General features: G+C 74.2%; 186 protein-coding genes and 4 pseudogenes (2 of these 190 running past the window's edge). 105 read left to right on the top strand and 85 right to left on the bottom strand.

Features of this window, described 5'->3' with window-relative positions; genetic code table 11:
• From IPL61_24870 to IPL61_24850, 5 genes and pseudogenes are all read right to left on the bottom strand, one after another.
• Window positions 1-2,506, bottom strand: partial view of a glycosidase gene (locus tag IPL61_24870; GenBank protein MBK9034460.1) — the 5' portion only. Its footprint begins 710 nt before the window's first position; 2,506 of the gene's 3,216 nt are visible here — the first part of the coding sequence; it begins with the start codon at window positions 2,504-2,506; its stop codon lies beyond the left edge, outside the window.
• A gap of 7 nt (window positions 2,507-2,513) precedes the next feature.
• Window positions 2,514-3,884 carry a beta-glucosidase gene (locus IPL61_24865; protein ID MBK9034459.1) on the bottom strand — a complete coding sequence of 457 codons (1,371 nt, stop codon included), beginning with the start codon at window positions 3,882-3,884 and terminating at the stop codon, window positions 2,514-2,516.
• Window positions 3,881-4,960: an ABC transporter ATP-binding protein gene (locus tag IPL61_24860; GenBank protein ID MBK9034458.1), complete on the bottom strand. Its 1,080-nt coding sequence runs from the start codon at window positions 4,958-4,960 to the stop codon at window positions 3,881-3,883. Before IPL61_24860 ends, IPL61_24865 begins: the two co-directional genes overlap by 4 nt.
• A 1,576-nt stretch (window positions 4,961-6,536) precedes the next feature.
• A pseudogene (locus IPL61_24855) lies at window positions 6,537-7,172 on the bottom strand (DUF4157 domain-containing protein).
• A 141-nt stretch (window positions 7,173-7,313) separates the two neighbouring features.
• A complete protein-coding gene (locus IPL61_24850) occupies window positions 7,314-8,666 on the bottom strand; it encodes a DUF4105 domain-containing protein (GenBank protein MBK9034457.1) in 1,353 nt (450 codons plus the stop codon).
• A gap of 214 nt (window positions 8,667-8,880) precedes the next feature.
• Here IPL61_24850 and IPL61_24845 point away from each other — a divergent pair, with 214 nt between their 5' ends.
• Entirely contained in the window at window positions 8,881-11,625 is a 2,745-nt protein-coding gene (locus IPL61_24845) for a hypothetical protein (GenBank protein ID MBK9034456.1), read from the top strand.
• A 463-nt stretch (window positions 11,626-12,088) separates the two neighbouring features.
• Window positions 12,089-12,442, top strand: a complete 354-nt coding sequence (locus IPL61_24840) for a hypothetical protein (protein ID MBK9034455.1) — start codon at window positions 12,089-12,091, stop codon at window positions 12,440-12,442.
• A 67-nt stretch (window positions 12,443-12,509) separates the two neighbouring features.
• Here IPL61_24840 and IPL61_24835 read toward each other — a convergent pair whose 3' ends face one another.
• Window positions 12,510-14,210 carry a CotH kinase family protein gene (locus tag IPL61_24835; GenBank protein MBK9034454.1) on the bottom strand — a complete coding sequence of 567 codons (1,701 nt, stop codon included), beginning with the start codon at window positions 14,208-14,210 and terminating at the stop codon, window positions 12,510-12,512.
• Between the two features lie 592 nt (window positions 14,211-14,802).
• On the opposite strand from IPL61_24835, the gene IPL61_24830 reads away from it, so the two are divergent.
• The 5 genes from IPL61_24830 to IPL61_24810 all read left to right on the top strand — a co-directional run bounded on the left by IPL61_24830 (window position 14,803) and on the right by IPL61_24810 (window position 21,266).
• Window positions 14,803-15,639: a hypothetical protein gene (locus tag IPL61_24830; GenBank protein ID MBK9034453.1), complete on the top strand. Its 837-nt coding sequence runs from the start codon at window positions 14,803-14,805 to the stop codon at window positions 15,637-15,639.
• 57 nt (window positions 15,640-15,696) lie between these two features.
• Window positions 15,697-16,887 carry a radical SAM protein gene (locus tag IPL61_24825; GenBank protein ID MBK9034452.1) on the top strand — a complete coding sequence of 397 codons (1,191 nt, stop codon included), beginning with the start codon at window positions 15,697-15,699 and terminating at the stop codon, window positions 16,885-16,887.
• Window positions 16,888-16,937: 50 nt separating this feature from the next.
• The gene (locus IPL61_24820; GenBank protein ID MBK9034451.1) at window positions 16,938-20,639 is read left to right on the top strand and encodes a hypothetical protein; all 3,702 of its coding nucleotides are present in this window, start codon (window positions 16,938-16,940) and stop codon (window positions 20,637-20,639) included.
• 64 nt (window positions 20,640-20,703) lie between these two features.
• Entirely contained in the window at window positions 20,704-20,859 is a 156-nt protein-coding gene (locus IPL61_24815; protein ID MBK9034450.1) for a hypothetical protein, read from the top strand.
• Complete coding sequence (locus IPL61_24810) at window positions 20,856-21,266, top strand: S24/S26 family peptidase (GenBank protein MBK9034449.1); 411 nt, start codon at window positions 20,856-20,858, stop codon at window positions 21,264-21,266. Before IPL61_24815 ends, IPL61_24810 begins: the two co-directional genes overlap by 4 nt.
• On the opposite strand, the gene IPL61_24805 is transcribed toward IPL61_24810, so the two are convergent.
• Entirely contained in the window at window positions 21,257-22,309 is a 1,053-nt protein-coding gene (locus IPL61_24805; GenBank protein MBK9034448.1) for a DegT/DnrJ/EryC1/StrS family aminotransferase, read from the bottom strand. The genes IPL61_24810 and IPL61_24805 overlap by 10 nt on opposite strands.
• A complete protein-coding gene (locus tag IPL61_24800) occupies window positions 22,306-23,679 on the bottom strand; it encodes an MBL fold metallo-hydrolase (protein ID MBK9034447.1) in 1,374 nt (457 codons plus the stop codon). Before IPL61_24800 ends, IPL61_24805 begins: the two co-directional genes overlap by 4 nt.
• A 434-nt stretch (window positions 23,680-24,113) precedes the next feature.
• On the opposite strand from IPL61_24800, the gene IPL61_24795 reads away from it, so the two are divergent.
• The 6 genes from IPL61_24795 to IPL61_24770 all read left to right on the top strand — a co-directional run bounded on the left by IPL61_24795 (window position 24,114) and on the right by IPL61_24770 (window position 32,766).
• On the top strand, window positions 24,114-25,694 hold the full coding sequence (locus IPL61_24795; protein ID MBK9034446.1) for an N-acetylmuramoyl-L-alanine amidase: 1,581 nt from the start codon (window positions 24,114-24,116) through the stop codon (window positions 25,692-25,694).
• A 61-nt stretch (window positions 25,695-25,755) separates the two neighbouring features.
• Complete coding sequence (locus IPL61_24790) at window positions 25,756-28,056, top strand: protein kinase (GenBank protein ID MBK9034445.1); 2,301 nt, start codon at window positions 25,756-25,758, stop codon at window positions 28,054-28,056.
• Window positions 28,053-28,904 carry a hypothetical protein gene (locus IPL61_24785; protein ID MBK9034444.1) on the top strand — a complete coding sequence of 284 codons (852 nt, stop codon included), beginning with the start codon at window positions 28,053-28,055 and terminating at the stop codon, window positions 28,902-28,904. The genes IPL61_24790 and IPL61_24785 overlap by 4 nt, the downstream gene beginning before the upstream one ends.
• A complete protein-coding gene (locus IPL61_24780) occupies window positions 28,898-29,542 on the top strand; it encodes a hypothetical protein (protein MBK9034443.1) in 645 nt (214 codons plus the stop codon). Before IPL61_24785 ends, IPL61_24780 begins: the two co-directional genes overlap by 7 nt.
• The gene (locus tag IPL61_24775; GenBank protein MBK9034442.1) at window positions 29,506-31,131 is read left to right on the top strand and encodes a VCBS repeat-containing protein; all 1,626 of its coding nucleotides are present in this window, start codon (window positions 29,506-29,508) and stop codon (window positions 31,129-31,131) included. The genes IPL61_24780 and IPL61_24775 overlap by 37 nt, the downstream gene beginning before the upstream one ends.
• A gap of 1,254 nt (window positions 31,132-32,385) precedes the next feature.
• The gene (locus IPL61_24770) at window positions 32,386-32,766 is read left to right on the top strand and encodes a hypothetical protein (protein ID MBK9034441.1); all 381 of its coding nucleotides are present in this window, start codon (window positions 32,386-32,388) and stop codon (window positions 32,764-32,766) included.
• 334 nt (window positions 32,767-33,100) lie between these two features.
• Here the strand turns inward: IPL61_24770 and IPL61_24765 are convergent, their stop codons facing one another.
• From IPL61_24765 to IPL61_24750, 4 genes are all read right to left on the bottom strand, one after another.
• Window positions 33,101-33,496 carry a CHAT domain-containing protein gene (locus IPL61_24765; protein MBK9034440.1) on the bottom strand — a complete coding sequence of 132 codons (396 nt, stop codon included), beginning with the start codon at window positions 33,494-33,496 and terminating at the stop codon, window positions 33,101-33,103.
• A complete protein-coding gene (locus tag IPL61_24760; protein ID MBK9034439.1) occupies window positions 33,409-35,562 on the bottom strand; it encodes a CHAT domain-containing protein in 2,154 nt (717 codons plus the stop codon). The genes IPL61_24765 and IPL61_24760 overlap by 88 nt, the downstream gene beginning before the upstream one ends.
• On the bottom strand, window positions 35,559-36,017 hold the full coding sequence (locus IPL61_24755; GenBank protein ID MBK9034438.1) for a hypothetical protein: 459 nt from the start codon (window positions 36,015-36,017) through the stop codon (window positions 35,559-35,561). Before IPL61_24755 ends, IPL61_24760 begins: the two co-directional genes overlap by 4 nt.
• A gap of 226 nt (window positions 36,018-36,243) precedes the next feature.
• A complete protein-coding gene (locus tag IPL61_24750; GenBank protein MBK9034437.1) occupies window positions 36,244-36,498 on the bottom strand; it encodes a hypothetical protein in 255 nt (84 codons plus the stop codon).
• A gap of 344 nt (window positions 36,499-36,842) precedes the next feature.
• Between IPL61_24750 and IPL61_24745 the strand changes: the two genes are divergently transcribed.
• Window positions 36,843-37,277 carry a PilZ domain-containing protein gene (locus tag IPL61_24745; protein ID MBK9034436.1) on the top strand — a complete coding sequence of 145 codons (435 nt, stop codon included), beginning with the start codon at window positions 36,843-36,845 and terminating at the stop codon, window positions 37,275-37,277.
• A gap of 556 nt (window positions 37,278-37,833) precedes the next feature.
• Here the strand turns inward: IPL61_24745 and IPL61_24740 are convergent.
• Complete coding sequence (locus IPL61_24740; GenBank protein ID MBK9034435.1) at window positions 37,834-38,595, bottom strand: SDR family oxidoreductase; 762 nt, start codon at window positions 38,593-38,595, stop codon at window positions 37,834-37,836.
• A gap of 34 nt (window positions 38,596-38,629) precedes the next feature.
• Complete coding sequence (locus tag IPL61_24735) at window positions 38,630-38,803, bottom strand: hypothetical protein (GenBank protein ID MBK9034434.1); 174 nt, start codon at window positions 38,801-38,803, stop codon at window positions 38,630-38,632.
• A gap of 155 nt (window positions 38,804-38,958) precedes the next feature.
• Here IPL61_24735 and IPL61_24730 point away from each other — a divergent pair.
• Both IPL61_24730 and IPL61_24725 read left to right on the top strand, forming a co-directional pair.
• Window positions 38,959-40,700 (top strand): annotated as a pseudogene (locus IPL61_24730) (MFS transporter).
• 241 nt (window positions 40,701-40,941) lie between these two features.
• On the top strand, window positions 40,942-42,150 hold the full coding sequence (locus IPL61_24725; protein ID MBK9034433.1) for a DUF445 family protein: 1,209 nt from the start codon (window positions 40,942-40,944) through the stop codon (window positions 42,148-42,150).
• A 547-nt stretch (window positions 42,151-42,697) separates the two neighbouring features.
• Here IPL61_24725 and IPL61_24720 read toward each other — a convergent pair.
• Window positions 42,698-43,441: a transposase gene (locus IPL61_24720; GenBank protein MBK9034432.1), complete on the bottom strand. Its 744-nt coding sequence runs from the start codon at window positions 43,439-43,441 to the stop codon at window positions 42,698-42,700.
• Between the two features lie 1,624 nt (window positions 43,442-45,065).
• Here IPL61_24720 and IPL61_24715 point away from each other — a divergent pair.
• The 5 genes from IPL61_24715 to IPL61_24695 all read left to right on the top strand — a co-directional run bounded on the left by IPL61_24715 (window position 45,066) and on the right by IPL61_24695 (window position 52,939).
• Complete coding sequence (locus IPL61_24715; GenBank protein ID MBK9034431.1) at window positions 45,066-45,920, top strand: sulfide/dihydroorotate dehydrogenase-like FAD/NAD-binding protein; 855 nt, start codon at window positions 45,066-45,068, stop codon at window positions 45,918-45,920.
• Window positions 45,921-46,139: 219 nt separating this feature from the next.
• Window positions 46,140-47,642 carry an NADPH-dependent glutamate synthase gene (gene gltA / locus IPL61_24710; GenBank protein ID MBK9034430.1) on the top strand — a complete coding sequence of 501 codons (1,503 nt, stop codon included), beginning with the start codon at window positions 46,140-46,142 and terminating at the stop codon, window positions 47,640-47,642.
• Window positions 47,643-47,823: 181 nt separating this feature from the next.
• Window positions 47,824-49,734 (top strand): 2-oxoacid:acceptor oxidoreductase subunit alpha, encoded by a 1,911-nt coding sequence (locus tag IPL61_24705; protein ID MBK9034429.1) that lies wholly within the window; start codon window positions 47,824-47,826, stop codon window positions 49,732-49,734.
• The gene (locus IPL61_24700) at window positions 49,731-50,714 is read left to right on the top strand and encodes a 2-oxoglutarate oxidoreductase (GenBank protein MBK9034428.1); all 984 of its coding nucleotides are present in this window, start codon (window positions 49,731-49,733) and stop codon (window positions 50,712-50,714) included. The genes IPL61_24705 and IPL61_24700 overlap by 4 nt, the downstream gene beginning before the upstream one ends.
• A 14-nt stretch (window positions 50,715-50,728) precedes the next feature.
• Window positions 50,729-52,939, top strand: coding sequence for a hypothetical protein (locus IPL61_24695; GenBank protein MBK9034427.1), 2,211 nt, complete (start codon window positions 50,729-50,731; stop codon window positions 52,937-52,939).
• Here the strand turns inward: IPL61_24695 and IPL61_24690 are convergent, their stop codons facing one another.
• The 3 genes from IPL61_24690 to gstA form a co-directional block, all read right to left on the bottom strand.
• Window positions 52,940-54,172 carry an aminotransferase class I/II-fold pyridoxal phosphate-dependent enzyme gene (locus IPL61_24690; GenBank protein MBK9034426.1) on the bottom strand — a complete coding sequence of 411 codons (1,233 nt, stop codon included), beginning with the start codon at window positions 54,170-54,172 and terminating at the stop codon, window positions 52,940-52,942.
• Between the two features lie 75 nt (window positions 54,173-54,247).
• Window positions 54,248-54,859 (bottom strand): hypothetical protein, encoded by a 612-nt coding sequence (locus tag IPL61_24685; protein MBK9034425.1) that lies wholly within the window; start codon window positions 54,857-54,859, stop codon window positions 54,248-54,250.
• A 49-nt stretch (window positions 54,860-54,908) separates the two neighbouring features.
• On the bottom strand, window positions 54,909-55,523 hold the full coding sequence (gstA, locus tag IPL61_24680; protein MBK9034424.1) for a glutathione transferase GstA: 615 nt from the start codon (window positions 55,521-55,523) through the stop codon (window positions 54,909-54,911).
• Between the two features lie 218 nt (window positions 55,524-55,741).
• Here gstA and IPL61_24675 point away from each other — a divergent pair, with 218 nt between their 5' ends.
• A complete protein-coding gene (locus IPL61_24675) occupies window positions 55,742-59,035 on the top strand; it encodes a protein kinase (GenBank protein MBK9034423.1) in 3,294 nt (1,097 codons plus the stop codon).
• 63 nt (window positions 59,036-59,098) lie between these two features.
• Here the strand turns inward: IPL61_24675 and IPL61_24670 are convergent, their stop codons facing one another.
• The 7 genes from IPL61_24670 to IPL61_24640 all read right to left on the bottom strand — a co-directional run bounded on the left by IPL61_24670 (window position 59,099) and on the right by IPL61_24640 (window position 64,322).
• Window positions 59,099-59,434 (bottom strand): hypothetical protein, encoded by a 336-nt coding sequence (locus IPL61_24670; GenBank protein MBK9034422.1) that lies wholly within the window; start codon window positions 59,432-59,434, stop codon window positions 59,099-59,101.
• A gap of 143 nt (window positions 59,435-59,577) precedes the next feature.
• A complete protein-coding gene (locus tag IPL61_24665) occupies window positions 59,578-60,732 on the bottom strand; it encodes a hypothetical protein (GenBank protein ID MBK9034421.1) in 1,155 nt (384 codons plus the stop codon).
• 209 nt (window positions 60,733-60,941) lie between these two features.
• Window positions 60,942-61,763 (bottom strand): SDR family oxidoreductase, encoded by an 822-nt coding sequence (locus IPL61_24660; protein MBK9034420.1) that lies wholly within the window; start codon window positions 61,761-61,763, stop codon window positions 60,942-60,944.
• 47 nt (window positions 61,764-61,810) lie between these two features.
• The gene (gene nrdR / locus IPL61_24655; protein ID MBK9034419.1) at window positions 61,811-62,290 is read right to left on the bottom strand and encodes a transcriptional repressor NrdR; all 480 of its coding nucleotides are present in this window, start codon (window positions 62,288-62,290) and stop codon (window positions 61,811-61,813) included.
• Between the two features lie 9 nt (window positions 62,291-62,299).
• Window positions 62,300-63,202 carry a hypothetical protein gene (locus IPL61_24650; GenBank protein MBK9034418.1) on the bottom strand — a complete coding sequence of 301 codons (903 nt, stop codon included), beginning with the start codon at window positions 63,200-63,202 and terminating at the stop codon, window positions 62,300-62,302.
• Entirely contained in the window at window positions 63,199-63,633 is a 435-nt protein-coding gene (locus tag IPL61_24645) for a hypothetical protein (protein MBK9034417.1), read from the bottom strand. Before IPL61_24645 ends, IPL61_24650 begins: the two co-directional genes overlap by 4 nt.
• Window positions 63,634-63,692: 59 nt before the next feature.
• Window positions 63,693-64,322 carry a hypothetical protein gene (locus IPL61_24640; protein ID MBK9034416.1) on the bottom strand — a complete coding sequence of 210 codons (630 nt, stop codon included), beginning with the start codon at window positions 64,320-64,322 and terminating at the stop codon, window positions 63,693-63,695.
• A 54-nt stretch (window positions 64,323-64,376) separates the two neighbouring features.
• Here IPL61_24640 and IPL61_24635 point away from each other — a divergent pair, with 54 nt between their 5' ends.
• The 3 genes from IPL61_24635 to IPL61_24625 all read left to right on the top strand — a co-directional run bounded on the left by IPL61_24635 (window position 64,377) and on the right by IPL61_24625 (window position 66,662).
• On the top strand, window positions 64,377-65,132 hold the full coding sequence (locus IPL61_24635) for a glutathione S-transferase (protein ID MBK9034415.1): 756 nt from the start codon (window positions 64,377-64,379) through the stop codon (window positions 65,130-65,132).
• A 172-nt stretch (window positions 65,133-65,304) separates the two neighbouring features.
• Window positions 65,305-65,730, top strand: coding sequence for a hypothetical protein (locus IPL61_24630; protein MBK9034414.1), 426 nt, complete (start codon window positions 65,305-65,307; stop codon window positions 65,728-65,730).
• 338 nt (window positions 65,731-66,068) lie between these two features.
• The gene (locus IPL61_24625) at window positions 66,069-66,662 is read left to right on the top strand and encodes a hypothetical protein (GenBank protein ID MBK9034413.1); all 594 of its coding nucleotides are present in this window, start codon (window positions 66,069-66,071) and stop codon (window positions 66,660-66,662) included.
• Window positions 66,663-66,684: 22 nt separating this feature from the next.
• Here the strand turns inward: IPL61_24625 and IPL61_24620 are convergent, their stop codons facing one another.
• Window positions 66,685-67,950, bottom strand: a complete 1,266-nt coding sequence (locus IPL61_24620; protein MBK9034412.1) for a serine/threonine protein kinase — start codon at window positions 67,948-67,950, stop codon at window positions 66,685-66,687.
• A 17-nt stretch (window positions 67,951-67,967) separates the two neighbouring features.
• A complete protein-coding gene (locus tag IPL61_24615) occupies window positions 67,968-69,056 on the bottom strand; it encodes a hypothetical protein (protein ID MBK9034411.1) in 1,089 nt (362 codons plus the stop codon).
• A gap of 170 nt (window positions 69,057-69,226) precedes the next feature.
• Here IPL61_24615 and IPL61_24610 point away from each other — a divergent pair, with 170 nt between their 5' ends.
• From IPL61_24610 to IPL61_24570, 9 genes are all read left to right on the top strand, one after another.
• The gene (locus tag IPL61_24610; protein MBK9034410.1) at window positions 69,227-70,111 is read left to right on the top strand and encodes an ATP-binding protein; all 885 of its coding nucleotides are present in this window, start codon (window positions 69,227-69,229) and stop codon (window positions 70,109-70,111) included.
• A 14-nt stretch (window positions 70,112-70,125) separates the two neighbouring features.
• The gene (locus tag IPL61_24605; GenBank protein MBK9034409.1) at window positions 70,126-72,369 is read left to right on the top strand and encodes a hypothetical protein; all 2,244 of its coding nucleotides are present in this window, start codon (window positions 70,126-70,128) and stop codon (window positions 72,367-72,369) included.
• A gap of 633 nt (window positions 72,370-73,002) precedes the next feature.
• Window positions 73,003-74,220 carry a PEGA domain-containing protein gene (locus IPL61_24600; GenBank protein ID MBK9034408.1) on the top strand — a complete coding sequence of 406 codons (1,218 nt, stop codon included), beginning with the start codon at window positions 73,003-73,005 and terminating at the stop codon, window positions 74,218-74,220.
• Window positions 74,217-74,420 (top strand): hypothetical protein, encoded by a 204-nt coding sequence (locus IPL61_24595; GenBank protein MBK9034407.1) that lies wholly within the window; start codon window positions 74,217-74,219, stop codon window positions 74,418-74,420. The genes IPL61_24600 and IPL61_24595 overlap by 4 nt, the downstream gene beginning before the upstream one ends.
• On the top strand, window positions 74,417-75,625 hold the full coding sequence (locus IPL61_24590; protein MBK9034406.1) for an outer membrane protein transport protein: 1,209 nt from the start codon (window positions 74,417-74,419) through the stop codon (window positions 75,623-75,625). Before IPL61_24595 ends, IPL61_24590 begins: the two co-directional genes overlap by 4 nt.
• A gap of 142 nt (window positions 75,626-75,767) precedes the next feature.
• Window positions 75,768-76,790 (top strand): hypothetical protein, encoded by a 1,023-nt coding sequence (locus IPL61_24585; GenBank protein ID MBK9034405.1) that lies wholly within the window; start codon window positions 75,768-75,770, stop codon window positions 76,788-76,790.
• Window positions 76,791-76,830: 40 nt separating this feature from the next.
• On the top strand, window positions 76,831-77,925 hold the full coding sequence (locus tag IPL61_24580; GenBank protein ID MBK9034404.1) for a hypothetical protein: 1,095 nt from the start codon (window positions 76,831-76,833) through the stop codon (window positions 77,923-77,925).
• A complete protein-coding gene (locus IPL61_24575; protein ID MBK9034403.1) occupies window positions 77,922-79,850 on the top strand; it encodes an OmpA family protein in 1,929 nt (642 codons plus the stop codon). The genes IPL61_24580 and IPL61_24575 overlap by 4 nt, the downstream gene beginning before the upstream one ends.
• Window positions 79,847-82,303: a TonB-dependent receptor gene (locus IPL61_24570; GenBank protein ID MBK9034402.1), complete on the top strand. Its 2,457-nt coding sequence runs from the start codon at window positions 79,847-79,849 to the stop codon at window positions 82,301-82,303. The genes IPL61_24575 and IPL61_24570 overlap by 4 nt, the downstream gene beginning before the upstream one ends.
• A 1,191-nt stretch (window positions 82,304-83,494) precedes the next feature.
• On the opposite strand, the gene IPL61_24565 is transcribed toward IPL61_24570, so the two are convergent.
• Window positions 83,495-83,899, bottom strand: a complete 405-nt coding sequence (locus IPL61_24565) for a response regulator (GenBank protein ID MBK9034401.1) — start codon at window positions 83,897-83,899, stop codon at window positions 83,495-83,497.
• 113 nt (window positions 83,900-84,012) lie between these two features.
• Here IPL61_24565 and IPL61_24560 point away from each other — a divergent pair, with 113 nt between their 5' ends.
• From IPL61_24560 to IPL61_24540, 5 genes are all read left to right on the top strand, one after another.
• Window positions 84,013-85,032: a hypothetical protein gene (locus tag IPL61_24560; protein MBK9034400.1), complete on the top strand. Its 1,020-nt coding sequence runs from the start codon at window positions 84,013-84,015 to the stop codon at window positions 85,030-85,032.
• A gap of 8 nt (window positions 85,033-85,040) precedes the next feature.
• On the top strand, window positions 85,041-87,656 hold the full coding sequence (locus IPL61_24555) for a protein kinase (GenBank protein ID MBK9034399.1): 2,616 nt from the start codon (window positions 85,041-85,043) through the stop codon (window positions 87,654-87,656).
• A 225-nt stretch (window positions 87,657-87,881) separates the two neighbouring features.
• Window positions 87,882-91,706 (top strand): serine/threonine protein kinase, encoded by a 3,825-nt coding sequence (locus tag IPL61_24550; protein ID MBK9034398.1) that lies wholly within the window; start codon window positions 87,882-87,884, stop codon window positions 91,704-91,706.
• A 47-nt stretch (window positions 91,707-91,753) separates the two neighbouring features.
• Window positions 91,754-92,197 (top strand): polymer-forming cytoskeletal protein, encoded by a 444-nt coding sequence (locus tag IPL61_24545; GenBank protein MBK9034397.1) that lies wholly within the window; start codon window positions 91,754-91,756, stop codon window positions 92,195-92,197.
• A gap of 153 nt (window positions 92,198-92,350) precedes the next feature.
• The gene (locus IPL61_24540; GenBank protein MBK9034396.1) at window positions 92,351-93,199 is read left to right on the top strand and encodes a hypothetical protein; all 849 of its coding nucleotides are present in this window, start codon (window positions 92,351-92,353) and stop codon (window positions 93,197-93,199) included.
• An 11-nt stretch (window positions 93,200-93,210) separates the two neighbouring features.
• Here the strand turns inward: IPL61_24540 and IPL61_24535 are convergent, their stop codons facing one another.
• The gene (locus IPL61_24535) at window positions 93,211-93,960 is read right to left on the bottom strand and encodes a deoxynucleoside kinase (GenBank protein MBK9034395.1); all 750 of its coding nucleotides are present in this window, start codon (window positions 93,958-93,960) and stop codon (window positions 93,211-93,213) included.
• Window positions 93,961-94,272: 312 nt separating this feature from the next.
• Between IPL61_24535 and IPL61_24530 the strand changes: the two genes are divergently transcribed.
• The gene (locus tag IPL61_24530; GenBank protein ID MBK9034394.1) at window positions 94,273-95,379 is read left to right on the top strand and encodes a fatty acid desaturase; all 1,107 of its coding nucleotides are present in this window, start codon (window positions 94,273-94,275) and stop codon (window positions 95,377-95,379) included.
• Window positions 95,380-95,431: 52 nt separating this feature from the next.
• On the opposite strand, the gene IPL61_24525 is transcribed toward IPL61_24530, so the two are convergent.
• Complete coding sequence (locus IPL61_24525; protein MBK9034393.1) at window positions 95,432-96,217, bottom strand: hypothetical protein; 786 nt, start codon at window positions 96,215-96,217, stop codon at window positions 95,432-95,434.
• A 45-nt stretch (window positions 96,218-96,262) separates the two neighbouring features.
• Here IPL61_24525 and IPL61_24520 point away from each other — a divergent pair, with 45 nt between their 5' ends.
• Together IPL61_24520 and IPL61_24515 are read left to right on the top strand one after the other, a co-directional pair.
• Window positions 96,263-97,894: a CotH kinase family protein gene (locus IPL61_24520; GenBank protein MBK9034392.1), complete on the top strand. Its 1,632-nt coding sequence runs from the start codon at window positions 96,263-96,265 to the stop codon at window positions 97,892-97,894.
• 244 nt (window positions 97,895-98,138) lie between these two features.
• Window positions 98,139-98,876 (top strand): exopolysaccharide biosynthesis protein, encoded by a 738-nt coding sequence (locus IPL61_24515; protein MBK9034391.1) that lies wholly within the window; start codon window positions 98,139-98,141, stop codon window positions 98,874-98,876.
• A gap of 148 nt (window positions 98,877-99,024) precedes the next feature.
• Here the strand turns inward: IPL61_24515 and IPL61_24510 are convergent, their stop codons facing one another.
• Window positions 99,025-100,464, bottom strand: a complete 1,440-nt coding sequence (locus IPL61_24510) for a right-handed parallel beta-helix repeat-containing protein (GenBank protein ID MBK9034390.1) — start codon at window positions 100,462-100,464, stop codon at window positions 99,025-99,027.
• Between the two features lie 173 nt (window positions 100,465-100,637).
• Here IPL61_24510 and IPL61_24505 point away from each other — a divergent pair, with 173 nt between their 5' ends.
• From IPL61_24505 to IPL61_24495, 3 genes are all read left to right on the top strand, one after another.
• Entirely contained in the window at window positions 100,638-101,510 is an 873-nt protein-coding gene (locus tag IPL61_24505) for a hypothetical protein (protein MBK9034389.1), read from the top strand.
• A gap of 249 nt (window positions 101,511-101,759) precedes the next feature.
• Entirely contained in the window at window positions 101,760-103,922 is a 2,163-nt protein-coding gene (locus IPL61_24500; GenBank protein ID MBK9034388.1) for a M13 family metallopeptidase, read from the top strand.
• Window positions 103,923-104,312: 390 nt separating this feature from the next.
• Window positions 104,313-106,100 carry a mechanosensitive ion channel family protein gene (locus IPL61_24495; protein ID MBK9034387.1) on the top strand — a complete coding sequence of 596 codons (1,788 nt, stop codon included), beginning with the start codon at window positions 104,313-104,315 and terminating at the stop codon, window positions 106,098-106,100.
• A gap of 111 nt (window positions 106,101-106,211) precedes the next feature.
• On the opposite strand, the gene IPL61_24490 is transcribed toward IPL61_24495, so the two are convergent.
• Complete coding sequence (locus IPL61_24490; protein ID MBK9034386.1) at window positions 106,212-106,751, bottom strand: hypothetical protein; 540 nt, start codon at window positions 106,749-106,751, stop codon at window positions 106,212-106,214.
• 74 nt (window positions 106,752-106,825) lie between these two features.
• A complete protein-coding gene (locus tag IPL61_24485; GenBank protein ID MBK9034385.1) occupies window positions 106,826-107,746 on the bottom strand; it encodes a LysR family transcriptional regulator in 921 nt (306 codons plus the stop codon).
• Window positions 107,747-107,815: 69 nt separating this feature from the next.
• Between IPL61_24485 and IPL61_24480 the strand changes: the two genes are divergently transcribed.
• Window positions 107,816-108,406, top strand: coding sequence for a hypothetical protein (locus IPL61_24480; GenBank protein MBK9034384.1), 591 nt, complete (start codon window positions 107,816-107,818; stop codon window positions 108,404-108,406).
• A 135-nt stretch (window positions 108,407-108,541) separates the two neighbouring features.
• Here IPL61_24480 and IPL61_24475 read toward each other — a convergent pair whose 3' ends face one another.
• Window positions 108,542-109,168, bottom strand: coding sequence for a hypothetical protein (locus IPL61_24475; GenBank protein MBK9034383.1), 627 nt, complete (start codon window positions 109,166-109,168; stop codon window positions 108,542-108,544).
• A gap of 204 nt (window positions 109,169-109,372) precedes the next feature.
• Here IPL61_24475 and IPL61_24470 point away from each other — a divergent pair, with 204 nt between their 5' ends.
• Window positions 109,373-110,134: a phage Gp37/Gp68 family protein gene (locus IPL61_24470; GenBank protein MBK9034382.1), complete on the top strand. Its 762-nt coding sequence runs from the start codon at window positions 109,373-109,375 to the stop codon at window positions 110,132-110,134.
• Here IPL61_24470 and tcmP read toward each other — a convergent pair.
• From tcmP to IPL61_24455, 3 genes are all read right to left on the bottom strand, one after another.
• Window positions 110,127-111,236 carry a three-Cys-motif partner protein TcmP gene (tcmP, locus tag IPL61_24465; protein MBK9034381.1) on the bottom strand — a complete coding sequence of 370 codons (1,110 nt, stop codon included), beginning with the start codon at window positions 111,234-111,236 and terminating at the stop codon, window positions 110,127-110,129. The genes IPL61_24470 and tcmP overlap by 8 nt on opposite strands.
• 121 nt (window positions 111,237-111,357) lie before the next feature.
• Window positions 111,358-112,815: an adenosylhomocysteinase gene (locus tag IPL61_24460; GenBank protein MBK9034380.1), complete on the bottom strand. Its 1,458-nt coding sequence runs from the start codon at window positions 112,813-112,815 to the stop codon at window positions 111,358-111,360.
• A gap of 39 nt (window positions 112,816-112,854) precedes the next feature.
• Window positions 112,855-113,805 (bottom strand): methyltransferase domain-containing protein, encoded by a 951-nt coding sequence (locus IPL61_24455; protein ID MBK9034379.1) that lies wholly within the window; start codon window positions 113,803-113,805, stop codon window positions 112,855-112,857.
• Between the two features lie 95 nt (window positions 113,806-113,900).
• Between IPL61_24455 and IPL61_24450 the strand changes: the two genes are divergently transcribed.
• Window positions 113,901-114,563, top strand: a complete 663-nt coding sequence (locus tag IPL61_24450; GenBank protein MBK9034378.1) for a TetR/AcrR family transcriptional regulator — start codon at window positions 113,901-113,903, stop codon at window positions 114,561-114,563.
• Complete coding sequence (locus tag IPL61_24445) at window positions 114,560-116,032, top strand: hypothetical protein (GenBank protein MBK9034377.1); 1,473 nt, start codon at window positions 114,560-114,562, stop codon at window positions 116,030-116,032. Before IPL61_24450 ends, IPL61_24445 begins: the two co-directional genes overlap by 4 nt.
• Window positions 116,033-116,235: 203 nt before the next feature.
• On the opposite strand, the gene IPL61_24440 is transcribed toward IPL61_24445, so the two are convergent.
• On the bottom strand, window positions 116,236-117,648 hold the full coding sequence (locus IPL61_24440) for a hypothetical protein (GenBank protein MBK9034376.1): 1,413 nt from the start codon (window positions 117,646-117,648) through the stop codon (window positions 116,236-116,238).
• 326 nt (window positions 117,649-117,974) lie between these two features.
• Between IPL61_24440 and IPL61_24435 the strand changes: the two genes are divergently transcribed.
• On the top strand, window positions 117,975-118,628 hold the full coding sequence (locus tag IPL61_24435) for a ferritin-like domain-containing protein (protein ID MBK9034375.1): 654 nt from the start codon (window positions 117,975-117,977) through the stop codon (window positions 118,626-118,628).
• A 7-nt stretch (window positions 118,629-118,635) separates the two neighbouring features.
• Here IPL61_24435 and IPL61_24430 read toward each other — a convergent pair whose 3' ends face one another.
• From IPL61_24430 to IPL61_24420, 3 genes are all read right to left on the bottom strand, one after another.
• The gene (locus IPL61_24430) at window positions 118,636-118,884 is read right to left on the bottom strand and encodes a hypothetical protein (protein ID MBK9034374.1); all 249 of its coding nucleotides are present in this window, start codon (window positions 118,882-118,884) and stop codon (window positions 118,636-118,638) included.
• Window positions 118,885-118,986: 102 nt separating this feature from the next.
• The gene (locus IPL61_24425) at window positions 118,987-119,817 is read right to left on the bottom strand and encodes an outer membrane lipoprotein carrier protein LolA (protein MBK9034373.1); all 831 of its coding nucleotides are present in this window, start codon (window positions 119,815-119,817) and stop codon (window positions 118,987-118,989) included.
• 120 nt (window positions 119,818-119,937) lie between these two features.
• Window positions 119,938-120,441 (bottom strand): YkgJ family cysteine cluster protein, encoded by a 504-nt coding sequence (locus tag IPL61_24420; protein ID MBK9034372.1) that lies wholly within the window; start codon window positions 120,439-120,441, stop codon window positions 119,938-119,940.
• A 212-nt stretch (window positions 120,442-120,653) separates the two neighbouring features.
• On the opposite strand from IPL61_24420, the gene IPL61_24415 reads away from it, so the two are divergent.
• Window positions 120,654-121,544: a LysR family transcriptional regulator gene (locus IPL61_24415; GenBank protein ID MBK9034371.1), complete on the top strand. Its 891-nt coding sequence runs from the start codon at window positions 120,654-120,656 to the stop codon at window positions 121,542-121,544.
• A gap of 10 nt (window positions 121,545-121,554) precedes the next feature.
• On the opposite strand, the gene IPL61_24410 is transcribed toward IPL61_24415, so the two are convergent.
• Window positions 121,555-121,923 (bottom strand): DUF423 domain-containing protein, encoded by a 369-nt coding sequence (locus IPL61_24410; GenBank protein MBK9034370.1) that lies wholly within the window; start codon window positions 121,921-121,923, stop codon window positions 121,555-121,557.
• A 523-nt stretch (window positions 121,924-122,446) separates the two neighbouring features.
• Here IPL61_24410 and IPL61_24405 point away from each other — a divergent pair.
• Window positions 122,447-123,964, top strand: a complete 1,518-nt coding sequence (locus IPL61_24405; GenBank protein ID MBK9034369.1) for a hypothetical protein — start codon at window positions 122,447-122,449, stop codon at window positions 123,962-123,964.
• A 165-nt stretch (window positions 123,965-124,129) separates the two neighbouring features.
• On the opposite strand, the gene IPL61_24400 is transcribed toward IPL61_24405, so the two are convergent.
• Entirely contained in the window at window positions 124,130-126,112 is a 1,983-nt protein-coding gene (locus IPL61_24400; protein ID MBK9034368.1) for a PilZ domain-containing protein, read from the bottom strand.
• A 33-nt stretch (window positions 126,113-126,145) separates the two neighbouring features.
• Entirely contained in the window at window positions 126,146-127,231 is a 1,086-nt protein-coding gene (locus IPL61_24395; protein ID MBK9034367.1) for an NAD-dependent epimerase/dehydratase family protein, read from the bottom strand.
• 150 nt (window positions 127,232-127,381) lie between these two features.
• On the opposite strand from IPL61_24395, the gene IPL61_24390 reads away from it, so the two are divergent.
• From IPL61_24390 to IPL61_24370, 5 genes are all read left to right on the top strand, one after another.
• The gene (locus IPL61_24390) at window positions 127,382-128,068 is read left to right on the top strand and encodes a TetR family transcriptional regulator (GenBank protein ID MBK9034366.1); all 687 of its coding nucleotides are present in this window, start codon (window positions 127,382-127,384) and stop codon (window positions 128,066-128,068) included.
• Window positions 128,069-128,078: 10 nt separating this feature from the next.
• Window positions 128,079-129,242 (top strand): aminotransferase, encoded by a 1,164-nt coding sequence (locus IPL61_24385; protein MBK9034365.1) that lies wholly within the window; start codon window positions 128,079-128,081, stop codon window positions 129,240-129,242.
• 240 nt (window positions 129,243-129,482) lie between these two features.
• Window positions 129,483-130,610: an FHA domain-containing protein gene (locus tag IPL61_24380; protein MBK9034364.1), complete on the top strand. Its 1,128-nt coding sequence runs from the start codon at window positions 129,483-129,485 to the stop codon at window positions 130,608-130,610.
• Between the two features lie 248 nt (window positions 130,611-130,858).
• Entirely contained in the window at window positions 130,859-131,929 is a 1,071-nt protein-coding gene (locus IPL61_24375; protein ID MBK9034363.1) for an alpha/beta hydrolase, read from the top strand.
• A gap of 185 nt (window positions 131,930-132,114) precedes the next feature.
• Window positions 132,115-132,510, top strand: a complete 396-nt coding sequence (locus IPL61_24370; protein ID MBK9034362.1) for a hypothetical protein — start codon at window positions 132,115-132,117, stop codon at window positions 132,508-132,510.
• Between the two features lie 59 nt (window positions 132,511-132,569).
• Here IPL61_24370 and IPL61_24365 read toward each other — a convergent pair whose 3' ends face one another.
• Together IPL61_24365 and IPL61_24360 are read right to left on the bottom strand one after the other, a co-directional pair.
• Complete coding sequence (locus IPL61_24365; protein ID MBK9034361.1) at window positions 132,570-133,916, bottom strand: DUF1552 domain-containing protein; 1,347 nt, start codon at window positions 133,914-133,916, stop codon at window positions 132,570-132,572.
• Window positions 133,913-136,102 (bottom strand): DUF1592 domain-containing protein, encoded by a 2,190-nt coding sequence (locus tag IPL61_24360; protein ID MBK9034360.1) that lies wholly within the window; start codon window positions 136,100-136,102, stop codon window positions 133,913-133,915. Before IPL61_24360 ends, IPL61_24365 begins: the two co-directional genes overlap by 4 nt.
• Window positions 136,103-136,324: 222 nt before the next feature.
• On the opposite strand from IPL61_24360, the gene IPL61_24355 reads away from it, so the two are divergent.
• The 6 genes and pseudogenes from IPL61_24355 to IPL61_24330 all read left to right on the top strand — a co-directional run bounded on the left by IPL61_24355 (window position 136,325) and on the right by IPL61_24330 (window position 144,711).
• Complete coding sequence (locus tag IPL61_24355) at window positions 136,325-137,041, top strand: glycosyltransferase family 2 protein (protein ID MBK9034359.1); 717 nt, start codon at window positions 136,325-136,327, stop codon at window positions 137,039-137,041.
• Window positions 137,038-138,945, top strand: coding sequence for a hypothetical protein (locus IPL61_24350; GenBank protein MBK9034358.1), 1,908 nt, complete (start codon window positions 137,038-137,040; stop codon window positions 138,943-138,945). Before IPL61_24355 ends, IPL61_24350 begins: the two co-directional genes overlap by 4 nt.
• A 67-nt stretch (window positions 138,946-139,012) precedes the next feature.
• Window positions 139,013-139,723 (top strand): annotated as a pseudogene (locus IPL61_24345) (DUF4157 domain-containing protein).
• Between the two features lie 2,141 nt (window positions 139,724-141,864).
• The gene (locus tag IPL61_24340; GenBank protein ID MBK9034357.1) at window positions 141,865-142,629 is read left to right on the top strand and encodes a hypothetical protein; all 765 of its coding nucleotides are present in this window, start codon (window positions 141,865-141,867) and stop codon (window positions 142,627-142,629) included.
• A 121-nt stretch (window positions 142,630-142,750) separates the two neighbouring features.
• On the top strand, window positions 142,751-144,148 hold the full coding sequence (locus IPL61_24335) for a hypothetical protein (GenBank protein ID MBK9034356.1): 1,398 nt from the start codon (window positions 142,751-142,753) through the stop codon (window positions 144,146-144,148).
• A 71-nt stretch (window positions 144,149-144,219) separates the two neighbouring features.
• Window positions 144,220-144,711, top strand: a complete 492-nt coding sequence (locus IPL61_24330; protein ID MBK9034355.1) for an endonuclease V — start codon at window positions 144,220-144,222, stop codon at window positions 144,709-144,711.
• Window positions 144,712-144,714: 3 nt separating this feature from the next.
• On the opposite strand, the gene IPL61_24325 is transcribed toward IPL61_24330, so the two are convergent.
• Window positions 144,715-145,170 (bottom strand): hypothetical protein, encoded by a 456-nt coding sequence (locus IPL61_24325; GenBank protein MBK9034354.1) that lies wholly within the window; start codon window positions 145,168-145,170, stop codon window positions 144,715-144,717.
• A gap of 157 nt (window positions 145,171-145,327) precedes the next feature.
• Here IPL61_24325 and pgi point away from each other — a divergent pair, with 157 nt between their 5' ends.
• On the top strand, window positions 145,328-146,962 hold the full coding sequence (pgi, locus tag IPL61_24320; protein ID MBK9034353.1) for a glucose-6-phosphate isomerase: 1,635 nt from the start codon (window positions 145,328-145,330) through the stop codon (window positions 146,960-146,962).
• A 13-nt stretch (window positions 146,963-146,975) separates the two neighbouring features.
• Here the strand turns inward: pgi and pgl are convergent, their stop codons facing one another.
• The 3 genes from pgl to IPL61_24305 form a co-directional block, all read right to left on the bottom strand.
• On the bottom strand, window positions 146,976-147,662 hold the full coding sequence (gene pgl, locus IPL61_24315) for a 6-phosphogluconolactonase (protein MBK9034352.1): 687 nt from the start codon (window positions 147,660-147,662) through the stop codon (window positions 146,976-146,978).
• A 238-nt stretch (window positions 147,663-147,900) separates the two neighbouring features.
• On the bottom strand, window positions 147,901-148,350 hold the full coding sequence (locus IPL61_24310; GenBank protein MBK9034351.1) for a hypothetical protein: 450 nt from the start codon (window positions 148,348-148,350) through the stop codon (window positions 147,901-147,903).
• Window positions 148,351-148,516: 166 nt separating this feature from the next.
• Entirely contained in the window at window positions 148,517-148,834 is a 318-nt protein-coding gene (locus IPL61_24305; protein MBK9034350.1) for a hypothetical protein, read from the bottom strand.
• A 12-nt stretch (window positions 148,835-148,846) separates the two neighbouring features.
• On the opposite strand from IPL61_24305, the gene IPL61_24300 reads away from it, so the two are divergent.
• The 6 genes from IPL61_24300 (at window position 148,847) to IPL61_24275 (ending at window position 154,774) form a co-directional block, all read left to right on the top strand.
• Window positions 148,847-150,331 carry a winged helix-turn-helix domain-containing protein gene (locus IPL61_24300; GenBank protein ID MBK9034349.1) on the top strand — a complete coding sequence of 495 codons (1,485 nt, stop codon included), beginning with the start codon at window positions 148,847-148,849 and terminating at the stop codon, window positions 150,329-150,331.
• Between the two features lie 129 nt (window positions 150,332-150,460).
• Window positions 150,461-151,006, top strand: coding sequence for a hypothetical protein (locus IPL61_24295; protein ID MBK9034348.1), 546 nt, complete (start codon window positions 150,461-150,463; stop codon window positions 151,004-151,006).
• 144 nt (window positions 151,007-151,150) lie between these two features.
• Window positions 151,151-151,948, top strand: coding sequence for a hypothetical protein (locus tag IPL61_24290; GenBank protein ID MBK9034347.1), 798 nt, complete (start codon window positions 151,151-151,153; stop codon window positions 151,946-151,948).
• Window positions 151,949-152,154: 206 nt separating this feature from the next.
• On the top strand, window positions 152,155-152,295 hold the full coding sequence (locus IPL61_24285) for a hypothetical protein (protein MBK9034346.1): 141 nt from the start codon (window positions 152,155-152,157) through the stop codon (window positions 152,293-152,295).
• 290 nt (window positions 152,296-152,585) lie between these two features.
• On the top strand, window positions 152,586-154,253 hold the full coding sequence (locus IPL61_24280; GenBank protein MBK9034345.1) for a 2,3-bisphosphoglycerate-independent phosphoglycerate mutase: 1,668 nt from the start codon (window positions 152,586-152,588) through the stop codon (window positions 154,251-154,253).
• Window positions 154,250-154,774, top strand: a complete 525-nt coding sequence (locus IPL61_24275) for a TlpA family protein disulfide reductase (protein MBK9034344.1) — start codon at window positions 154,250-154,252, stop codon at window positions 154,772-154,774. Before IPL61_24280 ends, IPL61_24275 begins: the two co-directional genes overlap by 4 nt.
• Before the next feature lie 47 nt (window positions 154,775-154,821).
• On the opposite strand, the gene IPL61_24270 is transcribed toward IPL61_24275, so the two are convergent.
• Genes IPL61_24270 through IPL61_24260 form a run of 3 tightly spaced genes read right to left on the bottom strand, consistent with a single transcriptional unit; the run spans window position 154,822 to window position 157,207 of the window.
• Complete coding sequence (locus IPL61_24270; GenBank protein ID MBK9034343.1) at window positions 154,822-155,148, bottom strand: hypothetical protein; 327 nt, start codon at window positions 155,146-155,148, stop codon at window positions 154,822-154,824.
• Between the two features lie 29 nt (window positions 155,149-155,177).
• Window positions 155,178-156,500, bottom strand: a complete 1,323-nt coding sequence (locus tag IPL61_24265; protein MBK9034342.1) for a HAMP domain-containing histidine kinase — start codon at window positions 156,498-156,500, stop codon at window positions 155,178-155,180.
• Entirely contained in the window at window positions 156,497-157,207 is a 711-nt protein-coding gene (locus IPL61_24260) for a response regulator transcription factor (protein MBK9034341.1), read from the bottom strand. The genes IPL61_24265 and IPL61_24260 overlap by 4 nt, the downstream gene beginning before the upstream one ends.
• Window positions 157,208-158,300: 1,093 nt before the next feature.
• Here IPL61_24260 and IPL61_24255 point away from each other — a divergent pair.
• The 5 genes from IPL61_24255 to IPL61_24235 are packed head-to-tail and all read left to right on the top strand — an operon-like array spanning window position 158,301 to window position 164,721.
• On the top strand, window positions 158,301-159,272 hold the full coding sequence (locus tag IPL61_24255; GenBank protein MBK9034340.1) for an ABC transporter ATP-binding protein: 972 nt from the start codon (window positions 158,301-158,303) through the stop codon (window positions 159,270-159,272).
• Complete coding sequence (locus IPL61_24250; GenBank protein MBK9034339.1) at window positions 159,272-160,477, top strand: ABC transporter permease; 1,206 nt, start codon at window positions 159,272-159,274, stop codon at window positions 160,475-160,477. Before IPL61_24255 ends, IPL61_24250 begins: the two co-directional genes overlap by 1 nt.
• Entirely contained in the window at window positions 160,470-161,798 is a 1,329-nt protein-coding gene (locus IPL61_24245; GenBank protein MBK9034338.1) for a TolC family protein, read from the top strand. Before IPL61_24250 ends, IPL61_24245 begins: the two co-directional genes overlap by 8 nt.
• Window positions 161,795-164,017: a TonB-dependent receptor plug domain-containing protein gene (locus IPL61_24240; protein MBK9034337.1), complete on the top strand. Its 2,223-nt coding sequence runs from the start codon at window positions 161,795-161,797 to the stop codon at window positions 164,015-164,017. Before IPL61_24245 ends, IPL61_24240 begins: the two co-directional genes overlap by 4 nt.
• Window positions 164,017-164,721 (top strand): hypothetical protein, encoded by a 705-nt coding sequence (locus IPL61_24235; GenBank protein ID MBK9034336.1) that lies wholly within the window; start codon window positions 164,017-164,019, stop codon window positions 164,719-164,721. Before IPL61_24240 ends, IPL61_24235 begins: the two co-directional genes overlap by 1 nt.
• A gap of 129 nt (window positions 164,722-164,850) precedes the next feature.
• Here IPL61_24235 and IPL61_24230 read toward each other — a convergent pair whose 3' ends face one another.
• From IPL61_24230 to IPL61_24220, 3 genes are all read right to left on the bottom strand, one after another.
• Complete coding sequence (locus IPL61_24230; protein ID MBK9034335.1) at window positions 164,851-166,506, bottom strand: protein kinase; 1,656 nt, start codon at window positions 166,504-166,506, stop codon at window positions 164,851-164,853.
• On the bottom strand, window positions 166,503-167,402 hold the full coding sequence (locus IPL61_24225) for a hypothetical protein (protein MBK9034334.1): 900 nt from the start codon (window positions 167,400-167,402) through the stop codon (window positions 166,503-166,505). Before IPL61_24225 ends, IPL61_24230 begins: the two co-directional genes overlap by 4 nt.
• A gap of 98 nt (window positions 167,403-167,500) precedes the next feature.
• The gene (locus IPL61_24220; GenBank protein ID MBK9034333.1) at window positions 167,501-168,133 is read right to left on the bottom strand and encodes a hypothetical protein; all 633 of its coding nucleotides are present in this window, start codon (window positions 168,131-168,133) and stop codon (window positions 167,501-167,503) included.
• Window positions 168,134-169,529: 1,396 nt separating this feature from the next.
• Between IPL61_24220 and IPL61_24215 the strand changes: the two genes are divergently transcribed.
• A complete protein-coding gene (locus IPL61_24215; GenBank protein ID MBK9034332.1) occupies window positions 169,530-170,270 on the top strand; it encodes a transposase in 741 nt (246 codons plus the stop codon).
• A gap of 308 nt (window positions 170,271-170,578) precedes the next feature.
• Here the strand turns inward: IPL61_24215 and IPL61_24210 are convergent, their stop codons facing one another.
• The 3 genes from IPL61_24210 to IPL61_24200 are packed head-to-tail and all read right to left on the bottom strand — an operon-like array spanning window position 170,579 to window position 172,428.
• Complete coding sequence (locus IPL61_24210) at window positions 170,579-171,757, bottom strand: hypothetical protein (protein MBK9034331.1); 1,179 nt, start codon at window positions 171,755-171,757, stop codon at window positions 170,579-170,581.
• Between the two features lie 3 nt (window positions 171,758-171,760).
• A complete protein-coding gene (locus IPL61_24205; GenBank protein MBK9034330.1) occupies window positions 171,761-172,201 on the bottom strand; it encodes a hemerythrin domain-containing protein in 441 nt (146 codons plus the stop codon).
• 44 nt (window positions 172,202-172,245) lie between these two features.
• Window positions 172,246-172,428 carry a hypothetical protein gene (locus tag IPL61_24200; protein MBK9034329.1) on the bottom strand — a complete coding sequence of 61 codons (183 nt, stop codon included), beginning with the start codon at window positions 172,426-172,428 and terminating at the stop codon, window positions 172,246-172,248.
• On the opposite strand from IPL61_24200, the gene IPL61_24195 reads away from it, so the two are divergent.
• Both IPL61_24195 and IPL61_24190 read left to right on the top strand, forming a co-directional pair.
• Complete coding sequence (locus IPL61_24195; protein MBK9034328.1) at window positions 172,414-172,623, top strand: hypothetical protein; 210 nt, start codon at window positions 172,414-172,416, stop codon at window positions 172,621-172,623. The two genes, IPL61_24200 and IPL61_24195, sit on opposite strands and share 15 nt — an antisense overlap.
• A 117-nt stretch (window positions 172,624-172,740) precedes the next feature.
• Complete coding sequence (locus tag IPL61_24190) at window positions 172,741-174,213, top strand: hypothetical protein (GenBank protein MBK9034327.1); 1,473 nt, start codon at window positions 172,741-172,743, stop codon at window positions 174,211-174,213.
• A 61-nt stretch (window positions 174,214-174,274) separates the two neighbouring features.
• Here IPL61_24190 and IPL61_24185 read toward each other — a convergent pair whose 3' ends face one another.
• The 4 genes from IPL61_24185 to IPL61_24170 form a co-directional block, all read right to left on the bottom strand.
• On the bottom strand, window positions 174,275-175,585 hold the full coding sequence (locus IPL61_24185; protein ID MBK9034326.1) for an NAD-dependent epimerase/dehydratase family protein: 1,311 nt from the start codon (window positions 175,583-175,585) through the stop codon (window positions 174,275-174,277).
• A gap of 146 nt (window positions 175,586-175,731) precedes the next feature.
• Complete coding sequence (locus IPL61_24180) at window positions 175,732-176,454, bottom strand: YebC/PmpR family DNA-binding transcriptional regulator (protein MBK9034325.1); 723 nt, start codon at window positions 176,452-176,454, stop codon at window positions 175,732-175,734.
• Window positions 176,455-176,819: 365 nt separating this feature from the next.
• A complete protein-coding gene (locus tag IPL61_24175; GenBank protein MBK9034324.1) occupies window positions 176,820-177,482 on the bottom strand; it encodes a hypothetical protein in 663 nt (220 codons plus the stop codon).
• A gap of 98 nt (window positions 177,483-177,580) precedes the next feature.
• Window positions 177,581-178,597 (bottom strand): D-cysteine desulfhydrase family protein, encoded by a 1,017-nt coding sequence (locus IPL61_24170; GenBank protein MBK9034323.1) that lies wholly within the window; start codon window positions 178,595-178,597, stop codon window positions 177,581-177,583.
• Between the two features lie 307 nt (window positions 178,598-178,904).
• Here IPL61_24170 and IPL61_24165 point away from each other — a divergent pair, with 307 nt between their 5' ends.
• Entirely contained in the window at window positions 178,905-179,741 is an 837-nt protein-coding gene (locus IPL61_24165) for a polysaccharide deacetylase family protein (GenBank protein MBK9034322.1), read from the top strand.
• Between the two features lie 109 nt (window positions 179,742-179,850).
• On the opposite strand, the gene IPL61_24160 is transcribed toward IPL61_24165, so the two are convergent.
• On the bottom strand, window positions 179,851-180,480 hold the full coding sequence (locus IPL61_24160) for a hypothetical protein (protein ID MBK9034321.1): 630 nt from the start codon (window positions 180,478-180,480) through the stop codon (window positions 179,851-179,853).
• Window positions 180,481-180,699: 219 nt separating this feature from the next.
• Between IPL61_24160 and IPL61_24155 the strand changes: the two genes are divergently transcribed.
• The 9 genes from IPL61_24155 (at window position 180,700) to IPL61_24115 (ending at window position 188,096) form a co-directional block, all read left to right on the top strand.
• Entirely contained in the window at window positions 180,700-181,725 is a 1,026-nt protein-coding gene (locus IPL61_24155) for an arginine N-succinyltransferase (GenBank protein ID MBK9034320.1), read from the top strand.
• Window positions 181,722-182,228, top strand: coding sequence for a hypothetical protein (locus tag IPL61_24150; GenBank protein MBK9034319.1), 507 nt, complete (start codon window positions 181,722-181,724; stop codon window positions 182,226-182,228). The genes IPL61_24155 and IPL61_24150 overlap by 4 nt, the downstream gene beginning before the upstream one ends.
• Window positions 182,225-183,325, top strand: a complete 1,101-nt coding sequence (locus tag IPL61_24145) for a hypothetical protein (protein ID MBK9034318.1) — start codon at window positions 182,225-182,227, stop codon at window positions 183,323-183,325. The genes IPL61_24150 and IPL61_24145 overlap by 4 nt, the downstream gene beginning before the upstream one ends.
• An 80-nt stretch (window positions 183,326-183,405) precedes the next feature.
• Entirely contained in the window at window positions 183,406-184,773 is a 1,368-nt protein-coding gene (locus IPL61_24140) for a sigma-54-dependent Fis family transcriptional regulator (protein ID MBK9034317.1), read from the top strand.
• Between the two features lie 89 nt (window positions 184,774-184,862).
• Window positions 184,863-185,081 carry a hypothetical protein gene (locus IPL61_24135; protein ID MBK9034316.1) on the top strand — a complete coding sequence of 73 codons (219 nt, stop codon included), beginning with the start codon at window positions 184,863-184,865 and terminating at the stop codon, window positions 185,079-185,081.
• Window positions 185,078-186,364: an SPASM domain-containing protein gene (locus tag IPL61_24130; protein MBK9034315.1), complete on the top strand. Its 1,287-nt coding sequence runs from the start codon at window positions 185,078-185,080 to the stop codon at window positions 186,362-186,364. The genes IPL61_24135 and IPL61_24130 overlap by 4 nt, the downstream gene beginning before the upstream one ends.
• Before the next feature lie 19 nt (window positions 186,365-186,383).
• Complete coding sequence (locus tag IPL61_24125) at window positions 186,384-187,196, top strand: kinase/pyrophosphorylase (protein ID MBK9034314.1); 813 nt, start codon at window positions 186,384-186,386, stop codon at window positions 187,194-187,196.
• 77 nt (window positions 187,197-187,273) lie between these two features.
• Window positions 187,274-187,573: a hypothetical protein gene (locus IPL61_24120; protein MBK9034313.1), complete on the top strand. Its 300-nt coding sequence runs from the start codon at window positions 187,274-187,276 to the stop codon at window positions 187,571-187,573.
• A 193-nt stretch (window positions 187,574-187,766) separates the two neighbouring features.
• On the top strand, window positions 187,767-188,096 hold the full coding sequence (locus IPL61_24115; GenBank protein MBK9034312.1) for a J domain-containing protein: 330 nt from the start codon (window positions 187,767-187,769) through the stop codon (window positions 188,094-188,096).
• Window positions 188,097-188,152: 56 nt separating this feature from the next.
• Here IPL61_24115 and IPL61_24110 read toward each other — a convergent pair whose 3' ends face one another.
• The 5 genes from IPL61_24110 to IPL61_24090 all read right to left on the bottom strand — a co-directional run bounded on the left by IPL61_24110 (window position 188,153) and on the right by IPL61_24090 (window position 194,483).
• Window positions 188,153-188,833 carry a hypothetical protein gene (locus IPL61_24110; GenBank protein MBK9034311.1) on the bottom strand — a complete coding sequence of 227 codons (681 nt, stop codon included), beginning with the start codon at window positions 188,831-188,833 and terminating at the stop codon, window positions 188,153-188,155.
• 29 nt (window positions 188,834-188,862) lie between these two features.
• The gene (locus IPL61_24105) at window positions 188,863-189,966 is read right to left on the bottom strand and encodes a PilZ domain-containing protein (protein MBK9034310.1); all 1,104 of its coding nucleotides are present in this window, start codon (window positions 189,964-189,966) and stop codon (window positions 188,863-188,865) included.
• Window positions 189,967-190,260: 294 nt separating this feature from the next.
• Window positions 190,261-190,845, bottom strand: coding sequence for a Uma2 family endonuclease (locus IPL61_24100; GenBank protein ID MBK9034309.1), 585 nt, complete (start codon window positions 190,843-190,845; stop codon window positions 190,261-190,263).
• A gap of 131 nt (window positions 190,846-190,976) precedes the next feature.
• Window positions 190,977-192,803, bottom strand: a complete 1,827-nt coding sequence (locus tag IPL61_24095) for a hypothetical protein (GenBank protein MBK9034308.1) — start codon at window positions 192,801-192,803, stop codon at window positions 190,977-190,979.
• A 6-nt stretch (window positions 192,804-192,809) separates the two neighbouring features.
• Window positions 192,810-194,483: an amidohydrolase gene (locus tag IPL61_24090; GenBank protein MBK9034307.1), complete on the bottom strand. Its 1,674-nt coding sequence runs from the start codon at window positions 194,481-194,483 to the stop codon at window positions 192,810-192,812.
• Between the two features lie 97 nt (window positions 194,484-194,580).
• Between IPL61_24090 and IPL61_24085 the strand changes: the two genes are divergently transcribed.
• Together IPL61_24085 and IPL61_24080 are read left to right on the top strand one after the other, a co-directional pair.
• Window positions 194,581-195,069, top strand: coding sequence for a hypothetical protein (locus IPL61_24085; GenBank protein MBK9034306.1), 489 nt, complete (start codon window positions 194,581-194,583; stop codon window positions 195,067-195,069).
• 103 nt (window positions 195,070-195,172) lie between these two features.
• Window positions 195,173-196,345 (top strand): cystathionine gamma-synthase, encoded by a 1,173-nt coding sequence (locus tag IPL61_24080; protein ID MBK9034305.1) that lies wholly within the window; start codon window positions 195,173-195,175, stop codon window positions 196,343-196,345.
• A gap of 36 nt (window positions 196,346-196,381) precedes the next feature.
• Here IPL61_24080 and IPL61_24075 read toward each other — a convergent pair whose 3' ends face one another.
• Both IPL61_24075 and IPL61_24070 read right to left on the bottom strand, forming a co-directional pair.
• Complete coding sequence (locus IPL61_24075) at window positions 196,382-199,168, bottom strand: hypothetical protein (protein MBK9034304.1); 2,787 nt, start codon at window positions 199,166-199,168, stop codon at window positions 196,382-196,384.
• 92 nt (window positions 199,169-199,260) lie between these two features.
• Window positions 199,261-200,076 carry a hypothetical protein gene (locus IPL61_24070; protein ID MBK9034303.1) on the bottom strand — a complete coding sequence of 272 codons (816 nt, stop codon included), beginning with the start codon at window positions 200,074-200,076 and terminating at the stop codon, window positions 199,261-199,263.
• 23 nt (window positions 200,077-200,099) lie between these two features.
• Here IPL61_24070 and IPL61_24065 point away from each other — a divergent pair, with 23 nt between their 5' ends.
• Complete coding sequence (locus IPL61_24065; protein MBK9034302.1) at window positions 200,100-200,468, top strand: hypothetical protein; 369 nt, start codon at window positions 200,100-200,102, stop codon at window positions 200,466-200,468.
• Between the two features lie 54 nt (window positions 200,469-200,522).
• Here the strand turns inward: IPL61_24065 and add are convergent, their stop codons facing one another.
• The gene (gene add, locus IPL61_24060; GenBank protein ID MBK9034301.1) at window positions 200,523-201,632 is read right to left on the bottom strand and encodes an adenosine deaminase; all 1,110 of its coding nucleotides are present in this window, start codon (window positions 201,630-201,632) and stop codon (window positions 200,523-200,525) included.
• 44 nt (window positions 201,633-201,676) lie between these two features.
• Window positions 201,677-202,633: a glutathione synthase gene (gene gshB / locus IPL61_24055; GenBank protein MBK9034300.1), complete on the bottom strand. Its 957-nt coding sequence runs from the start codon at window positions 202,631-202,633 to the stop codon at window positions 201,677-201,679.
• 85 nt (window positions 202,634-202,718) lie between these two features.
• Between gshB and IPL61_24050 the strand changes: the two genes are divergently transcribed.
• Both IPL61_24050 and IPL61_24045 read left to right on the top strand, forming a co-directional pair.
• Window positions 202,719-204,536 (top strand): PEGA domain-containing protein, encoded by a 1,818-nt coding sequence (locus IPL61_24050; protein ID MBK9034299.1) that lies wholly within the window; start codon window positions 202,719-202,721, stop codon window positions 204,534-204,536.
• Window positions 204,537-204,601: 65 nt separating this feature from the next.
• Window positions 204,602-205,231, top strand: a complete 630-nt coding sequence (locus tag IPL61_24045) for a phosphatase PAP2 family protein (protein MBK9034298.1) — start codon at window positions 204,602-204,604, stop codon at window positions 205,229-205,231.
• A 4-nt stretch (window positions 205,232-205,235) separates the two neighbouring features.
• Here the strand turns inward: IPL61_24045 and IPL61_24040 are convergent, their stop codons facing one another.
• From IPL61_24040 to IPL61_24010, 7 genes are all read right to left on the bottom strand, one after another.
• On the bottom strand, window positions 205,236-207,446 hold the full coding sequence (locus tag IPL61_24040) for a zinc-dependent metalloprotease (GenBank protein ID MBK9034297.1): 2,211 nt from the start codon (window positions 207,444-207,446) through the stop codon (window positions 205,236-205,238).
• Window positions 207,447-207,938: 492 nt separating this feature from the next.
• A complete protein-coding gene (locus IPL61_24035; protein MBK9034296.1) occupies window positions 207,939-208,166 on the bottom strand; it encodes a hypothetical protein in 228 nt (75 codons plus the stop codon).
• A 35-nt stretch (window positions 208,167-208,201) separates the two neighbouring features.
• Window positions 208,202-209,023, bottom strand: a complete 822-nt coding sequence (locus IPL61_24030) for an NAD-dependent epimerase/dehydratase family protein (protein ID MBK9034295.1) — start codon at window positions 209,021-209,023, stop codon at window positions 208,202-208,204.
• Window positions 209,024-209,131: 108 nt separating this feature from the next.
• Window positions 209,132-209,404 carry a hypothetical protein gene (locus tag IPL61_24025; GenBank protein ID MBK9034294.1) on the bottom strand — a complete coding sequence of 91 codons (273 nt, stop codon included), beginning with the start codon at window positions 209,402-209,404 and terminating at the stop codon, window positions 209,132-209,134.
• Between the two features lie 112 nt (window positions 209,405-209,516).
• Complete coding sequence (locus tag IPL61_24020) at window positions 209,517-210,383, bottom strand: hypothetical protein (protein MBK9034293.1); 867 nt, start codon at window positions 210,381-210,383, stop codon at window positions 209,517-209,519.
• A 128-nt stretch (window positions 210,384-210,511) separates the two neighbouring features.
• Window positions 210,512-210,961 (bottom strand): peptide-methionine (R)-S-oxide reductase MsrB, encoded by a 450-nt coding sequence (gene msrB / locus IPL61_24015; protein MBK9034292.1) that lies wholly within the window; start codon window positions 210,959-210,961, stop codon window positions 210,512-210,514.
• 66 nt (window positions 210,962-211,027) lie between these two features.
• Window positions 211,028-212,548, bottom strand: a complete 1,521-nt coding sequence (locus IPL61_24010; GenBank protein ID MBK9034291.1) for a sigma-54-dependent Fis family transcriptional regulator — start codon at window positions 212,546-212,548, stop codon at window positions 211,028-211,030.
• A gap of 96 nt (window positions 212,549-212,644) precedes the next feature.
• On the opposite strand from IPL61_24010, the pseudogene IPL61_24005 reads away from it, so the two are divergent.
• The 6 genes and pseudogenes from IPL61_24005 to IPL61_23980 all read left to right on the top strand — a co-directional run bounded on the left by IPL61_24005 (window position 212,645) and on the right by IPL61_23980 (window position 220,478).
• Window positions 212,645-213,547 (top strand): annotated as a pseudogene (locus tag IPL61_24005) (TIGR01777 family protein).
• 622 nt (window positions 213,548-214,169) lie between these two features.
• Window positions 214,170-214,484, top strand: coding sequence for a hypothetical protein (locus tag IPL61_24000; GenBank protein MBK9034290.1), 315 nt, complete (start codon window positions 214,170-214,172; stop codon window positions 214,482-214,484).
• Window positions 214,485-214,571: 87 nt separating this feature from the next.
• Window positions 214,572-215,042 carry a HEAT repeat domain-containing protein gene (locus tag IPL61_23995; GenBank protein ID MBK9034289.1) on the top strand — a complete coding sequence of 157 codons (471 nt, stop codon included), beginning with the start codon at window positions 214,572-214,574 and terminating at the stop codon, window positions 215,040-215,042.
• A gap of 96 nt (window positions 215,043-215,138) precedes the next feature.
• On the top strand, window positions 215,139-217,838 hold the full coding sequence (locus tag IPL61_23990; GenBank protein MBK9034288.1) for a carboxypeptidase regulatory-like domain-containing protein: 2,700 nt from the start codon (window positions 215,139-215,141) through the stop codon (window positions 217,836-217,838).
• 217 nt (window positions 217,839-218,055) lie between these two features.
• Window positions 218,056-219,492, top strand: coding sequence for a bifunctional UDP-N-acetylglucosamine diphosphorylase/glucosamine-1-phosphate N-acetyltransferase GlmU (gene glmU / locus IPL61_23985; protein ID MBK9034287.1), 1,437 nt, complete (start codon window positions 218,056-218,058; stop codon window positions 219,490-219,492).
• Window positions 219,492-220,478, top strand: a complete 987-nt coding sequence (locus IPL61_23980; GenBank protein ID MBK9034286.1) for a hypothetical protein — start codon at window positions 219,492-219,494, stop codon at window positions 220,476-220,478. Before glmU ends, IPL61_23980 begins: the two co-directional genes overlap by 1 nt.
• Before the next feature lie 227 nt (window positions 220,479-220,705).
• On the opposite strand, the gene IPL61_23975 is transcribed toward IPL61_23980, so the two are convergent.
• Window positions 220,706-221,452, bottom strand: a complete 747-nt coding sequence (locus IPL61_23975; GenBank protein MBK9034285.1) for a hypothetical protein — start codon at window positions 221,450-221,452, stop codon at window positions 220,706-220,708.
• Window positions 221,453-221,616: 164 nt separating this feature from the next.
• Between IPL61_23975 and IPL61_23970 the strand changes: the two genes are divergently transcribed.
• Window positions 221,617-222,174, top strand: coding sequence for a hypothetical protein (locus IPL61_23970; protein MBK9034284.1), 558 nt, complete (start codon window positions 221,617-221,619; stop codon window positions 222,172-222,174).
• Window positions 222,175-222,256: 82 nt separating this feature from the next.
• On the opposite strand, the gene IPL61_23965 is transcribed toward IPL61_23970, so the two are convergent.
• From IPL61_23965 to IPL61_23955, 3 genes are all read right to left on the bottom strand, one after another.
• Window positions 222,257-223,216 carry an alpha/beta hydrolase gene (locus IPL61_23965; protein ID MBK9034283.1) on the bottom strand — a complete coding sequence of 320 codons (960 nt, stop codon included), beginning with the start codon at window positions 223,214-223,216 and terminating at the stop codon, window positions 222,257-222,259.
• Between the two features lie 73 nt (window positions 223,217-223,289).
• On the bottom strand, window positions 223,290-224,288 hold the full coding sequence (locus IPL61_23960) for an AraC family transcriptional regulator (GenBank protein MBK9034282.1): 999 nt from the start codon (window positions 224,286-224,288) through the stop codon (window positions 223,290-223,292).
• 7 nt (window positions 224,289-224,295) lie between these two features.
• Entirely contained in the window at window positions 224,296-224,679 is a 384-nt protein-coding gene (locus IPL61_23955) for a hypothetical protein (protein ID MBK9034281.1), read from the bottom strand.
• 273 nt (window positions 224,680-224,952) lie between these two features.
• On the opposite strand from IPL61_23955, the gene IPL61_23950 reads away from it, so the two are divergent.
• From IPL61_23950 to IPL61_23930, 5 genes are all read left to right on the top strand, one after another.
• Window positions 224,953-225,636 carry a glutathione S-transferase N-terminal domain-containing protein gene (locus IPL61_23950; GenBank protein MBK9034280.1) on the top strand — a complete coding sequence of 228 codons (684 nt, stop codon included), beginning with the start codon at window positions 224,953-224,955 and terminating at the stop codon, window positions 225,634-225,636.
• Between the two features lie 20 nt (window positions 225,637-225,656).
• Window positions 225,657-226,748, top strand: a complete 1,092-nt coding sequence (locus tag IPL61_23945) for a zinc-binding dehydrogenase (GenBank protein MBK9034279.1) — start codon at window positions 225,657-225,659, stop codon at window positions 226,746-226,748.
• Between the two features lie 189 nt (window positions 226,749-226,937).
• Window positions 226,938-227,507, top strand: a complete 570-nt coding sequence (locus IPL61_23940; GenBank protein ID MBK9034278.1) for a hypothetical protein — start codon at window positions 226,938-226,940, stop codon at window positions 227,505-227,507.
• Window positions 227,508-227,575: 68 nt separating this feature from the next.
• The gene (locus IPL61_23935) at window positions 227,576-228,841 is read left to right on the top strand and encodes a hypothetical protein (GenBank protein MBK9034277.1); all 1,266 of its coding nucleotides are present in this window, start codon (window positions 227,576-227,578) and stop codon (window positions 228,839-228,841) included.
• Between the two features lie 135 nt (window positions 228,842-228,976).
• On the top strand, window positions 228,977-229,897 hold the full coding sequence (locus tag IPL61_23930; protein MBK9034276.1) for a hypothetical protein: 921 nt from the start codon (window positions 228,977-228,979) through the stop codon (window positions 229,895-229,897).
• 20 nt (window positions 229,898-229,917) lie between these two features.
• On the opposite strand, the gene IPL61_23925 is transcribed toward IPL61_23930, so the two are convergent.
• A protein-coding gene (locus IPL61_23925) for a LysR family transcriptional regulator (protein MBK9034275.1) crosses the window boundary here: on the bottom strand, window positions 229,918-230,686 show its 3' portion. The gene runs 146 nt beyond the window's last position; 769 of the gene's 915 nt are visible here — the last part of the coding sequence; the start codon falls outside the window, past its right edge; it ends in the stop codon at window positions 229,918-229,920.

Genomic DNA, 230,686 nt, shown 5'->3' with positions numbered 1-230,686 from the left:
GCCCGACCAGCGGCCGCTGCCACATCAGGTTGGGCGCGATCTGGAAGTCGCCGTGGCTCAGCGCGAACCCGGTCAGCACGTTGACCTGGTTGCCCGAGCCCGAGTCCTTGAGCGTCCAGCCGGTGAAGGTCAGGCGCGCGTCGGGGCCGGCGTCGGCGACCAGGCCCATGTACGCGGCCTGCGCGTACCAGTGGAGCGGGCCGCGCTCGTAGGTGATCTTGGCCTTGGCGCCGAGGCTGTCGGTGCCGAGCACGGTCTCGACCGAGCCGTCCTCGGCCAGGTACGGATCGTCGACGCGGGTCGAGCCGGCCCAGATGCCGGCCAGCTCCAGGCCGATCGAGCCGAGCTTGCGCTCGAGCGCGAGCGTGGTCTTGCGGGTCGAGCGCTCGGGCACCGCGGCCGAGGTGCCGCTCGCGGTCGCCTGGGCCAGGTCCTCCTGGTGGACCGCGGTCACGTCGAAGCCGCGCAGGTGGCGTCGGTACTTCACCAGCAGCGCCGGGTTGGCGCCCCACCACAGCTGCGGCCCGAGCGCGAGCTTGAGCCCGTCGAGCTCGCGCTTGCCGGTCAGCTCGACGCCGGCCGGCGCGTCGGCGTCGTAGACGTCGACGTTGGTGCCGTAGTTGGCCTCGCGGTACAGGCCGAACAGATCGCCCTCGGCGGCCCAGTGGTAGTGGCCGCTGCGGAAGAAGCCGTCGAGCCGGAACCGGTCGTCGTCCCAGGTCGCGGCCGACTTGTAGATCCGGATGCGGTCGAGGCCCGACAGGGTCTTGGTGCCGGTGGTGACGACGGTGCCGTCGGGCGCGGTCGTGACGTCGGTGACGACGTCGACCGCGCGGCCGCGGCGCTCGTAGAAGATCTCGTCGATCGGGTTGGCGGCGACGTGGCCCAGCAGGTTGAGCTCGACGGTGCCGACGATCTTGTCGGTCGGCTGGACCTGGATCGTGGCGTTGAGCGTCTCGGTGTGGTCGAAGCCCTCGCCGCCGCCGGCGACGTCGGGGCGGGCCCAGCGCTTGTCGCCGCCGGTCTGGTAGGTCTCGAGCACGAGGTACGCGTCGAGCAGCCGGACCCGGGCGAGCTCGGCGGTGCGCGCCGCCGCCTGGTCGGCCTTGTAGTAGTGGGTCAGCTCGGCCAGGTCGATCCCGTCGAAGTGCATCGCGACCGCGGCCGGGGTCGTGGTCGGCGCGTACGGCGCCAGGCGGTAGGCCTGCTTGAGCGCGTAGAACGCGGTCCGCGGCTGCAGCTCGTACAGGCCACGGGCGTCGGGTTGGCCCTTGGCGCACAGCCCCCACCACTCCTCGTTCATGTTGAAGCCGCCCTCGACGAAGTCGTCGGGGTAGCCGCGGTTGGGCCACGACGCGTTGGTGTCGTGGCGGTCGAGGTTGATCTCCTGCTTGTACTTCCACCAGCCGTCGCTCCACTGGAACACCAGCCCGCCGATGGCGTTGCCGGTCAGGCCCTGGCCGGCGAGGTGCTCGTAGATCTCGCGCCACTGCGCCAGCAGGTAGGTCGCCTGGGTCAGATCGTCCTCGCGGCCGCGCCGCGCGTCGAACGCGTCGGCGCCGAACTCGGTGAACATGACCGGCAGGTCGAGCTTGGCCTTGACCACGTCGTAGAGGTCGCCCATCGACTTGCCGCGGTAGACGTTCGCGCCGAACACGTCGAGGCCCTGGCACTCCTGGGCGATCACGTCGATGTACTGCAGGTCGCCGTTGGCGATCGCGACCGGGTGCTCGGGGTCGCGGGCCTTGGTGTCGCGGATGATCTCGCCGAGGAGCGAGTACAGGAACCGGGCGCGGGCGGCGTCGCGCTCGCCGGCGGGCAGCGCCTCGATCTCGAACGAGCTCCACGACAGGCCGTAGTTGTTCTCGTTGCCGTAGAGCCACATCAGCAGCCCCGGCGTGCCCTTGTAGTTGTCGACCAGCGCGGCGATCTCGCGCTTGACCGCGGCCCGGAATTTCGGGCTCGAGTAGTCGACGTTCGCGACCCACGCGCCGTCGAGGGTGTAGCCGTAGCGGCCGACGGTGTGGTTGAGCACGGTGTAGATGCCGTACTGGTCGTGGATGTACTGGATCCAGCGCCGCGGGATGCCGGCGTAGACCCGGATCGCGTTGACGCCCATGCGCTTGAGCAGCGTCATCTCGTTGGCCAGCGCCGCGACGATGACGTCGTCGGGCTGGGTCCACAGGCTGTAGTTGTAGTTCGTGCCGATCGGGAAGTAGTCCCAGTTCACGCCCTGCACCAGGAACGGCCGGCCCTCGACCAGGAGCCGGACGCCGTCCTCGGCGCGCGCGACCTCGACCGCCCGGGTGGCGACGGGCGGCGGCGGCGGTCCGGGCTCGTCGAGCGGGATCGCCGACCCCGGCGTCGGGATCGCCGGCGACAGCGGCGGCGCGGTCGGCTCGGGCGTCGGGGCCTGGGCGCGGGCCGAGGTCGACGCCAGCGCGAGCGCGGCGGTCGCGACGAGCCGGGCCAGCCAGCGGGAGCGTGCAGCAGAGCGAGTGGTCATGAGGGCCTCACGGTGACGGCTCGGGTTCGACCGCGTTCGCGGCCACGATCGAGCGGTAGACGTGCGCGCTCGCCCGGGGCGTGCGGCGCTGGGTGGTGAAGTCGACGTGGACCAGGCCGAAGCGCTTGGTGTAGCCGTAGGACCACTCGAAGTTGTCGAGCAAGGACCAGTGGAAGTAGCCGGCCACCGGCGCGCCGTCGGCGAGCGCGCGCGCGGTCGCGATCAGGTGGCCGCGCAGGTACGCGACGCGCCGGGCGTCGGCGATGTGGCCGCCGGCGTCGATCGGGTCGTCGTAGGCGGCGCCGTTCTCGGTGACGTAGATCCGCGCCGGGCGGTAGTCGCGGTGGATCCGCATCAGCAGCGTGTGCAGCCCGCCCGGCACGACCTCCCAGCCCATGTCGGTGCGGGGCGCGCCGGTCGCGACCTCGATCACCCGGTGGCCGTCGGCGGGATCGGCGCGGACGACCGTCGGGTTGTAGTAGTTCACCCCGAGGAAGTCGGTGCGCGCCGCGATCACCGCGAGGTCGCCGTCGACGACGAACGGCAGGTCGGCGCGCGCGAGGTGACCCCGGGCCACGCGATCGGCGATCGCGTCCGCGGGGTAGCCGCGGCCGTAGAGCGGGTCGAGGAACCAGCGGTTGAAGAAGCCGTCGAACCAGCGCGCGGCGTCGTGGTCCGCGGCGGCCGTGGTGGCGGGCGTGGCCGGCACCAGGTTGACGACGATGCCGACCTCGGCGCCGGGGACGCTGGCCCGGACGATCGGCACGGCGCGACCGTGGGCGAGCAGCGCGTGGTGCGCGGCGCGCAGGCCCAGCGCCGGATCGCGGTGGCCGGGCGCGTGGGCGCCCTGCTCGTGGCCGAGCACCGCGACGCACCAGGGCTCGTTGATCGTCATCCAGCGGCGGACCCGATCGCCCAGGCGCCGGGTCACGACGTCGGCGTAGTCGGCGAACGCGTCGACGGTGGCGCGCGCGCCCCAGCCGCCGGCGTCCTCGAGCGCCTGCGGCAGGTCCCAGTGGTACAGGGTCGCGCACGGCGCGATGCCGGCGGCGAGCAGGCCGTCGACCAGCCGGTCGTAGAAGTCGAGGCCGGCCGGGTTGGTCGGCCCACGCCCGGCCGGCACCACCCGCGGCCACGCGATCGAGAACCGGTAGGCGCCGAGGCCGAGCCGCTGCATCAGCGCGACGTCCTCGGGCCAGTGGTGGTAGTGGTCGCACGCGTCGGCGCCATCGCGGCCGTCCTCGATCCGACCGGGCGTGGCCGCGAACCGATCCCAGATCGACTCGCCGCGGCCGTCGGCGGTGGTCGCGCCCTCGATCTGGAACGCCGAGGTCGCCGCGCCCCAGACGAAGCCGGGGGGGAACGCCAGCGCGGTCACGGCCTCGCCTCGGCCGGCGTCGGCGCGGGCGGCGTCTCCGGGTAGAGGTGGCAGCGGACCCGGCGGTCGTCGGCCAGCGTGCGCGCGGCCGGCTCCTCGGCGCGGCACCGATCGTGGACGTCGGGGCACCGTCCGGCGAACGGACAGCCGCCGGAGCCGACGGTGACCGCGGCCGGCGGCGCGGCGGCCGGGGCCTCGAGGCCCGCGCCGGCGTCGGCGATCGACGCCAGCAGCGCGCGGGTGTACGGGTGGGCCGGGCTCGCGACGACCGCGCGGCTGGGGCCGTCCTCGACGATCCGGCCGCGGTACAGCACCAGGATCCGGTCGGCGAGGTACCGGGCCGAGGCGAGGTCGTGGGTGATGAGGATGATGCCGAGGCCGTGATCGCGCTTGAGGCCGCGCAGCAGGTTCATCACGCCGATGCGGATCGATACGTCGAGCATCGAGGTCGGCTCGTCGGCGACCAGCAGGTCGGGCTGGACCGCCAGCGCCCGGGCGATCGCGACGCGCTGCCGCTGGCCGCCCGACAGCTCGTACGGGTGCCGGACCAGCATCTCCTCGGCTGGCTCGAGCCCGACGGTGCGGAGCAGCTCGACCATGCGCGCGTGCAGGGCGTCGCGGCCGCTCGTCGCGGCGCGCTCGATCGGGCCGGCCAGGTGCTCGGCGACCTTCCGGGTCGGGTTGAGCGCGCCGGTGCGGCCGTGGCGGACCAGCGGCCGCTCGAGGTGGTGGGCGACGCTGTGGACCGGGTTGAGCGAGCCGAACGGATCCTGGAACACCATCTGGACCCGGCCGCGGTACGCCAGCGACGCGCCGCGCGGCTCGCGCGCCAGCACGTCGACCCCGTCGAGGCGGATCTCGCCGCCGTCGGGCTTGGCCAGGCGCACCAGCATCCGGGCGATCGTGCTCTTGCCGCTGCCCGACTCGCCCACCAGCGCCACCGCCTCGCCGCGGCCGACGGTGAACGACACGTCATGGACCGCGACCACGCGCTTGGCGCGCCCGAACATGCGGCCGCTGACGAACTCCTTGCGGAGCTTGCGCACGTCGAGCAGCGGCGCGTCGTTGGCGGTCATCGCCACCCTCGGGCCGTCGCGGTCGCGGTGTCGTGTCGAGGCTGCTGCATGGTCCGCCCCCCCCCCCCCCCCCCCCCCCCCCCCCCCGCCCGTCCGGCGGACACTTTGTTGGCGCCCGTGATGGCGAACGTCAAAGTGTCCGGATCCGGCCTGCCGGTATCGAACCGATGTCATGTTGTGGTCGTGCAGGCCCCCGGCGGGGCTGGCCGGGTCTGGCGCTCAGCGCCGGTTCCCGATCGGCGGGTCTGCGGGCCTTGTGAGCGCCCGCTGCCGCGCACATCGTGCGCCATCGAGGCCGGGCTCGCACCTCCGGCCGCTGGCGCAGGAACATCAGCGCCGCGGTCGCGTAGATCGAGCGGTCGGCCGGGTTGTAGGCCCGGCCGAGCTTGCGCGCGCCGTAGCGATCGAGCCACTCGCTGTGACCGCCGAGCAGGCCCGTCCGGATCGTGGCCGAGTTGGCCTCGTCGAACGCGATCCGGAAGCCGTCGCCGACCACGAGCTTGGGCACCTCGAACTCCTCGACGCGCTTGTCGCTGCCGAGGAAGTAGGCGCGGGTCGCGTCGTTGAGCCCCTCGTCGGACTCGAGCTCGACGTAGTCGACCGTCGGCTCGCCGGCGAGGTCGCCGTCCAGCGGCGTGTCGAGGAAGATCTCGAGCACGCCCCGGGTCGTCGTCTTGGTCATGAAGCCGAGGCCGCTGGCCGACAGCGACTCGGTGTTGGTCCGGCGCTCGACCGGCATGCGGGCCCAACCCGCGCCGAGGGCGCCCTGGAGCGCGGCCTGGTGCTCGGGCGGGAGCTTGGTCAGATCGGTCAGGTCGGGACGCACCTGCAGGTAGGCGCGGATGCTCTGGGCCTGGCCCATCGTGAGGCGGCCGGCGCGGAACATCCCGTCGAGGGTCTGGGGGCCGATCGCGAAGTCGACGCCGTGCTGGTGCTGCGCCGACGCGCTCATCCAGCCCTCGACCGTCGCCCCGTGCTGGATGGCGGTCGCCTCGTCGGCGGTGGCGCTGATCCCGTCGTACAGGGCCTGCAGCGCCGGCCACTTCGTCGCGTCGGCCGCGGTCGCCAGCCCGCTGAGGCTGCCGGCCAGGGCGCGCGACTCGGCGGCGGTGGTCTTGTCGATGTCGTCCTCGAGCGCCTCGCTGTAGACGATGCGGCCGTCGCCGCTGCCGCTGTGCATGGCCTTGGCGACCGCGGCGCTCGCGACCGACTTGGCGACGTTCTTGCCCATGTCGATGCTGGCGGCGACCCCGGCCCGCAGCGTCGAGCTCGCGGCCGCCTTCACGATCCGCGCCGTCAGGACCGCGCCCCAGCCCGCGACGCCGGCGGCGGCCGCGAACCCGACGGCGTTGATCAGGATGTCGCGCCACACCGGCGGCGGGTCGTCCTTGCCCGCCTCCTTGTACCAGCGCTCGACGCCGCGGTACTTCTTCCAGCCGACGCCGGTGCTGACGCCGGTGTAGAGCGTGTTGATGGCGCCGACCGCGCTGGCCCAGTCGGTGACCAGGTGACCGTCGCCGTCGCGCAGGGCCCGGTCGTCGCACTGGTCCGCGCGCGGGGGCGCCTCCTCGGGCGCACGCTGCACCGCGCTCGCGCCGCCGCGCGCGGGGCTCAGCAGATCGGCGGCGGACAGGCCCGCGACCACGCGATCGGCGACGGCGTCGGCGTGCTGCTCGTAGACATCGCCGGCCTGGCCGACACCGCCGCTGAGGTGGACGCCGGCGCGCTGCTGCACCACGTGCGCGGCCTCGTGGGCGGCGAGGTGCAGGCTCGGCGCCGCGCGGAACGCGACGTGCTCGCCGACCGCGAACCCGGCCGCGCCCAGCTCGATCGCCGCCGCCGCCGCCGCGCCGCCGACGTGGGCCTGGATCGCCGACACGTCGTGCTCGGGCCCGAACGCGCGCTGGATCGCCTCGCCGTGGGGCAGGGCCATCGCCGCGCCGCTGACGCCGGCCTGGGCCGCGCCGGCGACGTCGACGCCCGCCGGGACGTCGCCGCGATCGCACTGCACCGCCGTGCCGGAGAAGTCGAACGGATCGGGCAGCCGCGCCAGCTGCACCGGGCTCGCTGCGCTCGGCGGCGGCGTCGTCCCCACCGCGCGCGCCGCCGGCAGCCCCTGCGACAGCGTCCGCTTGCCCGGCGCCAGGCCGGCGCCGCGGGTGGTGCCGCCGTCGTCGAGATCGCGGTGCAGCCGCGCCAGGTCGTTGGTCATGCCGGCTGCGATTGCACCCACCGCGCCAGGCGCGACGCGCCCGCCGCGGGCCGTGCGCGCCGATCGGCTGAGCACCCGTCGCTCACGCCCGCGCCGGTGGGCAGACTTTGCTCACGGCGCGTGTCACGGCGCCCGTGCGCGCTACCCGGCGACGGCCGAGTCGCCGGTGCGGCGACCGCGCCAGAGCCACCAGCGCGGGCCGAGGCCGACGACGAGGGCGGGGACGAGCGGCCAGGCGACGATGAACCAGATCGGCTGGCGGAGCAGGCCGACGGCGAGCCCGAGGGCGACGAGCGCGAGCATCGCGATGCGGCCGCGGGCGTAGCGGGTGCGCAGGTGCATCGGGCCGACGACGAGCAGCAGGTCGAGCGGCACGAGCACGAGGCAGGACTCGTTCCAGCGCACGTACGACAGCGGGCTGATGATCGCGAGCGTCCACAGCACGAGGCCGAGCACGAGCTGCGGCACCAGCGCGAACCACAGCCCGGTGCGCTGGAAGCGGCCGCGCCAGCGCGCGAGCCAGGCCGGCGCGGTCAGCGCCAGCACGATCAGCAAGAACAGCACGCGCCCGCTGGGGCCGTCGCCCTGCGGCGGTGGGCCGTGGCGGCGGTACACGGCGATCGGCTCGACGCCCCACAGGCGGGTCACGGCCTCGCGCAGGTAGTCGGGCAAGAACATGCGGTCGTAGTAGCTGGGCACGCGATCGGCGGCGCGGCCCATGGCGATGTCGGTGATGAGCAGCGCGACCCGCATGCCGTAGAAGCCCTTGCGCGCCAGGTCGCGATAGGTGAGCCCGTCGGACGGCTCCCGCATCGCGCGCAGCTTGCCGCCGGTGGCCTCGTCGATGGCGTCGCGGACCCGGGTCGAGCAATTGTCGGCGAGGTGGTCGTACGAGTAGTGCTTGTGGGCGTCCTCGACGTCGTGCTCGAGCCGCGCCAAGAGCGTGCGCTTCTCGTCGGCGGTCAGCGGCAGCGGCTGCGCCCAGACGTCGCGATCGGCCGCCTGGTAGATCGTGACCAGCACGCTCGGCGACTGGCGCCCGACCCAGAAGCTGTCGTCGGCGCGGAAGAAGCCCCAGCCCATCGACAGCGGGTGCTGGAAGTCGCCGAGGCCGTAGTTGTAGCAAGTGTTCCGGCGCGGATCGCGCTCGCGCACGCACAGCGCGATGTGGCCGTGGCGCTCCCAGATGCGCGCGCCGACGCCCATCGTCACCAGCTCGATCACCGGGAAGTCGACCGGCGGCGGCTTGCCCACGGGCACCGAGGGCACTGGCTGCGGCGGAACCGGTGCCGCGGTCGGATCCGCGATGGCGGTCGGCGCCGGCGGCGCGGTCGGATCAGCGACCTGGGCTTGCGCTGGCGGCGCGGTCGGCGCTGGAACCGGCGCCGGCGGCGCGGTCGGATCCGTGGTCGGCGCGGCGGTCGGAACCGGGGCCGGCTTCTGCTGGGCGTGCGCGACCCGCGCGCTGGCCAGCGCCGCCACGAGCATCACCACCGACAAGCCCACCGCGTGGGCGCAAACACGATCGGGACGACGCATGCCGGCAACATTGCCCCGACTGCGTGGCCGGCACAACGGGACAGTGGTCACCGCGCGGCGTGCGGGCGATCGCGCAACCGCTGGCCGCGGCGGTCGATAGGTGGGCAGGGCCGCCCCAGCAGGGCGGCGCGTTGGCACAGTCGCATCAGAGGGTTCCATGGGCTTCGACATGTACTGGTCACTGCATCGCGCGCACCCGCTCGACGCGGGCGAGCGCGCCCAGGCGGCGGCGCACGTCGCGCGCTGGCGCGCGGTGATCGACGGCTACGATCTGCAGCTGCCCGAGGGCGACGGCCCGGGCGAGGGCGATCTGATCGGGTGGGACTCGCTCCGGCCGTCCCATGGCGATCCTCGGCGCGGTGACCAGGGCGGCTACTTGCTCTCGGTCATGGGCCGGGTGTTCGACGCGCTGGCCGAGCTGCGGAGCTTGGTCCCGACCGCCGAGCTCGCGCTGGCCGACGACTTCGGCACGTACGCCTGGGCCGGCGACGGCTGGGAGCCGCACGCGCGCAACGCCCGCGAGGTGGTCTCGCCGGAGCGTCGCGACGGCTGGGTCGCGGCGGGCACGCTGACCCCAGCCCCCCAGGCGCTGCCGACGGCAGCGGCGCCGCTGGTGACCGTCGAGCCCGCGCCGCAGCAGATCGCGGCGGCGCTCGCCGCGTGCGCCACGGTGTCGGGCCCGCTCGCGGTCGCCGGCTGGGCCGACGCGCTCGCCGCGCGGCTCGCCCTCGACGGGTGGACGTCTCGGCCGTGGACCGCCGAGGTGGTGCGAACGATCGCGACCATCGGGGGACGCTCGGCGTGGCGCGCGGTCGCGCTCGCCGCCGACGCGGGCCTGCCCGACTCCGCGGGCGCGCTGGCGCAGCTGGTCGACTACCGCGCGTGCGCGACGCTGGCGGCTGGCGGACACCCGGCGTGGCGGCGGTTCGGCGAGCTCGGGGGCTTCCTGTCGGGCACCGACCCGATCGCCGACGACGCGCAGGCCGCGATCCGCGCGCTCGGCGACGCCGGCAGCAGCCTGCAAGGCGTGGGGCGCTGGGACGACGACGACGACGACCGATCGTCGGAGATCCCGGCGGCGGCGCGCGCCGCGATCGCGGCGTTCTCGGCGGCGGCGGCGGAGCTGTCCCTGCCGGTCGATGAGGAGACCCAGCCGCTGCTCGAGCCGACGGGGGACGAGACGATCGATGAGCTCGACGACGCGTTCGTCGCGGTGGCGGTGGCGTTCGCGGAGCGGCTGGCGCCGGCGCTGGTCGGTGCGCTGACGTCCGCCGACCGCGAGGCCTGGCGCGCCGCCGCGCTCGCGGTGGCGGCAGCGCCGCGCGAGCCGCTGGCCGAGGAGGCGGCGGCGGCATCGTTGTCGGCAGCGGCGGCGGCATCGTCGTCGGCAGCGTCGTCGGCAGCGTCGGCGGGGTCGTCGTCGTCGTCGTCATCGTCGTCGCCAGCGCCGACCGGCCTGGCCGCGGGGCTGGCCCGTCTCGATGCGGCCGCCCAGGTCGCGACCACGCCGGCGCCGCGGCCGGCCGAGGTCGAGCTCGCCGACGGTCTCCTGTCCATGCTGGCGAAGGTCGCCGACCCGCCGTCCGCCGCGCGGGTCGCGGAGCTGGGGCTGCCGGCGAGCTACGTCGGCGCCAGTCGATCGGATCGCGCCGACCACCTCGAGCAACGCCTTGGCACCCTCGACGCCGCGCTCGTCGTGACGCAGCTGCTCGCCCGACCCGAGCAGGTGGTCGAGGTCTACGAGCTGGGTCGGGTGTTCACGGCCCGGCTGGGGTGCGTCGGGCGCGACCCGGCGTTGATGGACCAGGTCCTCGACCTCTGGCACCGGTCGGTGGTGGAGCGCTGGCGCGGCGCTGCGGGCTGGGCGCGGTTGCTCGCGCCGCTCGCGAGCGCGGCGCCGGTGTTCGCGCAGGCGCTCGACGTGGTCGCCGGGCCTGATCGCGATCGGTCGTGGGAGGCGGTCGGCGGCGGCTTCGACCTGCTGGGCTTCGCGACCGGCCGCAAGGACGACGCCACGGCGGCGCTGGTCGCGCGCCTGCACGCGGACCGGGGCAACCCGCGCGACACCTGGCGACACCTGGGCTACCAGGCGCTGCACGAGCTCGGCTCGGTGGCTGCGGTCCCGACGGCGATCCTCGAGCTGACCGCGCCCGAGCGGGTCCGTGAGGCCGCGCGCTTGCTCCCGCTCATCGGGCGCGACCCCGACCGCGGCGTGGCGGTGCTCGAACGCGCGCTCGACCTCCCTGACCTCGCGGTCGAGGCGACCCGCGCGATCTGCCGGTGCGCCGCCGCGGCCGCGCTGGCGCCGCGCCTCCTGGGCCATCCGTCGTGGACGATCCGACTCGAGGCGGCGCGGAAGATCAGCGACGGCGATCTGCGGCGCGCCCACCTGATCGCGGTGTGGAAGGCCATCGACGCGGCGCGGATCCCGATGTCGAGCGAGGAGCGGTCGCGCGATCAGGAGTCGGGGCCCGTCGGCGCGCCGGTGACGCTGCCGCCGCTGCCCGACCCGGTCGAGGGCCTGACGTCGACGTGCGCGGACCACCGCCACGCCGCGCTGCGGGTGGTCGACGAGCGCCACGACCCTGCGGACGCGGTCGCGCTGGTGTGGGGCGACGAGCTCGATCTCGCGCTGCAGCGGCGCGGGCATCGTCGCAGCGCGCCGCGGTGGCTGGGCTGGAAGCCGGTCGTGCCGGAGCTGGCCCGCGGCCGGACCGCGCGCCTCGCGTGGGTCCGCGCGGCGACGTCGACGCTGCCCGAGCCGCTGCGGCGCGTCCGCGACGAGGGCGCCGCCGCTGTCGCCGCCACCTGGCCGCCGCCGTACCTGGTGCTGAGCGCCGACGAGCAGGCGGCCCTGCGCGCGGCCGAGCAGCCGCTGGTCGAGCGCGGCGCGGCGCTGCTGTGGGGCGACTGAGGAGACCGCGCTCGGTCGGGTGCGTCCGTCAGAACGGTGAGCTGGACACCGTCGCGCACCCGACCACGGGCGCGCCGTCGGTGGCCGGTCGCGGGCGAGATACTATATCTACCATAATCAAATGCGCGCGCCACGACGCCATCACACGCCGATCTAGCCTGATCTGGCCTGATCTGGCCTGATCTGGCCTGATCTGGCCTGATCTGGCCTGATCTCTGGCCTGATCTGGCCTGATCTAGCCTCGGCACCTGGTCGCCCGCGCCTGGTGCCGCGTGCTCTGGGCCTGCTGGCAGAAGCGCGTCGCCTACGATCCCGGCAAGCACGCCGCCGCGCTCAAGTTCACCCCTCGCATCGTCGACCAGGAGGCCGCGTGACGCGAACGAGGTTGACACACGGTGTCCCACGGCGGTCGGGCGTACCTTCGGGGCAGGCGGGGCGGCGCCGAGCGCGCTATCGTCGGGGCGTGATCAAGGTACCCGCGGTCCTGGTTGTGCTCGCGCTGAGCGCGGCGGCGTGCACGTCGGCGTGGACCAAGCAGACCCACGGGCGGTGCGGTCCGGAACCGGTCGTGGCGCCGGCGCCGGCGGGTCGGTGGGACGAGGGGCTTCAATGCGTGATCACCGCCGAGGTCGAGCGCGACTGCGCGGCGCGGCCGCCGGCCGAGGCGGCGACGATCGTCAACGGGCACTTCGGCGGGGGCGCGCTGCCGTCCGAGTGCGACGGCCACCGCAGCCGGTACGCGTCCGAGCACGGCGAGCGACTTGCGTGCGCGTGCATGACGGCGGAGGAGATCAAGCGCGAGTCGACGCGCCCGTGATCGACCGACGCTGAGGCGTGGCCGCGCGCGGCGGTCGCCCGGCCCGCCGCTCGGTCACCCCGCGCCGTCAGAACGGCGAGCTGTACAAGGTCGAGCTCCAGCTCCCGACCACGGGCGCGCCGTCGGTGGCGCCGGCGCCCTGGGTGAAGCTGACCGTGCCGCCGATCAGCACGCCGACGATCGCGCCGGTGCCGGCGACGGGGTTGAAGCGGAACACGAACGCCGAGAAGATCGGGATGGGCACGGTCGCGCCGGCGGTGACCTGGGCCGGCGGCAGGTTGATCACCGCGACGAGCACGTCGCTGCCGGTGATCAGCCCGAACACCTGGATCGCGACCTGGCCGCCGTCGGCGGGCGCGGCGTTGGTGCCGACCCGCGTCGGCGTGATCGGCACGCCCTCGATCGAGCCGGTCAGCGTGCCGGCGCCGGCCGTGAACACGTCGGGCGGATCGACGGCCTTGAACGTGGTCGCGAAGGTCGCCTGGATCGGACCCAGCTCGACGAAGCAGAACGACGCGCGCAGCGGCCGGTCCCAGGTCGGCGGCGCGGCCAGGGTCGGCGCGATCCGCGCGGCCCGGGTCTGCACGAACGCGCGGACGCCGGCGATCTCGGCGGTGACATCGACGCCGACCGCGAACGGATCGCGTGGCAGGTACGGCGCGATCAGCGCGGCGTCGCGGTCGAGGTCGGCGAGGATCGCGGGCACGTCCCAGGCGCCGGCGAGCAGCGCCTGCATGCGCGCGACGTAGCGGGCCCGGGTCTCGGGCAGGAGGTACAGCCGGCGCGCCAGCAGGCCGTTGGCCATCATCACCGACGCCGGCGGATCGACGCCGGGCGCGCCGGCGACGCTGTCGGTGCCCCAGGGCAAGAACTGGAGCTGGCCCGAGGTCGGATCGGCGTAGACGAAGTAGTTGTTGGTGTTGTTGGCATAGCCGTCGCCGTGCTCGAGCAGGGTCTCCATCGCCCAGAACGTGAGGAAGCGCTCGACGTCGACCGCCGGCGCCAGCGCGGCCAGGAGCTGCGGGTCGGGCGCGGTCAGCGCGGTGGCGACGGCCTCGAGATCGCTGCGGTCGGGGTTGGCCTCGTCGGTCTTGGGCTCGAACGTCGCCAGCCAGCCGGGCCGGAAGTCGGCGAGCGTGCCCTCGTAGAGCCGGCCGGCGTCGCTGGCGAAGTGCCTCGCGAGGAACCGCTTGTTGACGCCCTCGACGTTGGTGAACACGCCGAGGTCGAGGCCGTTGACGGTGACGTGGGCGTAGTTGCAGCGTGGCGCTGGGATCCCGGCCGCGGCGAACCGGCGGTAGGCCAGGCACTGGCGCACCACGCTGGGGTCCTGCTTGTTGTTGTTGAGCGTCAGGCCGCGCACGCCCGCGACCTCCTGCCCGACCACGACCTCGTCGAACTTGAGCTTGAGCGACGGCTTGGTGTCGTCGAGCGAGCCCAGGAACCCCTTCTTCCGCACCGCGACCTGCTCGAGGCGGACGCCGTCGACCGTGACCGTGCCGAGGTGCGACGTGAACGGGCTGCCGAACGGCCGGTCCTGGCAGTCGGCGCCGAACAGCACGTCGGCCGGGCGTTGCTGCGAGCGGATGTCGTCCCAGGCGGCGACCGGCAGCTCGATCGCGACCTCGACCACGTGGGCCGGGTCGTAGATCGCCGCGGTCGGGTCGGGCGCGTCGGGGCCGGCGTCGATCAGCCCGCCGTCGGGATCCGCCGCCGCGTCGTCGCCGCCGCAACCCGCCGCGAGCGCCGTCACCGCGAGTCCGAGCACCGCGAGCCAGGGTCCACGACCGGAGAGCGTCATCGGGGCAGATTCAGCAAGCGCTGTGCCGCGACGAACCTCGCGCGATCAGTGGGTTGGCGGATCGCGGGCTGTCGGAATCGACCACAGATGGGGTGGTCCTCTACGCCCGTAGAGCCGTGTTTCGTCACCCGATCTTCGCAATTCTGACGCGCCAGGTCAGAGTTCGGCTTTGATTTCGGATGTTTGAGGCCCAGGATTCGGTCCCCAAGCTGACGCGCCAGGTCAGAGTTCGGCTTTGATTTCGGATGTTTGAGGCCCAGGATTCGGTCCCCAAGCTGACGCGCCAGGTCAGAGTTCGGCTTTGATTTCGGATGTTTGAGGCCCAGGATTCGGTCCCCAAGCTGACGCGCCAGGTCAGAGTTCGGCTTTGATTTCGGATGTTTGAGACCCAGGATCCGGTCCCCAAGGCTGACGCGCTGGGTCGGAATTCGGCATTGATTTCGGATGTTTGAGACCCAGGATCCGGTCCCCATCGCGGAAGCGGGAACCGGAGCCGGGAACGGAGCCCAGAATCGCGACCCCTGAACGGATATCCACCGAAGTGCACTAACCTCTGGTGGTGGCTCGTTTTCTGTTCGCAGGTCTGCCGATCGAGGTGCGCGCCGCGCACCCCGGCGCGATCGACGACCTCGCGCCGATCTACCAGGCGTTCGCGACCACCGAGGCGCCGCGCCTGACCGTGACCGTGAGTCGGGTCGACGGCTTCGATCGCGAGCGCGCCCCGGAGTACCCGGCGTTCCAGCGCCGGGCGCTGCCCGACGGCCGGCTCCACGTCGAGCGCTTCGACGCCGAGGGCGAGGTCGACGTCGGCGAGCTGCCGCTGACCGCGCAGTTCCGCGTCGGCCCGAGCGCCAACAGCCTCGAGGCGTGCCTGCGCATCGCCGCGTCGCTGGCGCTGCCGCGCGACGGCGCGCTGTTCCTGCACTCGTCGGCGGTGGTCCACGCCGGGCGCGCGCTGGTGTTCTCCGGGGTCAGCGGCGCCGGCAAGTCGACGATCTCGGCGCTGCTGGCCGACGCGTACCCGAGCTGCACCAAGATCGCCGACGAGCTGCTGGTGATCCGCGCGACCGCCGCCGGCTGGCAGGTCGTGGTGCCGCCGTACCTGGGACCGGCCGGCATCGCCCACGGCGCGAGCGCGCCCCTGGCCGGCGTCCACTTCCTGGCCCAGGCGCCGTTCGATCGCCGCGACCCGTTGACGCCCGCGGCGGCGCTGCCGGAGCTCCTGCGCCACGTGCTGGTCTACGTCGCCGAGCCCGGCACCGCCGAGCGCGTCCTCGACCTCGCCGCCACCGTCACCGCCACCACGCCGTGCTACCGCCTGCACTTCCGGAAGGATCCCCATGTCGGCACCGTGCTCGAGATCGCAGCCCCGCCCGCCGACCTCACCCCGAGTTGATGTGACTCCGGCGGGGGGCTATCCTGGAGCGCCCCCGCGGTCCGGGGGACCGACACCATGAAACCTCTGCGCGGAGCCGCCGATCTGCTCGCCGCGCGCGCCCAGCGCGAGGGCTGGCCCGTGACCGTGACCTTCCAGGTCACCGACCGCTGCAACTACGAGTGCGTGCACTGCTACCAGGAGCACGACGCCCACGACGACGAGCTGTCGTTCGCCGAGATCGAGCGCGTCCTCGACGAGATCGCCGCGATGGGCGTGCTGTTCCTGACCTTCATGGGCGGCGAGTTCTTCATGCGCAAGGACGCCGACCAGATCCTGGCGGCGGCCCACGCCAAGGGCTTCGCGCTCAAGGTCCTGACCACCGGCCACCACATCAGCGACAAGCGCGCCGACTTCCTCGCGACCTTGCGGCCGATCCAGTTCGACCTGTCGCTCTACGCCGGCCACAAGGGCAAGCACGAGGAGATCACCCGGATGCCGGGCTCGTGGGACCGCACGGTCGCCGCGGCCCGGCGCCTGCTCGCGCGCAAGATGGCCGTGCTGCTCAAGGCCCCGGTCATGGAGACCAACGCCGCCGACGTCGCCGGCATGGCCGAGCTGGCCAAGGAGATGGGCGCCGAGTTCACGTTCGATCCCAAGATCACGGCGATCGAGACCGGCGACAAGGCGCCGCTGGCGCTGCGCATGAAGGCCGAGACGCTCAAGCGCTTCTACGAGACCACGATGGCCGACAACCTGGCGCGCACGTTCATCGGCCCCGAGTCGATGAAGGCCGCCGGCGAGGAGCTGCGGCCGCTGCACCACGCGCCGTGCCGCGCCGGCCAGCAGTCGGTGTCGATCGCGCCCAACGGCGAGGTCTGGCCGTGCAACGCGCTGCCGATGCCGTGCGGCGACCTGCGCCAGCAGAGCTTCGCCGAGATCTGGGCCGGCTCGACCCAGCTCGAGGCCGTGCGCGCGCTGCGCTGGGCGACGCTGGCCGAGTGCAACCGCTGCAGCCTCCGGCCGTACTGCCAGCGCTGCCACGGCATGGCCCTGGTCGAGCACGGCGAGGTCGCGGGGCCGTCGCTCGAGGCCTGCCGCCACGCCGTCCAGATCCGCGACTCGCTGCGCGACCGCGGCCTGGTGCCCGCCACCGAGACGGCGCTGCCGCCGACGTGGGATCGTGTCGACGCCGATGGTCAGCACCAGCGGAAGGCGGCCGAGGCGACCGGACGGCGGCGCGTCGCCGCGCTGCGGGTGCTGAGCTGACTCCGACGACCGTCACCGTCACTGACTGACTTGCGCGAAGGATCCGTCCCATGAATTCGTCCCTGTTCCGCATGCTCGGGCGTAGCCTGGTCGCCACCTGCGCGGTGCTCACCGCCGCGGCCGGGTGCGGCGATGGTCCGATCTGCCAGGTCGAGAGCCTGGTCTACATCACCTCGCCGCAGGGGCCGATCATCGCCGACAGCGATCCGGGCACCGACGGGGTCCAGACCGACGTGACGGTGCGGTCGACGTTCGGGCGCGGCACCGAGGTGACGCTGACGGTCCACGACGAGACCGACGCGGTCGTCGCGACCTTGACCGCGGCCACCAACGCCGACGGCGACGCCACGTTCGCGGACGTCACGATCCCGAGCGCGGGCGCGACGCTGCGGGTCGAGGCCGACGCCGGCCAGTGCGGGTCGGACTCCGACGAGGTGGTCGTCTCGCTCGTCGGCGGCGGCGACTGCGCCGTCGAGTTCGCGACGCCGCCCTTGGCCAACGACTTCTACGCGCCGCTCGGGGTCTGGAACGCCGCGGCCGACAGCGATCCGGCCGCGGCCGGCTACCAGGGCGACGTGGTCATCCGGGCCCGCGCCGGCGAGCAGGTCCGCCTGTTCCTGTCGGCGCCGGGCGTGCCCGAGGCCGAGATCGGCGCCGGCACCGTCGGCGACAACGGCCAGACCAGCCTGACCTTGAGCGCGCCCGAGGGCCAGGTCAACCTGCGCGCCGAGTGCGGCGTGGCCGCCAGCGTCGGGTCGCGCTCGTCGGGCGTGACCTCGGTCTTCGTCGACACGGTCGCGCCGAACTGCGCGATGGTCGACCCGACGCCGGGCACCAGCATCACGCCGGGCCTCGACGCCAACGCCGACCTGTCCGACGGCATCCAGGTCACGCTGCGCGGCAACGCCAGCGGCGGCGACGGCGCCGGCGAGACCGCCTCGTTCGCGATCACCGATCCCGGCGGCAACACCGTCGCGCTCGTCGGCACCGACCTGTCCGCCGCCGGCGACTCGACCGCCGCCGCCACCTTCGATCCGGCGACGTCGCCCGCGGACTACTCGATCCGCTTCGCCGCCGTCGATCACGCCAACAACAGCTGCCAGATCGATCAGGCCTACCGCGTGGTCCTGGCTGGCTGCACGCTGACGGTCACCGCGCCGACCGGCACGGTCACGACCGACGCCGACGGCGACCCCGCCAACGGCGCGCAGATCGACATCGCGGCGTCGAGCCCCGCCTGCGCCGGCCGCGTCGTGACGTCGGACTGCGGCGACAACGATCCCGGCGGCACCTTCGACGGCGCCGGCGCGGCGGTGCTGCGCGCGACCGTGTGCGCGACCGTGCCGTGCGAGACCAGCGAGCTGTGCACGCTGCGGACCACGTCGATCGACGGCATCGAGACCACCGCTGGCCTCGCGCTCAGCTTCGACAACCTCGCGCCCAGCGTGACCGTCGGTGTGGCGCTGCCGCTCGGCGTCGCCTGCGGCGGCACCGTCACCCCGGCCCAGGATCAGGACGCGGGCCTCGCCGGCGTGCAGCTGCGCATGCGCGTGACCGCCCCGCTGACGATCAGCCGCGAGCTCGAGCTGACCAACAGCGCCGGCACCTCGACCACGCCGGTCACCGCGCCGGGCGGCGAGGTGTTCATCACGATCGCCGCGGGCGCGAACACCTTCCGCGGCCGCGCCACCGACGCCGCCGGCAACGTCGGGACCTCGACGGCGTGCGCGGTCAGCCTGGCCGACCTCGCCGTCAACTTCACCGGCTCGCCGGCCGACGGCACCGTCGGCAGCGGCGACGGCACCGTCAGCGCCGGCGCGCTGACGTTCGCGCTGACCGGCACGGTCTCGACCACCGGCGCCAGCGTCGCGGTCACCGTCGACGGCGGGGCGCCGGTCGCGGCGACCGTCGTCGGCTCGACCTGGTCGGTCACGCTGACCCTGGCCGCGCGCGCCGCGCCCTACGCGATCGTCGCGACCGCGACCGCGGGCGTGCGCACGGGCTCGGCCACGCTGCCGCTGATCGTCGACCTGACGCCGCCCGGGCCGCCGACCGGCCTGACGGCGGTCGCCGACACCCGCCAGTCGATCCGCCTGAACTTCACCGCCCCCGGCGGCGCCGCCACCTACCAGGTCCGCTACGCGACCACCGCGCTCACCGACGCCAACTTCGACACCACCGGCACGACCGTCGTCGCGCCGACGCCGGGCGCGGCCGGCGCCGCCGAGGTCGTCCGAGCCCAGCCGCTCAAGGCCGGCACCGCCTACTGGGTCGCGGTCGCCAGCGTCGACAGCGCCGGCAACCGCTCGGCCGCGCAGATCGCCGGGCCGCTGACGCCGCGGTTCGATCAGGCGCCGGTGACCTCGGCCCCCAACACCGTCGGCGCGGCCGGGTTCGGCCTGGCGATGGTGCGCGGCCGGTTCAACGACGACGCCTTCGACGACCTCGCCGTCGGCGCGCCCTACGTCACCTCCGGCGGCGTCGCCGCGGCCGGCGAGGTCTACGTCTACCTGGGCTCGGCGGTCGGCCTCGCGACCACGCCGGCCCTGACGATCCGTGGCGCCACCGCCGACACCAACCTCGGCGCGTCGCTGGCCGCGGTGCGCTGGAGCAGCGCGACCCGCCACGATCTGGTGATCGGCGAGCCCTTCGCCGACGGCGGCAGCGGCGTGATCCACGTCATCAACGGCGGCGCCGCGCTGCCGACCGGCGCGGTCACCGCGGCCGTCGCGCAGCGCCGGATCGCGGTGGCGACCACCGTCAACTGGTTCACCGGCAGCGCGCTCGGCTGGCAGCTCGCGACCAGCGATCACGACGGCGACGGCACCGACGACCTGGTCGCCACGGCGGTGTTCGGCGCCGGCGGCGCCTCGGGCGCGGCGGTGGTGCTGTACGGCGGCACCGTGCCGACCGGCACCGTCCGGATCTCGGACCTGTCGGCCGCCGGCAGCGGCACGACCGTCGCGCGCATGTACGAGGACCCCGACGCGACCGGCTCGCTGTTCGGCTACTACCTGCACAACGTCGGCCCGACCGGCGGCGTCGCCGACACCACCGACGACCTCGTCGTGGGCTACGCCGAGGACGGCCTCCCCGGCGGCCAGGTGGTCGTCTACCGCGGCGTCGGTCGGCCGGCGGCTCCTGGCGTCACGCGCGCGCCATTCACGATCGGCCGCGACGTCAAGGTCCGCCTGGTCACCAACGACGTGCGGCTCGAGTGGGGCTCGACCGTTGGCTCGATCGCCGACCAGAACGGCGACGGCGCCCGCGATCTGGTGTTCGGCGACCTGCGCTACCTGGGCGACAACGGCCTGGTGCTGATCGTCGACGGCGACACGGTGGGCACTGGCGGGGTGGCCGGGCACACCTCGCCCGGCGTGGCGCTCGCGACGTTCGTCGGCGCCAACCTCAACGATTACCTCGGCATGGCCGTGGTCAACAACGCCAACACCACCGCGCCGGACGTCAACGGCGATGGCATCGAGGACCTGATCGTCGCGGCCCGCAGCCCGGGCACGACCCAGGCGGTCCTGGACGTGTGGTTCGGCCCGGTCACGGGAGCCACGCCGGATCATGTGATCACTGGGCCGGCCAGCTTCCAGGGAGCGCTCCCGGGCATCGGCGGCTCGGCGATCACCGCGATCTGGGCCGGCGACGTGAACGCCGACGGCCTGGATGACGTCTGTTGGGCTGACTGGACCAGCAACTCCCAGGACGGAGCCCTGCAGCTGCTCTGGGACGACGGCATGTAGGTCCGCGGATGTTCGATGACTTGGCCGGCCGGGCCGGCTCTGCTAGCCTCTGGAGTAGATCGACATGAGCAATGACAAGAAGACCGAGCGCGCGGCGGTGCCCCGTCGCCCCTATGAGCGGCCGGCGGTCGTGACCGACGAGGTGTTCGAGACCATGGCGCTGTCGTGCGCTAAGTCGAACCGCTTCACCTGTCCCGGCGGCAACCCTCAGAGCTCGTGATCCGATCGCTCGAGCTGCCGCCCAGCGTGCGCGCGCGGATCGAGCTGTTGCGCGAGCGGGCGCGGGGCGGGCTGACGGTGACGTGCGGCGGGGTGTCGATGGAGCCGGTGATCCGGCGCGGCGAGACCGTGACGGTCGCGGCGGCGCGGCCCCGGCGTGGCGACGTCGCCGCGTTCGTGACCCGGCGCGGTGACCTCGAGCTGCACCGCCTGATCGCGCGGGCCCCGGGCCTGCCGTGGTGGGTCCACGCCGGCGACAACCAGGCGGCGCCGCACCTGGGCCTGGTGCACCGCGATCAGATCGTCGGCGTGGTGCCGTCGCGGCGGGCGCGGCCGTCGCCGCTGGTCCGGGCGCGGGCGGCGCTGCGGCTGGCTCGCGCGGCGGCGCGCTGGGCGCGTCAGCGGTAGGCGGCGCGGACCGCGTCGACCACGCGATCGACCGAGGCCAGCGGCAACGTCGGGTGCATCGGCAGCGCCAGCAGCTCGGCGCACGCCGCCTCGGCCACCGGGCACGCGCCGGCGCGGTAGCCGAGGTCGGCCAGCGCCGGCTGCAGGTGCAGGGGCGACGGGTAGTAGATCTCGGTGCCGACGCCGGCGGCGGTCAGGTGGGCGCGCAGCCGGGCGCGCTCGTCGGCGCGGACGACGAAGTGATGGTAGACGTGGCGCGGATCGTCGACCGGGACGCGCACGGCGTCGAGCCCGGCCAGGCCGGCGCGGTAGCGCTCGGCGCGGGCGCGGCGGGCGGCGGTCCACGCGCCCAGGTGCGGCAGCTTGGCGGCGAGGATCGCGGCCTGCAGCGCGTCGAGCCGGAAGTTCCCGCCGATCGCGACGTGGTGGTACTTCGGGCTGGCGCCGTGGTTGCGCACCAGGCGCAGGCGCGCGGCCAGGTCGGCGTCGTCGGTGAGCACCGCGCCGCCGTCACCGCACGCGCCCAGGTTCTTGGTCGGGAAGAACGACAGCGCGGCGGCGAGCCCGCGCACCGGCGCCGCGCCGATGGCCTGGGCGGCGTCCTCGATGATCGGCACCGGCACCGCCGGCCACGCCGCCGGCCGCCCGAACAGGTGCACGAGCAGCGCCGCGCGGGTGCGCGGGCCGACCGCGGCCGCGACCGCCGCGGGGTCGGCGTTGAGCGTGGCGTCGACGTCGGCGAACACCGGGCGCGCGCCGACGCGGACGATCGCGCCGACGGTGGCGAAGAACGACAGCGGCGTGGTGACGATCTCGTCGCCCGGGCCCCAGCCCAGCGCCATCGCCAGCGCCACCAGCGCGTCGGTGCCCGAGCTGGTGCCGACCGCGTCGGCGACGCCGGTGGCCGCGGCCAGCGCGCGCTCGAACTCGGTGACCTCGGCGCCGCCGATGAAGCCGCCGTGGTCGAGCACCCGCGCGATCGCGCGATCGATCTCGGGCCGGACCGCGGCCAGCTCGGCGCGCATGTCGTAGAGCGGGATCATGCCAGCGCGATCGTCTGATCGAGGTCGGGGACCACCGTCGCCGCGCCGAACCGATCGCGCAGGAGCGCGGCGTAGCTGGCGCGCGCGTCGTCCTCGCCGTGGGTGACGATCGCGGTGGCGGCGCCGGCGCGCGGCACCGCGCCGAACCAGGCGGCGAGCCCGTCGCGGTCGGCGTGGGCCGAGTAGCCCGACAGCCGCGTGATCCGCCCCCGCACCGGCACCTGGCCACCGTCGAGCCAGACCTCGCGGGCGCCGTCCTCGAGCGCGCGGCCGAGCGTGCGCGCGCCCTGGTAGCCGACCAGCAGCACGTCGGTGCGCGCATCGGGCAGGTAGCGCGCGAGGTGGCCGCGGATGCGCCCGCCGTTGCACATCCCCGAGCCGGCGATGATGATCGCCGGCCCGTCGTGGTCGATCGCCTTGATCGCGGCCCGCCCGTCCCGGGTCACCAGCAGCGACTCGAGCTCGAGCGGATGATCGCCGCGGGCCAGCGCCGCGGCGGCGTCCTCGTCGTAGAGCCCGCGGTAGCGCGCGTAGAGCTGGGTCGCGGTCGCCGACAGCGGCCCGTCGATGATGACCGGCACCGGGCCGACCTCGCCGGCCTCGATCATCGTGTTGAGCTCGTAGAGGATCTCCTGGGTGCGGCCGATCGCGAACGCCGGGATCAGCACCTTGCCGCCGTCGGTCAGCGCCCGGCGCACGACGTCGCGGAAGGTCGCCTTGGCCTCGACCCGGTCGGGGTGGGCGCGATCGCCGTAGGTCGACTCGGTGACCACGTAGTCGACGGCCAGCGCCGGGTCCCAGGTCGAGGTCGGGTCGCGGATGATCGGGGTGCCGATCACGCCGATGTCCCCCGAGAACAGGATCGCGCGCTCGGCGCCGCCGTCGCGCCAGGCGATCCGCAGGTGGCTCGAGCCCAGGATGTGGCCGGCGTCGAACGCCTCGACGGTGAACGGCCCGATCGTGATCGGCGCGCGGTAGCCGCGCAGCGGTCGCAGGCGCTCGCGGGCGGCGCCCAGCGCGGCCTTGCCGTACAGCGGCGGACCGTCGGCGTGGGCCGCGATCTTGACCGTGTCCTCCATGATCATCGAGGCGATCTCGAGCGTCGCCGGCGTGCCGTGGATGGGACCGCTGAAGCCGTCGTCGACCAGCAGCGGCACCCGCCCGGCGTGGTCGAGGTGGCCGTGGGTCAGGAGCAGCGCGTCGACCTTGGCGGGATCGAACGGCCACGGCCGGCGGTTCAGCGTCTCGGCCTCGCGCCCGCCCTGGAACGTGCCGCAGTCGATGACCAGGGCGACGCCCTCGTGGGCCAGGTGGTAGCAGCTTCCGGTGACCCCGCCGGCGGCTCCGGCGATCGTGAGCTGGGCGGGCATGGGCGGGATGGTAGCAGGCGCGCGGGCCCGGCCCGGCGTGCCGCGGCGCGTCGGACGAGAACCCGGATGCTGCGGCGCGTCGGACGAGCGCCCGGATGCGCGGCGCGTCGGACGAGAGCCCGGATGCCGCGGCGCGTCGGACGAGAGCGCGGATTCGGACGAGAACCCGGCATGCCGCGGCGCGTCGGACGAGAGCGCGGATTCGGACGAGAACCCGGCATGCCGCGGCGCGTCGGACGAGAACCTGACTGTCCACTGGAGGTTGCGATCGCGTACTGGATCCCCAGGCGGCGTGCACACAGCGGTGGGCAAGTACGGCGAGATCGGGGCCCGTCTCGGCCCAGAACTCGCACAACTAACTGTTATTGCTATGGGGTGAACGTCGCAGGTCTGCGCACACCGTAGGTGGCACGGTGGCTGCTCTTGTAGCCAGCATGCTCGCCCGCCTCGCCCCCGCGCTGCTCGCCACGCTCGCCGCCTCCGCCGCCTGCACCACCGACGTGGTGGTCGAGGATGGGGCCAACCCGGTGGTCGTCACCGAGCTCGACCGCACCTACCAGGCGGCGGCCGACGAGACCGGCGTGCCCGCGGACCTGCTCAAGGCGGTCGGCTACGCCCAGACCCGGTGGCAGCAGGTGATCGGCGAGGCCGAGTTCGACGGCGCGGTCACCCGCACCGGCGTGATGGGCCTGACCCCCGACAACATCGCCCGCGGCGCGGCGCTGACCGGCTACGCCGCCGAGGACCTGACGGCGAGCGCCGAGGCCAACATCCTGGCGGCGGCCAAGCTGCTCGCCGAGGAGGCCGCGGCCCAGGGCGTCAGCGGCGCCGACCTGGCCGCGTGGGAGCCGGTGCTGGCCGCCTGGGCCGGCATCGCCGACGACGAGGGCCGCCGCCAGTTCGTGCGCGGCGACATCTTCCGGATCCTGACCGAGGGCGCCGAGGAGCACGCCGAGGGCGGCGAGCTGGTCGCGTCGCTGCGGCCGCACCCCGAGATGGCCGACCTGGTCGCGCGGCCGCTGTTCGCCGCCGGCCCCGACTACGCGCCGGCGGTCTGGCGGGCGTCGCCCAACTTCAGCACCCGCTCGACCGGGATCACCCACGTCGTCATCCACACCTGCGAGGGCGCGTACGCCGGCTGCGTCAGCACGCTGATCAACGGCGCCGTCAGCGCCCACTACGTCGTCAACGAGTCGGGCTCGCAGATCACCCAGCTCGTGCGCGAGACCAGCAAGGCCTGGCACGTCGGCGCCACCTACGAGTGCTCGCGCAACGGCAACACCGACTGCGCCAAGAACGGCGTCGGCGTGAACAACTTCGCCGTCGGCATCGAGCACGCCGGGTTCGGCTCGCAGGCGTCGTGGTCGAGCGGCCTGCTGACCGCGTCCGCCAAGCTCACGTGCGACATCACCCGGGATCGCAACATCCCGCGCGATCGGTTCCACATCGTCGGACATGGGCAGCTCCAGCCCTACAACCGCACCGATCCGGGCCCGAACTGGCCCTGGGCCGCGTACCTCGACTCGGTGCGCTCGTACTGCGGCGACACCACCAGCGGGGGCGGGCCCAACCCGCCGCCGCCGCCGCCGCCGCCCGGCACCGCGATCGTCGTCGACTCGAACAACGCCAACAACGACAGCGCCCAGGCCCGGATCGACGTCAGCGGTTGGACCTCGTCGGCCTCGACCGCGGGCTACTACGGCACCGGCTACTGGTACGCCGACACCGGCACCGGCTCGGCCGCGACGTTCAACTTCTACATGCCGGCGGCGGGGACCAAGACCATCGAGGGCTGGTGGACCGCGGGCACCAACCGCACCGCCAGCGCGACCTTCATCGCCCAGAACGCCAGCGGCGCGGAGCTCGGCCGGGCGGTCGTGAACCAGCAGGCCAACGGTCGCCAGTGGGTGACCCTGGGCACCTACGCCTTCAGCGCCGGCTGGAACAAGGTCGTCCTGACCCGCGCCGGCGCCTCGGGCAAGGTCGTCATCGCCGACGCCATCCGGGTCCGCTGATCTCCGGTAGGGGGAGTCGGGCGTGTAGATCCTCGCCCGGCCCTGCTATCCTCACGCTGGGATGACCAACCCGGGCCAGACCCTCGGGCGGTACGAGCTGATCGCGCGCATCGGCGAGGGGGGCATGGCGGAGGTGCATCTGGCGCGGCAGCGCGGCCCCCGGGCGTTCGAGAAGCTGGTGGTCGTGAAGACGGTGCACCCGCGGCTGGCCGAGAAGCCGGCGCTGGCCGAGGCCCTGCTCGAGGAGGCCCGCATCGCCGCCAAGGTCCGGCACCCCCACGTCGTCGACATCTACGACCTGGGCGAGGAGGCGGGCACGTACTTCATCGCGATGGAGTACCTCGAGGGCGAGTCGATGACGGCGGTCATCCGGGCCCAGCGCGCCAAGGGCGGCGCGCGCCTGTCGCCGCTGCGCACCGCGCAGGTGGTGGCGGACTGCGCCGGCGGGCTGCACGCGGCGCACGAGCTCCGCTCGCTGTCGGGTGAGCCGCTCGAGCTGGTCCACCAGGACGTGACGCCCGGCAACGTGTTCGTGCTCTACACCGGCCAGGCCAAGCTGCTCGACTTCGGCGTCGCCAAGGTGCGGTCGTCCGAGGACGCGAGCCTGGTCAAGGGCAAGGCCGGGTACCTGGCGCCGGAGCTGTTCGACAAGCGCGTGGCCGATCGCCGCTCCGACGTGTTCGCGCTCGGCGTGGTGCTCTGGGAGTCGCTGACCCTGCGGCGGTTGTTCGCCGGCGCCACCGACGCCGACACGTTCGCCAAGATCCGCGCGTGCCAGGTGCCGGCGCCGTCGACGCTGGTGCCGGGCGTCCCGCCGGAGCTCGACCGCGTGTGCGCGCGCGCGCTGACGCGGAGCCCCGACGATCGCTACCCGACCGCGAAGGCGATGCAGGAGGATCTGATCGCGTTCCTGCGCGGCGCCGAGCGCCACGACTACGACTCGATGGCGACGTGGATGCGCGCGACCTTCGCCAGCCAGATCAACGCGCGCATGCAGCTCTTGCGGGAGCTCGATCAGGGCGGGGTGCCGGCGGCGGACACGCTCGAGGCCCTGACCGCGACGTTCGACGATCGCTCGCCGGCGACGCCGGAGCCCGGCGTCGACCTGCCCCCGCTGGCGGGGCCGGCGGTGGGTCCCGCGGGGCCGGTGGTGATCCCGGCGGTGATCCCGGCGGTGGCGCCGGTGCTGCCCGCGATCGGCGCGAAGCCAGCCGGCAAGCGGTTGCTGCCGCTGCCGGCGCCGCGGCTGGGCGCGCTGCCGACGCTGACCGGGCGTGCGTCGACCGCGCCGGTGGTGGCGGCGGCTTCCGACGTGGCGAGCGCGCCGATGGCGGTCGTCGCCGCGGTGGCGAGCGCGCCGGTCGCGGGTGCGGCGGCTTCCGACGTGGCGAGCGCGCCGGGCGCGGTCGTCGCCGCGGTGGCGAGCGCGCCGGTCGCGGCCGCGTCGTCGAGCGCGCCCGGGGGTGCGGCGGCCGCGGCGTCGAGCGCGCCGATCGCGGTCGCGGCGTCGCGCGCGCCCGCGGGTGCGGCGGTGGCGGTCGTCGCCGCGCCGGTGAGCGCCGCCGACGACGAGATCGTCGAGCCGAGCGGTGTGGTCGATCTGCCGAGCGGCGTGGTCGAGCTGCCGTTGAAGCCGCCGCCGGTGCCGCGCCGCCCGCACACCGAGAGCAGCGCCTCGGGCGAGGTCGCGCCGGCCGAGGCGCCGGCCGACGCCAGCGTCCCGACGGACCTGCCCCCCGACGACGCCGACGGGCTCGACGAGCCGATGCCATCGTCGGCGCCGTCGCGGCGGTTCTGGATCGGGGCCGGCGTCGGCGCGGTGGCGCTCGTGGCGCTGGTCGTGGTGCTGATGTCGGGCAGCGGCAAGGCCCGCTCGGCCGCCGGCGGTGCTGAGCTCGAGCGCGCGATCGACGCGGCCGCGCCCACGCCCGTCGACGTCGCGCTGGCGTCGCCGGACGCCGCCGTCGCGGTGGCGCTGGTCGAGCCCGTCGACGCCGGCGTGAGCGACGCCGCCCTGCGCGTCGACGCGCGTCCGCCGAGCGTCGACGCGCGTCCCCCGAGCGGCGGCAGCGCGACCGTCGGCCCACCGCCGGTGGCGCCAGATCCGGCCAAGGCCGCGGCGCTGGCCCAGGCCGGGCTGCAGAAGGTGATGAGCGGTGACACCCGCGGCGCCATCGCGAGCTTCCAGGCCGCGCTGCGCGCCGACCACGGGCACGCGCCGGCCCAGCGCGGGCTCGGCCTGGCGTACGAGAAGCAAGGCGACAAGGCCCGCGCCGCGCGGGCGTTCCGCGAGTACCTGCGGCTGGCACCCAACGCACGCGACGCGGCGCAGATCCGCGCGCGCCTGGAGAAGCTCAAGTGATCCACCTCGGGCGCGTGTGCGGGCTGTCGACGCTGGCGCTGATCGCCGCCGCGGGCGCGGCCCGCGCCGACGACGTCAAGACCATCGTGCTGGCCGCTGAGTCGAGCACCGACCCGACCGCGGCCGCGGTGCTGGCCGCCACCGCGCGCGCCGTCAAGCAGGCGGCGCCGACCGCGACGATCGCCGACGCGTCGCTGGCCGACTCGGCCTTCATCCTCGGCTGCGATCCATCGACCGATCCTTGCCGCGACGATGTCGCCGGCCAGCTCGGCTTCGACCGCATGGTGATCGTCTCGCGCCGCGACCTGTCGACGGAGGTCGTCGTCCGGACCCGCGGCGGCGACACCCGGGCCCAGGCCTTCACCGTGGCCGGGGCCGACGATCGCGCCGGGCTCGCGACGCTCGAGGCCGGGGTCCCGGCGCTGCTGGCGCCGGCGGTGGTCGAGGTCGACCCCGGGCCGGGCGTGGGCGCCGTGGCCGGCGGCGGGGGCCGCGCGCTGGGCGTCGGCCCCGGGGGCGTGCCCAAGGGCGCGCTGATCGTCGGCGTCGGCGGGGGCGTGCTCCTGGTCGGGGGCGTCGTGCTGTGGGGGCTGGCCGCGTCGACCCAGGGCGACATCGACAGCGCGCCGACGTCGACCCGCGCGGAGCTCGAGCGGCTCGACGGGCTCGAGGCCGACGCGCGCCAGTACGCGACGATGGGCAACGGCCTGGTCATCGGGGGCGCGGTCGCGGTGGTCGCGGCCGGCGCCTGGATGCTGTGGCACCACAAGCACGCGCGCGAGTCGGTGCGGGTCGCGCCGGCGGTCGGTCCCGGCGTCGCCACCGTCACGCTGGAGGCCTCATGGTGACCCGCTTCGTCTCGCTCGCGGCCGTGGTGATCAGCGGCGCCGCGGTGGCGCTGGTGATCGCGGCCAGCCCTGGCTGCAGCGTCGACGGGCGCTCCGACGAGTTCCGGTGCGACCCCGGCTGCCCCACGGATCGCGTGTGCGAGGGCGGCTGGTGCGTCGCTCGCGCCGACGCCAGCGTGGTCGGCGACGCGACGCCCGCCGACGCGGCGGTCGACGGCCGGCCCTGCCCGGCCGGGTGTTCGAGCTGCAGCGCGACGACGTGCACGATCTCGTGCGGGGGCGACAACGCCTGCCTGGCGCCGGTGGTGTGCCCGAGCGGGTGGACGTGCCTGGTCCAGTGCACCGGCGACAACTCCTGCGCGGGCGGCGTCCGCTGCTCGACCGCCGATCAGTGCACGATCGAGTGCGGCGGCAACGACAGCTGCGCCGGCGAGGTCCGGTGCGGCACGGGCCGCTGCGACGCGACCTGCGACGGGAGCAGCAGCTGCGCCCAGGGCGTGTACTGCAACGACTCGTGCCGGTGCGACACCCAGTGCGCGCCGAGCGCGTGCGCGGGCGGCAACAACTGCCCGGGGCCGGCGCAGTGCGAGCAGAGCGGCGAGTGCACGTCGCAGCCGGGCGCGTGTCGGTCGTGCTGACCCGCGCGACCGCGGCGCTCGCGGTCGGGGCGCTCGCCTGCGGCGGCGACGACGGCCCCGGGACCCCGGCGCCGCTGCCGGTGCCGGCGTGCACCGCGGCCGCGACCGGCTCGCCCGACGTGGCGGCGCCGACCCTGGCGTACACCCTGTTCGATCGCTGGCACGAGGGCTGGCTGGCGTCGCCGGCGGTGGTCGATCTCGACGGCGACGGCGCGGTCGAGCTGGTGGTCCCGCGCGACGAGCTGCTGGTGGTCTGGCGGATCGTCGCCGGCGCGCCGGTCGAGGCCTGGCGCGCCAGCACCGGCGGTCGCATCTGGGCGTCGCCGGTGGTCGCCGACCTGGTGCCGGGGCGGCCCGGGCTCGAGGTCGCGGTCGCGTCGCGCGACGCGATCTACGGGTTCGACGCGACCGGCGCGACGCTGCCGGGCTTCCCGTTCACCTGGCGCGACGAGCTGCGCAGCCTGGCGGCCGGGGACATCGACGGCGACGGCGCGCTCGAGCTGGTCGCGGTCACGACCTCGCCGCTCGACGCCGGCGGCCAGCGCGACATCGTCATCGCGGTCGAGGCCGACGGCCGCGCGGTCGCTGGGTTCCCGCCCAACACCGGCGGCGCCGCCGGCTGCGACGACGCCTGCTACGTCACCGGCGGCTACGATCAGAACGTCGGGCTCGGCGACGTCGACGGCGACGGCCGGGTCGACATCATCGCGGCCCAGGACAACGCCTACGTCTCGGCCCACGACGGCACCGGCCGCGCGTTCGACGCGGCGGCGATCTTCGCCGGCCGCACCAAGTACAGCGGCATCCGCATGATGGTCGACTATCGCCTGGCGCAGCAGGGCTACGCCGACGACGAGGCCGTGGATCTGCAGGGGCACTTCACCAACACCGCGCCGGCCATCGCCGATCTCGACGGCGACGGCACCGGTGAGATCATCCTGCTCGGCTCGGTCCAGAACGCCGCGCAGGATCGCCGTGAGCAGGGCGTCGCGTTGTGGGTGACCCGCGCCGACGGCACCCGGCCCGACGCGTGGGTGGCGCCGCCGCGCTTCGCCGACTACCGCGCCGGGCTGTGGGATTTCGGCGACAACGTCGTCGGCGCCACCAACCAGGTCGCGGTCGCCGATCTCGATCCGACCCGGGCCGGCCCCGAGCTGGTGTTCGCCGGCTTCGACGGGCGGATCCACGCCGTCGACGCCCGCGGCCAGGTGCTCTGGGCCCGCGACTTCGCGCAGCGCGACACCGAGGTCACCGGCGGTGTGGTCGTCGCCGATCTCTCGGGCGACGGCGTGCCCGAGATCGTGTTCACGACCTACTCGGCCGCCGGCGGGCGGCTGATCGTGCTCGACGCCGCCGGCAACCAGCGGCACGCGCTCGACCTGCCCGGGCGCGGCGCGATGCCGGTGCCGACGATCGGCGACGTCGACGGCGACGGCACGCTCGAGATCGTCGTGTCGCTCAAGGACGGCGAGGACCGCGTGCGTCAGACGCTGATCTACACGGTGCCCGGCTCGGCGCCCAACTGTCTGGCGTGGCCGACCGGCCGCGGCAACTACCGACGCGACGGCTACCTGCCGCCGGCGCGCTGACGCGGCGGCGCGGGAACGACCGGCGGCGCGGCGAGCGTGCCGCCGGCGCGCTGACGGCGGCGGCGCGGGAACGACCGGCGTGACGGCCAGCGCGCTGACGGCGGCGGCGGCCGGCGTCGCGGCGAGCGTGTCGCCAGCGCGCTGACGGCGGCCGCGCGGCAACTACCGGCGTCGCGGCCAGCGCGCTGACGCGGCGGCGCGGGAACGACCGGCGGCGCGGCGAGCGTGTCGCCAGCGCGCTGACGGCGGCGGCCGCGCCGACGCCGCGCGCTGACGCGTGTCGCCGGCGCGCGGCAGCGCGTCGCGATCGCCGCGCTACCACCAGCGGCGCTCGAGGCAGCAGTAGTAGCCGGCCTTGGTGTCGGTGACGGTGCCGACCGAGTCGAAGTCGTCGCTGGGGCCGGTGGTGTTGGTGACGTAGGCGGTGTTGTCGCCCATGCGGTCGCCCAGCCAGTACGCGGCGGTCAGGCCGAAGGAAGGGGTGATCCCGCGGATCTGGACGATCTGCTCGTACCTGCAACAGCTGCGCGCCGCTGTCGGTGAAGCACGCGCGCGTGGCCGCGCTCCAGTTCAGGGCGGCCGCCGCGGCGATGGCGCGCAGGCAGATCACCGTGGTGACGCCGCCGGCGATGCGGCTGTAGGCGGTGTAGTTTGTGGGGCACACGGTGGTGCCGTGGCCGTGGTCGCTTCGGGACAGCGACGGACTGACCCCGTAGGGTCCGCCGATGCCGTAGTAGCTCGCGACGAAGACGGAGCCGCTCAGGATCAGCCCCGAGCCTGCCGTGTAGGTCGTATCGGTGTCGACGTCGAGGGCGCACGTCACCGAGCCAGTGGTCGGGTTGAGCGCGATGACCTTCTGGCCGGCCGGGCAGGTGAGCGCAGGGCCGAGCGGCAGGTAGGTCCCGGCGTGGGTGTGATCCGAGCGCGCGGGGCCGACGCGGCGGCGCCCGTGCCCGCGAACACGACGCTGAACGCGGTGCCGCTCTGGAGCAGCCCCGCGCCGGCGGTGTACGGGTGCTGGTGTCGACGTCGGCGCCGCAGGTGATCGAGCCGGTGGTCGGGCTGATCGCCGTGACCTTCTGCGTCCCGGTGCAGGCCAGGGTCGAGCCGACCGGCAGGTAGGCGCCGGCGTGGTCGTGTCCGACCGCCGCGAACGCGGTCGCGGCCGGGCCGCCCAGAGCTCGGCGTCCTCGGCGACGCTGGCGCGGATCGCGTAGGGCGCGGGTCGTCAGCGCCAGCCGCGGCAAGAGCACCGTGCTGTCGACCTTGGAGCTCGACCCACAGCGGCCCGCCGTCGAGCACGGTGGCGTCGAGCTCGGTCGCCGGCGTGCTGCCGAGGGTCAGGTAGACGAGGCCGTCGGTCGCCGGCGCGGTGATGGTCTCGATCCAGACCTGGCTGCCGCCGCTGGCGCCGGTGTAGAGCCGCACGGCGAAGGTGTGGTTGCCGGTCAGCGGCACGCCGGCGTCGGCGACGCGGGCGGTCAGGCCGAGCTGGCCGGGGACCGCGCGGGCCGCGGTCGCGGTGGTGAGGAGGGCCGCGCCGAGGAGCGCGGCCAGGAGGTGCCCGGTGATCGCGGTGGTCGCTTTCGGAGAGTGGTCGGGCGCGGGTCAGGGCGCGACGGGTCGCGGGCGTGAGCGTGATCGAGCCGCCGCTGGTCGGCGCCCGGGCGGTCGGGTGGCCGGACCTGCAGATCGACCGTCAGCGTGCCGCCGGTCAGGCGGCCGCCGCCGGTCAGGTCGAGCGTGGTCGGCGCCACGGCGGCGTCGGGCGGCGCGTCGGGCGGCGCGTCGGGCGGCGCGTCGACGGCCGCGTCGACGGCGGCGTCGGGCGGCTGGCCGCCGCTTCCCGAACACGCGGACAGGACGACGGCGAGCGCCAGGGCGCGGCCGCGAGCAACGAATCGGTGCATGACTCCTCCGGGGCGAGCTGGGCCCCGGGTGGACAGAGGCGCGGCCGAGGCGCGTTTGCTCACCCCCCGGTGGCGAAACGCCGGCGCAGCCCGACCACGACCGCCAGCGCCCCCAGAACGCCCAGGGCGGCCGCGATCAGCCCCCGCCACGACCGCGGCGCGACCGCCGGGCGCAGGGTCGCCGCGACGTCGGCGCGGCCGATCAGCTCGAAGGCGGACCAGGCGCGCGGCGGCGCCCGTCGCGCCACCAGCTCGCGCCGGGCCAGGGTCAGCGCACGTCCGACCGACGCGCCGGCCGCGAGGTGACGGTACAGGCGCGCCATCACTGGCGGGCCGTCGCGATCGGACAGGTCCCAGCGGGTCGCGATCACCGCGCCGGCCCCGGCGTAGAGGAAGGCGCGCCAGGCTCCAGCGGGCCCTCCGACGACGACGGCGCGCCGGCGCTGGTGCGGCACGCCGACAGCACGACCAGATCGGCGCCCAGGTCCATGCGGTAGATCTCGTCGGCGCGCAGCCAGCCGTCGTCGCCGTCGTCGACGGTGAGCGCCAGCCCGCTGCGCAGCGGCAGCGCGTCGTCGAGCACCGCGTGGGTCGCGAAGTGCAACACGTGGAAGCGCTCGGGCAGGGTCTGGCGCAGCGCCCGCTCGGTGGCTTCGGCGCCCGCCAGCGTCACCGGCGCCGTCGCCAGGGTGCCGGCGACCGCGGCCAGCTCGCGCGCGGCCTCGGGCAACGGCGGCAGCGCGTCCGACAGGGCCGGCGCGCCGACGGCGAGCATCGGCGCGGTCGCGGTGTCCGGGCGGCGCGCGGTCGCGAGCATGGTGGCCGACGGCGTCGAGGTCAGCTCGACCCGCTCGATCAGGAACTGACCACCGACCCGCAGCGCCTCGAACGGCAGGCCGTGGAGCGGGCCGTCAGCGGCGATGATCAGCGTCCCGGTCGGGCTCGCGCCGACCACTGGCGCCAGCAGATCGCGGTACAGCGCCGCCCCGGCCTCGTCGAGCGCGGCCGGATCGTCGACCTCGGCCACGAGGTCGCGGTAGAAGTCGATCCGCGCGGCGAGCGCGGCGCCGTCGTCGATCGCCGGCAGGGGCACGGCCGCGATCCCGCGCTGGTCGACGCGCAGCGCCACCGCGCGGTCGTCGAGCACCACGTACTCGATCAGCACGGCGTCCGGCGCCAGCGCCGCCTGCATGCGCTCGACGTCGACCGCTTCCGCCGCCGGCGCCACGCCACCCGCCGCGCGGACCGCGTCGAGCAGCGTCCGCGCGCGCCCGGCCTCGGCCGCCGCCGGCGCCCGCGCCGGCGCGTCGGGGCCACCGACGGCGAGCTCGAGCATCGTCAGCCCCCGGAACACGTCGCTGTGGCGGTCGATGTACGCGCGGCGCTGCTCGTCGCCCGTGGTGTGGTGGCTGGCGCGCTCGATCTCGTCGACGGCCGCGGTCAGCGACGCCCGGGCCGCCGCGAGCTGGCCGAGCGCCACCTGCGCCCGCGCCCGGTGCGTCAGCGCGAACAGCCGCACGCCGTACATGGACGACGTCGCGGCGGTGTCGAACGCCGCGATCGCGCCGACCAGATCGCCCCGCGACGCGCGCAGCGCCCCGTCCACGATCGCGACCTGGCGCTCGTAGCTGTCGGGCAGGCCCGAGGCTCGGCGGGCGCGCTCGTGATCGGCGATCAGCACGGCGGCTTCGTCGAGCCGGCCGAGTTCGACGTACGCCTCCGCCAGGTCGACCCGCAGCGCGCTGACCTGGAACGGCGCCTGGGCCGCGATGGCGTCCGCCAGCCCGGCCTCCCACAGCGCCGCCGCCGCCGCGGCCCCGGCCACCGCAAACTCGACGTTGCCGCGCTGCCACCGGGCGGCGCTGCGACGCCAGCGGTCGCCGAGCTGATCGGCCAGCTCCTCGCCGCGCCGACAGCGCTCCCGGGCCCGGGCCCACTGGCCGGTGGCGGCGTCGAGCCGACATTGCCAGGTCCGCGCCGCCGACTCGAAGCCGCGGTCGCCGGCCTCGACCGAGAGCGCCGCGAACGTGTCTAGCTCGCGCTCGGCCTCGTCGTACAGGCCTTGCTCGATCGCCACCGCGCCGAGGCACAGGTGGCTGGCGCGCCGGCCGTCGTCGGCCATCGTCTCGCTGCCAGCGCGGTCGGCGTCGAGCGCCAGCGCGGTCGCGGCGAGCGCCCGCGCGCGCGACCAGTCGAGCGTCCACGCCGCCGCGCAGCTCAGGTACGCCGCGAGCTGGGCCGCTCGTCGTGGGAACGGCGCGGCCGCGGTCTGCGCTGTCGTGCACAGCGCGCCGGTGCGCGGATCGGCGGCGTAGATCGCCGCGACGCACGCATAGGTCCGGGCCTCGGCCGCGCGGTCGCGGTCGCCGCCCGCGGTCGCGGCCTCGGCGCTGGCCAGGTGACGGGTGATCCGGGTCGGCAGATCGAGGCCGTTGTCGCTGCTGCTGAGCGTGGTGTCGGCGCCCGCGCCCCGAGCCGAGATCGCCACGATCAGCGCGCCGATCGCGGCGCGCCCGATCATCGCTCGACCACCAGCTCGAGCAGCGGCGAGCGTGCGGTGGCGCGGCCGTCGTCGACCGCCTCGACCCGCCAGCGGTAGCGTCCCGGCGGCAAGCTCGCCGCGGACGGGAGGTCGAGCGGCGGCGCGGCGGCGTCGATCGGGCCCCAGGCGACCCGGCCGTCGCCGCGGTACACGGTGATCCGGTAGCCGTCGACGCCCGCGATCGGCGTCCAGGTGAGTCGCGGGGCGCCGCCCGTCGCCTCGACGCGGGCGGCGATCGCGGCGTGGCCGTCGCGCCGCGGACCGGCCCGTCGGTGGCCTCGCGGGACCGTCGCGCGGGGACCACCACCAGCAGCACCGGCCGCAGCCACCGCGACCGCGCCGCCCGCGATCAGCCACGACGCGTTCCGGCGCCGGCGCGCGGCCAGCTCGTCGGCCACGACCGGGGTCGGCGGCGCCAGCGGCGGCGCGTCCACCAGGTCGTCGTCGCCGCCCGCTCCGCCCCTCGAGCCCGCTGGCGATCACCGGCGCGTCGTCGTCGATCGCGCGGGCGCCGACCGCGACCGCTCGCAGCGCGATCCACAGGCGGCTGCAGGGCGCAGGCGGCGACGTGCCCCAGCGCCTCGGCGCGGGCGTCCGCGTCGAACTCGCCCAGCGCGAGGCGCTCGAGCGTGGCGTCATCGAGGTGCGCGCCCTGGGTGGTCACGGATAGCCTCGCTCGGCCAGCGCGGCGCGCAGGTCGATCATACCGCGGGCGATCGCGTTGCGCGCCTTCTGGTAGGTCCAGTCGTACATGGCCATGACCTCATCCACGCTGTAGCCGATCAGGTGGGCGCGCACCGCCAGCGCGCGGTCCACGCTCATCCGTCCGAGCGCGTCCTCGGTGGCCTGGGCCAGCTCCCGCGCGCGGGCGCCTTGCTCCGGGCCGTCGCCGTCGGCCGTCGCCGCCGACATCATCAGGTCGGGGTCGTCGCTGGCCAGCTCGCGGCGCAGTCCCCGGACGGTCTAGCGGATCGCACATCGATATAGATAGGAGTGATCGATGGTTGCGCGCCCTGGAGGTATCCGCTAGATGATCTCGTCGCCGAGATCCTCATCTTTTCGGCCAGATACGCGCGCGACGGCGGCGCGGATCAGCCTGCCGTACGTCTGGATGAGCACCGCGACCAGGTCGCTAGCCTGGTCGCCCGACCCCATGGCGGCGAGTCTCGTCGCACGGCTACCTCGGTGCAAGGCACGGCGCCGATGCGCCTCAGCGCATTAGTTGCCCCGACATGAGCCGACGTCGGACAATATCCTACATGACGCACACCTCCTGGGCCGACCTTCGACGGATGATGCCGCGCATCGACGTCGAGACGTTCTGCAGCGAGCTGGTCGGGGGCCGCGACCGCCCCGGCCTCGTCGTCGACCTGTCGCCCGAGGGGGCGCGGCTCGAGCGGCCCTACGTCGGCGGGCCGACGCCGCGGGAGATCGTGCTCGAGCTCGAGGTGCCCGAGATCGACGAGGTGATCTGGGCGCGGGGCGAGGTCTGCTTCGACCGTCTCGATCAAGCGCCGCCCGGGCGCGGCGGGGCGCTCGGGCTCATCCGCACCACCGGCATCCGGCTGGTGACCGCCGCGGTCCGCGATCTGCGGATGCTGCGCGAGTGCGTGATCGAGACCCACCGCGCGCGCGCCGCGCGGGCCCGGGTCGACGAACAGCTGATCGACGCCGCGTGCTACGCGCGCGGTTGAGCGCCCGCCGCGTCCCCGTCCCCCCCCCGGCGCCCCGCCCCCCCCGGCCCCCCCCCCCCCCCCCCGCGCCCCCCCCCCCCCCCCCGCCCGGCCCCCCGCGGCCCCCGGGGGGGGGGGGGGGCGGGCGCGGGGGCGGGCGGCCCCCCGGGGCGCCCGGGGGGGGCCCCCGCCCCCCCCCCGGCCCCCCCCCCCCCCGGCCCGGGGGCCCCCCGCCGCCCCGGCCCGCCCCCCGCCGCGGCCCTGCGCCCCCGCGGGGGGCCGCCCCCCGGCCCCCCCCGCCCCCGGCGCCCCCGCCCGCCGCGGCCTGGGGCGGGTGCGGCCGCTGGGGGCCCGCCGGGGCCGCCCCCCGCCCCCCCCCCGCCGCCCCCCCCGCCCCGCCCCCGGCCGCCCCCCCCCGCCCGCCCGCCGGGGCGGGCGCCGGCGCGGGCCCGCCCCCCCCCCCCCCCCCGCCCCCCCCCGCCCCCCCCCCCGCCGCGGCCCCCCCCCCCCCGCGCGCGCCGCCCCCCGGGGCCCCCCCCCGCGGCCCGCGCGACTGGCCGCCGGCGAACGCCGCCCGTCAGAACGCGCGCGACTGGCCGCCGTCGACGACGACGCACGCGCCGGTGACCCAGCGGGCCCGGGCCGACGCCAGGAACGTCACGACGTCGGCGACCTCCTCGGGCGCGCCGAACCGGCCGAACGGCAGCTCGCGCGCGACGAACCCGGCGATGCCCTCGGGATCGGCCGCTTGGCGGCGCGCCCAGCCGCCGCCTGGGAACAGGATCGAGCCGGGCGCGACCGTGTTGACGCGGATGTTGGCGCCGGCCAGGTCCCGGGCCAGGGCCTTGCCCAGCGCGACCACGCCGGCCTTGGCGACGTTGTACCCGGGCGAGCCGCCGGCCTCGCGGCCCCAGATCGACGCGATCAGCACGATCGCGCCGCCGCCGGCCGCGGTCAGGTGCGTGATCGCGCGCCGGGCGACGCGCGCGCCCGACCACAGGTTGGCGTCGAGCGAGCGCGCGAGGTCGTCGTCGTCCATGTCGGCGACCGTGCGCGCGAACGACTTGCCGACGTTGCAGACGACCACGTCGAGGCCGCCCAGGGCCGCGACCGCGCCGTCGACGGCGGCGGTGGCGCCGGCGGCGGTGACCACGTCGGCGACGACGGTCGCGTGGCCGGCGCCGGGCAGCTCGGCCGCCAGCCGAGCTAGATCGTCGGCGCCGCGCGCCACCGCCGCGATGCGCGCGCCCTCGCCCGCCAGGGCCAGCGCGATCGCCCGGCCGATGCCGCGGCTGGCGCCGGCGACCAGTGTCCGCTTTTCGGACAGTTCGAGATCCATGGCGGCAGGGTAGCGCAGGTCGGGCGGCGCGCGCTCATCCGAGCGCGCCGAGCGCGTCGCCCGCGGGGCTGACCGCGCCGACCGCGCCGACGACGCCGCCCGCGCCCACGACGCCGACCGCACCCACGACGCCGCCCGCGCCCACGACGCCGACTGCGCCGACCGCGCCGACGACGCCGACCGCGCCGACGACGCCGCCCGCGCCCACGACGCCGACTGCGCCGACCGCGCCGCCGACCGCAGCGGGTTGGCGATCTCGATCGCGCCGAGGGCGATCCGGGCGACGACAGCGACGATCACGGGGCGCAGATCGTGCCGGCGCCCGCCTTGACGCGCGTCCGAAGGCTGCGAGACTGCGCGCCGATGTCCGCACCGCCTGGCGCCTTGCCCGAGCTCACCCGTCGCCAGCGGGTCGCGACGATGGTCGCGGCGCTGCTCGGCCTGCTGCTGGCGGCGCTCGACTCGACGATCGTCGCCACCGCCGGCCCCAAGATCCAGCGCGACCTGCACATCGCGCCGTCGCTGTACGTGTGGATCACGACCGCGTACCTGGTGGCGTCGACGGTGCTGGTGCCGCTGTGGGGCAAGCTCTCGGACCTGTACGGGCGCAAGCCGATCCTGATCGCCGGCATGTCGATCTTCTTGCTCGGCTCGGTGCTGTGCGGCGCGGCCCAGACGACGCTGCAGCTGATCCTGTTCCGCGCGGTCCAGGGCATCGGCTCGGCGTCGCTGTTCACCAACGCGTTCGCGGTGGTCGCCGACCTGTTCGCGCCGGCCGAGCGCGGCAAGTACCAGGGCCTGTTCGGCGGGGTCTTCGGGCTCGCCAGCGTGGTCGGCCCGCTGGTCGGCGGCTTCCTCACCGATCACGCCAGCTGGCACTGGGTGTTCTTCGTCAACCTGCCGGTCGGCGTGATCGCGATCGGGTTCGCGGTCGCCAACATGCCGATGCTGCGCCGGCCGCGCACCGGCCCGGCCTCGCTCGACGTCGCCGGCTCGGTCGCGCTGGTGGTCGGGATGGTGCCGCTGCTGCTCGCGCTCAGCCTCGGCCACGGCGCCCACGCCCGCAACGCCGCGGGCTGGCCGTGGGCGTCCCAGCAGATCCTCGGCCTGTTCGCGGTCGCCGCGCTCGGCACCGCCGCGTTCGTCGTGATCGAGCGGCGCGTGCGCGAGCCGATCCTCGACTTCGCGCTGTTCCGCAACAAGACCTTCGCGATCGGCAACCTGGCGGCGTTCACCGCCGGCCTGGCGTTCCTGGGCGCGATCGTGTTCCTGCCGGTGTTCATGGTCAACGTCGTCGGCCTGTCGGCGACCGACGCCGGCCTCACGACGATGCCGCTGACCTTCGGCCTGGTCGCCGCCAACATCACCGCCGGCCAGATCGTGGCCCGGATCGGCAAGTACAAGCCGATCATCCTGATCGCGCTGGTGGTGCAGATCGTCGCGTACCTGGTGGTCGGCTTCACGCTGTCGCCGTCGTCGACCCAGGCCGGCGTGTCGCTGAAGATGGTGCTCGTCGGCATGGGCCTGGGCCCGTGCATCCCGCTGTTCACCCTGGCGATCCAGAACGCCGTCGAGCTGCGGCAGATCGGCGTCGCCACCGCGACCGCGACCTTCTCGCGCCAGATGGGCGCGACCATCGGCATCGCGATCATCGGCACGGTCTTCGCGAGCGGGCTGGCGACCCGGATGCACCACTACCTCGACGCCGCGCCGCCGCCGCCGGGCGCGCCGACCGCGGGCGCGCGCCGGCCCCGGCCCCGCCGACGGACGGGGATCGGCCGTCCGCGGCCCCGCCGGCGGACGGGGATCGGCCGACCTCGCGCTTCGACGCCGCCGCGGCCCGGGCCGCGGTCGAGGCCGACTTCGACCAGCGCGTCGCGGCCGCGCCGCCCGACGCCCGGCCTGGGCTTGAGCAGGGCCGTCAGGCCGCGCTCGCCGGCGTCGCCCGCACCAGCCGCGGCATCAAGCAGGCGTTCACCGACGCCAGCCAGCGCATCTTCCGGCTGAGCGCGCTGTTCGCGCTGGCCGCGCTCCTGGTGGCGCTGGCGCTGCCGGCCTTGCCGCTGCGCCGGACCACGATCGGCCCGGCGCCGCCGGTCGAGTAGCTGCCGCTGGAGGCGCGGCGGGCGCCGCCCGCGGGCGACGATCGCGGGCGCCGATCGCGGGCGCCGATCGCGGGCGACGATCGCGGGCGCCGATCGCGGGCGCCGATCGCGGGCGACGATCGCGGGCGACGATCGCGGGCGCCGATCGCGGGCGCCGATCGCGGGCGCCGATCGCGGTGACGATCGCGGGCGCCGTGCGGACCCCGGCCGCCGCGATGGTCTATGCTGGCCCGGCATCGCCATGCCCTACTGGCTCTACCTGGTCCTCGTCGTCCCTTCGATCAGCGCGTTCATCGGCTTCCTGACCAACTGGCAGGCGGTGAAGATGATCTTCTGGCCCGCCAAGCGGGTCGGCATCGGGCCGCTCGGGTGGCAGGGCATCCTGTTCCACCACTCCGACAAGTTCGCGACCAACCTCGGGCGGATCGCCAAGGACGACCTGCTGTCGTCGCAGGAGCTGGTCGAGCGCGCCGACATCGATCAGATCGATCCGCTGGTGGCGCCGGTGCTCGACGCTGAGGTGCCGGCGCTGGTGGCCGAGGTCGCGAACACGGTCATGGCCGGGGCCTGGGACAAGCTGCCGCCGCCGATGCAGGAGATGGTGATCGCGCAGGTCAAGCAGCGGTCCCGGGCCGTGGCCAAGGGCGTGATCGCCGACGTGCAGGGCACCGCCGCCGAGATCCTGGACCTGCAGGATCTGGTCAAGGCCCAGCTCAGCGGCCCCAACGTCGAGCGACTGGCGCGCCTGACCCAGCAGATCGGCAAGAACGAGTTCCGGTTCATCGAGTGGTCGGGCGGGCTGTTCGGCGCGATCATCGGCTTCGGCCAGATCGCGGTCTGGGGCCTGTTCCAGTTCTGGTGGGTGATGCCGATCTTCGGCGTCATCGTCGGGCTGATCACCAACTGGCTCGCGATCCAGATGATCTTCCGGCCGATGGAGCCGCGCCGTTACCTGGGCCTGGTCCGGTACCAGGGCCTGTTCCCCAAGCGCCAGGCCGAGATCGCCGCCGACTACGGCGCCACCACCGCGGCCGAGGTGATCACGCCCAGGACCGTGATCGACTTCCTGACCGCCGGCGAGCGCGGCGAGCGCCTCGCCGCCGCCGTGCGGGCCTCGATCGAGCGTCGCCTCGACGCCGAGTGGGAGCAGGTCCGCGGCCTCGTGCCCATGCCGATCTCCGACGAGGTCCGCGCCACGATCAAGGCGCAGATCGTCGCGCGCTTGTTCGACCTGGCGCCGCGGATCCGGCCCGAGGTCGAGGCCTACCTGCAGGGCGCCCTCGACATCCAGAACACCGTCGAGCGCAAGCTCGGCGAGCTGCCCAAGCCCGAGTTCGAGCGCCTGCTCCGCGGCGTCTTCCAGCAGGACGAGCTCACGCTCATCCTCGTCGGCGGCGTGCTCGGCGGCGGCGTCGGCTGCCTCCAGGCCGCCGCGGTCCTGGCGTTCTGACGCTCTGGACAAGCTCGACTCACCGCAGCGTACGCGGTCGGTCGGCCCGTCACGCCCGGCCTGCGGCCCGCGGCGCCCAGCCGGCGGCCCGTCGCGCCCGGCCTGCGGCCCGCAGTGCCAGCCGGCGGCCCGCTGTGCCCAGCCGGCGGCCCGCGGCGCCCGGCCTGCGGCCCGCGGTGCCAGCCTGCGGCCCGCTGTGCCCAGCCGGCGGCCCGTCGCGCCCGGCCTGCTCGCAGTGCCAGCCTGCGGCCCGCTGTGCCCAGCCGGCGGCCCGTCGCGCCCGGCGGCGTGCGGCCCGTCGCGCCCGGCCTGCGGCCCGCAGTGCCAGCCTGCGGCCCGCTGTGCCCAGCCGGCGGCCCGTCGCGCCCGGCGGCGTGCGGCCCGTCGCGCCCGGCCTGCGGCCCGCAGTGCCAGCCGGCGGCCCGCTGTGCCCAGCCGGCGGCCCGTCGCGCCCGGCCTGCGGCCCGCGGTGCCAGCCGGCGGCCCGCTGTGCCCAGCCGGCGGCCCGTCGCGCCCGGCCTGCGGCCCGCAGTGCCGTTCCCATCGGTCAGCCGTCGATCGCCCCCGGCACCTGCCACAGGCTCGGTGGCGCACCGCCGCGGCGCCAGCCGTCGGCGAGCAGCCACGTCTGCGGCCGCGCTGACGGCAGCGGCTCGAAGCCGCGCGGCCACGCGAACGGCACGCCGTCGCGCTCGGCCCAGCCGACGAACCACACCGCGGTCGAGCACGGGTCGACCTGCGCGCGGCGCTGACCGAGCGCCGCGTGATCGGCGCGGTGCCGCCGCCAGTTGTTGAGCACGTACGCCAGCGCATTGCGCGCCTGGCGCGGAGTCGTGACCGGCGTGGCGTGGTAGCGCGCCGCGAACACCCGGCCGCGGCGCTTGACGCCGCGCTCCTCGGAGATCGCCAGGTTCAGCCGCCGCGCCGCCGAGATGCACAGGCCGCGCACGCCGTTCGCCAGCGCGAGGCGGTCGTCCGCCTCGCACAAGAGGTGGATGTGATTGCCCTGGATCGACACGTGGACCACGCGGAAGTCGTGACGCCCAAGCGCGCGGACCATCGCCCAGCGCATCGCTTGATACGCGCTGCGCCGCCGCAGCCGCCCGACGTCGCCGACGACCTTGAGCACGACGTGCACCGGTTGCCGCGGATCGTGAACAGGTCGAGCGCGGTGCGGCGGCGTCTGTGCGCCTCGCCGCTTGCGGCCCGCGCCCTTGCGCCGACCGCCATGACCGGCCCGCGTCTTGGTCACCACGAACTCCAGTTGCTGTCCTCGCCGCCGCCCAATCATGATTGGGCTAATATACGTTCGATTGCGCCACGGGCAAGTCCAAAATCGCCAAGATTGAGCGACAAAGATGTTCGGGGGCCGACATGCGGCGGGTGACGAGCGACATGCGGCGGGTAACGAGCGGCGGGTGATGACCGGCGGTCGGCGGGTGTCGAGCGGCGGGTGACGACCAGCGGGTGACGACCGGCGGGTGACGACCGGCGGGTGACGAGCGGCGGGTGACGAGCGGCGGGTGACGACCGGCGGGTGATGACCAGGGTGACGAGCGGCGGGTGCGAGCGGCGGGTGACGAGCGGGTGACGAGCGACGGGTGACGAGCGACGGGTGACGAGCGGCGGGTGACGACCGGCGGGTGACGAGCGGCGGGTGACGAGCGGCGGGTGACGACCGGCGGGTGACGACCGGCGGGTGACGACCGGCGGGTGATGAGCGGCGGGTGACGAGCGGCGGGTGACGAGCGGCGGGTGACGAGCGGCGGGTGACGAGCGGCGAGGCGGGTGACGAGCGGCGGGTGACGAGCGGCGGGTGACGACCGGCGGGTGACGACCGGCGGGTGACGACCGGCGGGTGACGAGCGGCGGGTGACGAGCGGCGGGTGACGACCGGCGGGTGACGAGCGGCGAGCGGTGGGTATCGAGCGGCGGGGTGACGAGCGGCGAGGGCACGGCGTGACGAGCGGCGGGTGACGAGCGGCGAGCGGTGGGTATCGAGCGGGGGTGTCGAGCGTCGAGCGGCGGGTAGCGAGCGGCGGGCGGCGGGTGACGAGCGGCGAGGGACGAACGGCGAGGAGGATGCGGATGCGTGCGGACTGGATCCCGGAGCGCTGGTGGAGTTGACACGGTGTGGACAGCCACACCGCCGCCCGCGATGGCGGCGAGCCTGGTGCTGAGCGACAACTACATCTCCCCAGCGACGACAATTACATCGCCCCATCCTCGGAGGCGAGTAGCGCCGGTGCGCCGCGATCGCGTGGGCGCCGGTGACCACAACCCCACAGCGCCCGCCGGCCCGTGATCGTTCTTGATCCTTGAGAGAGAGAACGACGGAGCGGACCCGATCCAGGCGTCCTGGACGGACGCTGGGGCGGCTCACCTGGATCGGTTCTGGGCTAGCGGCCTCAGGGTCTCCGGACGATCAACTCAAACTGACGGAACCAGCGGCGCTGTGGGGTTGTGGGCACCGGCGCCCACGCGATCGCCGCTTGACCGCTCGTACGCGTCGCCGGTGTCCAAGCGGTGTGGGTCAGGCACACCGCATGCCGGCGCGACCGGCACGCCATCCACGCGGGCTGCGGTGTGGCTGTCCACACCGCGGCAACTCCATCAGCGCTCAGGGACCAGCCACCTACCGGCGGACTGTCATTGCCGGCGCCGCGCATGGCACGTGCGCGACACGACTCGGCGCGGCATGGCGGTCTGCAACCCCGCGCGACGGGCATCGGCGCCGACTCCAGGACTTGATCGCGATCAAGTCGGAGCCGACCGCGCGGGTGCAATCCGCTCTCGCTGGGCGGGGGCCGTCGAGATGCGTGCTCCGACTTGTCCGTCGTCAAGTCGGCCTCGGCGCGGGTGCGTAGGGTGGCCTCGACCACGCTTCCTGGGCCCTCTACCACCGAGATCAGGACATGAGCGAGAGCTTCGAGATCGTCAGCCGCGAGGACTTCTCCGACGCGACGTTCCTGATCGAGGTGCGTCATCCGATGATGGCCCGGGCGGCGCGGCCGGGGCAGTTCGTGATCGTGATGTCGCACGCCGACGGCGAGCGCATCCCGCTGACGATCGCCGACTTCGACGTCGGGCGCGGCACCATCTCGCTGGTCATCCAGGCGGTCGGCAAGACCACCCGCGAGATGCAGCAGGCCTGCCAGGTCGGGGCCAGGCTCTACGGCGTCACCGGGCCGATGGGCGTGCCGTCCCACGTCGCCGGCGTGCGCAAGGCCGCGGTCGTCGGCGGCGGGCTCGGGGTCGCGCCGATCTTCCCGCAGGCCCGCGCGCTCAAGGAGCACGGCGCCTACGTGATCGGCGTGCTCGGCTTCCGCAACCGCGAGCTGGTGTTCTGGGAGGACAAGTTCCGGGCGTACTGCGACGAGCTGATCGTGTGCACCGACGACGGCTCGGCCGGCATCAAGGGCCTGGTCACCGAGGGCATCCGCCGCACGATCGAGGCCCACCCCGATCTCGAGCAGCTGATCGCGATCGGCCCGCCGGTCATGATGAAGGCGTGCGCCGAGGCCACCCGGCCGCACCACATCAAGACGATCGTCAGCCTCAACCCGGTGATGGTCGACGGCACCGGGATGTGCGGCGGCTGCCGGGTCAACATCGGCACCAAGGTCAAGTTCGCGTGCGTCGATGGCCCAGACTTCGACGGCCACGAGGTCGACTTCGACGACCTGATGCTGCGGCTGCGCCGCTACGTCACCGACGAGAAGGCCGCGCTCGAGCGCTGGCAACAGAGCTGCCGCGCCCGCCACCCGTGACTCCTGAACCTCAGGTCCGCGCCGTCGGGGCGAGCCCCGCCACCCCAGACCGAGACCGAGACCGACACCCGAGCCCCGCCGCCCGAGACCCCCGAGACCCGAGACCCGAGACCCGAGACCCGAGACCCGAGACCCGAGACCCGACACGCGAGCCCCGAGCCCCGCCGCCCGCACCCGCGCTCGACCGAAACGCCTACCCGCTCTGAGCTGGAGACCACGATGGCGAAGAAGCGCACCATCCGCACCATCCCGCAGCAGCGCACGCCGGTGCGGGAGCAGGACCCGCTCGAGCGGGCCCGGAACTTCGCCGAGGTCAGCCACGGCTACGATCGCGGCGATGCGCTGCGCGAGTCCGAGCGCTGCCTGTTCTGCGAGGATCCCAAGTGCGTCGCCGGCTGCCCGGTCGGGATCGACATCCCCGCGTTCATCAAGAAGATCGGCGAGCACGACCCCCGCGGCGCGTACGACGTGATCAGCGCGACCAGCCTGCTGCCGGCGATCTGCGGTCGCGTCTGCCCGCAGGAGAACCAGTGCGAGGGCCCGTGCGCGGTCGGCGAGTCGCTGCAGCCGGTCGCGATCGGGCGGCTCGAGCGCTGGGTCGGCGACCAGGCGATCGCCGAGCAGTGGTTCCGGGTGCCGCCGATCGAGCCGCGCGGCTACAAGGTCGGCGTGGTCGGCTCGGGCCCGGCCGGCATGGCCTGCGCCGCCGACATGGCCAAGGCCGGCTGCGAGGTCACCGTCTACGAGGCGTTCCACCAGCCCGGCGGCGTCCTGCGCTACGGCATCCCCGACTTCCGCCTGCCCAACGAGGTCATCGACGCCGAGATCGCGAACCTCGCCGCGCTCGGCGTGCGCTTCGAGTGCAACACCCTGGTCGGGCGGCTGTTCACGATCGAGCAGATGGTCACCGAGCTCGGCTACCACGCGGTCTTCATCGGCACCGGCGCCGGCTACCCGCGCATGCTCGGCATCCCCGGCGACTCGCTCAACGGCGTGCTGTCGGCCAACGAGCTCCTGACCCGCTGCAACCTGATGCGCGCGCGCGAGGCCGGCCACGACACGCCGATGCCGATGGGGCGCAAGGTCGCGGTGATCGGCTCGGGCAACACCGCGATGGACGCGATGCGGGTGTGCCTGCGGCTCGGCGCCGACGAGGTCAGCTGCATCTACCGGCGCACCCAGGCCGAGAGCCCGGCCCGGGTCGAGGAGCTCCACCACGCCGAGCAGGAGGGCGTCGTCTTCCACTGGCTGACCCACCCGGTCGAGGTGCTCGGCGACGCCGCCGGCAACGTCCGCGGCCTCCGCTGCATCCGCATGACCCTGGGCGAGCCCGACGCCAGCGGCCGCCGCAGCCCGGTGCCGCTGCCGGGCAGCGAGCACGACGTCGAGGCCGACCTGATCGTGTTCGCGATCGGCACCAACGCCAACCCGATCATCGGCCAGACCTCGAAGCTGGCGCTCGACAAGCGCGGCTACATCGCCTGCGACGACCAGCTCGCGACCTCGATGGCCGGGGTCTACGCCGGCGGCGACATCGTCACCGGCGCCGCCACGGTGATCGAGGCCATGGGCGCGGGCCGCCGCGCCGCGCGCAGCATGAAGGCCTACCTCGGGCTGCGCGACACCGACGTCGTCTACCGCGGCCAGCCGGTCGATCCCGCGGATCGGCTGTTCGGCCTCGACCCCGGCGAGCGCAGCTTCGCCCGCCTCCGCCTCAGCTAGTGCACCGACCGGATGATTCTGAACCCGCCACACCGCCGATCCATCCCCATGGGCTTCGTTCCAACTCCTCGAGTTACAGGCAGCAGCCCTTCGTCGTTGCGCCTCGCCCTCGGGGCGCCTCGACGCCGTGGACGGATCTCGATCACCCGGTCGGAGCACTAGGGCACCGACGAGGACCGCCATGCACCACACTCACACAGCCCCCTCCGAACGCCGCGGCCCGCCGGTCGCGAACGCCAGGCCCGTCGCCGTGCTCGAGGAGCACGTCATCGAGGTGATCAGCGACTCGGGCGAGGGCGCCCAGCGCTGCGGTCAGGCCTTCGCCGCGATCGCCGCCCGCATGGGCAACGGCGTCTGGACCGTCGAGATCATCCCGGCCGAGATCCAGCCGCCGGCCCGCAGCGTCGCCGGCGCCAGCGGCAACCGCATCCGCTTCGGCGGCCGCCGGGTCAACAACGGCGGCGACGACGCCGACCTCGTGGTCGCGTTCAACGAGCAGGTCCTGCTGGGCCGGATCAGCGAGCTCAAGCCCGGCGCGGTCATCCTGCTCGAGAGCCTGTGGCGCGAGCACGCCGACGCCCGGATCGCCGCGTCGTACGTGGCCACCCACGACGACCTCGTCGCCCGCGGCTTCCGGGTCATCGAGATCCCGATGGAGCGCGAGTGCCGGTCGCTGCTCCAGGACGCGCGCAAGGGCAAGAACATGTTCGCGCTCGGCATCCTGTGCAGCATCTACAGCCTCGATCTGCGGCTCGCGCACGAGCAGATCGCGCTGACGTTCCGCAAGAAGGACGCCGCGGTCGTGCACAGCAACCAGGCCCTCGTCGACGCCGGCTTTCGCTGGGGCGAGGCCAACCTCGACTTCAAGTACGCGGTCCCGGCGGTGCCGGGCGCCGAGCCGCTGATCGTGGTCAACGGCAACACCGCGGCCGCGCTCGGGGTGATCGCGTCGGGCATCGAGATCTGCGCGATGTACCCGATCACGCCGGCGACCTCGACCTCGCACTACCTGTCCGAGGTGTTCGAGAAGGTCGGCGGCATCGTCCACCAGGCCGAGGACGAGCTGGCCGCGTGCGCGTTCGCGATCGGCGCCTCGTACGCCGGCAAGTGCGCGATCACGATCACCTCGGGCCCCGGCTACTCGCTCAAGCAGGAGGCGCTGGGCCTGGCGGTCATGGCCGAGGTGCCGCTGGTGGTGCTGAACGTGCAGCGGGGCGGGCCGTCGACCGGCCAGCCGACCAAGACCGAGCAGGGCGACCTGCTGGCGACGATGTTCGGCAGCCACGGCGACGCGCCCAAGGTGGTGCTGGCGGCGGCGACGATCGAGGACTGCTTCTACGCGATCATCACCGCCCGGAAGATCGCCGAGACGTTCAACATGGTCGTGGTCGTGCTGTCGGACGCCAACCTGGCGACCGGGCAGCAGCCGTTCCCGCGCCCCAGCTTCAGCGAGGACTGGCTGGCGCCGCCGGTCGATCAGAGCCCGGTGCCGCCCGGCGCCAAGCCCTACGACTGGGACCCGGTCACCGGCATCGCGCCGCGGTTCGTGCCCGGCCAGCCCGGGGGCATGCACACGCTGACCGGGCTCGCCCACGATCGCGCCAGCCGCGTCGCGTACGATCCGCAGATCAACGAGGAGGGCCTCCGCCACCGCAGCCTCAAGCTGGCCGCGCTGCAGCGGACGCTCAAGCCGCCGACGGTCTACGGCGGTGACGCCGGCGACCTGCTGCTGGTCGGCTGGGGCTCGAGCAAGGGCGCGATCGAGGAGGCGGTCGACCGGCTGCGGGCCGAGGGCCTGCGGGTGTCGTCGGTGCACCTCAAGTTCCTGCAGCCGATGGCGTCGGGCATCGGCGAGATCCTGCGGAAGTTCCCGCGCGTGATCACGATCGAGCAGAACTGGTCCGACACGCTCGAGCCCGGGATCATCGACGCGGACAACCGCCGCTACGCCGCGCTGGCGATGCTGCTGCGCGCCCGCTACCTGGTCGACGTCGACTGCTGGACCGAGGTGCGCGGCGCCCCGCTCAAGCCCCGGACGATCGTCGGCGTCGCGCGCGCGCACCTGTCGCGCCCGGCCAAGGAGCCGTCATGACCACCTGCGCCACCGACTGCGTCCTGAAGATGTTCGACGAGCACCACGAGCTCGACGAGTACCAGAGCGGCGTGCCGCGCTGGTGCAACGGCTGCGGCGACAACGCCATCCTCGCGGCGGTCCAGCGCCTGTGCCGCGACAACGATCTGCGGCCCGAGAAGACCGTGTTCGTGTCGGGCATCGGCTGCTCGAGCCGGTTCCCGCACTACATGAAGACCTACGGCTTCCACGGCATCCACGGCCGGGCCCTGCCGATCGCCGAGGGCGTCAAGCTGGCGCGGCCCGACCTGACGGTGTTCGTCAACACCGGCGACGGCGACTGCTGCAGCATCGGCGCGGCGCACTGGATCCACGCCATCCGCTACAACATGAACATGACCGTGGTCCTGCACGACAACCAGGTCTACGGGCTGACCAAGAAGCAGGCGTCGCCGACGTCGCCGATCGGCCTCAAGAGCAACACCACGCCGCGCGGCGCCTACCTCGAGGCGCTCAACCCGCTGACGGTCACGCTCGGGGTCCAGAACGTGTCGTTCGTGGCCCAGGTCGTCGACTGGATCCCCGACCTGGTCTACGAGGTGCTGGCGGCGGCGTTCCGGCACCAGGGCCTGTCGTTCGTGCGCGTGATCCAGCGCTGCCCCGAGTTCATGCCCGGGATGCACGACCAGGCGATCCGCGATCCGGCCCGGGTGCAGCTGCTCACCCACGAGCGCGGCATCGCGATCCCGCCGGCGCTGCAGCGGGTCTACAAGAACACCCGCGTCCACGACCCCGCGAACATGTCCGAGGCGCGCGACATCGCGTCGGTGATCGATCCGATCCCGGTCGGGCTCCTGTACTGGGACCCCGAGGTGCCGCGCTACGAGGAGCTGCGCGCCGCGACCGTGCCGCGCACCGCCGCCGTCATCCGGGCTGGCCTCGAGGCCGAGCTCGACAAGTACACGATCTGGCCCGGGGACCACCCCGGCGAGCCGAGCTGATCGCGAGGCGCCCCATGCAAGCCGAGTTTCATCCCCACCTCGCCTTCCACTTCGCCGGCGCCCGCACCCGCGGCGCGGCCGACGCCGTCGACGCCGACCGCCGGCTGCGGCCGGCGCTGCTGGCGGCGCACCGCGATCTGGCGGCGCTCCGCTACGACTTCCCGCTGGTGCTCGTCGACGACGACGCGCCGGACGCGTGCGTCCGCTCGCTGTCGGAGGTGATCGACGCGCTCCTGCAGGCGATCGCGCCGCGCGGCACCGCCGGCGAGCGCACCCGGCTGCTGGTCCTGCGGCTCGAGCGCGCGATCCGCGCCGAGGTCGCCGCCGGCGCGGCCGGCTCGCTGACCGCGCTGTGGGCCAGCGCCGCGGCGCGGATCGCTGCCACCGATCCCGGGGCGGCCGCGGTGCTGGCCGAGGCCCGGGCGGCCCTGACGATCGACGGCGCGCTGCTCGACTGCGGCGCCGGTGTCGCGCTCCGGCTGGTCACGCACCTGTGGCGCGTCACCCAGCGCGCCAAGGTCCGGCGCCTCGAGGACCTGACTCGCCGCCTGGCGTTGCGGCTGCGCGAGATCATCCGCGCCCATCACCTGGCCTCGCCCGAGGGGCGCAGCCCGGCGCAGCTCGCGGCGTCGTTCGGCCCGGCCCACGGCGACGTCTTCGACTTCGCGGCGATGTCGCGGGTGCTGACCCGGACCGCGGCGCGCCCGATGCCCGCCGCGCGGGTCCAGCGCGTGCGCGACGCGCTGGCCGTGCTCGAGGCCCACGAGCTGATCCCGAGCGCCGCGGCCACCGCCGCCGACGGCTTCGTCTTCGACACCTGCGCGGCCGCGGTCGCCGCCCACCGCGCGCGGCGGCCGGCGATGCGTCGGCTGGCCAAGGCGATCGCGATCGCCGAGCTCGAGGTCGAGGGCCTCTACGACGAGGCGCGCCACGATCGGCTGCTCGACCGCATGTTCGAACGCGACCTGCGCCCCGGCGATCGCGAGCTGTTCCCTGACTTCCTGGTCTGCCTCGACACGGCCCGGACCCAGCCCGGCGAGGGCGCGCGGCTGCTCGAGCTCCTGTCGAGCGAGCTGCCGGTCAAGGTCGTGGTCGAGGCCGACGATCTGTTCGCGCACCTCAGCGACGACGACGACGGCGACGGCCCGGGTGGCTTCGGCGTGCGCGTCGAGCGCCTCGCGGCGATGGCGATGGGGCTGGGCCAGGTCCACGTGGTCCAGGCCCCGGGCGCCAGCCTGTACGCGGTCCGCGACCGGATCCTCGGCGGCATCGCCGCGCCCGGCTCGGCGCTGGTCAGCGTGTTCTCCGGCGCCAGCCGGGGCGGCACCGACCTGCCCGCGTACCTCGTCGCCGGCGCGGCGCTCCAGGGCCGCGCGTTCCCGGTGTTCAGCTTCGACCCCAAGGCCGGGCCCGACTGGGCGACGCGGTTCTCGATCGTCGGCAACCCTCAGCCCGAGCGCGCCTGGCCGGTCCACGCGCTCAGCTACGCCGACGGCGAGCAGCAGCGGGTCGAGGTCGAGCAGGCGTTCACGTACGCCGACTTCGCGGCCTGCGACCGCCGCTACGCCGGGCACCTCGCGGCGGTCCCGCACGCGCGCGGCGGCGACGCGCTGGCGCCGGTGGCCGAGGTGATCGCCGGCGGCGTCCGCGACGAGCGCGTGCCGTTCCTGCTGATGGTCGACGGCGACGACGTCCTCGCCCGGGTGATCGTCGACGAGCGCGTCGTGGCCGAGACCCGCGCGTGCGCCGAGGCGTGGCGCAGCCTGCAGGAGCTGGGCGGGATCCACAACTCGCACGCCGCGCGGCTGCTCGCGCGTGAGCAGCTGGCCTGGGCCGAGCGCGAGCGGACCTCGGCGGCGGTCGCGGCCCCGGCGACCGCGGCCCCGGCGGGCGCGGCCCCGGCGAGCGCGGGGCCAGCACCGATCACGGTCGTCGCGGCGACGCCGGCCGTCGAGAGCGCGGCGCCGCCGACCTCGAGCGACGATCCGTACATCGAGACCGCGCGCTGCACGACCTGCAACGAGTGCACGCGCCTCAACGACCGGATGTTCGCTTACGACGGCAACAAGCAGGCCTACATCGCCAACCCCGACGCCGGCACGTTCGCCCAGCTGGTCCAGGCCGCCGAGAGCTGTCAGATCTCGATCATCCATCCCGGCAAGCCGCGCGACCTGCAGGAGCCCGGGCTGGCCGAGCTGATCGAGCGCGCCCAGCTGTTCCAGTGATCAGGCGGTCAGGCGCGCGACCGGCGCGACCACCTCGTCGATGACCTCGACGACGGCGTCCACCAGCGTCGCCAGGTCGGCCGAGGTGTGGGCGCGGGTGATCGTGATGCGGATGCCGCCGGCGTTGCGCGGCACCGCGGGGAACGCCACCGGGTTGACCAGCACGCCGCGGGCCAGGAGGGCGGCGGCGGCGTCGATGACGGTGTCGGTGCCGCCCAGCGTCAGGTACTGCACCGGGGTCACGTCGCCAGCGACGGCTGGCAGGCGCGGGCCCAGGAGCGGGTGCGCGCGCAGCACCGCGCGCGCGTCGGCCATGCGCGCGCCGATCTGGGCCTGCATCACCGGCAGCTCGTCAGAGAGGTGGATGCGCGCGCTCGCGCACACCGCGCCCAGCGCCGGCGGCGACAGCTGGATGCCGAACATCAGCGACGGGCCCAGGTTCTCGATGCGGTGCTTGGTCGCGCGATCGGGCACCGCGAGCACACCGCCGCTGGCACCGAAGCCCTTGCTCAGCGAGGTCGCGATCACCGTGCGCTCGATCGGCAGGTCGGCGTCGAACAGCGAGCCGCGGCCGCGCCGGCCGCACCAGCTCATGCCGTGGGCGTCGTCGAGGTAGGCGTGCAGCGCCGGGTGGCGCGCCATCAGCGCCGCCAGCCCGGTCACGTCGAGCCGGTCGCCGAACATGCTGTAGATGCCGTCGGCGCAGTACCAGACCCGGCGCGCGCCGCCGGCCAGCGCCGCGGCGACGGCGTCGTCGAGCGCGTCCAGATCGGCGTGGGGCAGGGCCTGACACCGCGGCCCGCGGGGGCCGAGCGCCGCCAGCGCCGTCTGGACGCTGTGGTGGACCTGCTGGTCGAACAGGACGACGTCCGTGCGCTCGAGCAAGATCGGCAGCGCGGCGCCGTGGGCCAGCGTGGTCGAGCCGGCCAGCACCACCGGGCGGCCGAACACCTCCTCGAGCAGCGCGTCGGCCTCGGCGTAGAGCGGGCTGGTCACGAAGCAGCGCGACGCGCTGAACGCGACGCCGCAGCGCTCGATCGCGGCGATCGCCTCGGCGGCCAGCCGCGGGTCGCGGTCGAGCGCGAGGTAGCTGCAGGTCGCGAACGACAGCACCTCGCGGCCATCGGGCTCGAGGGTGATCGTGCGGCCGTCGGCGCCGATCGTGCGGGCGATCCGCTGGGTGACGCCGGCGGCGCGGCCGCGGGCCATGGTCGCTTCGAGCGAGGTGTGCATGCCCGGACAGAGTCGCGAGCGCCGGCAACGTGCCCGTCGGCGGGCCGGCACAAAGTGGCAACCTCTCGCGGACGGTCAGGGCGCCAGCGTCAGCGATGCGGCGACCGCCGCGCACGCGGTGCGCGCCGGCGCGCCGTCGGGGCCGACGCAGTTGAGCTGGTACATGCGCCCGTGCGCCGGCGACGTCACGTGCCAGCCGAACAGCCGGCGGCCGTCGGGCACCGTGATCTCGAACACGCGCGCCGGCGCGCCCGCGAGGGTCTCGGTCGCGTTCTTGGCCACCGCGCCGCCGGTCGCGGCCGCGAGCTGCGTGGGCGCGTCGGCCAGCTCGGCCAGCATCGACGCCGGCATGTCGCCGTCGCGCATCGACACCACGCCGAACTGCACGTCGACCTCGGTCCCCGGCATGATCGCCTGGGCGTTCCACGCGGTGACCCCGCCCTCGCTCACGCGCTCGCCGGTGAGCCGCGGCTCCTGGGGCAGCGTGAGCGTGAAGCGGCCGGCGCCGTCGCTGACGACGAACGCCCCGGCCTGGGGCGCGACCTTCAGCGACGACCGCGTCTGCCAGGTCGCCTCGTCGGTCGCCGCCGCGGCCTCGATCTTGATCGGGCGCCCCTCGACCTTGGTCGGCGCCTTCTTGTCACACCCGAGCGCGCAGACGAGGATGAGCAGCGGGAGCCGGTGCATCGCGCGAGTGTCGCACGGCGGTCGAACGTCGCGTCAGGCGCCGCGCGGCTCAGCGCTTGGTGCGCAGGCCCTCGGCCGCCATCGCCTCCTGCACCGCCGGCCGGTCGGTGACCCGGTCCTGGAACGCCATCAGGTTGGGGAACTCCGACAGATCGAGCTTCAGGAACCGGGCCCACTTGGTCACGACGAACAGGTAGGCGTCGGCGACCGTGAACTGATCGCCGAACAGGAACGCCTTGCCGGCCAGCGCGGCCTCGATCGTCGCGTAGCGGCGGCGCAGGTAGGCCTCGCTCGCGGCGCGCAGCTCGGGCGAGCTGGCGGGGTTGAACAGCGGCGAGTAGCTCTTGTGCAGCTCGGAGTTGATGAAGCCGAGCATCTCCTGCAGGTGGTAGCGCGCCATCGTGCCGTTGGGCGGCGCCAGGTTGGCCTCGGGCTTCAGGTCGGCCAGGTACTGCACGATCGCCGGGCCCTCGGTCAGGACCTCGCCGCCGTCGAGCTCGAGCGTCGGCACGTAGCCCTTGGGGTTCTTCTGCAGGAAGTCGACGCCGGCGGCGGTGCGCTTGGTCGCGTTGTCGACCTTGTCGAGCTCGAGCGCCAGGCCGAGCTCGCGCGCGACGATGTGGGGCGAGAGCGAGCAGGCACCGGGAGAGAAGTAGAGCTTCATCGTGAGCGTCCTCGTGCGTGGTTCGGTGAGGGTTCGGGCCGACCGCGCGGCCCGCCGGGCGCGCAGGCTAGCGCCGAACCGCGGGGCTGGATAGCCGGGGCCGGCGTGCGCCCGCCGGCCATCGGTCGCAGGCCGGACCACAGAGGCCGCCTCACCGGGCGCGAAGGTCGGGGCGCGCGAGGTTCCGGCGCCGCGGGCAAGTCGGTACAATTCGCACGATGCAGGTGGATGTCGAGGTCGAGCTGCGCCTGGTGGTCGCCGAGGGCATCCTCGCGCGCACCGAGGCGGAGGCGCTCGGGCTCGAGGCGGCGCGGGCGGGGCAGGGCCTGCTGGCGCGGCTGCAAGAGGACGGGACCATCTCGGCCGCGCGCTGCGCGTCGCTGCGGGCGCGCCTGGCCGACGTCACGCTGGCGGCGAGTCCGTCGAGCAGCGCGCGGGCGCTCAGCGAGCCGCGGCCGCCGGCGGCGCGCGATCGGCCCCCGTCGTTGCCGACCCTCGATCTACGCGGCGACGCGCCGCCGGCCGCGGTCGACGGCTTCCCGGTGCCGGGCTGGGACCGGTACCGACCGATCCGCCTGCTCGGTGAGGGCGGCATGGGCCGGGTGTTCCTGGCCTGCGATCTGCGCCTCGATCGCAACGTCGCGATCAAGTTCGTGCGCGGCGACGACGCCGAGCTGGCGCGCCGGGTCGTGGCCGAGGCCCGGGCCCAGGCCCGCGTCAACGACGATCGCGTGTGCAAGGTCTACGAGGTCGGCGAGGTCGACGGTCGGGTCTACATCGCGATGCAGCACGTCGACGGCGCCGCGCTGCCCGACCTGGTCGGCACGCTGACCTACGAGCAGAAGGCCCTGGTGATGCGCGGCGCTGCCCTCGGCGTCCACGAGGCCCACCGCGCCGGGCTGATCCACCGCGATCTCAAGCCGTCGAACATCATGGTCGAGCGCGGCGGCGACGGGGCGCTGCGGCCGTTCGTGATGGACTTCGGCATCGCGCGCGACTGGAGCGACAGCGCCACCGTCACCGGGACCGTGCTCGGCACGCCGCAGTTCATGGCGCCGGAGCAGGCCCGGGGCGAGGTCAAGCAGCTCGATCGCCGCGCCGACGTGTACAGCCTCGGCGCGACGCTGTACGCGTTCCTGACCGGCCGGGCGCCGATCGAGGGCGACAACCCGCTGGTCGTGCTCAACCGGATCTCGATCGACGCGCCCGATCCGCTGCGCTCGATCGATCCCGACGTCCCGCCCGATCTCGACGCGATCGTGATGAAGTGCCTCGAGAAGGAGCGGGCCGGGCGCTACGAGTCGGCGCGGGCGCTGGCCGACGACCTGGGCCGCTTCCTCGACGGCGCGCCGGTCGAGGCGCGCTCGACCACCAGCCTGGCCTACCGCCTGCGCAAGGCCGCGCGCCGGCACTGGCGGGCGCTGGCGGTGACCGGCGCGATGCTGGCGATCATCGCCGTCGCGCTCGGCTTCGGGCTGCGCGAGCGCTGGGCCGCCGAGCGGCGCGCGGTCCTGGCGCGGCGGTTCACCGAGCGGGTCGAGCGCATCGAGGCGCTGGCGCGGTACTCGGCGCTGGCGCCGCTCCATGACCTGACCAACGATCGGGCGCAGATCCGGGCGCAGATGGCCGAGCTCGAGGACGAGATCCACGCGGCCGGCGCGGCCGCGGCCGGGACCGGGCACTACGCGCTCGGCCGCGGCTACAGCGCGCTCGGCGACGACGAGCGCGCGCTGGCCGAGCTGCAGGCGGCGTGGGACGCGGGCGTGCACGATCCGCGCGCGGCCTACGCGCTGGCGATCACCGAGGGGCGCATGTACCAGCGGGCGCTGCGCGACCTCGAGCGGCTGCCGGCGACGGTGCGCGAGCAGCGCCGGCCGGCGATCGAGTGGCGCTACCGCGACCCGGCCCGGACCCACCTGCTGGCCAGCGCCGGGACGGTCGTGCCGTCGCGCGCCTACGTCGCCGCGCTCCTGGCCTACTACGAGGGTCGCTACGACGACGCGCTCCACGAGCTCGACGGGATCGCCACGTCGACGGCGGCGCTCGCGTGGTTCTACGAGGCGCCGCTCCTGCGCGGGCAGATCCTGCACGAGCGCGCGCTGGCTGGGCGCCGCAAGGCCTCCGACGCGCAGCTCGATGCGCAGTTCGACGCGGCCCGGGCCGCGCTGGCGTCGGCGGCGGCGATCGGAGAGAGCGAGCCGTCGTTGTTCCTGGCCATCGCCGAGCTCGAGCACGCGATCTTCGCGATCGAGCTGTACGGTCGCGGACAGGTCGACGAGTCGTTCCGGCGGGGGGTCGAGGCCGCGACCCGGGCGCTGACGCTCGTGCCCGATGACGTCGACGCGCTGCTGGTGCGGGCGCGGTTCCAGCGCGGCATGGCCGAGTACCGCGGCGGGCGTGGGGAAGACGCGGCCGCGCCGCTGACCCAGGCGATCGCGGACGCCCGGCGCGCCGTGGCGCTGGCCCCCGCGAGCGTCGACGCCAAGGTCGTGCTGGCCGGGTGCCTCCGGGAGGATGGCGCCAACCTCCAGGCGGTCGGCCAGGATCCCGGTCCAGCGCTCGCGCAGGCCCACCAGCTGCTCGAGACCATCGCGCCGCGCGATCGCGACGAGCGCATGCTCAGCGAGCTCGGCCTGGTCCACCACATCTGGGCCGACTACCTCGACGAGGCCGGCGCGGACGCGACCGCGCAGCGGCGCCAGGCGATCGACGCCTACCGCGGCGCGCTGGCGGTCACCGATCGCAACGGCCAGGCCTGGCTCAACCTCGGGATCAACTACCTCGAGCGGGCCCGCCACGTGGCGCTGACCGCGCCCGACGGCGACGACGACCTGGCCAAGGCGATCGACGCGCTCGAGCGCGGCCGCGCGCTGCAGCCGCAGTCGCTGGTCCCGGACTTCCACCAGGGCGACGCCTACGAGCTGCGCGCGCGGCGGGCCCAGGCGCGCGGCGCCGATCCCGAGCCCGACTGGGCCGCCGCCATCGCTCGGTACGAGCACGGCCTGACCATCAACCCCGACCTGGCGCTCCTGCACAACGGCATCTGCATCGTCGAGGTGGCCCGGGCGGTCGCGGCGCGGACGCGCGGCGCCGATCCGACGGCGATCCTGGTCCGCGCCGAGGCCGCGGCGCGGCGCGCGATCGCGGCGGCGCCCGATCAGAGCTACGGTTACAACAACCTGGCCGAAGTGCTGATCGAGCGGGGGCAAGGGCTGCGTGCGCGCCGCGGGGCTACGCCGCTGGCCGACGAGGAGGTCACGATCGAGGCCGCCAGCGCGGCCGTCGCGCGCGCGCTCGAGCTGATTCCGGACCACGCGACGTTCCTGTACAACGCCGCCGAGCTCGACCTGATGCGGACCCGGCTCGCGCTCGACCGCCATCGCGACGCGCGGCCAGCGCTGGCCGCCGCTCGCGTCAGCGTGGCTCGCGCCAAGGCCGCCGCCACCGCCGACACCCGCGATCTCGAGCGTGACCTCGCGGCGCTGGTGCAGCAAGTCGCGGGCACGCCGTGATCCGGACGCGCTCCGGACGCTGCGCGCTGGGCGTCACGCGTCCGGAGTGACGCGGTCGCGGGCTCAGCCGAGGCCGTCTTGCGAGCCGGTGCCGACGCGGAGCTTGCCGTTGGCGCCCTTCGCGGCCTTGGCGCCCCCGTCGAGCGACAGGATGATCACCGTCCCGGCCTTGACGTCCTCGAGCAGCGTGTAGTCCGTGTCCTTCTCCTCGACGGCGATGGTCGTGCCCTCCTGCTCCTTGAACACCGTCGTGGCCTTGTCGTCGACCGTCGTCGTCACGGTGAGCGTCTCGCCGGCGAGGCTCTTGAACGCGACCGTGCCGAGCTGCTCGATCGGCTTGTCATCGGGATCGAAGTTGCTGCCGCTGGGAAAAGGGGTCCTCGAGACCTGAATCGACATGTCTGCTCCTGCGACGATCGACGTGGCCGGCCCGGGCGCGGAGAGTCACGCGGATCCGCGATCCCCCCGCGCACCGACGACGCGATCCGCTCACGCAGCGATCGTCGGTGCTGGCCCGGCCCATGTCAACGCGCCGGCGCCACCTACAGCGGCATCGGACAGCCGCCGTTGCCATTGACGCAGATCTGCAGCGTGGCGCCCGGGTACGGACAGCAGGCGTCGCCGCCGCCGCACGCCGCGCACGGACAGGTCGCGCAGCCGACCGCGGCGTCGAAGGTCTCGCAGTTGCCCTGGACGCACACCTCGTCGCGGCCACATCGGTTGTTGCAGCCGCCGCAGTGCGCGGGATCGGTGTCGGGGTTGATGCACGAGGTGCCCTGCGGCCCGCACGCGTCGAAGCCGTTGCCGCACTGCGCGACGCACGCGCCGTTCTCGCACCGCGGGGTCGCGCCGCCGCACACGGTCCCGGCCGGCCCGCACGACGCCGGGTTGCTGTCGGGGTTGACGCAGTCCGCGCCCACGCGCACGAGGCCGGGGCGGCACGCGCACGCCGAGTTGCTGCAGAACTCGTCGGCGCTGCAGCGGGTGCCGCACGCGCCGCACTGATCGACGTTGGCGGTGATGTCACGGCACCCGTTGCCGCAGTTGAGCTCGCCGCCGGCGCACACGCACTCGCCGCCGCCGCAGGTGCCGCCCGACCGGCACGCGGTGCCGTCGGCGATGCACACGTCGGCGCCCTGATCGCAGCAGCCGCTGTCGCAGGCGTCGCCGGGGCAGCACGGCTCGCCGGGGCCGCCGCAGGTCCGGCACGCGTTGTTGTCGCAGACCAGGTCGGGGCCGCAGGTCGACGGCCCGCCGCCGTTGTCGCAGCACGGCTGGCCGGGGCCGCCGCACGACGCGCAGCTGCCGCCCTGGCAGGTCACGCCGCCGGCGGTGCAGATGTCGGCGCAGCACGGCTGGCCGGGGCCGCCGCAGGTGCCGCAGCTCCCGGCGGCGCAGGCGCCGCCGACCGTCGGGCAGGTCGAGCCGGCGCCGGTGCAGATGTCGTTGACGCAGCAGCCGCCGCCGCCGCAGGTGTCGAGGTCGCAGCAGACCTCGCCGGGGCTGCCGCACGCGGCGCAGATACCGCCGTTGCCGCCGTTGCAGGTCCCGCCGTTGTCACACGTCCGGCCGTCGCAGCAGACCTCGCCGAGGTTGCCGCAGGGGGTGGCGGTGCTGCTGCCGCCGCACGACGCGACGCCGATAACCACCGCGAGGACCACGGCGCTGCCGAGCACGCAAAGCCAGGAGGATTTCATGGGACCAATGCGTTGCACGCCACGTGCCCTGCGCAACCCTCGGGAGTCGCTGGGATCGGGCGCTCCGGGGCCCGGACGCTGCGCACCGCTCGGACAGGCCCGCGCGCCGCCGTTCTCCTACCTCGTCATGGCTCTGCCTACCGCCGCTCCCACCGGCCCCGGGCGGCGCCCGACCGTGCCCGACCGCGCCCGGCCGCGTCACCGCGCGCCTACGGCAGCTCCCACGTGTCACCCCACAGCGCCTGCCCGCCGTCGATGCGCAGCGTCGTGCCGGTGATGAACTGCGCCGCCGGCGACGCCAGGAAGACGATTGATGCGGCGACCTCGTCGACGGTGCCGGCCCGCTTGAGCGGGGTGCGCGCGACCGAGCGCGCGACGATCTCCGGCGGGTAGCGCGCGGTCCCCGACGAGATGATCACGCCGGGCGCGACGGCGTTGACGAGGATGCCGAACTGCGACCACTCGACCGCGAGCGACATCGTCATGTTCTCGACCCCGGCGCGCGCGGCGCCGGTGTGGACCATGCCCGGGAACCCGCGGAAGATGTTCGCGATCACGTTGACGATGCAGCCGCGCTGACGCTTGATCATCGCCTGGTTGGCGACCTCGCGGGTCACGTTCCAGGTGCCGAGCAGGTTGTTCTTGACCACCGCCGCGAAGCCGTTGGCCGAGATGTGCTGCGCCGGCGACGGGAACTGACCGCCGGCGTTGTTGACCAGCACGTCGATCGCGCCGAACCGCGCGATCACGTCGGCGACCGTGCGGGCGACGTCCTCGATCTCGCGGATGTCGCAGACCGCGGCGTGGACGTGCTCGGCGCCGCCCGGCGCCGCGGCGGCCAGATCGGCGCGCGCGGCCTCGAGCTTATCGGCGGTGCGGCCGCAGATCGCGACCCGGGCGCCCAGCCGCACCAGCTCGTGAGCCGTGGCCAGGCCGATGCCGCTGCCGCCGCCGGTGATCAGGGCCACCTGCCCGGCGAACAGGTCGGGCGTGAAGATCCGCTGGCTCGCGGCGGTCGGCGTCTCGCGCATGGCGCCGACCTTACACCGGCGCCCAGGTCGGTCGCGCCGGCGACGCCTTACTCGTCGTTGCGGAACAGCCCGAGCTGCGGGCGCGTCGCCGCCGGCGGGTCGGCCTCGTCGAGCCGGACCGCGCCGCGCTCGTCGCGGTAGCTGGCCTCGAGCCGGTCGGCGCTGACGCGATCGATCGCGCGCAGGCGCTCGAGCACCAGCCGGACGATGTCGCTCCACCGCACCGAGCGCGCGGCGCGATCGACCAGCGTCGCCTCGACGTCGCGCACGATCCGGCGCAGATCGTCGCCGTCGATGACGCCGGCGCGGTGGCGGGCGACCCGCCCGAGCGTCCGGTAGAGCTTGTCGCTGTCGAACGGCTCGTGGCTGCCGTCGCGCTTCTCGACCTTGAGCCCGGGCGAGCCGACCTTCTCGTAGGTCGTGAAGCGGCGCTTGCACGTCGCGCACACCCGCCGGCGGCGCACGCCATCGGCGCTGTCACGGGTCTCGGTCACCGCCGAGTCGCTGGCGCAGAACGGGCACTGCACCCGCCGATCCTACCCCCCCGCGTCGCCTGGGCCAGCTTTCGGCAGCCCGGTCGGGCACTGGAACGCCGCGGCCAGGCTCGGTGAGCCGCCCAGATCGGAGAACCGGTAGACCGCGTGATCGGGCCCGAACGCCAGCACCTCGGGGAAGCCGATGCCGAGGCGGGTCGCGCCGACCAGCGTCGGGCCGTCGGCGCCGATCGCCCACTGCCGCACCGCGCCCAGGCCGAAGCCGTTGTCGCCGGTCCAGACCGTGCCGTCGGCGGCGATCGCGCAGTCGGCCAGCTTGCCGCTGCCGCTGACGTCGTAGCCCCGGGCGCGGTCGAGGGCGTAGCGATCGCCTTGCCGGTGCAGGCACACCAGGCGGCCGGCCTGCTTGGACGCGGCGTAGCCGTCGCAGCCGTCGGCCAGCGGCCGCGGCGCCAGGCACAGGCCCTCGAAGTTGGCGCCGCAGTTGACCGAGGTGGGCGGGCAGGCGTCGTCGAGCGCGTAGCTGACCTCGAGGGTGTAGCCGGCGTCGGTGCGGCGCCACGCGCGGAGCCAGCCGGCGCTGGTCAGGCCCCAGACGCGGTCGCCGTCGAGGGCCAGGCCCTCGAGATCGTCGCCGGCGGTGCCCAGCGGCAGCTGGCCCCGGGCCTCGATCGCGCCCGCCGCGTCGACCTCGATGTACTCCCCGTCGTGGCCGCTGTCGGCGACCACCAGCAGCCGACCCGGCCCGGCCAGCCAGGCCGCGCCCGAGGCCTCGGGCACGTCGAGCTCGTTCTGGTAGGGGAGCGCGACGCACTCGCCAGCGGCCGGCGGCGGCGGCGCGGTCTCGGCCGGCTCAGCGCCCGGACGGCGATCACGGCACGCGCCCGTGGCCACGCTGACGATCGCGACCGCGCGGGCGATCGCGCGGGCGTGGGCTCGGCTCAAGCCGTGCGCTCGTAGTCGCGCCGGCCGATGGCCAGGCCCGTGCACATCAGCCCGAACGGCAGCGCGAAGCCCAGGCACACCAGCATCACGTCGCGCTTGATCTGCGCGTTGCGCTTCTCGATCATCGCGGCCTGGGACGACATCTTGGTCGGGAGCACCCGCGGCAGGTCGAGCACCTTCGGCGGCGCGAAGAACGCGCAGAACCCGACGACGACCCACATGGCGATCAGGAACGCCCACGACTTGCGGTGGCGGCGGAACGCGCCGATGACGAGCGCGATCGACACCAGCCCCAGCGCGAACAAGGTCAGGGCGAACAGCCACGGCAGCTTCCCGGCCACCATGAGGAAGCCGCCGAGTCCGAACAGGGCGGCGGCGGTGATCGCGCTGGCGATCAGGGCCACCAGGGTCGCGACATGGAGCGGGCGCACGCCCGATCCGTACCACGCGGGCGCGGCGCCGTCGACCGTCGTCCCAGATCGGGCCTGCGTCACGGCGCGCAGGCGATCCGGCGGAACCGATACGGCCGGTCGACCGCGTCACGGCCGTCGTTGTTGACGGCCTCGAAGGTGTTGCGGCGCAGCCGCCCGGTGAACGAGTCCAGGTTGTAGGTCGAGGTCGTGCCGCCGCAGGTCGCGATGTTGCTCGCGATCGACGTGCCCCACACGTGCAGCACGCCCTCGAGCCACTCGACGTCGTCGGCCATCTCGACCACCTCCCAGCGCGGGCCGCCCTCCGGGCACGGCGGCGGGAAGGCCGTGGCGGCGTCGCCGCTCCACATGCGCGTCGTCTGGGTGGCCGTGTACTCGGCGCCCTGGCGGGTGATGCTCAGCCGGTGCTCGTGCCAGCGGTTCGAGCGGTCGGCGAAGGTCTTGGCGATCCAGAGCCCGGCGATCGGATCGGCGCACGCCATCGTGGTCGGGTCGCTGGGCGAGACGATCCCGCCGCTGCCGGGAGGGCCGCCTGGGCCCGGGGCCTCGGCCACGGCGCCACCGTCGATGATCACCGGCGCGGCCGCGGGGCCGGCGTCGCGGCGGGCGGTCGGCGCCCCGGCGCCAAGGTCGCCGCCACCGCCTCGACATCCGAGCGCGCACGCGACCAGCAGGAGCATCTTCCGCACCGCCCGAATCTACACCGAGCGATCCGCGGGCGCCCGGCTGGCGTATCGTCGGCCATGCCCGCGCGCCTGGTGACCATCCCGTTCTCTCACTACTGCGAGAAGGCGCGCTGGGCCCTCGAGCGCGCCGGGATCGACTTCGTCGAGGACGGCCACCTGCCGATCTACTCGTACCTGGCGCTGCGCCGGGCCGGCGCCGGGCGCACCGTGCCGACGCTGGTCACCGACGGCGGCGAGGTGGTGGCCGACTCGACCGACATCCTGCGCTGGTGCGACGCCCACGGTCGCGCCGAGCCCCTGGCCCCGGCCGAGCTGCCCGAGGCCGCCGAGCTCGAGGACGACTTCGACCGCCACCTGGGCCCGGCCGCGCGGCGCCTGGGCTACTTCCACCTGCTGCCGTCCCGCGGTGGGTTCTACGAGCTGCTCGAGCGCGGCGGCGTGCCGCGCTGGCAGCAGCGCACCGGCCGGCTGGCGCGCCCGCTGGTCGTGCGCCTGCTCAAGCGCGGCCTCAAGATCGACGCCGCCGGCGCCGCGCGGTCGCAGGTCGTCGTCGACGACACCTTCGCGCGGATCGCGGCGCGCCTCGCCGACGGGCGCCGGTACCTGTGCGGGGATCGCTTCACGACCGCCGACCTGACGTTCGCGGCGCTGGCCGCGCCGGTGCTCCTGCCCGGCTCGTACGCGGCCTACATGCCCTCGGCCAGACACCAGCCGCCGGCGTTCGTCGAGCTGATCGCTCACTACCGGGCCACGCCAGCGGGCGCGTTCGCGCTGCGGATCTACGCCGACCATCGCGCGCCGTCCGCGGCGTGATCGGCAGTACAGCGCGTACGCCCGAAGGGCGGCTTGCGCGAAATTCGCGTAATGTCATGGCCCTCTCAGAAATCTGAGGCTCGGCGCCGGGGCCTGCGGCTCGTTTCGTTCGGGTCGCGCGATCGCGGCGGCGCGGCGCGCTGGTGCGGCACGTGCAACCGATGCGCGACATATGCATCGCCTGACCATCTTGCTCGCCGCCGCCCTGGCCGTCACCGCCGCCTGCACCGACCCCGCGGACGCGCCCCCGACCGAGGGCACCTGGCTGATCACCCGGACCGTCCCGACCCAGCCCGCCGGCTGCTTCACGCTCGCGCCGAACACGATCGAGGTGCAGGTGACGCCCGGCGACGCCGCGCCGGTCGCGCTGACCGCGACGAGCGGATCGACGCTCCGGCCCCAGGAGCTGAGCGCCACCGAGGCCGCCGTCGTGTTCGTCACCGAGGACTACGCGCTGAGCGAGCCTGGCCGCCCGATCCTGATCAAGCACCAGCTCCACGTCGACGGCGCGCAGCTGCTCGGCACGGGCACCGCGCAGGGCGACGCCGAGGACCTCGGCTGCACCTACAGCCTCGATCTGGTCGGGACCCGGATGTAGCGATCGGGGCGGTGACGCGCTCGCCGGCGGTCGCCTGCCATCGCGCGGGCGACACACATTCGGCGGCGTGACGTGGAGCGGCGCTTCCGGCCGCAGGGCGATGCGCGCGCTAACGCGACGCCCATTCGGCGGCGCGACGTGGAGCGGCGCTTCCGGCCGCAGGGCGATGCGCGCGCGAACGCGTCGGGCGCACCGCAGCGCCTGGTCGTGCGCGGTCGCCCAGCGCGAGCGTTGTCAGCGCCGTCGGCGGGGCGCGCGCGGATTTCGGTGAACCGGATCGGGGCCGACGCCACAGCAGGGATGTGCGGCATCGACCGCGCTCAATCCTGGAGACCCCGATGACCCACTCGACCTCGCTCGCCCTGTTGCTCACCACCGTCGTCGCCGGCGCCGCCTGCACCGAGCTCGACCCGCCCGTCGAGACCTCGAGCGCCAGCTTCATGCCCCCGACCGTCGCCGACCTCCTCGTCGACGCGCCGGCCTACCCGAGCGGCACGATCCTCGAGGTGGTGCCGACCTCGACCACCGGCGTGGGCCGGGACCACGTGCTCGTGGCGCAGCTGGGCCATGGCCACGCCGCCGAGCGCCAGCTGGGCAAGGCTCGGGATCACGACGGCACGGTGATCTGGGACATCAAGGAGGTCGGCCTGACCGGCCGGCTCGAGCTGTTCGACGGCGCGGGCGCGCTGCAGTGCGCGTTCGCCAGCGACCAGCTCTCGACCGCCAGCGGCGCGGCGCTCTACAAGGTGGCGGCCGGCGCGGTGTACCCGTTCCGCGCCACGACGCCGCGCTACCGCCAGGTCGGCGACGATCTCGTCGACGCGCGCGGCGCGGTGGTCGCCGCCGGTGCGCCGGGGCAGGGCGCCCACGCGCCGGCGGTGCTGGCCGAGATCGCCGCGGTCCTCGACGGCGCCTGCGGCGCGACGCCCTGAGCTGAACCGGCGGCGCCCGGACTCAGCGCTTCCGCTTGAACAGCGAGCCCCAGAAGCCCTTGGGCTTGTCGGCGTCCTCGGGCGGCGGCGCCTCGGGCGGCGGGATCGGCAGCGGCTGGGCCGCCACCGGCGGCGGCTGGGTCGGCGGCGGCGCGACCGCGGCGCCCGAGCCGGTCAGGCGCTGGCGGGGCGCCTCGGTGGTCGACACCTGCCGCGGCGACGGCGAGGTCGGCTGGGTCGCGGTCGCCACGCCCGGCGGCACCCCGGGCCGCGACGGGTCGGTGCCCACCCGCGGCTCGAGCGGCGTCGTGTCCTCGATCTCCTTCGCGTACTCCTTGCGGAACAGCTGGCGCATCAGCTGCCGCAGCTCCTTGGGATCGAACCGGTAGCCGGCGATCAGCGCGTCGAGCTCGCCGGCCAGCGCCGCGGCGCTCTGGAACCGGTCGGCGACGTCGCGGGCCAGCGCCCGCTGCACGATCGCGTCGAGCTCGGGCGTGACCCGGCGGTTGAAGTTCGACGGCGGCGGCACCTCGGCCTTGCGCACCTTCTCCATCAGCGCGAACTCGGTGTCGCCGCGGAACAGCTTCTCGGTCGTGAGCATCTCGTGGAGGATGATCCCGGCCGAGAACACGTCGGTGCGGGCGTCGAGCGGCATGCCGCGGATCTGCTCCGGGGACATGTAGCTGAACTTGCCCTTGAGCACGCCGATCTCGCTGGTGAACTTCATCAGCGCCTGGGCGATGCCGAAGTCGAGCAGCTTGACGTCGCCGTCATACGACAGCCGGACGTTCGACGGCGACACGTCGCGGTTGACGATGTTGAGCGGACGGCCGTCGTTGTCGACCAGCGTGTGCGCGAAGTGCAGGCCCTCGGCGATCCGCGCCGCGATGTAGACCGCGTGCGGCACCGGGATGCGCTGGTTGGTCTCCTGGCACCGGCGCAGCACCTGGGTCAGGTCGCGGCCGCCGATGTACTCCATCGCGATGTAGTGCCGGCCCTCGATCTTGCCGATCTCGACCGTCTCGACGATGCAGCGGTTGCGCAAGAGCAGGGCCAGCTGGCCCTCGCGGTGGAACATGTCGACGAAGCGGGTCTCGCGCGCCAGCTGCGGACGCATGACCTTGATGGCCAGGATCTTGGCCGCGGGCATGTCCTTGGGCCGCGCCCGGTAGACCTCGGCCATGCCGCCGCGGGCGATCAGCCCCGACATGACGTACTTGCCGAACGGCACGGGATCGGTCGGGGTACCGCCGAGCAGCTTCCCGTCGGTCGAGGGCCGTTCACTCACAGCCCGACGCTACCACATCACCATTTGACGACGTAGCGCTCGCCCGGCTTGATGCGCACCGAACGCTCTTCGGTGCGGGCGCCGCTGTCGTCCTTGACGATCATGCGCAGGGCGCGACCGTCCGCGGCCACCACGACCCCGACCTCGGGCGAGCTCACCCCGAGGTCGAGCAGCTCGCCCGGCGCCTTGGGGTTCTCGATCGCGATGCGGCCGTAGGGGTTCTCGAGCTTGTTGACCACGATCGCCCAGTCGAAACGGAGCGTCTCGCCCTTGCCGGCGGCCACGGTCGCGTACTCGAAGATCGCGATCTCGTACTTGCGCGACAGGCACATCGCCTTGTAGTTGCCGGGGGCGACGGTGAACGGCTTGGTGGGCAGCGGCAGCGGCACCCGCTGGCGGTTCAGCCACAGCTCGTCGCACGGCAGGCTGGTCGCGAGCGTCAGCGCGCCCAGCGACTTGGGCGCCTTGCCGAGCTCGGCGCGGACCGCGTCGGAGTTCTTGCCGAACGGCCGCTTGAGCAGGTACGCGCGGTAGAACTCGAGCTTCTTGTCGGTGGCGCCGAGCTTGTCGTAGGTGGCGCCGAGCTCGCGCAAGAACCCCGGCAGGTCCGGCGCCAGCGCGTAGCCCATCTGGTAGCTGATCAGCGCGTCGCCCCACTGCTTCTTCGCGAACGCGGCGCGGCCCTGCTTGAAGGCCTGCTTGGCCTCGGCGGCGAGCGCGGGTAGCTCGAGCTGCTTGGCGAACGGATCGGGGCGCGCGGTCAGGCGGGCGGCCTCGGCCCGGGCCTTGGTCGCGGCGGCGGCGTCGCTGGTGGCGGCGGCGAACGCGCTCAGCACCCGGGCCGCCTCCTCGGTCTGGCCGGCCAGGGTCCACAGCGTCGCGAGCTTCTCGGCCTCCGGGCTGCCCGGGCCGCGGGCGACGACCAGCGCCTGGTACAGCGCGATCGCCCGGCCGAACGAGCGCTTGCTCGCGGCGGCGGTAGCCGACTTCACCAGGAACCCCGACAGGTCGGCGCGGGCCCGCGTCGTCTTGACCGTGTCGATCAGCTCCTCGCCGCCAGCCTCGGCGCCGCCCACGACCCCACACAACGCTACGACCACCGACATGGCCGCAAGCTGCCTACGCGCGCTCATCGTGTTCACGGTATCACGACCGTTTCGTTGAGGCGGGTATTCAACTCTGCTAGCCTTTCGGAAACGCGCAGGTCGCCGGATCGCGCAGTTTCCAGTCGATGCGGGCCATCGTTCTCGAACGCAACAAACAAGTGGGGCGCCGAGTGCTCCGACACTTCCTGTCGGCAGGCATCGAGGCGACGGTGATCGAAGATCCGGCCGCGCTGGCCGGGGCAGCGCTGGGCGCGCGGTTGGTGTGCGCCGATGCGTTCGACGGCGACGTCGTCGTGGCCGCGCTGCGGGCCAACCCGGCGGCGCGGGGCGTCCTGTGGACCGCCGAGCCGCTCAAGCGCGCGCTCCGGTACATGGCCGAGTGCCCGCAGGTCGCGCACGTGCTGGGGCGCAAGGACTTCGAGAGCGCCCCGCGGCCGTGGGAGCTGATGATGGTGCTGCGGCGGGCCCGCGAGGACACCGGCCCGACGCCGCTGACGGCCTACCTCGACTGGGGCCACACCGGCTTCGAGGAGAAGGTCGCCTCGACCGAGGACCGCGATCGCGTCGTGGCCCGGGTGCAGGAGTTCGTGGCGGCGCTGCAGGTGCCCAAGCGGCTCGGCGAGATGGCCAGCGAGCTGTGCCACGAGCTCCTGATGAACGCGATCTACGACGCGCCGGTCGACGAGCGCGGCGTCGCCCGCTACGCCGGCGACCGCAAGGCCACGATCGTGCTCGCGCCCGAGGACGCCGCGCGGCTGCGGTGCGCGACCGACGGGACCCGCGTGGTCGTGCAGGTGCGCGATCGGTTCGGCGGCCTGCAGCGCCGCCACGTCGTCGACGGCCTCGCCCGCGGGCTGGCCGGCGGCGAGATGGATCAGAGCCACGGGGGCGCGGGGCTGGGCATGAGCGTGTGCCACCACAACGCCCTGGCGATCTTCTTCGACGTCGCCCGGGGCCGTCACACCGAGGTGACGGCCATGCTCGAGCTCGATCTCAACCTGCGCGAGGTCCGGACCCTCGCGCGCTCGCTCCATCTGTTCGGCGAGCTCGCGTAGCCCCAGAGGTCCCCATGGAACCAGCACCCCTACCCGTCGCCATCGCCAACGCCGCCGCCGGCGCCCCCGCGCCGCCCAAGATGGCGATCGATCGGTTCGCCGACGGCGACATCGTGTGCCTGAAGCTGGCCGGGACGATCGACGAGGCCTTCGAGGGCAAGCGCCTGGCCGAGAGCGTGCGCGCCGGGACGCTGATCCTGGATCTCGGCGACATCCGCAAGGTGTCGTCGTTCGGCATCCGCGAGTGGGTCGACTTCGTCAACGGCGTCGGCAAGACCGCGCAGCGGATCCTGCTGGTCGAGTGCGCGCCCAAGATCGTCGACCAGTTCAACATGGTCGCGAACTTCGCCGGCACCGGCCGGGTCTACAGCTTCTACGCCCCGTACCACTGCGACTACTGCGATCGCGACGATCGCGTGCTGCTCCAGGTCGATCGCGACCACGAGCTGATCAAGTCGATGAAGCCGGCGCAGCGCGCGTGCTCGAGCTGCGGCGAGATGCAGTACTTCAACGAGGATCCGGTCACGTACTTCTCGTACCTGGCCGGCCAGGACAAGTTCGAGCTCGATCCCGACATCGCCGGGTTCCTCGCGTCGAAGCTGTCGTACGCGATCGCCGACGGCGCCCGGAAGCTCCGGGTCGACAAGACCATCGAGGGGCGGGTCACGTTCATCAAGCTCGCCGGCGATCTCGACAAGACCTTCCCGCGCGACAAGCTGGCCGAGGGCCTCGAGGGCGCGATCGTCATCGACGTCGGCGGGGTCGGCAAGATCGAGCCGGCCGGCGCCGCCGAGTGGCGCGGGCTGATCCAGCAGGTGACGCCGATCGTCGAGGCGATCTACCTGACCGCGGTGCCGCTGGGCTTCCTCGACAAGCTGACCCGGCCCGAGGACCTCGGGCCCAAGGCCGTGGTCGCGTCGTTCACGCTGCCGTACACGTGCAGCAAGTGCAGCACCACGGCGGGCCAGCTCATCGACGTCGACACCCACTTCGAGGTGCTGAAGTTCGCGACCCCGCCGGACCTCAAGTGCCACGACTGCAAGGGGCCGCTGGCGTGCGCGGCGCCCGAGGGCCTGCTCGCCAACCTGGCCAAGCTGCCCAAGCCCAACGTCTCGGTCGATCTGGCCAAGCTGATCCGCGAGGTCCGCGACCGCAAGCCGCAGGCCAAGAAGGTCGCGACCACCGTCGCCGAGGCGGCGATGGCCCAGCGCGGCGGCGGCCTCGGCGTCGCGTTCGTCGCGGCGCTGGCGACGGTCGTGCTCGCGGCCGGCGCGTTCGCCGCCTACAAGATGTTCGGCGGCGGCGACCACGCCGCGCCCGGGCGCGGCAAGCTGACCGGCACCAGCGCCGAGGCGCGGCCGGCGTGGATCACCACCGACGCGCCCCTGGCGGCGACGTGCGCCGACGAGGCCGGCGGCCTGCGATGCGTCGGCGTGTCGGGGCTGGCGCCGACGTCCGACGACGCGATCGCCGAGGCGGGCGACGCCGCGCTCGACGGGCTGGCGGTGGCGCTCGACGGCAAGATCACCGACGCGGCCTGGCGGACCCAGGTCGCCGGTCAGTACCGGGAGGCGCGGGCCGCCAAGCTGGCGGCGGCCGAGCGCGACGCGCGCAGCGCCCAGGCGCGGCGCGTGGTCCGTGACGCGCGGTCCGGTGTGGCGCGCGCGCTCCGGGCGTCGGGGGCGTTCGCCGCCCCGCCCGAGGGCTACTGGGAGGAGTACACCGGCGGCGCCGGCAAGCAGTTCGTCGGGTTCGCCTCGCTGACGATCACCGCCGACGCGCTCGCGAAGCTCGCGACCACGTACCAGACCCCGACCACGGTCGCGGGCGTGACCGCGGTGGCGAGCTTCCCGTTGATCTCGTGGCGCTACCCGGAGGTGACGCGCGGCGCGATCATCACCGCGATCGATCCCAACGCCAGCGCGCTGGCCGGCTCCGGGCTCACCCCAGGCTACGTCGTGCTGTCGGTCGCGGGCGCCAAGGTCGCCGACGCTGCGGGGTTCGCGCAGCTCGCCACCGACGAGCTGGCGCGCCTCAAGACCGCGGGCGGCGCCCTGCGCTTCGAGGTCCAGACCGGCGACGGCGACTCCAAGTCGTTCACCGTGCCGGTCGCCGCCGACAAGCCGGTCGACACCGGTCGCAGCGGCAGCGGCAGCGGCGGCGGCAGCAGCCGCGGCTCGGGCGGCACGGGTAACGTCAACGTCTGGGACCGCTACGGCGGCGGCTCGGGCGCGGGGCGCGACGACCCGACGCAGTGATTTCTGAGGGTTTGTCGCCAAACCCTCCCCCGGCATGCGCCGGGGCCCCCACCCAAGACGTGTGACCTCGAGCGACAGCGGTGCAGCGAGATTTCGGAGTGAGGCGGAAGAACCCTCCCCCCGGCGGGACGCCGGGGCCCCCCTCCCAAGACGTGTGACCTCGAGCGACAGCGGTGCAGCGAGATTTCGGAGTGAGGCGGAAGAACCCTCCCCCGGCATGCGCCGGGGCCCCCCCCCAAGACGTGTGACCTCGAGCGGTGATGATCCAGCGAGATTTCGGAGTGACGCGGACGAACCCTCCCGCGGCATGCGCCGGGGCCCCCACCCAAGACGTGTGACCTCGAGCGACGGTGAGACAGCGAGATTTCGGAGTGACGCGGGGGACCTCTCCCCCGGCATGCGCCGGGGCCCCCACCCAAGACGTGTGACCTCGAGCGGTAACGGTGCAGCGAGATTTCGGAGTGACGCGGACGAACCCTCCCCCCGGCATGCGCCGGGGCCCCCCTCCCAAGACGTGTGACTCGAGCGACGACGGAGCAGCGAGCGACTCGTTAGTAGGAGGGGCGGTGGTTGTGCAGCGAACAATGGAGGCTCGGCGCAGGGGCGCGCGAGTCGAGCGAGACCACGATGCAAATGAACCAACTCATCCGCGGAGTAGCTGGCGCGCTGGTCGTGCTGGCGGCGGCGACGGCGTCGGCGCAGCCGTCGTCGCAGTTCCTGAGCGAGTTCCAGGCGGGCACCGACGCCTACCGGCTCGGTGACTACGACACGGCCCGGGCCCACCTCGAGCGCGCGGTCGCGATCGATCCGTCGCTGCCGGGACCGTCGCGGTTCCTGGCCGCGGTCGACGTCGCCGAGAGCAAGTGGGAGGACTGCATCGGGCACGCCCGCACGGCGATCATCGCCAACCCGGCGTCGTCCGAGATCATCGCGACCCGCAAGCTCCACGACGACTGCCGCGCGGCGCTGGGGCGCGCCCCGTTCACCGGCGACTACGCCGACGGCGGCGCGCTCTTGGTGCTGACCAACATCTCGGGCGCGGCGCTGACGATCGGCGGGCTGCGCGCTGGCGCCACGCCGCTGCCGCCGCGGCCGATCGCCCTGGGGCCGGTCGAGGTGGTCGCGACCAAGGCCGGGTGGAAGACCGCGCGCGGCTCGGTCACCGTGATCCCCGGGGTCGTGACCGATCTCGAGCTCGTCCTCGAGGAGGAGCCGACCAGCCTCGACGTCGTCGGCGATCCGGTCGTGCCCGACCACGGCTGGCTCCGCCTCGACGCGCCGGTCGACGCGGCGGTGATCATCGACAGCGCGCCCGGCGTGCTCGACGAGCGCGGCCGCTATCAGCTCAGCACCGGCGAGCACGCGGTCGAGGTGTCGGCGCCCGGCTACCTGCCGTACCGCACGAAGATCCGGGTCCAGCGCGGTCAGGAGCAGCGCGTGCGCGTGCCGCGCGACTCGGTCGGCGCGCGGGCGACGCGTCGGCGCAACGGCACGATCGCGCTCGGCACCGCCGCCGGGCTGGGCGCGCTCGGCGCGGTCACCGGCTGGATGGCGATGAGCGCCGCCGACGAGGCCCGCGACTGGGCCACGATCGAGCGGCAGCGGCCGCAGGGCGTGCCCTTGTCCGAGTCGGGCATGTACGCGCCGGTCCACACCCGCGCCGACATCGAGGCCCGCGGCGATCGATCCCACACGCTCGGCCTGGTCAGCGGCGTCGCGTTCGCGGCCTCGGCCGCCGCGCTCGCGACCGGCATCTACTTCCTGGTGAAGACGCCGACCGACACGCCGGTCGAGGTCGGCCCGGTGATCGGCGACGGCTGGGGCGTCGCCGTGCGAGGAGTGCTGCCATGACCGCGCGCATCCTGGCCACGCTCGTCGTCGTCGCCGCGCTCGGCGCCGGCGGCTGCGACTGGTTCGACGACGGCCCGCCGACCCGGGCCTGCAAGAACGATCGCGACTGCTTCGCCGCGCAGGGCGAGTACTGCGACCAGCCCACGCTCACGTGCGTGCAGCGCGACGCCGGCGCGGTCACCGCGGTGGAGGCGCCATGAGGATCTTTCTGAGCGGGGCGGCGCTGATCGCCGCGACGGGCGTCGCCGCGGCGGGCGGGCTCGAGCGGCCCAACGGCATCTCGGCGCGCGCGGTCGCGCAGGGCGGCGCGTTCTGCGCGGTCGCCGACGACGCCACCGCCTGGCACTGGAACCCGGGCGCCGCGGCGTTCGGCGCCCCGGCGGTGATGATCGGCGGCGAGCTGGTGATCGCGCCGCGCACCTACGTGCCCATCGACGCCGCGGGCGTGCGCGGCCCGGCCCAGTCGCCCGACACGCCGATCGTCCCGGTGCCATCGATCGGCGTCGTCGTCCGCGCCAGCGACCGCGTCACCGTCGGGGCCGGGGTCTGGAACTCGTTCGGCGGCCAGCTCAACTACACGCCGACCGGCATGTCGGCGATCGACGCGACGCAGGATCTGGTGCTCGAGGTCGTCGGCGGGGTCGCCTACCGGGTCACGCCGCGGCTGGCGATCGGCGCGACGGTGCGCCTCGGCGTCGGCCTGTTCTCGGTCAAGGCCACCGACAAGCCGATCACCAGCGACCTGTCTGGATCCGGCATCGGGCCCGGCGTCGGGCTCGGGATCGCGTGGCGCCCGCACCCGCGCGTGGCGCTGGGGGCGACCTGGCGCAGCGCGCTCGACGTCGACGTCTCGGGCTCCGGCACGCTCGCGGTCGGCGCCGGCCTCGACCTCGACATGGCTCACACCCAGCACTGGCCGCAGTCCGTCGAGCTCGGCGCCGCGATCGCCGCCACGCGCACGGTGCGCGTTTCCGCACAGGTCGACTGGACCGGCTGGTCGAGCTTCGAGACCCTGGCGGTCCGGTTCCCGACCCGGCCAGCGGCCGATCAGGTGTTCCTGCTCGACTGGGACAACACGCTGACGGGCCGGCTCGGCGTCGAGTGGGCGGCGACGCCGACCGTCGCGGTCCGGGCCGGCGCCTACGTCGACGGCAACGCGGTGCCCGATCGCACGATCGAGCGCCAGTACCTCGACTCGACCAAGGTCGGTGGCTCGCTCGGCGGCGGCGTGCGGTTCGGGCGCTGGCGGGTCGACGGCGCGTTCGATCTCATCACGGGGCCGCCGCGCACCGTTCCCGACAACCGCGCTGACGTGGGTCCGTTCACCGACCTCGCCAACATCGCGCCGGGCGAGCACAGCGGCAGCGTCTACACGTTCGAGCTCGCGGTCGCGCGACGCCTGTGAGCACGCCGACGATCGCGCGAGGACCTGCGCGCACGCGTTGACTCATGAACTGTGGTCCGGCTATCATTTTTTTCATCAGGACACCCGGGTGTCCGAGGGGACCATGCGAATCGCCCGTCGCGTGCGCGTTGATGTTGCCAGGTTGTTGCTCGTCGCCGTCGTCGGCGCCACGGGGTGCGTCGAGGCGTTCGATGGATCGAACGTGCAGCTCGATCTCGCCAGTGGCGTGCAGACCAACACCCGCCCGGGTGGCGTGCCGGCGCCGGATCAGCCGCCCGAGAACACGCACTACGTGCTCTACGCGGCCGACCTCGTCTACCAGACCAACGCCGACGGCACGATCGTGATCGACGCCAGCGGCGATCCGGTGGTCGATCGCAGCTACCTGTTCGAGGTGCAGGAGTTCATGGTGCGCTCGGTGATCGACACCAGCTCGCCGTGCCTGATCGATCTCGAGGACACGCGCTTCCCCGGCATCCACGTCACCCAGTACGCCGCCGCGGTCCGCACCGCGACCGGCATCACCGATCCGTTCGCGCCCAACCAGAATCGCGACGACGTGATCGACGTGCTCACCGCCGACCGCCGCGTCGCCAACCTGCCGCAGGTCGAGGGCGCGCTCAAGGTGGTCTCGAGCTTCGCCAACTACCGCTACCCGGCGATCGGCACCGCGTGCGTCGGCCAGCCCGGGGCCGACCCGCTCTTGGTCCCGCCGCCGACGTGCGTCGACGCCGCGTCGAACGCGCAGCGCCTGGCGCTGTGCAAGCGCGCCTGGGCCGACAACCCCGACTGGTACGAGGGCTCCGACAAGGTGTTCACGCTGCCGCTCAACGGCAGGTTCTTCGGCATGGTCGAGGGCATGAACCCGGTCAACCAGGGCTTCGTCGGAGGCTCGAGCTTCTTCGTCCACCAGAACCTGGTCGGGCTCGACGCGTACCTGCTCAACTGGCAGTACGACGATCTCGACCACAACGGCGCGCCAGACTTCCCGGCCTCGGTGCCGATGGATCAGCGCAGCGACACCGGCTACCTGTACATGCAGGGACGGCCGAAGTCGGTCGTGCGCGGGGTGACGACGGTGCCGATGTACCACGCCACCAACCCGCGCATCGCCGCCACGATGGTCATCTTCCCCAACCTCGGCGACGACAGCGTCCACTTCTGACGCGGCCTGCGCGCACGCTTCTCTCGAACGGAGCCTCGCTATGCACCACCTGACCAAATGGAAGCCGATCTTGACCAGCGCGTTCGCGGTGGCGCTCGGCGGCGTGACCGGGCTCGGCTGCAACCCCGTCGACTGCGGCGACGGCACGATCGAGAAGGACGGCACGTGCGTGCCGGCCGACGATCAGGTCGGCCAGGCCCAGTGCGGCGAGGGCACCGTGCTCGGCGCCGACGGCAAGTGCGAGCCCGAGATGGTCGTGGTGTGCGACCCCGACAACACGACGGCCGAGACCGACCCCGTGACCGGCGTGGTCACGTGCCATGGCACCGGCACGCAGACCGGGTGCGCGCCTGAGTTGCCATGCCCGACCCCCTCGGGCTCCAACACCAGCATCTGCGGGCGCATCCACGACACCCAGACCGGGGCCGTGGTCGCGGCCGTCGGAGCGACCGGCACGGTGTGCAACCCGAATGCGCCGACCGCCGACGGGCCGTGCTCGCTCAAGCTGACGTTCTACGACGCGCTCGACTTCGCGACCTCGTCGAACCCGACGCCGCTGGTGCCGGGGCTCCTGACCGTCGACGACTGCGGCCGCTACGCCGCCATCAACGTGCCGCCGTCGAACCTCGGCTTCACCGGCATCGGGATCGACGACGCCAACGGCGTCGCCGACACCCACGTGCTGACCGGCGTGGCCCTGCCCGACGGCGAGGCGGTCCCGGCCCGCGGCTTCGAGGCCTTCATCACCCGCAAGGCCACCGACACCGCCTGGTCGGCCGGGTTGGCCGGGGAGAGCTTCGCCACCCGCGGGGTGATCGCGATGATCTTCCGCCACGGCGCAATGCCGGTCGCCGGCGTCCGGGTCCGGCGCAACAGCAATCCGATCCCGGCGGACGACTACTACTTCACCGACGCCGGCCCCGAGCGCAACTCCGTCGACATCGCCGGCACCCAGTCCGTCACCGGTGCCAACGGCAGCGCCCTGGTCATCAACGCCCCCTCGCCCACCGCCCACGACGGGGTCGGGGCCGAGCCGGCCGGGTGCACCTGGCCCAACTCGCTGGCCGCGAGCATCCGCGGCGTCGTGTTCGTGCAGGTCAAGGAAGCCCGTAACGGGCAGGTCATCTGCCCGTGAGGCGCCTCGTCGCTGTCCTCGTCGTCGCCGCGCTGGCCGGCACGGCCGTCGCGGATCCTTCGCCCGCGGCCGGCGTCGACGCCGCGCTGTTCCGGCCGTCGATCGACGGCAGCGGCGTGCTCTCGCTCGAGGGCGCGCGCCTGCCGGTCAAGCACGACCTGTCGTGGAAGATGTGGCTCGGCTACGGCAAGGGCCCGTTCAACGTCGCCGTGCCCGGCATCGGGGCCGACAGCGACGACGCGGTCCTCGACTACCTGGTCACGCTCGACATGGCGTTCGGCCTGACCGTGTCCAAGAAGGTCGCGATCGGCCTGGCCGCCGCGGTCTATCGGACCGACACCGGCCCCGGCTACGGTCAGCGCGGCCGCTTCCAGGGTGAGTCCGCGACGCCCTCGACCGGCATGATCTCGCTGCGCCCGCTGACGAACATCGACCAGTCAGGCGGCTACGAGCCCCAGGGCCTGTCGGGCCCGCTCGACGTGCGCGCGTCCGGCAAGTACCAGTTCCTCGAGGGATCCAACCTCGCCGCCGCCGCGATGGTGACCGTCGTGCTGCCGTTCGGCGAGGACGAGATGTTCCTCGGCGATCGCAACCTGGTGTTCGAGCCGCGCGTGACCGCGGACTACCGGTTCGATCGCCTGCACGCCACCAAGCTCGTGGCCAACCTCGGCGCGCGCATCCGTCAGCGCACGGTGCTCGAGGCCTACGACAAGGCCACGCTGCCGGTGACCCAGACGCCCGAGCAGGCCGCGCAGGTGGTCCTCGACGTCGGCTCCGAGCTGACCGCCGGCGTCGGCGCCAACGTCGAGCTGTCGCCGGCGGTCGTGGCCTCGGTCGAGGTGGTCGGGTTCGTGCCGCTGCCTTCGGCGGTCACCTACGGCAGCTGCACCCGCGTCGACGGCCGCCGCTGCTCGACCCTGGAGTCGACCGACTACTTCGCCGGCGGCAAGGCCGGCGACCTGGCCGCCTACGCCGCGGCCGGCCTCAACTACCGCGTCAACCCCCACGTCACCGCGACCGCGGCCGCCACCTACGGCATCACCGGCGCCCGCGGCGACGACTTCAGCGTGCTGGTCGGCGCGGTCTGGTCGCCGCAGCCCGCGAGCGAGGCCCGGGTCGGACGCGGCGACAAGGACGGCGACGGCATCCCCGACGTCAGCGACGCCTGCGTCGAGGACAGCGAGGACAACGATGGCTTCCAGGACGACGACGGCTGCCCCGACCTCGACAACGACGGCGACGGCGTCGTCGACGCCAACGACCAGTGCACCGAGGAGCCCGAGGATCGGGACGGCTACCAGGACGACGACGGCTGCCCGGAGCGCGACAACGACGGCGACGGGATCCAGGACATCGCCGACCGCTGCCCCGACGACGCCGAGGACATCGACGGCTTCGACGACGGCGACGGCTGCTCCGACGAGGACAACGACGGCGACGGCTTCGCCGACAAGAACGACAAGTGCCCCGACGACCCCGAGACCGTCAACGGCGTCGACGACGACGACGGCTGCCCCGACGTCCGCACCCAGACCGGCCCGGTCGAGGCGGTCGATCGCATCGACCTGCGCGGCAACAAGATCGAGTTCAGCGGCACCGCGCTGACGCCGGCGTCGAAGGTCATCCTCGGTCAGGTGGCCGCGATCGTGCGCGACAAGAAGCTGTCGGTGCGCATCGAGGTCCACGTGGCGCTGGGCACCAAGTCCAAGAACGCCCGGACCATCGCGTCCCAGAAGAAGAAGGACAAGGACCAGGCCGGCAAGCGCGGCCAGGCGGTGCTCGAGTACCTGGTGACCCAGGGGGTGCCGGTGGCGCAGATCCAGGCGGTGGGCCTCGGCTCCGACCGACCGCTCGGCGCCAGCCTCCCGACCGATGCCATCAACGACCGCGTCGACTTCATCAAGTCGCAGCAGAGGACGCCATGAGCCGCTTCGCCAAACTGATGACGGCGGTCGCGCTGGTCGGGATCGGCGCCGGCCGGGCCGCGGCCCAGGACGGCCCGTCCCCGATCGACATCGAGGTGCCGCTGGTCATCGTCGACGTCGGCGGCGTGGGCGAGGACGGCAGCGGCGAGTCCGACGCCGAGCTCGACCTGGCCAACGTCGTCCAGAGCGCCGCCAAGGGCGTCACGACCGTCCAGGAGGCACCCGCGATCGTCACGGTGCTCACCGCCGACGAGATCCGCGATCGCCAGTTCCAGACGATCGATCAGGTCATCGACACCGTCCCGGGGTTCCAGCGCAACGGCCTGCTGCACAGCCAGTTCGCCCAGAACACCGCCCGCGGCACGCCCCAGGCGTTGCAGTTCTTGCACGACTCGGTGTCGCTGTTCGACCCGTTCATCAACATCGCCACGCTCAACCGGCTCCAGCCGCTCGAGACGATCAAGCGGATCGAGGTCATCACCGGCCCTGGCGGCGTGCTCTGGGGCGCCAACTCGTTCCTCGGCGTGGTCAACGTGATCACCAAGGACGCCGACGACGTCGACGGCGTCGAGATGGGCGGCCAGCTCGGCCACGGCGACGGCGACCGCGCCAACGGCCGCGTCTACGCGATGGCCGGCCTGCCCGATCTGCTCGACGGCAAGCTCAAGGCGTTCGTGCACGGTGCGTTCGAGACCTACGAGGGCGCGGGCTTCGAGATGCCGGCCCACCGGTTCTCGGCGCCGCTGCCGCAGCCCAACTCGGTCGACTACTACGGCCCGCTGACCAAGGCGTCGCCGCCGCGCAGCTACCTGTTCAACTTCTCGACCAAGCTCACCTACGACAAGCTGCAGTTCCGCGCCTACGTCCCGTTCATCGAGCGCCACACGCCGCTGGGCTTCCCGGGCTTCGTCGTGCGCGAGACCCTGCCCGAGGACCAGCGCTGCACCCCGACCGGTCCCTCCGACGGCTGCGTCGACAAGGACCGCAAGGCCCGCGACAACCAGCTCAACTACTTCGATCGCTACGCGGTGCTCGAGTACCGCGACCGCTTCGCCGGTGGCCGCGCCGGCCTGAAGCTGCAGGCCTACCTGACCCAGTTCGTGCGCGACTCGGCGCAGATCGGCGTGCTCGCGCCGATCGCGGGCCTGCTCGAGGGCGGCCTCGCCTTCCGGTTCAACGCCACCACGTACCGCGCCGGCGGCGCCGTCGAAGGTGACATCGAGCTGCCATCGAACCTGCGCCTGCAGTACGGCGGCGAGGCGTTCAAGGAGTTCGCGCTCAACGACGTGACCCGGTCGCGCCAGGGCGACGGCATCGAGGCGTCGTTCCTGGGCCCGTACGACCTCGATCGCCTGCCGCTGCCGTGCCCGCGCGAGCCCGATCCCGAAAACCCGGGCGCCTCCCGCGCGATCGCCGGCTGTCCGCTGACGTTCGCGTTCCCGGCCAGCCGCACGATCCTCGGCGCCTACCTGAACCCGCAGTGGCGGCCGCGCAAGAAGCTGATCCTCGACGCGGGCGTCCGCGTCCAGGCCGCGCCCGAGCGCCTCGGCAACCAGAGCTACCCGCTCACCACGCTGTTCTCAGGCACGGCGGTCTACAACTTCGTCCCGAACTGGCACCTCAAGCTCAACTTCGCGCAGGGCTTCCGCCCCCCGGTGTTCAACAACACCAACTCCAACGGTGAGGCCGTCCAGATCGACGGTCGCCCCGACCTGAAGGTCGAGACCTCCGACGCCGCCCAGGCTGAGGTCAACGCCCGTATCTTCAAGGGCAAGCGCCGCATCCGCGAGCTGTCGTTCCGCGTCGACTACTCCTACACCCGCCTGCAGAACACCATCCAGGTGGTCTCGGGCCGCTACGAGAACACCGCGGACCGCGGCATCCACTCGGCCGAGGCGCTCGCCAAGCTCTACGTCGTCGGCGGCCACCGCATCGAGCTGGCCTACACGTTCCTGCGGGTCAACACGGCCGACAAGGGCATCCAGAAGTCGCTGCCGGAGCACATGTTCCACCTCGCCGGGGTCTGGAGCCTGCTCAGCGACAAGCTGTCGCTCACCACCGATCTGCGCGTGATCGGCGCGATCGAGGATCCCAACCGCCTGATCGAGTACCGCGGCTACCACGAGGCCGGTCCCGGCGAGGTCGATCCCTCCACGGGGATGCCGATCCTCGAGGGCACGATCGTCAACCCCCAGGGCGGCGTCTCGCCGACCGGCATCCGCAGCGCGCCGTCGGACCTCGTCCTCGATCGCCTGCCGCCCGCCGCCGATCTGTCGCTCGGCCTCACCTACATGGCCTCGCGCAAGCTGATCGTGCGCGGCACGGTGTTCAACGCCTTCAACGCCCGCTACTACCAGCCCGACGTGTTCTCCGACTACGAGCCCCGCCTCGAGTTCCTGCCCAACCCGTGGGAGGACTGGCGCGCCTACCTGTCGGCCGAGTACACGTACTGAGTAGAGGGTCTTTCGAAAAGACCCTCCCCCGGCATACGCCGGGGCCCCCACCCGAAACGGCCCGGAGCGTTCAGCGCGAGGGCCGTGGGTGGCCCGGAGCGTTCAGCGCGAGGGTCGTGGGCGACTCGGAGCGTTCAGCGCGAGGGCCCGGAGCGTTCAGGGCGAGGCCTCGAGCACGCGATCGCAGCCACCCGCGTCGCGGCCCCCCACGGGCGGCGGGCGGTCGCGCACACCGCGGCGCGAGCCCTTTGCCGTGGCGCCAGGTGGCGCACCCATGGGCCGCGCGCAGTTCCGCAGCGCCCCGCCGTCACCTCGTTCAACTCACCGCTCGCGCGCGCACCGCGCCCGGGGTCTCGTCAGCGCGAGGCATGTTTGAGCACGGCCCATGGGGTGCGCCACCGCCTGCGCCACCGACCCCGCGCCCGATCGCAGCCACCCGCGTCGCGGCCCCCACGGGCGGCGGGCGGTCGCGCACACCGCGGCGCGAGCCCTTTGCCGTGGCGCCAGGTGGCGCACCCATGGGCCGCGCGCAGTTCCGCAGCGCCCCCGCCGTCACCTCGTTCAACTCACCGCTCGCGCGCGCCGCGCCCGGGGTCTCGTCAGCGCGAGGCATGTTTGAGCACGGCCCATGGGGTGCGCCACCGCCTGCGCCACCGACCCCGCGCCCGATCGCAGCCACCCGCGTCGCGGCCCCCACGGGCGGCGGGCGGTCGCGCACACCGCGGCGCGAGCCCTTTGCCGTGGCGCCAGGTGGCGCACCCATGGGCCGCGCGCAGTTCCGCAGCGCCCCCGCCGTCACCTCGTTCAACTCACCGCTCGCGCGCGCACCGCGCCCGGGGTCTCGTCAGCGCGAGGCATGTTTGAGCACGGCCCATGGGGCGCGCCACCGCCTGCGCCACCGACCCCGCGCCCGATCGCAGCCACCCGCGTCGCGGCCCCCGGGCGGCGGGCGGTCGCGCACGTACCGGCGCGAGCCCCTGCCGTGGCGCCAGGTGGCGCACTCATGGGCCGCGCGCAGTTCCGCAGCGCCCCCGCCGTCACCTCGTTCAACTCACCGCTCCGCGCGCGCACCGCGCCCGGGGTCTCGTCAGCGCGAGGCATGTTTGAGCACGGCCCATGGGGCGCGCCACCGCCTGCGCCACCGACCCCGCTCCCCGCAGCCAGCCAGCGCCCCCAGCCCCAGCCACCCTCCTAGCTCGCGTCGACGAACGCGGCCTCGCCCGACCGCACCTTGAACGCCTGGTCGATGCCCGCCAGCAGCGTCCGCGAGTCGACCGGCTTGACCACGTAGTGATGCACCTGGCCGACCGTCCCGGCCCGCTGCACCTCGGGCACGTCGGTGTAGCCGGACAGCAGCATGCGCGCCATCGTCGGGTAGCGCGGCCCCAGCCGCTCAAGCAGCTCCAGCCCCGTGAGCCGCGGCATCTTGTGATCGGTGATGAGCAGATCGAACGGCTCGCGCTCGAGCAGCGCCAGGGCGTCCTCGCCGTTGCCGCACCGGGTCACGGTGAAGCGATGGCGCGTCGCCCGCTCGAGGAAGTCGAGGATGTCGGGCTCGTCGTCGACCGCCAGGAGGCGCAGGCGGGCCGCCGTCATGGGTCGATGGTGGCACACCAACCGACCCGTCGTCACCGGGGAATACCAGCTGGGCGGCTTCCGCCCGGGTAGGATTGCCGATAAGCTCAAATGCCTTGGCCACTGAGGGGTCTTTGTCGAAACGCCGCGTCCTCGCCATCTCGCCGAACCTCGATCAGCTCCGGCGGATCGTCGCCAACCTCGAGCGGGCGGGCGCGGAGGTCGACGCGGTGCGTTCGCTCGACGCGATCGAGAGCGAGATCATCCCCCACCGGTACGTCTTCATCGACACCGACGAAGGTGACGTCGGCCTCGTCGACGCCCTGGTGCCGCGCCTGCGCCAGAAGTCGCACGCCGCGGTGGTCACGCCGAAGGCGGCCCTGGCCGAGCTCACGTCGTACCTGCGCGACCACCGGGTCAACCACGTCATCGTCGGCGAGGAGCTCGACCGCGGGGTGTTCGTCACCGCCCAGAAGCTCCTGACCGGCGACATCTTCGGCATCGAGAAGTACCTCCCCGACGGGACGCCCGTGCAGTACATGCGCCTGCGCGACTTCGAGGGCCGCGGCAAGGCCATCGACACCGTGCTGCAGTTCGCCGAGGACGCCAAGATGCGCCGACAGGTGCGCAGCGCGATCGGCTCGGTGTGCGAAGAGCTGCTCATGAACGCGCTCTATGACGCGCCGGTCGACGACGACGGCAAGCAGGTCTTCGCCGAGGTCGATCCCCACGATCGCACCCGGTCGCGGTCGCCGCGGCCGGTGTCGATCCGCTACGCCGCGACCGAGAGCCAGTTCGCGATCGCCGTGCGCGATCGTTTCGGCCGCCTGGCCAAGAACACGATCCTCTCCTACATCGAGAAGTGCCTGCACTCGCCGGTGCAGATCGACCGCAAGACCTACGGCGCCGGCCTCGGCCTGTACCTGGTCGCCAACGCCGCGGCCAGCTACCTGGTCAACGTCGCCTACGGCATCGCCACCGAGGTCGTGTGCACGTTCGACCGCGGCGCCAAGGCGCCGCTGCGGCTGGTCGGCATGTTCGTCCACCCGGGCCAATCCGAACTCCTGCGCGAGGGCCCGACGCCCGAGAACGCCGCCGGCCGCGACGACGGCGACGAGGCCGCGGTCGAGCTCGACGTCGACTCACAACCCTGACACCCGCGATGGTCGATCGCCCGTTTGGCCCGTACCACCTCGTCCGCCAGATCGCGGTCGGCGGCATGGCCGAGATCCACCTGGCCAAGACCCGGGGCCTGGCGGGGTTCGAGAAGTTCGTCGCGCTGAAGATGATCCACCCCAACTTCGCGCAGGACGAGCAGTTCATCGAGATGCTCGTCGACGAGGCGAAGATCGCGGTGCAGCTGCAGCACGTCAACATCGCCCACACCTTCGACCTCGGGCGCGTCGGCGAGACCTACTACATCGTGATGGAGTTCGTCGACGGCGCGGACCTCTACCAGATCCTGCGCAAGGGCTCCGAGCGCGATCTCGAGATGCCGGTCGACGTGGCCGCGTTCGTGGCCAAGGAGATGGCCAACGGGCTCGACTACGCCCACCGCAAGCGCGACGGCTCGGGCCAGCCGATGGGCATCGTCCACCGCGACGTGTCGCCGCAGAACGTGTTGGTGTCGACGGCGGGCGAGGTCAAGCTGGTCGACTTCGGCATCGCCAAGGCGACGATGAAGGCGCGCCAGACCGCGGTCGGCGTGATCAAGGGCAAGTACTACTACATGTCCCCCGAGCAGGCCTGGGGCGAGCGCATCGACCACCGCTCGGACATCTTCTCGGCCGGCATCGTGCTGTACGAGATGCTGACCAGCCAGATGCTGTACCTCGAGGAGGACATCCCGCGCCTGCTCGAGATGGTCCGGAAGGCGGACATCCGGCCAGTGCGGACCCTGCGCAAGGACGTGCCGCCGCAGCTCGAGCGGATCGTCATGCGGGCGCTGGCCAAGCGCGCGGCCGATCGCTACCCGAGCGCCGGCGAGCTGGCCACCGACCTCGAGCGGTTCCTGCACACCTACTCGCCGGTGTTCTCGGCGACGAAGGTGGCCGGGCACCTGAACCAGGCGCTCGGCACCGACGAGCCCGAGGTCGAGATCGCGCCGACCGCGCCGGTGGTGGCGCCGCGGCGGGCGCGCTCGGAGAGCGCGATCCGGCGCAACACCCTCGTGACCCAGCGCTCGGAGCTGGGCGACGAGAACAGCGTCATCTTCCGGGTCAACGAGCTCGAGCCGACCAGGCGCGGCGCGCCCGATCCGCAGGCGGCGCGGGCGTCGCCGCGGATGATCACCGCCAGCACCTTGCCGATCGCCGACGTCGACGGCGAGATCGAGAGCACGCTCATCACCGGCCGCCCCGACGAGGGCCCGACCGCGTTCGACGGGCCGCGCGGGCTGCGCAAGGCGGCCCGGTCGGTCGCCGACCTCGGCGACGACTACGAGCCGACCGTGGTCGAGCAGGTGCCGGGCGACGCCGGCATGTTCGAGGACGACGGCGGGCCGACCCAGACCCGCGACGCGTTCCCGAGCGCGGCCGTGGCCGAGGTCCCGACCGCGCCGCGGCGGCGCGGCGAGCCGCCGCCGGCCCTCGCTGCGATGACGCCGACGCCGTCGGTCAGCGAGCTGCGGCGCCCGCGCGAGTCGCGGCGGACCCCGGCCGGGGGCGTGACGTCGCTGCGCCCGCCGGCGTCGCCGCCGCCGCCGCCGTCGGTGCTGCGGGCGATCGTCGGCAGCCACGACACCGGCGCGCCGATGCCGCGGGTCGCGCGTGGGGCCGGCGCGCCCCTGTCCGACGGCGTGCCGTCGACCACCGCCGAGCCGTCCACGTCGACCAGCACCACCGGCGCGGCCGGCGGGCGCGCCGGCGTGCCCGGCCGCCAGCTGCCGGCCATGCCCGCGGCCGGCTCGCTCGATCCGGCGTTCGACGCGCCGACCTCGCCCGGGACGGCGGCGGTGCCGCCGATGCCGTGGGTGGCGACCCCGCCGCCGATGACCTACGCGCAACCGCCGCAGCCGGCGTACCCGCCGCAGCCGCAGGCGCAGCAGCCGCAGGCGCAGCACCCGCAGGCCTTCCCGACCGGGCTGCCGGCGCACCTGATGCCCTACGCCTACGGCAGCGAGCCGGCGCCCGGCATGCCCGGCATGCCCGGCTATCCGTTCCCGTACGGCGCGCCGCCGCCGACGACCAGCGGCCAGCTCCAGGCGCTGGAGATCGACGAGGTCCCCGCCCAGTACCGCATCAGCTCGAACCGGTCGTGGCTGGTCCGGGCCCTGCTGGCGCTGGTGCTGATCGGCGGGGGCGTGGCCGCGGCGGTGCTGATCATCCGCGGCGGCGCGCCGCCACCGACGCCCGCGTCGATCGTGATCGAGTCCAAGCCGAGCGGCGCGCTGGTGTCGGTCGACGGCAAGGCGCTCACCGAGAAGACGCCGGTGGTGTGGCGGACGACGCCGGGCGCGCGCCACGACATCGACGTGACCCTGGCCGGCTACCAGCCGTTCCACGACACGGTCCTCATCCCCGACGGCGGCGGCGAGGTCAAGGTGCTGGCCTTCCTGCCGGCCCAGACCGTCAAGCTCAAGATCACCTCGACGCCACCCGGCGCCGACGTCTACCTGAACGGCGCGCTCAAGGGCCGCACGCCGATCGAGCTGCGCGATCTGACGCCGGGCTCGGCCACCGACGTCGAGCTGCGCCTCAAGGACTACGCGCCCGAGCACCGGCAGCTGACCTGGGGTCACGAGGACGAGCAGACGGTCGACGTCCGCCTCCGTCGGTGAGCGCGGCGGCGACCGACGCGGGGGCCACGAGGACGAGCAGCCGGCCTCCGTCGGTGAGCGCGGCGGCGACCGACGCGGGGGCCACGAGGACGAGCGGCCGGTCGACTTCGGCCTCCGTCGGTGAGCGCGGCGGCGACCGACGCGGGGGCCACGAGGACGAGCGGCCGGTCGACTTCGGCCTCCGTCGGTGAGCGCGGCGGCGACCGACACGGTATGATCACCAACATGCGGCGCGCCGGGGCTCTCGTCGTCGTCGCGGCCGTGGCCGCGCTCGCTGGCGACGCGGCCGCCGGGCGCGTCGTCGTCGTCGACGTCCGGGCCGAGGTCGACCTCGACGACCAGGCGGGCGCGGTGACGCTGCTCCTGCGCACCGCGCTCGATCGCGCCGGTCGACCGGTCGTGGCGCCGGGCGAGCTCGCGCGGGTCGCGCTGCCGATCGATCAGCCCGCGGCGCTCGGCGCCGGCATGGCCGCGCTCGACGCGGACACGGTGATCGCGTGCGATCTGCTGCGGGTCGGGACCAGCTTGCAGGCGTCGATCCTCGCGGTCGATCGCACCGGGGCTGTGGTCGCGGCCGGCACGGCCAGCGCCGGCGACGGCGACGCGGTCGGCCTGACCCGGGCCATCGTGGCGGTGGTCGCGCCCGCGATCGGCGGCGGCGGCACCGTGCCGGCGGCCTCGGTCGGGCAGCTGCGGCCGTTCGTGGCCGCGGCCCACGCGGTCGCGCGCGGCGACCTGGCGGCGGCCGCGCGCGTGGTCGCCGCGGGCGATCCGGTGATCGCGCTGCGGGTGTCGGCGATCGCGGCGGCGCTGCGCCCGGGCTGGGCCGGCGCCGCCGCCGATCAGCCGTCGGCGCTGACGATCGCGCAGCTCGCGGGCACGCCCAAGGACGTGCTCGACCTCGCGCCCGGCTCGTCCCCGCGCGAGCGCGCGGCCCGGGCCCTCGCGCGCCTGGCCGGGGCCGCCCTCGACGAGGCCGCCCGGGAGCTGGCCGGCAAGGGCGGGCGCGAGCCGTGGCTCGACGTCGCGGCCGCGCGGCTGGCCCACGCCCGCGGTGATCGCGCGGCCGTGACCGCGGCGGTGCGGCGCCTGCTCGCGGCGCCGCAGCCGTTCGCCCCGGCGCTGGCGCTCGTGGTCGCGCTGCCCGCGGGGGCGGTGCCCGCCGCCGAGGAGGAGCGCGCGCTGGCGCAGGCCCGCACCGATCCGCGGTGGGCCCGGCTGGCCTCGGTGCTCGGGCTGCGCGTCGCGCACCGGGGGGCGTTCGCGGCGCTGGCCGCCGTCCACACGCTCGATCTCGACGACGCCGAGCTCAACCAGCTGGAGCCGGCGGTCGTGCGCGCCGCCGCCGAGGGCAACCGCGATGGCCTGCGCCTCACCGCCGAGCTCGCCGCCCGCCGCGCCGATCCGCGCGCGGTCGCGACCGCGGTCCAGGTGTGGCTGGCGGCGGCCATCGACGACCCCGAGGCCCAGCTGTTCCGCGGTCGGCTGGCGTTCGCCGCCCGCCGCCTCGACGAGGCGCGCGACGCCTTCACCGCGGCCCGGGCCGAGCGCGAGCTGGCGCGGGTGGCGCTGGCCCGGGGTGACTGGGCCACCGCCGAGCGCTTGCTGGCGACCGCGCCCGACGACTCGGTCGAGAAGCAGCTGGTCGCGATCCAGCTCGCGCTGGCGCGCGGCGACGCCGCGGCGGCGCGCGTCACGATCGATCGCGCCCGGGTGGCGGCGCCCGCCAGCGCCGATCTGCTGCGGGCCCGGGCGATCGTGCTCGAGCAGGGCGGCGACGCCGCCGGCGCCCGCGCCGACCGCGCCCTGGCCGAGCGCGTCTCGCCCGGCGTCGCCACGGTCGTCGATCTGACGTCGACCGGCCCGACGAGCAAGGCGCCGCCGACCGCGACCACGACCGCGCTGCCCCCGGGCGGCACGCGCCTGCGCCGCGAGCTCGAGGCGATGCTGCCGCCGCTGGCGCTCGATCCCGCCGGCCGGATCGCGATCATCGGCGTCCGCGGCCCCGGCCCCGGCCTCCTCACGTTGCGCGTCGCCGAGCCCGCCCGGCTGGGCCCGGCGTTGACCGCGGTCGTGCAGGCGTCCGGCCACGTCGTGGTCGCCGGTGGCCCGGCGTGGATCGCCGAGCCGATCGACGTCGATCGCCTGACCGCGGTCGCGGCCGACCTCGGCGCGACCCACCTGCTCCTGTACCGGCTGACCAGCGACGGCGGCCGCGCCCACGTGCGCCTGATCTACTTCCAGCGCGGCGTCGCCAACGCCCGCGCGTTCGAGGCCTCGTTCGACGGCGGCGCCACCGGCCTGGTGCGCTGGAACCAGGATCGCCTGATCCTGATCGCGCTGGCGCTGGGCGTGCTGGCGCTGTTCGCGGTGGCGTGGATCGTCCGCGGGCGCAGCCGGATCGTCGTCACGATCGAGCGTGACCCCGACGGCAGCGACGAGGTCCTCGCGATCGAGCTGTCGCGCTCGGCGCGACGGCCGACGATCAGCGACACGGGCGCCTTCCGGCGCGACACGATGCGCGCCGGCCACCAGCTGTCCGACACCAGCGCGCGCCTGCCGTCCGACCGCACCACGTTCCGGGTGTCGCCCGGCACCTGGTACGTCCACGTCTACGGCGTCTACACCCGCGAGTTCGGCGATCGGATCGTGCCGCCGATGCACTCGCAGCAGGTCACCGTGGGCCGCGGCGCCCACGTCGACGCCCGGTTCGACCTGGGCCTGCCGGTGGCCGAGGTCAAGGTGACGATCCACGACGAGCGCCGCCAGGGCGTCGCGATCTGGCTCGACGACGGCCAGGCCGATCGGGTCTACACCGACGCCAGCGGCCAGGTCACGCTCTACGCCACGATCGGCAGCCACACGCTCTACATCGATCCCGGCGACATGCGGATCGAGAAGCAGCTGCCGATCAGCGCCGCCAAGATCGAGAAGGTGATCATCAACCTGCCGCGCGAGCGCCGGCTGGCCGAGGTGTCCGAGGGGCTGACGCTGGCCCCGACCGAGCACGGCCCGGCGTCGGCGCCGGTCATCGACGGCTCGATCGGCGCGATGCTCACCAGCCCGCCGGCCGCGGCCGCGCCCGCGCCGGTGGTGATCGCCCCGGTCGTCGCCTCGGCGCCGACCCAGATGATGGCCGCCGGGTTCGCGTCAGGCGTCGCGGCCACCGCGGCCGGCATGGCCGCCGGCACCCCCGACGCGCCCGGGGCGTCGCAGCGCATCACCGCGGTCACCGACGCGGTGCTGGCGTCGACCGTGCTCGGTCGGTATCGCTTCGACGCCGAGCTCGGCAGCGGCGCGATGGGCGTGGTCTACCGCGCCTGGGACCTGCACCTCGAGCGCACGGTCGCGGTCAAGCTGATGGCCCGCGCCGTCCGCGAGATCCCCGACGCGATGGCGTTCTTCGTCCAGGAGGCCAAGGCCCTCGCCCAGCTCAACCACCCCAACATCGTCGCGGTCTACGATCAGGTCTCGGACGGGCTCGAGCAGTTCATGATCATGGAGTTCGTCGACGGGATCACGCTCGAGAAGCTCCTGTCCGATCGCGGTCGGCTGAGCCTGCGCCAGGCGCTGGGCGTGATCGATCAGCTCTGCACCGGCCTGGCCTACGCTCACAGCCGCAAGGTCATCCACCGCGACATCAAGCCGGCCAACATCTTCATCTCGCGCGAGAAGGTCGTGAAGCTGGGCGATTTCGGCCTGGCCCGGGTCATGCGCGAGATCGAGATCCGCCAGACCGACGTGCGCGGCACGCCGCTGTACATGGCGCCCGAGCAGGTCAGCGGCACCAACATCAACCACCGGGCCGACCTGTACGCGGCCGGGTGCACGCTGTTCGAGCTGTGCACCGGGCGGCCGCCGTTCATCGACGGCAACGTCATGCACCATCACCTCGTCACCGCGCCGCCGATCCTGTCGAGCCTGTGCCCCGAGGCGCCGCCGGCGCTCGATCAGCTCATCGCCGACTGCCTGGCCAAGGACGCCCACGCCCGGGTCGACAGCGCGACCGCCATCAGCGACCGGGTCCGCGCGATCGCCGCCGCGCTGTAGCGTCGCCGCTGGATCCGCCCCGGCGGATCCGCTACCGTCCGCCCAACATGACCGTCCCGGCCCGACGCGAAGGCATCGTCAGCGAGATCAACACCCTGCTCGGACGCGGCACCTCGTTCGAGGGCAAGCTCACCTTCGAGGGCACCGTCCGCATCGACGGCAAGCTCAAGGGCGAGATCTTCTCCGATGACACGCTGATCATCGGCGAGGGCGCCTACGTCGAGGCCGAGATCGACATCGGCGAGGTGATCATCCAGGGCACGCTGGTCGGCAACGTCCGGGCCAAGCGCGGCATCGAGGTGCTGGCCCCGGGCCGGGTCAAGGGCGACCTGCACACGCCGTCGTTGATGGTCGAGAAGGGCGTGCTGTTCGAGGGCCGCTCGTTCATGGAGGGGGCGGTGGGCCAGAAGGTCGTGGCGCCGTCGGCGCCGACCAAGGACGGCCCGGCCAAGGACGGCCCGGCCAAGGACGCCCCCAAGTCGGTCAAGTAGCAGCGGGCGCGCCGCCGCTGGCGGTGCCCACGTCAGGTTGCAGCGGGGCCTGCGCCTGCAACCCACGGTCGACAGGCGCCGACCGGCCCCGAGCGAATCCGCGGGGCTCGACGCCACGCACGGCCGGCACGGGCGGTGCAAATGCTCCGCGCCATGCGCTCGGCCTGGCTCGCGTTCACCCTCCTCGCAGGTGCCTGTGCGACCGACGTCGTCGTCGAGTCGGGCTTCGAAGACGAGGACGCCACCGCCGGCGCCAGCGTCGCGTCGACGTTCGCGTTGACCGGCTGCCACGGCCAGGCGGACGCGAGCGTCCCCGCCGACAAGACCTACGTGATCACCACGTTCGGTGGCGGCAGCGACACCCAGGGCATGTCGTGCGGCGGCCGCGCCGACGGCACCTGGTACTACGCGGCGTCGCGGCAGCGGTACGGCTGCGGCGCCCGGGTCGCGATCCGCGCCAACGGCAAGTGCGTCGTCGCCCAGACCGACGACTACGGCCCGGACGTGTGCGTCGAGCGCGCCGCGGCCCGCCCGATCATGGACGTGTCGCCGCGGGTCGCGCAGTACCTGTACGGCACCTCGGGCCTGGGCTGGAGCGATCGCAAGACCGTCACCGTCGAGGAGGTCGCGCGCTCGACCCCGCTGGGCCCGTGCAGCGACGCGCCGACGCCGAACCCGCCGCCGCCGCCGCCGAGCGCCGCGACCTGCACCTCGGCCACGCTCGCGCGCGACGTCGCCGCCGGCACCTGCGTCCGCACCGCCGCCGGCAGCTGGTTCGCGTGCGTCGACGGCGCCTGGCAGGCCCGGTCCGGCACCGCCGGCTGCACCGCCAGCTACGACTGGTGCCAGTCGGCCACGCTCGGCCGCGGCGTCGTCGCCCGCGCGTGCGTGCAGTCGGCCTCGAACAGCGCCTGGTACCAGTGCAACGGCTCGGGCTGGGTCCGGCCGGCGACGGCGCAGAGCGGCCCGATCGGCGCGTGCTCGACCGCGTACCCGCTGTAGACGCCGCGCCGCTACCGCGTCGGATCGAACCGCGTGGCCTGGCGCAGGAAGCTGACGTCGAGGTACTCGCGCCGGATCACGTCGGCCATCTCCTCGGCGGTCGCGAACCGGTCGTAGTCGACGCGGATCACCGGCACGACCTTGGAGATCGACTGCACGAACTCCTGGTAGCCCTCGTAGAGGGCCTCGAGGTACTCGAGCTTGATCGTGGCCTCGACGTCGCGGCTGCGGCGCTGGATGCGCTCGAGCGAGCTGGCCGGCGACACGTCGAGGTAGATGATGCAGCTCGGCTTGCACATGAAGTTCGCCATGTGCCGGAACAGCTGCTGGTAGGTGCGGTAGTCGCGCTCCTCCATCAGCCCCGTCGCCGCCAGCATCTTGGCGAAGATCGAGTCCTCGTAGATCGTGCGGTCCTGCACCGCCGAGCGGCCGCGCCAGATGATCTCCTGGTGCTGCTGGAACCGGCGGTTGAGCAGGTACACCTGCATCGCGAACGAGTAGCGCGCCGTGTCCCGGTAGAAGTCGGCGAGGTACTCGTTGTCGGCGACCGGCTCGTAGTGGACGTCGATGCCGAGGTGGCCGCCGAGCGCGGTCGCCAGCGTCGACTTGCCGGCGCCGATCATCCCGGCGATGCCGATGAAGATCGTGCCGAGGCTGTCGTCGACCGCCTTGGCGCCGCGCGCGGGGACCGGCGGCGCGGCCGCGACCGGACCAGCGCCCCGGGTCACCGGGGCAGGGGCGATCGGCGAGGACATGGACACGGGCGAGTCGACCTGCACCGGCCGACCTTGCCACCGCGGTCTGACGCCCCGGCGCCCTGGTGCTCCGGCGGGCGTGAAATCGGGGCTCTCGCGCGGGCCGCGCCACTCCCGGCGTGAGGACAACCTCAGCGGCGTGGCGCCGTCGTCGAGGCGGCACCGCTGGCTCACCGGATCGCGGCTCGATGCCAAGGTCCGACCACCCCGGTTCGACGCGGAGCGTCGTCGACGGGCGCGCCTATCCTCGCGAGAGCCTGACCGCCTCGTGGCGTGATCGTGACCACGGTTACGTCGCGAACGCGCCACGTTGGCGACATGCAGCTGTACCCGATCGCCCACTACGCCCGGAGGCTCAAGGCCGAGCTACCGGCGTCGACGTTCGCGCCCGCCCGCTCGCGGCTGCTCTGGCTGCCGGTGCACCTGGCCATCATCGTGATGGCCACCCTGGCGGTCGCCCGCGGCTGGCTGCCGTGGCCGCTGATCGTCGTGGCCTCGCTGGTCATCGGCGTCAGCTTCGCCGGCATCACCTTCGTCGCCCACGAGACCCTGCACGGCGGCATCGTCCGCACCGGCTGGCTCAAGCGCGCGGTCGGCTGGATCGGCTTCGCGCCGTTCATGGTGTCGCCGCGGCTGTGGGTGGTCTGGCACAACCGCGAGCACCACGGCCGCACCAACCTGCGCGAGCGCGATCCCGACATGTACCCGATGCTCGACGCGTACCGCGCGAGCCGCACCGTCCGGGTGGCGACCGACTCGTTCGCGCTCGGCGGGCGCCGCTGGACCGGGATCCTGAGCCTGCTGCTCGGGTACACCGGGCAGAGCAAGCAGATCCTGTTCAGCGCCCGCGGTCGTGGCTGGCTGTCGCCGAGCGCGTTCACCGAGGTCGTCGTCGAGACCGTCGCGGCGGTGCTGCTGTGGGCGGCGGTGGCGTGGCTGGTCGGGCCCCTCGCGTTCCTGTTCGTCTACGTCATCCCGCTCCTGCTCGGCAACGTGATCGTGATGGGCCACATCCTCACCAACCACGGCCTGAGCCCGATGACCGACGTCAACGATCCGCTGGCGAACTCGCTCAGCGTGACGCTGCCGCGGCCGCTCGAGTGGCTCACGCTCGGGTTCGGCTTCCACGTCGAGCACCACCTGTTCCCGGCGATGAGCACCCGCCACGCGCCGGCGGTCCGCGCCGCGCTCATGCGCCACTGGCCCGAGCGCTACCAGTCCATGCCGCTCACCAGCGCCGTCGCCGCGCTGCACCGCACCGCGCGGGTCTACCGCGACGCCGAGACGCTGATCGATCCGCGCACCGGCCAGACCTGGCCGACGCTGACGCCGGGGCGCGCGCCCCAGCTCGCCGCCGCGGACCTGCCCGAGCGCCCGATCCCGGACGTGCGCGCCCCGGCGCTGGCCCCGGGCCCGACGACCTGAGCCTGGCCGACCTGATCCTGATCAGGATCCTGACGCGCGGTCGCGCCGCCCGTCACATGTCGGTGTAGATGAACAGGTCGTCGCCGTTGGTGACGGCGACCACCAGGAGCGTGTCGTCCTTGGTCGCGGCGTCGAGCATCGACCACGCCTCCATCGCGACCTGGGCGTGTTGCAGGTCGTAGGCCATGACCGTGAGCATCTGCTTGGACCAGCGATCGCCCGCGGACACCTGCTCGGTCGCGAGCTGGATGTCGTCGAGCTTGCGCTCGAACAGCGTCGTCGCGGCCGCGAGCGTGTACGGGTCGCCGAGCGGGAACGTCATGGCCCGGGTGACGCTGACGCCGACCTTGCGGCCGTCGATCTCGACGAGCATGTCGACCTTCTTGCCGACGACGTCGTAGACGATCTCGGTCTCGGTCTTGAGCAGCGTGGCCTGCTCGCACCGCGCCAGCCACTCGTAGGCGAACACCTCCGAGAACACCGAGCTGCCGCCGGCGTTGGGCACCGACATCATGTACTGGCCGCCGGGCGTGAGCTGCGGGCGCTCGGCCGGGTCGTCGTAGCGGTTGTCGAACGTGAACTCGCCCTGGAACCACAGCGGGTCGGTGCCGTCGAGCTCGGCCAGCGTCAAGACGCCGCACTGGCCGGACAGCGCGCCGAAGCCGGCGGCCGCGGCGTCGGGGCCGAACGCGTCGAAGCGAGGCGGCGAGGTGTCGGTGTCCGCGACGTCGACGAGCGCGGCGTCGACCATGGCCGCGTCGACTGGTCCGGCGCTGTCGTCGGCCCCGCACGCGGCCAGGAGCGCGGGGACAAGCACGAGCACGAGCGCGCGTCGCATCACGTCAGTGTACACCGGGCTGGTCGCCGCGTTACGCTGGCCGTGATGGTCCGGCTCGTCGCCATGGTGGTCGTCGCGCTGGCGGCGTGCGCCGACGTGCCCAAGCTGCCCGACGTGTGCGCCGGCGATCAGCCGCCGCTGGCGCCGACCGTGCTCACCGACGTCGGCGGCCGGATCGACGTGACGGCCGCCACGTTCGTCGTCGACGCGACCGCGCCGATCGATCCCGACGGCGATCTCCTGGCCGTGACCGACTACGAGGTCTGGACCGCCAACGCCGACGGCAGCCCCCGCGAGCGGGTGTGGTCCGTGGCGCTGGCCTCGTCGCACCCGCCGCCGGTGACCCTGGCCATGGGCGCGTACGAGGGCCCGGCCGCGGTGCTCGGGTCGCTCGAGCTGTGGCGCGATCACCTGGTCCGGATCCGCCAGACGACCCGCACCGTCGACGGCTGCACCCAGGCCGGCCCCTGGAGCTCGCCGGTCGCGTTCCGCACCGACGACGGCTCGACGGCCTTGTTCGATGACACGACCGTGCGCGACGTCGAGCTCACGCTGTCGGCGGAGAGCTACGCCGCGATCAACGCCCAGGCGGAGCCGCCCGGGTGCGTGCCCTACAGCCGCGACTACTTCGCCGGCGACGTCGCCTACGCCGGCGTCGCGCTGACCGGCGTCGGCGTCAAGGTCAAGGGCGGTTGCGGCTCGGCCCGGGAGCTCGACGAGAAGGCCGGCTTCAAGGTCAGCCTCGACTGGGACGACCCCACGGTGGCGGGGTGCCCCGCCGACCGGCGCATCGGCGGCCTGGGCGCGCTGACGCTCAACAACATGGTGCAGGACAAGAGCCTCACCCACGAGCGCCTGGCCTACGCGCTGTTCCGCGCGATGGGCGTGCCCGCGGCGCGGACGGCGCCCGTGCGGGTGCTCGTCAACGGCGCGCTGTTCGGGCACTACCTGCACGTCGAGTCCGTCGACCGGCGGTTCCTGGCGCGGCACTTCGGCTCGAACCAGGGGATGCTGTACGAGGGCACGTACTGGTGCCAGCTCGAGTCCGGCAACATCGCCGACGACGACAGCGGCTGCCTGACCCGCGAGTTCACGCCCGACGCCTGCGACGGCGCGCCCGGCGCCGACGCCGATCCCGAGACCTACGAGCCGGTGCGCGGGCTGATCGCCCGGCTCGACGCGCTGCCGATCGGCGGCTTCTACCCGGCGGTGACCCAGATCCTCGACTTCGATCGCTACCTGACGATGTGGGCGGTCGAGGCGATGCTGTCGCACTGGGACGGCTACAGCTACGACATCGTCAACAACTACCGCGTCTACCACGACCCCGCCCGCGACCGCTGGACGATCATCCCCAGCGGCCTCGACCAGACCTTCCAGCCCAACTCGATCGACGAGTGGGGGCCCATGGGGCGGATCGCGCAGCGGTGCCTGAGCGAGCCCGCGTGCGAGGCCGCGTTCGCCGCGCGGCTGCGCGACGCGCTGGCGGCGTTCGAGGACCTGCAGCTCGAGGCTCGGCGCGCGGCGATCGTCGCGCAGCTGACGCCGCTCCTGGCCGCGGATCCTGGGCGCGAGTTCGATCCGACCGAGTTCGCCCAGGCCCAGGCCGAGACCGCGCAGTTCATCGCCGACCGCCCGGCCCAGGTGCGCGCGGTGCTGGCCGCGCACGGGTTCTGACCGAGCGCCGCGGCGCGGGCCTCACGCAGATCCTGGTGCGCCGCGCGGACGAGGCACCACGTCGCGTCCCGCACGGCGTGCGGCGACGGTCGTCGCTCCGGCGCCGGCGGGCCGGCGCGGGGACGTCGGCCGCGGCGCGCTGGCGATCGTCGCGCTGGCGGGCCTGAGCGTCGCGGCGGCCGGGGGCTCGTCCTCGCGTGCGGCGCGGCTTGGCGAGCCGACGCCGACACGTCACACTGGCGGCGTGACGGGGGATCCGGAGTCGCTGCGCATCTCGGCCCCGGCCGGGTTGCGGCTGTCGAGCCTGCTGGCCGAGCTGGCGACCAGCGCCGAGGCGCGCCAGACCGAGGCCGCCGCCACCGCGACCGACGTCACCGCGCCGGCCGTGGCCACGATCTCGCCGGGCGATCCGGTGGTGATCGACGCCCGCGACGGCCTGACCATCGCCGAGATCCTCGACGCCACCGCCAGCGCGGGCTTCGGCTTCGTGATCGCGCTGCTGGCGCTGACCGCGATCCCGTTCTTCGGCATGTCGACGCCGTTCGGCCTGGCGATCGCGTTCGTCGGCGCGCAGCTGGTGGTCGGGCGCGCCCGACCGTGGTTGCCGGCGCGGATCCGCAGGGTCACGCTGACGGTGACGGCGCTGCGCCGCATCGGCCGCTGGCTGACCCGGACCACCGGCTGGATGGCGCACCTCGTGCGCGAGCGGCTGTCACCGCTGACCCGCGGGCCCGGGCTGGCGCTGGTCGGGCTCGGCGTGGTCGTGCTCGGCCTCGGGCTGGCGCTGCCGCTGCCGATCCCTGGCTCGAACATGGTGTTCATCGTGCCGATCCTGGCCTACGCGATCGGCCTGCTCGAGCGCGACGGCCTGCTGACGCTGCTCGGGCACGCGATGACCCTCGCCCACATCGTGCTGGCGTTCACCGCGTCGCAGGTGCTGGCCAGCGCGCTCGCGCCGATCGGCCGCTGGCTCGGCCTCTGACCCGAGGCGTTGGGTTGGGCCGATCCCCGCGGCGTCGATCGGCCGCTGGTTCGGCGGCTGATCCGGGCGCGCCTGGGTCGATCCGATCCCCACGCGCTCGAGGCGCGGCGGCGCCGATCGCCGGTGTACCCGGGGCAGGCCGGGGGCGTCAGGCGCGGCGGCGCCGGCGCCCGAGCGCGAGCGCGAGCAGCCCCGCCAGGAGCGCCGTCGACGGCAGCGGCGCCGACGAGGTCTGGCAGCACCCGCCGCGCTCGCCGTCGCCACCGACGCCGCCGTCGACGCCGCCGTCGGCACCGCCGCTCCCGGCCGCGAGGTCCTTGAAGCCGGCCATCAGCTGCCAGCCCGGGTTGCCGCCGGCGGCGAACGCGTAGGCGCCGACGTCGGGCGCGCCGACCCGCGCGGCGCCGTTGAAGTCGTCGGCCACCGCGTGCGCCGGATCGCCGGCGCCGATCAAGCCGCCGCCGGCCGCGGGGAACACGTCGTTGGGCGGCGCGCCGGTGTAGCTGGCGCTCGTGAGGTCGGCGGCCAGGCTCGACGCGGTGAACCCCGCGCTGATCCCCGCGGTGGCGCCGGCGCCGCGATTGCCGGCGACGACGAGCTGGCTGGTGTCTCCGCTCGCGGCGATCGCGTTGCCGGCCTGGGCGTAGAGCGCGTTGTTGGCGATCGTGACCGCGCCGGTCATGCCGCTGACCCGGATGGCGTCGTTGGTCGCGTGGAGCACGGTGTTGTGCACGACCGTCAGGTTGCCCGGCGTGCCGGCCTGGTGCGGCTGCATCGCGATGCCGTTGGCGACCGACCCCAGGATGATGTTGTTGCGGATGACGGCGTCGGCCGCCGACTGGATCGCGTGGTCGCCGCAGCCCCACAGCAGGTTGCGCTCGATCACGTTGGCGGCGCCGTTCCCGACGGTGCTGTAGGTCAGGATGCACGGGTAGCCGGTGTCGTGGACGACGTTGTCGCGGATGACGTTGCCGGCGCTGCCCTCCTTGAGCTCGATGCCGTCGCCCTGGCTCACGGTCGGCCCGTTGGTGGCGTGGACCCAGTTGCGCTCGATCACGCTGTCGAGGACGCGGCAGCCGTCGTTGTTGCACCCGAGGTACATGCCCTCGCCGGTGCCGCCGGTGTCGTGGATGTGGTTGTGGCGGATGAGCAGGTTGCGGTAGGTCGCGCCGCCGTCGTTGGCGCGCAGCGCGACGTCGGCGGTGTGGTGGATCTCGCAGTCCTCGATCGTCAGGTGATCGGCGGCGCTGATGCGCACGCCGGCCGAGCCGCCCGTCCACTCGAGCCCGCGCAGCGTGACGTGCTCGACCCGATCGAGATCCCAGATGTTCTGGTCGGTCGCGGGCCGGTCGATCACCGGGCGCTCGCCGGTGGCCGCGCGGATCACGATCGGCGCGGCGGCGGTGCCGACCAGGTCGACCGAGAACCGGCCGGTGAGCGTGTACGTGCCGCCGTGGACGATCAGCTCGTCGCCGGCGACCAGCGCGGCGACCTTGGCCTCGAGGTCGTCGGCCGGCGTGGCCTCGTAGGTGCCGGCGAGCGCCGGGCCGGCGGCGGTGAGGGTCACGACGATCGCGAGGGCGCGCATCGCGTCAGTCTACGCCCGCGCCGGGACCCCCGCGGTGGTGAGGATCGCCCAGGTCGCGACGAGATCACGACAGCCGCGCCCCGGTTCACCGGCGCGGCGTCGTCCGGACGGCCCCAAGCCCGCGGATCGGCGCGGTCGGGCCGCGTGGTCCGCGGGTTGCTGAGGCTCCGGACATGAAGCACGCGATGTTGATGCTGGCGGTCGCGACCCTCGGCGCCGGCTGCTCGGTCCAGCGGGTCAACCGGGCCGCGCTGGTGCCGCACATGACGCCGGCCCTGCGCAGCGGCGCGCCGATGGAGACCCCAGGCGAGCTCGCGGTCGGGCTGTCGAGCGTCGCCGACGCCTCGCTCGGCTCGACCGACGCCGCCGCCGCGGTCGAGGTGCCGGGCACCCAGGCCGAGGGCGCGATGCGCGTGCGGCTCGGGCGCCACGCCGCGATCGGGCTGATCGCCGCCGACGGGTTCGCGGCCACCGCCGAGGCCGCCAAGCCCAACCAGCCCCCGGTCGACGGCGGCGACGTCCACGGCTGGGGCCTGGTGATCAACGGCATGGTGCCGACCGGCGACCCGCACTGGCACGTCGGCATCGACGCCGAGCTGATGGCGTGGACCGTGCCCTACGTCGAGTACTCGACCTGCATCGACAACTGCGCCGGCGTCCCGTGGTCGTCCGTCGAGCACGGCACCTCGACGGTCGGGCAGGTGGCCCTCGGCGTCGTGCCGACCTACTCGAAGGGCGACATCAACGTGTGGGGTGGGCTGACGTTCCGCACGCACCCGACGATCGAGCAGAAGGGCATCGAGGTCGGGCTCGACACCACCGACGAGGTCGAGGCCGGCACGTTCAACACCGTGCTCTCGGCCGGCGCCGACATCGGGCTCGGCCACGGCGTGCGCGCCGGCGCGACCGTGTACCAGGTGGTCCAGGGCCAGCCGGTCGACTACGGGCCGAGCCTGGCGCTGACCTTGACGCTGCCCCTGGGCGCGCGCGACGCGCCGCCCGCGGCGATCGCGGCGCCGTCGTCGGGGCCGCCCGGCGCGCGCTGACGCTGGCACGGTCGACGCGGCCGTGGGCGGACGCGACCGGCCGGCTCGGTGTCGCGGCGCCGACGTCGGGGCCGCCCGGCGCGCGCAACAGGCACCAGCGACGCGGCCGCGGTCGGATGCAACCGGCCGGCGCGGCTTCGCGGCGACCAAGGCGCATGACGCGGCCGGTCACGCCCGCGACGGTGGGCGGGACGCTGCGACGATCGCTGGGACGGGCGACGATGTCGCACGCCGGCGCGGTCGATGGACATGTTGTCAACGGCGCACCGACGCGGTAACCGCGTAGCTCCGGAACGTCCCCACGTCCTTCCTGGAGCGCACCCTGTGACGAAGCACCTGATCGCCGCGACCCTGTTCCTGGCGGCCTGCGGATCCAAGTCCGAGCCGTCGAAGTCCAAGCCCACCGACCAGGCGCCGCCGGTCACCGCGCCGGCGGTCGCCGCCAAGCCCGAGATCGGGGCCTGGGGCTTCGACACCGCGGGCATGAAGCCCGACGTCGCGCCCGGCGCCAGCTTCTACCAGCACGCCAACGGCACCTGGCTCGAGAAGACGCCGATCCCCGCCGACAAGTCGAACTACGGCATGTTCTCGGTGCTGGCCGATCGCAGCGAGGCCCGCACCAAGGAGATCATCCTGGGCGCGGCGACCGCGAGCGGCCCCGAGGCCAAGAAGGTCGCCGACTACTACCAGAGCTTCATGGACGAGGCCGCGATCGAGGCCGCCGGGATCACGCCGATCCAGCCGCAGCTCGATCGCATCGCCGCGATCACCGACGCGGCCGGGCTGCTGGCGGAGTTCGGCGACAACGCCCGCCACTTCCGCAAGGCGCCGTTCGCCACGATCGTCGGCCAGGACGACAAGGACCCGGAGCACTACATCGCCAGCCTCGCCCAGGGCGGGCTGGGGCTGCCCGATCGCGACTTCTACGAGCCCAAGGCCGCGCAGTTCGCGGCGGTGCGCGACGGCTACAAGCAGTACCTCGAGACCCTGCTGACGCTGATCGGCGCCAAGGACGCGGCCAAGCGCGCCGCCGCGGTCTACGCGCTCGAGGAGAAGATCGCGGCGACCCACTGGACCCGGGTCCAGAACCGCGATCCCCAGAAGACCTACAACAAGATGACCCTGGCCGAGCTGCAGCAGCTGGCGCCCGGCGTCGACTGGGCGGCGTGGGCGGCGTCGGTCGGCCTGGCCGACGTCCCGGCCATCAACGTCAACCAGCCGTCGGCGATCGCTGGCATCGCCAAGCTGGTCGGCAGCGAGCCGCTCGCGGTGTGGCGCGACTACCTGACCGTCACCCTGGTGTCGGGGGCGGCGTCGGGCCTGTCCAAGGCGTTCGTCGACGCGCGGTTCGCGATGTACGGCAAGGTCCTGTCGGGCACGCCCGAGAACAAGGAGCGCTGGAAGCGCGGCGTCGACGAGGTCACCGGGGCGCTCGGCGAGGCCGTCGGCAAGCTCTACGTCGAGAAGTACTTCACCCCGGCCACCAAGGCCCGGGCCGACGAGCTGGTCAAGAACCTGCTGGTCGCGATGGGCCAGCGGCTCGACGCCCTGACCTGGATGAGCGCCGAGACCAAGGCCAAGGCCAAGGCCAAGCTCGCCTCCTACAACCCCAAGATCGGCTACCCCAAGGTCTGGCGCGACTACAGCAAGCTCGAGGTCAAGGCCGGCGACCCGGTCGGCAACGACGAGCGCGCCAGCGCCTTCGAGTACGACCGGCGCCTGGCCCGGCTCGGCCAGCCGATCGACCGCGACGAGTGGGGCATGACGCCGATGACCGTCAACGCCTACTACAACCCCGGCCTCAACGAGATCGTCTTCCCGGCGGCGATCCTGCAGCCGCCGTTCTTCGACGCCAACGCCGACGACGCGGTCAACTACGGCGGCATCGGCGCGGTGATCGGCCACGAGATCAGCCACGGCTTCGACGACCAGGGCGCGCAGTACGACGCCAAGGGCGCGCTGGCCAACTGGTGGACCGCCGACGACACCGCCAAGTTCAAGGTCGCGACCAACCAGCTGGTCGCGCAGTACGGCACGTACTGTCCGGTGGCGGCGGTCGACGGCAAGCCGGCGCAGTGCGTGAACGGCGAGCTGACGCTGGGCGAGAACATCGCCGACCTGGCCGGCCTGACCGTCGCGTACAGCGCGTACCAGCTCGCGCTCGGCGGCAAGCCGGCGCCGGTGCTCGACGGCCTGACCGGCGATCAGCGCTTCTTCCTGGGCTGGGCCCAGGTGTGGCGGCGCCTGTACCGCGACCAGGAGCTGGCCAACCGGCTGGTCACCGATCCCCACAGCCCGTCCGAGTTCCGGACGTCGGTGGTGCGCAACCTCGACGCCTGGTACGAGGCGTACAAGCCGGCCGCCACCGACGCGCTGTTCCTCGCGCCCGACGCGCGCGTCCGGATCTGGTAGCGCGACGCGCTCGGCGCGCGGCCGCCCACGATGGTGGTGCCGCCGCCGCGATGGTCGTGACCTCATCGGTGGGGCCGCCGCCGGCGGCTCGTCGGGGGTGCCGCCGCCGCGATGGACGTGACCTCGTCGTGGTGCCACCGCCGGCGGCTCGTCGGTGGGGCGCCGCCGGCGGCTCGTCGGGTGCCGCCGCGTGGACGGACCTCGTCTGGTGCCACCGCCGGCGGCTCGTCGGTGGGGCCGCCGCGGTGGACGTGACCTCGTCGAGGTGCCACCGCCGCGACGGCGATGACGTCGCCTTGCCGCAGCCGACGGCCACGATCGTCGACGATCGCCGGCCACCTCTGGCCCCCGCGGGTTGAGTTTCGTGGCCTCGGTCGCTACCGTGCGGCCATGCGACGCTGGATCATCATCCTGGCGCTCGCGCTGATCGTGCCTGCTTCGGTCATCGCGGGGCCCTCCGACCCGACCTCCGGCCCGGCGGCCGATCCTCCCTCCGGCCCGGCCGCCGATCCGCCCGCGGACCCGGCGACGGCTGCGGCCGCGGTGGTCGCGGTCCAACCCGCGGTCGCGGCCCAACCCGCGGTCGCGGCTCAGCCGGCCGCTCCCGAATCGATCGAGGCGCAGGTGGGCGGCACCTGCCACACGCCGCGCGCGGCGATGCTGCAGCTCCTGTACTGGATCCAGGACCGCGAGGGTCGGGTCGATCCGGTGCGCGCGGCCGCGTGCTTCGACCAGAGCACGCTGGCGCCGGCGGTGCTCGCCACGCGCGCCGAGCAGCTCAAGCGCACGCTCGACGCCCGCGGCCTCTACGTCGACGTCGACGCGATCCCGACCGATCCCGACTACACCGCGCCCACGGGCATCCATCGCTGGCGGCTGCCCGATCTCGAGGTCGTCGAGCTGGTCAAGGTCGGGGCCCGCTGGCAGTTCTCGGCCGCCACGATCAAGGCCATCCCGGCGCTCCACGACGAGACCGTGCCGCCGACCGTCGAGCGGCTGCTCGCGGCGCTGCCCGATTGGTTCCACACGCGCCTCCTCGGGATCGAGGTGTGGCAGCTGTTCGGCCTGCTGCTGGTGATCCTGCTCGCGCTGGCGCTGCAGAAGCTGGTGGTCTTCGTGATCGGCACCTACGTCCGCCGCGCCGTCGGACGCTTGGCGCTGCGGTGGATCGACAAGGCCCTCAACCGGATCGCCCGGCCGATCGGCGGCCTGGTGATGGCCGCCGTGTTCTCGACGGTGGGGCCGTGGTTGCAGCTGTCGGTCCGGGTCAGCCAGGTGGCCCGGCTCGCGACCGTCGCCCTGGCGGCCTACTCGGCCGCCTGGCTCGCGTACCGGCTGGTCGACGTGCTCACCGACTGGCTCGAGGTCAAGGCCGAGGGCACCGACAGCAAGCTCGACGATCAGCTGGTGCCGCTGCTGCGCAAGACGCTCAAGGTCTTCATCGCGGTCGTCGGCACGATCTTCCTGCTCCAGAACCTCGACGTCGACGTCGGCTCGCTCCTGGCCGGCCTCGGGCTCGGCGGCCTGGCCTTCGCCCTCGCGGCCAAGGACACCGTCGCCAACTTCTTCGGCTCGCTGGTGGTCTTCATCGACAAGCCGTTCCAGATCGGCGACTGGGTGGTGATCGACGGCGTCGAGGGCACGATCGAGGAGGTCGGCTTCCGGACCACGCGTATCCGCACCTTCTACAACTCGCTGGTCACGATGCCCAACGCCAAGATGACCGACACGTCGATCGACAACTACGGCGCGCGGCGCTGGCGCCGCTACGTCGCCAACCTCGGGCTGACCTACGACACGCCGCGCGTGAAGATGGCGGCGTTCTGCGCCGGCGTGCGCGGGATCATCGCGCGCCTCGACGGCATGCGCCGCGACTACGCGATCGTCGAGTTCAACAACTACGGCGACTCGGGGCTCAACGTGATGGTCTACTGCTTCATGGACGCGCCCGACTGGAAGGCCGAGCTGAAGATCCGGACCGACCTGAACCTCGAGATCCTGCAGCTGGCCGAGGAGCTGGGCGTGTCGTTCGCGTTCCCGACCCGGACGCTGCACCTCGACACCCAGGCGCTGCCGCGCGAGCTGCCGCCGCGGCCGCGGCTCGACGAGGCCCAGCTCGCCGGCATCGTCCGCCGCTACTCGCCGCCCGCGGACGCGCAGGGCGACGAGCCGTCGTGATCATCGGCGGCGCCGGCGCGGGTCGCCCCGGTCAGCCCTGGCAGGCCCGCCCGTCGAGGTAGATCGTCGTGGTGCGGCCTGGCCGGCGGCCGTCGAGGTCGATCGCCTCGGTCAGCCCGGGCAGGCCAGTCCGTCGAGGTAGATCGTCGTGCCGGGCACCGTCGCCGACGGCACGCCGACCGCGCACGCCGGGCTCGTGGGGTCGGTGCAGCAGGTGAGGTCGACGGCGACCGTGTACAGGTTGGGCGGCGTGTCCTGCGTGCACGCGTCGGCCGCGTACCGCTTGGTCACGCCGCTGCCGGCGCAGGTGAGGTTGCCCGCGTACTGGGTGAACTGGAACGAACCGTCGGCGTTGCAGCCGATCGCGCTGGCCGAGTTCTCGTGCACCCGCCCCGAGGTGTCGGTCGACCGCCAGCCGTGACACGCGCCGGGCGCCAGGCCGACCGGCCAGCGGTGCTCGTTGCCGCCGGCGCACGTCGGGTCCTGCGCGGTCTGGAGCGTGACCAGCGCGGCCGCGCAGTCGGTCGCGGCCGCGTCCCTGCCCCCGTCGACGTCGGCCACCGTGCCGGGATCGCTCGAGGAGCACGCCGCGATCAGCGCGCAGCTCACGAGCGCGCGGGGCAGGTGCGTCAGGAACCAGCGCGGCGTCATCCTCGCTTCGACCGCCGCGGACCTCGGACGGATGCCTGCGGCCGACCTGCCGGCGCCGTCGAGGCGCGCCCGCGTCAGCTGAGCCCGACCGCGCGCACCGCGTCCTCGACCAGCCCCCGTAGCCACTGGACGCGCGGGTCGGCCCCGCGCCGGAGGTCCCAGTGGCACGCGATCGCGAGCGGCGGCAGCGGCACCGGCGCCCGCAACGCCGCCAGGGGCAAGGTCGCGCTGGCCGCGGCCACGCACGCCCGCGGGGCGGTGAGGATCAGCCCAGTCTGCGCGACCAGCTGCGGCGCGAGCATGAACGACCCGACCCGGGCGACGATCCGTCGCTCGTGGCCGCGGTCGGCGAGCGCGCGATCGACGACCGAGCTCCCCTGGCCGCTGGGGCTGATGAGGACGTGTCCCCGGCGCAGGTAGTCGCGGAGCGGGAGCTGCGCGCGGGCCGACGTCGGGACGTCCGCGCGCCGCAGCACGCACACGAAGCGATCCTCGAACAGCGGCCGCGACCCCACCGCCGTCGACGCGACCGGCGGGCCGATGACCAGGTCGACGCCGCCGTCCAGCAGCTCGGTCGTGCGGCGCGCGTCGAGCGTGTCGATGCGCAGGTCGGCGTCCGGCGCGCACGCGGCGAGCCTGGTCAACAGGGGCGCCGCCAGCAGGGCCGCCAGGTGCTCGCCGGTGGCGATCCGGACCGTCCCGCGCTCCTGGGCCGGGTCGAACTCGCCGCCGCCGGCCAGCACCCGCCCCAGCTCGTCGAGACATCGCCGCAGCGGCGGGCCGAGCGCCTCGGCGCGGGTCGTGAGCTGCATGCCGGTCGGCGTGCGGACCAGCACCGGGTCGCCCAGCATCGCCCGCAGCGCGGCCAGCGACTGGCTCATCGCCGACTGCGTGACGCCGGTGCGGCGCGCGGCGCGGGTCACGCTGCGCTCGGCCAGCAGCGCGTCGAGCGCGACCAGCAGGTTGAGGTTCATGCCGCGCAGGGTCGCGTCCATCAGTAGTGCTAATCATCGCATAAGAAGCAACAGTTCGACTGATTCAGGCCGCGGCCGCAGGCTGCGGCCATGAACCACCACCACCGCCGCGTCGCCCAGGTCGTCATCTCCGTCGTGCTCGCGTCCGCGCCCGCGGCCCAGGCCGAGCCGCCGGCCCGGGTCCTGATCGAGACCGATCCCGCCACCTTCGCCTTCGCCGGCTACGCGCTGCACGTCCGGCTCGCGCCGCGGGCCGCCCCGGGCTGGACCGTCGGCGTCGGGACCTACGCCATGGACCTGCCCGACGCGCTGGTCGGCGCTGCCCCCGCGAACCACGGCGAGGGCTGGCACCAGCGGATCCGCGCCGGCTACGGCCTGTTCGTCGATCGCGACCTCGACGGCGACGCCGCCGGGACGTTCGTCGGCGCGCAGCTCGCGGTCCAGCGCCTGGCGCTGACCCGGGACGAGGCGCCCGCGGACACGCGCGTCTACACCGCCGGGCTGGTGATGGCGCGGGTCGGCTACCTGTGGTTCCCGACCCGGCGCGGCCTCTACGTCGTGCCGTGGGCGGGCGTCGGCGCGACCGCCGCCCTCGCGGGCGAGCGCGAGCTCGCCGGGGAGACCTACCAGGTGTTCCCGGCCGTCGCCTTCGCGGCGGTGCACGTGGGCTGGCGGCTATGACCGCGCCCTGCTCGCGTCAGCGCGGGGCGCCGCCTCGGTCGAGCGCAGGTCCGCGCGTCGGGCGTCTCGCGTGGTCACTGACGCGCGCGCGCCGGACCGGTCCTGCGCCTCATCGCCCCGCGCGACTGAGCCGCCTCAGGTCCCGAGCAGCTTCTGCCAGCGCGCCTCGGCCAGGGCCTTGAGCGCCGGCGCCTTCTTGAACGGGTCGGCCTTGTAGTCGCCACCGACCAGATCGCCGCCGCCGGCGTCGATGCGCGAGTTGCCGCGCAGCGCGTGCTTGGCCGGACCCTCGAGCACCAGCAGCTTGCGCGTCGACGGGCTCACGTCGCTGGTGCAGGTGACGTCGTAGGCGAACGTCAGCTCGGACACCCCGTCGGCGTCCTCGTCGGTGACCGACACCGAGCCCGGGACGAACTGCGCGACCACGTCGTACGCGCAGGTCGGCACGCCGTCGTTGACCAGCCGCACCAGCTTGAGCTTGCCGGCCTTGCCCCGGTAGTACTGGACGAACAGCTTGCGCGCGACGACGCGGCCGACCTTGACGGTGTCCGTCGACGAGAACACCGCCAGGCCGGCGGTGGCCGTGTCGCCGTCGGTCCAGCTCCAGACCTGCTCGACGGCCTGGCCCTTGGCCTTGACGCCTGTCGGCAACGGCTTGGCCGCGTCGAGCTGGGTGACGTCGATCGGCCCGGGCTCGTCGGCCAAGGCCGGGCTGGTGAACGCGAGCAGCGCGGTGGCGAGCGTGGCGAGCGTGAGCTTCATGCGGGGACGACCTCGATGAGGTTGGGCGCGACGATACCAGCGCGCCGTCGCGCCGTCGTGGCGTCGTCACAACGCCAGCCCGCCCCCGCCGATTCCCGGGCCGAAACTGCGCCGGGCCCGGTGGTAGCGCGCGACCGGGAGCGCGCGCCTCGGGGACAACGCTGGACCGTGATCTTTGCCGATGCTACACATCGGTTCAGTCCGATGAGTGATGGCAGCGCGATCGAGTGGACCGACGCGACGTGGAACCCGGTGCGCGGCTGCACGAAGGTGTCGCCCGGCTGCAAGCACTGCTACGCCGAGACGTTCGCCGAGCGCTGGCGCGGAATCCCGGGCCATCCTTACGGCCAGGGCTTCGATCTGCGGCTGGTGCCGGAGAAGCTCGAGGAGCCGCTCCGCTGGAAGCGGCCCCGCCGGATCTTCGTCAACTCGATGAGCGACCTGTTCCAGGTCGGGGTCGACGTCCCGTTCATCCGGCGCGTGTTCGAGACGATGAACGCCGCCGACTGGCACACCTACCAAGTGTTGACCAAGCGCGCCGACCGCATGCTCGCGGTCACCAGCGCGCTGCCCCGCGACATCGTCGAGCGCGCGCATATCTGGCTCGGCGTGAGCGTAGAAGATCGCCGCTACGGCCTGCCGCGGATCGATCTGCTGCGCGAGACCCCGGCCGCGGTGCGCTTCCTGTCCGTCGAGCCGCTGCTCGAGGATCTCGGACCGATGAACCTGTCCGGGATCCACTGGGTCATCGTCGGCGGCGAGAGCGGCCCCGGCGCGCGGCCGATGGACGAGGCCTGGGTCAAGTCGATCCAGCGTCAGTGCCGCGCCCAGCGCGTGCCCTTCTTCTTCAAGCAGTGGGGCGGCGTGCAGAAGTCCAAGGCCGGCCGCGAGCTCAGCGGCCGGACCTGGGACGAGTTCCCGGCGCTCCCGGCCGTACGACCGCGGCCGTTGGCTGTCGTCAGGTAGCGGGGGCCAAGAAGCGCAGGACGAGCAATGGGTCTGGGTACGATCGCTTTCGACGACTGGTGGGGGGATTAACTGCAACCAACTGCCCCTCGTCCTCGAGTTCCGCGAGACGCTTCTTGTAGTGGGTTTCTCGAAACGAAGTTTCTGCGAGGACAAACTCCTCAACTTCACCAACGGTGACCGTCTTTCCACCGAACCGAGCGAGCAGCTGTCGTCGTAGCTCAAGGAAGTCGGGCTGCTTCTCAAAGAGGAGAACCTGCGCAGGGTTGGTTGCGTCAGAGAATCGAAATTCTCCTGACTCGTCCACCTTCCACATGGCCTCCTTCATCTTCTCGATGCCCTTGCGGCTGTTCGTCGCGAAGAACAGGAAGTAGTCCGTCGCGTCGTTCTTATTCCGCATCTCGAAGGAGCGGACATACCGAGCGCCAGCAGCATCGCGCAGTTGCGAGAGGTAGAGCCCGTGGAGGAAGTTGCGACGCTCACCAATGTCGGTTATCGAGAGCACCCCCCGCCATCGCGACGTGCCGAACAGTTCATCGAAGTTGTTTGGTTGGTCCTCGTGTTTGATGAACCGATTGATCTCTTCGAACATGAAGTTGACGAAGACCTCGCAGCTCGGGTTGGCCAGGATCTCCTTGACCAGTGCGAAGGGGACGCCCTTCCATCCAAAGGGATCGATGAAAGCAAACGTCGGAGGCAGTCCCATCCCGTGCCGCTTGTATGGATCGATCAGGTGCTGACGGAAGCCGTCCTCGAACGTCAAACCACCGGTCACGCGTGTTCTGAATCTTGCGGGCAGATTGAGACTAGCCACAAGGCCTTCTAAGTGACGCGCCCTGCCGATGTCTTTCTCGATGAAGAGGAACCGGATCTCGCTCTTGATCTTGTCTTCGTGGGAGAGCGCCGCCTTCAGCGCGATGATCGGGGAGCCGTCTTCGCCCTTGTCGTAGACGCCCGGACCGGCAAAGCCATCAACGTAGGCGATCGTATCCGCGCGACTAAGTCCAAGGATGGCGGACCACGCTTCCAGATATCGGCGGAGGATCTCGTGCTTGGCGCGGGTGTGCGGCTCAAGCGACCACGTGAGGTTCTTTCTCGCCATTTGCTAGCCCTTGACAGACGGGCATCAACTCTAGCGTTGAGGAGTCCTTGAGTCGAGTTTGCAGAACAAGAAGGGCCGCCGGAGTCACCCGGCGGCCTTCTTTTCATGGGGAATGAGGTGACTAGTAGCGGTAGTGGTCGGGCTTGTACGGGCCGTCGACGGCGACGCCGAGGTACTCGGACTGGGCCGCGGTCAGCGTGGTCAGGCGGACGCCGACCTTGCCGAGGTGCAGGCGCGCGACCTTCTCGTCGAGCTTCTTGGGCAGGACCGAGACGGTGCCCTTGGCGAACGACATGCCGGTGATCGTGTCCTTGCCGTGCTGGGCGTTGGCCCACAGCGCCATCTGCGCCATCACCTGGTTGGTGAACGAGTTCGACATCACGAACGACGGGTGGCCGGTGGCGCAGCCGAGGTTGACCAGGCGGCCGCGGGCGAGCAGCGTGATGCGCTTGCCGTTGGGGAAGATGAACTGATCGACCTGCGGCTTGATGTTCTCCTCCTTGATCTCCTTGTTGCCCTCGAGCCAGGCGACCTGGATCTCGCTGTCGAAGTGGCCGATGTTGGACAGGATCGCCTCGTCCTTCATCGCCAGCATGTGCTCGCTGCGGATCACGTCGCAGCAGCCGGTCGCGGTGACGAAGATGTCGGCCTGGGGCGCCGCCTCCTCCATCGTCACGACCTCGAAGCCCTCCATCGCGGCCTGGAGCGCGCAGATGGGATCGATCTCGGTGACCAGCACGCGCGCGCCGAGGCCGCGGCCAGCGTGGGCGCAGCCCTTGCCGACGTCGCCGTAGCCCGCGACCACGACCACCTTGCCCGCGACCATGACGTCGGTCGCGCGCTTGATGCCGTCGAACAGCGACTCGCGGCAGCCGTAGAGGTTGTCGAACTTCGACTTGGTGACCGAGTCGTTGACGTTGATGCAGGGGAACAGCAGCTGGCCCTGCTTGGCCATCTCGTAGAGGCGGTGGACGCCGGTGGTGGTCTCCTCGGAGACGCCCTTGATCTCGGCCGCGAGCTTGGTGAAGCGCTGCTTGTCGGCCTTGAGGCTCTCGGTCAGGACCGTGAGCACGGTGCGCCACTCGTCGTTGGTGGCCGTCGACGGGCTCGGCACCGCGCCGGCCGTCTCGTACTCGGCGCCCTTGTGGACCAGGAGCGTCAGGTCGCCGCCGTCGTCGAGGATCATGTTGGGGCCGTGGCCGCCCTTGAACGCGTTGAGCTGGAGGCCGATGCAGGCCCAGTACTCCTCGAGGGTCTCGCCCTTCCACGCGAACACCGGCACGCCGGCCTTGGCGATCGCGGCGGCGGCCTCGTCCTGGGTCGAGTAGATGTTGCACGAGGTCCAGGTGACCTCGGCGCCGAGCGCGACCAGCGTCTCGATCAGGATCGCGGTCTCGATCGTCATGTGCAGGCAGCCGGCGACGCGCGCGCCCTTGAGCGGCTGGGCGGCCCCGTACTCGGCGCGCAGCGCCATCAGGCCCGGCATCTCCTTCTCGGACATGCGGATCTTCTTGCGGCCCAGCTCGGCCAGGCCAATGTCCTTGATCTTGAACGCGGGAAACTCGGTGCGGATGTCCATGGGGTGCTCCAGCTCGGGGTCGTTGGTTTCGAAAAGCGATCAGTCGCGCGCGTCGCGCGGCACAGCGGGGTTGCGACCGATCGCGACCTGCAGGGCCGGTCGGTCGGAGGTGTAGAGCGGCGCCAGCGCCACCAGCTCGAGGTCGGCGCCGACCAGGCACGCGCGCAGGCGGGCCGGCTCGAAGCCGAGCCAGACGTCGCCCTGCTCGCGCATGGCCTCGTCGGCGTGGGGCAGGTAGTCGACGATGATCAGGTGGCCGCCGCGGCGGACCAGCCGCGCGGCGGCGGCGATCGCGTCGTCGGGCCGGGCCGCGTGGTGGAGCACGCGCGCCATCAACACCAGGTCGGCGCCGCCGCGCTGCGACACCTCGACCGCGAGGTCGGCGTCGTCGCCGTCGCCCTCGCGCAGCGCGACGTTCGGCAACCGCAGCGCGGCGATGCGCGCGGCGCAGCGGGCCAGGCGCGCCGGGCTGCGGTCGACGGCGATCACGCGATCGTAGAGCGGGGACAGGAGCGGCAAGAGCGGGCCGTCGCCGGTGCCGAGGTCGACCGCGAGGGCCGAGCCCGGCAGCAGCGGCGCGAAGATCGGCAGGAGCCCGAGCAGCTCGGCGCCGGGCGCCGGCGGCGGCTCGGCGAGGGTGCCGGCGTCGAAGAACCGGCGCGAGTGCTCCTCGCGCTGCGCGACCACGTGGGCCACCCGCGCCAGGCTCCCGTCGCGGGCGCAGATCGACTTGCCCTCGGTCAGCGCCGCGTCGACGACCACGTCGGTGGTGGCGTGGGCGCGTAGCAGCGTCCGCGTGCCGTCGCGGCGCGCCACGATCAGCCCGGCGTCGCGCAGCGCCTGGGACTTCTTGGTCACCTGGGGCTGGCTCTCGCCGAGCAGGGCCGCCAGCTCGCCCACGGTCAGCTCTTCCTCCGCGCACAGCGCCAGCAGCCGCAGCCGATCCTCGTCGCCGAGGAGCCGGAACAGGTCTGCGCGAGCCGCTTGCACTCCCTTCTTCTATTCCATCATGCGCATATTGGCAACTACAAACGAAGCACGATAATATTGTAGACAACTATAAATTTAGAGCTATCTATATGTTCATGAACGAGGGCCGCCGCGAACGGAAGCTGGCGCAGACCAAGCTGGACCTGCTGGCGGCGCTGCGGGATCGCCTGGCCGAGCGGCCGCTGGAGGAGATCGGGGTCCGGGAGCTGGCCGAGGCCGCGGACATCTCCGAGGCGACCTTCTACAACCACTTCCCGTCCAAGGCCGACCTGGCGATCTACTTCGTCCAGGTCTGGTCGATCGGCGTCGGCTGGGAGGCCGCGGCCGCCGACGCCCGGGGCCCGCGGGCCGCCATCGAGGCGATCTTCGAGTCGACCGCGCGCGACGTGGCGACCAGCCCGCGGGTGATGGGCGAGCTGATCGCGGTGCAGGGGCGGCTCGGCGACAAGGTCGCGCCGACGCCGCTGACCGCGCTCGAGAAGCGCCTGGCGTTCCCCGACAAGGCCGGCGTCGAGGCGATCGAGGCGATCGGTCTCGACGGCATGCTGCCGTCGCGGATCGCCGCGGCCCAGGCGCGCGGCGAGCTGCCGGCGGACCTCGACGCCGACGCCGCGCTGCTGGCGCTGGTGTCGGTGTTCTTCGGCGTGCCGCTGATCCTGGCGCGGCGCGCGCCGGCGGCGGTGGCTGCCGCCTATCGCCAGCAGCTCGAGATCGTGTGGGCCGGGCTCGTCGCCACGGCCGGAAAGGACCCGTCATGAGCACGCCCGTGATGTCTCGCTCGTCGGCACCGATCGCGTCCACGTCGACCCGCGCGCTCCTGGCGCTGGGCGCGGTGCTGGTCGCGATGTCGGCCTATCGCTGGGGCGTCAGCCTGGCGGCGTGGGTCGCGCCGGTGCCGTTCCTGCTGGTGATGCGCCGCGCCGACGGCTGGCGCCCGCGCCTGCTGGTGCTGGCGGTGCTGGCGGTCGCGACGTTCGCGCAGGTGCTCAAGATCATCACCGCGCCGCTGCCGTGGACGATGGCGATCCCGTTCGCGCTGCCGTCGGCGCTGACCGCGTGGCTGGTCCTGCTCGCGACCGAGACCGCGCGTCGACGCGCCGGCGAGCTGGCCGGCGTCGCGACCTTCGTCGCGCTGTCGGGGCTGGGCGAGTGGCTGACGTTCGCGGGCTCGCCGCTGGGCGTGTGGGGCACGGCCGCGTCGACGCAGGTCGACAACCTGGCGCTCTTGCAGCTCGCGTCGGTGCTGGGCGTGGCCGGCATCGGCCTGGTGGTCGCGCTGGTGCCGGCGACGATCGCGATGCTGCTCGGTGCGCGCGCGACCCGCGCCCGGGTGCGCGCGGCGCTGGCGACCGCGGCGCTCGTCGGCGGCGTGCACGCGTGGGGCGCGGTGCGGTTGTTCGCGCACCCCGGCGGCCCGACGGTGCGCGTGGCCGCGGTGGTCACCGACGTCGGGCCCGGCGTCGACGGCCTGCCGTCGACCTCGGCGCTGGCAGCCAACGAGGACGAGCTGTTCGCGCGCACGCGCACGGCCGCGGCGCGCGGCGCCCAGGTGATCGTCTGGAACGAGGTCGCGACCGTGGTCGAGCCCGCCGACGAGCCGCGGCTGATCGCGCGCGGCGTCGACCTCGCGCGCACGCTCGAGGTCGAGCTGGTGCTGGCCTACGGCGTGCTCGTGCGCGCGCAGCCGCCGCGGTTCGACAACAAGTACGTGTGGCTCGGCGCCGACGGCGCGCCGATCGAGACCTACCGCAAGCACCACCCGGTGCCGGGCGAGCCGTCGCTGCGCGGCACCGCGCCGCTGATCGCGCACGATCACCCGTGGGGGCGTGGCGCCGGCGCGATCTGCTACGACTACGACTTCCCCGCCACCGCGCGCGCGCACGGCCGGCTCGGCGCCGGGCTGGTGGTGGTGCCGTCGTCGGACTGGCGCGGCATCGACCCGTACCACACGCAGATCGCCCGGATCGGCGCGATCAGCGGCGGCTTCTCGCTCGTGCGCTCGGTGCGCTGGGCGACCTCCGCGGCCTACGACGCCTACGGCCGCACGCGCGCCACGATGGCGGCCGACGAGGGCGACGACCACGTCATGCTCGCGACCGTCCCGGTCACGCCGGTGCCGACGATCTACGCCCGCGTCGGCGACGCGCCGGTGGTCGCGCTCGGCCTCGCGCTGCTCGCCGCGGTCGCGGGCCGCGCCCGCCGGCGGCGGCGAACTGTAGCGACGTGAGCGCGCGGCGCCGAGACGCGGTCGCGCGCTGATCGCCCATGAGATCTCGCCGGCTGCGGCGAAGGCGTGCGCCCCGTCGAGAGCGACGGAGCGCGGCTGGGGTGACCCGCGCGACCGGCGACCGCGCCGCGGCGCGATCGCGGGCATCGCCGTGCCCGTCGCGCCCCGCGGTGTCGCGAGGAAGCGACGGACCTCGGCGCCGCTCAGTCCCAGCGGCTGGTGACGTGGAGCTGCCAGCTCGTGAGCACGCCGGCGGCGCCGGCGCCGAGCGTGGTCGCGGTGAGGGTCCAGGTGCCGTTGACGTTGTCGTCGCGCGAGATGGCGCCGAGCGCGATCATGCGCGCGGGCAGCACGCTGCCGCCGGTGGCGCCGTCCCAGACCACGGCCTCGACGCCGCTGGGATCGGCGAGCACCAGCCGCACGCGGCGCGGGTCGACGCCGGTCAGCTCGGCCGAGACCTCGAGGTCCATCGGCACTGACGCCTGGCCGATGACCAGGAGCGTCGACGCGATCGCCGCGCCGGCGCCGGCGGGGATCACGCGCGGCAGGTCGGTGGTGTAGCTGGCCTGCATCCAGTCGGCGACGCAGATGCCGCCGCCGCCGAGGGTGAGCCCGGCGCAGATCAGGCCGGCGCCGCAGTCGGCGTGGGCGTGGCAGTCGTCGCCCTCGCCCGGGCGCGCGCGCATGTCGACGCAGCCGCCGAGCGCCGAGGTCTCGTCGGCGGCGAACCCGCTGCAGCGCATCGGCGCCGCGCCGCAGTCGGCCTGCGCCCGGCACAGCGGCGCGAGCTCGGCGGCGAGCGCGTCGACGCACGGCGGCACCGCGGTCAGGTAGAACGCCTCGTAGGACAGCGCGCAGAACCCGGGCGGCAGCGCGCCGCCGCAGGCCGCGTCGAACACTGGGCCGAGCAGCTCGGCGTCAGCGCAGATCGCCGCGGCGTCGTCGATCGCCAGGCCGGGGTCGTCGGCGAGCTGCGCCTCGACGCACGCGCGCATGCCGGCGCGGAGCTGCGGATCGCACGCGGTGGTCGGCGGGGCCTGCCACGCCGCCGCGAACACGCGCAGCTTCTCGAGGGCGCTGGCGCCGACGTACGGCACCGCGGCCACCGCGAACACGTCGGCGAACGGCCGTCGCTCGACCAGGCCCCGGGCCGCGCGGGCGTCGAGCCCGGCGGCGTCGTCGAGCTCGGCGAGCGTGGCGCCGCTGGCGACCGCGACGATGGCCGCGGCCTCGGCCTGGGTCAGCAGCACGCCCTCGACGTCGAGGTCGGGCACGCCGCCGATCGTCCGCACGTACGCGACCAGGCGATCGATCGCGACCGGCCCGACGTACGGGATCGCGTCGAGCTCGGCCAGGTCGCCGAGCAGGTCGTCGTCGGCGGTGCCGAGCGCGCCGTCCACGCCGCGGACGTGGGCGACGATGTTGCGCGCCGCCCGGACGTCGAGCGCCGCGGCGTCGTCGAGCGTGGCGACGTCGGCGGCCGCCGAGTTGAGGAACCGCAGCACGCCGACCGCCTCGGCCGAGCCGTCGACGACCGCGAGCTCGTCGCTGCCGGCGTCGAGGGCACAGGCGGCGAGCGAGACGACGGCGACGGCGGGGAGCAGGTGGCGCAGCATGCGGCCAGTTCAGCAAGGGTCGTGCCGGCCGGCGCGCCAGCATCTCGAGGACTTCGGGGCCGCCGCGCTGTCGCCCAGAGCGACACCTCGTCCCGGCCGGCGCCTGAATCGGAAGCGATTCCAGTTGCTTGAAGCATGTGTCTGGGGCGCCAACTGGCAACCCGATCAGCCACCGTCGCGGGCGTTGGCCCGCCGCGAGACGCCTGTCGCGCAGATCTGCGCCCGAGCGAGGCGTTGTTCGCGCTGAGGCGCCCGCACGACCGATCGCGCTGATCCGTGCGGCGAAACTCGGCGCGGAGGTCGCCGGAGCCGCGTAGGGTGAGCGCATGGACTCGACCGCGTTCGTGGACTCGCTGGTGGCGTTCCAGGCCGAGCGGCTGGCGCCGATCCTCGCCGCCGGGCAGACCTCGCTCGACGGCGGCGCCGCCGGTGATCCGCGCGCGCTCCTCGAGATCGCCCTGGCCAACGAGCTCAACGTCAGCGAGCTGGCCGCGACCTGGATGCCGACGACGCCCGAGCTCGCGGTCAAGCTGGCGTTCGCGCGCCAGGCCGGCGACGAGGCCAACCACTTTCACCTCGTCGCCGATCGCCTCGCGGCGCTGGGTGGCGACGCGACCGCGTTCGCGCCGCCAGCGGGCAACCCGATGTTCGCGTACCTGCGCGGCCTGGCGACCACCGTCGAGCGGGTCGCGGCCGGGCTGTTCACGCTCGAGGCGATCGCGTTCGGCGTCAACGTCAACTTCATGGCGGCGTGCGCGGCCCGCGGCGACGACGAGACCGTGCGGATCTACCGCGCGTACATCCAGCCCGACGAGCTCGCCCACCAGCAGCTCGGGCAGCGCCTGCTCGCGACGCTCGCGATCACGCCGGCGCAGCAGGCGCTCGCCCGCGCCACCGTCGGCCAGCTCCTCGACCTCGCCACCGCCACCCGCGCCAGCGCCGCGGCCCGGCTCGGCACCGCGTGCCTGCCGGGCTGCTGATCGAGCCTCACGTCGCGGCCCGGCTCGGCACCGCGTGCCTGCCGGGCTGCTGATCGATCGTCACGCCGGGGCTCGGCACCGCGTGCCTGCCGGGCTGCTGATCGATCGTCACGCCGGGGCTCGGCACCGCGTGCCTGCCGGGCTGCTGAGCGATCGTCACGCCGGGGCTCGGCACCGCGTGCCTGCCGGGCTGCTGATCGATCGTCACGCCGGGGCTCGGCACCGCGTGCCTGCCGGGCTGCTGATCGAGCCTCACGTCGCGGCCCGGCTCGGCACCGCGTGCCTGCCGGGCTGCTGATCGAGCCTCACGTCGCGGCCCGGCTCGGCACCGCGTGCCTGCCGGGCTGCCGATCGATCGTTACTTCCCGGGGACCGGGGCCGGCAGCGGTGCCACCGTGGTCGGCGGCGGCGACGGCTTGTCCTCGTCCTTGTCGCCGTCGATGACGCGGAACGCCTTCACGGCCGGGCTCTTCTCGCTGAACTGGAAGCTCGAGTCCGGGATCGGCGCGTCGAAGTTGGGCTCGTAGAACCGGAAGTGGTTCTTGTTGCCCGCGGCGTCGATGATGATCGACTCCTTGACGCGGTAGTTCGACGGGTCGACGACGAGGTGGAGGGTCTTGTACTGCGCGCTCGGCGACTTGGGCACGAGGCGCAGCACCAGGTCGGACTTGCCGCCGTACTTGCTTCCGGCCTCGAGCGCGGGCGTGAAGTCGGCGGCCAGATCGCCCTTGCCGTAGAGGAACGTGATCGCGGTCGGCAGCAGGTTCTTCTGCAGGTCCTTCTTGATGACCTGCTTGTTCTCGTAGTCGACGACGTACAGGTAGTTGCCGTTCGAGATGAAGTCCTTGGCGATCGTCACCTTGCCCTTGCGCTTCTTCGAGAAGTACTGCCAGCGCATGTTGCCGGGCTTCTTGATGAGCAGCGAGCCGTCCGAGATGTCGGTGCGGCCGAACGTGGTGTTGGTGACCTCTTGCCGGAACTTGGCCTTCACCTGGCCGATGCCGCCGTAGAACTTCTGGACGCCGGCCATGACCTCGGCGGCGGTGGGCGCGGCGGCGACGCGGGTCGGCTTGGCCGCGGCCGGCAGGAACCAGCTGAACAGGCTCTTCGACGGCTGGCTCTGGGCCAGCGCGACCGAGGGGAGGAGGAGCGAGGAGGAGAGGAGGAGGGCAGCGAGGGTCTTGTGCATCGTATTGCTCCGGCGCGGGGGGGAACGCCGCGGTTGTACTAGTAGACGCACGTGGCCGCGAGGGGATTCATGCCCCGGTCCGTGCCAGATCGATGAGTTAGCAGACCAGGAGACCCGGAGCTACCCGACGAGCAGCGCGGTCAGGTCGACGCGCGTTTCGGGGGCGCCGCCGGCGGCGCGATCGATCACGCCCAGCGTCGTCGACACCAGCTCCTGATCGAGGACGCAGTCGGCCGCCGCCGCGGCCGGGCCGTGCGCGGTGAAGTTGAGCGCGCACGCGGTCACGACCGGCGCCTCGCCCGGGCGACGCAGGCGGATCGGCACGCCATGCGAGCGGCACACCAGCGGCCGCACCGGATAGATCCGGCAGCGATCGTCGTCGGCGAGCGCCGCGCACCGCCCTGGCGCCGCCGCCATCGCGGCCGCCGCGATCTCGGCCCGCTCGGCCGCCGTCCGCGCCGCCAACCACGCCGCGATCGCGTCGGCCTCGACCCCCGCGATCGTCAACCGTACCAGACAGCAGCTCGCGCACCCCGCGCCGCACGCCAGGTCCGCCCCGTGGCGCGCCTCGACCCGGCCGACGAACGCGTCGACCTTGGCCACCAGCGCCAGATAGTCCGCCACCCCGCCACCATAGCCCCGGACGGGGACAGGATCTACCCATCTAACATTGCAGAATCATTTTGAAATTCGACCGTACCGCGGCTGGTTTCTCCGAACCAGCCTCAGGATTTTCGGCCGCGGTAGCCTCAAATTCTCCAGTAATTCTCGATGTCTGAGACCCAGGAGCCTGTCCCCGTCCGGCTGTCCGGCGTTGCCGATACAATGGCGCGGTCATGGATCTGAACGAGATCGTCGTGTTCGCGAAGGTGGTGGAGACCAAGAGCTTCACGGCGGCGGCGCAGCAGCTGGGGCTGCCGAAGTCGACGGTGAGCCGGAAGGTGTCGCAGCTCGAGGAGCGGCTCGACGCGCGGCTGCTGCAGCGGACGACGCGCAAGCTGTCGCTGACCGAGATCGGGCAGGCGTACTACGAGCGCTGCCAGCGGATCGTCGCGGACATCGCCTCGGCCGAGCAGCTCGTCGGCGACATGCAGACCACGCCGCGCGGCCGGCTCAAGGTCACCGCGCCGGTCGACATCGGCGCGTTCCGGCTCGGTGAGCTGACCGCGGCGTTCCTGACCAAGCAGCCAGACATCGACGTGCACCTCGAGCTGACCGACCGCGTCGTCGATCTGGTCGACGAGGGCTACGACCTCGGCATCCGGTTCGGCCCGCTGCCCGAGTCGTCGCTGGTGGCGCGGCGCCTGACGACGCTGGCGATGGGCCTGTACGCGTCGCCGGCGTACCTCGAGCGCCGCGGCACGCCGACGGATCCCGACGAGCTCGGCGAGCACGATCTGCTGGTGTTCGCGCCGGTGCCGCGGCTGGCGACCTGGACGCTCCAGGGCCCCACGGGCCAGGTCGAGCTCACGCCGAGCGCGCGCCTGACGTCGAACAACCTGCTGGCGGTGCACGAGGCCGCGCGGAACGGCGCGGGCATCGCGTACATCGCGGGGTTCGTGCTGCGGTGCGCCGGCGACTCGGTGCTGGTGCCGGTGCTGCCGACGTGGCGCAGCGCGCCGATCGATCTGTTCGCGGTCTACCCGTCGGGGCGCAACCTGGCGCCGAAGGTGCGCCTGTACCTCGACTACCTCGCCGAGCAGCTCGGGCAGTCCGGCGGGCTGTGACCGCGGGCGCTCAGGCGCGGACGGCGCGGATGGCGACCCACAGCCACGCGGCGATCATCGCGGCGCCGCCGATCGGCGTGATCGCGCCCAGCACCTTCACGCCCGACAGCGCTAGCGCGTAGAGCGAGCCAGCGAAGATCGCCGTGCCCGCGATCAGCAGCCAGCCCGGGCGGGTGTCGGCGACGCCGCGCTCGACCGCGAGCGCCAGCGCCAGCACGCCCAGCGCGCCGTACATGTGGTAGCGCGCGCCGGTCTCGAACACCGCGAGGCGCTCGCTCGTGAGGCGATCGCGCAGGGCGTGGGCGCCGAACGCGCCGGCGACGATCGCGAGCGCGACCAAGGCGGCGCCCGCGGAGAACAGGCGTTGCCAGCTCGACATGCGCGCACTGTGGCCCGCGGCGGCGCGGCGGTCAAACCGCGGCGGCCCGCGCACGTCGTCGCGCCGGTCAAACCGCGCCGGTCAAACCGCGGCGGTCCACCGCGGCGGGCCGCGCACCTCGTCGCCGCGAGGCGGCGGTCAACTCGCGGCGGCGCGGCGCACCCCGGCACGGCGGCGCGGCGGGTAGACCGCGGCGGGCCGCGCACCTCGTCGCCGCGACGCGGCGGTCAACTCGCGGCGGCGCGGCGCACCCCGGCACGGCGGCGCGGCGGGTAGACCGCGGCGGTCCACCGCACCTCGTCGCCGCGACGCGGCGGTCAACTCGCGGCGGCGCGGCGCACCCCGGCACGGCGGCGCGGCGGGCAACCGCGGCGGGCCGCGCACCTCGTCGCCGCGACGCGGCGGTCAACTCGCGGCGGCGCGGCGCACCCCGGCACGGCGGCGCGGCGGGTAGACCGCGGCGGTCCACCGCGGCGGGCCGCGCGCCTTGTCGCGGCGGGCGCGATCGTCGACGATGCCACGGATGGCGTCGCCGGAGCCCGAGGAGTCCGCGCCGCCGTTCCGGTGGCGGCGGCTGATCAAGCCGGCGGTCACGGTCGCGGTGGTCGCGGCGCTGTCCTACGGCCTGCGCTCGCTCCTGGCGACGTTCTCCTACGACGAGGTGATCGCGGGCCTCGATCAGATCTCGACCGTGCGGATCGTCGTCGCGACGCTGATGGTCGCGACGATCCACGGCCTGTTCATCGTGCGCGAGCGCGTCGCGGTCGACTTCGCCGGCTTCCCGCGCCTGGCCACGCGCAAGGTCGCGGTCGCGTCGCTGATCAGCCGCTCGCTGTCGACGCTGGGCGTGGCCACGGTCACCGGCTTCGCGCTGAGGATCCGGCTGTACCAGGACCTCGGCCTCGACACGCGCGCGGTCGGGCGCATCACCGTCTACAACGAGTCGACCTACTACGTCGGGATCGCCGCGTCGCTCGCGCTGGTGTTCACGCTGGCGGGGCTGCCGCCGGTGGTGGCGTCGTCGTTCCCGGTGCCGCCGCTCGACTGGCTCGGCCCGGCCGCGATCGCGCTGCTGGTGGTGTACGCGGTCTGGAACCTGCGCCGCCACGCGCCGCTGCGGATCCGCTCGTTCGAGCTGCCGCCGCTCACTGCGGGCCAGCTCGTGGCCCAGCTCGTGCTGCCGGTGCTCGACACGCTCGCGACCGGCTACGCCACCTACGCGCTCCTGCCGGCGTCGTCGGGCCTGTCGTACCTGGCCGTCGTCACGGTCGGGCTGGTCGCGAGCGTGGTCGGCTCGATCAGCCAGGTGCCCGGCGGGCTGGGGGTGTACGAGACGACGGTGCTGGCCTTCGTGCCGCCGGCCGCGCACCCGGCGGCGCTGGCGGCGCTGCTGGTCCGCCGCGCGATCGTCAACCTGCTGCCGATCGCCGCCGGCGCGATGCTGCTCGTCGGCGTGTCGGTCGGGAGCCGCCTGGCGCGGCGCCCGAGCCGGGTCGCGCTCGACTTCGGCCGCGACGCGGTCGCGATCGCGACGTTCGCCGCGAGCGTGCTGTCGTTGATCGCGTCGGTGGTCCCGCGCGCGCACGGCCTGACCGATCGCATCGGCCCGCTGGCCCAGGTGGCGGTGTTCGCCGCCGGCCTGGCGACGCTGGTCGCGGCGCGCGGCCTGCAACAGGGCCGGCGCCGGGCGTGGTGGGTGTGCGTGACCCTGTTCGCGCTGCGCACGGTGACGGCGATCATCGGCGGACCGCACGTGCCCAGCTTGATCATCGCCGGGACGATGCTGCTGGTGCTCGTCGTCGGGGCCCACCTGTTCAAGCACCCGGGGCCGCTGTTCGACGGCGAGCCCACGTGGTGGACCGCGTGGCTGGTCGCCCTGATCGGCATCGCCTGGGTCGTCGACGCGCAGCCCGACACGCTGACCACCGAGGTCCGGGCCCGCGCGACCGGCGTGATCGTCGCGGCGGCGGTGCTGATCGGCGGCGCGCTGCGACGGATCCTGCCCGAGCGCCGCCGGCGGCGACGCAAGCCCAAGGGCTGAGCCCGCGCGGCGAACTGGCTCAGAGCCTGTAGCTCTTCTTCAGTCGAGCACCGGTCCACGCACCGGGAGTCTCGCGTCCTGGGTGGTCCTGGGTGGTCCTGGGTAGGGGCCCTGTCGGGGCTTGCCCCCGACGGGGGAGGGTTCGGCGACGAACCCTCTGGGGACTCAGGCGTCGAGGCGCGCGAGCTCGGCGAGGAGCTCCGCCGGCGGGCTCACCAGCTCGAGCCCGTAGCCGTGCGGCTCGCGGCGGACCACGCGCGCGTCGGTCTGGTGGCGGTGCTCGGTCCAGGCCTCGTCGGTGGGCGTGTGCACGACCAGCACCAGCGCGTCGCCGATCGTGAGCGCGGCGTCGGTGAGCACGAACACGCCGCTGACCGAGATGTCGCGACACACCACCGGCAGCGGCGGCTGGCCGGGGCGCTCGAGGACGGCGTCGAGCGGGACGGCCACGCGATGCGCGCGCGGACGGGCCCCTGGGCGCGGCGGCAACGGGGGCAGCGCCGGCAGCCGGCTCGGCATCTTGCCCAGCGCCGAGCGGGCCGAGCTCGGGATCAGGCTGCGGGCGGGCGCGGGCGCAGACGCCGTCGCGGACGTTGGCGGCGCGGGCGCCGTCGCGGCCTTCACCGCGGGCGCAGACGCCGTCGCGGACGTTGGCGGCGCGGGCGCCGTCGCGGCCTTCACCGCGGGCGCAGACGCCGTCGCGGCCGCGGCGGGCGCGGGCGCCGTCTTCGTCGAACTCGGGGACGCCGCCGTCGCGGCCGCAGCGGCCGCAGCGGCCGTCGCGGACGGCCCCGTCGACGTCGGGGACGCGGCGGGCGCGACCGGCGGGACGGCGGCCGCGTGCGCGATGGTGAGGGCCCGCGCGGTGGCGTCGACCGCGGCGGTGAGGACCGCGACCGCCTCGGCCGGCGCCGGCGCCGACTCGTGCAGATCGTCGAGCGCGACGTCGATCGAGACCACGGGGTCGTCGGCCCGCGCGACCGCGGTGCGCAGCGCCGACAGCGTCGCGTCGATCGAGCGCGAGCGCGACCGCGTCGCCTCGGGCTCGTACGCGCGGTCGAGGTAGACCAGCCCGTCGTCGAAGACCTCGGCCACCGAGGCGGCGTCGATCGCCCGCACGCTCGGGTGCTCGGGCGCGTGCTCGCGGACCACCGCGGCCCAGGCCTGGGCGACCTCGAGATCGCCGGCGTCGTCCCAGGCGATGTCGGCGCCGAGCGCGGCCAGCCACACCCGATCGTCGATGGGCAGCTCGCGCTCGAGCCCGATCGCGGCCAGCGCCAGCAGCGTCGGTCGGGTCGCGCTGGCGGCGGCGTGCTCGGCCAGCAGCGTCCACATCGCCAGGTGACCCGGCGGCGCGCCGAGGCCGTGCTCGTACGCGAGCGTCAGCGCCGCGCGCACCAGGCGCAGGCCGAGCCCGCGCAGCCCCGGGCGATCGACCAGCGCCAGGCCGAGCCCGCGGGCGGTCTCGACCCAGGCCGCGGGCTCGCGATCGCGCAGGCGCGTCCGCACCAGCGCCTGGACCGCCGCCTCGTCGTCGATCGACGCCAGCGCCAGCGCCGCGAGGCCGGGCTCCGACGGCGCCAGCGCGACCGCGCGCGCCAGCAGTGCCTGCGCGCCCGGCCGATCACCACCGAGCCGCGCCAGCCGCGCGGCGGTGGCCAGCGCCCGCGGATCGTGCGGAGCCTGGGCCTCGAGCCGCGCCGCCGTCGCGCCCGGATCGTCGCCGCCGCGGAGCACGCCGTCGATCGCGGCCAGGTACGGATCCCCCGGCGCGGCGGCCCGGGCCTCGACCGCCACGATCGCCGCGAGCATCGGCTCACCGGCGTCGAGCCAGGCCACGAGCTCGTCGACCGCGAGGCTGGCGGCGCCGCCCGCGAGCCGCTCGGCCAGCGCCAGCCGCGCCACCGCCGGCCACCACGCCAGCTCGACGGCGAGCGTCCGGGCCCGGGCCAGCTCGGCCGGTCCCCCGCCGGCGTAGACGGCGATCGCCCGTCGCCGATCGGGCACGACGTGCTCGAGCGCCCGCCCCAGCTCGGCCGCGCGGGCCGCCTGATCGCCGCCGCGCCCGAGCGCCTGCGCGACGCGCCCGAGCGCCTGCCCCCAGTCGCGTTCACCCCACAGCATCGGCCGGAGCCACGGGGCGATCATCGCCGCCAGGGTACCGCGCCGTCGGCCGCGCCGTCACACCACGCCGTGGGCGATCATGCTCTCGCCCATGTCGACGACCATCGCCTCGAGGGTCCGCGGCCGCCAGCCCAGCACCGTGCGCGCGCGCTGGTTCGACAGGTCCTGGCGCTTCCCCAGCTCCTGGACCGCCAGCTTCGCGGTCCGGTCCCAGGTGCTGACCAGCTTGAGGAGCCAGCCGGGCACCTTGCGGGTCGGGATCTTGAAGCCGCGCCCGCCGAATGTCCGGGCGAGGATCGCGGCGATGTCGCTCATCGACGCGTGCTCGATCGCGACGATGAACCGCTGCCCGGCGGCGGCGGCGGTGGTCATCGCCGCCACCTCGGCGGCGGCCACGTCGCGGACATCGACCACGGCCCAGCCGATGTCGGGGCAGCCCGGCAGCTCGCGCTTGAGGAGCTTCCGCACCACCTCGCCCGACGTGCTGAAGTCCGCGGACAGCACCGGCCCGAGGACGAGGCCGGGGTTGACCGTCACCAGCTCGATCCGCTGGTCGGCCGGCAGCGCCTCGACGAGGTCCCAGGCGGCGCGCTCGGCGATGGTCTTGCTCTGCTCGTAGGCGCCGACCTCGGCGCTGAGCTTGGACCAGTCGGTCTCGTCGTAGGTGCGGCTGCCGTCGCGGTCGTGCCCGTACAGCACCGCGGCGACCGACGAGGTCATGACCACGCGCTCGACCCGCTCGGCCACGGCCGCGCGCAGCACCCGCAGCGCGCCGTCGCGGGCCGGGACGATCAGCTCGTCGGCGTGCTTGGGCGGCTTGCTCGGCAGCGGCGACGCCACGTGCAGCACGTACCGGCAGCCGCGACAGGCGTCGCGCCAGCCGGCGTCGCTGGTCAGCTCGGCACGGACCAGCTCGAAGCGATCGCCGAGCTCGGCGTGGGCGCCGAGGATCCGACGGACCTCGTCGGCGCGTTCGAGCGAGCGCACGGTGCCGCGCACGCGAAAGCCGGCGGCGAGCACCGCCATGATGGTGTGCTGGGCGATGAAGCCAGACGCGCCGGTCACCAGGACCGTGGTCGCGGCGGGATCGACAGGGGCAGGGGGCGTGGTGGGATCGACAGGGGCAGGAGTCGCGGTGGACATCGGGTGGCCTTCCATTAGAGAACGATGGTCTTTTATTAAGAGACTGATGTTCTCTTGTCAAGGGCCGATCTCGCGGCAGGGCCATGCGGATCATGCAAGCATTTGAACTTGCCAGGGAATGATCTCCTGATATAAAAGAACCACGTTCTCATGTCCTCCGGCCAGCCGTTCCTCCGCGCCCGCGATCCCGAGCAGAAAGAGCAACGCCGCCAGGACCTGCTGGGCGCGGCCCGGCGGCTGCTGGTCAGCGATGGCGTCAGCGGCGTCGGGCTCTCGGCGATCGCCCGCGCGGCCGGGCTGGCCAAGTCGAACGTGTACCGCTACTTCGCGAGCCGCGAGGAGATCCTGCTCGAGCTCCTGGGCGAGGACGCGCTGGCCTGGCTGGCCGAGTTCGAGCGCGCGGCCGCGCCGCTGGCCGGCACCAACGACGCGTACACGGTCGCGGCGGTGCTGGCCCGGACCATCGCCGAGCGGCCGGTCACCTGCGAGCTGATCGCGATCGTCGCCGGCGTGCTCGAGCACAACACCTCGCTGGCCGCGGCCGAGCTGTTCAAGGCGCGCATGCTCGAGCTGTCGATCCGGGTCCGCAACGCGCTGCACGCCGCGCTGCCGGCGATCCCGTACGATCGCGCGACCGCGTTCACGCGCTACCTGCACGCGCTGATCGCGGGCCTGTGGCCGATGGCCCACCCGAGCGAGCTCATGCGCGGCGTGCTGGCCCGGCCCGAGCACGCGACGATGCGCTGCGACTTCGAGACCGACCTGCGCGGCAGCCTGCGGCCGATGCTGCTGGGTCTGTGCCGCGCCGGCCCCCTCACGCAGCCGGTGGTTGAGTAGACTCGGGCGCGTGAAGCCCGCCAACTCGCTCCTGGCCGCGTCCGGCACCACGATCTTCGAGGCGATGTCGGCGCTGGCCCGCGCCCACCAGGCGGTCAACCTCGGCCAGGGCTTCCCCGACGATCGCGGGCCCGAGGCGCTGCGCGAGGCCGCCGCCGCCTACGTCGTCGACGGCCACAACCAGTACCCGCCGATGATGGGCCTGCCGGCGCTGCGGCAGGCGGTCGCCGCCCACGCCCGCCGCCACTACGACCTCGACCTCGATCCCGACAGCGAGGTGCTGATCACCTCGGGCGCGACCGAGGCGCTGCTCGACTGCTTCCTCGGGCTGCTCGAGGTCGGCGACGAGGTGATCCTGCTCGAGCCGGCCTACGACACCTACGCGCCGGTGGTGCGGCGCCTGGGCGCGGTGCCGCGGGCCGTGCGCCTGACGCCGCCGCGCTGGGATCTCCCGCGCGCCGCGCTGGCGGCGGCGCTGTCGCCGCGCACCAAGCTGCTGGTGTTCAACTCGCCGATGAACCCGACCGGCAAGGTCTTCGGCGACGACGACCTGGCCTGGCTGGCGACGCAGCTGGTGGCCCACGACGTCTACGCGGTCTGCGACGAGGTCTACGAGCACGTCGTCTTCGACGGCGCCCGCCACGTGCCGCTGATGACCTTGCCCGGCATGCGCGACCGCACCGTGCGCATCGGCTCGGCCGGCAAGACCTTCTCGCTGACCGGCTGGAAGGTCGGCTACGTCAGCGGGCCGGCGGCGATGATCCGCCCGATCGCCAAGGCCCACCAGCTGGTGACCTTCACGACCCCGCCCAACCTGCAGCACGCGGTCGCGCTCGGGCTCGGCGCCGACGCCACCCACTACGCCGGCCTGGCCGCGGCCATGGCGCCGGTCCGGGCGCGCCTGGCCGCGGCGCTCGCCGAGCTCGGCGCCGAGATCATGGCCGGCGACGGCACCTACTTCCTGGTCGCCGACGTCGCCGGGTGGATGCACGCCGAGGAGGACGACGTCGCGTTCGCGCGGCGCCTGGTGACCGAGGCCGGGGTCGTCGTGATCCCGATGAGCGCGTTCTACGCGAGCGATCCGCCGCGCTCGCTGGTGCGGTTCTGTTTCTGCAAGGAGCTGGCGACCATCGACGCCGCCCTGACCCGGCTCGCGGCCTGGCGCCGACGCTGACGCTGGCGCGGTGCTGTCGCTGCGAGGAGCTGGCGACCCCCGACGCCGCTCTGACCCGGCTCGGGGCCTGGCGCCGACGCTGACGCTGGTGCGTCACCGCCAAAGATCGCGGTGCGGGTCGGCGTCGGCCTCGGGGCGCCAGCCACGCGCGCCCGGGTACCCGACCGGCTACCCAGGATCGCCAGAAGTTGCCCACCCGATTCACCGCAGCGGGGTGACCCTCTGCGATGATGTCGGATCATGAGTCAGCCCACCGTCGTCGTCACGCTCGGCAACGCGCAGCTCGGCCTCGATTCACGGATCAACCGCATCTTCGTCGGGCGCGATCCCGCGGCGTCGCAGCTCGCGTTCCTCGACCCCGGCCTGTCGCGCCGCCACGCCGAGGTGTGGCTGGGCCAGGGCCAGGTGTTCATCCGCGACCTCGGGTCGGCCAACGGCACCTGGGTCAACGGCCAGCACATCGGCGCCAACGTCGTCTCGCTGACGCCGGGCATGCAGGTGTCGCTGGGCTCGGTGCCGCTGGCGCTGGCGTGGACCGGCGGCGGCGCGATCGCCGCCCAGCCGCCGCCGCCCGCGTTCGCGGCCCAGCTCGCCCAGCACCAGGCCCAGCAGGCCGCGGCCGCCGCCGCGCCGCTGACCGGGCCGCTGGCGTCGGAGCCGCTGCCGCGGGACTTCGCGTACCGCCGCCAGGACGCCAACGGCAACGGCGTCGTCCTGCTGGCGCTGCGCCAGGACACGACCTGGGCCGGCACGGTGCTCGACGGCTTCGTCGAGTTCACCGCGCTCGACAACGAGACCGTCGCGTCGATCACCGTCGAGCTGGTCGAGCGGCACGAGGACGGATCGAGCAAGGGCCACGTCTGGGATCGCGTGCTGGTGCGGCAGGGCCCGTGGAAGTCGATGAAGGGCGACGTGCTGCCGCTGCCGTTCAAGATCGAGGTGCCGAGCGGGGTCGCGTCGTCGAGCCGCGCGGTGCGCTGGTGCCTGCGCGCGATGGTCGACATCGCGTGGGCGTCCGACGTCGACGTCGAGCTCGACCTGACCGTGCGCAACCCCGACCTCGAGCGGATCCGCGACGCGATGGGCTCGCTCGACTACCGGTTCAGCGAGTGGAAGTCCAAGCCCCACGCGCAGCGCTACGACGCCGGGTTCATGCCGCCGGCCCAGCACCGCAACCGCATCAACGAGGTCAAGATCGGCATCGAGTACCTGGGCGCCCAGGTCAAGCTGCTGCTCGACATCGACAAGAAGGGCTTCGACAAGGAGGGCGCGGTCGCGCTCGACCTGGCGCAGCTGCGCTCGGCCTCGGTCGAGGTGCTGGCCGCGACGCTGCAGAAGGTGATCACCGACGCGATGGCCGGCAAGTAGCGCGCACGGACGCCCGCTCGAGCACGGGGCGCTCGCCGCGCGTCGTCGAGGGTGACCGCGGGCGACCGACCCGAACCGCGGCGCCGCGCCGGTGCACGGCCGATTCGCCCGCGGCCGATCGACCGCGGGTCGCCCGGCCGCGCGTCGAGCGTGAACCGCGGCGGCGCCACCGCCGACGCGCCACCCGCGAACCACAGCGGGACCGGCGGCGCGGCCGCCGGCGCGACGGATCGTGCGATGCTCCCGCCATGCAGCTTGATCTGCGCCAGCGCCTGAGGGTCGGGTTGATGCGCCGGGCGATGCGCGTGCTCCAGGGCACGCCGGCGTTGCGCCGCCGGCTCCTCGCCCAGGCCCGCGCCGAGGTCGACGCCGGGCTCGAGCCGGACCTCGCGGTGCTCGCGGCGCTCGACCGGCGCACCCGCGACTCGCAGGTCTGGCACCGGACGCCGACCGAGGCCCGGCGCCACATGCGCACGTCGATCGCGGTGGTCGAGGACTTCGCGCCCGGCCTGGCGGTCACCGTCCGCGACCTCACGATCGCCGGTGCCGTCGGGCCGCGCCCGGCGCGCGCGTACACGCCGGCCGGCGCCACCGAGCCGGGCCCGGCGCTGGTGTTCTTCCACGGCGGCGGCTGGGTCACCGGCGACCTCGACACCCACGACGGCCTGTGTCGCAAGCTGGCGGCGCTCGGCGGCGTGCGCGTGATCGCGGTCGACTACCGCCTGGCGCCCGAGCACCCGTACCCGGCCGCGGCCGACGACGCGATCGCCGCGTACCGCGACGTCGTGGCCCGCGCGGACGAGCTGCGCGTGCGCCGCGATCGCCTCGGCGTGACCGGTGACAGCGCCGGCGGCAACCTGTCGGCGGTGGTGGCGTTGGCGGTGCGCGCGGATCCGCACCCGCCGGCGCTGCAGGCGCTGCTGTACCCCGCGACCGATCTCACCTGCTCGTACCCGTCGCACGTCCGCCTGGCCGACGCCCCGATCCTGGCGGCGCGCGCGATCCGCTGGTACCGCGGCCACTACCTGGGCGCGACGCCGTCGGCCGAGCGGCTGCGCGAGCCGACGCTGTCGCCGCTGCTCGCGTCGGCCCTGGCCGGGGCCGCGCCCGCCTACGTGGTCATCGCCGGCTTCGATCCGCTGCGCGACGAGGGCGCCGCCTACGTCGACGCGCTCCGCGCCGCCGGCGTCGAGGCCGAGCTGCGCGACGAGCCCGCGCTGGTGCACGGGTTCACGCTGCTCACGGGCGTGAGCCCGGCCTGCGCCCGCGCCACCGACGCGATCTGCGCGCACGTCGGCGCCCGACTGCGCGCCGGCTGAGGCGCGCGCGGCGGCGCTCTGCGCGCACGTCGGCGCTCTGCGCGCACGTCGGCGCCCGACTGCGCGCCGGCTGACGCGCGCGCCGCGTGCACGCGCCGGCGACCGATGGCACCATCGCGCGATGCACCGCACGCTGCCCGTCACGCTCGTCGCCGCCCTCGTCGCCGTCGCCCTCGCCGGCTGCGATGACGGCAAGGCCAAGGCCAAAGGCCGCCGCCGACAAGGTCGACCAGGTCGTCGACAAGCTCGACCGCGACGAGGCCGCCGGCCACCTCGCGACCGCGAAGGCCGCGCTGGCCGCGAACACCGACCCGGCCGAGGCGTGCTCGTGGTCGGCCAGCCACCCCGACGCCGCCGAGCTGGCGCGGCTGTGCAGCTTCGACGTGCCGATGCGCCACGCGACGCTGGCGGTGACGATGGCCGAGCAGGCCCGGGCCGAGCAGGCCGAGGCGCCCTCGCTCACCGAGTGCCAGAGCGACGAGTGGACCAAGGCCAAGCAGAAGCTCGACCGCGATCACGCTGGCGAGGCCGCGTGGACCGCGCTGGCCGCGCGCTGGGCCAAGGTCTGCCCGGGCGCGTGATCGCTACGGCGCGACGGCCTTCTTCTTGAACACCAGGAAGAAGCCGCGCGCGCGCGCGCTCAGGCCAGCAGGCCGGGCAGCGGGCCGCTCGACGCCTCGCCGAACCCGCCGATCGGATCGCCCATCGCGTGGGCCAGCGCGACCAGCAGGTCGGCGTGGCGGCGGTAGTCGAACGACAAGAGCCGGCCGGTGCGGATCGCGCCGCCGCCGCCGCCGGCGAGCACGAACGGCATGTCGTCGTGGCCGTGGGTGTTGCCGTCGCAGACCTCGGTCGCCAGCAGCACCAGCGAGTGATCGAGCATCGTGCCGCCGTCCTCGGGTCGGGCCGCGAGCTGGTCGAGCAGGTACGCGAACTGCTCGACCCACCACACCCGCTGGGCCAGGTAGTCGCGGTACTCGCGGTGCGCGAGATCGTGGCGCGGCCCGTAGTGCGAGGCCTGGTGGCTGCGCATGTCGAAGCCCGGGTCGTACATGGGCGTGCCCGCGAACCGGCTCATGATCAGCTCGCTGGTGTGGTGCGAGGCCTGGATCACGCCGACCTTGGTCAGCCCGCACGCCATCGCCTGCACCATCAGGTCGGTCTGAGCCCGGAGGATCTGCGGGAACCGTTCGGGCGCGTACAGGGTCGCCGGGGTCAGGCCGTCGCCGTCGATGCGCGGGTCGGTGCACGTCGCGCCGCCGCCGCCGCCGGTCGCCATGATCCGGGCCTCGACCTCGCGCAGCGACTCGAGGTGCAGCTCGAGGCGCACGCGGTCGCGCTCGCCGAGGGCTCCGCGCAGGGCCTCGAGCTCGCCGGCGGCGCTGTCGAGGACGCTCAGCTCGCGGGCCGCGGCCGGGTCGGGGCCGCCACCGCTGGTCGAGCCGCCCGCGAACAGCCGCCCGAACGCGGCGACCGGATCGTCGTCGGGCGCGACCGTGATGCCGGGCGCGACGTAGGAGATGTGCTTGTCGCCGCTGGCGCCGTTGTGCCGGGCCATCGCGCCCAGGTACAGGTGCCGGAACGGCGAGGTCGCGCCGACGGTCGCCGCCAGGTGCTGATCGATCGACACGCCGTTGCCGCCGTCGACGCCGGTCAGGAGCTTCTTGGCGCCGCCGGGGTGGCTGCCCTGATCGGCCGGCCCCATCGACAGGCCGCGGAAGAACACGCACGCGCCGCGGTGGCGCTCGAGCGGCGCCAGCTCGGCCGGCAGGGAGAACGAGGTCTCGCCGCCGGTCGGGTGCCACAGGCTGGGCTCGCCGTCGCTCGACGGACCGACCACGCCGTCGGGGAAGTTGAAGACGATCAGGCGGCGCGCGGTGCCGGCGTGGGCGTGGGCCGAGACGCTGCGGCCGGGGCGCGCGAACGGCGCCGCGAGCAGGGCCGCGCCGCCGAGCTTCAGGAACGCGCGTCGATCGATCCGGGTCATCGCCGCACCCCGAAGTCGGGCGACACGATCGTCGCGATCATCAGCTCGCGCACGTCGCCGCCGGCGGCGGCCAGGCGCTCGGACATGGCGATGCGGGCGCAGCGATCGGCCAGGCCGGTGCGCACGCCGCGCGTGAACCGCACGTACTGCCGGGTGAAGCAGGTCGTGGCCGCGTCGCTGGCCGCGACCAAGGTCGCCAGCTCGGGCACGGTCGCGTACGGCATCGACGTGCCGCTGCCGAGGCGCTCGACGTCGCGCAGCTCGCCGGTCGCGTCGATCGGGTGGCCGGCGTCGAGGGTGCGCCAGCGCCCGACCGGATCGAACTGCTCGAAGCCGAAGCCGAGGCCGTCGATGAAGCGGTGGCAGCCCGCGCACACCGGGTTGGCGGTGTGCTGCGCGAAGCGCTCGCGCGTGGTCGCGCCGGGGTCGACCTCGGGCACGCCGCCCGCGAACGCCGGCGGCGGCGGCAGCGCCTGGCACAGGAGGTTGCGGCGCACGAACAGCCCGCGCCGGATCGGCGAGGTCTGATCCGAGTGCGCGTGGCTGGCGAGCACGCTGGCGTGGCCGAGCACGCCGGCGCGCCGACCGTCGGTGTACGCGACCTTGCCGGTCGGATCGGTCGGCGCGGCCACGCCGTAGAACCGCGCCGCGACCGGGTCGAGGATCGTGTAGTCGGCGGTCAGCAGCTCGCCGAGCGTGTGGCCGCCGTCGAAGACGACGTGGGCCGCGAACGCGCGGGTCTCGTGGGCCAGCGCCGCGCGGGTCGGCGGATCGAAGTCGGGGAACAGGTCCGGGCGCTTGTCGGCGGTCGCGACCGCCTCGGCGCCGAGCCACTGCAGCGCGAACTCGCCGACCTGGGTCCGCGCCCGGGGATCGTCGAGCAGCCGCCGGGCCTCGCGCTCGAGGCCGGCGACGTCGTCGAGCTCGCCGCGCTCGGCCGCGGCCAGGAGCGCGTCGTCGGGCGTGCTGCCGACCAGCGCGTAGGCCAGCGCGGTCGCGCGCTCGTACCCGGTCAAGCGGAAGCTGCCGTCGCCCTGCGCCTCGCCCAGCTCCGAGCGGTACAGGAAGTGCGGCGAGATCAGGAGCGCGTGCAGCGCGGTCGCGAGCCCCGCGTCGTCGTCGGCGTCGGCCAGCGCGCCGTAGCGATCGAGCTCGGGCGTGGTCAGCGGGCGCCGGAACGCGCGGCGCCCGAAGGCCGCGAGCCAGGCGCGCGCGCAACCGGCGCGATCGCCGGCCCAGTCGCACGGGTAGAGCGCGGCCTTGCGCGCGACCGCGTCGTCGGCGAGCTGCCCAGCCGCGGCCAGGTAGGCCTCGACGTGGCCCGCGGTCACCGCCTGCGCGGCGGCGTTGGTGTCGAACAGGAACCCGGTCGGGCGCGACTCGATCGGCACCGCCGCCACCGGATCGCTGGCGCCGCCGGCGCACGCCAAGGCCACCACCGAGTTGCGACCGCCGAAGCCGTCAGGCACCGAGGTCGGGGCGCGCGGATCCTCGACCCAGTCGCGCTCGTCGAGCACGAACTTGTAGGTGTGCTCGCCGGCGCCGAGCGTGAACGTGCCGGTCCATTGCCCGGTCGCTGGCGCGTAGGTCAGCGGCCAGCCGCCGCCGGCCGCGGTGCCGGGCCAGCCGTTCCACGAGCCGGCGACGTGCACGGTGGCGTAGGTGCGGCCGCCGGGATCGAACACGAACGTGTGCGCGTCGCAGGCGCTGGGCTCGCACCGGCCCGCGGCGCAGGCGTCGCGGAAGGCGCAGTCGGTGGCGCGCGCGCAGGTCATCGCCGGCGCCGCGGCGCCGAGGAGGTCGGCGACGGTCGCGCGGTACTCGCGTCGGGTCAGCAGCCGGAGCTGGCGCGGCCCCGGCGGGATCACGTCGCAGGCCAGGGCCGACGAGCGGAGGCCGTCGCGGATGAACGCGGCTAGCTCGCTGGCGCAGGCGCCGGTGCAGCTGCCCGGATCGCTCGGCGGCATGCGCTCGGCGATGGTCGAGGTCAACGTCGCCAGCGACAGGTCGGTGTCGCGCAGCCGCGGCGCCAGGCCGCCGTCGCCGGCCTCGCCGTGGCAGACCTCGCAGTGGTCGGCGAAGCGCGCCGCGGCAGGACTGGCGGCGTAGTCGTAGCCGCCGCCGCCGTCGTCGGCGCCGCACCCGACCGCCGCGATCGCGAGCACGAGGAGGAGCGAGCGACGCATGGAGCGATCGCCCTTTGCAACGATCGTTCCGGGACGGTCGGACCCGCGCGCCAGCGGTGACGGTCGCTTGCCGCACAGCGTCGGCGCGCGCGGCGTTGCCAAACGCAACGAGCGGGCGGCCTCGGCGCGCTCGGGGCCGCCGGCCCGCGGAGTGTCGGCGCCGTCACCGTGGCCGCCCGGGTCGATTGACGGCCGCCGGGCCCCTGGGGAATGCTGCGCCGCGTGAAGGCGTGTGTGATCCTGCCGGCCCTCAACGAGGCCGCCCACATCGGCGAGCTGGTCGCCGAGCTGCGCGCGCTCACCGACCTGTCGTGCGGCCCGCCGACCGTGCTGGTGATCGATGACGGCTCGCGCGACGGCACCGCCGAGGTGGCGCGGGCCGCCGGGGCCGAGGTCGTCAGCCACCCGCACAACCGTGGCGTCGGCGCGGCGTTCCGCACCGGCGTCGAGTGGGTCCGCGGGCGCGACTTCGATCTGATGGCTCACATGGACTCGGACGGCCAGGTGCTGCCGAGCGACCTCGCGCTGGTGCTCGAGCCGGTCGCCGCCGACGCGTGCGACCTGGCGATCGGCTCGCGGTTCGCCGGCGCCCGCCCCGAGGGCATGGCCGGCTGGAAGCAGACCGCGCTGACCGGGTTCGCGCGCGGCGTCAGCGCGCTGATGGGCCACTCGCTGCGCGATCTCACGTGCGGGTTCCGCTGCATGAACCGCCTGGTCATCGACGCGCTGGCCCCGACCTTCGACTACGACTACATCACCGAGTCGCTGGTGCAGGCCGCCGCCGCCGGCGCCCGCATCCGCGAGGTGCCGGTGACGGTGCTGTACCCGCCCGAGCACGGCGGCATGAGCCGGCGCGTGCTGCGCTACAGCTCGCGCCTGCTCGGCACCACGGCCTACGCCTACTACCACGGCTTCATCGCGCCGCGCCTGCGCCGATGACGAGCTGGGGCGCGCGCGTGCGGCGCCAGGTCACGTGGCCGCGCGTGGTCTTCACGCTGATCCTGCTGTTCTGGGTCAAGAAGTTCCTGGCGGTCCAGCCGTACACCCAGGGCGACGTCCAGCCGACCGGCCAGTACCAGCGGGTCTTCGCGCGCCTCGACGGCCACTACATCCACCTCGAGCGGATGTCGCTGTTCTTCGACGGTGACCTCGAGCTCGGCAACCAGCTCGCGCAGTGGGGCGACCCGCTCGGCACCGCGACCTTGCCGACCACGACCGGCAAGAACTACCTGTACCCGATCGGCTCGGCGCTGCTCGAGCTGCCGGCGTTCGCGATCGCGCACGGCGTCGCCAAGGTCGAGAACGCGTTCGGCGCGCACATCCCGATGCACGGGTACGACGCGTTCCACCAGCGCTGGACGTTCTTCTCGGCGCTCCTGGCCGGCTTCGGCGCGCTCTTGATCGGCTACCGGCTGGCCCGCCGACACGCGTCCGAGACCGCGGCCTTGTTCGCGGTGTCGCTCGTCGGCCTCGGCACCGGGCTCTACTTCTGGTCGGTGTTCCAGTGCGGCTACGCCCACGCGTGGTCGGCGCTGGCGGTCGCGTGGGTGGTCGACTACTGGGACGCGACCCGGGGCCGCCACGACCTGCGCCGCTACGCGTACCTCGGCGCGCTGCTCGGGTTCGTGATCCTGGCGCGCGCGCAGGACGTGACGATCGCCGCGTTGCCGCTGGGCGAGGGCCTGATCGAGCTGGCGCGCCGGGCCCGACGCCAGGACGGCCGCGGGGTCGCGCGCATGGTCGGCTACGCGCTCGCGGCGCTCGCCGCGATGCTGCTGGTGTCGGCGCCGCAGACGATCGTGTTCCTGCGCTACTTCCACCACCCGTTCGGCCCGTACTCGCAAGAGGGCTTCATGCAGTGGAGCGCGCCGTACCTGTGGGAGGTGCTGTTCTCGTCGAAGCACGGCCTGTTCCGGTGGACGCCGCTGGCGTACCTGTCGATCCTCGGGCTCCTGTTCGCGCGCGGGCCCGAGCGCCGCTACCTCGCCGGCTGGCTGACCGTCGCGTTCTTCCTGCAGGTGTGGGTCAACGGCTCGACCTGGGACTTCTGGGGCTTCTGGGGCTTCGGCGCGCGGCGCATGGCCGGCGTCACCGTCGCGCACATCGTCGGCGCCGCGTTCTTGGTGGACGGCCTGCGCGCGCTGCACGCGCGCTTTCCGGCGGTGGTCCGCCGCGTCGCGCTGGCCATCCCGATCTTGCCGATGGTGTGCGTGAACCTCGACCTGTCGCAGCGCATCTCCGACTACCGGCTGTTCCCGTTGACCGACGACATCTACGACATGTCCCAGGTCTACATCGACAGCCTCACGCGCGAGATCCGGCGGTTCGATCGCGACTGGGGCTCGCCGACGGCGTGGCCGCACAACTGGCTGTGGGCGTGGCAGCACGACCTGCCGATCGAGCGCCACGACGTCGTCTTCGGGGGCGAGCGCCTGTGGGTCAACAACCGCGACTGGGGCGTGCCCGGCACGGTGGTGAAGGACGGCTTCCGGCTGTCGCCGGGCGCGTGCCAGCGCCACTGCCTCGGCCCGTGGAGGTTCGCCAAGATCGACACGATCGAGTACGCGTACCCCGAGGCCGGGGCCGAGCTGATCGTGCCGCTGTTCGCGCGCGAGCACGTGCACCTGAAGATCACCGGCCGGGCCCAGCCGCCCGCGCTCGAGCTCGAGGCCAACGGCCGCTGGCTGTCGGTGCCGGTCACCTTCGACGGCCCGCAGGTCTACCGCTTCGACCTGCCCGACGGCAGCATCCCGCACGGCCCGTCGCGGTTCCGGTTCCGCTGCGCCGGCGGGCCGCCGTGCGTCGGCATCGACCGGCTCGAGTTCGTGTACCAGGCCGACTGAGCTCCGCCGCGCGGTCGATTTCGGACGATTCTCCGCAACCGCGGGCGGAGACGGCCGATAGGGGGGCATGTTCGACTTCGCCCCCGCGGCGAGCTTCGACGCGGAGCTCGAGGTCGGTGACGACGTCGAGCCGCGGCGGGCGGGCGTGCCCGGCAAGGGCTCGCGGGTGGCGCAGGTCTTCGGGCTGGTGCAGCGGCGGGAGGCCGGGGCGGCGGCGGGCGGGGCGGCGGCGGCGAGCGGCGAGGCGGCGGGCGGCGAGGCGGCGGGCGGCGAGGCGGCCGGGGCGGCGGCGAGCGGGGCGGTAAGCGGGGCTGGGGAGGCGAGCGGGGCGGCGGCGGCGGGCAGCGAGGCGGCGGGTCCGGCGGACGATCCGTTCGGCCTGCACCTCGCCGCGGCGCGCGGGGTCGAGGGCGCGGGGACCGCGCTGCCGTACCGCGCCGAGCTCGAGCGCGCGATGGGCGTCGACCTCGGCGGCATCGTGGCGCACGTCGGCGGCGCGGCGGCCGACGCGTGCGCGGCGCTCGACGCGCGGGCCTACGCCACCGGCGATCGGATCGCCTTCGGGAGCGCGCCCGATCTGCACACCGCGGCGCACGAGGTCGCGCACGTGCTGCAGCAGCGCGCGGGGCTGCAGCTGCCCGGCGGGTTCGGCGCGGCCGGCGACGCGCACGAGCGCGCGGCCGACGCGATCGCCGACGCGGTGGTGCGCGGCGAGTCGGTGGCGGCGCAGGTCCCGGTCGGGCGCGGCGGCGGCGGCGTGGCGGTGCAGCGCGCGGGGATGGGCGACGTGCGGCGGGTCGAGGGCGGCGCGCACCTCGCGGCCGAGCCGAGCACGGGGCCCGAGGCCGCGTTCCTGGAGCAGCTCGCGCCGGCGCACGTGCAGGTGGGCCCCCGACCGGTGCGGATGCAGCGCGGTCGACCGCTGGACGTCGAGATCAAGGTGGCGTCGCCGCTGGCCCCGCCGCGGGGCGCGCCGGCGGTGCCGGTGTGGTGCAACCTGTTCCACGTCGACGGCACCAAGGTCGACAGCGCCGGCGGCGACTGGCGGGCGACCCATCGCACGAGCCCGGTGGTGCGGGTCACGGCGCCGGAGGCGACGTGGTACCGGGCCGAGGTGCACGTGAACGCCGGGCGACCGGGCGCGCGTGTGCTCGAGCGGTGGTTTCGCGTGTACCAGGCCAGCGAGCGCTCGGTCGCGCGCGACGAGGGCGCGCGGCTGGCGAAGGGCGCTGGCGACGTCAAGGTCGCGACCTACCGGGACCTCCTGGCCGCGGTGCTCGCCGCGCGCACGCTGACCGAGCGCGGCGACGCGGCGAGCTCCGCGCGGGCGATCGCGCTGCTCGAGCCGGTCCAGGACCAGCTGTGGGCGATCTGGCCCAAGGTGCTCCAGCGCGGCACGCAGTTCGGGTTCGCGCGCAACCTGATCGATCACCGCTTCGACGGCGCGCGCGGCGCGATCGACGCGTGGGTCGTGAAGCTGCGCCTGGGCTCGACGATCGCGGCCGACCCGCTGGTGACCGAGTTCGAGGTCGGCGCGCTCGAGATCAAGCTGGGCACCGGCGAGCCGGTCGACGTGTCGGAGCTGAAGGCGGCCGACCGCGCGGCGATCACGACGGCCAAGGTCGCCGGCGTCGCGGCGGCGGTGGTCGTGCTCGTCCCGCTGGCGGCCGAGCTGGGCGCGATGGCCGGCGCCGAGTTCACCGCCAGCCGCCTGGCGGCCTGGGCGGTCACGCACCCGATGAGCTCGATCGCGCTCGCCGAGTTCGTCACCGCGACCGCCATCGGCATCGGCGAGGCCGGCGGCCTGCGCGCCTACGTCGACGGGCTCAAGGAGAACGTCCCGCTCACGATCCTGCAGATCCTGATGGACCTCGCCAGCTTCGGGCGCGCCCACCACGACGACCTGGCGCCTCCCCGCGGCGGCGGCGGCGGCGGCACGCGCGCGCTGCCTCCCGGCGACGACCCGGCCGCCGGCCGCAAGCTGCTGGGACCCGGACCGGTCGACGAGGCGCCGGCGCCCGGAGCTGGCGCGGGCTCGGGACGCTCGACCGCGCCAGCCGGCGGGACCGACGCCTCCGCCGCGCCCGCGTCGGTCCCCGGGCGCCGCCGCGTCGACGAGCCCGTCGACGAGCCCGCGGCGCCGCGGACGCACGACGAGAGCCCCGCGGTGCGCGTCCCGACCATCCACCCCGAGGCCGACGCGCCCCGCCCGGTGGTGGCGAAGGCGATGAAGAGCGCCGGCATGACCCGCGGCGCGGTCGAGCGCGTCCTGGCGATCGCGACCGAGTTCCGCGTGCGCATCTCGTTCCGCCCCACGAACCGACACGCCGCGGCGCGGCGCGAGGCCGGCGCGTTGCCCAAGCCCGAGGCGCTGAAGATGAAGACCGTGACCGACGTCGACCTGCACCTCGGCATGGGCCCCGAGCACCTCGGCAAGGTCGCCTACTGGAACGGCTGGAAGCTGCCGGCCGACCTCGCCGCGATCGAGGCCTCGAACCCGGCCCTGGCGGCGAAGATCCGGAGCCGCCACGCCGACCGCATGGCCGAGTACGAGCGGTATGCTCCGGTCGTGCAGCGGCTGGTGGCAAAGGAGGAGATCTCGGTAGAGGGTGGGGTCGTGCGTGGCTGGGACGAGGGCCAGGAGATGCCGTTCACCGGGGACTACGATCTCTTCTCGATCACCGAGCTCGACGGGACCCCGATCTCGCAGGGCTCGGCGCGATATGCCGCGGTCTTCGAGGAACTGGCGGCGCCGCCGGTGTCGGTGCAGCACGGACCGCTCGTCGATTGGCGCCCGACGTCGCCGACAGACATGACCGCGAGGCAACGGATGCTCGATGCGCACCGCACCGACGGTGACATCGTGCACTTTGGCCCCGACGAGCGGGTCTCGCAAGGAGCGGAAGAATGAGCGGAGCAATGGACACGCCACAACGTCGGACCGAGTTGCTCGTCCGTCACGGTGCGCTCGATCAGGAGCTCGAGCGACTCGCCGTGGGGCCGTACTCCACCGAGAAGAAGCGCCGCATGACGGAGATCCATCGGGAAACCGCCGCGCTGCGGGACGAATACTTGGCGGGCCTGCCGCAGCTCGCGCTGAGTCGATGCCCGTCTTGCACGGACCTGGCGATCGATCGATTCGACGACGCCGGGATCGACGGGCTCTGGTGGCGCTACGATCGGAATGTTCGCCGGTACGAGGCTCCACGCCGTTGTCGCCACTACTTCTGCTTCACCGGCGCGCTCACGACGGTCGCGCCCGTCGAGTCGACGTACTACACGGTCGAGCCCGGCCCCGATGTGCCGTTCGTGGTGCCGCAGATCCTCGAGGGCGAGGGCATGCGCGCCGTGCTGTGGTCGCTGCCGGTCGGACGTCACACCGGGTATCCCATCTTCTACTACGGCGATCCGATCATCGCGGAGACCTACGGGCTGAACGACTGGGGTGACGCCTCATGGGGCTCATACACAGATGGCAACCCGGCGGGCTGGGCGTCGCGCTTCCTGCTCGACGAGGAGTGCGACTTCGACCTGGCGCCGTGGATCGCCCGCGGCAAGCTGCTCTACATCCTGCCGGGCGACGCCACCATGACCCTGCGCTCGGACGTCGCCGGGTGCCCCTACCTGGATCTGCCCGGCCGCCGGTACTCCGTTGCGATCCGAAACGGCCAGGTACGGCCGTAGGCTCGCGCGGCCGCGATCGACCGAGCGGCCGTAGCCCCACGTCGACGACGGGGCTCGCCCCAGCGCTCGCACCAGCGCCGACCCCGCGACACCTCGCGGCGGCCCGCTGACAGGTACCGGCATGGGTGACGTCCGGTCCGTGCTGGTGTCCGCGGTGTGCGCGCTGGTGGTCGTCGGCGGCGCGGTCGACGCGGGGGCCGCGCCGATGCCGCACTACGATCTGGCGGGCCTGGCGCTCACCAGCGACGCGATCGTGGTCGCGACGCGCCGACCGGCCAGCGACCGGTCCTCAAGCTACCACGTCACGCGGGTCGTGCGCGGCGCGATCGCGGTGGGCGCCGACCTGGTCCTCGACGACGGGCTCTACGCGACCGCGGGACGCGCGGTCGACGCCGAGGTGGTGGCGTTCCTGCGCCGCACCGACGCGGGCGGCTGGGACCTGACGTCGTCGGGGCTGCGGGTCACCGCGCGCGACGAGGTGTTCCGGTTCGAGCAGTGGAGCAACCCTGGCGGCTTCACGATGGTGGCCCAGGGCCACGACCCGACCGATCCGTGGCGCGGCGACGTCGCGCCCATCGATCGCGCGACCTTCGACCGTGAGCTGGCGACCGCGGTCGAGCGCGCCGACGGCGTGATCGCGGCCCTGGCGATCGCCGACCCGGCGCGGCGGCGCGCCGCGGCGCTCGCGCTGCTGGCGCCGGCCGGCGTCAGCCAGGCGACCCGGGGCTTCTACCGGGACGAGGTCGCCGCGCGGGTCGCGACCGGCCTGGCCGCCGTCGGGGATCTCGATGGTGCGCTCGACGCGCGCGCGCGGGATCGCTCGGGGCTGCCGTGGTTCGACACGCTGGCGCCGGCGCCGGCGCTGCTGGCGATCGCGCGCGGCCCGACGGCGGGGGCCGCGCGCCGGGCCCAGGCCCTGGCGGCGCTGCGCGACGGCGCGCTGTTCGCGGACATCGCGGCCGTGCGCGCGGTGCTCGGGCTGGTCGAGGACCCGGCGCCGCGGGTGCGCGCCGCCGCGATCAAGCTGGCCGCGTCGGTATGGCGGTGGAGCGGCGGTCGGGCCGCGGACCAGGCGATCAACCGCGTGCTCCGGCGCGAGGTCACCCGCGCGCTGGCCCGGCGCTTCGCGATCGAGACCGACGACGTCGCGCTCAACGCCCTGGCCGTGGTCCACGACGGTCGCCGGCTGCCGCCTCGCCGGGCGGGGCCACGGATCGTCGCCGCGTTGACCATCGCCGACGGCGGCCTGCGGATCGAGGTGCGATGCCTGCGCCCGGCCCGCCTGCGCCGGCCGGCGATCGTCGCGGTCGGGGCCGGCCCCGCGACGGCGCTGTCCGGGTGGGTCTCGACGACGTGCGGCGCCGACCGCGTCGGTCGCGGCGACGGCGCGGCGATCCCGTGGACGCCGGGCGCGCTGCGGGTGGCGCTCCAGCTGGAGGTCGACGGCGAGCCGGTCACGCTGCCGATCGCGACGGTGATCGCCGACGGCGACGGCGAGCTCGTCCTCGACCCGCCGTGACCGCGGGCGGAGGCCGCGACCCAGGCGCTCTCCTGCATCGCAGGGACTCCCGCGCTACGATCGCCGCCGCGATGATCGTCTGCGTCGACGTGCAGTACGGCGTGACCGCGGTGACCGCCGCGCTGGTCGGGTGGCACGCGTGGCCCGACGCCACCGCGGCGTGCGAGCTGGTCGATCGACACCCGCCCGATCCGGCGCCGTACGTGCCCGGCGCGTTCTACCAGCGCGAGCTGCCGTACCTGGCGGCGATCATCGCGCGCGCGCCGGCGCCGGTGACGACGATCGTCATCGACGGCCACGTCTGGCTCGGGCCCGATCGAGGCGGGCTCGGGGTCCACGTCCACCACCGCTTCGGCGTGCCGGTGATCGGCGTCGCCAAGTCGGCGTTCGTCGGCGCGCCCGCGCTGCCGGTCGTGCGCGGCGGCAGCGCCCGGCCGCTGCACGTCACCGCGATCGGCGTCGAGCCGGCGGTCGCCGCGGCCCAGCTCGCCGCGATGCACGGGCCGTTCCGCCTGCCGACGCTGATCAAGCGCGCCGACTCGCTCGCGCGCGGCCATCGCTGACGGTCACGGCGCGCCGACGACGCCGGCGTCGATGAAGCACGAGACCGCGTTCACCACGACGCACCGGTCGGCGACGCAGTCGATGATCGCCGGCCCACAGTCGCAGACCCGGGGCACGTCGGGCGCGCGGGCGCAGCCGAGCTGGTCCCACTCGGCGCGGTAGCCCGCCAGCTGGGTCTCGATCGCGGCGCGCCCGGCCACGCTGATGGGATCGCCCTCGCACCGGTCGCCGAGCCACGCGTCGCAGCCGCACCTGGCGGTCGCGCCGACGATCGTGCAGTCGGCCGCGCCGGCGCAGGCGTGGTCGGCCGCGGCGATCAGCTGCTCGAACGCGCGATCGACCGCCTCGCACTGCTCCAGCAACGACGGCGGGGCATCTCCGGCGGCGGGCCCACCGCCGCCACCGCCGCACGCGAACACGGAGCTCAACACCAGACCGGCGACCGCACGACGGACCATGGCCCGACGATAGCCGCGCCAGGAGGCGCGCGGCGCGATCAGCCGAGGGCACCGTGGCCGCCGTCACGATCGGACGCGGTCGCCGCGCGAGGCTCGACGCGGCAGGTTCGACGGCCGGCGCGCTGTCACGCCGCGTGACATCGGGCACGATGACGCCATGTCCCAGCTCCCTCCTCGCCTGACCGAGCGCCCCGAGTGGCAGGCGCTGCGCGCCCACGCCGCCGCCCTGGCGCCGCGCCACCTGCGCGACCTGTTCGCCGACGATCCCGCGCGCGGCGAGCGCCTCACGGCCGAGGCCGCCGGCCTCTACGCCGACTACTCGAAGCAGCGCGTCACCGACGAGACCCTGGGCTTGCTGGTCGCGCTGGCCGAGGTCGCCGGCGTGCGCGCGCGGCTCGAGGCGATGTTCGCCGGCGCCAAGATCAACGTCACCGAGGGCCGCGCGGTCCTGCACGTCGCGCTGCGGGCGCCGGCGACCGAGGCGATCGTCGTCGACGGCCACGACGTCGTGCCCGACGTCCACGCGGTGCTCGCGCGCATGACCGCCTTCGCGGAGCGGGTCCGCGGCGGCGCCTGGACCGGCCACACCGGGCGGCCGCTCCGGGCGATCGTCAACATCGGCATCGGCGGCTCGGATCTCGGGCCGGTGATGGCGTACCAGGCGCTGCGCCACTACGCGCAGCCAGAGCTGACCGTCCGGTTCGTGTCCAACGTCGACGGCACCGACTTCGTCGAGGCGGTGCGCGGCCTCGATCCGGCCGAGACGCTGTTCATCGTGTGCTCGAAGACGTTCACGACCCAGGAGACGCTGGCCAACGCCCGGGCGGCGCGGGCCTGGTGCCTGCGCACCCTCGACGACGAGGCCGCGATCGCCCGGCACTTCGTCGCGGTCTCGACCAACGCCGCCGCGGTCGCCGCGTTCGGCATCGACCCCGCCAACATGTTCGGCTTCTGGGACTGGGTCGGCGGGCGTTACTCGATGGAGTCGGCGATCGGCCTGTCGACGATGATCGCGATCGGCCCCGCGCACTTCCGCGACCTGCTGGCCGGCTCGCGCGCGATGGACGAGCACGTCCGCGCCGCGCCGCTGGCCCAGAACCTGCCGGTGCTGCTCGCGCTGATCGGGCTCTGGAACACGTCGTTCCTCGGCGCCGAGACCGTGGCGGTCCTGCCCTACGACCAGTACCTGGCGCGGTTCCCGGCCTACCTGCAGCAGCTGACGATGGAGAGCAACGGCAAGCGCGTGACCGTCGACGGCGCCGAGGTCGACTACCCGACCGGGCCGATCTACTGGGGCGAGCCCGGCACCAACGGCCAGCACTCGTTCTACCAGCTCATCCACCAGGGCACGCGCCTGGTCCCGTGCGACTTCATCGGCTTCGGCCGCACGCTCAACCCGCTCGGCGACCAGCACGATCTGCTGATGGCCAACCTGCTCGCGCAGAGCGAGGCGCTGGCGTTCGGCAAGACCGTCGACGAGGTCGTGGCCGAGGGCACCGCGCCGGCGCTGGTGCCGCACCGGGTCTTCCCCGGCAACCGCCCCTCGACGACGATCCTGGCCGAGCAGCTCACGCCGCACGTGCTCGGCGCGCTGGTGGCGCTGTACGAGCACCTGGTGTTCGTCCAGGGCGTGATCTGGTCGCTCGACTCGTTCGATCAGTGGGGCGTCGAGCTGGGCAAGGCCCTGGCCAGGCGCACCGCCGCCGAGGTGACCAGCGTCGACGAGCCGGCGCTCACGCACGACAGCTCGACCAACGCGCTGATCCGCCGCTACCGCGCCTGGCGCCGGTAGCGCGGCGCCGCGATCAATCCGCCGAGCGCGCCGACGGCATCGCGGTGATCAGCACGTCGACGCCGGCGGCTGGCTGGATCGCCCGGATCGGCAGGTCGGCGCCGGCCTGCCAGCGCGCGACCGCGTCGAGCTTGCTGACGCCGTCGACCAGGACCAGCACCGCGCGCGCCCGGCTCAGGCGCGCGGCGCTCATCGACACCCGGGCCGGCGGCGGCTTGGGCGCGTCGACGATCGCGATCGCGTCGGCGCCGTCCCACGCGTGGCCCGGGAACAGGCTCGCGGTGTGGCCGTCCTCGCCGAGGCCGAGCAGCACCAGATCGAACTCCTCGACGTCGGCCAGCGTCGCGGCGTAGGCCGCGGCGGCGACCTCGGGCCCGCGCTCGGCGGCGATCGCGTGCACCTGCGCCGGCGGGATCTCGACGTGATCGAGCCAGGCCTCGGCGGCGGCGTGATCGTTGCGCTCGGCGTGCCCCGGCGGCAGGCAGCGCTCGTCACCGAAGTACACGTGCCACGCGGCCCACGCCATCGGCGCGGCGCGCACCAGGCGGTAGGCGCCGCGCGGGGTGCCGCCGCCGGCCAGCACGATCCGGAAGCAGCCGCGGGCCGCGATGGCCTCGGTCGCGGCGGCGACGATCCGATCGCGCGCCGCGCGGTGCAGCGCGCCGACCTCGGCGACCTCGTGCCAGCGGGTCGCGGTCATGCCGGCTCGACCGGGCGCTCGATCATCTGGCGGCGATGCTACCACCGCGGGTCACCGGCCCGGCGGCGACCTTTGCGAGCGACCCAGCGCGCGGAGCGGCCGTGTCGCGCGGTCGGTGGCGGGCGTCGACGGCGAGGTCCCGCGCTCGACGGAGATCGGCGGCGCGGGCCGGTTGAGCGCCCGACCGAGCGCGGTGATCATGCGCACCGTGGTGCTCGACGCCATCACGGTCGATGACTCAGACGCCGCCGTGCGGCTGGCAGGTCGACACGGTCTGGCCGTGCTCGACCTCGACCTCGCACTCGAGGCCGGCGGCGCAGTCAGCGTCGGTGGTGCACGCGGCCCCCGCGGTGCCGGCGCCGGTGCCGCCGTCGTCGTCACCACCACCGCTGCCGCTGCCGCCGCCGCCGCCGCCGTGGGGCTGGCAGTACAGCTGGCCATGCTCGATCTCGGCCTCGTAGCCGGCCGGGCAGGCGCCGTCGGAGTCGTCGTCGGCCTGGCAGTAGCTGGTGGTGACGCCGTGCTCGACCTCGATCTCGCACTCGAAGCCTGCCGGGCACTCGGTGCCATCGGCGCACGGCGTCTCGATGATCGCGCGGTCGGTCGACGACGTCTGGTCGAGCGCACAGCCCGCGGTGGTGAAGGCGAGGGTGGCGAGGAGGAGCGACAGGCGAGCGGTGGTGAACATGGGGTGTCTTCTTTCGTTCGGTGTGCGCCGGACGTGATGACCGGTGCGTGAAGACAGGTGTAATGGCTCGCCGCCGATCCCACGAGTTTCGACCGCTTACGATGAGCTAGAAAAGTGACGTGATATTTGAAAATTATAATAAATCCGGATATATAATCGCGTCACGTCAGATCACAGCAACACCGACCTGGCCCGGAGCTTCTACGCCGGGCGCTACGCCGAGGTCATCGCGGCGACCTACGATCAGGGGGCCGACGTCGCGACCGACGACCTCGCCTTCGTCGTCGGCGCGCTGACGTTCGTCGATCGCGTCGACGAGGCCCAGGCGCTGTTCGACGCCTGGCACGGGCGGGCCGGCGCCGCGCCCGACGCGCGGACGCTGATCGCCGGCCGCTTCTTCCTGGGCCTGGCGCTCGCGCGGGCCGGCTACTTCGATCGCTCGGCGCCGCTGCTGGTCACCGCCGGCGCGCGCGCGCGGCACCACGCCGATCCGTGGGTGCGCGCGCTGGTGTTCCAGGGCCTGGCCTGCCAGTGCTACTTCACCGGGCGCTACGCCGGCGCCGCGCGCCACGCGCTGCGGGCCCTGCAGGCCGCCCACGAGGCGAAGTTCCGGTACGTCGCGATGCTCGGCACCGACATGCGCGGCCACGCGCTGGTGCAGCTCGGCCAGCTCCAGCGCGGCATCGCGCTGCTCGAGCAGGCCAACCGCCAGGCGCAGCGGCTCGGGCTGACCAACAACGCGTTCGCCGTCGACACGTCGATCGCCACCTACGCCGCGCGGTTCGTGCCCGAGGTCGAGGCCCTGGCGCGGGTCGAGGCGCTCTTGCGGCGGCGCGCCCACGACTCGTACTCGCGGCGCGTGCTGCTGGTCGAGGCCGCGGTGCAGCGCGCGCTGCGCGGGCGTCGCTCCGAGGCGGTCGCGGCCCTCGCGGACGCCGACCGCGACGCGCTCCGCGGCGACACGCGGCGCGGCCGGGTCGTGGCGCTGCTGGCGCGGCTATGGGTGACGCGCTGGCAGGCGGGGCCGGCGGCGTGCGCGGCGCTGGTCGCGCAGGCCCGGGGGCTGATCGAGCCGCGCGACGTCGCGTTCCGGTGTGAGCTGCTCGCGTTCGAGATCCTGGTCGCCCGCGCCGCCGGCGACGACGACGGCGTGACGCGCGCCCTCGACGAGCTGCGCGGGCTGTGGCGCGCGACCCAGCACTTCGCCGCCAAGGCTGCGCTCGGTCAGTTCGACGCGGCCCGCCCCGCCGACGCCTTCGACGAGGACACGCTGACGCCGGTGCTGCGCGCGGTGGCCCAGCGCGACGCGACCGCGCTGTCGCGCGTGCTGGCGCTCGGGCTCCTGGGCGCGGTGCCCGAGCTGCTCGGCCTGGCGCCAGGGCGCCGCATCATCCTGATCCCGTCCGAGGACCTGGTGCTGCTCGAGGATCACGGCGACGTGATCGTGCGCCACCGACCGCCGCGCTGGTGCCCGGCGCTGCTGCGCATCCTGGCCAGCGGCGCGGCCACGAAGGAGCGCATCGTCGCCGGGCTCTGGGGCCTGCGCGCGTACCACCCCGAGCTGCACGATCCGCCGGTGCGCACGACGATCCACCGCCTGCGCACGTTCCTGCAGCCGCACGGGCGCTGGATCGAGGTCGGCGACGATGGCTACCGTACGACGGTGCCGGTGCACCTCGTCAGCGGCGCCGAGCCGCCGCCGCTCGACGTCGCGCCGCTGTGGGACGAGGGCGAGATCCCATCGCTGCGCTCACACCTCGCGCCCGCGCCGGTGACGGCGGCGCCGGTCGCCGAGCCGCCGCAGCGGGTGCTGCAGTACCTGACCGAGCACGCGCGGGCGACCGTGCCGGAGGTCGCGCGCGCCCTCGAGCTGTCGCCCAGCACGGCGCTGCGCGCGCTGCGCACGCTGGTCGGCCAGCGTCGCGTCGAGCGCGTGGGCTTCGCGCGCGCTACGTCCTACCGGCTCCGCCCCGAGGCATGATCGTCCGCTTCTTGCGCAGTGATCGTGAACCGGTGGCGTCGCGCGGCGCCACCGCCAGGCTGGACCGCCACCGCGTCCACCGAGAAGGGCGCACAGGGGCGTGGCACGCCGGTTGCTATGCATCCGTCCGTGCTGAAGCGGATCGTCGTCGTCTCGTTCGTCGCCTGTGCTCTCCTCGCGGGCTGCGCCACCGATGCGCCCACCGGCGCCCCGACCGACCGACCGCTGCCCGCCACGTCCGGCGCCTTCCGCGGCGCCTACAGCGTGCCCGTCCCCGACGAGCTCGCGGCCGCCGCCACGTTCACGATCGACCACCTGGACTGGACGGTGCTCGATGGCGTCGCCACGCTGCACTACGACCTGCCGGTCGGGCTGGTCGGCGGCGACGTGCGCATCGATCTAAGCGGACCGATCGAGCCCGGCGCGACGATCGTCACGCTCACCGGCGCCGTCGGCACGGGCACGTGCACCTCCGACGGACGGTTCCTGTCGTGCGTCGAGCAGTTCACCGGGCTCGGCGCGCTCCCCATCAGCGCCGCGCTGGTCGAACAGACCGCGCGCGCCGAGTACGCCGGCCCCGCCTCGGATCGCCTCGCCGTGGCCGAGCTGTTCGGCGGCCCCGATCCGATCGGCATCGCGACCCTCGATCTCCAGGCACCCGTCGCCGAGGACTGACCTGCCGCAGCTCGCACGGGGGCCGATCTGTAGGCCTAACACGACACGATCGTTTGTGAATCGGCCGTCGGGATCAGCTGGTCGGCGCGGTAGATCCGGTCCCATCCGGGCGGTCCCCGGCGGGCGCAGTAGTAATGTGGGCGCTTGGCCGAGCAGTCGTCGACCAGGCTCCGGGGCACGTCGGCCGCCGAGCGCGTCCTGCTGGGCGCGCTGCTGATCGCGGCGATCCTGGGCGCGGCGCTGCTGATGGCGACCGCGCCGGCGCCGGCGTCGCCAGGGCGTCACTGGCTGCGCGCGATCGGCGGTGGGCTGTGCCTGGCGGCGGTGCTGGTCGCCGGCACCGCCACGGAGGCGCTGCGCGGCAACGAGCGCCGGCGTCCGTTCATCTCGGAGGTGCTGGCCGCGTTCCGCCGCCGCGGCCGCAGCGCGCCGCGCACCTGGGCCGGCTGGATCGGCTCGCTGGTCGCCAACGCGCTGATGCTGGGCGGCGCGATGGTGTTCCTGCTCGACGCGCTGCGGCTGGGCGGCGCGATGCGGCTCGCGGTGATCGCGACCGCGCTGTGCCTGATCGCCGTCGTCGTCGAGCCGCTGCGCGAGGTGGACCCGCGTCGGGCGCCGCTGCGCGCGTTCGCGCACCCGCTGGCCGCCGCCGCGTTCTACCTGGCCGCGATCGTGCTGTCGCTGGTCGAGCGCCAGCACGCCGGGCCGATCGGTCAGGCGCTGGCCGCGGTCCACGTCGCTTCGTCCGGCGCGCTGATCGCGCTGGCGCTGGTCGCGTCGGTGCTCGAGTACGGCTGGCGCCTGGCGGCGTGGCCGGTGTCCGGCACGCGCATCCTCCTCGACACCAGCCCGTGGAGTCGCGCCCGCTGGGTCCGGCGGTGGCAGTGGTCGTCGACCGTCGTCGCCGGCGCGGCCCTGGCCGGCGGCGCGCTCGGCGTGTGAGCGACGTGTGAGCCTCCGCACGCGCCGTCGTCGGTGTGAGCGACGCGTGTGGCTCGACCCGCGGCGTCGTCGGTGCGCTGGGCGTGAAAAGCTGAACCATCGAGGTCGATCGCCGACGAGTCGCGCTTGAGCGCGGCTCGGTGCGCGCGCAAGGTGACTCGGGGGAGATGCTCATGGTGCGTCTATGGAAGTTGCCAGCTGCGGTCGTGGAGTTCTCGGTCGGGACCACGATCGTGATCATTCACTCGGCGCTCGCGAACCGTGAGCAGCGCCGCAAGCAACAGTGGCAGCCGGTCGAGGCCAACGATCGCGCCCCGCGCGCGGACGCGCGGCCGGCGAGCCGCTGACGCCGGGGTCTCGGACGCGCGGCATGCGGGCGCGCGGCCGGCGAGCCGCTGATCGCCTGAGGTGATCCCGAGCCGCGCAGGCTGTGGCGCGAGGTCGAGGCGCGGCGGCGACGGCGCGCAGGTGTCACCCGGCCAGGACGCGACGCCGCGAGCGCGCGGCCGGCGCAGCGCGCGGGTCATCACGGGTGCGCACGCGGCGATGGTCGGGCGCGCAGCCCGGGCTGGCGCCTCTACTACCGATGTAGTAATCTCAGGGCTCGTGCGCGCGGGTGCGTGCTAGCTTCCCCTCGATGTCGCCCGATCTGATCCTCCGCCGTCATCCGACCTGGGCCGGCCCGCCGGGCCCGGTCGTGCTGGCGATCCTCGACGGGGTCGGCCTCGGTCGGGGCGACGCCGCCGACGCGGTCAAGCTGGCGCGCACGCCGACGCTCGACCGGCTGCTGGTGCCGGGCCGGTTCGTGGCGCTCAAGGCCCACGGCACCGCGGTCGGCCTGCCCAGCGACGACGACATGGGCAACAGCGAGGTCGGCCACAACGCGCTGGGCGCCGGCGTGGTCCACGCCCAGGGCGCGCTCCTGGTCGGCCGGGCGCTGGCGTCGGGCGCGCTCTTCGACGGCGCGACCTGGCGCGCGATCATCGACCGGTGCCTGTCCCGCGGCTCGGCGCTGCACCTGCTCGGGCTGCTGTCCGACGGCAACGTCCATGCGCACCAGGATCACCTCGAGGCGCTGCTCGAGCGCGCCGCCGCCAGCGGCGTGCGCAAGCTGTACGTGCACGTGCTGCTCGACGGCCGCGACGTCGCCCCGACCTCGGCGCTGACCTACGTCGACCGGCTCGAGGCGGTGCTGGGCCGGCTGCGCGCCGGCGGCGTCGACGCGCGGATCGCCTCGGGCGGCGGCCGCATGGTCACGACCATGGATCGCTACGAGGCCGACTGGCGCATCGTCGAGCGCGGCTGGCGCGTCCACGTCCTGGCCGACGGGCCCCGGTTCGCCAGCGCCGCCGCCGCGATCGCCGCGGCCCGCGACGCCACGCCCGGCATCATCGATCAAGATCTGCCGCCGTTCGTCGTCGCCGACGACCAGGGCCCGGTGGCGCCGATCGTCGACGGCGACGCCGTCGTGCTGTTCAACTTCCGCGGCGATCGCGCGATCGAGATCACGCGCGCGTTCGACGACGCCGAGTTCGCCAAGTTCGATCGGGTCCGCCACCCCGACGTGCTCTACGCCGGCATGATGGAGTACGACGGCGACCTGCACCTACCGCGGCACTACCTGGTGGCGCCGCCGACGATCGAGCGCACGATGGGCCAGCTCCTGGCCGCCACCGGCGTCACCCAGCTGGCCATCAGCGAGACCCAGAAGTACGGCCACGTCACCTACTTCTGGAACGGCAACAAGAGCGGCATGTTCGACGAGGCGACCGAGACCTACGTCGAGATCCCGTCGGACCAGGTGCCGTTCGAGCAGCGGCCGTGGATGAAGGCCGCCGAGGTCACCGATCGGCTGATCGCCGAGCTGGCCACCGGCCGGCACCGCTTCGCCCGCGTCAACTACGCCAACGGCGACATGGTCGGCCACACCGGCAACTTCGACGCGACGGTCATGGCGGTCGAGGCCGTCGACCTGCAGCTGGCCCGGCTGACGCGCGCGGTCGAGCAGCTCGGCGGCGTCCTGGTGGTCACGGCCGACCACGGCAACGCCGACGAGATGTTCCAGCGCGGCAAGGGCGGCGTGATCGTGCGCGACCGCGACACCGGCGTGCCGATCGCCAAGACCAGCCACACCCTGGCGCCGGTGCCGCTCGCGATCCACGATCCCCGGGCCGGCGACCGCTACCAGCTCGATCCCGCGCGGGCGGCCGAGGCCGGCATCGCCAGCGTCACCGCGACCTGCCTCGAGCTTCTCGGCTACACTGTCCCGCCCGACCTGGCGCCCTCGCTCGTGAGGTTCTCATGATCCGTCCTCGCTCCCTCCTGCTCGTCCTGGCTGCGGCCGTCACCGCCGTGCTCGCGGCCAGCGCGTGCCGGAGCAACACCGCCGAGGCGTCGTGCTCGACCGCGGACGAGTGCCTGCCGTCGGTCGACTACACCGACATCAACCAGCACCCGCTCAAGCACCAGGCCTTGAGCGACAAGGTCGTGGTCGTGAACTTCTGGGCGACGTGGTGCGGCCCGTGCAAGAAGGAGATCCCTGCCTTCAAACGCACCTACCTGGCCTACAAGGACAAGGGCGTCGAGTTCCTCGGCGTGCTCTACGACAACCAGGTCGACGACGCCGGGCTGCTCAACTTCATGAGCGACTACGAGATGACCTACCCCGTCATCCACGCCGACCGCCCGGTGCTCGAGGCCTACGCCTACCCGCGGGCGCTGCCGACGACGTTCATCTACGATCGCCACGGCAAGCTGCTGACCAAGCACGCCGGGCCGATGAGCGAGGCCGACCTCACGGCCAAGCTCGACGCCGCGCTCAAGTAGCGGGCGTGCCGCTCGGACGGCAGGACGAGGACGCGCGACGCTCGTCGTCAGCGCGGTGACGCGACGTCGGGCCGGGACCGAGGATGATCCCAGTCATCCGGCAGCGCAGTGGCGATCAGCGTCGCGGTCAGCGCCGCCAACAGGCCGACCATCCACACCGGCACCAGCCCGATCATGCCGCCGGCCTCGTGGTGCATGAGCGGGCGCCCGGGGCGCCGGAGCCGGGTCGCGAGATCGATCCCGATGGCGACCGCGCAGCCTGCCAGCGCGGCCGTGAGGCCCGCGACGCCCAGGGCCAGGAGCCCGATCCATGCCGCGCACCCCGCGGCCAGGAAGGCCACGCCCCGGAGGTTGACCAGGATCATCATCGGCACGGCGAGCCTGCCACGACGCCGCGCCGGGATCAGGCGGCCGGCGGCGCGCGCCGGGGCAGGGTGCAGGTGACGGTCGTGCCGACGTTGGGCTCGCTGGCGATCGCGATGGCGCCGCCGTGGCCCTCGATCACCCGCCGGGCCAGGCCCAGGCCCAGGCCGACGCCACCGGTGGCGCGGCTGCGGCTGCGATCGGTGCGGAAGAACGGCGTGAACACCTGGGGCAGATCGGCGGCGTCGATGCCGATGCCGCGATCGGTGAGCGTCAGCTCGACGCCGTCGTCGGACGGGCGCGCGGTCAGCACGATCGGCGTGTCGGCCTCGGAGTACTTGCGGGCGTTCTCGAGCAGGTTGTCGAGCACGCGCAGCACCAGCACCGGATCGAGCCACAGGCTCGGCAGCGGCGCGGTCGCGGTGACCACGAGCGTGCGCTCGGGGTGGGTGGCCCGGAACCGCGCGGCCGCGCGCTCGATCAGCGCCCCGACCGCCGTGTCCTCGCACCGCAGCGGCGCGCCGGCGGCCAGGCCCTCGGCGTGGGCCAGGTCGAACCGGGCCAGCGTCATCATGTCCTCGATCAGCCGCTCGACCTCGCCGAGATCGGTGGCGACCTCGGGCAAGAGCTCCTTGGCCTGGTGGTCGATGCCGTCGGTCATCAGGTCGACGGCGACCTGGATGCGGGCCAGCGGGGTCTGCAGCTCGTGGGAGACGTTGGCCATCAGCTCGCGCTGGGTCGTCATCAGCAGGGTCACGCGATCGGCCATCTCGTCGAAGGCGCGCCCGACCTCGCCCAGCTCGTCCTTGCGCTCGAGCCCGGCCCGGGCGGTCAGGTCGCCGCGGCCGAACCGACGCGCGGCGCCGGCGATGCGCTGCATCGGCCCGCCGACGTGGCGGACGATCACGACCACCAGCAGCACCAGCGCGGCGAGCAGGACCGCCAGGCCGGTGAGCAGGCGCCGCAGCGGCGGCGGCCGCGCGTCGCAGATCGCGTACGCGATCACGCGACCGTCCTCGCGGAGCTCGTGGACGACCGTGAGCTGGGAGCGCTGGGCCGGGTGGTCGATCCACGCCGCCGGCAGCGGCGTCGCCGCCGAGGAGGCGATCAGCTGGCGGTCGGCGTCGTAGAGCGTGATCTCGAGCCGGGTCTGGCCCAGCTCGTCGAGGTCGGCCCGCAGGCGCGCCGGATCGTCGCGGTGCGCGACGATGCGCTCGGACGCCAGCCGCGTCATCGCCCGCAGCTCGGCGGTCGGCAGCGAATCGACGATCTGGAACGACGCGAACAGCCCGCCGATCACGAACACGATCACCATCGCGCCCAGGTAGACCGTGAGCCGCAGCCGTCCGGTGCGCATCGTCACGACTCGGGGCCCTGCACCAGCATGTAGCCGGCGCCGCGCACGGTCTTGAGGAACCGCGGCGCGCGGGCGTCGTCGCCGAGCTTCTGGCGCAGCTTCGAGATCTGGACGTCGATCGAGCGGTCGAACGCCTCCTCGGCGCCGCCCCGGGCCAGGTCGAGCAGCTGCTCGCGGCTGAGCACCCGGCCGGCGCGCTCGGCCAGCGCCCGCAAGAGCGCGAACTCGTAGCCGGTGACGTGGACCTCGCGATCCTCGACGGTGACCCGCAGGCTGGCCGGGTCGAGCGTGATCGCGCCGGCGCGGATCAGCTTGGTGCCGGGGCCGACCTCGCCGCGGGCCCGGCGCACGACCGCGCGGATGCGCGACACCAGCTCGCGCGACGAGAACGGCTTGGTGACGTAGTCGTCGGCGCCGGCGTCGAAGCCGAGCACGCGGTCGGCCTCCTCGCGCCGCGCCGTCACCATGATGATCGGCACGTCGAGGCGCGTGCGCAGCTCGCGGCACACGTCGATGCCGTCGCGGCCGGGCAGCATCAGGTCGAGCAGGATCACGTCGTAGCTGTGGCGGGCGGTGTCCTCGAGCGCGCGCAGGCCCGAGGTCACCCAGTGCACGACGAAGCCGGTGCCCTCGAGGTAGCGGCTGGTCAGCTTGGCGAGGCGCTCGTCGTCCTCGACCAGCAAGACCTCGATCCGGGGCTCGGCGGGCAACATGGTGACCCGGAGCACTGTAACCACGGTCGGCCGCCGCCGGCGCCGCCGACACACTCCCAAACAATCGCGACACACGCCACAAAGATGGCGTCGCCATGGTGTCGGCATGGAAGCGGCCTCTGTGTCGACCGATGGCGCCGTCCCGGGCGCCGTGATCCGGCCGCCGCCGGCGCCCGATCTGGTCAAGAACCTCGGGCTGGGGCGCGGCGCCCGCGTCCGACGGTGGGGCTGGCGGATCGCCAAGTACGCGGTGGCGCTGCTCGTGGTCGTGGGCGTGGTCCGCGCGGTGCAGCGGGCGCGGGCCCCGGCGCCGCCGCCGACGTTCGTGTCGGCGCCGGTCACCCGCGGCACCCTGCGGGTCGTCGTGTCGGCCACCGGCCGGCTCGAGGCGGCCACCACCGTCGACGTCGGCGCCGAGGTGTCGGGCCGGATCGTCGAGCTCACCGTCGACGACAACGATCCGGTCACGCGCGGCCAGATCCTGGCCGTGATCGACCGCGAGCAGCTGGTCGCGGCGCTGACCCAGCAGCAGGCCCAGGCGGCGTCGGCGCGGGCGTCGGTGCGCCAGGCCAAGGCCACCCAGGTCGAGGCGCGGCAGAGCGCGGCGCGGACCGCGGCGCTCGTCGCCAAGGCCCTGGCCACGCCCCAGGCCGACGAGAGCGCCAAGGCGGCGGTGGCCCGGGCCGACGCCGCCTACGACGTCGCGGTCGCCAACGCGCGCCTCGCCGACGCCGGCGTCGCGTCGGCGCGGTCCAAGCTCGACAAGGCCACGATCCGATCGCCGATCGACGGCATCGTGCTCGACCGCAAGGTCGAGCCGGGCCAGACCATGACCGCGGGCTTCGCGACGCCGGTCTTGTTCACGCTGGCCGAGGACCTGACCCGGATGACGCTGACCGTCGACGTCGACGAGGCCGACGTCGGCCGGGTCGCCGACGGCAACCCCGCGACCTTCACCGTCGACAGCTACCCGGGGCGCGAGTTCCCGTCGACGGTCGCGCGCCTGAGCAACCAGCCGACGATCGTCCAGAACGTCGTCACCTACGCGGCCCGGCTCGACGTCGACAACCGCGCGCGCCTGCTGCGGCCGGGCATGACCGCGACCGCGGCGATCGTCACCGCCGTGCGCGCCGACGTGGTGCTCGTGCCCAACGCGGCGCTGCGGTTCACGCCCCCGGGGGCCGCGACGCCGGCGCTGGGGGGCCGGCACCGGCCGGGTCTGGCTGGCGGGGGCGCCCGGCGCCGACGGCGCGCTCGGGGCGCCGACCGCGGTGGTCGTCACGCTCGGCGCCAGCGACGGCGCCAGCACCGAGATCACCGGCGCCGAGCTCACGGTCGGGGCCGCGATCCTGGTCGATCTCGAGGGGGCGCCGTGACCCAGCTGTGCTCGCTGGTCGACGTCGAGCGCCGCTACGGCACCGGCGACGCCGAGGTGCGGGCCCTGGCCGGCGCCAACCTGACGATCGATCAGGGCGAGTTCGTCGCGGTCATGGGCCCGAGCGGCTCGGGCAAGTCGACGTGCCTGAACGTGCTCGGCGGGCTCGATCGCCCGACCGGCGGCCACTACTACTTCCGCGACGTCGACGTGGGCGGCCTCGACCGCGACCAGCTGGCGCGGTTCCGCCGCCACTACCTCGGCTTCGTGTTCCAGGGCTACAACCTGCTGGCCCGGACCTCGGCGCTCGAGAACGTCGAGCTGCCGCTGGTCTACCGCGGGCTGGGCCGGCGCGCCCGCCGGGCCCAGGCCCGGGCGGCGCTGGCCGAGGTCGGGCTGGCCGATCGCGAGCGCCACAGCCCGTCGGAGCTGTCGGGCGGGCAGCAGCAGCGCGCGGCGATCGCGCGGGCGATCGTGACCAAGCCGGCGCTGCTCCTGGCCGACGAGCCGACCGGCAACCTCGACACCGTCCGCAAGGACGAGATCATGCAGCTCCTGGTCGGGCTCAACCGCGATCGCGGCATCACGATCGTGATGGTCACGCACGAGCCCGAGATGGCCGTGTTCGCGGATCGGGTCATCCACTTCCGCGACGGCGTGGTCGAGCGCGATCAGCGGAGGGCCGCGTGATCGTCGGCAGCACGGTCGTGATGGCGGTGCGCGAGGTGCGGCGCAACGCGATGCGCTCGATCCTGACCGGGCTCGGGATCGTGATCGGCGTGGCGGCGGTGATCCTGATGGTCACGATCGGCGACAGCGCGACCCGCAAGGTCACCGCCGACATCGGCAAGCTCGGCACCAACCTCTTGATCGTCATGCCCGGCAGCGAGCGGCGCGGGCCGGTCGCGGCGTCCGCGCCGGCGCTGACCCTGGCCGACGCGACCGCGATCTCGCGCGAGGTCACCGCGGTCGGCGCGGTCGCGCCGGCGGTCAGCCGGATGGCGCTGGTGGTCTACGGCAACACCAACCACAACACCACGGTCACCGGCTCGAGCAACGCCTACTTCGCGGTCCGCAGCCACGCGGTGGCGCGCGGCCGGGCCTTCAGCGACGCCGAGCTCCAGGGCGGCGCGCTGACCTGCGTGATCGGCGACACCGTGCGGCGCGAGCTGTTCCGCCACCAGGATCCGCTGGGCGCGACGATGCGGGTCGATCGCCTGGCGTGCACGGTGATCGGCGTGCTCGAGGCCAAGGGCTCGGGCACGTTCGGCGGCGATCAGGACGATCTGATCGTGATGCCGCTGGCGACCTTGCAGCGGCGCCTGATCGGGTCGACCGACCTGTCGGTGATCTTCGTGAGCGCGATCGACGCCAAGGCCACGACCCGGGCCAAGGGCCAGATCGAGGCGCTGCTGCGCCAGCGGCGGCGGATCCCCGACGGCAAGGCCGACGACTTCGCGGTCCAGGACATGAAGGAGATCGTCGCGACGCTGGGCTCGGTGACCGGCATCCTGACGGCGCTGCTGGCGGCGATCGCCGCGGTCAGCCTGCTCGTCGGCGGCATCGGGATCATGAACATCATGCTGGTGTCGGTGACCGAGCGGACCCGCGAGATCGGGATCCGGCTGTCGATCGGCGCGCTCGGCCGCGAGGTGCTGTTCCAGTTCCTGGTCGAGGCGGTGGTGCTGTCGACGCTGGGCGGGCTGATCGGCCTGGTGCTGGGCCTGGTCGGGTCGTACCTGGTGTGCGGGGCGCTGGGCATGCCGTTCGCGGTGGTGCCGTGGGTCGTGGGCCTGGCGGTGACGTTCTCGGTCGCGGTCGGCATCGGCTTCGGCTACTTCCCGGCGCGGCGCGCGGCCGCGCTCGATCCGATCGAGGCGCTCCGCCATGAGTGATCTCCGTCGTCCCCTGGTCGCGGTCGCGCTGATCGCCGCGCTGGCGGTCCCGCGCGCGGCGGCGGCCGAGCCGATGACGCTCGCCGACGCGTTCGCGCTGGCGCTGGCCAACCAGCCCAACCTCGCCGGCGCGCGCGCGCGGATCGCCGCCGCCACGGTCGACGTCGACCTGGTCGACCTCGAGGTGCGGCCGACCGTGTCCGCCAGCGCCAGCTACGACGTCGGCGCGCGCGGCGGCGTCGCGCTCACCGAGCCGGCCCAGGGCCTGGCGGCGTCGGTCACCGGCGCGTGGCGCATCTGGGATTTCGGCCAGCGCGCGGCCCGGCGCGCGGCCGCGGTCGCCGGCGTCGACGTCGAGCGGGTCGCGCTGACCCAGGTCGAGCGCGCGCTGCTGCAGCAGGTCGAGGTCGCGTACGCGCAGGTGCTGGGCACCCGCGCCCAGGCCGAGGTCCAGCGCGCCACGCTCGAGGCCGAGGCCCGGCACCTGACCGAGGCCGAGCAGTACCTCGGCGCCGGGGCGCGCACGGAGATCGACGTGGCCCAGGCGCGGGCGCGGCTCGCGACCGCGCGCGTGGCCCAGCTCCGGGCCGACAACGCGGCGGCCCTGGCCGCGGCCGGCCTGGCCCGCGCGATCGGCGCGCCGCTGCCCCCGGCGGCGACCTTCCCGACCACGTGGCCGGCGGCGCTGGCCGGCGAGGACGTCGACCTCGACGCGCTGGTGCGCGAGGCCGCGCGCACCGATCCGGACCTCGCCGGCGTGGCCGCGCAGCGGACCGCGACCGCCCGGGCGCGCGCCGCGACCGCGGTCAGCACCCGGCCGACGCTCAGCGCCACCGCCAGCGTCGGGGTCGACGCGCTCGGCACCTACGGCCTGCCGCCCGACGACCGTCGCGTCGCGGGGCGCTGGGGCGTCGGCGTGGCGCTGTCGTGGCAGCTCTACGACGGCGGCGCCCGCGCCGCCCGGCTGCGCGCGGCCGACGCCAACCTGCGCGGCCTCGACGCCCGCCGCGCCGGCCGCCTGGTCGAGCTGCGATACCAGGTCGACGCGGCCCGCCTCGACCTGGGCGCGGCCAAGGGCCAGCGGCTCGCGACCGTCGACAGCGTCGCGGCCGCCAGCGACCAGCTGCGCCTGGCCGAGGCCCGGTTCGTCGCCGGCCTCGGCACCTCGGCCGAGCTGGCCGACGCGCAGGACGCGGTGACGCGGGCTCGGGGCGACGCCGTGGCCGCGGAGTACCAGCTGGCGCTGGCCCGTGCGACGCTGCGACACTTGCTCGGGCGCATCGAAACCAATCCGGCGCCCTCGGAGTCCAACGACCGATGATTCGACGTGTCACGCTGCTCTTGGCCATGCTCGGCGCCCCGCTGGCCCTCGTCCGGCCCGCCCGCGCCCAGCCGGCCCCCGACGCGGCGCCGGTCGCGACCGCGCTGGGCGTGGTCCACGACCGCACCGGCGGCCCGATCGCCGGCGCGACGATCCGCACCGATCCCGGCGGGGTCGAGGCGCGGTCCGACGCCGCCGGTCAGTTCGCGATCGCGGTCGAGCCCGGCGACCTGTTGATCATCGACGCGGACGGCTTCGAGACCGCGCTGGTGGCGATCGAGGGCGACGGGCCCGTCGACGTCGAGCTGGTGCCGCTGGCGAAGCTCGGCGAGGTGATCGAGCTGACCGATCGCAAGCCGACCTCGGTCGCGGGCGCGGTCAGCCTGTCGCGCGACGAGCTGGCGACCCTGCCCGGCACCGGCGGCGACCTGCTGGCCTCGCTCGACGCGCTGCCCGGCGTCACCAAGCCGTCGGGGTTCGGCGGCGGCGGCAACCAGGGCGTGATCATCCGCGGCTCGGCCCCCGAGGACTCGCGCATCCTCCTCGACGGCTTCGACATCCCGCAGCTCTATCACTTCCTCAACCGCTCGATCATCCCGACCCGCGCGGTGGCCGGGCTCGAGTACCTGCCGGGCGGGTTCGACGTGAAGTACGGCCGGGCGTCGTCGGGCGTCGTCGCCGTCACGTCGCGCGGCGGCGGCGACGAGCTCGAGGGCGCCAGCGAGGTCTCGGTGATCGACGCGAGCGTGCTCGGCGCCAGCCCGATCGGCGACGACGGCAAGCTGCTGGTGTCGTTCCGGCGCTCGTACCTCGACGCGTACCTGCCGGCGCTGCTGCCGGCCGACGTCGGGCTGGTCACGGCGCCGCGCTACTACGACGGCCTCGTCCGTGCCGACTGGGACGTGACCGACCGCCTGCGCGGCGCGCTGACCGTGGTCGGCAGCGACGATCTCACCGAGCTGGTCGCGACCGACGATCAGACCGCCGAGGAGTTCCGGTTCCGCGCCGACACCAAGTTCATCCGCGCGATCGCCGCCGGGTACTGGCGCGGCGACGACGGGCTGACCCTCGACGTCGGCGCCTCGGCGCTGGCCCAGGGCGTGTCGTTCCAGTTCAGCGACCAGTACCTCAACGTCGAGCAGGTGTCGCTGGCGTCGCGGGCCGAGCTGAGCAAGCGGTACCGGACCCTGGCCGGCCTGACCGACGTGATCGTGCGCGGCGGCGCGGAGCTCGATCCGCGCCGGGCCGTGATCGACCTGCGGCTCAACCAGGGCCGCGACGAGGGCGAGGCCGACACCGGCATGGACGGGCCGGTCCAGACCTTCGACGACACCGTCTGGCTCACCGACGTCGGCGCCTGGACCGCGCTCGAGGCCAGCCTGTCGCCGCAGCTGCGGTTCTCGGCCGGCGTGCGGCTCGACGCGTTCGTGCGCAACCGCGCCTACCCGGTGCAGCCGCGCGGCGAGCTGACCTACCGCCCCGACGCGCGCACGAAGCTGCGCCTGGCCGCCGGGCGCTACACCCGCCCGGCCGAGTTCCAGGAGGAGCTGCTGTTCCCCGACCTCGGGCCCGAGAGCGCGACCCAGCTCACGCTCGGCGGTGAGCGCGCGATCGGCGACCACGCCAACCTCCAGGTCACGCTCTACGACACCGAGCGCACCGATCTGATCACCCGCGACGAGCAGCGGCAGCTGCGCAACCAGGGCCGCGGCCGCAGCTACGGCGTCGACGTGCTGGGCAGCTACCGCACCGACCAGTGGTTCGGCTGGCTGTCGTACTCGCTGGCGCGCTCGACCCGCCGCGACACCGCGACCGGGCCGGAGCGCCTGTTCGACTACGATCAGACGCACGATCTGGTGGCGGCGGTGTCGTACAAGACCCGGTCGAAGCGCTGGCAGTTCGGCGGCAAGTGGACCTACAGCTCGGGCCAGCCGACCACCCCCGTGCTGGGCTCGTTCTACGACAGCGACCTCGATCTGTTCTTGCCGCAGAACGGCGCGGTCAACTCCGAGCGGCTGCCGTCGCACCACCAGCTCGACCTGCGGGTCGATCACTTCTGGCGCTTTGACGCCTGGACGCTGTCGGCGTTCCTCGACGTGAGCAACGTGTACCTCAACGCCAAGGTCGAGCAGTACCAGTACAACTTCGACTACTCGCAGCGGGCCGAGATCGCCGGCCTGCCGATCGTGCCGTCGATCGGTCTGCGGGGTGAGCTGTGATGTCGGCGCGCCGCGCCGCGGCGATCCTGGCGCTGGCCCTGGTCGCCGGCTGCACCGACCTCAGCCAGCGCTGGGAGCTCGACCACGCGCGGGTGCTGGCGGTGCGGCTGTCGGCGCCGGGGCTCGCGCCGGGCGAGGTCGCGACGGTCGACGCGCTGGTCGTCGATGACGCGGGCGTGCCGGCGGTGGTGCGGCCCACGGGCGTGACGGTCGTGACCGACCTCGGCCTGGCGGTGACCGCGGCGGCCGACGCCGACGGCTGGACCGTGACCGCGGGCGACGCCGACGCGATCGCGACCGCCCGGGCCGCGGGCGGCCTGGCCCCCGACGCCCCGCTGATCGCGGCGCTGGGCGTCTTGGTCACGGTCGACGGTCAGCAGCTGCTCGCGACCAAGCAGGTGCGCCTGGGCGAGCCCCTGGCGAACCCGCCGACGCCGACGATCCTCGTCGACGGCGCGGCCCTCGCGCCGGCCTCGCTCGCGATCGGCCGGGCGCACGCGCTCACCCTCGACGGCGTGGTCCCGGCCGACGACCTCGCGTTCGACTGGCTGACCTCGACCGGCACGCTGACCTACAGCGAGACCTCGGCCGCGACGCTCGAGCTGGCGGCCGACGACCCCGCGTCGGGGCACGTCGTCGCGCTGGTCCGCTCCGACGTCGGCGGCGCCGCCTGGGCGACGACCGCGGTCGTCGCGGGGCCGTGACGACCCGCTCGATCTACGGTCGCGGCCTCGACGTGGTCTCGGCGCAGACGACCAACGTGGGGACGGCGCGCCCGCAGGTGAACAGGGCCCGCGGCGTCGCGCCGCCGTGACCGGGCCGCGCGGCGGTCGTCACCCCGCGCCGTCGAGGCACGCGCGCAGCGCCGCCGACGGCGCCGGCGGGTCGTAGAGGCCGAGCGCGCGCGCGCGGCGGGCCGCGTCGCACTGGCCGGCCAGGCGCGCGAAGCCCTCCTCGAGGAACCCGAGCGCGTTGGTCAGGTCGATGTGGTCGGCGCGGCCGAGCTCGGCCCCGGCGTCGCGAGCGATCGCGACGGCGGCGGCGAGCGCGCGCTCGAGGGCTGGCAGCTCGGCGAACTGCAGGCGCACCGCCTGGGTCTGGAGCCGGCGCAGGCGCTCGCGCCACGGACCGTCGGTGACCGAGCAGTTCATCGCGACCTCGCGGTCGAGCTCGGTCGCGAGCGCGGTCGGGGCCAGGCCGTCGGCGCCGAGGGTCGCCGCGAGCACCTGCGCACCGCCCGCGCAGTCGCCCGCGAGCATGGCGCACCGCGCGCGCTGCAGCGCGATCTCGCGCGCGGGGACCCCGGATGGGGGCGCCTGGCCGAGACGATCGAACCGCCCGAACGAGTCGCGGCAACGGGGATCGTGCGCGCCGGTGCGTTGCATCGCCTCGACGAACGTCTCGAGCCCGGCTGGCGCGCTCGCGGTGGTGGGCGTGGGCGCCGCCGGGCGGTCGTCGTGCCGCGTCGCCAGGAACACCACGCCGCTCGCGAGCGCGAGCCCCGCGAGCGCCAGCCCGACGCCGAGCGGCCGCAGCGCCAGGCCCGATCGGCTGGGTCGCACGGGCGCCGCGATCGCCTGCGCCAGCGCCTCGGCCAGCGCGGTGGTGTCGGCGAAGCGCGCGTCGGGATCGCCGGCCAGGCCGCGCACCAGCACCGCCGCGATCGGCGCCGGGATCGCGGCGTCGAGGCTGCGGCTGTCGGCGGCCGGCCGCGCGCCGCCGAGCGCCTCGGCCAGCGCGACGCACAGCGCGAACTGATCGGCGCGGCCGTCGACCGGCCGACCGGCGCGCTGCTCTGGGGCCATGTAGGCCGGCGTGCCGACGACCGCGCCGTCCTGCGTGACCACGCCGCTGGCCGCCAGCGCGCTCGGCGGGCTCGCGCCGGCGCCGCGCGCCAGGCCGAAGTCGCCGATCCGCGCCCGGCCGTCCCGGGCGACGAAGATGTTGCTGGGCTTCACGTCGCGGTGGACCAGGCCCATCGCGTGGGCCGCGGCCAGCCCCCGCGCCGCCTGGACATAGACGTCGACGATCGCGCCGGGCGAGCGGCCGCGCTGCCAGCGATCGAGCGGCTCGCCGTCGACCAGCTCGGTCGCGAGGTAGACCTCACCCGCGTGCTCGCCGACGTCGTGGACCGCGACGACGTTCGGGTGCTGGAGCTGCGCCAGCGCCCGGGCCTCGCGCAGCAGCCGGGCCGCGCCCTGGGGGCCGACCTCGGGCCGCAGCAGCTTGATCGCGATCCGCCGCTCGAGCATGGGATCCCACGCGGCCCACACCACGCCCATGCCGCCGGCGCCGAGGCGCTCCTCGAGCCGGTAGCGCCCGACCTGGGTCGGCGCGCCGCCCTCGACGGCGGCGAGGTGGCCGAGCGTGACGCGGCAGCGGGCGCAGGCGTCGACGTGATCGGTCAGCGCCGCCGCGCGCTCGGCCGGCAGCGCGTGCTCGACGAACGCCAGCAGGGTCTCGTCGCCGGGGCACGCGACCGCGGTCATGGCGCCCGCGGGGTCTGGAGCACGCGCGACAGCGACAGCTCGAGGTGGGTGTCGAGCTCGGCGATCGCGCTGGTCAGGGCCTCGGGCTCGACGCCGAGCGCGCGCGCGACCGCGGCCCGGGTGTGCTCGATCAGGTGCTCGCGGCCGGTCGCGAGCGTGCGCGCGACCGTGGCGCGGTGGACCGAGTAGGTCGCGGCGATCTGATCGAGCGTCAGGCGATCGACGTAGGCGTGGCGCAAGAACGTGCGCTGGCGCGGCGCCAGGCTCGCGACCGCGGCCGCGAAGCCGCGCTTGACCGCGCCGCCCAGCGCCTCGCGCAGGTGGGCGAGCCGCGGGTCGGCCGACGCGCCGAGCCCGACCAGCGCGTGCTCGTCGAGCTCCTCCTCGTAGCGCGTCGCTAGATCGCTGCGGGCGACGTCGACGAACAGCCGCGCGGCGGTGACGCGCAGCCAGTTCTGCAGGAAGCCGAAGCCCGCGTACTCCGCGATCCTCGGCGGCGCGCTGGCGTCGCCGACGAACAGCTTGATGCGCAGGCGCTGGCGCAGCTCGGCGGCCGGCAGGCGGTGGAAGCGCGCGACCAGCTTGTCGAGGTCGTCGGCGAACGCGGCCTCGAACGCGCGGATGCCGTCGGGGTCACCGCGCCGACACCAGGCCGCGAGGTAGAGATCCTCGACGCGCAGGCGCGGCAGCACCGCCGCGAGGTCGGCCGGGCGGGTCAGCCGGTCGGCCAGGTACGCGGCGAAGTCGGCGTCGGGCGCGGGCGCGGTCGGCCACCGGCTATGCACCGCCGCGAGGCCGGTGGCGAGGACCGCGCCGAGCCCGCCGGCGTCGACCGCGGCCCAGCGCGTGGCGTCGAGGTGACCGCGCACGAGCTGCAGGAGGGCGCCGGAGTCCACCCATGGATGGTGCCACGGAACCCCGCGCGGCCTGCGCTCCACCGCGGTCGCCCGCCGGCGGCGCGCGCCGCGCACGGCGATCGCGACCGGCAGCGCCATCAGAACGGCTTGGCCAGCGAGATGCCCTGACCGATCTGCTGGTTGTACTGGTTGGCGGCGCGGTCGGCGATCGAGCGATCGACCGCGTGGGTCTCCGGGTTCATCTGGTGCGCGCCCCAGTACGACATGTAATAGCCGCCGCCGACCGCGAGGCCGCCGCCGATCGACAGCACGTAGCGCACGGTGACGTTCGGGACGAAGAAGCTCGCGACCATGCCGACGACGCCGCCGGCCATCGTGCCGATGCCGCGCCGGTGCCACTTCTTCCCGTTCGAGCGCATCGCCATCGTCTCGTCGAGCGCGCGCTGATCGCCGGCGATCCGGAAGAAGTCCTCGTCGGTGAGCTGCTCGGTGCCCTGGACCGGGTACCAGATCTTCTGGGTGTGGACGTGGGTCTTGTCCTGGAAGGTCTCGGCGGTGGCGATGACGTTGCCGTTCGAGTCCTTGTACTCGGTCTCGCCGACCTTCTCCTTCTGGGTGGTGGTCCAGACCTTGACGTCGTCGACGACGGCGAGGGGCGAGCCGCTGGCGACGGCCCCGCCCTTGGGACCCTGGGCGGGCAGCACGCACGCGGTGGCGAGCGGGGCGGTGAGGGCGACGGCGAGCGAGAGCGTGGTCAGCGAGCGGGCCATGAGCAGTTCCTTGTGCGTGGTCAGGAGGGCGCGGCGGCATCTCCACCGCGACCGTCCGGACGGGCCGCCCGCGCCCGGAGTCGCACGGTCTGGAGAGAAATCGTCGCGGTCGCGCAACTCCGCGCGGCGGCTAGGAATCTCGGGACGGCGGGTGACGGACGGCGAGTGACGGACGGCGAGTGACGGACGGCGAGTGACGGACGGCGAGTGACGGACGGCGGATGGCGAGCGGCGGGTGGCGAGCGGCGGGGCCGCGGGTGACGAACCGCGGCGATGCGGATGCGGACGCGGGCTGGCTCCCGGAGCGCTGGTGGAGTTGACGCGGTGTGGACAGCCACACCGCAGCCGGCGGTGACAGCGAACCTGACCGCACAGGAGGGCGGTGTGCCTGACCCACACCGCTTGGACACCGGCGACGCGCGTGCACGTCGGCCGAGCGCGCTGACGTGGGCGCCGGTGCCCACAACCCCACAGCGCCTGCCGGTCCCGTGAGTTTGATTTGATACCGGAGACCCGGAGGTCGCTGGACCAGCTCCGATCCAGGTGAGCCGCTAGACGCGCCGCCCGTCCAGGTCGCCGGGATCGGCTCCGCCCCGTCTCTCTCTCTCTCTCTCTCTCTCTCGAGGATCAAAAAAAGATCACGGGCCGGTAGGCGCTGTGGGGTTGTGGGCACCGGCGCCCACGCGATCGCAGCCTGCCCGCGTTGCACGCCTCGCCGGTGTCCAAGCGGTGTGGGTCAGGCACACCGCCGTCCTGCGCGGTCAGGTCGTATCCACGCTGGCTGCGGTGTGGCTGTCCACACCGCGTCAACTCAACCAGCGCTCCGGGAGCCAGCCCGCGTCCGCATCCGCATCGCCGCGGTTCGTCACCCGCGGCCCCGCCGCTCGCCATCCGCCGCTCGCCATCCGCCGTCCGTCACCCGCCGCTCGCCACCCGCCGCTCGCCGCTCGATACCCGCCGCTCGATACCCGCCGCTCGATACCCGCCGCTCGCCACCCGCCGCTCGCCACCCGCCGCTCGCCACCCCGCCGCTCGCCACCCGCCGCTCGATACCCGCCGCCCGACACCCCGCCGCTCGCCACCCGCCGCTCGCCACCCGCCGCTCGCCACCCGCCGCTCGATACCCGCCGCTCGCCACCCGCCGCTCGCCACCCGCCGCTCGATACCCGCCGCTCGCCACCCGCCGCTCGCCACCCGCCGCTCGCCACCCGCCGCTCGATACCCGCCGCTCGATACCCGCCGCTCGATACCCGCCGCTCGCCACCCGCCGCTCGCCACCCGCCGCTCGATACCCGCCGCTCGCCACCCGCCGCTCGCCACCCGCCGTCCGTCACCCGCCGCCTTTTCGTCATCTTGTCCTTGCCATGATCGCAATGGAGTATATATTAGCCCAATCATGCTTGGGCGGCGGCGACAGCAACTGGAGTTCGTGGTGACCAAGGCCCGCGTCGGGCATGGCGGTCGGCGCAAGGGCGCGGGCCGCAAGCGCGTCGGTGCGCCGACGCCGCCGCACCGCGCGCGGCCGGTCCACGATCCGCGGCAGCCGGTGCACGTCGTGTTGAAGGTCGTCGGGGACGTCGGGCGCTTGCGGCGGCGCAGCGCGTACCAGGCGATGCGCTGGGCGATGGTGCGCGCGCTGGGGCGTCACGACTTCCGCGTGGTCCACGTGTCGATCCAGGGCAACCACATCCACCTCTTGTGCGAGGCCGACGACCGCCTCGCGCTGGCGAACGGCGTGCGCGGCCTGTGCATCTCGGCGGCGCGGCGGCTGAACCTGGCGATCTCCGAGGAGCGCGGCGTCAAGCGGCGCGGCCGGGTGTTCGCGGCGCGCTACCACGCGACGCCGATCACGACCCCGCGCCAGGCCCGCAACGCGCTGGCGTACGTGCTCAACAACTGGCGACGTCATCGCGCCGACCATGGCGGTGTCGGTCAGCGCCGCGCCCAGGTCGATCCGTACTCGACGGCGGTGTGGTTTGTCGGCTGGGCCGAGCGCGACGGCGTGCCGTTCGCGTGGCCGCGCGGCTTCGAGCCGCTGCCGTCGGCGCGGCCGCAGACCTGGCTGCTCGCCGACGGCTGGCGTCGAGGCGGCGCGCCGCCGAGCCTGTGGCAGGTGCCGGGCGCGATCGACGGCTGAGGCCAGGGCTCAGCGCCCGTACCTTCTTCGGTCGAGCACCGGTCCACGCGCCGGAGTCTCGCGTCCAGGGTAGGGCCTGTCGGGGCTTGCCCCCGACGGTGACGGCGCGGTCGGGGCGAGGCCGCTGACCTCGGCGTACCTCTGCACCTGCTTGGTTCGGCGACGAACCCTCTGAAACCAGAGCTTGTCGCTCTTTCGGTCGAGCACCGGTCCACGCGCCGGGAGTCTCGCGTCTCGGAGAGGAGGCTCGGCGGGGCTTGCCCCGACGAGGGGAGGCCTGGCGACCTGGCGACAGACCTCCCTGGAAATCAGTGCCAGAAGCCGACCGAGACGCCGGCGTTGCCGAAGCGCGGGGCGAAGTCGCCGGTGACGCCGGCGCGGACGCGGTAGCGGCGGCCCCAGGCGCGCACGCCGAACGCGGCGACCTCGACGCCGCCGGTGGCGTGGACGCGGCCGCCGACGCCGGCGAAGCGGCCGGGCTCCCAGTAGCTGCCGGCGCGGATCCGCAGGCGCCCGGGCAGCGCCTCCCACTCGACGCCGCCGCGCAGCCACAGCGACGGCGCGCGCCCCGAGGGTTGCCACAGCTTGTGGGCGAAGGCCTCGAGGCCCATGCCGTCGGCGACCGGCCCGGCCACGACCACGTCGGCGCCGACGATCACCTGGCGCTCGTCGCGGAAGCGGCCGGCGACCCACTGGTTCCACGCGGTCGGCGCGATCCGCCAGGCGACGCCGACGCCGACCTGCCACGGCACCTCGACCCGGTCGGGCAAGATGTAGCCGGCGCAGTCGACCGGATCGCACGACGCGGTCTCGACCTCGCGGCCGGGCGCGGCGAGCGCGCCGACCACGCCGACGCGCAGCGCGTGGCCGAACGGCCGGTAGAGCGCGCCGACCTCGAGGCCACTGCCGACCAGCGCGAACATCGGGTCGGCGCCGTCGAGCTCGAGGCGCCCGACCCGGATCGCCGCGCCGCCCGTCCAGGTCTCGTCGCCGGGCGCGTACGCGACCGCGACCTTGCCGACGCTGGTGGTCGCGGTGACCGTGCCGTCGGGCGTCGGCAGCCCGACCGTCGCGGCGCCGCCGACCACCGCGACGCCCCAGGCGCCGTAGACGCCGCTGACGCCGAAGCTGGTGCGACGATCGGCGCGGTCGGCGTCGGGGATGCCGTTGTTGTCGAAGTCGCTGGCGACCACCGCCGACAGCGCGTCGAGGTGGAAGTCCCAGTCCCAGGTCGAGGTCGACGTCGCCGGCCGCGCGGCCGCGGCGGCCGGGTTCGACAGCGCGCCGGCCGAGCCCTCACCGACCGCGAGCTGGACGCCGCCCATGCCGACGATGCGGGCCGAGCCGACCACCGCGCCGTCGTAGAGATCGAGGCTCCACGCGCGGTCGGTGATCGGCGCCAGGTCGTCGGCGCGGGCCGCCGGCGTCGTCCGCGCCGCACAGAGCGCCGCGATGATCGCGAGCGTGAGGCGGTCGGCGCGCCGCATCGCTCAGCCGGCGAGGTGCGCGATCAGCGCCGCCCGGGCGTCGGCGTCGAGGGCCCGGTCGAGCGCGGCGCACAGCGCCTCCTCCTCGTCGTCGTGGACCCCGAGCGCGGCGTGCAGCGCGGCCTTGGCGTGGAGCGCGGCGCCGCGGTCGTGGGTCGCCGTGGCGGTGATCATCGTCGCGATCAGCGCCTCGATCTCGCGGTGCTGCGCGTTCATCGCCGCCAGCAGCTCGAGGTCGGCGGCCGGCGAGCGCGCGAACGCCGGGAACAGCTGGGTCTCCTCGAGCGCGATGTGGCGCCGCAGCCCCGCGGCGAGCTCGGCCAGCGCGGCGTTGGCCTCGGGTAGGTGACCGTCGTCGAGCTGGTGCGCGGTCTTCGCCAGGCTGGCGTCGATGGCTCCGTGCAGCTCGTCCATGCGGTCGGCGATCGAGGAGGTCACGGTCACCGGCCGATCGTACTCGAAGTCGCGCCCGGCGGCTGGGAACCCCGTCAACGGGACGCCCGGCCGCGGCGGCGCGCGAACGCGACGATCTGCGCGCGCACGAACCGCGCGGCGTCGTCGTCCTCGGCGCTGGCCGGCCAGCGCAGCTCGGTCGCCGCGCCCGCCAGCGCGAACGGCGGCTCGTGCGCGCGTAGCTCGGGGTGGAGCGCGCGCAGGTGCGTGGCGATCACGCGCGGCACCGTCGCCAGCATCGCGGTGCCCCGGACCCGCGCACCCCGGCGCAGCTCGACGAGGCCCTCGGCGCGCTGGCCATCACGCTCTCGGCCGACGAGGCCAGCGCGCTGGCCGCGGCGGTCTCGGCCGACGAGGTCGCGGGGGCCCGGTGCCCCGAGTTCCAGATGGCGCACCTCGACAGCGAGCGCTGAGCGTAGGACCTCGCGACACCGAGGTCGTCGCGGGTGTGGAGGATCGCCGCACCCGCGCGGGCGGGCCCGTGGTCGCGCGCACCTGCGCTTGGCCAGCGGCTTGCTTCTGTCGACCGGATGACCTCGCTCCCGCGTCTCTCGATGGTCGCGCTGTTCGTGGCCGCCTGCGGCGGCGGCGGTGACGACGGCGGCGACCCGCCGGTCACCGGCGTCACGTGGTACGCCGACGTCGCGCCGATCCTGGCCCAGCACTGCATGGGCTGCCACAAGGACGGCGGCATCGCGCCGTTCGTGCTGACCGACTACGACGCGGCCGCGCCGATCGCGCCGCAGCTGCTCGAGGCGGTCGAGGCCGGGATCATGCCGCCGTTCGACGCGCGCGCGTCGGCCGGGTGCACGCCCCGCCACGGCTGGCAGGACGACCCGCGGTTGTCGGCGGCCGAGGAGGACACGCTGCGGGCGTGGATCGCCAACGGCACGCCGGCCGGCGCGGTCGCGCCGGTGCCGCCGCCGCCGGTCTACGAGCTGCCCGGGGTCAACCGCACGCTGGCGCCGACCACGCCGTTCGTGACCACCGGCGACGCCGATCAGTTCATCTGCTTCGCGCTCGATCCCGGCGTCACCGACCTGACCTGGATGACCGGCCTGCAGATCCGCGCCGGCAACCCCGACGTCGTCCACCACGCGGTGACGGTGGCGCTGTTCCCCAAGCGCGCGCCCGGCGACCCCGACGGCCCCAACGAGCAGCTGCGCGCGGCCGGCACGATCGGCGTGCCCTTCGACTGCGCCGACGGCGGCGTCACGACCATGGCCAACTCGTTCTTGCTCGGGGTGTGGACGCCCGGCAACCAGCCGATCGATCTGCCGCGCGGGGTCGCGGCGCCGCTCTTGGCCCGCAGCTTGATCGTGATCCAGATCCACTACCACCCGGGCGGCCGGCTCACGAACGCGCCCGACGCCACCGCGATCGACCTGCGCCTCGACAACGTCCGCCCGACCCAGCTCTACACCGCGACCGCGGTCGGCAACGCTGGCCGCGCGCCCGACCTGTTGCCGGGGCCGGCCGATCGCGGCGCGCCCGAGTTCCGCATCCCGGCCGGCAGCGCCGATCACCGCGAGTCGATGCGCTTCACGATCGGCGCGCTCGACGCGCCGCTGCCGCTGTTCTCGGCCTATCCGCACATGCACTACGTCGGCACCGGCATCGACGTGGCGATCGCGCGCGCGGCCCCGACCGCGGCCCAGCCCGCCGACGAGTGCCTGTACAGCGGCGACTGGAACTTCGACTGGCAGCGCAGCTACCTGTACGACGCGCCGATCGAGGCGCTGCCGACGGTGGCCACCGGCGACGTGATCGACGTGTCGTGCACGTACGACAACACGCTCCGCAACCCGTTCGTGCAGCGGGCCCTGGCCGAGGCCGGGCTCGAGGCGCCGATCGACGTGGTCCTCGGCGAGGAGACCCTCGACGAGATGTGCCTGGGCATCTTCGGCGTGGTCGTGCCGTTCCCGCCGGCGGCGCGGCCGCAGACCGACGCCGACGTGCGCGCGCTGCTCGACCGCGCCGCGCTCACGCTGACGCCGCGCTGACCGCATCGGCGGAGCGCGCGCGGAGCTCCTCCCCAGCGAGCGTCGGACCCGAGCGCCGCCTTTACTTGCTCGCGCTGGCGTGGAACTGCGCGAGCAGCTCGGCCTCGCGCGCCCGCGGCGGGCCCGCCCGCAGCGCCGCCGGATCCGGCCCCTTCGGCGTCGGCGCGCCCTTGGCCTCGGCCGCGGCCCGCAGCTCGGCGGTGACGCGCACGCGCCGCTCGAGCTCGGTCGGGTACCAGGCCAGCAGCCCGGCGACGGTGTCGGCCATCGGCCGGAACGTCAGGCCCGCGGCGATCGCGCGATCGGGCCGCCAGCGGTGGAAGCCGGCGAACTTGCCGACCGGCGCGGTCCAGATCGGGAACGCGTCCTCGCCGCCCATCTCGTGCGCCGCGAGCCACGCGCTCGGCACCCACGTCAGCCTGGCGTCGCCGCCGCCGCCGGCGACGCACGCGTCGAGCACGTCACCCCAGCGCGCCGGCGCGGCGGGGCCGACCGCGTTGAAGATGCCGGCGGTGCCGTGCTCGGCCAGGGTCACCAGCCACGCCGCGAGATCGCGCACGTCGATCCACTGCAGCGGATCGTCGGGGCTGCCGGGGGCCAGCACCTCGCCGCCGGCGGCGACGCGCACCGGCCAGTACGTGAAGCGATCGGACGGATCGCCGGGCCCGACGATGTAGCCGGGCCGGACGATCGTCGCGCGCCCGGGGAACGCGGCCTCGGCCGCCCGCTCGCTCAGCGCCTTGAGCGCGCCGTAGTTCTCGAACTCGGCGCCCATCGACTCGACCGTCGGGTCGGCGATCGTCGCGAGCCGCGCGGTCTCGTCGCCGCCGCGCGCGGGGATCTCGTCGTAGGCCGAGATGCTCGAGATGTAGATGTACTGCTGGCAGCGCGGCGCCAGCAGCTGGGCCGAGGCCCCGACCAGGCGCGGCACGTAGCCGGAGTTGTCGATCACGACGTCCCACGATCGCCCGGCGAGCTGCTCGAGGCCCTTGGGCGAGGCGTCGGGGTGCAGGAGCGCGCCGTCGGGCCCGCGCTCGTCGTCGGCCGGCAGCTCGGGATCGCGGTTGCCGTACAGGTGCTCGACCTCGAACCCGAGCGGCAGCAGCTTCTCGCGCTTGCCGCGGTTGAAGATCGTGACCTCGTGGCCGCGGGCCAGCGCCGCCTCGACGGTCTTGGGCCCGAGGAAGCCGGTGCCGCCGAGGATCAGGATCTTCTTTCGGACCGGCGGCGGCGGCGGCGTGGTCACGGCCACGGCCACGGCCGGCTCCTTCTTGGATGACGAGCAGGCGGCGGCGCCGAGGCCGAGCGCGGTGGCGGCGAGCGCGCCGCGCACGACGTCCCGGCGCGAGAGGTCGCGACGATCGTTCGACATGCGCGCCACGGTAGCAGCGCGGCTCGAGCGACTCGACCGAAACTCAGCGCGCGTCGGCGGATTTCTCGACGGTCGCAGCCGTCGCAGCCGTCGCGTGCGACGTCGCAGCCATCACCGCCGCGGGCCGGGACCAGCGCGAGGCGGCGCTACGCGAGGTTGTGGTAGACGGCCTGGACGTCGTCGTCGCCCTCGAGCGCGTCGATCAGCTCGAGCACCTCCTTGGCGTGGTCCTCGGGCAGCTCGACCAGGGTCGGGGCCACGTACTCGGACGCCGACGAGATGAGCTTGAGGCCGCGCGCTTCGATCGCGGTCGCGAGCGTGCCGAAGTCGGTGAACGCGCTGCGGATGATCAGCTGGGGCTCGCCCTTGTCGCCGGTGCCCTCGCCCAGCTCCTGCAGGCCGTGATCGATCAGCTCGAGCTCGAGCTCCTCGAGGTCGCCCTCGTGCGGCGCCAGCCGGAACACGCCCATGCGCTGGAACAGGAACGCGACCGAGCCGGTCGAGCCGAAGTTGCCGCCGTTGGCGCGGAAGTGCATGCGCACGTTGGCGACGGTGCGGGTGACGTTGTCGGTCGCGGTCTCGACCAGCACCGCGATGCCGTGGGGCGCGTAGCCCTCGTAGATCACGATCTCGTAGTCGGCGCCGCCCTGACCGCTGGCCTTCTTGATCGCCCCCTCGATCTTGTCCTTGGGCATGTTCGCGGCCCGGGCGTTCTGCAGCACCCGCCGCAGCGTCGGGTTGGCGTCGGGCGTCGGCCCGCCCGACCGCACCGCGATCGCGATGTCGCGGCCGACCCGGGTGAACAGCTTCGCCATGCGATCGGCGCGGGCGAAGATCGTGGACTTCCGTTTCTCGAAGGCGCGGCCCATGGGGCGCAGCCTAGATCAGCGGCGGCCCGCCGTCACGGGCCAGGTCGCGCAAGCGCGCGGGCGCGCCACCGGCTCGGAGCTTGTCGCGGTCTCGGTCGAGCGCCGGTCCACGCGCCGGGCGGCGCGCGTCGTGGAGGCGCGGCTCGTCGGAGCTCGCCCGAGGTCCCGACGTGCTTCGACCGTGACCTCGGACGTCGCGTGCCCCAGCACCGGCCTGGCCCTGGCGACGGGCCCTCTGAACCTCAGCGCTTGTAACTTCTTCGGTCGAGCACCGGTCGGCGCGCCGGGAGTTTCGCGTCGTGGGTGGGGGCCCCGTCGGGGCTTGCCCCCGACGGGGGAGGGCCTGGCGACAGGCCCTCTGAAACTCAGACGCCGTCGCAGACCATCGACGCCGGTTGATCGGCGCAGGCGTTGTTCGGGTCGCAGAAGTCGCTGGTGCACTCGTCGTCGAACGAGCAGGCCGCGCCGTTGGCCTTGTCAGCCGCGCAGGTCGTCGTCGTGAAGTCGCACCACGCGCTGGCGACGCACGACGCCGCGTCGCAGGCCATGCCGACGGTCGCGAGCGCGGTGCAGGTGCCGAGGGCGGTGGAGGTGGCGCCGTCGCAGCTGGCCTCGCCGACGCACTCGTTGCTGCTCTTGCAGGCCCCGCCGGCCGCGACCTGGCCGACCAGGACGCGCTCGCACGCGCCGGCCTGCCCGAGCTCGACCGAGCAGGCGGCCCCGTCGATGGCCGCGACGCAGTCGGCGGCCGCGCCCTCGTCGTAGGTGATGCGGCCGGCGGCGAGGGCCTCGCTGTCGAACAGCAGGCCCTGGTACAGCGCGGCGAGCGCGGTCGTGCACTCGGCCTGGGTGGTCGGCGGCGGGTTGAAGATCTGGAACCGATCCATCAGCTCGGCGGCGTCGCAGCAGCGGAACGACTGCTCGCACGCGGCGGCGGCGAGCTTGCTCGGGAACTGATCCATCGGGATCGAGCCGTTGTCGTCGCTGCACGCCAGCATCGACGTGGTCAGGATCGCGATCAGGGACATCAAGGGAATCGAACGCATCACCGTCTCCTTGCTAGTTGAAGCCACGCTAGCCCGAGCGGACGGTCCGGCGCAAAGCCGGGCCGCGCGCGCGGCATCGGTCACAGGAGCGGCGCGAGCTCGGCCGCCGCCGGGAACAGGCCGAACACCCCGCCGGTGTGGACGAACACGATGCGCTCGCCGAACCGGGCCGGATCGCGCGCCAGCTCGGTGACGATGCCGTGGAACGCCTTGCCGGTGTAGACCGGGTCGAGCACGAGCCCGTCGCGCCGGCACAGGTCGCGGATCGTCGCCAGCTCCTCGGGCCGGCTCCGGGCGTAGCCGAGGCCGACGTGACCGTCGACCAGCTCGATGTCGTCCGCGGTGATCGTCGCCGGCAGCGCCCAGCGCTCGATCATGTCGGCGCAGATGCGGCCGATCGTGCGCACGAAGTACGCGCGGTCGTCGCACACGTTGACGCCGGCGATGCGCGCGGTCAGGCCGTGCAGCCGCGCGCCCAGGACCAGCCCGGCGCCGGTGCCGCCCGAGCCGCACGCGTACAGGATCGTCGTCGGGCGCGCCGGCAGCGTCGCGAGGTCGTCGGCCAGCTCGCCGGCGGCGGCGACGTAGCCCCACGAGCCGGTCGCGTTCGAGCCGCCCTCGGGGATGACGTAGGGCCGGCCGCCCTCGGCGCGCACCGCGTCGGCCTCCGCGGCCATGAGCTCGGTGCGCCGGGCCCAGTCGGGGCGGCTGATCCAGCGGATCGTCGCGCCGGCCAGGCGGTCGAGCAGGATGTTGCCGGTGGCGGCCGGCGGCCGGTCCGGATCGTCGGTGCGCAGCACCAGCCGGCAGCGCAGGCCCCGGCGCGCGGCCGCCAGCGCGGTGGCCCGGGCGTGGTTCGACTGCTCGCCGCCGCAGGTGATCAGCGTGTCGGCGCCCTGATCCTCGGCCTCGGCCACCAGGAACTCGAGCTTGCGGACCTTGTTGCCGGTGAGCTCGGCCCCGGTGAGGTCGTCGCGCTTGACCAGCACCTCGACCCCGAGCGCGGCGCTGGTGCGCGGCAGGGGCTCGAGCGGGGTGCCGGTGCGGGCGAGCGCGACCTTGCGCGGGTAGGGCAGGCGCGGGCGGATGAACGACATGGCGCATCGTAGCGCCGTCGCGATACAATGTTCCGATGCGTGCGGTGGTCGTCGTCGGTCCCGTCGGCGCCGGCCTGCCCAGCGCCCTCGGCGTGACCGCCGGGCCCGGCGCACCGGGTGGTACGACCATGTGCGCGCCGGCGCTCGCCGATCGTGCCCAGGTCGGTCCCCCGAGCTCCGCGCGCCGGCTGCACGTGGGTGTGCGCCGCCACGCCCGCACGGCGCGGGCGCGCTGCGGGCATGGGGCGACCCGGTGACCCGCGTCGAAAAGAATGCCCGCGTCGCGCCGCGTGTTAGATCGATCGTGGTGACCCGTCGCGCTGCCCTCGCGTTCGCGTTGACCGCGCTGACCCTGGTCGGGCCCGCATCGGCGCAGGGGCCGAAGGTCCCGACGCCTCGGGGCTGGCCCCAGCCGGCGGCCGGCGCGTCGGCCAGCGGGGAGACCGAGATCTTGCTGACGTTCGACGACGGCCCCGACGCCGACACCACCCGGGTCGTGCTCGATCTGCTGCGCGACCGCGGCATCCGCGCGGTGTTCTTCCAGGTCGGCTGGCGGTTCCGGCGTGGCGACGTCGCCAAGGCCCAGGCGCTCGAGCATCGGATCATCCGCGAGGGTCACATCGTCGGCAACCACACGATCAACCACGTCCAGCTGTGCTCGGTCGACCGGGAGCTGGGGCGGGCCGAGGTCGAGGGCTCCCGGGCGCTGCTCGAGCAGGCGACCGGCATGCCGGTGCCGTGGTTCCGCACGCCCTACGGCGCGCGCTGCCCCCGGGTCGAGCGCCTGCTGGGCGAGCTGGGCCTGCAGCACTTCCACTGGGACATCGATCCGCAGGAGTGGCGCGGGCTCGGCGCCAAGGCCACCGCGGCGCGCGTGATCCACGCGATCAACCGCATCGACGGCCGCGGCGTGCTGCTCATGCACGACACCAAGTTCGCCACGCGGTTCGCGCTGCCCGAGGTGTTGAAGTGGATCGACGCCGAGAACGTGCGCCGCAGGAAGCGCGGCCGGCCCGGCATCCGCATCATCGGCGGCGATCAGGTCGCGGCCGAGCAGATCGCGCCGACGCTCGCGTGGCTCCGCGCCGCGATCGGCCACGGCCGGGCCGGCGTCGACGCCGCGCTGGTCGCGACCGTGCCGTAGCAGGCCCGATCGTCGCCCCAGGGGCGGTGGCCGGGCGGTTCGCGTCTCAGGCGGGCTCGGGCCGGCGCTCGCTCCAACCGGGGATGGGCGTGGCGACACGCGCTCGAGCTCAGCGCCGGCGCCGCCGGGTCGCCAGCACCGCCGCCGCGGCCACCAGCGCCGGCGTCAGCAGCGGCGCGCGGTGGCGATCGGCCGCGCAGCCGCCGGTCTCGGGCTCGGGATCGGTCACGGTGACCAGGGTCGGCGGCCCGAGGTTGCCGTTCAGATCGACCGCGCGCACGGCCAGCTGGAACGTCCAGCCGTGATCGTCGCCGTCGAAGCGGAGCAGCAGCGCGCCGCTGTAGGCCGGGCGCACCGGCGTCGCCTCGAACCACAGCTCGGCGGGGGCGGTGCCGCCGACGACGGCGACCTGGTAGCCGAGCTGATCGGCCGGGGCGCGATCGTCGGTGGCCGTCACGGTCAGCTCGATCATCGACAGGTCGCCGCAGGTCGCCATGCCGCAGCCGCCGCTGTCCTGGTTGCGCGTGACCTGAACGTCGGCGAGCGCGGGCGCGCTCGGCGCGATCGCGTCGCCGGCGTAGGCTGGGTCGACGCTGTGCGGGTCGTTGGTGACCGGCGAGCACGCCGCGGCGGGGCGGGCGGTGACGAACCCGAGGGCGGCGGTGAGGGCGGCGGTGAGGGCGGTGGAGAGGGCGGTGGAGAGGGCGGTGGAGAGGGCGGTGGTGCGGTGGCGGCGCATGCGCGGGGACATTGCAACCGCGCGGCCAGGCCCGATCGTGGCGCAACCGCTGGCAGCTCGACGGCGGCGGCGGCGGAGCCACGCGCCACCGCTGTCGCGGCCGCAGCCGGGCGATCGCAGATTTCTGGCGGCGTGACACCGCTGTCGCGGCGCCGGTCGGTCGAGGCGCGCGCGCCGGGCCCGTGGTAAGGTGCCTGCCGGCCGCTCGCCGGCCCCCGCATGTTCCGAATTCGACAATCATATCGAGAGGATGCCGAGCAGATCTTGGCGGTCGCGGAGCACCTCGACACCGTCAACCTGCCCGCCGATCGCCGGCTGATCGAGCGGATCCTGGAGCTGTCCGAGCACAGCTTCGCCGAGACCGTCCCGGCGGTGGAGCGCGAGTACCTGTTCGTGCTCGAGGACCTCGAGCACAAGCGCGTCATCGGCACCTCGATGATCCACGCGCAGCACGGCACCAAGCGCGCGCCGCACATCTTCTTCCGGGTCGAGAACGACGAGCGCTACTCGTACACGCTCGATCGCTACTTCGTCCATCGCACGCTGCGCATCGGCTACAACTACGCCGGGCCGACCGAGATCGGCGGGTTGATCCTGCTGCCGGAGTACCGCGGCAACCCCGAGTCGCTCGGCAAGCTGCTGTCGTACACGCGGTTCCTGTTCATCCGCATGCACCGCGAGGTGTTCCGCGACCACGTGCTGTCGGAGCTGTTGCCGCCGCTCGAGCCCGACGGGACCAGCAAGCTGTGGGAGCACCTCGGCCGCCACTTCACCGGCCTCAGCTACCAGGAGGCGGATCTCCTGTCGAAGGACAACAAGGAGTTCATCCACGCCTTGTTCCCCGACGATCCGATCCACTGCGAGCTGCTGCCGGCCGAGGTCCGCGACATCATCGGCAAGGTCGGGCCCGAGACCCGCGGGGTCGAGAAGATCCTCCGGCGGATCGGCTTCGAGTACGCCGGCCAGATCGATCCGTTCGACGGCGGCCCCCACTTCGTGGCGACGACCGATCAGATCCCGCTGGTGCGCGACGCCGATCGCGTGCGCCTGGTGGTGGTCGACGACGCCGATGGCGCCCGGCCGTGGGCGGTCCTGGCGGCCGAGCACCCGACCCAGCGGCCGGGCTTCCGCGCCGTCGGGGCGCGCGTGATCAAGATGGACGACGGGCGCTTCGGCGTGACCCGCGACGTGGTCGCGCGGCTCGACGTGCCCCCCGACCTGCCGGTGTGGCTGGTGCTGGCGTGAACGCGCTGGCGCTCGCCGCGGTGGTCGCGGCCGGGTGTCAGGTCGCGACCGCGCAGGCTCCGCCCGAGCAGGGCGCGCTGCAGCTCGGCAGCGTCGTGACCCCGCCGACCGAGTGGACCGCGCTGCCCGAGGTGGCGCGCGCCGCGACCGCGACCCTCGGGGCCGCCGCGCTGGCCTGGGGCGATCCAGGCCGCGGCTGCTACGCGGTGGTGATCGGCGCGCGCGCGCCGCGGCAGAACCCCGAGGACGCGCTGGCCGAGCTGGCGACGCGCCTGACCAGCGACCTGGGCCTGACCGGCTGGTCGAGCACCGGCTCCGACGGCGGCGGCCAGATCGCGCGCGGTCCGCTGACCGGCAGCGTCCGCGCCAGCGCGCGCGCGGTCGGCGTCGGCGCCGTCGTCGTGGTCGCGGCCTGCGTCGCCAACCCGCGCGAGCCGGCGCCCTGCGCCACCCTGTGCCAGGGCGTGCTGGCTTCGTTCGATGCCGCCAAGGTGATCCCGTGACGAGAACCTCGCTCGCGCTCCTGTTCGTCGCGGCCCTCGTGGCCCCGTCCCTCGCGCAACCGGGCGATCGCCCCGCCCACCCGCCGGCGCCGGTGGCGCGGGTGGCGTCGCCCAGCGGCTGGCTCGTCGACAAGCCCAGCGCCGACCGCGTCGCCGCCCAGCTCGGCAACGAGGACCTGTTCGCGGGCGTGCCGATCAGCGTCGACGCCCAGGCGTGGACCTCGCCGACGCCGGGCGCGCTGCTGATCGGGACCCAGGTGACCACCGAGCTGATGCCGGTCGCGCCCGCCGCCTCCGCCTCCGCCGCGCTGCACGCGACCCGGGCCGGCGCCGACGCGGTCACCGACGCCAAGGTGTCGCGCTGGGACGTGACGATCGATCCCGCGGGCAAGCTGCACGAGGCCAGGCTCGAGTGGAGCGACCCGACGGTCGGCACCACCGTGCTGGCGCGGACGCTGGTGTTCCGCACCGGCGGCGCGCTGGTGCGGATCGGCGGCGAGTGCATCCTCGGGCCCGACGCCGCCGGGCTGCGGGCCGCGTGCGAGGCGGCGCTGGCGTCGATCGCGCCGATCGCGACCGCGCTCGAGCCGGTGGCCGTCAGCGCCACGCCACCGGTGGCGGTCGAGCCGGCGCCGCCGCCGACGTCGACGCCGACGCCGACGCCGGACCGCGACCGCGGCAGCGCGGCGCCGGGCATCCGCGCGCGCGAAGGGGAGATCCCGGCGACGATCATGGTGCGGCCAGCGCCCAAGCAGACCGATCGCCGCCCGTACTACCTGCTGGGCGGCGTGGTGATCCTGGGGTTGGTGTTCTGGTGGAACCGGCGCGAGCGCGAGCAGCGCGAGGCGGCCGAGCGGGCCGAGGAGGCGCGGCGGGCGCGGCGCGAGCGCGGGCGCGGGAAGGACGCGGCCGCGGGGGACGACGCCGCCGAGGATGACGCGGCCGCCGCCGCGGATGGCGGGGCCGACGACGGCGCGGATGCCGCGGACGCCGGCGCGGATGACGCGACCGCCGGCGCGGATGACGCGACCGCCGATGCCGAGGACGCCGAGGACGCCAAGGACGCCAAGCGTCCGCGCGAGGAGGACGAGTCGTGACCGAGCTCGCGATCACGCCACCCACCGGCGACGCCATCCTGATCGTCGATGACGAGAAGAACATCCGGCGCACGCTGCGCATGGTCCTCGACAGCGAGGGCCACGTGGTCCATGAGGCCGGCAGCGCCGCCGAGGCCCTCGCGGTGATCGAGCGCGAGCCGGTCGAGCTGATCCTGCTCGACGTCAAGCTCGGCGAGGACAACGGCATCGAGCTGCTGCGCACGCTCAAGGCCCGCGGCGACGACGGCCTCGGCGGCCCCGCCGCCGACGTGCCGGTCGTGATGATCTCGGGCCACGCCACGATCGAGGACGCGGTCGCCGCCACCCGGCTGGGCGCGTTCGACTTCATGGAGAAGCCGCTCGATCGCCACCGGGTGATGGTGACGGTCAAGAACGCGCTCGAGCGCCGGCGCATGTGGCGCGAGGTCAACCAGCTGCGCCGCGCGGTCGACGCCCGCTGGGAGATCCTCGGCACGACGACCGTGGTCAACGACCTGCGCCGGCAGATCGTCAAGGTCGCGCCGACCCGCTCGCGGGTGCTGATCACCGGCGCCAGCGGCACCGGCAAGGAGCTGATCGCGCGCGCGATCCACCGCAACAGCGCGGTGTCGAGCGGGCCGTTCGTCAAGGTCAACTGCGCCGCCATCCCGCCCGAGCTCATCGAGAGCGAGCTGTTCGGTCACGAGCGCGGCGCGTTCACCGGCGCGGTCGCCAAGAAGCGCGGCCTGTTCGAGGTCGCCGACGGCGGCACGATCTTCCTCGACGAGATCGGCGACATGGCGCTGTCGGCCCAGGCCAAGGTCCTGCGGGTGCTGCAGACCGGCGAGTTCACGCGGGTCGGCGGCGAGAAGAGCCTGCGCACCGACTCGCGCGTGGTCGCCGCCACCAACCGCGACCTCGAGGAGATGGTCAAGGCCGGCACCTTCCGCGAGGACCTGTTCTTCCGGCTCAACGTCGTGCCGATCCGGTCGCCCGACCTGGCCGAGCGGCTCGACGACGTGCCGCTCCTGGTCGAGTCGTTCGTGGCCGAGTGCTGCGACGAGAACGGCTTCGCCGGCAAGCCGATCGACGACGTCGTGTTCGATCGGCTCCGGGCCTACGACTGGCCCGGCAACGTGCGCGAGCTGCGCAACGTCGTCGAGCGCCTGGTGATCATGAGCGACGAGGTGATCAGCGAGCGCGACCTGCCGCCGTACCTGGGCGGCCCGCGCAGCGCGGTCGGCCGCTCGACCGGGCCGGTCGCGACGTTGTCGCTCGACAAGTACGCCGGCAAGTCGCTGCGCGAGTTCCGCGAGGAGATCGAGAGCGAGTTCATCCGGATGAAGCTCGCCGAGCTCAACTGGAACATCTCGAAGACCGCCCAGGTCCTCGGCATCGAGCGCACCAACCTGCACAAGAAGCTGCGCGCCCTCGGCATCCACCGCGGCGAAGACGGCAAGGACGAGTAGCCGGGCGGCGCGGCGACGACCGCGCCCGCGCCGGTCCAGGCACTGTCCTTGCCCGCGGGCGGCGCGGCGGATGCCGTATACTGCGTCCCATGGCGCGCCGCGGCCGGATCCTCGCGACCAAGTGGGGCATGAACCCCAACTCGTCGAGCCTGGGCGTCGACGTGACGTTCCTCTTGTTCGGCGCGACCGCGATCGCGCTGGCGACGCCGCTGGTCGGCGCGCTCCTGCGCTGGCGCAAGCCGGCCGGGTCCCCGGCGGTGGCGCCGGCGCCGACCGCGCCGGCGCCGGCCTCCTCGGGCGACGCGTGATCGCGCGGCTGCGCGGCTGGCTGGCCGATCCGCTGGCGGCGGCGCGGCGCAGCCGGATCGAGGCGTTCGGGGCGATCGTGCAGCTGACCCGGCCGCGGGCGCTGGTGTTCGTCGATCGCGATCGCGCGCGCGCGCTGGGGCTCGAGGGCGGCGCCGCCTGGGCCGCGCCCGCGACCGACGGCGTGCTCGATCGCGCGCCGCTGTCCGCGCCGCTCGAGGCCCACCTGCAGCTGACCAACCGCTGCGACGCCGGCTGCGCTGGCTGCTACACCGGCGCCAGCGCCGCGGCCGGCGCCGGCGAGTGGGGCCTGGTCGAGTGGCGCCGCGCGCTCGACGTGCTGGCCGACGCCGGGGTGTTCCACGTCGCGCTCGGCGGCGGCGAGAGCGCGACCCTGCCGTGGCTGGGCGAGCTGGCCGCGCACGCGCGCGCGCGCGGGCTGGTGCCCAACCTCACGACCAGCGGCCTGGCCGGGCTCGACCGCCTGCTGCCGATCGCCGATCGCTTCGGCCAGATCAACGTGTCGCTCGACGGGCTCGGCGCGACCTACGGCGCGGTGCGCGGCTTCGACGGGTTCGCGCGGGCCGACGCGGCGCTGCGGGCGCTGCGCTCGATCAAGCGCGCGGTCGGCATCAACGTCGTCGTCACCCGGGCCAACTTCGACGAGCTACCGGCGATCTTCGCGTACGCGCGCGCGCGCCGGCTGTCGGAGGTCGAGCTCCTGCGCTGGAAGCCGGCCGGCCGCGGCGCCGCGGTCTACGAGCGCCTGCGCTGCACCGACGCCCAGCACCGGGCGCTGTTGCCGACGGTGCTGGCCGCGGCCCGGCGCGCGCGGATCCGGGTCAAGCTCGACTGCTCGTACACGCCGATGATCGCGCACCACGATCCCGGGCCGGCGGTGCTCGCCCAGCTCGCGGTCTACGGCTGCGCCGGCGGCGACCACCTGATCGGCGCCAAGCCCAGCGGCGCGATCACCGCGTGCAGCTTCGCGGCGCCGCCGCCGCCGCGCGGCGACCACCGCCCGACCGTCACCGACCTGCCGGCCTACTGGACCCAGGCCGACGCGTTCGGGCGCTTCCGGACCTGGCGCGAGGCCGCGGCCGAGCCGTGTCGGACCTGCGCGTACCTGACCCAGTGCCGCGGCGGCTGCCGGGTCGTCAGCGCCCACGCCGGCGACGTCGGCGCGCCCGATCCCGAGTGCCCGCGCGTCGTCGATTTCCGTAGGCGCGGCGTTGCTTTCGGCAACGATCGCGAGCCGGTTCGGCGTCGGCTCCCCATGGTATAGACGCGCGATGAAGACGGTCATGATCATCAGCGACGCCACCGGCGAGACCGCCGAGCGCATGGTCCGCGCGGCGACGCTGCAGTTCACGGGCGTGCCGGTGAACGTGCGCACCTACTCGCGCGTGCGGCTCGAGACCGAGTGCGAGCAGCTGATCGAGAAGGCGGCCGAGCTGCGGGCGCTGGTGGTGTTCACGGTGGTCAACAGCGAGGAGCGCGAGCTGCTGACCAAGCTGGTCGAGCGCTACAACGTCGAGTCGGTCGATCTGATCGGCGCGCTGATCGGCAAGCTCGGCTCGTTCCTGGGCGCGGCGCCGGCCGGCGTGCCCGGGCTCTTGCACACGATCACCGAGGACTACTTCCGCCGGATCGAGGCGGTCGAGTTCGCGGTCAAGAACGATGACGGCGCCGAGCCCCGCAACCTGCCCAAGGCCGACCTGGTGCTGGTCGGCATCTCGCGCACGTCCAAGACGCCGCTGTCGACCTACCTGGCCCAGCGCGGCCTCAAGGTCGCCAACGTGCCGCTGGTGCTGGGCATCGACCCGCCCGAGGAGCTGGCCCAGGTCGATGACCGGAAGGTGTTCGGCCTGATCATCCAGCCCGACATGCTGATGCACATCCGCCAGGCCCGCCTGAAGCACCTCGGCATGTCGAACGACGCCGAGTACGGCAAGCGGCAGCACATCAACACCGAGATCGCGTACAGCCGCGAGATCTTCCGCAAGCACGCCAACTGGCCGGTGATCGACGTGACCAACCGCGCGATCGAAGAGACCGCCGCCGACATCCTGCGCATCTACCAGGAGCGGCAGTCGGGCGAGCGCGCCGCCGGCTGACGCGCCGCGGGTGACGCCCCGCCGGGGGTGACCGCGCCGCCGGGTGCGCGGATCCGCGCATTGCGCCGCGCCGTGGCGTGGCCATCTTGGCCGGCGAGGTCATCATGGACGCCGCACCCAGCCGCTTCGACACCCTGGTCAACGAGCTCAAGCAAGCCAAGGACGAGATCCGCCTCAAGCTGCACCTGGCGGGCCTCGACGCCCGGACCGCGTGGGAGAAGGTCGAGCCCAAGGTCGACGCGCTCGAGCGCCGGCTCACCGCGGCCGGCGAGGTCGCGGCCCACGAGCTCGAGTCGGTGTTCGATCAGGTCGCCAAGGCGCTGGCGCGGCTGCGCGACGACGTCGATCCGCCCAGGCCGCCCGGCCCGGTGCTGTAGCGAACTGGCGCGCGGTCGCGGGTAGAATGCGCGGGCGATGACCGCGCTGGCTCGGGCCTTCTTCGCGCTGGCGCGGACCCGGCGCCGGCGGCTGCTGTGGGCCGCCTGGTGGACCGGCGCGCCGACGCTCGAGGCGTTCCGGCCGCCCGACGCGTGGGGTGGCGGCGCGACCACCGAGGCCGAGGCCCGGGCGATGGCCGAGCGTGCGGCCGGGCGGCCGCTCGAGTTCGACGGCGGGCCCTGGGCCGGGGCCTGGCGTCGGGTCCAGGCCGGGCTGGCGCCGTTCCCGCCGCGCGCGGCCCCGCGACCGACGACGAGCGCCGCCGCGGCCAGCGATCCCTACGCGGTGCTCGGCGTCGGCGCCGCGGCTCCGCTCGACACCGTCAAGGCCGCGTATCGACGCCTGGCGCTCGAGCACCACCCCGACCGTGGCGGTCGCGCCGACGCGTTCCTGGCGATCAAGCGCGCCTACGACGCGATCGTGCGCCGGCGCGGGCGGCCCGTGCGCCGGCCGCGGCGTTGACGGCCCGGACGCTCGGGGACCCCACCCCAGGCGCGCGGCCGAGCAGGCCGGTGTGCTCAGACCAGCAGCGCGCGGCCGAGCAGGCCGGTGGTGCGATCGATCGAGGCCAGGTGGGCGGAGCGGACCAGGCCCGGCAGGGTCTGGGCGATCTCGGCGTTGGTCCAGGCGCTCTGGCGCGCGGCGCGGATGCTCCAGAACTCGAGCACGTCGTCGACCGGGCCGAGCGCGTCGTCGATGCGCTCGCCGAGGTCGTCGAGCACCGCGTCCTTGGACGCGGCCATCAGGTCGTGGAGGATGTCGTCGACCGCGCGGTAGTCGCGGTAGCTGGCCTGATCGCGGTCGAGCGGGCGATCGAACTCGTGCGAGACGCGGATCAGCGCGTGGACGAGATCGTGGTTGATGTGCGCGTTCATGCCGGCGACCGCGAACCGCAGCGGCGAGATCGAGCGGTCGAGGCGCTTGGCCCGCATCGGCCGCCAGGCCCGGGCGATAGCGGCGGCGTCGCCGACCAGGCCGTCCTGGTAGGTCAGCGCGAACACGACGTCGAGCCGGCTGACGAACGCTGGGTCGAGCGCGCCGCCGCTGGCGACCCGCGCCACCACGCGCTCGGTGACGTCGAGGTAGATCGCGTTGAAGTGGCGGAAGCCGTCGTCGGGCGGCAGCGCGGTGGCCAGCTCGGCCATCCAGGTCGCGACCTCGGGCAAGGTGGCGTCGTCAGCGAGGACCGGCAGGGGCATCGGGAGGCTCCGGGCCGTTCGAGGGGAGGTCAGTCGCCCGGCGACAGGAAGGCGAAGTAGCGCTCGGGCAGGTCGTCGAACGCGAGCTGGCCGTCGCACTTGGAGCACGAGAACGACGGCGCCTCGAGGCCGGCGGCCAGGAGCGCCGCCGACTGCAGCAGGCGCTCCTCCTGGTGATCGCAGCTCTCGCAGTGGTACGGCGCGAAGAACGACGTGACCGTGCCGCGGCCGACGACGTCGGCGACCATCGACGCCTGCAGCACGAACGGCACCGAGCAGGCGTGGAACTCGTAGCCCTGGATCGGCGCGCTGCGCAGGAACTCGCACCAGGCGCGCACGCCCAGCGAGTTCATGTACGTGACCTGGGCCATGTCGAAGTCGACGCGCCCGACCATCTCGGTGGCGAGGTCGTCGAAGCGCGTGGCCTCGGTGAAGTCGCCCTTGAGCACGACCCGCGTGCGCTGGGTCTCGTGGACGATCTCCCACTGGGTCAGGCGCGACAGCACCCGCCGGGCCTTGTCGTCGAGCTCGCTGAACCCGGCGCCGGCGACGGTCTTGCCCGAGGCCTGCTGGGCCCAGACGATCTTGGCCGGGATGTCGACCGGGCCGGTGTCGTCCTCCATCGTGATCCGCACCGCGACCGCCGCGCCCTCGGGCAGCGGCACGCGGCTGATGATCCGGGCGCCGTCGATCGACAGGTTGGTGACGGTGGCGTCGATCGCGGCGCCGCCGTGGATCAGCTCGAGGTGGTAGCGCTCGGCGCCGCGCCGGGGCAGGCCCAGCTCGATCGCGACGACGTCGTAGAGCTCGTCGGCGCTCATCGGCGCGACCAGCACCTCGTCGCAGCCGCACGAGCCGATCCGGCGCATCTGGTCGCCCGACAGGCGCTTGCCGACCACCAGCACGACCCGGCTGGTCGGGGACATCGCCTTGATCTTGGTGGTCAGCTCGCTGCCGGTGATGCCGGCCATCTCGGCGTCGAGGATCGCCAGCGGCGGCTTGAGCTTCTCGAACAGCGCCCACGCCTCGTCGCCGCTCGACGCCACCTTGGGCTCGAGCTCGAGCCGCCGGAAGCCTGGCGAGCCGAGGTGGCGTAGGAGCTCGCTGTTGTTCGAGACCAGGACGACCGGCATCTCAGAACACAGTATCACGGCGCCATGGTCGACGGATCGGCCGGGCCCGGGCGGCGGCGCCGCCGCGACGTCGCCGCGACGGACCCAGCGTAGGTCGACGTCGTGGACGGACCGCGATCGATCGGCCGGCCGCTAGTACCTCGCCACAGGGGAGATGATTGGTTGCGGGCGCCGAGGCGCGCCGAGCGCAAGGCGCAACGACGACGGGCTCCTCGTTGGAACTCGAGGAGTTGCAACGCAGCGATCGGCGATGGATCGGCGTCCTCAACCGATCAGATTCCCTGTGGCGAGGTACTAGCTGACGGCGCTGCCGCGGTAGATCTCGTCGACGGCGAGCGCCGCGCCCAGGCTCGCGACGGCGACGCGGCCGCCCGCGACCGCGGTGGTCGTCGACCACGCGCCGGCGTCGTCGCGGTGGTGCACCGTGATGCGGCGCTCGCGGTGCGCGACGATCACGTAGTCGCGCAGGCTGGGGATCGTGCGGTACGCCTCGAGCTTGCCGCCGGTGTCGTACTCGGCTGACGAGTCGCTGGTGACCTCGACCAGCGCGGTGGGGTTGATGGCGGTGGCGCGGGGGCTGGGCGGATGCTGGACGAGCGGGCCGCAGATCACCGCGCCGTCGGGGAAGGTCGCGAGCCCGACCGCCTCGACGTAGATGCGCAGGTCGGACGTGTGCGCGCGGCACGGGCGATCCCCGATGGCGTTGCCCAGCGCGCGCAACACCTCGGCGGCCAGCGCCGAGTGGTCCTCGCTGCCGCCGGCCATGGCGTAGATCTCGCCGTCGAAGAACTCGTGCTTGGTCGGGCTCGACTCCTCGAGCGCGACGTACTCCGCGTACGTGTAGCGATGGAGGCGGTGGCCGGGCTGCACGCCGACCATCGTAACACCGCGGCGATCGGGTCGCCGCGAAAGCCGGTGGACCTCGCGCCGCGCGACCGGGCAGCGGTGGCGCCGCCGTGGTGATCGCGCCACCAGCGAGCAGGGGCGCCGCCCGGCGTGGTCAGGTCAGCTCACGTCGCGGCCAGGATGATCGCGATCAGCGCGATGATCGCGACGACCACCCCGGCCAGGACCGCGTAGCCGCGCATCAGCGACGGCCGGTCGTAGGCGCTGCGCTCGGCGGTCAGGCGGTCGATCTCGGTCGTGCGGGCGTTGATCGCCGAGCGCAGGCGATCGATGCGCTGGTACAGCTCGGCGAACTCGGCCCGATCGACCCGGTGCAGGTTGATCAGCGTGCCGAGCGTGACCATGCGCCGGACGATCTCGGCCTCGGCCAGCTCGTGCTCGCGCAGCTTGCGCCCGTGCTCGGCGTCGAGCTCGGCGAGGCGGTGGCGGTGGCCCTCGCGGGCGTCGGCCAGGGCCCGCTTGGCGCCGTCGAGCTCGGCCTTGGCGGCCTCGAGCTTGGCGGAGGCGGCCGACAGCGGCCGCTCGACCGAGGCCAGCTTGCGCTCGAGGTCCTGGCGCTCGGGATCGAGCGACGCGGCCTCGCGGCGGTGGCCCTCGGCGGCGCGCCGCAGCTCGGCCCGGGCGTCGCCCATCGGCGACTTCTCGGCGTCGCTCTCGCGGGCCTCGGCCGCCTGCAGGTACGCCTTCTGCCGACGCTCGAGGTCCTTGCGCTTGTCGCGCAGCGCGCGGCGCTGGGCCTCGTAGCTGGTCACGTCCTTCTGGGCGTCGGCGACGACGCGCTCGGCGTCGCTGACCGTGGCGACGCGCTGGCGCTCGACCTCCTCGAACTTGGTGTTCTCCTCGGTCTTGCGGCCGAGCACCTCGGTGCCCTGGGCGGCGATGGCGTCGCGGCGGCGCTCGGTCTCGGAGATCGCCTCGTTCTCGCCGGCGAGCACGCGGTTGTCGACCCCGGCGGCGCGGGCCTCACGCCCGAGCGTGAGCAGCACGCCGTCGAGCGCGGCTGTGTCGCTGGTGATCTCGGCGCGCAGCAGCTTGACCGCGCGGCTGCGCTGCCAGCGGGCCTGGGCGAACGCGACGGCGTAGCGCGCGGCGTTGGCCAGGCCGCCGTCGGGCACCTCGGGCACCGGCATCACCGTCGGCGGGATGAACGGCCGATCGTCGGTGCCGTCGGTGCGCAGGATGCGGGTCGGCGGCGGCGCGACGTCCGAGGGCTCACGCGTTGGCGAGATGATCGCGGCGGCGACCGGGAGGGTCGGCGGGCGCGGCGGCTGGGTCGGGGTCGCGGGTCGGCGCGGCGTCGGCGGGGGCGGCGTCGGCGGGGCGGCCGTCGGGGCGCCGGTCGGGGCGGCCGTCGGTGCGAGCGGGGCGAACGGGGCCGGCCCGGGCGGCGGCGGCTCGGGCGGCGGGGCCGGCGGCGGGCTCGGCGGGGCGGTCAGCGCCTCGGCCTCGACCGGGTCGACCAGCCAGTCATCGTCGACGGGCACGGTCGCGTCGCTCGGCGGGAGCTTGGCCGGCGGGGGCGGCGCGGCCGCGGTGGTGACGTCGTCCTTGCGGCGGGCGCCGACCCCGACGAGGCGACGCTCGGGCGGCGGGGCGGTGCGGCGCAGCGCGGTCGGCGGCGGCACCAGCGCGGTCGCGAGCGCGCGGCGACCGTCGTCGACCGGCGGCGGCGGCGCGGCCGGGGTGACCATCGTCGGCGGCGCGGCCATCGGCGCGGTCGTCGGTCCGCTGACCGGCGCCGGGACCGGCTCGGGCGGGGCCGGGCGGGGCGGGGCCGGCCGAGGCTCGGGCGCGGTGGCGACGAGGCCGGTCGGCGGGCCGCCGCCTGCGCGCGCGCGCCGGTTGGGCGGCGGCGGCAGACGCCGGTTGCACGCGGCGCAGCTCACGGCGTCCGCGGCGTTCTCGGCGGTGCAGAACGGACAGAAGCGCATGCGCGGCTACTCGGCGCCTCGCTCGAACACGATCTCGCCGCCGACCACCGTCAGGTCGACGTGCGTGTCGAGGAGCTCGCGGCCAGCCACCAGTGGCCGATCGTACACCGTCAGGTCGGCCACCAGGCCCGGCGCCAGATGCCCGCGCTGCTCCTCGACGAACCCGGCCACCGCCGGGGCCCCGGTGAACGCGAAGATGGCCTCGTCGAGCGTGAGCTTCTGATCGGGGTACCAGCCGCCGGCGGGCTGGCCGGCGGCGTCGGCCCGGGTCACCGCGGCGTAGATGCCGCCGAGCGGGGCCACGTCCTCGACCGGGAAGTCCGAGCCGGCGACGATCAGGCCGCCGGCGTCGAGCACCCGCCGCCACGCGTACGCGCCCTTGATGCGCTCGGGCCCGAGCCGGGCCTCGGCCCAGGGCATGTCGCTGGTGGCGTGGGTCGGCTGCATCGACGCGATCACGCCGAGCGCGGCCATGCGCGCGATGTCGGCGTCGGTCATCACCTGGGCGTGCTCGACCCGCAGGCGCAGGTCCTGGCCCGGGTTGGCCTTGATCGCGTGCTCGTAGGCGTCGAGCGTGGCGTGGACGCCGGCGTCGCCGATGGCGTGGGTCGCGACCTGCCAGCCGGCGGCGGTGGCGGCCGCGACCGCGCGGTCGAGCGCGTCCGGCGCGGTCACGAACAGCCCGCGGTCGCCGGGATCATCGCTGTAGTCGGCGAGGAGCGCGGCGCCGCGCGAGCCGAGCGCGCCGTCGGCGAAGTACTTCACGCCGACCAGCGCGAAGTAGTCGTCGCCGTCGTCGGGCTCGATCGCGCGCGCGGCCAGCGCGTCGGCGCGGGCCGGATCGCCCTCGAGGTACGCGCTCACCCGCAGCGGCAGCTCGCCGGCCTTGGCCAGCCGGCGGTACGCGGCGACGGTGTCGTCGTCGATGCCCATCTCGTGCACGGCGGTGATGCCGGCGGCGATCGCCTGCGCGGCCGCCGCGCGGATGCGCCGCTCGCGGGCCTCGGGCGAGGCCTTGGGCGCGCGCGCCTCGATCAGCGCCATGGCGTTGTCGACCAGCACGCCGGTCGGCTCGCCGGCCGCGTCGCGGATGATCTTGCCGCCGGCGGGATCGGGCGTGGCCCGGGTGATCTCGGCCAGCGCCAGCACCGCCGAGCTGACCCAGACCGCGTGGCCGTCGACGCGCCGGAGCGCCACCGGGCGATCGCCGAGCGCGGCGTCGAGGCTGGCCCGGGTCGGGAACGCGCCGCCCCAGGGGTTCTGATCCCAGCCGCGGCCCTCGATCCACTCGCCGGCGGGGCGGCCCGCGGCGGCGGCGACGACGGCGACGACCGCGGCCGACTCGGACGCGAGCCCGCGCAGGTTGACCTGCTCGCTGGCGACGCCGAGGCCGTACAGGTGGCAGTGGCCGTCGGCGAGCCCGACGGTGACGGTGCGGCCGTGGAGCTCGATCACCCGGGTCTCGGGCCCGGCCAGCGCGCGGATGTCGGCGTCGGCGCCGATCGCCAGGACGCGGGCGCCGCGCACCGCCACCGCCGTCACCCGCGGGCGGTCGGGCAGGTTGGTGATCACGTCACCGCCGACCATGACCAGGGTGGCGCGGTCCGGCGCCGCCGGGGCGCTCCGGCCACAGGCGACGACGCAGGTCAGGGGCAGGAGCGACGACAGGAGGCTACGCACGCGGGCCGACGATACCCAAAGATCGCCAGCTGCGGCCGGTCCCGGGCCCGCCTTCTGACGGCACCGAAGGCCCGGCCGGGCGTGCTATGACGCGCCCATGAACCCGGCCGAAGTGGCGACCTCACTCCTGATCGAGAAGACCCTGTCGGCGAGCGCGGCCTACCGCAAGGTCGACGACTCGCTGTACGTGATCAAGCAAGGCTCGGCCTACGTGATGATCAGCGTGGTGCCGTGGGGCAACGATCGCGCGTGCCTGCGCTGCACCGCGCAGCTGGTCAAGGGCATCGAGGTCGACGGCAAGCTCGCGCTCGAGCTGCTCGAGCTCAACACCTACGTCCGGTTCGGCGCCTTCGCGTACGACCCGGCCCAGGACGCGATCCTGTTCGTGCACTCGATCCTGGGCGGCACGACGCTCGACCGCGACGAGCTGACCGCGACCCTGCGCGACGTCGCGCTGATCGCCGACGAGTACGACGACAAGCTGGTCAAGAAGTACGGCGGCCAGCGCATGCTCGACCTGCTCGAGGAGGCCGCCATCGAGAACCTGATGGACAAGCACCCCGACAAGTTCGACCTCAAGAGCTGAGCCCTCGGCGGGTCGCGACGACCCGCCCCCACGAGACGAGCCCACCCGAACGGCCCGGATCCTCCTCGGAGGTCCGGGCCGCACCGAGGCGCTGAGACCAACCATGGCCATCCACGACGATCCGACGCTGGGCTTCGGCACCCGCGCCATCCACGCCGGGCAGAGCCCCGATCCCACCACCGGCGCCGTCATGACGCCGGTCTACTACACGTCGACCTACGCGCAGACCGCGCCCGGCGAGCACAAGGGCTTCGAGTACTCGCGCACGCACAACCTCACGCGGTTCGCGCTCGAGGCCAACCTGGCCTCGCTCGAGGGCGGCCATGCCGGCTTCTGCTTCGCGTCGGGGCTGGCGGCCACGTCGACGCTGCTGCAGATGTTCGACGCCGGCACCCACGTGATCGCGTGCGACGACCTCTACGGCGGCACGTTCCGGCTGTTCGACAAGGTCTACCGGCGCATGGGCTTCGAGTTCAGCTACGTCGATCCGCTGGCCGGCGCCGCGGCGGTCGAGGCGGCGATCCGGCCGACGACCAAGCTGGTGTGGCTCGAGACGCCGACCAACCCGATGCTCAAGCTCGCCGACATCGCGGCCGTGGCCGAGGTGTGCAAGCGGCGCGGGCTCCTGCTCGCGGTCGACAACACCTTCATGACGCCGTACCTGCAGCGGCCGCTCGAGCTCGGCGCCGACCTGGTCGTCCACTCGATGACCAAGTACCTCAACGGCCACTCCGACGTGGTCGGCGGTTGCATCATCGTCAAGGACGAGGAGCTGCGCCAGCGGGTCGCGTTCCTGCAGAACGCGGTCGGCGCGGTGCCGTCGCCGATGGACAGCTTCCTGGTCATGCGCGGCACCAAGACGCTGCACGTGCGCATGGAGCGGCACGAGCGCAACGCCCGGGCCCTGGCCGAGTGGCTCAGCGGCCACGCCCAGGTCGAGAAGGTCATCTACCCCGGGCTCGAGAGCCACCCGCAGCACGCGCTGGCCCGGACCCAGCAGCGCGGCTTCGGCGGCATGATCTCGTTCGTGCTGAAGGGCGGGCTCGACGAGTCGCGCCGGTTCCTGTCGGCGTGCCAGCTGTTCACGCTGGCCGAGTCGCTCGGCGGCGTCGAGTCGCTGATCGAGCACCCGGCGATCATGACCCACGCCAGCGTGCCGCTCGATCGCCGCACCGCGCTCGGCATCGTCGACGGCTTCATCCGGCTGTCGGTCGGCATCGAGGACCTCGACGACCAGCGCGCCGATCTCGAGCGCGCGTTCGCCGCGGCCCGCTGACCGCGCGATCGCCGCGCACCACCGCGCGCGCCGCGCTCAGCCTTTCGGGCGCTGCTGCTGCTCCGGCGTCCCGTGGGCGCGCGGCGTGATCGTCGGCGACGTCGAGTCGGCGAGGCCGTCGGCCGGCAGGTAGTACGCGGTCGCGGCGGTCCAGCCGTGCGGCGCCCGCGCGGCGAAGCGGCCGTCGCCATCGAGGTCGGCCGAGACGTAGCCGTCGTCGGCGCGCTGGTCCTTGGCGTCGCGCTGGAAGTGGATCAGCACGACGCCGCGGTCGACCGCCTTGCCGTCGGCGCGCTCGACCTTGCCGGCCACCTGATCGGGGCCGGCGTGATCGAAGTCGGTCACGCGGGTGCCGCGGCCGTGCGAGATCACCGCGTCGATGCCAGCCATCGCCATCGTGCCGTGGGGGCGCGGGTCGCGCGGGTCGGCGATGCGCCCGAGCATCCGGACCCGCACCGGCTGGGTGAGGTGGCGCTCGAGGTCGCGCTGGTCCTTGGCGCCGCGGACCGCGCCGTCGGGGGCGAACTCGAACATCGCGCGCACGGTCCGCAGCTCGCCGGGCTCGAGCACCAGCCAGCGGTGCTCGAGGTAGGTGCGGTACAGCGGGTTGTCCTGGCCGGCGTCGAGGTAGACGCAGGTCGGCTCCTCGAACGGGTTGCCGACGGTGATCCACGTGACCTCGCGCGACGGCGGCGACGACGAGGCCGAGATGAAGCGGGCGTAGTTCGACTGCGCGAGGTTGTTGGCGTCGGTCATCTCGAGGACCGGCGGCGTGGTCGGGGTCTGGTACGCGGCGACCCGCGCGACGACGCAGTAGTGCTGCGGCGGGTCGCTGGCGGCCGGCGCCGGCGGGGTCCACGTGGTCGTGAACGTCGCGGTGGCGCCGGGGCCGATCGGCTGGGTGTCCGAGCCGATCGAGGTCTCGGGCGCGCCGCCGATCGTGTAGTCCTTGACCGCGAAGTCGACCCGGACGCCCGGCGCCGCGAGCGTGCCGCGGTTGGTGACGGTCGCGGTGACGGTGTTGACGTGGCCCTGCCACGGGACGTTGGCGTAGGTCGCCGGATCGGCGACGCTGCGCGCGTTGCTGACCTCGATGTCGGGGCTCTGCCACTGGTTGGCGGCGTCGCGCGGCCACGGCCGGATCGACGGATCGGGCTTGCCGATCACCTGGTAGCGGATGCGGACGTCGGCCCTGGTGCCGTCGATCGCGACCACGTCGACCTGGAAGTCGGTCGGGAAGGTCGGCGAGGTGCTGTCGACCTCGTGGTAGAGGTTGCCGGCGCCGAGCACCGCGCCCTGGTCGTCGGCGTGCTGCGCGACCAGGAGGATCGTCGGCCGCGAGATCACCGGCGGGTCGGGGGGCTGGCTGACGTCGGTCATCACCACCCGGCTGGGCGTGGGCAGCGCCCGGTCGCCGATCTGCGCGGCCTGGCCGATGCGGTACTCGAGGTAGTAGTTGCGCCCGTCGCCGACGCGGATCTCGGCGCCGCCGAAGCGACCGGCGGGCGGGGCCCCGGCCTCGATCGGCGCCAGGGTGATGGTCTCGTCGACGCTCGTGCCCAGCGCCTGGAAGTTGTAGAGCCGCAGCCAGCCGGCCGGGATCCAGCCGAGCATCATCCGGTGTGCCAGCGTGAAGTGCGGGAACGGGCCCTCGGCGTCCATCGGGTCCCAGCCGCCGACGTTGCGGCCGGCGACCGACGGCGTGTACAGGTCGGGCAGGTTGAGCGTGTGGCCCATCTCGTGGGCTAGCGTCTGGAAGATCGTGCGCCCGCCGCCCTGATCGTTGGCCGAGCCGTCGCCCCACTCGTTGGGCATCGAGATGCCGCGCCCGGACACCGTGCCGAACGCGGTCGCGCTGTTGACGCCGTAGCCGCCGTACGGCCACGCCACCTTGGCGGCGCCGACCGCGGGCGTCACCGCCTGGGTCACGCACACGACCATGTCGAAGCCGGTCAGATCGAACGGGTTGGCCGCGGTCGACTGGCTGTTGGCCTGGGTCACGACCTGGTTGACGAACTCGTTCTTGGCCTGCCACGCGCCGTTGCGCGGGTCGACCTGGAAGTACGAGCTCCAGCCGTTGGGCAGGTTCACGACCGTCGCGAAGACCGTGCCGCTGACCGTCAGGTTGCCGTACGAGACCTCGTTGTAGAAGGCGGCCGTGCTGCGGCTGACGCCGTCGGCCCCGACCACGCCGGTGAACGCGTTCTGCTGCCAGCGGGTCTGGAACCCGGTCAGCGTCGCCGCGGTCGTGGTGTAGCGCTGGTCGCTGGTGTCGACCAAGACGATCGCGATGCGCCGGTTCCCGGTCGCGGGCACGGTCGCGAAGTTCTGGGCGGTGCCGGGGCCGCCGCCCCAGGTCGGTGCCACGGTCGGCGTCGCCACGACACCGGAGAACCACAGGTTCGGGCCGTTGACGTCGTCGTTCCACTGGTCGGTGACGACGAACTTACGGCGGGTGAGCACGACCCCGGTGCCGTGGTGGCGGACCTCGAGCACGTGCACGCCCGGCTGGTAGCCGTGGAGCAGCATGACCGTCGGGCGCGACGGCAGCGCGGCGCGCTCCTGCGACCGCGACACCAGCCCGCCAGCGGGGCCCGCCGCGACCACGAAGTCGAGGTCGTCGAGGGTCAACCCCGACGAGGGATCGATCTTGAGCTGGATCGGCGCGTAGGTGCCGACGTAGCCGGCGCCCTTGGGCATCGCCAGCGCGACCTTGGGACGCAGCAGCTCGGCGCGGATGCCCGGGGGCAACCGCGCCGCCAGCGCGATCTTGGTGGGCAGGTAACGACGGATCTCGCTCAACTCGAACACGCGCTTGGCCATCGGCAGCTCCTGACGCAGGGCCACACCGGGCCCGCGTCGACAGGACGCGCGCGCGCGCGGATCTTCGCGACCGCGCGGCCGCTGGCGTCGCGCTACACGAACGCGGCGTCGATGGCGGCGGCGAGCTTGGCGCGCAGCTCGGCCGACGGCTCGGGCTCGGGCAGGCTGCCGTAGATCGCGGCGATGTCGCGCTGGGGCGCGTCGTCGGCGCCGACCCCGGCGCCGTAGCGGCCGTAGGGCATCGGCGCCTTGCGCAGCATGACCGCGCCCCCGCCCTGAGCCGGCGGCGCCAGCGGCGCGATGAAGCCCTTGCGCAGCGCGGTGCCGACCCGGGCCGGGCAGCGGCACGGGTTCATCGGGTCGATGTGCTCGCACCGCGGCGCCAGGTAGTCGCCGATCTTCTGGCGGGCCCGGGACAGCCGCACCCGGTAGGCGCTGACGGTGACGCCGAGGGCCTTGGCGCCGTCCTCGTCGGGGAGCTTGAGCACCTGAGCGGCGACGAACGCCGCGCGCTCGCCCGGCCCCAGGCACGCGGCGACGCTGGTCATGCAGCCCTGCTTGAGATCCCACAAGAGCAGATCGCGCTGCGGGTCGGACAGCGACCGGACCACGTCCGTGCGCGTGGCCTCGTTGCGCAGGGTCTCGTCGAGGACGTCGAAGTTGACCTCGGGGCTGCGCGGCAGGCGCTCGCCGGTGACGTGCAGGGCGATCTTGAGCAGCCACAGGTGGGCGCGCTGGTCGTCCTCGGGCAGATCGTCGAACCCGACCCAGGCTCGGGCGAAGGTCTCCTCGACGATCCGGCCGGCACGCTTGGCGTCCATCGCCATCCGGAACGCGAAGTTGTAGATACGCCCGAGCTGCGTGTCCAGGACGACACGCGCGCGCTCACGCCGAGCTTGGGGCCGCACCGTCGGCCATGCTACCACGGGCCATGGTCCGCAGCGCCGTCCTGGCCACCGTCGCGCTCGCCGCCTGCACCGGCGACGCCGGCCATCCGCCGCTGGCCCGGATCGAGCTCACGCCCGAGACGATCCTCGAGAACGACGGCTTCCAGACCGAGGTCACGCTCGACGCCACCACCTCGGCCGACCCGATCGACGACCCGACCGGGGCCGCGCCCCTGACGTTCGCGTGGGACATCCTCGACGACGAGCACCGCTACGAGCGCGGCCGCGCGACCTCGGCGGCGCCGGTCGTCCGGTTCCGCGGCGATCGCCCGGCGACGATCGTCCTGACCGTGACCGACGCCGACGGCGCGACCGCGACCGCGACCGCGCACCTGCAGCTCACCGTCCGCTGAGGCGCGCCCGCAGCGCCGCGCCGGCGGCGGGGTGCGCGGCGACCCAGGTCCACGCTACGCCCGGGGGCGGGCGGGCTTGTCGGCGGGCTTGGCGGCGGGCTGCTCGAGCGGCTTGCCGTTGGTCGGCGCGGTGAACGTCGCCAGCTCGCGCACGATCTCGGCCAAGAGGTCGGCCTTCTCGCGGTAGGGCATGAACGCGCTCTTGAAGCCGGAGACGATGATCTCCTTGAGCGTGTCGAGCGGCCACCGGTAGTGCTTGTGGCACAGCCACAGCTCCTTCGAGACCGTCGTGTCGGTCATCAGCCGGTTGTCGGTGTTGATCGTGACCCGCAGGCCGTAGTCGACGAAGAAGTCGACCGGGTGGGCCTCCCAGCTCGCCGCGGCCTTGGTCTGGACGTTCGACGACGGGCACACCTCGATCGGGATGCGGTGGTCGTTGACGTAGTTGAGCAGCTCGCCGCTCTCGATCAGGCGCACGCCGTGGCCGATGCGGTGGGCGCCGCACTTGTGGATCGCCTGGTGGACCGAGTCGGGCCCGAAGGACTCGCCGGCGTGCGCGGTGCAGTTGATGTTGTTGTCGATGACCAGCTGGAAGGCCTGGCGGTGCAGCTTGGCCGGGTTGTTGACCTCGCTGCCGGCCAGGTCGAAGCCGACGACGCCGCGGTTCTTGAACGCCACGCACAGCTCGGCGATGCGCAGCGACTGGTCGGCCGGCTGCGACCGGATCGCGCACAGGATCACGCCGTAGCGGATGCCGTACTGGCGCTTGGCGGCGCGCAGCCCGCGCATGACCGCCTCGCACACCACCGACGGCCGCAGCCCCTCGCGCGTGTGCAAGAGCGGGCAGTAGCGGACCTCCAGGTAGCGCACGTTCTCGCGCCAGGCGTCCTCGGCCAGCTCGAACGCGCACCGCTCGAGCGCCTCCTCGGTCTGCATCACGGCCAGCGTGATGTCGAACGCCTTGAGGTACTCGTCGAGCGACGCGCACCGCTCGCCCGCGTAGAGCAAATGGAACAGCCCGGCGCGGTCGGTCGTGGGCAGGGTCACGCCCTGGCGCCGGGCCAGGTCGAGGATCGTGTCGAGCCGCAGCGAGCCATCGAGGTGGCAGTGCAGGTCGGTCTTGGGCAGCTTCTCGATGAACTCGAGGGACAGCTCGGGCGGCATCGCCGCACTATCGATCCGGCCCCCCGGCGGCGCAAGCGCCGCGGTCAGGCGGCGCGGGCCCGGGCGGCGCGCTCGAGCCGGTCGAGCACGTCGCCGGCGGTGTTGCGGCCGTCGAGGGCCTCGATGTGGCGGACCCCGGTGGGCGAGGTGATGTTGATCTCGGTCAGGCGGCCGCCGATCACGTCGATGCCGACCAGGATCTGGCCGAGGTCGCGCAGGGTCGGGGTGATCGCGGCGATGATCGCGCGGTCGTCGGCGTCGAGCTCGGCCTTGACCGCGCGGCCGCCGACGTGGAGGTTGCCGCGCGCCTCGTTCTTGCCGGGCACGCGCAGCACCGCGCCGACCGGCTCGCCGTCGACCAGCAGGATGCGCTTGTCGCCGTCGACCGCCTCGGGCAGGTACTTCTGGGCCATCGTCCAGCGGGCGCCGCCGCCGGTCGAGGTCTCGTAGATCGACGAGGTGTTGGGGTCGCCGTCCTTGACGACGAACACGCCGAGGCCGCCGAAGCCGTCGACCGGCTTGACGACGATCGCGCCGCCCTGCTCGCGCTGGAAGCTGGCCAGGCGCCGGGCGTCGCGGGTGACCAGGGTCGGCGGGGTCAGCTCGGGGAACCGCAGCACGGCCAGGTGCTCGTTGAGCTCGCGCAGCCCGCGCGGATCGTTGACCAGGAGCGTGCGGCCGCGGGCCTGCTCGAGGATCCAGGTGGCGTGCAGGTAGTTCACGTCGACCGGCGGGTCCTTGCGCATCAGGACCATGTCGAACGCGTCGAGCGGGATCGGGACCCGCGCGTCGAGCGAGAACGCCGCGGCCGGGGTGTCGGCGCGGCGCACGACCGTCAGCTGGGCCGCCGCGACCGGGTCGTCGTGCTCGAGCCCGAGGTGCTCGATCTGGCAGGTCCAGAGCTCGTGCGCGCGGTCCGCCGCCTCGACCATCAGCGCGTAGGAGGTGTCGCCGGCCAGGCCCAGGCGCTCGAGGGGATCGACGATGAACAGGAGCCGCACCGCGGCACTCTAGCCTGGAACCGGGGGAGCACACCCGCCGTGCTGCACCCACAACCGCCCGAGGGTGAGTCGGGGGTAGCGATGGGTGATCGCGGTCGCGCGGACAACACAAAGCTCGCGATCGACCGCGCTCGCGATCTACCATGGTCAGATGTCCGACCTTGCCGTCGACGTGACCGTCAAGACGCGGTTCGCGACCGCGCAGGCGTTGATGGCGGTGATCAGCACCGGCATCGAGCGCGGCGCGCTGCGCCTGCCGACGAAGATCGAGGCGGGGCGGACGTTCGAGATCGCGTTGCTCACGGCGACCGGCGAGGTCGCGGTGCGTGGGACCGCCGAGTCGGTCCGTCAGGACGGCGGGACGACGCTGGTGCGGTTCCTGTCGGCGACCGAGGACAGCCGCAGCCGCGACGCCTGGATCGATCTCGATGACGCGGTCGTGAGCGTGTCGGGCCTGTCGGGCGCGCGCGAGACGCCGCGGCCCGAGAGCCGATCGCGGGCGCGGGCGCGCGAGCGCAGCGACTGGTCGGGCGCCGTCGGGACGCCGTTGCCGCCCGAGCCGGCGCGCCACGGGGTCGCGCCGGCGAAGGCGCTCGTGCCGCCGCTGCCGCCGGGCCGACCCGCCCGGGCCGCTGCGCCGCGGCCGTCGATCCCGGACATCCCGCCGCTGGAGTCGCGCCGGAGCAGCGGCGCGCTGGAGCTGCCGGAGCTGGCCCCGCTGGCGACCGGCTCGCGCACGAGCCTCCCGCCGGCGCCGCCGCCCTCGGTCGCGGCTGCGCCGCCGCCGGTGGCGCCCACGGTCCAGATCCCGCCGCCGGTGCCGCCGCAGGTCGCGCCGCCGGAGGCGCAGGCCGCGCCGGGCTCGACGATCCCGCCGCCGCTGATGGCGGTGTTCGCGGCGCCGGGTGCGGGCTACTACATGGCGCCGGCGCCGAGCTGGCCCGCCGACGCCCCGCCGGACGCGCGCATGCGCCCGACGACGCTGCCGCCGGGCTGGGGGCCGGACCAGGGCCGGATGTGGATCCCGGTGATGGACCCCGCGACGATGGCGGTGCCCGCGGCCGCGGCTGCGACCCCGGCGACGACGGCCGGGTCCGGACGGGCCGCGCGCGGCGTGCTGATCGCGTCGGTGGTGATCGCGACCGCCGGCGCCGCGGTGGCGGTCAGCGCGGTGATGTGGGCGCGCTCGGTCTCGCAGCAGCGCGCCGCGCCGGCGGTCGCCGCGGCGCCCGCGCCGGTGACCGCGCCGGCGCCGGTGACCGCGCCCGCGGCGGCAGCGGCGGCAGGGGAGCCCACATCCGCGCCGGTGACCGCGCCGGCACCGGTGACCGCGCCCGCGGCGGCAGCGGCGGCAGGGGCGCCCACATCCGCGCCGGTGGCCGCGCCGGCGCCGCCGCTCGAGACCGCGGTCGCGGCCGTGGCCGTCGACGAGCCGGTCGCCGAGCCTGAGCCCGCGGTCGTGGCGCCGCCGGCGACCGGCGCGCGCGCGAGCTGCCGCGTCGCCGTCACCACCAACGCCGACCGGGTCGGCATCTTCGTCGACGGCGAGCGCCGGGGCGTGACCCCGGCGTCGATCGCGGTGCCGTGCGCGCCGACGACGGTGGTGCTGCGCCACCCGCGCTACCAGGAGCAGATCCGTCACATCGAGCCCACCGCCGATCCGCTGGCCCTCCACGTGCTCATGCCGCGGCCGACCGCGCACCTGCGCATCGTCACGCGGCCCTCGGGCGCGACCGTCGTGGTCGATGGCCACACCGTCGGGCGGTCGCCGCTGACCACGACCGTCGACGGCTTCGAGCGCGCCAAGGTCACGCTGACCGCGCCGGGGATGCAGCCCGAGGAGCGCCGCGTCTACGCCAAGAACGGCACGACGATGGTGATGGTGACGCTGAAGAAGAAGTGAGGCCGGCGCCGATCCGGCGGCGGGTTCGACTGGCCGCGGCCGACCCGGCGCGGCACGCTCGGCCGGTGTGCTCGCTGACCTCCGCCCGTGTCACCCGCGCGCTGCCGCCGCTCGCGCTCGGGCTCGCCGCCGCCACCGCGCTCGCGATCGTCGCGCTCGATCAGCCGGTCGCGCGCTACCTGGCGACGATCGAGCCGCTGCCGCAGTGGCAGGCGTGCCTGGCCGCGCTCGATCGCGCCACCGGCCTGACCTGGTGGAAGTGGCTGCCGACGGCGGTGATCGTCGGCGCTGCGGCGCTCGCGCTGATCGCGCCGCCGCTGCGGCGGCACGCGCGCGGCCTGGGCCTGCTCGCGCTGGTCCACGTCGCCACCAAGCTGACGCTGCTCGAGCTCAAGCCTGGCCTGGGCCGCCTGCGCCCGAGCGCGTGGCTCGCGCGCGGCGGCGACGACACCTTCTGGTACGCCGGCGGCATCGCGTTCCCGTCGGGCCACACCGGCCACTACCTGTCGATCGCGCTGCCGCTGGCGGTGGCGTGGCCCCGTGTGGGCGTGCCGCTGCTGGCGGTGCCGGTGTTCGCGTCGGCGTCGCGCCTGGCCACCAACGCGCACTTCGTCGGCGACGTCGTCGGCGGCGCGGCGCTGGTGGTGACGTACACCTGGCTGGCGGCGGCGCTGCTCGGCTACCGCCGCCGGTGATCGCTCACTCGAAGTACGGGCTGGTGGCGCGGTCGATGCGCGCCAGCAGGTCGCGCGTGAGCGTCGCGTCGGTGCCGGCCAGGCCGGGCAGCTCGGCGGCGATCGTCGCGCGCGCCGCCAGCAGCAGCTCGAGCGCGTCGGCGGTCTGGCGGCCGTGGAGCACGTCGACCACCGCGCGCCGGCTGGCGTAGCTGCGCACGCCGTCGCCGTCGATCAGCACGCCGACCAGCTGATCGTCGATGCGCGCGGCGATCGCCCAGCTCGGCGCCGGGCCCAGCTCGGCCAGGACCGCGCCCAGCATCAGGTCGGCGCCGCCGGCGATGAAGCCCGGGTCGGCCAGGAGCGCAGGGTCGAGCGGGACGCCGACGTCGGCGAGGATGACGTCGAGCGCGCGGTTCGCCGCGTCGGCGTCACCGTGCTGGGCGTGGTCGTAGGTGCCGCCGGCGTACGCGCGCAGGTAGAACAGCCACGAGCCGTCGACGCCGAACCGGGTGAAGAACTCGCGCAGGAGCTCCCAGCGCGGTTGCCAGGTCGACGCGAGCGGGTCGGCGCCGGTGTCGAACTGCTGGCAGTCGGGATCGAGCCCGAGGTCCTCGTCGGTGCAGAACGGCTCGGTCGGCAGGTCGGCGTCGAGCCCGTACAGGTACCGGACCGCGCCGACGTCGTAGCTGCCGGGCTGCTCGGCCTGGGCGATCCGGGTCTCGAAGTCGGTGTAGTCCATCACCGACGACGAGTACGGCGCGACCAGCGAGCCCTTGAAGTTGTGGCGCAGGCCGAGGTCGTGGCCGATCTCGTGCGTGATCATGTTGGCGACGTAGGCCTCGAGCTTCTGCCCGGCCGTCAGCTGGGCGCCGGCGGTCGGCGGCCGCAGGTGATCGTGATCGGCGCCGGCGGTCAGCACGCACAGCGGCGCCGACGTCACGCCGGCCCAGCGCAGCCCGACCATCCGGGGCGGGGGCGGCACGCTCGGACGCACCGGCGCGCCGCCGCTGCCGGCCTCGGCGGGATCGTCGTCGAACCCGAACCGGTCGACCCAGGCGCCGCCGAAGTACACGCTGGCGCCGCGGATCTCGCCGGTGTTGGGGTTGGTGCGCCAGTTGGCGAACGCGTAGCCCAGGGACGGATCAGGATCGAAGATCACGTAGTTCCTGTCGTCCTGGCCGAACGACTCGGTCGCGGTCGCGACCCGGGCGTGGAACACCTCGAACCCGAACGCCGCGTTCCAGCCCTCGATGCCGCGCTCGACCGCGCCGACCAGGTCGGCGTCGGCGTAGGCCGGGGTCGCGTCGAGCTGGGCCAGCGCCGGCGAGATCACCCACTCGATCGGCTGCATGCCCGGGTAGATGTCCCAGTGCGCGGCGGTCTGGGCGACGCCGCCGGTGCCCGGCACCAGCCTGGCGTCGCTGCGGAAGAAGTGCTCCTGCCACGGCAGCTCGACCGGCACGTAGTTGCTGCCCTCGTGGTAGCGGCGCAACGCCAGGCCGAGCGTGCCCGAGCCGCGGAACGCGTCGGGCTCGATCTGCCCGTCGCCGAGCGGCACGTCGGAGTAGCCGGTGAACACCTGCTGGTAGGTGACGCCGTCGCTGATGCTCCGGAAGTTCTGCAGGAACGACAGCTCGACCTCGAACCGGACCGGGAACGGGTTGGTGCCGAAGTAGTCGCCGAGCACGTCGAAGCGGTTCAGGCCGGCGGCCGGGTCGATGAACACGTACTGGTGCGCGCCGGGCAGGTTGGTGACGCCGGGGTCGTCGACCAGCGGGTAGGCCTCGACCAGCACGTCGGGGTCGAAGACCGACGACGACGCGTGGCGATCGTCGGCGTCGAACACGAACAGCGTGCCGTTCTGGACCTTGAACGACACGACCCGGGTGCCGAGCGACACGCCGGCGCCGAACGACACCTGCCCCGGGAAGTACTGCTCGAGGAACGCCGACAGGAACCAGCGCTCGGCCAGCACCGACTTCTTGATCGCCAGGTAGAAGGTGGGGCCGGGCGCGGCCCGGTGGCGATCGCGCGGCATGCCGGCGGCGGTCAGCTTGGCCTGGCGCGCGGCGGCCTCGGCGCGGTCGACGGCGCGCGGGATCGCGACGAAGTCGGCGCCGGCCAGCAGATCGGGGGCGTCGGGATCGACGACCGCGACGTCGTCGCCGCCGGTGCAGGCGACGACGGAGGTGAGGGGGGCGAGGAGGGAGGCGGTGAGGAGAAGTCGTTTCATGCGGAGGGGCTCCTTGGAGGGGTGCAGCTCGGAACCGGCGACGCGTCCGCGGTTGCGTGAACTGCCACGCGCGCGCACACGTCGCCACCGGCTGTCGCGGCGGCACCATCCAAGTCGCGGGCCAACGCGCGATCGGCCGGCGCCGACGCCGAGGCGCGCGCGCGCGGCCGACGCGCGGTCGCGCGGCGTCCACGTGGTCGATCGCCGCCACCACCGTCGACGATTCCCCGCCCGCGGCTGACACACGCGCGCACAGTCGTGGTCGCGCGTACGATGATCGCGCCGCGTGTGTCGGGCTGGCGCGTGATCGCGATCATCGCGCGCGTGACGATCGCGTCGCGGCGGGCAACGTCGGCGCGCACGCGCGGGTCGGAGCTCGCTTGGCCGCGACCGGCCGCGCGCACCGCGGCGCGCGCGTGGACACGCGGCGACACCGTGTGTGGCGCGGGCGCCACTGGCAGGACCTGGCACCCCGCGGCAGGTCGGGCGCGCTCAGCCGGTCGTCGACGCCAGCGCCACCAGCGCGACCGCGCCGTTCTTGTGGCCGAGCGCGAGCTGGTGATCGTCGACGAAGGTGATCGCGGTGACCGGCGAGGTGACCGCGAGCGTGGCCGCGAGCTCGAAGGTCGCGGTGTCGAACAGGTAGAGCAGGGTCTCGCCGGCCGCGACCCACCGGCCGTCGGGCGACAGCGCGATCGGGGCGTGGGGCAGGATGACCATCGCCGCGCACTGGTGGCGGCCGGTCGCCAGCTCGATCAGCGATCGGGCGCGAGCGCGTCGACCATCTGGCCGAGGCCGTCCTCGAGGTCGACCGTGGCCGTGAAGCCGAGCACGTCCTTGGCGCGGCTGACGTCGAGCGCGACCCGGAAGGCCTCGCCCTCGCGGTAGGGGCGGGCGCCGACGTCGAGCAGCGCGATCGCGCTGGGCCGCACGTGCCGGGCGATCGTCAGCGCCATCTCGAGCACCGGGGTCTCGACGCCGGTGCCGATGTTGTAGGTGCCGGCCGGCGCGTCGGGCTCGAGCGCGCGCACGAGGGCGCGGACCATGTCGTCGATGTAGATCAGGTCGCGGGTCTGCTGGCCTGGGGTCATCGCGTAGCGCCGGCGGTTGGCCAGGTGGTTGACCAGGGTCGGCAGGAACGTCGACGGCGCCAGCCCGGCCCCGTAGACCCAGCACGGGCGCAGGATCACCAGCGGCGTGGCGCCGGCGGTGGCCGCGACGTTGTGCTCGCCGGCCGCCTTGGCCTGACCCAGCGGCGACGCGCCCAGGAGCGTCGCGTCCTCGCGGAACGGCACGTCCTGCAGGCCGTACGACTCGGCCGAGGACATGTAGATGATCCGCTGGAGGCCGGGCATGGCCTTGATCGTGCGCACCGCCGCGTGGCTGTGATCGGCGACGCACTGCTCGGCCGAGATCGGCCGGCCGCCGGCGGCCCAGACCAGCGCGTCGGCGCCCTCGGCGGCCCGCTCCTCGGTGTCGCCGCGGCCGCTGGCCACCGCCTCGTGCCCCAGCTCGCGCAGGCGCGCGCACAGGGCCCGGCCGATGAAGCCGTTGCCACCCGCGACCAGCACTTTCACGAACACACCGCGGGCTGGACCATGGGGCCTTGTATCAAGGGGCTCCGGCGCCCGCAACTCGTCGGCGCCGCTGGCGGCCCTCGTCGACGACGACCGGCCCGCGCCGGGTCAGTGATGCCGCCCGCCGCCGAGGTCATGGCAGTCGGCCGCGTGCCAGGCGCCGCCGAGGTCACCGCAGCCGGCCGCGTGCCAGACGCCGCCGGGGGCCGCGGCGGCGTCGACGACCCAGATGGTCGGTGCCGAGAGTCCTGGCGCCAGCCACGACGCGTCCGCCGGCGCCGATCCGCGGGTCCGCAGGCCGCCGCGGACGATCCACACGACCGCGTGGGCCGCCGCGCCGATCAGGCTGACCGCGAGCAGGGCCTCGGTGAAGATCGCCATGCCCTCAACGTGGCGACGGCGCCGGCGGCGTCAATCGCCCCGGCGCCGATGTCACGCGGTCGTCACGCGGCGCCGCGACCGCGCCGTCACGGGCGGGCGTCACGGGCGGGCATCACTTGCAGAACGCGTAGGCCTGCCGCTCGAACGTGAAGGTCTTCTCGACCATCTTGTAGCGGTTGCCGGTGAACGTGTACTTGCGGATCGTGTGGGTGTCGTCTGCGTTGACCAGCCACAGGTACGCGTAGCGCGCCTTGGCCAGGGCCTTCGGATCCTCGAGCTTCTCGCACCGCTTGCCGCGGAAGTAGACGGTCTCGTTCGCGACGAACAGCCGCAGGCGGTCGCCGTCGATACCGAGCGCGCGGTAGGTCGGCGCGACCTTCTCGAAGTTGGCCTCGCCCGAGGCGTTCTGGTAGTCGCCCCAGGCGCGGATCGCCTCGCACAGGCCGGTGGCGTCGGCGATCGGGATCGAGGCGCCCTTCCACTCGATCGCGGTGGCGCCGTGCGCGGCCTCGGCGGCGACGGCCGCGGCGCAGCGCGTGGCTTGCGCCAGCGACTCGTCGCCCTCGCTGAGGTGCGCGCGCTCGTCGGGCGCGGGCTTGGTCGCGAGGGTGCGCTGGTAGCTCTGCGCCATGGTCAGCGACTCGAACAGCGTGGCGTGCGCGACCATGCGATCGATCTCGTCGCACATCCACGGCAGGTCGGCCACGGTGATGGCGTAGGTGTCGCCGTCCTTGACCGCCTGCGGGTGGTGCTCGAACGCCTGTGCGCGCAGCTTGTCGCCGCGCCGGAACAGCTTCTTCGCAGCGGCCAGGGACTGCCGGCAGTTGGCATACTCGCGCAGGGCGCCGACGTCCTGGCGGTTGAGCTGGCCCATGGCCTGACCGAGGTGATCCTCGAGCTCGACGCGATCGGCCAGGGCCACATCGGCGGATGCCAGCGACAGGATGAGGATCGCGAGGGCGGGCAAGGTGCGCTTCATGCTGGGCGGGATTGCACGGCCCATGCCGGCCGCGGCTCGTGGCCGCGCGCGGGGTTGCGCGGCGCGGGCATCAGCTGCCTAGGCGACTTGGCGATCGATCGATCCAGCGGTCGGCGCGGTCGGCGCGCTCACGCCTCGCGCGGCGTCAGGGGCGCGCCCTCGTCGACGAACCCCAGCGCCGCCGAGTTGAGGCAGTAGCGCTCGCCGGTCGGCGGCGGCCCGTCGGGGAACACGTGGCCGAGGTGGCCGTCGCAGCGCACGCACCGGATCTCGGTGCGGCGCATGCCGTGGCTGTCGTCGTGGATGTAGCTGACGTGGGCGCGATCGAACGGCGCGAAGAAGCTCGGCCAGCCGGTGCCCGACTCGAACTTGGTGGCCGAGCGGAACAGCGGCAGCCCGCACAGCCGGCAGCAGTAGGTGCCGGCGCGCTTGTTGTCGAGGAACACGCCGCAGCCCGGGCGCTCGGTGCCGTGGTGCAGGAGGACGTGGCGCTCCGCTGGGGTCAGCGCCTCGGCCAGGCGCTCGACCTGATCGTCGACGAGGCGGGTGACGTCGTAGCCGGACGGTGATTGGGCCATGGCGCAAGCCTGCCCTGGCGTGGGCGATCTGGCGAACCGCGATTCGCTCGGCCGCGCGCGGCTCGGTCAGGCCGGCGTCGGCTCGCCCGGGCCCTCGTCGCCGACCGCGAGCTTGGTCGGCAGGAGGTGCTCGAGGCCGTGCTTGCGCAGGCGGTAGTACAAGGTCGACCGGTTGATGCCGAGCATGCGCGAGGCCGAGGCGATGTTGCCCTTGCTCTTCTCGACCGCGGCCACGATCTCGCGCTTCTCGCTGTCGAGCAGGCGCTCGGCCAGCGACCGGCCGTCGTCGCCGGCCGGGGCGACCGTGATCGGCGCCGACGGCGCCTCGTGGGTCGTGATCGGGAACGCGCCCGACGACGGCGTCGCGCGCCGACCGAAGTCGAGGTGCTGGGCGCCGACCTCGCCGCCGCGGGCCAGGATCATGGCGCGCTCGACGATGTTCTCGAGCTCGCGGACGTTGCCGGGCCACGGGTACTCGCGCAGCTTGGACACCGCGTCCGGCGTCAGCGAGCTGGCGCGCAGGCCCATCGACCGCGCGAACTTGGCGACGAAGTGCTGGGCCAGGAGCGGCACGTCGCCGTGGCGCTCGCGCAGCGGCGGCAGGTGGATCGGGAACACGTTGAGCCGGTAGTACAGGTCCTCGCGGAACTCGCCCTCCTCGATCATCTGCTCGAGGTTGCGGTTGGTCGCCGAGACCATGCGCACGTCGACCTTGATGGTCTCGGCGCCGCCGACCCGCTCGAACTCGCGCTCCTGGAGCGTGCGCAGGAGCTTGATCTGCACCTCCATCGGCAGGTCGCCGACCTCGTCGAGGAACAGCGTGCCGCCGTCGGCCAGCTCGAACCGGCCGCGCCGGCGCTCGACCGCGCCGGTGAAGCTGCCCTTCTCGTGGCCGAACAGCTCGCTCTCGAGGATGCCGGGCGCCAGCGCCGCGCAGTTGACCCGGACGAACGGCTTGTGCTCGCGCGGCGAGTTGATGTGGATCGCGTGCGCCACCAGCTCCTTGCCGGTGCCGGTCTCGCCGCGCAGGAGCACCGTCGAGGCGGTCGGCGCGACCTGCTCGACCTTGGTGAGCACCTCGCGCAGCGCCGGCGAGTCGCCGATGATGTTGCCGAAGTCGAACTCGCCGTGGAGCTGCTGGTTCAGGTAGCCGGTGTACTCGGCCAGCTGCGCGGTCATCCGGCGGTTCTCGCGCTGCAGGTGGAAGCGGTCGAGCGCGTACTGGAGGATGCCGCGCACCTCCTTCGCGTCCCACGGCTTGGTGATGTAGCGGTAGACCTGCCCGAGCGTGATCGCCTCGATCAGCACGTCGACGTCGGTGAACGCCGTCAGGATGATGCCGACCGCGTCGGGCCGCAGCTCCTTGGCCTCCTTGAGCAGCTCGAGGCCGGTCATCTTCGGCATCCGCTGATCGGTGATGATGACCGCGACGTCCTTCTGCTTGAGGACCTCGAGCGCCTCGGGCCCGCTGCCGGCGCTGACGATGTCGAAGACCTTCCGGAAGTTGAACCGGAACGCGTCGAGGTTGTCCTGCTCGTCGTCGACGACCAAGATCGGGTATTGCTTGGGGTCGAGGGGCTGCGTCACTGGTTCGGCCATACCACGGCGGCCCCGGGGCTGTCGACGGTGACCGCGCGCACGGGCGGTGGTAACGGGCCCGGGACTGGGGGCATCGAAGGCCTCATGCGATTCGTCATCACCGGAGCCACCGGGTTCATCGGCCGCGCGCTGGTCCTGCGCCTGGCGCGCGACGGCCACGCGCTCACCGCGCTGGTGCGCGATCCGGCGGCGGCCCGCGCCAAGGTCGGCGCCGACGTGGAGGTCGTCGCCCTGGCCGCGACCGCCGCGGTCACCGCCGCGATCGCCGACGCCGACGCGGTCATCAACCTCGCCGGCGAGGGCATCCTCGACCGGCGGTGGACCGCGGCCCGCAAGGCCGCGCTGCGCGCCAGCCGGATCGGCGTGACGCGGCAGCTGGTCGACGCGATCGACGCGCGCGCCACGCCGCTGCCGGTGCTGGTGTCGGCGAGCGCGGTCGGGTGGTACGGCGATCGCGGCGACGACGTCGTCGACGAGACCGCGCCGCCGGGGGCCGGGTTCGCGGCCGAGCTGTGCCGCGACTGGGAGGCCGCGGCCGAGGCGGCGCGGGCGCGGTGCGCGCGGGTCGTGCGCGCGCGCATCGGCGTGGTCGTGGGCGGCGAGGGCGGCGCGCTCGCGACGATGCGGCCGCTGTTCCGCTGGGGCCTGGGCGGGCCGGTCGGGCGCGGCGCGCAGTGGGTGCCGTGGATCCACCTCGACGACGCGGTCGAGGCGCTGGTGGTCGCGGCCACCGACGCGCGCCTCGACGGCGCGGTCAACCTGGTCGCGCCCGAGCCGGCGCGCAACCGCGACCTCGCGCGCGCGGTCGGCGCGGCCCTGGGCCGGCCGGCGTGGCTGTCGGCGCCGCGCCTGGGCGTGCGCCTGGCGCTGGGCGCGCGGGCGCCGCTGGTGCTCGGCGGTCAGCGGGTCGCGCCGCGCGCGCTCGAGCGCGTCGGGTTCGCGTTCGCGTGGCCGCGGCTCGACGACGCCGTCGCCGAGGCCCTCGCCGGCGACCCGACCGCCGTGACGATCGGCCCAACGCCGCGCGACCTGCCGACGAGCGCGTACCTCGCGGCGCGGCCGCCCCGCTACACGCTGACCGCGCGCACGGTGATCGATCGGCCGCTGGCCGAGGTGTTCGCGTTCTTCTGCGCCGCCGAGAACCTGGGCGCGATCACCCCGCCCGACATGGGCTTCACGATCACGACGCCGACGCCGATCGCCATGGGCGCCGGCGCGGTGATCGACTACCGCATCCGCGCCAGCGGCGTGCCGATGCGCTGGCGCACGGTGATCGACGCGTGGGAGCCGCCGGCCGCGGGCCGCGCGCGGTTCGTCGACTCGCAGGCCCGCGGCCCGTACGCCTGCTGGTGGCACGAGCACCGGTTCGAGGCCGCCGGCGATCGCACGATCATGATCGACACCGTGCACTACGCGCCGCCGCTGGGGCCGCTAGGCGCGGTGGCCAACCGCCTGATGATCGCCGGCGAGCTGCGCCGCATCTTCACGCACCGCGGTCGCGCCGTCCGGCTGCGCTTCGGGCGCGCGGCGGCTCCGCGGCCGGTGCTGCGCATCGCGTCATGACGATCGGGGGTTGACGACCGGCGGGGCCGTGCGCACGTTTGATCCGATGGCCGCGCTGCGTCTGGTCCTGGCTGCGATCGTCGCGAGCGCGACCGCGCCGGCGATCGCGGCGGCGGCGCCGGCCGACCCGTCGGGCTGGAAGCTCGACGAGGCGAGCGGGCTGTGCGACGCCAGCCTGGCGTTGTCGTGCGACGTGCGCGCGGCGCTGGCCCAGGCGCTGGTCACCCCGCTCACCGCGACACCTGCGATCGCCCTGCGACCGCCGGTGCGGACCGCGGTCGGCATCCTGTTCGACGCGGCGCCGGCGCCCGCCCCCGCGGCGGTGCTGCCGCACGCGCCCAAGACCTCGCCGCCGGCGTGACCGACTGCACCGTGTAGTCGCCCCGGCGCGCTCCACGAGCGCGTCGCCCCGTCACGTCCACCGCCCGCGCCTGCGGGTCGAGGTCTCATGTCCGATCGCAACCACAAGTCGTGGGCGCGCCTGCGCGCGCTCGTCTCCAACGTCACCCTCGCCAGCCTCGCGACCGCGTCGACCGCGGCCGCGGCCACCAGCTCCGCCACCACCACCACCGAGCCGGCCGACGACCACCCCGCCGAGCCGGCCCGCGCCCTGGCGCTGCGCCTGGCCGAGCTGCCGTCGATCGAGTCGATGGGCGTCGCCGCCGAGCTGGCGCTGTCGCCCGATCTCCACGAGCGCCGCGGCCTGGCCGACGCGCTGGGCTGGGCGTTCCCGCTGCCGGGCGAGCAGGCGGTGATCGAGCATCTCGCCAGCGATCCGACGCCCGAGGTCCGCGCGGCGGCGGCGCGGGCGGCCTGGGTGCGCCGGTCGTCGCAGCTCGACGTGCGGGTGCTGCACCGGCTGCTCGGCGACGACGATCCCGAGGTCCGGGCGGCGGCCTGGCTGGCCGTGAGCCGCTGAGCTGCAGCGGCCCATCAAGAGCAGCCCCGACGTCCGCGCGCTGAGGTCGGGCCACGACCGGAATAGCGGTCGTGGCGGCGGCGGTACGATCGCGCAGTGAGGAAGATCGCAGCCGGGGTCGCTGTCGTCGTCATGCTCGTGGGCGTCGCGCTGTGGTGGCGCCAGCACCAGCGGTCGCCGTCCTCCTCCGGCGCCGCGGCGGGGTCGGCGGCATCGACCGCCGGCGGGGCCGCGGCCACCGGCGTGGCTGGTGGTGGCGCGGCGCCCGCGCCCGCGCTCGGTCGTCTCGAGGGCCGGGTCCACGACGCCGCCGGCGCGCCGGTCGCCGACGCGGTGATCCACGTCGACGCCGACGGGCAGGAGGCCCGGACCGTGAGCGCGCGCGCCGACGGCACGTTCGAGCTCGCCGACGTGGCCCCCGGCGACTACGACGTCGCCGCCGCTGGGCCGGGGTTCGTGCCGGGGCGCGACGACGGCGTCGCGGTCCGCGCCGGCGAGACCACGCGCGTCGACCTGACGCTGACCGCCGGCGGCGCCACGGTCTCGGGCACCGTCACCGACGCGATCGGCGGGCCGATCGAGGGCGCGGTGGTCACCGCGGCGCTGCGGCGCGGCGCGCTCGATCGCGGCCAGATCGGCGCGGCGGCGCTCACCGATCGCGACGGGCGCTACCGGCTGTCGCTGGCGCCGGGCAGCTACGGCATCGTCGCCGACCACGACGACTACCTGAGCGCGGCCACGACCCTCGAGCTGGCGACGGCGCCGGTGACGCTCGATCTGCGCCTGGTCCCGGGCGGCGTCGTCGAGGGCGTCGTCAAGGACGTCGCGACCGGGGCGCCGGTCGCCGGCGCGGTCGTGCGCGCGATGGGCGATCGCCTCGGCGTGCTCGAGAGCGGCGGCGCGCACGCGTCGATGCCCACCGACGCCAGCGGTCGGTTCCGGGTCGCCGGCCTGCCGCCGGGCTCGCTCGGGCTGCGCGCGCGGGTCGAGGCCGACGGTCGCCAGGGGCGCGAGGCGGTGCAGGTGTCGCTCGGCATCGGCGAGGCCGTCACCGGCGTCGAGCTGTGGGTCGAGGCCGTGCCGTACCTGGCGGGCCGGGTCGTCGACGAGCAGGGCCAGGGCATCGCCGGCGCGACGGTGTTCGCGATGTCGGCCCACCGCGGCGAGGCCGAGGAGACCGACGCCGACGGCCGGTTCCGGGTGCTCGGCGTCGAGCCGGGGACCTACCAGCTCCGCGCGATCCACCACCGGTTCCAGCCGGGCGCGCCGCAGCCGGTCACCGTCGGCGCGGCGCCCGTCACCGCCGTGGTCATCACGCTGACGGCGTCGCCGCGCGTGGTCGGTCGCGTCGAGCCGGCGACCGAGGCGAGCCTGACCCTCGATCCCGACAGCGGCCCGGCCGGCTTCGACACGATGATGTTCAGCGGCGCCGCGACCAACCTCAGCGGCGCCGACGGCCGGTTCGAGCTGTCGCCGGTCACCGCGGGCCGCCACGTGGTCGCGGCCCGGGCCAGCGACGGTCGCCGGGGCACCGCGACGGTCGAGGTCCCGGCCACCGGCTCGGTCGAGACGGTGATCCAGCTCGAGGAGCGCGGCTCGATCGCCGGCACGGTGCGCGATCAGCGCGGGGCGCCGGTCGCGGGCATGTCGGTGTCGCTGCGCGGCGGGGCCGCGGCCCAGCGGCGGATGATCGTCAACGGCGTCGAGGTGTCCGCCGATCGCGTGACGACCGCGGCCGACGGCAGCTTCGTCGCGCGCGGCCTCGACGCCGGCAGCTACGCGCTGACCGTGCTCGACGAGCGCGGCGGCCCGGTGCGCGGCGTCGGTCACAAGACCGGGCCCCTGGCCACGGTCAAGCTGGCGGCCAACGAGCAGAAGCGCGGCGTGGCGCTGGTGGTCGAGCTCGACGACGCGGTCATCCGCGGCGTGGTCAACGACGCCAGCGGCCGGCCCAAGCCCGACGCCTGGGTCCGGGCGGTGCTGCGGCCCGAGGCGTTCCGGGGCGGGCACGACGCCGACGATGACGCCGCCGGCCCCGGATCGACGATGGCGGTGGTGACGATCAGCGACGACGGCGCCGGCGGCGCCGCCGCGCCGGTCCTGACCGACGAGCAGGGCCGCTTCGAGCTCGCCCACCTGCGGCGCGGCACCTACGACCTCGTGGCCGAGGCCGATCGCGGCGCGCTGCACGGGCGCACCGCGCGGGTCGCCACCGGCACCAGCGCCACGATCACGCTCACCGGGCTGGGCGCGGTCGCCGGCGTGGTCACCGTCGGCGGCGCGCCGGCCGCCGACTACTGGATCGAGGTCGCGGCGCAGGGCGAGCCGGGCCGGCGGCAGCGCGTGCGCGCCGCCGACGGCCGCTTCCGCATCGATCGGCTCGCGCCGGGGGCGTACACGGTCGCGGCGCGCACCGAGGCCGGCCGCGGCACGGCCGAGGCCACCGTGACCACCGGCGCCACCGTCGAGGTCGCGATCGAGCTCGCCGGCGACGCGACCCTCCGTGGGCGCGTGCTCGACGGCGCCGGGCAGCCGCGCGCCAGCCTCGCGATCCTCAACGTCCCGGCTGGCCTGGGCGGCGGCTCGTTCAGCTTCGAGGGACCGCCGGCGATGACCGGCGCCGACGGGCGCTTCGAGCTGACCGCGCCGGCGGGCACGTGGAAGCTGCTGGCGCTCGACGGCGGCACCCCGCTCGTGCTCGGCGCCGACGTCACCGTCACCGCCGGTCAGGCGCTCGACCTCGGCGATCTGACGCCGACCCCGCTCCGACCGCCCGGCGCCGACGCCGGGCCGTGACGGCCCGTGCGCCGACCGTGGGATCCTGACCCCGCCAGGTCGAACGCGGTGACCAGGCCGGCCTGCCACCAGTTCGGGCTCCGACCCCTGGGGATCCTGACCCCGTCAGGTCGAACGCGGTGACCAGGCCGACATGCTACCAGCGCCCACAGCGCGGTCGCGACGATCGCGGCCCGCGGCGGCTGCGCGTGGAGCCGCTCTGGTATGGTCCGCGACGATGAGTCGTCCGTCTCCGATCGTGTTGATCATGGCCGCGGGTCTCGGCACCCGCATGAAGAGCGACCGCGCGAAGGTGCTGCACGAGGTCGCCGGGCGCCCGATGGTGGCCTGGGCCGTCGAGACCGGCCGCGCCGCCGGCGCGCAGCGCGTCGTGGCCATCCTCGGCCACCAGTTCGACGCCGTGAAGGCGATGCTCGACGGCCGCTACGGCACGGGCGCGATCGACGTCGCGCTCCAGGCCGAGCCCAAGGGCACCGGCCACGCGGTGCTGTGCGCGCTGCCGACGCTCGAGCGCGAGCCCGACGATCGCATCGTCGTGATCCTGTCGGGCGACGCGCCGCTCTTGCGGGCCGAGCGGGTCGAGCAGCTCGTGACCGCGTGCGCCGCGAGCCCGGCCGGTCTGGCGCTGCTGTCGACGGTGCCCGATCGGCCGATGCCGTACGGGCGCCTGGTCCGCGACGCCGCCGGCGTGCTGCAGAAGATCGTCGAGCACGCCGACGCCACCGAGGCCGAGCGGGCGATCCCCGACACCAACGCCGGCTTCTACGCGGTGCGCCTGGGCCACCTGCGCAAGGATCTGGCCACGCTCCGGGCCGACAACGCCAAGGGCGAGCTGTACCTGACCGATCTGGTCGCGCGCGCCGCCGCCCGCGGCGGCGCGGTCGCGATCGACGCGCCGTTCGAGGAGGTCTCGGGCGTCAACGATCGCGTCGATCTGGCCGCGGTCGATCTGACGGCGCGGCGGCGCATCAACGAGGCGCTGATGCGCGCGGGCGTCACGATGGCGGCGCCGGCGGCGACCTTCATCGACGCCGACGTCGGCGCGATCGGCCGGGACGTGTGGCTGGGCCCGGGCGTGTGCCTGCGCGGCGCCGGCACCCGCGTCGGCGACGGCGCCCACATCGACACCGGCTGCGTGCTGACCGACGTGGTCGTCGCCGCCGGCGCGCACTGCAAGCCGTACACGGTCGCGACCGAGGCGACGATCGGCGCTCGGGCTCAGGTCGGCCCGTTCGCGCACCTGCGCCCCAAGACCGTGCTCGACGACGACGTCAAGGTCGGCAACTTCGTCGAGACCAAGAAGGCCCACCTGATGGCCGGCGCCAAGGCCAACCACCTGTCGTACCTCGGCGACGCCACCGTCGGCGCCAAGGCCAACATCGGCGCCGGCACGATCACCTGCAACTACGACGGCTTCAACAAGCACCACACCACGATCGAGGCCGGCGCGTTCATCGGCTCCGACTCGCAGCTGGTGGCGCCGGTGACGATCGGCCGCGACGCCTACGTCGGCTCGGGCTCGACGGTGACCAAGGACGTGCCGCGCGGCGCGCTGGCGTTGTCGCGGGCCAAGCAGGTCAACATCGACGACTGGGCTGATCGCTTCCGCGAGGCCCAGGCCCGCCGCAAGAAGGACAAGGGCGACGGCCACTGATGATCGCGCGCCGCACCGCGCTCACGATCGCCGCGATCGTGGTCGGCGCGACCGCGGCGGCGATCGTGACCGGCCAGGTCCTGGCGCGCGCGCCGGCGCGGACGCCGCCGCCGCCGCTGCCGCCGTCCCCGATCCTCGCCGGCGCGCCGCAGGTGCGCTGGGTCGTCGACGTCGCCGGCCGCGCGCCGGTGCCCGATCGGATCGTCCACGCGCCGGTCGTGATCGGCGATCGCGTGCTGATCGCGGCCGCGCGGGTCGGCTACGTCGGGCTCGATCTCGCCACCGGCGCGATCGCGTGGCGGCGCCCGGCTGGCCCCGAGCTGGCGGCGCCGCTGGTGCTCGCGCCGCGCGACGTCGTGCTGGTCCACGCGTGCGACGTGCCGGTCGGCACCGCCGCCGGGCGGTCGCTGGTCGCGTGCTACGAGCGCATCGATCCGCTGGCGATCGCCGCGCGCGCGGCCGGCGGCATCGACGCGGCCGACGACGACGCGGCCCCGTGCCTCGCGAGCATGGCGCCGTGGCGGGTCACCGGCACGAGCGCCGGGCTGGTGATCGCGCGCGACGGGTGCGCGCTGGCGGTGCCCTTGCCCGCCGGCGCCGCCACCGCCACGACGGCGCCGCCCGCCCCGCCGCCGCTCGACGAGCTCGGCGCCGACTGCGGCGTCACCGCCGACGGCACGCCCTGGTGCCAGCGGGTCGCCGGGGGCGCGAGCACGGTCGAGGTCGCGGGCGTGCGCGTGCCCGGCCTCGCGGTGCTGGCCGCGGCCACCGCCGGCGAGCGCGCCGCGGTCGTGGTCCGGCGCGACGCGACCCTGCGCGACGACGTGCTGGTGGCCGTGGTCGGCGGCGCGGTCGCGTGGACCTGGCCGCTGCCGCCGCCAGCCGAGGCCCGGGCGACGCCGGTCGCGGTCGCGCTCGACGCCACCGGCGTGTACGTGGTGTTCGACTCGAGCCGGGTCGCGGCGCTGGCGCCGCCGGGCGCGTGAGCGGTGCTGCGCTGACGCTGCGGATCGACGTCGACGGTCGGCGGCCTCAGGGCCCGCGCGTGAACAAGTCGATCGAGGATCGCGGACGAGGCGCCCGGATGGCAAGGCGACGGCGAGGACCGGAGGGGAGCGTCCTCGTTGGACGTGACCCGAGGACCGGAGCCGGCAACGCAGCCAGCCGGGATGGATCGGCCGCGAGACCGACCGAGTTGTTCACGCGCGGGCCCTCAGCAGGGCGGGACCCGCGCGCGGACCAGCGCGTGCAGCTGCGCGCGATCGAGGCGCTGCGCCCGGCGGGTGCGCGCCACCGCCGCGAGCTGCGCGAGGGCCTCGCGCGGATCGCCGCCCGCGGCCACCGCGGCGCGCAGATCGACGATGGCCTGGGCCTCGGCGTCGCGCAGCGCGACCGCGACCCGCGCCGCGAGCTCGTCGGTGCGGCCGGCCTGCTGCTCCTGCGCGGGCATCACCTGGAAGGTCCGCGGCCGGGGCAGCGGCGGGCGGCGGCGGCGGCGGGGCGGCGGCAGGGGCACCGCGGCGGCCTCGCGCGCGCTCACCTGCGCGCACAGATCGTGGGCCCACGCCATCGCCGGGCGCGCGACGACCTCGGCCTCGACGCTGTCGAACACCCGCGCCGCGATCAAGCGCGGCACCGCGGTCAGGTCCTCGGGCGGCGCCGCGACGAACCCGTGCTCGGCGCGGAGCTGGGCCACGGCGTCGATCACCAAGAGCGCCGTGGCGATCATGAACGGGCTGTCGTCGCCCAGGGCCAGGTAGCCCACGGCGAGCTCGTCGGCGGCGTCGAGCACCCGGGCCTCCGACGGTCGCGGGTCGCTCGCGGCGCTGGCGCCGGACCACGTCCCCGGCAGGCGCAGGCCGTGGCGCACGGCCCCGTGGCGGATCTTGCGGCGCACCTCGGGCGCGGACCAGGCGCGATCGTCGCGCCGCGGCCGGGTCGTCTCGTCGGTCTCATCCACGCTCTCATCCGTCATGCCCCGCCTATCGACCGCTCGCGCCGGCGGTTGCGTGATCGGCGGTCCCCGCGCCGAAGGGCCGCGGTTTCGGGGCCTTCGAGCGCCACCCGGGGCCTCGGTGCGGGTCGTCCTGGCGCCGCGGGCGCGATCGCGCGAACCTCGGCCCCGTGCGCGCCGCCGTCGCCCTCGCCCTGGTCACCTGCGCCGCCTGTAGCGGCGGCTCCGACGGGGGGACCGACGACGCGGCGCCGACGGCCCACGACGCGCGCTTCGTCGGCCTGTGGGCGGTCGAGCAGCCGACCCACGCGCTGTACGAGGTCACGTACTACCGGTTCGACGCGACCGGCGCGCTGACCGCGGTCGCGTCCGACCCCGCCGACTGCAGCGGCCACCTGGCGCAGCACTGCGTCACCGGCTCGGTCGCGAACTGCGTGCCGGCGCCGCCGGACGAGCGCTGCGACGGCACGGTGACGTGCGTGTTCGGCGACACCTGGGCGAGCCTCGACGCGCGCACGCTGGTCATCGCCGGCGTGTGCAGCGACGCCGCCGCGCGCGAGATCGTGATCGACCTGGCCGCCGACGCCAGCGCCGACGAGCAGTGGGGCGGCGCCGAGGCGACGGTGCGCGCGGTCGGCGGCGATCCGGCGTGGTCCCACGACAACTGGCCGTGGGCGTTCCGCAGGTGCTCGGCCGGCACCGGGCCGACCGACTGCGTCCCGCGGTGATCGCCGCGCGCCGCGATCAGGCCACCGCGGCGCGGGGCGGCGCGAGCGCGCCGGCGACCTCGAGCACCGCGCGCCGCGATCGTCACGCCACCGCGGCGCGGGGCGGCGCGAGCGCGCTGACGAACTCGAGCACCGCGCGCTCGAGCTGATCGACGCCCGGGTGCTCGGTCGGCATGTGGCTGGCGCCGTCGAGGACGACCATCCGCTTGGGCGCGGCCAGGCGCTCGAAGAAGCGCCGCGACAGCGCGATGTCGGTCATCCGATCGACGCCGGGGTGAGCCAGCAGCACCGGGCACGCGGCGAACTGCTCGGGCTCGACCGCCGGCGCCGTCGACATCAGCGTGCGCAGGAACCGGGCCGGGACCCAGCTGCCGCCGCCGAGCCGGTCCTGGCGCACCAGCGCCGCCAGGTCCGGCTTGTTCGAGATCTTGTGCATCCGCGACATCAGCGCCATCGGCAGCGGCAGGCCGTCGGTCAGCGGCGCGAGCTTGTCGAGCAGCCACAGCCCGCCGCTGCCGAGCAGCGCGGTGCGCGCGAACCCGCGCCGGACCGCCGCCTCGCGCGGATCGGCGAGCGTGGTCGCGACCAGGCCGACCACCGCCGGCGAGCGCGCCGCCACCTGGTACGCGAGCAGGCCGCCGAGGCTGACGCCGAACAGGACGATCGGCTTGCCGTCGCGGGCCCGCTCGGCGTCGATCAGATCGCACACGCAGTCGATCCACAGCGGGTAGGTCATCTGCTTCCACGGCACCCGGGTCAGGCCGTAGCCGGGCAGGTCCGGCGCCACGGTCTCGTAGCCGTAGCGCTGGGCCAGCACCGCCGCCGGGGCCATGACCCGGCCGTAGGCGCCGGCGCCGTGCAGCACGATCACCTTGAGCGGCGCGTCGGGCACGACCAGGCGATCGAGGTGGACGTCGAGGCCGCGCCAGCGCCAGTAGCTCTCGGTCGGCGTCGAGGTCGGCGTGCAGCGCATGCCCTCGGGGAAGAACGGCTGGTAGCGGCGCCACAGCGGGTGGTCGTCGTAGGTCGGCAGGGACGTCATGCCCCACCCTCGCGCGTCCGCGGGCGCGGCGGAGTGACCGCGCGCGCCGGAGCAGTGACCGCGCGCGTCGGGTTCACGCGCCGACGGCGCGGCGCGCCAGGCGGCTCTCGATCGGCGTCTGGCCGGTCCAGCGCTTGAACGCGCGGAAGAACGCGCTCGGCTCGGAGAACCCGAGCAGGAACGAGATCTCGGCGATCGCGAGGCCGTCGTCGAGGTAGCGCGCGGCCAGCTCGCGCCGGACCTCCTCGCGGACCGCCTGGAACGCGGTGCCCTCGTCCTTGAGCCGGCGCTGCAGGCTGCGCCCGGTCAGGCCGAGCTTGCGCGCGACGTGGTCGATCGAGGCGTCGTCGCTGCGCAGTGCGTCGCGCAGCGCCCGCTTGACCTGCGCGGTCAGGGTCGGGTCGGTCGACGGCCGCCGCGCGAGCTCGTCGGCGGCGCGGGTCAGGATCGCCAGCAGCGCCGGATCTGACGACGCCAGGCTGGCGTCGAGCGCCGCCGCCGGCAGCACCAGCTGGGTGCGCGCGGCGCCGAACACCACCGCGGCGTCGAAGAACGCGCGGTACGCGGCGGCGTCGCCGGGCGCCCGGTGGCTCAGCTCGACCGCGATCAGCCGGAACGGCACCGTCGACAGCTCCCGGAGCTGGCGCGCGACCAGGGCCCAGCACAGCTCGTGCGACGCCGGCGCCGGCGCGTCGCTCTCGCGCTCGACCCGCAGGCAGGCCCGGTCGCCCTCGACCACCAGCGCGACCTCGACCGCGTCGTCGAGCAGGTTCAGGTAGCGGACCCACTGCCGCAGCGCGGCACCGACCGTCGGCGCCGAGCGGCACACGTACTCGACGATGCCGAACGCCCCGGGCGGGGTCGCCCCGGCGATCCGCAGCGCCAGCGCGCGGTCGCCGGTCAGGCGCAGGCCCTCGGCCCACGCCACGCAGAACTGCGCCGCCGACAGCCGGGCGTCGTCGTCGGCGACCATCTGCGGCGTCAGATCGGTCGCGCCCCAGAACGCGGCGCGATCGGACGCGCCGATCGCCGCCACGACCGGACGCACCAGCAGGACCGACACGGTGCCCATGGCGCGATTATCGCGCAAGCAGCCACACGATCAGCCATCCCAGCCCGCCGATGAGCGCGAACGAGGCTGACGCGGCGGCCGCGCGGTCGATGCCCTGGCGCTTGACCAGCGGGATCGAGATCGCGACCAGGTCGCCGCCGTCCATGGCGGCGTTGAACAGGAAGATGAACGGCGCGACCTCGGGGTGGGCGAGGGCGTAGAACACCAGCACGCCGAGGCCGACGTCGCGCACGCCGAAGAAGCGGCCCATCAGCCGCGCGGTCGCGGTGTCGTGGGCCGCCGGGAAGCCGAGCAGGCGGGCGCTGGGGCCGGCGGCGACGAACGGGGCCAGCCCGAGCGCGACGCGGCCCAGGCCCATGGCGGCGATGATCACGTGGAACGCGGTCGACATGCGCCGTCATCGCACCGGCGCCGGCGTCGGCCAGTGACCGCGCCCGCCATTGGATTGACCCGGCGTGCCCACCGGCGCGGCGGGCGGACCGCCGGTTGGGGGCGGCCTCGGATCGACCGCGCGACCATCGGCGCGGCGAGTCAGCCGGTTGGCGCGCGCGGTCAGCGATGGCGGGCGGGCCTCGGGTCGACCGCGCGACCATCGGCGCGGCGAGTCAGCCGGTTGGCGCGCGCGGTCAGTGGCGGCGGGGCGATCGATCGCCAGGGTGTCGCCATGTTCATCGTGTCCTCGACCGCCGCCAGCGTCGTCCGCTTTCCCCTCGGCCATCGCGTCGCCGCGATCGGTCCCCGCCCGGTCCGCCGCCTCGAGCTCTACGACCTGGAGGCGTGCCCGTACTGCCGCAAGGTCCGCGAGGCCCTGTCGATGCTCGACCTCGACGTGCTGATCCGCCCGAGCCCGCACGGCGGCGCGCGGTTCCGACCGACCGCGGTGGCCCAGGGCGGCAAGGCCCAGTTCCCGCTGCTGGTCGATCCCAACCACGACGCGCTCCTGTACGAGTCCGATCAGATCGTCGCCCACCTGTACCGCCACTACGGCGACGGGCCGCCGCCGCTGGGCCTGCGCCTGGGCCCGCTGGGCGACGCGACCTCGGGGGTGGCGTCGGTGCTGCGCGCCGGGGCCGGTCGGCGCGCCCGGGCCAGCCGCGCGCCGGCGCAGCCGCTGGCGCTGTGGTCGTTCGAGCTGTCGCCGTACAGCCGGCGCGTGCGCGAAGCGCTGTGCGAGCTCGAGCTGCCGTACGTGCTGCACAACCTCGCGCGCGGCAGCGCCGGGCGGGCGGCGTTCCGCGCGCGGACCGGCAAGGTCATGGTGCCGTACCTCGAGGACCCCAACACCGACGCGCGGATGTTCGAGTCGCGCGACATCGTCGCGTACCTCGAGCGGACGTACGGCGCGTGAGTGGGGTACGACTCGACGCCATGCCCCCCACCGGCGCTGCGACCTCGACCTCGACCTCGTCCTCGACGTCGGCGACCACGACCCGCAAGGTCGTGATCCACGCCGCCGGCGGCTACGATCGGCTGCGGCTCGAGACCGGCCCGGTGCCGGCGCCGGGCCCCGGCCAGGTCCGGATCGACGTGGGCGCGGTCGGCGTCAACTTCGCCGACACGATCATCCGCATGGGCCTGTACGCGTCGGCCAAGGAGTACGTCGGCTGGCCGATCACGCCCGGGTTCGAGGTCGCGGGCACCGTCGGCGCGGTCGGCGCCGGCGTCGACGATCTCGCGCTCGGCGCCGAGGTGTTCGCGGTGACGCGGTTCGGCGGCTACAGCACCCACGTCGTCGTCGATCGCCGGCAGGTGTTCGCGCGGCCGAGCACGACCAGCGTCGTCCAGGCCGCGGCGATCCCGGCGGTGTTCATGACCGCGTGGTACGCGCTGTTCGAGCTGGCCCACCCGCGCCGCGGCGCCAAGGTGCTCGTCCACTCGGCCGCCGGCGGCGTCGGCGGCGCGCTGATCCAGCTCGCCACGCTGGTCGGGTGCGAGGTGGTCGGCGTGGTCGGCGGCAGCGCCAAGGTCGCGACCGCGACCGCGGCGGGCGCGGCCCACGTGATCGACAAGTCGACGACCGCGCTGTGGCCCGCGGCCGCGCGGTGGGCGCCGGCGGGCTACGACGTGATCCTCGACGCCAACGGCGTCTCGACCCTGGGCGACAGCTACCGGCACCTGCGCCGCGGCGGCAAGCTGGTGGTCTACGGCTTCCACTCGATGATGCCGCGGTCGGGCGGCAAGCCGAGCTGGCCCAAGCTGGCGCTCGACTACGTGCGGACGCCGCGGTTCAGTCCGCTCGAGATGACCAACCACGGCAAGAGCGTGCTCGCCTTCAACCTGAGCTACCTGTTCGATCGCGACGACCTGATCCAGGAGGGCATGGCCCAGCTCGCGGGCTGGCTCGAGGCTGGCGCGATCGTGGCGCCGCCGGTCGTGACCTACCCGCTGGCCGACGTGGCCCGGGCCCACGCCGACATCGAGTCGGGGAAGACGGTCGGCAAGCTGGTGCTGGTGCCGTAGGCGTAGGCGTCGGCGTCGGCGCGCGTCGATCGGCGTCGATCGGGTTCGGAGCGCGCGCGTCGATCGCCCGTCCGGTTCGGCGCGCGCGCGTCGATCGGCCATCGGGTTCGGAGCGCGCGCGTCGATCGCCCGTCCGGTTCGGCGCGCGCGCGTCGATCGGCCGTCCGGTTCGGAGTACGCTCGACGGCGATGGTCTACCGCGATGACCTCGGCGCCGCCTACGCGCGGATCGCCGCGCTCGAGGCTCAGCTCCGCAGCCTCGGCGACCCCGGCGGCGACGGGGCGAGCGCCGAGCTGGTGCACCTCCGGGCCGAGAACGAGCAGCTGCGGCAGGAGGTGCAGCGGGTCCGGGCCGAGCACGATCGCCTGCGCGAGCTGGTGACCGACACGACCGCGACCCAGGCCGAGCTGGGCCGGGTCCGCGCCGAGCGCGATCGGCTCGTGGCGCGGGTGCAGGTGCTCCAGCGCAGCCGCGACGCCGCCGCTCAACCCGGGCCGGCGCCAGCGCCGGCCCCGCCGCGTCCAGCGCCGGTCGCGCCGCCGAAGCGCCAGCCGACCTTGTGGGAGCACAACCGCGCGCTGCCCGCGCTCCGGGGCGGCGAGCCCGCCGGCATGGCCTGCCCGATGTGTCGCGCGGCCGGGCAGGACGTCGAGCTGGTCCGCAAGCTCGGTCGCTTCGTCAAGGTCCGCGCCGACGACCTCTACGACAGCGTCGCGTGCCCGCGCTGCATGTTCGTCGCCCTCGCGCGCAACGGCTGACCGCGCCGGTGCCGGCGAGGCGTGGGCGCGCCCTTGACCGCCGCCGGCGCGCGCGCGACCTTGGATCGATGCGCCGCCTCGTGCTGATCGCGATCGTGGGTCTGGTCGTCAACGGCTGTGACGGTGGCGACGACGCCGGCGGTGGCGACGCCGGCCCCGACGCGCCCGTCGGCGCGCGGCCACACCCGCTGTATCCACCGCTCGATCTCGACACGCTCCCAGGCGCGGGCGGCGGCGCGGTCGGCCCCTACCAGCCGCCGACGCTGCCGACGACGACGCGCACGGTCACGATCGCCACGACCGGGACGCAGGCCCGGGCCGACCTCCTCGCCGCGTGTCAGGTCGCCGGCACCGCGGTGATCGTGCCGGACGCCGCCGGGGCCATCGGCACCGTCGATCTCGGCGACGTCGACGACTGCGACGTCACGCTCGGCGCCCAGGTCGTGGTCGACGTGATCTTGATCGGCCACCTGCCGGGCCCGGTCGTGGCGCCCGCCCACCGCGTCCGGGTCCGGGGCGGACAGCTCGGCAGCGTGCTCATCGATCCCGGCAGCACCGACATCGTCTTCGACGGCGTCGTCATCAACAGCGGCGTCGTGGCGCCGGCCCAGCGCGCGGGCGTCGCGATCTACCTGCCGGGCGGCGGCGCCGGCAACGCGCGGATCGGGTTCGTCAACTCGATCATCCGGATGGTCGCGACGGAGCCCGACGGCAGCGGCAACACCGACGGCAGCGCGTACCTCGCCGGCGGCGCCCGCGACGTGATCTTCGCGAACAACAACATCGTCACGGCCGGCAACCGCAACGCGTGGGGCTTCCGGATCAGCGGCGGCGACAACCACCTGTTCGTCGACAACACCGTGCGCGTGTCCTTCCACAAGCTGATCCGCATGAACGACGGTCCGGTCGACTACGTCTACGTCAAGGGCGGGACGTGGATGCGCGCAGCGACGCTGACCGCGGGCGGCCTGGCGATCAATGACTCGTTCGCGCAGCTGGGCGACCTCGGCACCGATCACGTGGTCATCCACGACACCGCGGTCCACCTGCTGTCGGCCGAGCCGGTCGGTTTCGGGGCCTCGACGGGGCCGGGCCAGATCGGCAAGAGCTGGGAGGCCCGTCGGATCGCCTGGTACGCGCGCGACGCCGGCGTCGTCAGCGACGCGATCCTCGATGGGTACCAGCGCGGGTGCGCCGCGGGCGCCAGCTGCGACTACGGCGTCGGCACCCACTCGTACACCTATGCCGGCAGCCCGAGCTTCCCGGCGAACCCGTGGCGCGATCTGCCGGGGTTCACCGACGACGACCCCGATCACCAGCCGATCGTCCCGTAGCGCCGGCCGCCGTGACCGCGCGTTGACACTGGCGGATCTCTCGACGGGCGCGCCGCGTGTAGGAACCCGCCACAGCGCAAGTGGCTGAAAGCCTGGGGCCCGCGCCCGGCACGCGCCGTGCTCTAGCGTCCGGGCATGATGAACCGCCTCACGCTCGCCGTCGCCGCCGCCGCCACGCTGTGCACCGCCGCCTGCGTGCAGCAGGACGACGGCGTCCACCCGGTCGCCAAGGTCCTGCCGACCGCGAACGACGTCCGCATCAAGCTGCCCGACTCGGCCGGCCAGGCGATGGCCGCGGTCGGCGACACCGCGCAGTGGTACGTCACCACCCGCGACCTGACCCGCACGCTCAACGGCGGCACCGCGTTCGTGCTGGTGCTGGTGCACACGATCGTGCAGTTCCCGCCGACCTCGGTCGACGGCGCCACCGCGGTCTGGGGCCCGCACCACGAGGCGCTCGATCCGGCCGAGTGGCGCCTGACGGTCACCGAGCTGGCCGACGGCACCTACGCCTGGCACCTCGACGGCCGCAACCGCGCCGACGCCGCCAACCCGTTCGAGACGCTGATCGACGGCAACGCCGGCGGCGACGGCACCGGCGCGTTCCAGATGGACTTCGACGCCGCCGAGCGCGTCAACCCGCGCGAGAACGACGGCGCCGGGCAGCTCGGCGTCACGTACGACCTCGGCGCGCGCCAGCTCGACATGGACGTCGACAAGCTCGAGCTGCGCAACGGCGGCATGACGCCGGTCCACTACGACTACACCTACGGCGAGGCCGCCGACGGCGCCGGCGACATGGTCTTCGGCATCTACGGCGACACCGACGACGCCGGCGACCTGCCCGAGGAGGTCACGCTGCACTCGCGCTGGCTCGCGACCGGCGCCGGCCGCGCCGACGCGCGCTTCCGCAACGGCGACCTGACCGTCGAGGTCACCGCGTCGGAGTGCTGGGACACCAGCTTCGGCCGCGTCTACTACGGCGACTCGGCGAGCTGGCTGCCGACCGAGGGCGCGGTCGAGGCCTGCGCGTACGCCGACGCGTCGATGCCCTGAGGTCGTCGAGGCCGTGACCGTCAGCGCTTGCGCCGGGGCGCGCTGGCTCGGCCCGCGGTCGTGAGCTCGGCGGCGAGGACGTCGGCGACCGCCCGGACCCGCGGGATCGCCAGCGCGGCGCGGGTCGCGATCAGGTGCAGCGTCGAGCGCAGCGCCGAGGTGTCGAGCGCGAGCTCGACCAGCGGCGTCGGCAGGGCCCGCGGGCTGCGCAGGCGCCCGAGGAAGATCGCGCCGGCGCCGGCCTCGGCCGCGCGCAGCTGCACCAGGAAGTCGTCGGACGCGAACGCTGGGCGGAAGCCGCGGATGCGCGCGGCCAGCTGGGGGTTGGGCGGCAGGTGCGCGAGCGCCGTGGGCCACGCGATCCACGCGACGTCGGCGAAGCCGTAGCCGCGGGGCAGGCCGCGCGCGTACCCAGCTGAGCCGAACGCGGCGACGCCGTGCTCGACGCTGGCGACCGCGACCAGGGCGCGCTGGAGATCCGGGCGGGTCAGCGGCTGCATCCGCAGCGCGAGATCGGCGTCGCCGCGGGTGAGGTCGAGGTAGTCGATCGTCGAGCGCACCTCGAGCTCGAGCTCGGGCAGCGTGGCCCGCAGGTGCACCGCCAGCGGCGCCAGGAACTCGAACGCGATCCCCGGCGGCGCGGTCACGCGCACGACCCCGCGCGGGCGAGCGTCGACGGCGGCGGCGGTGCGCGCCACCTCGGCGGCGCAGCCGGCCATGCGGCGGGCCGGCTCGAGCACCCGCTCGCCGAACCCGGTCAGCGCGGCGCCGTCGACGCTGCGGGCGAAC

The sequence above is a fragment of the Myxococcales bacterium genome, from assembly GCA_016717005.1.
Taxonomy (GTDB): domain Bacteria; phylum Myxococcota_A; class Polyangia; order Haliangiales; family Haliangiaceae; genus UBA2376.
Note: the sequence above shows the minus strand (reverse complement) of the source record. Positions and strands in the feature narration are given on the sequence as shown.

What these genes read in the sequence shown, in the direction of transcription:
- IPL61_24700 (MBK9034428.1), top strand. Translation starts at nt 49,731, where the DNA reads ATGACCACCTGCGCCACCGACTGCGTCCTGAAGATGTTCGACGAGCAC.
- IPL61_24590 (MBK9034406.1), top strand. Translation starts at nt 74,417, where the DNA reads ATGAGGATCTTTCTGAGCGGGGCGGCGCTGATCGCCGCGACGGGCGTC.
- IPL61_24555 (MBK9034399.1), top strand. Translation starts at nt 85,041, where the DNA reads ATGGTCGATCGCCCGTTTGGCCCGTACCACCTCGTCCGCCAGATCGCG.
- IPL61_24530 (MBK9034394.1), top strand. Translation starts at nt 94,273, where the DNA reads ATGCAGCTGTACCCGATCGCCCACTACGCCCGGAGGCTCAAGGCCGAG.
- IPL61_24500 (MBK9034388.1), top strand. Translation starts at nt 101,760, where the DNA reads ATGTTGTCAACGGCGCACCGACGCGGTAACCGCGTAGCTCCGGAACGT.
- IPL61_23965 (MBK9034283.1), bottom strand. Translation starts at nt 223,216, where the DNA reads ATGACGTCCCTGCCGACCTACGACGACCACCCGCTGTGGCGCCGCTAC.
- IPL61_24180 (MBK9034325.1), bottom strand. Translation starts at nt 176,454, where the DNA reads ATGGGCCGCGCCTTCGAGAAACGGAAGTCCACGATCTTCGCCCGCGCC.
- IPL61_24085 (MBK9034306.1), top strand. Translation starts at nt 194,581, where the DNA reads ATGAACCCGGCCGAAGTGGCGACCTCACTCCTGATCGAGAAGACCCTG.
- IPL61_24660 (MBK9034420.1), bottom strand. Translation starts at nt 61,763, where the DNA reads ATGCGCGAGACGCCGACCGCCGCGAGCCAGCGGATCTTCACGCCCGAC.
- IPL61_24815 (MBK9034450.1), top strand. Translation starts at nt 20,704, where the DNA reads ATGAGCAATGACAAGAAGACCGAGCGCGCGGCGGTGCCCCGTCGCCCC.
- IPL61_24400 (MBK9034368.1), bottom strand. Translation starts at nt 126,112, where the DNA reads ATGATCGCCCCGTGGCTCCGGCCGATGCTGTGGGGTGAACGCGACTGG.
- IPL61_24170 (MBK9034323.1), bottom strand. Translation starts at nt 178,597, where the DNA reads ATGTCGTTCATCCGCCCGCGCCTGCCCTACCCGCGCAAGGTCGCGCTC.
- IPL61_24235 (MBK9034336.1), top strand. Translation starts at nt 164,017, where the DNA reads ATGTCGGCGCGCCGCGCCGCGGCGATCCTGGCGCTGGCCCTGGTCGCC.
- IPL61_24510 (MBK9034390.1), bottom strand. Translation starts at nt 100,464, where the DNA reads ATGCGCGCCCTCGCGATCGTCGTGACCCTCACCGCCGCCGGCCCGGCG.
- IPL61_24035 (MBK9034296.1), bottom strand. Translation starts at nt 208,166, where the DNA reads ATGGTCATCCTGCCCCACGCCCCGATCGCGCTGTCGCCCGACGGCCGG.
- IPL61_24690 (MBK9034426.1), bottom strand. Translation starts at nt 54,172, where the DNA reads ATGCACACCTCGCTCGAAGCGACCATGGCCCGCGGCCGCGCCGCCGGC.
- gltA (MBK9034430.1), top strand. Translation starts at nt 46,140, where the DNA reads ATGGCGAAGAAGCGCACCATCCGCACCATCCCGCAGCAGCGCACGCCG.
- IPL61_24445 (MBK9034377.1), top strand. Translation starts at nt 114,560, where the DNA reads ATGAGCACGCCCGTGATGTCTCGCTCGTCGGCACCGATCGCGTCCACG.
- IPL61_24280 (MBK9034345.1), top strand. Translation starts at nt 152,586, where the DNA reads ATGTCGCCCGATCTGATCCTCCGCCGTCATCCGACCTGGGCCGGCCCG.
- IPL61_24255 (MBK9034340.1), top strand. Translation starts at nt 158,301, where the DNA reads ATGACCGCGACCGCGGCGATCGTCACCGCCGTGCGCGCCGACGTGGTG.
- gstA (MBK9034424.1), bottom strand. Translation starts at nt 55,523, where the DNA reads ATGAAGCTCTACTTCTCTCCCGGTGCCTGCTCGCTCTCGCCCCACATC.
- IPL61_24485 (MBK9034385.1), bottom strand. Translation starts at nt 107,746, where the DNA reads ATGGACGCGACCCTGCGCGGCATGAACCTCAACCTGCTGGTCGCGCTC.
- IPL61_24745 (MBK9034436.1), top strand. Translation starts at nt 36,843, where the DNA reads ATGACGCACACCTCCTGGGCCGACCTTCGACGGATGATGCCGCGCATC.
- IPL61_24020 (MBK9034293.1), bottom strand. Translation starts at nt 210,383, where the DNA reads ATGAAGCGCACCTTGCCCGCCCTCGCGATCCTCATCCTGTCGCTGGCA.
- IPL61_24605 (MBK9034409.1), top strand. Translation starts at nt 70,126, where the DNA reads ATGGAACCAGCACCCCTACCCGTCGCCATCGCCAACGCCGCCGCCGGC.
- IPL61_24330 (MBK9034355.1), top strand. Translation starts at nt 144,220, where the DNA reads ATGATCGTCTGCGTCGACGTGCAGTACGGCGTGACCGCGGTGACCGCC.
- IPL61_24110 (MBK9034311.1), bottom strand. Translation starts at nt 188,833, where the DNA reads ATGCCCCTGCCGGTCCTCGCTGACGACGCCACCTTGCCCGAGGTCGCG.
- IPL61_24210 (MBK9034331.1), bottom strand. Translation starts at nt 171,757, where the DNA reads ATGCGGCGCGCCGACCGCCTCACGCTCGCGATCATCGCGGCGCTCTGT.
- IPL61_24340 (MBK9034357.1), top strand. Translation starts at nt 141,865, where the DNA reads ATGGACACGCCACAACGTCGGACCGAGTTGCTCGTCCGTCACGGTGCG.
- IPL61_24065 (MBK9034302.1), top strand. Translation starts at nt 200,100, where the DNA reads ATGGTCCGCAGCGCCGTCCTGGCCACCGTCGCGCTCGCCGCCTGCACC.
- pgi (MBK9034353.1), top strand. Translation starts at nt 145,328, where the DNA reads ATGTCCCAGCTCCCTCCTCGCCTGACCGAGCGCCCCGAGTGGCAGGCG.
- IPL61_24480 (MBK9034384.1), top strand. Translation starts at nt 107,816, where the DNA reads ATGAACCACCACCACCGCCGCGTCGCCCAGGTCGTCATCTCCGTCGTG.
- IPL61_24375 (MBK9034363.1), top strand. Translation starts at nt 130,859, where the DNA reads ATGCAGCTTGATCTGCGCCAGCGCCTGAGGGTCGGGTTGATGCGCCGG.
- IPL61_24040 (MBK9034297.1), bottom strand. Translation starts at nt 207,446, where the DNA reads ATGAAACGACTTCTCCTCACCGCCTCCCTCCTCGCCCCCCTCACCTCC.
- IPL61_24790 (MBK9034445.1), top strand. Translation starts at nt 25,756, where the DNA reads ATGACCAACCCGGGCCAGACCCTCGGGCGGTACGAGCTGATCGCGCGC.
- IPL61_24550 (MBK9034398.1), top strand. Translation starts at nt 87,882, where the DNA reads ATGCGGCGCGCCGGGGCTCTCGTCGTCGTCGCGGCCGTGGCCGCGCTC.
- IPL61_24370 (MBK9034362.1), top strand. Translation starts at nt 132,115, where the DNA reads ATGACGGCAAGGCCAAGGCCAAAGGCCGCCGCCGACAAGGTCGACCAG.
- IPL61_24000 (MBK9034290.1), top strand. Translation starts at nt 214,170, where the DNA reads ATGGCCGCGCTGCGTCTGGTCCTGGCTGCGATCGTCGCGAGCGCGACC.
- IPL61_24615 (MBK9034411.1), bottom strand. Translation starts at nt 69,056, where the DNA reads ATGTCGGTGGTCGTAGCGTTGTGTGGGGTCGTGGGCGGCGCCGAGGCT.
- IPL61_24325 (MBK9034354.1), bottom strand. Translation starts at nt 145,170, where the DNA reads ATGGTCCGTCGTGCGGTCGCCGGTCTGGTGTTGAGCTCCGTGTTCGCG.
- IPL61_24215 (MBK9034332.1), top strand. Translation starts at nt 169,530, where the DNA reads ATGCTTGGGCGGCGGCGACAGCAACTGGAGTTCGTGGTGACCAAGGCC.
- IPL61_24635 (MBK9034415.1), top strand. Translation starts at nt 64,377, where the DNA reads ATGCCCGCGCGCCTGGTGACCATCCCGTTCTCTCACTACTGCGAGAAG.
- IPL61_24335 (MBK9034356.1), top strand. Translation starts at nt 142,751, where the DNA reads ATGGGTGACGTCCGGTCCGTGCTGGTGTCCGCGGTGTGCGCGCTGGTG.
- IPL61_24220 (MBK9034333.1), bottom strand. Translation starts at nt 168,133, where the DNA reads ATGGCCCGCTCGCTGACCACGCTCTCGCTCGCCGTCGCCCTCACCGCC.
- IPL61_23935 (MBK9034277.1), top strand. Translation starts at nt 227,576, where the DNA reads ATGCGCCGCCTCGTGCTGATCGCGATCGTGGGTCTGGTCGTCAACGGC.
- IPL61_24760 (MBK9034439.1), bottom strand. Translation starts at nt 35,562, where the DNA reads ATGATCGGGCGCGCCGCGATCGGCGCGCTGATCGTGGCGATCTCGGCT.
- IPL61_23955 (MBK9034281.1), bottom strand. Translation starts at nt 224,679, where the DNA reads ATGTCGACCGCGTTCCACGTGATCATCGCCGCCATGGGCCTGGGCCGC.
- IPL61_23995 (MBK9034289.1), top strand. Translation starts at nt 214,572, where the DNA reads ATGTCCGATCGCAACCACAAGTCGTGGGCGCGCCTGCGCGCGCTCGTC.
- IPL61_24520 (MBK9034392.1), top strand. Translation starts at nt 96,263, where the DNA reads ATGGTCCGGCTCGTCGCCATGGTGGTCGTCGCGCTGGCGGCGTGCGCC.
- pgl (MBK9034352.1), bottom strand. Translation starts at nt 147,662, where the DNA reads ATGACCGCGACCCGCTGGCACGAGGTCGCCGAGGTCGGCGCGCTGCAC.
- IPL61_24475 (MBK9034383.1), bottom strand. Translation starts at nt 109,168, where the DNA reads ATGAAGCTCACGCTCGCCACGCTCGCCACCGCGCTGCTCGCGTTCACC.
- IPL61_24115 (MBK9034312.1), top strand. Translation starts at nt 187,767, where the DNA reads ATGGCCGAGCGTGCGGCCGGGCGGCCGCTCGAGTTCGACGGCGGGCCC.
- IPL61_24435 (MBK9034375.1), top strand. Translation starts at nt 117,975, where the DNA reads ATGGACTCGACCGCGTTCGTGGACTCGCTGGTGGCGTTCCAGGCCGAG.
- IPL61_24380 (MBK9034364.1), top strand. Translation starts at nt 129,483, where the DNA reads ATGAGTCAGCCCACCGTCGTCGTCACGCTCGGCAACGCGCAGCTCGGC.
- IPL61_24545 (MBK9034397.1), top strand. Translation starts at nt 91,754, where the DNA reads ATGACCGTCCCGGCCCGACGCGAAGGCATCGTCAGCGAGATCAACACC.
- IPL61_24460 (MBK9034380.1), bottom strand. Translation starts at nt 112,815, where the DNA reads ATGGACATCCGCACCGAGTTTCCCGCGTTCAAGATCAAGGACATTGGC.
- IPL61_24570 (MBK9034402.1), top strand. Translation starts at nt 79,847, where the DNA reads ATGAGCCGCTTCGCCAAACTGATGACGGCGGTCGCGCTGGTCGGGATC.
- IPL61_24095 (MBK9034308.1), bottom strand. Translation starts at nt 192,803, where the DNA reads ATGCGCTTCTGTCCGTTCTGCACCGCCGAGAACGCCGCGGACGCCGTG.
- IPL61_24125 (MBK9034314.1), top strand. Translation starts at nt 186,384, where the DNA reads ATGATCATCAGCGACGCCACCGGCGAGACCGCCGAGCGCATGGTCCGC.
- IPL61_24155 (MBK9034320.1), top strand. Translation starts at nt 180,700, where the DNA reads ATGTTCCGAATTCGACAATCATATCGAGAGGATGCCGAGCAGATCTTG.
- add (MBK9034301.1), bottom strand. Translation starts at nt 201,632, where the DNA reads ATGCCGCCCGAGCTGTCCCTCGAGTTCATCGAGAAGCTGCCCAAGACC.
- IPL61_24705 (MBK9034429.1), top strand. Translation starts at nt 47,824, where the DNA reads ATGCACCACACTCACACAGCCCCCTCCGAACGCCGCGGCCCGCCGGTC.
- IPL61_24780 (MBK9034443.1), top strand. Translation starts at nt 28,898, where the DNA reads ATGGTGACCCGCTTCGTCTCGCTCGCGGCCGTGGTGATCAGCGGCGCC.
- IPL61_24395 (MBK9034367.1), bottom strand. Translation starts at nt 127,231, where the DNA reads ATGTCCACCGCGACTCCTGCCCCTGTCGATCCCACCACGCCCCCTGCC.
- IPL61_24075 (MBK9034304.1), bottom strand. Translation starts at nt 199,168, where the DNA reads ATGGCCAAGCGCGTGTTCGAGTTGAGCGAGATCCGTCGTTACCTGCCC.
- IPL61_23950 (MBK9034280.1), top strand. Translation starts at nt 224,953, where the DNA reads ATGTTCATCGTGTCCTCGACCGCCGCCAGCGTCGTCCGCTTTCCCCTC.
- IPL61_24450 (MBK9034378.1), top strand. Translation starts at nt 113,901, where the DNA reads ATGAACGAGGGCCGCCGCGAACGGAAGCTGGCGCAGACCAAGCTGGAC.
- IPL61_24360 (MBK9034360.1), bottom strand. Translation starts at nt 136,102, where the DNA reads ATGCGTCGCTCGCTCCTCCTCGTGCTCGCGATCGCGGCGGTCGGGTGC.
- IPL61_24595 (MBK9034407.1), top strand. Translation starts at nt 74,217, where the DNA reads ATGACCGCGCGCATCCTGGCCACGCTCGTCGTCGTCGCCGCGCTCGGC.
- IPL61_24715 (MBK9034431.1), top strand. Translation starts at nt 45,066, where the DNA reads ATGAGCGAGAGCTTCGAGATCGTCAGCCGCGAGGACTTCTCCGACGCG.
- IPL61_24725 (MBK9034433.1), top strand. Translation starts at nt 40,942, where the DNA reads ATGCCCTACTGGCTCTACCTGGTCCTCGTCGTCCCTTCGATCAGCGCG.
- IPL61_24800 (MBK9034447.1), bottom strand. Translation starts at nt 23,679, where the DNA reads ATGCCCGCCCAGCTCACGATCGCCGGAGCCGCCGGCGGGGTCACCGGA.
- IPL61_23945 (MBK9034279.1), top strand. Translation starts at nt 225,657, where the DNA reads ATGCCCCCCACCGGCGCTGCGACCTCGACCTCGACCTCGTCCTCGACG.
- IPL61_24495 (MBK9034387.1), top strand. Translation starts at nt 104,313, where the DNA reads ATGCGACGCTGGATCATCATCCTGGCGCTCGCGCTGATCGTGCCTGCT.
- IPL61_24260 (MBK9034341.1), bottom strand. Translation starts at nt 157,207, where the DNA reads ATGTTGCCCGCCGAGCCCCGGATCGAGGTCTTGCTGGTCGAGGACGAC.
- IPL61_24140 (MBK9034317.1), top strand. Translation starts at nt 183,406, where the DNA reads ATGGTCCTCGACAGCGAGGGCCACGTGGTCCATGAGGCCGGCAGCGCC.
- IPL61_24720 (MBK9034432.1), bottom strand. Translation starts at nt 43,441, where the DNA reads ATGATTGGGCGGCGGCGAGGACAGCAACTGGAGTTCGTGGTGACCAAG.
- IPL61_24405 (MBK9034369.1), top strand. Translation starts at nt 122,447, where the DNA reads ATGGCGTCGCCGGAGCCCGAGGAGTCCGCGCCGCCGTTCCGGTGGCGG.
- tcmP (MBK9034381.1), bottom strand. Translation starts at nt 111,236, where the DNA reads ATGGCGAGAAAGAACCTCACGTGGTCGCTTGAGCCGCACACCCGCGCC.
- IPL61_24565 (MBK9034401.1), bottom strand. Translation starts at nt 83,899, where the DNA reads ATGACGGCGGCCCGCCTGCGCCTCCTGGCGGTCGACGACGAGCCCGAC.
- IPL61_24425 (MBK9034373.1), bottom strand. Translation starts at nt 119,817, where the DNA reads ATGCACAAGACCCTCGCTGCCCTCCTCCTCTCCTCCTCGCTCCTCCTC.
- IPL61_24230 (MBK9034335.1), bottom strand. Translation starts at nt 166,506, where the DNA reads ATGACCGCGGTCGCGTGCCCCGGCGACGAGACCCTGCTGGCGTTCGTC.
- IPL61_24820 (MBK9034451.1), top strand. Translation starts at nt 16,938, where the DNA reads ATGAATTCGTCCCTGTTCCGCATGCTCGGGCGTAGCCTGGTCGCCACC.
- IPL61_24160 (MBK9034321.1), bottom strand. Translation starts at nt 180,480, where the DNA reads ATGCGCCGCCACCGCACCACCGCCCTCTCCACCGCCCTCTCCACCGCC.
- msrB (MBK9034292.1), bottom strand. Translation starts at nt 210,961, where the DNA reads ATGGCCCAATCACCGTCCGGCTACGACGTCACCCGCCTCGTCGACGAT.
- IPL61_24630 (MBK9034414.1), top strand. Translation starts at nt 65,305, where the DNA reads ATGCATCGCCTGACCATCTTGCTCGCCGCCGCCCTGGCCGTCACCGCC.
- IPL61_24240 (MBK9034337.1), top strand. Translation starts at nt 161,795, where the DNA reads ATGATTCGACGTGTCACGCTGCTCTTGGCCATGCTCGGCGCCCCGCTG.
- IPL61_23930 (MBK9034276.1), top strand. Translation starts at nt 228,977, where the DNA reads ATGATGAACCGCCTCACGCTCGCCGTCGCCGCCGCCGCCACGCTGTGC.
- IPL61_24580 (MBK9034404.1), top strand. Translation starts at nt 76,831, where the DNA reads ATGCACCACCTGACCAAATGGAAGCCGATCTTGACCAGCGCGTTCGCG.
- IPL61_24675 (MBK9034423.1), top strand. Translation starts at nt 55,742, where the DNA reads ATGCAGGTGGATGTCGAGGTCGAGCTGCGCCTGGTGGTCGCCGAGGGC.
- IPL61_23980 (MBK9034286.1), top strand. Translation starts at nt 219,492, where the DNA reads ATGATCGCGCGCCGCACCGCGCTCACGATCGCCGCGATCGTGGTCGGC.
- IPL61_24100 (MBK9034309.1), bottom strand. Translation starts at nt 190,845, where the DNA reads ATGGTCGGCGTGCAGCCCGGCCACCGCCTCCATCGCTACACGTACGCG.
- IPL61_24025 (MBK9034294.1), bottom strand. Translation starts at nt 209,404, where the DNA reads ATGGCGATCTTCACCGAGGCCCTGCTCGCGGTCAGCCTGATCGGCGCG.
- IPL61_24275 (MBK9034344.1), top strand. Translation starts at nt 154,250, where the DNA reads ATGATCCGTCCTCGCTCCCTCCTGCTCGTCCTGGCTGCGGCCGTCACC.
- IPL61_24860 (MBK9034458.1), bottom strand. Translation starts at nt 4,960, where the DNA reads ATGACCGCCAACGACGCGCCGCTGCTCGACGTGCGCAAGCTCCGCAAG.
- IPL61_24080 (MBK9034305.1), top strand. Translation starts at nt 195,173, where the DNA reads ATGGCCATCCACGACGATCCGACGCTGGGCTTCGGCACCCGCGCCATC.
- IPL61_24825 (MBK9034452.1), top strand. Translation starts at nt 15,697, where the DNA reads ATGAAACCTCTGCGCGGAGCCGCCGATCTGCTCGCCGCGCGCGCCCAG.
- IPL61_24190 (MBK9034327.1), top strand. Translation starts at nt 172,741, where the DNA reads ATGACCTCGCTCCCGCGTCTCTCGATGGTCGCGCTGTTCGTGGCCGCC.
- IPL61_24665 (MBK9034421.1), bottom strand. Translation starts at nt 60,732, where the DNA reads ATGAAATCCTCCTGGCTTTGCGTGCTCGGCAGCGCCGTGGTCCTCGCG.
- IPL61_24410 (MBK9034370.1), bottom strand. Translation starts at nt 121,923, where the DNA reads ATGTCGAGCTGGCAACGCCTGTTCTCCGCGGGCGCCGCCTTGGTCGCG.
- IPL61_23940 (MBK9034278.1), top strand. Translation starts at nt 226,938, where the DNA reads ATGGTCTACCGCGATGACCTCGGCGCCGCCTACGCGCGGATCGCCGCG.
- IPL61_24135 (MBK9034316.1), top strand. Translation starts at nt 184,863, where the DNA reads ATGGCGCGCCGCGGCCGGATCCTCGCGACCAAGTGGGGCATGAACCCC.
- IPL61_24175 (MBK9034324.1), bottom strand. Translation starts at nt 177,482, where the DNA reads ATGTCCCTGATCGCGATCCTGACCACGTCGATGCTGGCGTGCAGCGAC.
- IPL61_24525 (MBK9034393.1), bottom strand. Translation starts at nt 96,217, where the DNA reads ATGCGACGCGCGCTCGTGCTCGTGCTTGTCCCCGCGCTCCTGGCCGCG.
- IPL61_23960 (MBK9034282.1), bottom strand. Translation starts at nt 224,288, where the DNA reads ATGGGCACCGTGTCGGTCCTGCTGGTGCGTCCGGTCGTGGCGGCGATC.
- IPL61_24470 (MBK9034382.1), top strand. Translation starts at nt 109,373, where the DNA reads ATGAGTGATGGCAGCGCGATCGAGTGGACCGACGCGACGTGGAACCCG.
- IPL61_24795 (MBK9034446.1), top strand. Translation starts at nt 24,114, where the DNA reads ATGCTCGCCCGCCTCGCCCCCGCGCTGCTCGCCACGCTCGCCGCCTCC.
- IPL61_24625 (MBK9034413.1), top strand. Translation starts at nt 66,069, where the DNA reads ATGACCCACTCGACCTCGCTCGCCCTGTTGCTCACCACCGTCGTCGCC.
- IPL61_24805 (MBK9034448.1), bottom strand. Translation starts at nt 22,309, where the DNA reads ATGATCCCGCTCTACGACATGCGCGCCGAGCTGGCCGCGGTCCGGCCC.
- IPL61_24415 (MBK9034371.1), top strand. Translation starts at nt 120,654, where the DNA reads ATGGATCTGAACGAGATCGTCGTGTTCGCGAAGGTGGTGGAGACCAAG.
- IPL61_24105 (MBK9034310.1), bottom strand. Translation starts at nt 189,966, where the DNA reads ATGCCGGTCGTCCTGGTCTCGAACAACAGCGAGCTCCTACGCCACCTC.
- IPL61_24185 (MBK9034326.1), bottom strand. Translation starts at nt 175,585, where the DNA reads ATGTCGAACGATCGTCGCGACCTCTCGCGCCGGGACGTCGTGCGCGGC.
- IPL61_24505 (MBK9034389.1), top strand. Translation starts at nt 100,638, where the DNA reads ATGAAGCACGCGATGTTGATGCTGGCGGTCGCGACCCTCGGCGCCGGC.
- IPL61_24540 (MBK9034396.1), top strand. Translation starts at nt 92,351, where the DNA reads ATGCGCTCGGCCTGGCTCGCGTTCACCCTCCTCGCAGGTGCCTGTGCG.
- IPL61_24440 (MBK9034376.1), bottom strand. Translation starts at nt 117,648, where the DNA reads ATGCTGCGCCACCTGCTCCCCGCCGTCGCCGTCGTCTCGCTCGCCGCC.
- IPL61_24750 (MBK9034437.1), bottom strand. Translation starts at nt 36,498, where the DNA reads ATGATGTCGGCGGCGACGGCCGACGGCGACGGCCCGGAGCAAGGCGCC.
- IPL61_24695 (MBK9034427.1), top strand. Translation starts at nt 50,729, where the DNA reads ATGCAAGCCGAGTTTCATCCCCACCTCGCCTTCCACTTCGCCGGCGCC.
- IPL61_24365 (MBK9034361.1), bottom strand. Translation starts at nt 133,916, where the DNA reads ATGACCCGGATCGATCGACGCGCGTTCCTGAAGCTCGGCGGCGCGGCC.
- glmU (MBK9034287.1), top strand. Translation starts at nt 218,056, where the DNA reads ATGAGTCGTCCGTCTCCGATCGTGTTGATCATGGCCGCGGGTCTCGGC.
- IPL61_24740 (MBK9034435.1), bottom strand. Translation starts at nt 38,595, where the DNA reads ATGGATCTCGAACTGTCCGAAAAGCGGACACTGGTCGCCGGCGCCAGC.
- IPL61_24490 (MBK9034386.1), bottom strand. Translation starts at nt 106,751, where the DNA reads ATGACGCCGCGCTGGTTCCTGACGCACCTGCCCCGCGCGCTCGTGAGC.
- IPL61_24350 (MBK9034358.1), top strand. Translation starts at nt 137,038, where the DNA reads ATGACGAGCTGGGGCGCGCGCGTGCGGCGCCAGGTCACGTGGCCGCGC.
- IPL61_24390 (MBK9034366.1), top strand. Translation starts at nt 127,382, where the DNA reads ATGTCCTCCGGCCAGCCGTTCCTCCGCGCCCGCGATCCCGAGCAGAAA.
- IPL61_24845 (MBK9034456.1), top strand. Translation starts at nt 8,881, where the DNA reads ATGTACTGGTCACTGCATCGCGCGCACCCGCTCGACGCGGGCGAGCGC.
- IPL61_24310 (MBK9034351.1), bottom strand. Translation starts at nt 148,350, where the DNA reads ATGTTCACCACCGCTCGCCTGTCGCTCCTCCTCGCCACCCTCGCCTTC.
- IPL61_24670 (MBK9034422.1), bottom strand. Translation starts at nt 59,434, where the DNA reads ATGTCGATTCAGGTCTCGAGGACCCCTTTTCCCAGCGGCAGCAACTTC.
- IPL61_24245 (MBK9034338.1), top strand. Translation starts at nt 160,470, where the DNA reads ATGAGTGATCTCCGTCGTCCCCTGGTCGCGGTCGCGCTGATCGCCGCG.
- IPL61_24600 (MBK9034408.1), top strand. Translation starts at nt 73,003, where the DNA reads ATGAACCAACTCATCCGCGGAGTAGCTGGCGCGCTGGTCGTGCTGGCG.
- IPL61_24685 (MBK9034425.1), bottom strand. Translation starts at nt 54,859, where the DNA reads ATGCACCGGCTCCCGCTGCTCATCCTCGTCTGCGCGCTCGGGTGTGAC.